At 67.0% G+C, this 230686-nt stretch carries 196 protein-coding genes, 1 tRNA gene, 5 pseudogenes, 1 riboswitch and 1 other annotated feature (2 of these 204 only partly in view); of the genes and pseudogenes, 122 read left to right on the top strand and 80 right to left on the bottom strand.

Going from position 1 to position 230686, the window contains the following annotated elements; all coding sequences use genetic code 11:
- The 16 genes from IHQ52_RS16055 to ppc all read left to right on the top strand — a co-directional run.
- Positions 1–2387 carry the 3' portion of a TPR repeat domain-containing protein gene (locus IHQ52_RS16055; protein WP_024497126.1) on the top strand. Its footprint begins 127 nt before the window's first position, so the window shows 2387 of its 2514 coding nt (coding positions 128–2514); the start codon falls outside the window, past its left edge; its stop codon occupies positions 2385–2387.
- Positions 2388–3236: 849 nt separating this feature from the next.
- Complete coding sequence (rpe, locus tag IHQ52_RS16050; protein WP_024497125.1) at positions 3237–3941, top strand: ribulose-phosphate 3-epimerase; 705 nt, start codon at positions 3237–3239, stop codon at positions 3939–3941.
- Positions 3942–3949: 8 nt separating this feature from the next.
- Positions 3950–4975, top strand: coding sequence for a bifunctional diaminohydroxyphosphoribosylaminopyrimidine deaminase/5-amino-6-(5-phosphoribosylamino)uracil reductase RibD (gene ribD / locus IHQ52_RS16045; RefSeq protein ID WP_024497124.1), 1026 nt, complete (start codon positions 3950–3952; stop codon positions 4973–4975).
- A gap of 94 nt (positions 4976–5069) precedes the next feature.
- A riboswitch (FMN riboswitch) is annotated at positions 5070–5226 on the top strand.
- 44 nt (positions 5227–5270) lie between these two features.
- Positions 5271–5900, top strand: coding sequence for a riboflavin synthase (locus IHQ52_RS16040; protein ID WP_024497123.1), 630 nt, complete (start codon positions 5271–5273; stop codon positions 5898–5900).
- 20 nt (positions 5901–5920) lie between these two features.
- Positions 5921–7240: a bifunctional 3,4-dihydroxy-2-butanone-4-phosphate synthase/GTP cyclohydrolase II gene (locus IHQ52_RS16035; protein ID WP_096273936.1), complete on the top strand. Its 1320-nt coding sequence runs from the start codon at positions 5921–5923 to the stop codon at positions 7238–7240.
- Positions 7237–7749, top strand: a complete 513-nt coding sequence (gene ribH, locus IHQ52_RS16030) for a 6,7-dimethyl-8-ribityllumazine synthase (protein ID WP_096273938.1) — start codon at positions 7237–7239, stop codon at positions 7747–7749. The genes IHQ52_RS16035 and ribH overlap by 4 nt, the downstream gene beginning before the upstream one ends.
- A complete protein-coding gene (locus IHQ52_RS16025) occupies positions 7746–8210 on the top strand; it encodes a PH domain-containing protein (RefSeq protein ID WP_096273940.1) in 465 nt (154 codons plus the stop codon). The genes ribH and IHQ52_RS16025 overlap by 4 nt, the downstream gene beginning before the upstream one ends.
- 10 nt (positions 8211–8220) lie before the next feature.
- Positions 8221–10272, top strand: a complete 2052-nt coding sequence (gene uvrC, locus IHQ52_RS16020; protein WP_191834383.1) for an excinuclease ABC subunit UvrC — start codon at positions 8221–8223, stop codon at positions 10270–10272.
- The gene (gene rapZ / locus IHQ52_RS16015) at positions 10265–11212 is read left to right on the top strand and encodes an RNase adapter RapZ (protein ID WP_191834382.1); all 948 of its coding nucleotides are present in this window, start codon (positions 10265–10267) and stop codon (positions 11210–11212) included. The genes uvrC and rapZ overlap by 8 nt, the downstream gene beginning before the upstream one ends.
- Positions 11209–12228, top strand: a complete 1020-nt coding sequence (locus IHQ52_RS16010; RefSeq protein ID WP_191834381.1) for a gluconeogenesis factor YvcK family protein — start codon at positions 11209–11211, stop codon at positions 12226–12228. The genes rapZ and IHQ52_RS16010 overlap by 4 nt, the downstream gene beginning before the upstream one ends.
- Positions 12229–12298: 70 nt before the next feature.
- A complete protein-coding gene (whiA, locus tag IHQ52_RS16005; RefSeq protein WP_174324723.1) occupies positions 12299–13276 on the top strand; it encodes a DNA-binding protein WhiA in 978 nt (325 codons plus the stop codon).
- 178 nt (positions 13277–13454) lie between these two features.
- Positions 13455–14474: a type I glyceraldehyde-3-phosphate dehydrogenase gene (gene gap / locus IHQ52_RS16000; RefSeq protein ID WP_006436277.1), complete on the top strand. Its 1020-nt coding sequence runs from the start codon at positions 13455–13457 to the stop codon at positions 14472–14474.
- A 38-nt stretch (positions 14475–14512) separates the two neighbouring features.
- Entirely contained in the window at positions 14513–15724 is a 1212-nt protein-coding gene (locus IHQ52_RS15995; protein WP_159405603.1) for a phosphoglycerate kinase, read from the top strand.
- A gap of 3 nt (positions 15725–15727) precedes the next feature.
- On the top strand, positions 15728–16516 hold the full coding sequence (gene tpiA, locus IHQ52_RS15990) for a triose-phosphate isomerase (protein WP_006436275.1): 789 nt from the start codon (positions 15728–15730) through the stop codon (positions 16514–16516).
- Positions 16517–16626: 110 nt separating this feature from the next.
- Positions 16627–16860, top strand: a complete 234-nt coding sequence (gene secG, locus IHQ52_RS15985; RefSeq protein ID WP_006357231.1) for a preprotein translocase subunit SecG — start codon at positions 16627–16629, stop codon at positions 16858–16860.
- 98 nt (positions 16861–16958) lie between these two features.
- Entirely contained in the window at positions 16959–19799 is a 2841-nt protein-coding gene (ppc, locus tag IHQ52_RS15980; protein WP_238063609.1) for a phosphoenolpyruvate carboxylase, read from the top strand.
- Positions 19800–19914: 115 nt separating this feature from the next.
- Here ppc and IHQ52_RS15975 read toward each other — a convergent pair whose 3' ends face one another.
- Genes IHQ52_RS15975 through tkt form a run of 6 tightly spaced genes read right to left on the bottom strand, consistent with a single transcriptional unit; the run spans position 19915 to position 26990 of the window.
- Positions 19915–20442 carry a hypothetical protein gene (locus tag IHQ52_RS15975; RefSeq protein ID WP_024497116.1) on the bottom strand — a complete coding sequence of 176 codons (528 nt, stop codon included), beginning with the start codon at positions 20440–20442 and terminating at the stop codon, positions 19915–19917.
- A gap of 37 nt (positions 20443–20479) precedes the next feature.
- Positions 20480–21217, bottom strand: a complete 738-nt coding sequence (pgl, locus tag IHQ52_RS15970; RefSeq protein WP_024497115.1) for a 6-phosphogluconolactonase — start codon at positions 21215–21217, stop codon at positions 20480–20482.
- Positions 21214–22146, bottom strand: coding sequence for a glucose-6-phosphate dehydrogenase assembly protein OpcA (locus tag IHQ52_RS15965; protein WP_024497114.1), 933 nt, complete (start codon positions 22144–22146; stop codon positions 21214–21216). The genes pgl and IHQ52_RS15965 overlap by 4 nt, the downstream gene beginning before the upstream one ends.
- A gap of 34 nt (positions 22147–22180) precedes the next feature.
- Positions 22181–23734: a glucose-6-phosphate dehydrogenase gene (gene zwf / locus IHQ52_RS15960; protein WP_024497113.1), complete on the bottom strand. Its 1554-nt coding sequence runs from the start codon at positions 23732–23734 to the stop codon at positions 22181–22183.
- A 7-nt stretch (positions 23735–23741) separates the two neighbouring features.
- Positions 23742–24863 carry a transaldolase gene (tal, locus tag IHQ52_RS15955; RefSeq protein ID WP_024497112.1) on the bottom strand — a complete coding sequence of 374 codons (1122 nt, stop codon included), beginning with the start codon at positions 24861–24863 and terminating at the stop codon, positions 23742–23744.
- A gap of 48 nt (positions 24864–24911) precedes the next feature.
- Positions 24912–26990, bottom strand: coding sequence for a transketolase (gene tkt / locus IHQ52_RS15950; RefSeq protein ID WP_024497111.1), 2079 nt, complete (start codon positions 26988–26990; stop codon positions 24912–24914).
- A 240-nt stretch (positions 26991–27230) separates the two neighbouring features.
- On the opposite strand from tkt, the gene IHQ52_RS15945 reads away from it, so the two are divergent.
- Positions 27231–28223, top strand: a complete 993-nt coding sequence (locus tag IHQ52_RS15945) for a heme o synthase (RefSeq protein WP_024497110.1) — start codon at positions 27231–27233, stop codon at positions 28221–28223.
- A 19-nt stretch (positions 28224–28242) separates the two neighbouring features.
- On the opposite strand, the gene IHQ52_RS15940 is transcribed toward IHQ52_RS15945, so the two are convergent.
- Entirely contained in the window at positions 28243–29217 is a 975-nt protein-coding gene (locus IHQ52_RS15940; protein WP_024497109.1) for a quinone oxidoreductase family protein, read from the bottom strand.
- A 74-nt stretch (positions 29218–29291) separates the two neighbouring features.
- Here IHQ52_RS15940 and IHQ52_RS15935 point away from each other — a divergent pair, with 74 nt between their 5' ends.
- A complete protein-coding gene (locus IHQ52_RS15935) occupies positions 29292–29675 on the top strand; it encodes a hypothetical protein (protein ID WP_024497108.1) in 384 nt (127 codons plus the stop codon).
- A 92-nt stretch (positions 29676–29767) separates the two neighbouring features.
- Here IHQ52_RS15935 and IHQ52_RS15930 read toward each other — a convergent pair whose 3' ends face one another.
- The 4 genes from IHQ52_RS15930 to mptB all read right to left on the bottom strand — a co-directional run bounded on the left by IHQ52_RS15930 (position 29768) and on the right by mptB (position 34482).
- Positions 29768–30790 carry a COX15/CtaA family protein gene (locus tag IHQ52_RS15930; RefSeq protein WP_024497107.1) on the bottom strand — a complete coding sequence of 341 codons (1023 nt, stop codon included), beginning with the start codon at positions 30788–30790 and terminating at the stop codon, positions 29768–29770.
- On the bottom strand, positions 30787–31590 hold the full coding sequence (locus IHQ52_RS15925) for an ABC transporter permease (RefSeq protein WP_024497106.1): 804 nt from the start codon (positions 31588–31590) through the stop codon (positions 30787–30789). Before IHQ52_RS15925 ends, IHQ52_RS15930 begins: the two co-directional genes overlap by 4 nt.
- 11 nt (positions 31591–31601) lie before the next feature.
- Positions 31602–32540, bottom strand: a complete 939-nt coding sequence (locus IHQ52_RS15920) for an ABC transporter ATP-binding protein (protein WP_051349536.1) — start codon at positions 32538–32540, stop codon at positions 31602–31604.
- Between the two features lie 109 nt (positions 32541–32649).
- Positions 32650–34482 carry a polyprenol phosphomannose-dependent alpha 1,6 mannosyltransferase MptB gene (mptB, locus tag IHQ52_RS15915; protein WP_024497104.1) on the bottom strand — a complete coding sequence of 611 codons (1833 nt, stop codon included), beginning with the start codon at positions 34480–34482 and terminating at the stop codon, positions 32650–32652.
- Between the two features lie 175 nt (positions 34483–34657).
- On the opposite strand from mptB, the gene IHQ52_RS15910 reads away from it, so the two are divergent.
- The 7 genes from IHQ52_RS15910 to IHQ52_RS15880 are packed head-to-tail and all read left to right on the top strand — an operon-like array spanning position 34658 to position 41118.
- Entirely contained in the window at positions 34658–35461 is an 804-nt protein-coding gene (locus IHQ52_RS15910) for a helix-turn-helix transcriptional regulator (RefSeq protein ID WP_096273954.1), read from the top strand.
- Positions 35458–36912 carry a Fe-S cluster assembly protein SufB gene (gene sufB / locus IHQ52_RS15905; protein WP_024497102.1) on the top strand — a complete coding sequence of 485 codons (1455 nt, stop codon included), beginning with the start codon at positions 35458–35460 and terminating at the stop codon, positions 36910–36912. The genes IHQ52_RS15910 and sufB overlap by 4 nt, the downstream gene beginning before the upstream one ends.
- Positions 36912–38099, top strand: a complete 1188-nt coding sequence (sufD, locus tag IHQ52_RS15900) for a Fe-S cluster assembly protein SufD (protein ID WP_006436258.1) — start codon at positions 36912–36914, stop codon at positions 38097–38099. The genes sufB and sufD overlap by 1 nt, the downstream gene beginning before the upstream one ends.
- 54 nt (positions 38100–38153) lie before the next feature.
- Positions 38154–38927 (top strand): Fe-S cluster assembly ATPase SufC, encoded by a 774-nt coding sequence (gene sufC / locus IHQ52_RS15895; RefSeq protein ID WP_096273956.1) that lies wholly within the window; start codon positions 38154–38156, stop codon positions 38925–38927.
- A 26-nt stretch (positions 38928–38953) separates the two neighbouring features.
- On the top strand, positions 38954–40240 hold the full coding sequence (locus tag IHQ52_RS15890) for a cysteine desulfurase (RefSeq protein ID WP_096273958.1): 1287 nt from the start codon (positions 38954–38956) through the stop codon (positions 40238–40240).
- Positions 40241–40243: 3 nt separating this feature from the next.
- The gene (sufU, locus tag IHQ52_RS15885) at positions 40244–40723 is read left to right on the top strand and encodes a Fe-S cluster assembly sulfur transfer protein SufU (RefSeq protein WP_096273960.1); all 480 of its coding nucleotides are present in this window, start codon (positions 40244–40246) and stop codon (positions 40721–40723) included.
- Positions 40720–41118 carry a metal-sulfur cluster assembly factor gene (locus tag IHQ52_RS15880; protein ID WP_024497097.1) on the top strand — a complete coding sequence of 133 codons (399 nt, stop codon included), beginning with the start codon at positions 40720–40722 and terminating at the stop codon, positions 41116–41118. The genes sufU and IHQ52_RS15880 overlap by 4 nt, the downstream gene beginning before the upstream one ends.
- Before the next feature lie 5 nt (positions 41119–41123).
- Here IHQ52_RS15880 and IHQ52_RS15875 read toward each other — a convergent pair whose 3' ends face one another.
- Both IHQ52_RS15875 and IHQ52_RS15870 read right to left on the bottom strand, forming a co-directional pair.
- Positions 41124–41453: a hypothetical protein gene (locus IHQ52_RS15875; protein WP_096273962.1), complete on the bottom strand. Its 330-nt coding sequence runs from the start codon at positions 41451–41453 to the stop codon at positions 41124–41126.
- A gap of 86 nt (positions 41454–41539) precedes the next feature.
- Positions 41540–42613, bottom strand: coding sequence for an IS630 family transposase (locus tag IHQ52_RS15870; RefSeq protein ID WP_024498685.1), 1074 nt, complete (start codon positions 42611–42613; stop codon positions 41540–41542).
- Between the two features lie 63 nt (positions 42614–42676).
- On the opposite strand from IHQ52_RS15870, the gene IHQ52_RS15865 reads away from it, so the two are divergent.
- Both IHQ52_RS15865 and IHQ52_RS15860 read left to right on the top strand, forming a co-directional pair.
- Entirely contained in the window at positions 42677–43753 is a 1077-nt protein-coding gene (locus IHQ52_RS15865; protein WP_096273964.1) for a helix-turn-helix transcriptional regulator, read from the top strand.
- 63 nt (positions 43754–43816) lie between these two features.
- Positions 43817–44185, top strand: coding sequence for a DnaJ family domain-containing protein (locus IHQ52_RS15860; RefSeq protein WP_191835003.1), 369 nt, complete (start codon positions 43817–43819; stop codon positions 44183–44185).
- 69 nt (positions 44186–44254) lie between these two features.
- On the opposite strand, the gene sigI is transcribed toward IHQ52_RS15860, so the two are convergent.
- Positions 44255–45106 (bottom strand): RNA polymerase sigma factor SigI, encoded by an 852-nt coding sequence (gene sigI, locus IHQ52_RS15855; RefSeq protein WP_096273966.1) that lies wholly within the window; start codon positions 45104–45106, stop codon positions 44255–44257.
- A 182-nt stretch (positions 45107–45288) separates the two neighbouring features.
- On the opposite strand from sigI, the pseudogene IHQ52_RS15850 reads away from it, so the two are divergent.
- Positions 45289–45684, top strand: a pseudogene (locus IHQ52_RS15850) (nitroreductase family deazaflavin-dependent oxidoreductase); the annotation flags it as partial.
- Positions 45685–45707: 23 nt separating this feature from the next.
- Here IHQ52_RS15850 and IHQ52_RS15845 read toward each other — a convergent pair.
- Both IHQ52_RS15845 and IHQ52_RS15840 read right to left on the bottom strand, forming a co-directional pair.
- Positions 45708–46859, bottom strand: coding sequence for a lycopene cyclase family protein (locus IHQ52_RS15845; RefSeq protein WP_096273968.1), 1152 nt, complete (start codon positions 46857–46859; stop codon positions 45708–45710).
- Between the two features lie 58 nt (positions 46860–46917).
- Positions 46918–47733, bottom strand: a complete 816-nt coding sequence (locus IHQ52_RS15840; protein ID WP_191834379.1) for an SDR family oxidoreductase — start codon at positions 47731–47733, stop codon at positions 46918–46920.
- 99 nt (positions 47734–47832) lie between these two features.
- Here IHQ52_RS15840 and IHQ52_RS15835 point away from each other — a divergent pair, with 99 nt between their 5' ends.
- Positions 47833–49461 carry an ABC-F family ATP-binding cassette domain-containing protein gene (locus IHQ52_RS15835; protein WP_096273972.1) on the top strand — a complete coding sequence of 543 codons (1629 nt, stop codon included), beginning with the start codon at positions 47833–47835 and terminating at the stop codon, positions 49459–49461.
- Between the two features lie 208 nt (positions 49462–49669).
- Here the strand turns inward: IHQ52_RS15835 and IHQ52_RS15830 are convergent, their stop codons facing one another.
- Positions 49670–51214, bottom strand: a complete 1545-nt coding sequence (locus tag IHQ52_RS15830; protein WP_096273974.1) for an AMP-binding protein — start codon at positions 51212–51214, stop codon at positions 49670–49672.
- Positions 51215–51350: 136 nt separating this feature from the next.
- Positions 51351–52273, bottom strand: a pseudogene (locus IHQ52_RS15825) (GMC oxidoreductase).
- On the opposite strand from IHQ52_RS15825, the gene IHQ52_RS15820 reads away from it, so the two are divergent.
- Entirely contained in the window at positions 52227–53087 is an 861-nt protein-coding gene (locus IHQ52_RS15820) for a hypothetical protein (protein ID WP_024498164.1), read from the top strand. The pseudogene IHQ52_RS15825 and the gene IHQ52_RS15820 overlap by 47 nt on opposite strands.
- On the opposite strand, the gene IHQ52_RS15815 is transcribed toward IHQ52_RS15820, so the two are convergent.
- Both IHQ52_RS15815 and IHQ52_RS15810 read right to left on the bottom strand, forming a co-directional pair.
- Positions 53088–53654, bottom strand: coding sequence for a TetR/AcrR family transcriptional regulator (locus IHQ52_RS15815; RefSeq protein WP_024498152.1), 567 nt, complete (start codon positions 53652–53654; stop codon positions 53088–53090). It abuts the gene before it with no gap.
- A gap of 14 nt (positions 53655–53668) precedes the next feature.
- Positions 53669–56470, bottom strand: a complete 2802-nt coding sequence (locus IHQ52_RS15810) for an aconitate hydratase (RefSeq protein ID WP_024498153.1) — start codon at positions 56468–56470, stop codon at positions 53669–53671.
- Positions 56471–56765: 295 nt separating this feature from the next.
- On the opposite strand from IHQ52_RS15810, the gene IHQ52_RS15805 reads away from it, so the two are divergent.
- The 9 genes from IHQ52_RS15805 (at position 56766) to IHQ52_RS15765 (ending at position 66503) form a co-directional block, all read left to right on the top strand.
- A complete protein-coding gene (locus tag IHQ52_RS15805; RefSeq protein ID WP_024498154.1) occupies positions 56766–57395 on the top strand; it encodes an Rv1476 family membrane protein in 630 nt (209 codons plus the stop codon).
- A 363-nt stretch (positions 57396–57758) separates the two neighbouring features.
- On the top strand, positions 57759–59294 hold the full coding sequence (locus tag IHQ52_RS15800; RefSeq protein WP_035760326.1) for an NlpC/P60 family protein: 1536 nt from the start codon (positions 57759–57761) through the stop codon (positions 59292–59294).
- 142 nt (positions 59295–59436) lie between these two features.
- A complete protein-coding gene (locus IHQ52_RS15795) occupies positions 59437–60621 on the top strand; it encodes an AAA family ATPase (protein ID WP_096273976.1) in 1185 nt (394 codons plus the stop codon).
- A complete protein-coding gene (locus tag IHQ52_RS15790; RefSeq protein ID WP_006436238.1) occupies positions 60611–61549 on the top strand; it encodes a DUF58 domain-containing protein in 939 nt (312 codons plus the stop codon). Before IHQ52_RS15795 ends, IHQ52_RS15790 begins: the two co-directional genes overlap by 11 nt.
- 3 nt (positions 61550–61552) lie before the next feature.
- Positions 61553–62521: a VWA domain-containing protein gene (locus IHQ52_RS15785; RefSeq protein WP_024498157.1), complete on the top strand. Its 969-nt coding sequence runs from the start codon at positions 61553–61555 to the stop codon at positions 62519–62521.
- 88 nt (positions 62522–62609) lie between these two features.
- Positions 62610–63344: a 3-oxoacyl-ACP reductase FabG1 gene (fabG1, locus tag IHQ52_RS15780; protein WP_024498158.1), complete on the top strand. Its 735-nt coding sequence runs from the start codon at positions 62610–62612 to the stop codon at positions 63342–63344.
- 70 nt (positions 63345–63414) lie between these two features.
- A complete protein-coding gene (gene inhA, locus IHQ52_RS15775; protein ID WP_024498159.1) occupies positions 63415–64254 on the top strand; it encodes an NADH-dependent enoyl-ACP reductase InhA in 840 nt (279 codons plus the stop codon).
- A 16-nt stretch (positions 64255–64270) separates the two neighbouring features.
- A complete protein-coding gene (locus IHQ52_RS15770) occupies positions 64271–65350 on the top strand; it encodes a ferrochelatase (protein WP_024498160.1) in 1080 nt (359 codons plus the stop codon).
- A 475-nt stretch (positions 65351–65825) separates the two neighbouring features.
- Positions 65826–66503, top strand: coding sequence for a hypothetical protein (locus IHQ52_RS15765; RefSeq protein WP_024498161.1), 678 nt, complete (start codon positions 65826–65828; stop codon positions 66501–66503).
- Here the strand turns inward: IHQ52_RS15765 and IHQ52_RS15760 are convergent.
- Positions 66473–67321: a serine/threonine protein kinase gene (locus IHQ52_RS15760; protein WP_096273978.1), complete on the bottom strand. Its 849-nt coding sequence runs from the start codon at positions 67319–67321 to the stop codon at positions 66473–66475. The two genes, IHQ52_RS15765 and IHQ52_RS15760, sit on opposite strands and share 31 nt — an antisense overlap.
- Positions 67322–67440: 119 nt before the next feature.
- Here IHQ52_RS15760 and IHQ52_RS15755 point away from each other — a divergent pair, with 119 nt between their 5' ends.
- Positions 67441–68268, top strand: a complete 828-nt coding sequence (locus tag IHQ52_RS15755) for a DUF3097 domain-containing protein (protein ID WP_096273980.1) — start codon at positions 67441–67443, stop codon at positions 68266–68268.
- On the opposite strand, the gene IHQ52_RS15750 is transcribed toward IHQ52_RS15755, so the two are convergent.
- The gene (locus tag IHQ52_RS15750) at positions 68265–69284 is read right to left on the bottom strand and encodes an IS481 family transposase (RefSeq protein WP_096273982.1); all 1020 of its coding nucleotides are present in this window, start codon (positions 69282–69284) and stop codon (positions 68265–68267) included. The genes IHQ52_RS15755 and IHQ52_RS15750 overlap by 4 nt on opposite strands.
- A 183-nt stretch (positions 69285–69467) precedes the next feature.
- Here IHQ52_RS15750 and IHQ52_RS15745 point away from each other — a divergent pair, with 183 nt between their 5' ends.
- Both IHQ52_RS15745 and IHQ52_RS15740 read left to right on the top strand, forming a co-directional pair.
- Entirely contained in the window at positions 69468–69896 is a 429-nt protein-coding gene (locus IHQ52_RS15745; RefSeq protein WP_024498098.1) for an NfeD family protein, read from the top strand.
- Positions 69897–69941: 45 nt separating this feature from the next.
- Positions 69942–71135, top strand: coding sequence for an SPFH domain-containing protein (locus IHQ52_RS15740; RefSeq protein WP_238064294.1), 1194 nt, complete (start codon positions 69942–69944; stop codon positions 71133–71135).
- 29 nt (positions 71136–71164) lie between these two features.
- On the opposite strand, the gene IHQ52_RS15735 is transcribed toward IHQ52_RS15740, so the two are convergent.
- The 3 genes from IHQ52_RS15735 to IHQ52_RS15725 are packed head-to-tail and all read right to left on the bottom strand — an operon-like array spanning position 71165 to position 73205.
- Positions 71165–71788, bottom strand: coding sequence for a hypothetical protein (locus tag IHQ52_RS15735; RefSeq protein ID WP_024498096.1), 624 nt, complete (start codon positions 71786–71788; stop codon positions 71165–71167).
- Positions 71785–72393 carry a hypothetical protein gene (locus IHQ52_RS15730; RefSeq protein WP_024498095.1) on the bottom strand — a complete coding sequence of 203 codons (609 nt, stop codon included), beginning with the start codon at positions 72391–72393 and terminating at the stop codon, positions 71785–71787. Before IHQ52_RS15730 ends, IHQ52_RS15735 begins: the two co-directional genes overlap by 4 nt.
- A gap of 53 nt (positions 72394–72446) precedes the next feature.
- Positions 72447–73205 carry a TVP38/TMEM64 family protein gene (locus tag IHQ52_RS15725; RefSeq protein WP_024498094.1) on the bottom strand — a complete coding sequence of 253 codons (759 nt, stop codon included), beginning with the start codon at positions 73203–73205 and terminating at the stop codon, positions 72447–72449.
- 165 nt (positions 73206–73370) lie between these two features.
- Here IHQ52_RS15725 and IHQ52_RS15720 point away from each other — a divergent pair, with 165 nt between their 5' ends.
- Genes IHQ52_RS15720 through meaB form a run of 3 tightly spaced genes read left to right on the top strand, consistent with a single transcriptional unit; the run spans position 73371 to position 78585 of the window.
- A complete protein-coding gene (locus IHQ52_RS15720) occupies positions 73371–75305 on the top strand; it encodes a methylmalonyl-CoA mutase family protein (RefSeq protein WP_096274954.1) in 1935 nt (644 codons plus the stop codon).
- Complete coding sequence (scpA, locus tag IHQ52_RS15715; RefSeq protein ID WP_191834378.1) at positions 75302–77587, top strand: methylmalonyl-CoA mutase; 2286 nt, start codon at positions 75302–75304, stop codon at positions 77585–77587. The genes IHQ52_RS15720 and scpA overlap by 4 nt, the downstream gene beginning before the upstream one ends.
- Positions 77587–78585, top strand: a complete 999-nt coding sequence (meaB, locus tag IHQ52_RS15710; protein ID WP_096273986.1) for a methylmalonyl Co-A mutase-associated GTPase MeaB — start codon at positions 77587–77589, stop codon at positions 78583–78585. Before scpA ends, meaB begins: the two co-directional genes overlap by 1 nt.
- Positions 78586–78603: 18 nt before the next feature.
- On the opposite strand, the gene IHQ52_RS15705 is transcribed toward meaB, so the two are convergent.
- Both IHQ52_RS15705 and IHQ52_RS15700 read right to left on the bottom strand, forming a co-directional pair.
- The gene (locus IHQ52_RS15705; RefSeq protein ID WP_096273988.1) at positions 78604–79554 is read right to left on the bottom strand and encodes an LLM class F420-dependent oxidoreductase; all 951 of its coding nucleotides are present in this window, start codon (positions 79552–79554) and stop codon (positions 78604–78606) included.
- 65 nt (positions 79555–79619) lie between these two features.
- Positions 79620–80651 (bottom strand): nucleoside hydrolase, encoded by a 1032-nt coding sequence (locus tag IHQ52_RS15700; protein WP_096273990.1) that lies wholly within the window; start codon positions 80649–80651, stop codon positions 79620–79622.
- Between the two features lie 113 nt (positions 80652–80764).
- On the opposite strand from IHQ52_RS15700, the gene IHQ52_RS15695 reads away from it, so the two are divergent.
- Together IHQ52_RS15695 and IHQ52_RS15690 are read left to right on the top strand one after the other, a co-directional pair.
- Entirely contained in the window at positions 80765–82009 is a 1245-nt protein-coding gene (locus tag IHQ52_RS15695) for a M23 family metallopeptidase (RefSeq protein WP_096273992.1), read from the top strand.
- 81 nt (positions 82010–82090) lie between these two features.
- The gene (locus IHQ52_RS15690; RefSeq protein ID WP_024498088.1) at positions 82091–83020 is read left to right on the top strand and encodes a mechanosensitive ion channel family protein; all 930 of its coding nucleotides are present in this window, start codon (positions 82091–82093) and stop codon (positions 83018–83020) included.
- A 73-nt stretch (positions 83021–83093) separates the two neighbouring features.
- On the opposite strand, the gene IHQ52_RS15685 is transcribed toward IHQ52_RS15690, so the two are convergent.
- A tRNA-Leu gene (locus IHQ52_RS15685) sits at positions 83094–83182 on the bottom strand.
- Between the two features lie 107 nt (positions 83183–83289).
- On the opposite strand from IHQ52_RS15685, the gene IHQ52_RS15680 reads away from it, so the two are divergent.
- Together IHQ52_RS15680 and IHQ52_RS15675 are read left to right on the top strand one after the other, a co-directional pair.
- On the top strand, positions 83290–84624 hold the full coding sequence (locus IHQ52_RS15680) for a M20/M25/M40 family metallo-hydrolase (protein ID WP_024498087.1): 1335 nt from the start codon (positions 83290–83292) through the stop codon (positions 84622–84624).
- Positions 84625–84685: 61 nt separating this feature from the next.
- On the top strand, positions 84686–85231 hold the full coding sequence (locus IHQ52_RS15675; protein ID WP_024498086.1) for a YbhB/YbcL family Raf kinase inhibitor-like protein: 546 nt from the start codon (positions 84686–84688) through the stop codon (positions 85229–85231).
- Positions 85232–85316: 85 nt separating this feature from the next.
- Here IHQ52_RS15675 and IHQ52_RS15670 read toward each other — a convergent pair whose 3' ends face one another.
- The 3 genes from IHQ52_RS15670 to IHQ52_RS15660 are packed head-to-tail and all read right to left on the bottom strand — an operon-like array spanning position 85317 to position 87835.
- Positions 85317–86453: a quinone-dependent dihydroorotate dehydrogenase gene (locus IHQ52_RS15670; RefSeq protein ID WP_096273994.1), complete on the bottom strand. Its 1137-nt coding sequence runs from the start codon at positions 86451–86453 to the stop codon at positions 85317–85319.
- Positions 86447–86770 carry a DUF5703 family protein gene (locus tag IHQ52_RS15665; protein ID WP_006437976.1) on the bottom strand — a complete coding sequence of 108 codons (324 nt, stop codon included), beginning with the start codon at positions 86768–86770 and terminating at the stop codon, positions 86447–86449. The genes IHQ52_RS15670 and IHQ52_RS15665 overlap by 7 nt, the downstream gene beginning before the upstream one ends.
- A 3-nt stretch (positions 86771–86773) precedes the next feature.
- Entirely contained in the window at positions 86774–87835 is a 1062-nt protein-coding gene (locus IHQ52_RS15660) for an NHL repeat-containing protein (protein WP_096273996.1), read from the bottom strand.
- Between the two features lie 156 nt (positions 87836–87991).
- Here IHQ52_RS15660 and IHQ52_RS15655 point away from each other — a divergent pair, with 156 nt between their 5' ends.
- The 6 genes from IHQ52_RS15655 (at position 87992) to IHQ52_RS15630 (ending at position 93040) form a co-directional block, all read left to right on the top strand.
- Positions 87992–88834: an undecaprenyl-diphosphate phosphatase gene (locus tag IHQ52_RS15655; RefSeq protein WP_096273998.1), complete on the top strand. Its 843-nt coding sequence runs from the start codon at positions 87992–87994 to the stop codon at positions 88832–88834.
- Positions 88835–88902: 68 nt separating this feature from the next.
- On the top strand, positions 88903–89640 hold the full coding sequence (locus tag IHQ52_RS15650) for an MSMEG_4193 family putative phosphomutase (protein WP_238063607.1): 738 nt from the start codon (positions 88903–88905) through the stop codon (positions 89638–89640).
- Between the two features lie 25 nt (positions 89641–89665).
- On the top strand, positions 89666–90376 hold the full coding sequence (locus IHQ52_RS15645) for a DUF3090 domain-containing protein (protein WP_006437972.1): 711 nt from the start codon (positions 89666–89668) through the stop codon (positions 90374–90376).
- Between the two features lie 33 nt (positions 90377–90409).
- Positions 90410–91288 (top strand): SCO1664 family protein, encoded by an 879-nt coding sequence (locus IHQ52_RS15640; RefSeq protein ID WP_024498080.1) that lies wholly within the window; start codon positions 90410–90412, stop codon positions 91286–91288.
- Between the two features lie 101 nt (positions 91289–91389).
- Positions 91390–92640 carry a cysteine--1-D-myo-inosityl 2-amino-2-deoxy-alpha-D-glucopyranoside ligase gene (gene mshC, locus IHQ52_RS15635; RefSeq protein ID WP_096274955.1) on the top strand — a complete coding sequence of 417 codons (1251 nt, stop codon included), beginning with the start codon at positions 91390–91392 and terminating at the stop codon, positions 92638–92640.
- Positions 92641–92731: 91 nt separating this feature from the next.
- A complete protein-coding gene (locus tag IHQ52_RS15630; protein ID WP_006437969.1) occupies positions 92732–93040 on the top strand; it encodes a hypothetical protein in 309 nt (102 codons plus the stop codon).
- Positions 93041–93059: 19 nt separating this feature from the next.
- On the opposite strand, the gene IHQ52_RS15625 is transcribed toward IHQ52_RS15630, so the two are convergent.
- Both IHQ52_RS15625 and IHQ52_RS15620 read right to left on the bottom strand, forming a co-directional pair.
- Positions 93060–94154, bottom strand: a complete 1095-nt coding sequence (locus IHQ52_RS15625) for an alpha/beta fold hydrolase (RefSeq protein ID WP_232512977.1) — start codon at positions 94152–94154, stop codon at positions 93060–93062.
- A gap of 11 nt (positions 94155–94165) precedes the next feature.
- Positions 94166–95044: a PAC2 family protein gene (locus tag IHQ52_RS15620; protein WP_024498077.1), complete on the bottom strand. Its 879-nt coding sequence runs from the start codon at positions 95042–95044 to the stop codon at positions 94166–94168.
- 51 nt (positions 95045–95095) lie between these two features.
- On the opposite strand from IHQ52_RS15620, the gene metH reads away from it, so the two are divergent.
- Positions 95096–98695, top strand: a complete 3600-nt coding sequence (gene metH / locus IHQ52_RS15615; RefSeq protein WP_024498076.1) for a methionine synthase — start codon at positions 95096–95098, stop codon at positions 98693–98695.
- Between the two features lie 28 nt (positions 98696–98723).
- On the top strand, positions 98724–99500 hold the full coding sequence (locus IHQ52_RS15610) for a crotonase/enoyl-CoA hydratase family protein (protein ID WP_096274003.1): 777 nt from the start codon (positions 98724–98726) through the stop codon (positions 99498–99500).
- Between the two features lie 24 nt (positions 99501–99524).
- Here IHQ52_RS15610 and IHQ52_RS15605 read toward each other — a convergent pair whose 3' ends face one another.
- Complete coding sequence (locus IHQ52_RS15605; RefSeq protein ID WP_238063605.1) at positions 99525–100445, bottom strand: manganese-dependent inorganic pyrophosphatase; 921 nt, start codon at positions 100443–100445, stop codon at positions 99525–99527.
- Positions 100446–100545: 100 nt separating this feature from the next.
- On the opposite strand from IHQ52_RS15605, the gene IHQ52_RS15600 reads away from it, so the two are divergent.
- Positions 100546–100986 (top strand): MarR family winged helix-turn-helix transcriptional regulator, encoded by a 441-nt coding sequence (locus tag IHQ52_RS15600; RefSeq protein WP_024498073.1) that lies wholly within the window; start codon positions 100546–100548, stop codon positions 100984–100986.
- On the top strand, positions 100983–102458 hold the full coding sequence (locus IHQ52_RS15595) for an MFS transporter (RefSeq protein ID WP_096274007.1): 1476 nt from the start codon (positions 100983–100985) through the stop codon (positions 102456–102458). Before IHQ52_RS15600 ends, IHQ52_RS15595 begins: the two co-directional genes overlap by 4 nt.
- Position 102459: 1 nt before the next feature.
- On the opposite strand, the gene IHQ52_RS15590 is transcribed toward IHQ52_RS15595, so the two are convergent.
- Positions 102460–103014 carry a hypothetical protein gene (locus tag IHQ52_RS15590; RefSeq protein ID WP_232512978.1) on the bottom strand — a complete coding sequence of 185 codons (555 nt, stop codon included), beginning with the start codon at positions 103012–103014 and terminating at the stop codon, positions 102460–102462.
- The gene (locus tag IHQ52_RS15585) at positions 103011–103271 is read right to left on the bottom strand and encodes a hypothetical protein (protein ID WP_232512979.1); all 261 of its coding nucleotides are present in this window, start codon (positions 103269–103271) and stop codon (positions 103011–103013) included. The genes IHQ52_RS15590 and IHQ52_RS15585 overlap by 4 nt, the downstream gene beginning before the upstream one ends.
- A 141-nt stretch (positions 103272–103412) precedes the next feature.
- Between IHQ52_RS15585 and IHQ52_RS15580 the strand changes: the two genes are divergently transcribed.
- The 5 genes from IHQ52_RS15580 (at position 103413) to hisG (ending at position 106627) form a co-directional block, all read left to right on the top strand.
- Positions 103413–103880, top strand: a complete 468-nt coding sequence (locus IHQ52_RS15580) for a CinA family protein (protein WP_096274009.1) — start codon at positions 103413–103415, stop codon at positions 103878–103880.
- A gap of 4 nt (positions 103881–103884) precedes the next feature.
- Complete coding sequence (locus IHQ52_RS15575; protein WP_096274011.1) at positions 103885–104679, top strand: helix-turn-helix transcriptional regulator; 795 nt, start codon at positions 103885–103887, stop codon at positions 104677–104679.
- Positions 104676–105404: an HAD family hydrolase gene (locus IHQ52_RS15570; RefSeq protein WP_262410959.1), complete on the top strand. Its 729-nt coding sequence runs from the start codon at positions 104676–104678 to the stop codon at positions 105402–105404. Before IHQ52_RS15575 ends, IHQ52_RS15570 begins: the two co-directional genes overlap by 4 nt.
- 42 nt (positions 105405–105446) lie before the next feature.
- The gene (locus IHQ52_RS15565) at positions 105447–105710 is read left to right on the top strand and encodes a phosphoribosyl-ATP diphosphatase (RefSeq protein WP_006437957.1); all 264 of its coding nucleotides are present in this window, start codon (positions 105447–105449) and stop codon (positions 105708–105710) included.
- A gap of 71 nt (positions 105711–105781) precedes the next feature.
- Positions 105782–106627 carry an ATP phosphoribosyltransferase gene (gene hisG / locus IHQ52_RS15560; protein ID WP_006437956.1) on the top strand — a complete coding sequence of 282 codons (846 nt, stop codon included), beginning with the start codon at positions 105782–105784 and terminating at the stop codon, positions 106625–106627.
- 11 nt (positions 106628–106638) lie between these two features.
- On the opposite strand, the gene IHQ52_RS15555 is transcribed toward hisG, so the two are convergent.
- A complete protein-coding gene (locus tag IHQ52_RS15555) occupies positions 106639–107499 on the bottom strand; it encodes a thioesterase family protein (RefSeq protein ID WP_096274013.1) in 861 nt (286 codons plus the stop codon).
- A 48-nt stretch (positions 107500–107547) separates the two neighbouring features.
- On the bottom strand, positions 107548–108429 hold the full coding sequence (locus tag IHQ52_RS15550) for a RecB family exonuclease (RefSeq protein WP_096274957.1): 882 nt from the start codon (positions 108427–108429) through the stop codon (positions 107548–107550).
- A gap of 162 nt (positions 108430–108591) precedes the next feature.
- On the opposite strand from IHQ52_RS15550, the gene IHQ52_RS15545 reads away from it, so the two are divergent.
- The 3 genes from IHQ52_RS15545 (at position 108592) to IHQ52_RS15535 (ending at position 114024) form a co-directional block, all read left to right on the top strand.
- Positions 108592–109422: a tRNA (adenine-N1)-methyltransferase gene (locus IHQ52_RS15545; RefSeq protein WP_024498065.1), complete on the top strand. Its 831-nt coding sequence runs from the start codon at positions 108592–108594 to the stop codon at positions 109420–109422.
- 183 nt (positions 109423–109605) lie between these two features.
- Positions 109606–111393, top strand: a complete 1788-nt coding sequence (gene arc / locus IHQ52_RS15540) for a proteasome ATPase (protein ID WP_024498064.1) — start codon at positions 109606–109608, stop codon at positions 111391–111393.
- A 114-nt stretch (positions 111394–111507) separates the two neighbouring features.
- Positions 111508–114024 (top strand): FHA domain-containing protein, encoded by a 2517-nt coding sequence (locus IHQ52_RS15535; RefSeq protein ID WP_096274958.1) that lies wholly within the window; start codon positions 111508–111510, stop codon positions 114022–114024.
- A gap of 119 nt (positions 114025–114143) precedes the next feature.
- Here IHQ52_RS15535 and glgP read toward each other — a convergent pair whose 3' ends face one another.
- Positions 114144–116690, bottom strand: coding sequence for an alpha-glucan family phosphorylase (gene glgP, locus IHQ52_RS15530; protein WP_096274015.1), 2547 nt, complete (start codon positions 116688–116690; stop codon positions 114144–114146).
- Positions 116691–116771: 81 nt separating this feature from the next.
- Between glgP and dop the strand changes: the two genes are divergently transcribed.
- The 11 genes from dop to IHQ52_RS15475 all read left to right on the top strand — a co-directional run bounded on the left by dop (position 116772) and on the right by IHQ52_RS15475 (position 128964).
- Entirely contained in the window at positions 116772–118271 is a 1500-nt protein-coding gene (dop, locus tag IHQ52_RS15525; protein WP_024498061.1) for a depupylase/deamidase Dop, read from the top strand.
- A gap of 193 nt (positions 118272–118464) precedes the next feature.
- The gene (locus tag IHQ52_RS15520) at positions 118465–118656 is read left to right on the top strand and encodes a ubiquitin-like protein Pup (protein ID WP_004019064.1); all 192 of its coding nucleotides are present in this window, start codon (positions 118465–118467) and stop codon (positions 118654–118656) included.
- Positions 118653–119549, top strand: coding sequence for a proteasome subunit beta (prcB, locus tag IHQ52_RS15515; RefSeq protein WP_006437948.1), 897 nt, complete (start codon positions 118653–118655; stop codon positions 119547–119549). The genes IHQ52_RS15520 and prcB overlap by 4 nt, the downstream gene beginning before the upstream one ends.
- The gene (gene prcA / locus IHQ52_RS15510) at positions 119546–120349 is read left to right on the top strand and encodes a proteasome subunit alpha (protein ID WP_024498059.1); all 804 of its coding nucleotides are present in this window, start codon (positions 119546–119548) and stop codon (positions 120347–120349) included. The genes prcB and prcA overlap by 4 nt, the downstream gene beginning before the upstream one ends.
- Before the next feature lie 72 nt (positions 120350–120421).
- Positions 120422–121780 carry a Pup--protein ligase gene (gene pafA / locus IHQ52_RS15505; RefSeq protein ID WP_005200010.1) on the top strand — a complete coding sequence of 453 codons (1359 nt, stop codon included), beginning with the start codon at positions 120422–120424 and terminating at the stop codon, positions 121778–121780.
- A gap of 45 nt (positions 121781–121825) precedes the next feature.
- Positions 121826–122818, top strand: coding sequence for a helix-turn-helix transcriptional regulator (locus IHQ52_RS15500; RefSeq protein ID WP_096274017.1), 993 nt, complete (start codon positions 121826–121828; stop codon positions 122816–122818).
- Positions 122818–123789 carry a helix-turn-helix transcriptional regulator gene (locus tag IHQ52_RS15495; RefSeq protein ID WP_096274019.1) on the top strand — a complete coding sequence of 324 codons (972 nt, stop codon included), beginning with the start codon at positions 122818–122820 and terminating at the stop codon, positions 123787–123789. Before IHQ52_RS15500 ends, IHQ52_RS15495 begins: the two co-directional genes overlap by 1 nt.
- 73 nt (positions 123790–123862) lie before the next feature.
- On the top strand, positions 123863–124123 hold the full coding sequence (gene tatA / locus IHQ52_RS15490; protein WP_024498056.1) for a Sec-independent protein translocase subunit TatA: 261 nt from the start codon (positions 123863–123865) through the stop codon (positions 124121–124123).
- Between the two features lie 20 nt (positions 124124–124143).
- Complete coding sequence (tatC, locus tag IHQ52_RS15485) at positions 124144–125118, top strand: twin-arginine translocase subunit TatC (protein WP_096274021.1); 975 nt, start codon at positions 124144–124146, stop codon at positions 125116–125118.
- On the top strand, positions 125115–127943 hold the full coding sequence (locus IHQ52_RS15480; RefSeq protein ID WP_096274023.1) for a DEAD/DEAH box helicase: 2829 nt from the start codon (positions 125115–125117) through the stop codon (positions 127941–127943). Before tatC ends, IHQ52_RS15480 begins: the two co-directional genes overlap by 4 nt.
- Before the next feature lie 181 nt (positions 127944–128124).
- Positions 128125–128964 carry a DUF4333 domain-containing protein gene (locus IHQ52_RS15475; RefSeq protein ID WP_096274026.1) on the top strand — a complete coding sequence of 280 codons (840 nt, stop codon included), beginning with the start codon at positions 128125–128127 and terminating at the stop codon, positions 128962–128964.
- A 67-nt stretch (positions 128965–129031) separates the two neighbouring features.
- Here the strand turns inward: IHQ52_RS15475 and IHQ52_RS15470 are convergent, their stop codons facing one another.
- The gene (locus IHQ52_RS15470) at positions 129032–129979 is read right to left on the bottom strand and encodes a 5'-3' exonuclease (protein ID WP_096274959.1); all 948 of its coding nucleotides are present in this window, start codon (positions 129977–129979) and stop codon (positions 129032–129034) included.
- An 84-nt stretch (positions 129980–130063) separates the two neighbouring features.
- On the opposite strand from IHQ52_RS15470, the gene IHQ52_RS15465 reads away from it, so the two are divergent.
- Entirely contained in the window at positions 130064–131221 is a 1158-nt protein-coding gene (locus IHQ52_RS15465) for a M24 family metallopeptidase (protein WP_096274028.1), read from the top strand.
- Positions 131222–131775: 554 nt separating this feature from the next.
- Here the strand turns inward: IHQ52_RS15465 and IHQ52_RS15460 are convergent.
- Positions 131776–132177, bottom strand: a complete 402-nt coding sequence (locus IHQ52_RS15460) for a pyridoxamine 5'-phosphate oxidase family protein (protein ID WP_024498050.1) — start codon at positions 132175–132177, stop codon at positions 131776–131778.
- 64 nt (positions 132178–132241) lie between these two features.
- On the opposite strand from IHQ52_RS15460, the gene IHQ52_RS15455 reads away from it, so the two are divergent.
- Genes IHQ52_RS15455 through IHQ52_RS15440 form a run of 4 tightly spaced genes read left to right on the top strand, consistent with a single transcriptional unit; the run spans position 132242 to position 135772 of the window.
- Positions 132242–133009 (top strand): decaprenylphospho-beta-D-erythro-pentofuranosid-2-ulose 2-reductase, encoded by a 768-nt coding sequence (locus IHQ52_RS15455; protein WP_024498049.1) that lies wholly within the window; start codon positions 132242–132244, stop codon positions 133007–133009.
- Positions 133006–134262 (top strand): bifunctional cobalt-precorrin-7 (C(5))-methyltransferase/cobalt-precorrin-6B (C(15))-methyltransferase, encoded by a 1257-nt coding sequence (locus IHQ52_RS15450; protein WP_024498048.1) that lies wholly within the window; start codon positions 133006–133008, stop codon positions 134260–134262. Before IHQ52_RS15455 ends, IHQ52_RS15450 begins: the two co-directional genes overlap by 4 nt.
- Positions 134259–135032, top strand: a complete 774-nt coding sequence (cobM, locus tag IHQ52_RS15445; RefSeq protein WP_024498047.1) for a precorrin-4 C(11)-methyltransferase — start codon at positions 134259–134261, stop codon at positions 135030–135032. Before IHQ52_RS15450 ends, cobM begins: the two co-directional genes overlap by 4 nt.
- Entirely contained in the window at positions 135029–135772 is a 744-nt protein-coding gene (locus tag IHQ52_RS15440) for a cobalt-precorrin-6A reductase (protein WP_024498046.1), read from the top strand. The genes cobM and IHQ52_RS15440 overlap by 4 nt, the downstream gene beginning before the upstream one ends.
- Here the strand turns inward: IHQ52_RS15440 and cobJ are convergent.
- The 3 genes from cobJ to IHQ52_RS15425 form a co-directional block, all read right to left on the bottom strand.
- Positions 135725–137227: a precorrin-3B C(17)-methyltransferase gene (gene cobJ / locus IHQ52_RS15435; RefSeq protein WP_232513127.1), complete on the bottom strand. Its 1503-nt coding sequence runs from the start codon at positions 137225–137227 to the stop codon at positions 135725–135727. The two genes, IHQ52_RS15440 and cobJ, sit on opposite strands and share 48 nt — an antisense overlap.
- A 95-nt stretch (positions 137228–137322) precedes the next feature.
- Positions 137323–137946 carry a precorrin-8X methylmutase gene (locus IHQ52_RS15430; protein WP_024498044.1) on the bottom strand — a complete coding sequence of 208 codons (624 nt, stop codon included), beginning with the start codon at positions 137944–137946 and terminating at the stop codon, positions 137323–137325.
- A 13-nt stretch (positions 137947–137959) separates the two neighbouring features.
- Positions 137960–139141: a nitrite/sulfite reductase gene (locus IHQ52_RS15425; protein ID WP_024498043.1), complete on the bottom strand. Its 1182-nt coding sequence runs from the start codon at positions 139139–139141 to the stop codon at positions 137960–137962.
- 205 nt (positions 139142–139346) lie between these two features.
- On the opposite strand from IHQ52_RS15425, the gene cobN reads away from it, so the two are divergent.
- The 5 genes from cobN to IHQ52_RS15400 all read left to right on the top strand — a co-directional run bounded on the left by cobN (position 139347) and on the right by IHQ52_RS15400 (position 147884).
- Entirely contained in the window at positions 139347–143039 is a 3693-nt protein-coding gene (gene cobN, locus IHQ52_RS15420; protein WP_024498042.1) for a cobaltochelatase subunit CobN, read from the top strand.
- Between the two features lie 103 nt (positions 143040–143142).
- Positions 143143–143667, top strand: a complete 525-nt coding sequence (locus tag IHQ52_RS15415; RefSeq protein ID WP_024498041.1) for an FxsA family protein — start codon at positions 143143–143145, stop codon at positions 143665–143667.
- Positions 143668–143731: 64 nt separating this feature from the next.
- Positions 143732–145372, top strand: coding sequence for an amidohydrolase (locus IHQ52_RS15410; protein WP_024498040.1), 1641 nt, complete (start codon positions 143732–143734; stop codon positions 145370–145372).
- Positions 145369–147054, top strand: coding sequence for an apolipoprotein N-acyltransferase (gene lnt / locus IHQ52_RS15405; protein ID WP_024498039.1), 1686 nt, complete (start codon positions 145369–145371; stop codon positions 147052–147054). The genes IHQ52_RS15410 and lnt overlap by 4 nt, the downstream gene beginning before the upstream one ends.
- 8 nt (positions 147055–147062) lie before the next feature.
- The gene (locus IHQ52_RS15400; protein WP_006438401.1) at positions 147063–147884 is read left to right on the top strand and encodes a polyprenol monophosphomannose synthase; all 822 of its coding nucleotides are present in this window, start codon (positions 147063–147065) and stop codon (positions 147882–147884) included.
- A gap of 93 nt (positions 147885–147977) precedes the next feature.
- On the opposite strand, the gene IHQ52_RS15395 is transcribed toward IHQ52_RS15400, so the two are convergent.
- Positions 147978–148322: an RNA polymerase-binding protein RbpA gene (locus tag IHQ52_RS15395; protein ID WP_006360373.1), complete on the bottom strand. Its 345-nt coding sequence runs from the start codon at positions 148320–148322 to the stop codon at positions 147978–147980.
- A gap of 283 nt (positions 148323–148605) precedes the next feature.
- Between IHQ52_RS15395 and IHQ52_RS15390 the strand changes: the two genes are divergently transcribed.
- The 6 genes from IHQ52_RS15390 (at position 148606) to IHQ52_RS15365 (ending at position 152627) form a co-directional block, all read left to right on the top strand.
- Complete coding sequence (locus IHQ52_RS15390) at positions 148606–148890, top strand: hypothetical protein (protein WP_006438402.1); 285 nt, start codon at positions 148606–148608, stop codon at positions 148888–148890.
- Positions 148887–149984, top strand: coding sequence for a DUF475 domain-containing protein (locus IHQ52_RS15385; RefSeq protein ID WP_024498037.1), 1098 nt, complete (start codon positions 148887–148889; stop codon positions 149982–149984). Before IHQ52_RS15390 ends, IHQ52_RS15385 begins: the two co-directional genes overlap by 4 nt.
- 214 nt (positions 149985–150198) lie before the next feature.
- Positions 150199–150420, top strand: coding sequence for a DUF3263 domain-containing protein (locus IHQ52_RS15380; RefSeq protein ID WP_006438404.1), 222 nt, complete (start codon positions 150199–150201; stop codon positions 150418–150420).
- Between the two features lie 54 nt (positions 150421–150474).
- Positions 150475–150804: a hypothetical protein gene (locus IHQ52_RS15375; protein WP_024498036.1), complete on the top strand. Its 330-nt coding sequence runs from the start codon at positions 150475–150477 to the stop codon at positions 150802–150804.
- Positions 150801–151541 (top strand): VOC family protein, encoded by a 741-nt coding sequence (locus IHQ52_RS15370; protein WP_024498035.1) that lies wholly within the window; start codon positions 150801–150803, stop codon positions 151539–151541. The genes IHQ52_RS15375 and IHQ52_RS15370 overlap by 4 nt, the downstream gene beginning before the upstream one ends.
- 114 nt (positions 151542–151655) lie before the next feature.
- The gene (locus IHQ52_RS15365; protein ID WP_024498034.1) at positions 151656–152627 is read left to right on the top strand and encodes an oxygenase MpaB family protein; all 972 of its coding nucleotides are present in this window, start codon (positions 151656–151658) and stop codon (positions 152625–152627) included.
- Between the two features lie 139 nt (positions 152628–152766).
- Here the strand turns inward: IHQ52_RS15365 and IHQ52_RS15360 are convergent, their stop codons facing one another.
- The gene (locus tag IHQ52_RS15360) at positions 152767–153891 is read right to left on the bottom strand and encodes an NAD(P)/FAD-dependent oxidoreductase (protein WP_024498033.1); all 1125 of its coding nucleotides are present in this window, start codon (positions 153889–153891) and stop codon (positions 152767–152769) included.
- A 92-nt stretch (positions 153892–153983) separates the two neighbouring features.
- On the opposite strand from IHQ52_RS15360, the gene IHQ52_RS15355 reads away from it, so the two are divergent.
- From IHQ52_RS15355 to IHQ52_RS15335, 5 genes are all read left to right on the top strand, one after another.
- Positions 153984–155213, top strand: a complete 1230-nt coding sequence (locus IHQ52_RS15355) for a glucose-1-phosphate adenylyltransferase family protein (RefSeq protein WP_024498032.1) — start codon at positions 153984–153986, stop codon at positions 155211–155213.
- Between the two features lie 17 nt (positions 155214–155230).
- A complete protein-coding gene (locus IHQ52_RS15350; protein ID WP_024498031.1) occupies positions 155231–156892 on the top strand; it encodes a phospho-sugar mutase in 1662 nt (553 codons plus the stop codon).
- Between the two features lie 70 nt (positions 156893–156962).
- Positions 156963–157394: a helix-turn-helix transcriptional regulator gene (locus IHQ52_RS15345; protein ID WP_006438415.1), complete on the top strand. Its 432-nt coding sequence runs from the start codon at positions 156963–156965 to the stop codon at positions 157392–157394.
- 20 nt (positions 157395–157414) lie between these two features.
- Positions 157415–157825 (top strand): VOC family protein, encoded by a 411-nt coding sequence (locus IHQ52_RS15340; RefSeq protein WP_024498030.1) that lies wholly within the window; start codon positions 157415–157417, stop codon positions 157823–157825.
- A 170-nt stretch (positions 157826–157995) separates the two neighbouring features.
- Positions 157996–160419 carry an ATP-binding cassette domain-containing protein gene (locus tag IHQ52_RS15335; RefSeq protein WP_024498029.1) on the top strand — a complete coding sequence of 808 codons (2424 nt, stop codon included), beginning with the start codon at positions 157996–157998 and terminating at the stop codon, positions 160417–160419.
- A 198-nt stretch (positions 160420–160617) separates the two neighbouring features.
- On the opposite strand, the gene IHQ52_RS15330 is transcribed toward IHQ52_RS15335, so the two are convergent.
- Positions 160618–161871, bottom strand: a complete 1254-nt coding sequence (locus tag IHQ52_RS15330; RefSeq protein WP_035760316.1) for an HNH endonuclease — start codon at positions 161869–161871, stop codon at positions 160618–160620.
- A 359-nt stretch (positions 161872–162230) separates the two neighbouring features.
- On the bottom strand, positions 162231–162941 hold the full coding sequence (locus IHQ52_RS15325; RefSeq protein WP_024498027.1) for a hypothetical protein: 711 nt from the start codon (positions 162939–162941) through the stop codon (positions 162231–162233).
- 301 nt (positions 162942–163242) lie between these two features.
- On the opposite strand from IHQ52_RS15325, the gene IHQ52_RS15320 reads away from it, so the two are divergent.
- The 3 genes from IHQ52_RS15320 to IHQ52_RS15310 all read left to right on the top strand — a co-directional run bounded on the left by IHQ52_RS15320 (position 163243) and on the right by IHQ52_RS15310 (position 166569).
- Positions 163243–163683 (top strand): globin domain-containing protein, encoded by a 441-nt coding sequence (locus IHQ52_RS15320; protein ID WP_024498026.1) that lies wholly within the window; start codon positions 163243–163245, stop codon positions 163681–163683.
- 92 nt (positions 163684–163775) lie between these two features.
- Positions 163776–165053 (top strand): glycosyltransferase 87 family protein, encoded by a 1278-nt coding sequence (locus tag IHQ52_RS15315; RefSeq protein ID WP_024498025.1) that lies wholly within the window; start codon positions 163776–163778, stop codon positions 165051–165053.
- Between the two features lie 100 nt (positions 165054–165153).
- Positions 165154–166569, top strand: a complete 1416-nt coding sequence (locus IHQ52_RS15310; RefSeq protein WP_024498024.1) for a cytochrome P450 — start codon at positions 165154–165156, stop codon at positions 166567–166569.
- Positions 166570–167539: 970 nt separating this feature from the next.
- On the opposite strand, the gene IHQ52_RS15305 is transcribed toward IHQ52_RS15310, so the two are convergent.
- The 14 genes from IHQ52_RS15305 to IHQ52_RS15240 form a co-directional block, all read right to left on the bottom strand.
- A complete protein-coding gene (locus IHQ52_RS15305; protein WP_035760315.1) occupies positions 167540–168139 on the bottom strand; it encodes an FKBP-type peptidyl-prolyl cis-trans isomerase in 600 nt (199 codons plus the stop codon).
- Positions 168140–168174: 35 nt separating this feature from the next.
- A complete protein-coding gene (locus IHQ52_RS15300) occupies positions 168175–168642 on the bottom strand; it encodes an SRPBCC family protein (RefSeq protein ID WP_024498021.1) in 468 nt (155 codons plus the stop codon).
- Positions 168642–169676 (bottom strand): LLM class F420-dependent oxidoreductase, encoded by a 1035-nt coding sequence (locus IHQ52_RS15295; protein WP_024498020.1) that lies wholly within the window; start codon positions 169674–169676, stop codon positions 168642–168644. Before IHQ52_RS15295 ends, IHQ52_RS15300 begins: the two co-directional genes overlap by 1 nt.
- Positions 169676–170086, bottom strand: a complete 411-nt coding sequence (locus IHQ52_RS15290) for a nuclear transport factor 2 family protein (RefSeq protein ID WP_024498019.1) — start codon at positions 170084–170086, stop codon at positions 169676–169678. The genes IHQ52_RS15295 and IHQ52_RS15290 overlap by 1 nt, the downstream gene beginning before the upstream one ends.
- The gene (locus IHQ52_RS15285) at positions 170052–171065 is read right to left on the bottom strand and encodes a DMT family transporter (protein WP_024498018.1); all 1014 of its coding nucleotides are present in this window, start codon (positions 171063–171065) and stop codon (positions 170052–170054) included. The genes IHQ52_RS15290 and IHQ52_RS15285 overlap by 35 nt, the downstream gene beginning before the upstream one ends.
- Positions 171062–172216 (bottom strand): MSMEG_0565 family glycosyltransferase, encoded by a 1155-nt coding sequence (locus IHQ52_RS15280; protein ID WP_035760313.1) that lies wholly within the window; start codon positions 172214–172216, stop codon positions 171062–171064. Before IHQ52_RS15280 ends, IHQ52_RS15285 begins: the two co-directional genes overlap by 4 nt.
- Positions 172213–173076, bottom strand: a complete 864-nt coding sequence (locus tag IHQ52_RS15275; RefSeq protein WP_024498016.1) for a carbon-nitrogen hydrolase family protein — start codon at positions 173074–173076, stop codon at positions 172213–172215. Before IHQ52_RS15275 ends, IHQ52_RS15280 begins: the two co-directional genes overlap by 4 nt.
- A 52-nt stretch (positions 173077–173128) precedes the next feature.
- On the bottom strand, positions 173129–174865 hold the full coding sequence (locus tag IHQ52_RS15270) for an MSMEG_0567/sll0787 family protein (RefSeq protein ID WP_024498015.1): 1737 nt from the start codon (positions 174863–174865) through the stop codon (positions 173129–173131).
- Between the two features lies 1 nt (position 174866).
- Entirely contained in the window at positions 174867–175922 is a 1056-nt protein-coding gene (locus IHQ52_RS15265) for an MSMEG_0568 family radical SAM protein (RefSeq protein ID WP_024498014.1), read from the bottom strand.
- 390 nt (positions 175923–176312) lie between these two features.
- Positions 176313–177440 carry an IS30 family transposase gene (locus tag IHQ52_RS15260; protein ID WP_159405873.1) on the bottom strand — a complete coding sequence of 376 codons (1128 nt, stop codon included), beginning with the start codon at positions 177438–177440 and terminating at the stop codon, positions 176313–176315.
- Positions 177441–177831: 391 nt separating this feature from the next.
- Complete coding sequence (locus tag IHQ52_RS15255) at positions 177832–179118, bottom strand: MSMEG_0569 family flavin-dependent oxidoreductase (protein ID WP_024498013.1); 1287 nt, start codon at positions 179116–179118, stop codon at positions 177832–177834.
- Positions 179115–179630 carry an MSMEG_0570 family nitrogen starvation response protein gene (locus IHQ52_RS15250; protein ID WP_024498012.1) on the bottom strand — a complete coding sequence of 172 codons (516 nt, stop codon included), beginning with the start codon at positions 179628–179630 and terminating at the stop codon, positions 179115–179117. The genes IHQ52_RS15255 and IHQ52_RS15250 overlap by 4 nt, the downstream gene beginning before the upstream one ends.
- The gene (locus tag IHQ52_RS15245) at positions 179623–180522 is read right to left on the bottom strand and encodes a carbon-nitrogen hydrolase family protein (protein WP_024498011.1); all 900 of its coding nucleotides are present in this window, start codon (positions 180520–180522) and stop codon (positions 179623–179625) included. The genes IHQ52_RS15250 and IHQ52_RS15245 overlap by 8 nt, the downstream gene beginning before the upstream one ends.
- Before the next feature lie 39 nt (positions 180523–180561).
- Complete coding sequence (locus tag IHQ52_RS15240) at positions 180562–181086, bottom strand: MSMEG_0572/Sll0783 family nitrogen starvation response protein (protein ID WP_005195025.1); 525 nt, start codon at positions 181084–181086, stop codon at positions 180562–180564.
- A gap of 668 nt (positions 181087–181754) precedes the next feature.
- Here IHQ52_RS15240 and IHQ52_RS15235 point away from each other — a divergent pair.
- Positions 181755–182441, top strand: a complete 687-nt coding sequence (locus tag IHQ52_RS15235) for a ZIP family metal transporter (RefSeq protein ID WP_024498010.1) — start codon at positions 181755–181757, stop codon at positions 182439–182441.
- A 10-nt stretch (positions 182442–182451) separates the two neighbouring features.
- On the opposite strand, the gene IHQ52_RS15230 is transcribed toward IHQ52_RS15235, so the two are convergent.
- Positions 182452–183567 carry an alpha/beta hydrolase gene (locus IHQ52_RS15230; protein WP_024498009.1) on the bottom strand — a complete coding sequence of 372 codons (1116 nt, stop codon included), beginning with the start codon at positions 183565–183567 and terminating at the stop codon, positions 182452–182454.
- A 126-nt stretch (positions 183568–183693) separates the two neighbouring features.
- Between IHQ52_RS15230 and IHQ52_RS15225 the strand changes: the two genes are divergently transcribed.
- From IHQ52_RS15225 to IHQ52_RS15215, 3 genes are read left to right on the top strand one after another with little or no spacing between them, the layout of a single operon-like run.
- Positions 183694–185214 carry a DUF3375 domain-containing protein gene (locus tag IHQ52_RS15225; protein WP_024498008.1) on the top strand — a complete coding sequence of 507 codons (1521 nt, stop codon included), beginning with the start codon at positions 183694–183696 and terminating at the stop codon, positions 185212–185214.
- Positions 185211–186044: a DUF4194 domain-containing protein gene (locus IHQ52_RS15220; RefSeq protein WP_024498007.1), complete on the top strand. Its 834-nt coding sequence runs from the start codon at positions 185211–185213 to the stop codon at positions 186042–186044. Before IHQ52_RS15225 ends, IHQ52_RS15220 begins: the two co-directional genes overlap by 4 nt.
- On the top strand, positions 186041–189379 hold the full coding sequence (locus tag IHQ52_RS15215; RefSeq protein WP_193748657.1) for an ATP-binding protein: 3339 nt from the start codon (positions 186041–186043) through the stop codon (positions 189377–189379). Before IHQ52_RS15220 ends, IHQ52_RS15215 begins: the two co-directional genes overlap by 4 nt.
- Before the next feature lie 288 nt (positions 189380–189667).
- Here the strand turns inward: IHQ52_RS15215 and IHQ52_RS15210 are convergent, their stop codons facing one another.
- Positions 189668–190102 (bottom strand): hypothetical protein, encoded by a 435-nt coding sequence (locus IHQ52_RS15210; RefSeq protein ID WP_024498005.1) that lies wholly within the window; start codon positions 190100–190102, stop codon positions 189668–189670.
- 485 nt (positions 190103–190587) lie between these two features.
- Between IHQ52_RS15210 and istA the strand changes: the two are divergent.
- Positions 190588–191457, top strand: a pseudogene (gene istA / locus IHQ52_RS15205) (IS21 family transposase); the annotation flags it as partial.
- Between the two features lie 159 nt (positions 191458–191616).
- A complete protein-coding gene (locus IHQ52_RS15200) occupies positions 191617–192318 on the top strand; it encodes a hypothetical protein (protein ID WP_317510417.1) in 702 nt (233 codons plus the stop codon).
- A 35-nt stretch (positions 192319–192353) separates the two neighbouring features.
- Here IHQ52_RS15200 and IHQ52_RS15195 read toward each other — a convergent pair whose 3' ends face one another.
- Positions 192354–193745: an IS256 family transposase gene (locus tag IHQ52_RS15195; RefSeq protein WP_096274036.1), complete on the bottom strand. Its 1392-nt coding sequence runs from the start codon at positions 193743–193745 to the stop codon at positions 192354–192356.
- Positions 193746–193820: 75 nt separating this feature from the next.
- Here IHQ52_RS15195 and IHQ52_RS15190 point away from each other — a divergent pair, with 75 nt between their 5' ends.
- The 7 genes and pseudogenes from IHQ52_RS15190 (at position 193821) to IHQ52_RS15160 (ending at position 200471) form a co-directional block, all read left to right on the top strand.
- Positions 193821–194750, top strand: coding sequence for a Mu transposase domain-containing protein (locus tag IHQ52_RS15190; protein WP_157753393.1), 930 nt, complete (start codon positions 193821–193823; stop codon positions 194748–194750).
- Positions 194751–194755: 5 nt separating this feature from the next.
- Complete coding sequence (gene istB / locus IHQ52_RS15185; protein ID WP_024498877.1) at positions 194756–195535, top strand: IS21-like element helper ATPase IstB; 780 nt, start codon at positions 194756–194758, stop codon at positions 195533–195535.
- Positions 195536–195590: 55 nt separating this feature from the next.
- Complete coding sequence (locus IHQ52_RS15180) at positions 195591–196034, top strand: Mu transposase domain-containing protein (RefSeq protein ID WP_232512980.1); 444 nt, start codon at positions 195591–195593, stop codon at positions 196032–196034.
- Between the two features lie 6 nt (positions 196035–196040).
- A complete protein-coding gene (gene istB, locus IHQ52_RS15175) occupies positions 196041–196805 on the top strand; it encodes an IS21-like element helper ATPase IstB (protein WP_024499492.1) in 765 nt (254 codons plus the stop codon).
- Between the two features lie 347 nt (positions 196806–197152).
- Positions 197153–197776, top strand: a pseudogene (locus tag IHQ52_RS15170) (transposase); the annotation flags it as partial.
- Between the two features lie 1006 nt (positions 197777–198782).
- Positions 198783–199139: a hypothetical protein gene (locus IHQ52_RS15165; RefSeq protein ID WP_096274040.1), complete on the top strand. Its 357-nt coding sequence runs from the start codon at positions 198783–198785 to the stop codon at positions 199137–199139.
- A 49-nt stretch (positions 199140–199188) separates the two neighbouring features.
- Positions 199189–200471, top strand: a pseudogene (locus IHQ52_RS15160) (IS3 family transposase).
- Positions 199467–199595 (top strand) — a sequence feature (AL1L pseudoknot). (Overlaps the previous pseudogene by 129 nt.)
- Before the next feature lie 280 nt (positions 200472–200751).
- Here IHQ52_RS15160 and IHQ52_RS15155 read toward each other — a convergent pair.
- From IHQ52_RS15155 to drmD, 7 genes are all read right to left on the bottom strand, one after another.
- Positions 200752–201009, bottom strand: coding sequence for a hypothetical protein (locus IHQ52_RS15155; protein WP_420871201.1), 258 nt, complete (start codon positions 201007–201009; stop codon positions 200752–200754).
- Between the two features lie 57 nt (positions 201010–201066).
- On the bottom strand, positions 201067–202386 hold the full coding sequence (locus IHQ52_RS15150; protein ID WP_006438912.1) for an IS256 family transposase: 1320 nt from the start codon (positions 202384–202386) through the stop codon (positions 201067–201069).
- Between the two features lie 322 nt (positions 202387–202708).
- A complete protein-coding gene (gene drmC / locus IHQ52_RS15140) occupies positions 202709–203413 on the bottom strand; it encodes a DISARM system phospholipase D-like protein DrmC (RefSeq protein ID WP_051349571.1) in 705 nt (234 codons plus the stop codon).
- Positions 203414–203417: 4 nt separating this feature from the next.
- On the bottom strand, positions 203418–205502 hold the full coding sequence (gene drmB, locus IHQ52_RS15135; RefSeq protein WP_024498001.1) for a DUF1998 domain-containing protein: 2085 nt from the start codon (positions 205500–205502) through the stop codon (positions 203418–203420).
- Positions 205499–209182, bottom strand: a complete 3684-nt coding sequence (gene drmA / locus IHQ52_RS15130; protein ID WP_024498000.1) for a DISARM system helicase DrmA — start codon at positions 209180–209182, stop codon at positions 205499–205501. Before drmA ends, drmB begins: the two co-directional genes overlap by 4 nt.
- Positions 209179–213189 carry an Eco57I restriction-modification methylase domain-containing protein gene (locus tag IHQ52_RS15125; protein WP_024497999.1) on the bottom strand — a complete coding sequence of 1337 codons (4011 nt, stop codon included), beginning with the start codon at positions 213187–213189 and terminating at the stop codon, positions 209179–209181. The genes drmA and IHQ52_RS15125 overlap by 4 nt, the downstream gene beginning before the upstream one ends.
- On the bottom strand, positions 213186–216383 hold the full coding sequence (gene drmD / locus IHQ52_RS15120) for a DISARM system SNF2-like helicase DrmD (RefSeq protein WP_035760302.1): 3198 nt from the start codon (positions 216381–216383) through the stop codon (positions 213186–213188). Before drmD ends, IHQ52_RS15125 begins: the two co-directional genes overlap by 4 nt.
- Positions 216384–216563: 180 nt before the next feature.
- Between drmD and IHQ52_RS15115 the strand changes: the two genes are divergently transcribed.
- Entirely contained in the window at positions 216564–217718 is a 1155-nt protein-coding gene (locus tag IHQ52_RS15115) for a DNA cytosine methyltransferase (RefSeq protein WP_081712400.1), read from the top strand.
- A 177-nt stretch (positions 217719–217895) separates the two neighbouring features.
- Here the strand turns inward: IHQ52_RS15115 and IHQ52_RS15110 are convergent, their stop codons facing one another.
- From IHQ52_RS15110 to IHQ52_RS15100, 3 genes are all read right to left on the bottom strand, one after another.
- On the bottom strand, positions 217896–218744 hold the full coding sequence (locus tag IHQ52_RS15110) for a protein NO VEIN domain-containing protein (protein WP_081712402.1): 849 nt from the start codon (positions 218742–218744) through the stop codon (positions 217896–217898).
- A gap of 198 nt (positions 218745–218942) precedes the next feature.
- The gene (locus tag IHQ52_RS15105) at positions 218943–219554 is read right to left on the bottom strand and encodes a class I SAM-dependent methyltransferase (RefSeq protein WP_024497996.1); all 612 of its coding nucleotides are present in this window, start codon (positions 219552–219554) and stop codon (positions 218943–218945) included.
- Positions 219555–219705: 151 nt separating this feature from the next.
- Positions 219706–220026 carry a hypothetical protein gene (locus IHQ52_RS15100; RefSeq protein WP_232513160.1) on the bottom strand — a complete coding sequence of 107 codons (321 nt, stop codon included), beginning with the start codon at positions 220024–220026 and terminating at the stop codon, positions 219706–219708.
- Between IHQ52_RS15100 and IHQ52_RS15095 the strand changes: the two genes are divergently transcribed.
- Entirely contained in the window at positions 219922–220212 is a 291-nt protein-coding gene (locus IHQ52_RS15095; protein WP_238064291.1) for a response regulator transcription factor, read from the top strand. The genes IHQ52_RS15100 and IHQ52_RS15095 overlap by 105 nt on opposite strands.
- A 51-nt stretch (positions 220213–220263) precedes the next feature.
- Here the strand turns inward: IHQ52_RS15095 and IHQ52_RS15090 are convergent, their stop codons facing one another.
- Positions 220264–220899 carry a DUF3558 family protein gene (locus IHQ52_RS15090; RefSeq protein ID WP_081712398.1) on the bottom strand — a complete coding sequence of 212 codons (636 nt, stop codon included), beginning with the start codon at positions 220897–220899 and terminating at the stop codon, positions 220264–220266.
- A gap of 610 nt (positions 220900–221509) precedes the next feature.
- Complete coding sequence (locus IHQ52_RS15085; RefSeq protein WP_024497994.1) at positions 221510–222781, bottom strand: vWA domain-containing protein; 1272 nt, start codon at positions 222779–222781, stop codon at positions 221510–221512.
- 97 nt (positions 222782–222878) lie between these two features.
- On the opposite strand from IHQ52_RS15085, the gene IHQ52_RS15080 reads away from it, so the two are divergent.
- Both IHQ52_RS15080 and IHQ52_RS15075 read left to right on the top strand, forming a co-directional pair.
- Complete coding sequence (locus IHQ52_RS15080) at positions 222879–223592, top strand: NUDIX hydrolase (RefSeq protein WP_024497993.1); 714 nt, start codon at positions 222879–222881, stop codon at positions 223590–223592.
- A 73-nt stretch (positions 223593–223665) separates the two neighbouring features.
- Complete coding sequence (locus tag IHQ52_RS15075; RefSeq protein ID WP_024497992.1) at positions 223666–224919, top strand: APC family permease; 1254 nt, start codon at positions 223666–223668, stop codon at positions 224917–224919.
- 20 nt (positions 224920–224939) lie between these two features.
- On the opposite strand, the gene IHQ52_RS15070 is transcribed toward IHQ52_RS15075, so the two are convergent.
- The 3 genes from IHQ52_RS15070 to IHQ52_RS15060 all read right to left on the bottom strand — a co-directional run bounded on the left by IHQ52_RS15070 (position 224940) and on the right by IHQ52_RS15060 (position 226518).
- Complete coding sequence (locus IHQ52_RS15070) at positions 224940–225224, bottom strand: hypothetical protein (RefSeq protein WP_024497991.1); 285 nt, start codon at positions 225222–225224, stop codon at positions 224940–224942.
- 7 nt (positions 225225–225231) lie between these two features.
- On the bottom strand, positions 225232–225711 hold the full coding sequence (locus IHQ52_RS15065; protein ID WP_051349568.1) for a hypothetical protein: 480 nt from the start codon (positions 225709–225711) through the stop codon (positions 225232–225234).
- Between the two features lie 153 nt (positions 225712–225864).
- Positions 225865–226518 carry a M23 family metallopeptidase gene (locus IHQ52_RS15060; protein ID WP_024497989.1) on the bottom strand — a complete coding sequence of 218 codons (654 nt, stop codon included), beginning with the start codon at positions 226516–226518 and terminating at the stop codon, positions 225865–225867.
- A gap of 382 nt (positions 226519–226900) precedes the next feature.
- Between IHQ52_RS15060 and IHQ52_RS15055 the strand changes: the two genes are divergently transcribed.
- The 3 genes in view from IHQ52_RS15055 to IHQ52_RS15045 are tightly spaced (at most 10 nt apart) and all read left to right on the top strand, a layout consistent with a single transcriptional unit that may run on beyond the window.
- Positions 226901–227296, top strand: coding sequence for an SseB family protein (locus tag IHQ52_RS15055; RefSeq protein WP_024497988.1), 396 nt, complete (start codon positions 226901–226903; stop codon positions 227294–227296).
- On the top strand, positions 227293–227949 hold the full coding sequence (locus IHQ52_RS15050) for a hypothetical protein (RefSeq protein ID WP_024497987.1): 657 nt from the start codon (positions 227293–227295) through the stop codon (positions 227947–227949). The genes IHQ52_RS15055 and IHQ52_RS15050 overlap by 4 nt, the downstream gene beginning before the upstream one ends.
- A gap of 10 nt (positions 227950–227959) precedes the next feature.
- Positions 227960–230686, top strand: partial view of a putative T7SS-secreted protein gene (locus IHQ52_RS15045; RefSeq protein ID WP_024497986.1) — the beginning only. 3672 nt of this gene lie beyond the right edge of the window; only the first 2727 of its 6399 coding nucleotides appear in the window; the start codon lies at positions 227960–227962; the stop codon falls past the right edge of the window.

The raw sequence follows: 230686 nt of genomic DNA, 5'->3' as shown, positions 1-230686 counted from the left end.
TGAACGTGACGGGCTGGTCGGGCAAATCCAGGCGTGCGTGTGAAGACCGCACGGCGTCTGACCGAGACGAGATCAACAAGCTCGGAACCGAACTCAACGCGGCCGCAAGGGTGCTGCACGACACCGCCGCCGCGATCAGCCCCAACCGAAGCACTGCTCTGACGAAAGCGCTCGGCCTCGAATTCGACAAGTTCAGCGTCTCGGATGACTGGACCGTGCGCGACGCTCGTGACTACGCGGCTGAGTTGAAGGGGGTAGACGCCGGCAGCGCAGCCGAGCAGTCGATTCTGAACGACCAAGCCAAGCGTGCGGAGGAGGCGAAGACTGCGACACTGTCGCTGCAGTCGCTGGCGGACCAGATCGGGGAAGACGACCGGAACGGTGCACGCGCGCTGAATGTGGTCTTCGGCAATGCAGAGATCAGTGCTCCGCTCAGATCGAGCTTCTCCGCAGGACAGGCGAGCCGCGACGTTCAGGCGATCATGAGCGGGACCGCGACACCGGAGCAGAAGGAACGCTTCTACCGCGCGACCAGCTCGACCCCCGAACAGCGTGCGGCACTGGCACGCGGCGAGGAAGCGGTCATCTCGAAGGAGCAGTTCGATTACCTGAAGGCCATCTACACGCCTAATTGGGGGCAGAGCGCTGAAGGCTCCGCGCCATACTCACTCGACGCGTTGAAGCGTTTCGGCGACGAATACAGTGGCGCGGAAAGATCCAAGCTCAAGAATGCACTCGGTGATGGTATCTATATGCTTGGCAACCCTAATTTACGGACAGATCAGCAGGTCGAGCCGACGTTCTTGGCTGGTCCCTTGCAACAGATGGGACTGTCCCCTGAGTCGAAGTTCGTTAGCGGCGGTATGGGTCAGCTTTCGTCGCCGATACGTGAAGTCCTGACCAATCCCGCGGCCAGCAAAGCAAACGTCACCGTGCCAGATACGGGTCCGCACTCAGGCGGGCACAGGCCGGTGACCGACCTGAAGACTTTCAATGATTTGAAAACCGTGATGGATATCCTGGAGCATCGCTCGGTTGACACCGAGGGCGGGTCTACGTCGGTTCAGCTCGGTAGCGATGTCGACCGAGCATTGGTTGCGCGGGCGGGAGAGATCGCTGCAGTCGGGGGTGATGAGCTCGTCTCGAATCCTGGACTTTTCAACCCCCACAACGTGTCCAAGACAGATGCCGAAGCCCTGATGATACGGATGCTCGACGTCGCTGGGAGTGATCACATTGCGATCCACGACGCCGTGTTGGCCGCGACTGGTGGCGCAACAACCGGTTCAATGCCTTCCGTGTACGACGTCGAGGGCCGCGAGCAGACTTTCAAGGACGCTGAAAGCTTGAAGCACCTGTTCACTTTCGACTGGACCGACGGTGCGGGCAACGAGAGTTCGGGTGTCAACAAGCTCTTCAATTGGATGCCCGGGGCCGCCTATGCCGCCGACGGTAGCTCACTGGAGGCTCTGGCGGAGAGTGAACGAGCAGGGCAGATCGCTACCTCCCTCACCCAGTACTTCGGTGACAACAAGGAGGCGTTCATAGACATCGGGGACGACAAGAGTGCGTTGGGAGAACTGAACGGTGAGCTGGCCCGTACCCTGGCTTCGGCTATAGGTCCCCACACTGCTGTGATGGGTGGAGCAGATCCTCGACTGTTCGACTCGCATGGAGTTGCTGAAGTCGATCTAGCCGATTTGAAGGCGACTTTCCAGATTCTGAACTCGGACGCCGACGCCGGGCGAATTGTTAATTCGATGACTGCTTTGCAGATCGACGTCCTCCAAGAGGAATTCGGCCGCAACCCGCACGACTACGGACTCGGCGAAGTCACCGGTCGTTTGGAAGGTGCGATGGCCAGCGGTCTGGATTCGCACATCGAGGAAACCAAGGTTGACGGTCGTCACTTGGCGGCGCGCGATGCCGCTGCCAGGGGTGCAATGTTCGAGAGTGCGTACGGTTTGCTCTCGGCAGTACCGGGTCTGGACCCTGCTGTGAGAGTCTTGCTCGGTGGTGTGGCCCCACAGGCGCAACTTCATTTCTCGGGGCTGCCCACGGACCCGGACACGATAATCGCGGACCCGGAACTACAGAGGTTGCGAACCGAGATGTACACATCGCAGATTGAGCCCAACGCCAAATACGCGCAGATACTGGAAGGCTACTTCAGTTCGCATCCCGAGATAGCTGATGATCCAGATTTCCGAAAACTGTTTGCTCCAGACGGTGAGGTTGATTTCGAGGAGATGAAACGCACCAAGGTCATGCCGGAGGTAGCTGATGTTGAGGAGGCTGCCTCTTATGCTCAGCGCTTGCTGAAGTCGGATATCAATTCATTTGCTCTCCGTCACAACGAAAACTTCGAACACGCGTACAAGAGGTAGTTGAGTGCAAGCGAGTTTTTCAGAGAGAGCGCGTTTCGTCGGGTGCTTACTCGTTGCGGTCCTTGCGATCGGAGCTGCGGGCTGTGGTGTGCCTCAGGACTCGCCCTCAGTTTCCGGCGTATCGCGTACCACGAAACCCCCGGAAGACGCTGGCATGCCGCCGAACCTGGATACTTCCTTTCGCTGGGTGCCCGGAAGCGCCCTCGATTTCATGAGTGGGGAAGGAACGTTCGTTCGTGCTTACGTCGAATCCTTTGAGCTCGCGTTCCAGGGACAATCCGCCGAGTGGGGGTACCCCGGGTTCGTCGACGCATCTCCGAGAGGAATTGATGAACAAGTCAAAGAAGTGGTGAGCAACAGTTCCACTCGCAAGGTTGTCAACACCGTCTTCTATCGTCCGCTACGACGCGTGGACAGCGGCGCCACGAGTCGTCTGATTCTTTGTCGGAGCGAGATTCTGTCGATCGAGCAACGGTTTCCGTCGCGCGATTCTGAGTGGAGGAAGATCGGGAAGCCGTGGGGATATCCGGTCACGATCGAGTTCACGCGATCTGCAAACGGGAGCCCGCCGGAAAAACAACAAGGTGCCAGACGGGCTCCTTCGTATTCAGTGTTCGGAAATTGGCACGTCACCTTCTACGACCGACTCGGCGTCGGACGAGAAAACCGAGCCGATATCGTGGCATGCGATGCCCTTCCCTCGAACCCGGATTTGCCCGCGGTGGGTGTTGAGACGGGTTCGCAACCCTGGCCGACTCTCCCTCCGTCCCCCGGCTGGCCGGCCAACGGAGTCTGAGACGCCCGAACGCTTTCGTCCGCACCGCCCACCTCGCCCTACACTTGTCCACCATGTGCACCGCTGTTAACGCGCCCATGATCGCCCCGTCCATCCTGTCCGCGGACTTCGCGAATCTCGCCGACGAGGCGGCGGCCGTTGCCAAGCCCGGAGCCACCCGTGCCGACTGGTTGCACGTCGACGTCATGGACGCGCACTTCGTGCCGAACCTCACCCTGGGTCTGCCGATCGTCGAGAGCCTGCTGAAGGCGACCGACATCCCGCTCGACTGCCATCTGATGATCGAGAACCCCGAGCGCTGGGCGCCGCCGTACGCCGAGGCCGGCGCGTACAACGTCACCTTTCACGCGGAGGCCGCCGAGAATCCGATCGGCGTCGCCCGCGACATCCGCGCCGCCGGCGCGAAGGCCGGCCTGTCGATCAAGCCGGGTACCCCGCTCGATCCCTATCTGGAGATCCTCCGCGACTTCGACACCCTACTGATCATGAGTGTCGAACCCGGCTTCGGCGGACAGAAGTTCATGCCCGAGGTCCTCGAGAAGGCCCGCGCCATCCGCAAGTTCATCGACGCCGAGGACCTGAGGCTGCTCGTCGAGATCGACGGCGGAATCAACGCCGACACCATCGAAGAAGCCGCCGAGGCCGGAATCGACTGCTTCGTCGCCGGCTCGGCCGTCTACGGTGCCGCCGACCCGGGCCAGGCCGTCGCCGCCCTGCGCGAATCCGCCGCCCGGGCGCGCGCCAAGAGCGACGTCTGACGCACCTCGTGGACATCGCCGCCGCCATGGATCGCGCCGTCGAGGCGTCGTATGCGGCCATGGGTGTCAGCTCGCCCAATCCTCCTGTCGGAGCAGTGATCCTGGCGGCCGACGGCACCCTGGCGGGCGTCGGTGCGACCCAACCGCCGGGCGGCCCGCATGCCGAGGTGATGGCACTGCGCGCGGCCGGCGAGGCAGCGCGGGGTGGTACCGCGATCGTCACGCTCGAGCCCTGCAACCACACCGGGCGCACCGGGCCGTGTTCGCAGGCACTCATCGAAGCGGGGGTTGCCGAGGTTCACTACGCAGTCGGTGACCCCAACCCGGTCGCCGCGGGCGGCGCCGACACCCTGCGGGCTGCCGGCGTCCGGGTGACCGGGGGAGTCGCGGCCGACACCGTGGAGAACGGTCCACTGCGTCCGTGGCTCACCCGCCAGCGGCTCGGGCGGCCGATGGTCACCGCCAAGATCGCCGCCGGCGTCGACGGCCGGATCGCCGCACCCGACGGCACCAGTCAGTGGATCACCGGTCCCGAAGCGCGCGACCACGCCCACCGGCAGCGCGCACACCTCGACGCCATCGTGATCGGCACCGGCACCGCACTCGCCGACAACCCCACACTCACCGCCCGCACCTCTGCCGGCGGCCTGTACCCACAGCAGCCGTCACGCGTGGTGCTCGGACACCGCGACCTGCCCGCCGACGCCAACCTCCGCGACGACACCGGAGGGCCGCTGGTCCTGGTCCGATCACACGACCCGGCCGACGTCCTCGCCGCACTTCCCGACGCGCTCTGGGTCCTGGTGGAGGGCGGCCCGCACATCCTGGGCGCCTTCTTCGACGCCGGGCTCGTCGACGAGGTGCACGCCTACGTGGCGCCGATGGTGCTGGGCGCCGGTCGTAGCTCCGTCGAGATACCCGGGGTCATCACGCTCGCCGACGCCAAGAGGTTCCGCACCGCGCACACGACGACGCTCGGCGATGACGTCTTAATCACACTCGCACGGCGTTCGCCGACGATCCGGCAGGACTGAGCAGGCCGAGATGAGCGACACGCCGACAGGCATCCATTTCACTCAGCGAAATCGCAATGCGACGCCGTTCCTGCATCGTGCTAGCGTCGATATCACCAGTTCTCGGGGCGGGGTGAAATTCCCCACCGGCGGTGATGAGGGTGCGGTGGATACGCATCTTCCAGCCCGCGAGCGCCTGTCGAACGGCAGGGACAGCAGATTCGGTGAGATTCCGGAGCCGACGGTCACAGTCCGGATGCGAGAGAACAGGCGACACAGTGCCGCCCTGTCTGCTCCGAGCGAGCAGGAGGAGTGCGTGTTCACCGGAATCGTGGAGGAACTCGGCGTCATCGCCGACCGCGAGGATCTCTCTGATGCAGCCCGCTTCACCGTGCGGGGACCCATCGTCACCGCCGATGCGGGCCACGGCGACTCCATCGCGGTCAACGGCGTGTGTCTGACCGTCGTCGACCTCCGTCCCGGCGAGTTCACCGTGGACGTGATGGGTGAGACGCTGCGCCGCAGCTCCCTGTCCGACCTCGCCGCGGGAAGCACCGTCAATCTCGAGCGCGCCATGCCCGCGAACGGGCGTTTCGGCGGCCACATCGTGCAGGGCCACGTCGACGGGACCGGGCGCGTCCTGTCCGTCAGTCCGTCGGAGAACTGGACGGTCGTGCGGATCGGCGTCCCGGAGAAGCTGACCCGCTACCTCGTCGAGAAGGGGTCGATCACCGTCGACGGGGTGTCGTTGACCGTCTCGTCGGTGGGCGGATCGGGTGACGACTCGTGGTTCGAGATCTCCCTGATCCCCACCACCCTCAACGAGACCAATCTCGGTGCCACCGCGCCGGGCACCGTGGTCAACCTCGAGGTCGACGTGATCGCGAAGTACGTGGAGCGCCTTCACCTGGGCTCCGGCAACAAGGATGTCGCGGGGGCGAAATGAGCACAACGAGTGAGGTTCTGATGAACGAATCGCCGCGTGACGGTGACGACGTGACCAGTGGTGAGGGAGTCACGTTCGACACGATCGAACGGGCCATCGCCGACATCGCCGCGGGCAAGGCCGTCGTCGTGGTCGACGACGAGGACCGCGAGAACGAGGGCGACCTGATCTTCGCGGCCGAGATGGCCACCCCGGAGCTCGTCGCCTTCATGGTCCGCTACACCTCGGGCTACCTGTGCGTCCCGCTCGACGGCGACGCCTGCGACCGCCTCGGCCTGCCGCCGATGTACTCGATGAACCAGGACAAGCACGGCACCGCCTACACCGTGACCGTCGATGCCCGCGAGGGCATCGGCACCGGGATCAGCGCCTCGGACCGCGCCACCACGATGCGTCTGCTCGCCGACCCGGCGGCCACGGCCGGCGACTTCACCCGTCCCGGACACGTCGTCCCGCTGCGGGCCAAGGAGGGCGGCGTGCTGCGTCGTCCCGGCCACACGGAGGCCGCCGTCGACCTGGCCCGCCTCGCCGACCTCGCACCGGCCGGCGTCATCTGCGAGATCGTCAGCCAGAAGGACGTGGGCTCGATGGCCCGCACCGACGAGCTGCGCGTCTTCGCCGACGAACACGACCTCGCGCTGATCTCGATCGCCGACCTCATCGCGTGGCGTCGCCGCCACGAGAAGCACGTCGTGCGCGTCGCCGACGCCCGGATCCCGACCCGCCACGGCGACTTCCGCGCCGTCGGCTACTCCAGCGTCTACGACGACGTCGAGCACGTCGCCCTGGTGAAGGGCGACATCGCCGGCGAGGACGGCGAGGGACACGACGTCCTGGTGCGTGTGCACTCGGAGTGCCTCACCGGCGATGTCTTCGGCTCGCTGCGCTGCGACTGCGGTCCGCAGCTCGACGCCGCGATGGAGATGGTGGCCGCCGAAGGCCGCGGCATCATCCTGTACATGCGCGGTCACGAGGGACGCGGCATCGGCCTGCTGCACAAGCTGCAGGCCTACCAGCTGCAGGACGCCGGGGCCGACACCGTCGACGCCAACCTGGAACTGGGCCTGCCCGCCGACTCCCGCGACTATGGCCTCGGCGCCCAGATCCTCGTCGATCTCGGGGTGACGTCGATGCGTCTGCTCACCAACAACCCGGCCAAGCGCGTCGGCCTCGACGGCTACGGCCTGCACATCGTCGACCGCGTGCCGATGCCGGTGCGCGCCAACGCCGAGAACCTGCGCTACCTTCGCACCAAGCGCGACCGGATGGGACACGACCTCGTGGGCCTCGACGATCACGCGCATCCCAGCGACGACGCATCCGAAGGAGCCCCCGCATGAGCGGCCACGGAGAACCGACCCTCGAACTCGCCGACGCCGGCACGCTCCGGCTGGCGATCGTGTCGTCGCAGTGGCACGAGAAGATCTGCGGCGCACTGCTCGACGGTGCGCTCCGGGCGGCCGGCGAGAACGGTGTCACCGAGCCCACCGTCGTGCAGGTCGCCGGTGCGATCGAACTGCCGGTCATCGTGCAGGCGCTCGCCCGCACCCATGACGCCGTCGTCGCGCTCGGTGTCGTGATCAAGGGCGAGACACCGCATTTCGAGTACGTGTGCGACGCGGTGACCGCCGGGCTGACCCGGGTCTCGCTCGACGAGTCGACCCCCGTCGGCAACGGTGTGCTGACGGTGCTGACCGAGGACCAGGCGATCGCGCGGTCCGGCCTGCCCGGCTCGACCGAGGACAAGGGCGCGCAGGCGACCGTCGCCGCGCTGGCCTCGGCACTGACTCTTCGTGCACTGCAACGCGGCGAAGCCCTGCCGACTGCGGTCGGAGGAGCATCGGCGTGACCTCCCCTCGTTGGGACCTGGTGTACCGGCCGCGCAAGCTGCCGCGATACGCGATCGCGGCAGCCGTCGTGATCATGGCGATCCACATCACCTTCGGGCTGCTGCTGACGATCGACGACGTCGGCGTCCGTAACCTCGGCGGCGCCGACCAGGTCGCGATCATCCTCATCGGTGTCCTGTTCACGGGCGCCGCCCTGCTGCTGACCCGGCCGCGGTTGCGTGTCGGCCCCGAGGGCGTCGAGGTGCGCAACCTGGTACCCACGCGCCTGTTCACCTGGGACAAGGTCCTCGGACTGACCTATCCGGAGAAGGGGTTCGGCGCCTGGCTGCTGTTCCCGTCCGACGAACACATCACCGTGCTGGCGGTCCAGGCGGGCGACGGTCCGCGGGCCATCGAGGCGATGGCGCGGTTCCGCGAGCTCGAAGAGCGCTATCGCGGGACCGTCCGACCCGCCAACTAGCCTGGAACACGTGGCCGACCCGACTACCTACCGTCCTGCTCACGGAACCATCCCGACCGATCCCGGGGTGTACAAGTTCCGTGACGAGCACGGTCGTGTCATCTACGTGGGCAAGGCCAAGAACCTCCGGTCACGCCTGACGTCGTACTTCGCCGACATCGCCTCGTTGCACCCGCGCACCCGCCAGATGGTGACGACGGCGGCGTCGGTCGAGTGGACCGTCGTGGGCACCGAGGTGGAGGCACTCCAGCTCGAATACAACTGGATCAAGGAATTCGATCCGCGGTTCAACGTCCGCTACCGCGACGACAAGACCTATCCGATGCTGGCCGTCACCCTCAACGAGGAGTACCCGCGGCTGTTCGTCTACCGCGGTCCTCGGCGCCGCGGCGTGCGCTACTTCGGGCCGTACTCCCACGCGTGGGCGATCCGTGAGACCGTCGACCTGCTGACGCGGGTGTTCCCGGCGCGGACCTGCTCGGCGGGCGTGTTCAAGCGGCATCAGCAGATCGACCGTCCGTGCCTGCTGGGCTACATCGACAAATGTGCCGCGCCGTGCATCGGCCGGGTCGACGCCGAGGAACACCGCGAGATCGTCGAGGACTTCTGCGACTTCCTGGCCGGCCGCACCGACCTGTTGATCCGCAAGCTGGAACGTGACATGACGGCTGCGGCCGAGGACCTCGACTTCGAGCGCGCGGCCCGCCTGCGCGACGACATCGGCGCACTGCGGCGTGCCATGGAGAAGCAGGCCGTGGTGCTCGGAGACGGCACCACCGCCGACGTCGTCGCGGTTGCCGGCGACGAACTCGAGGTGTCGGTCCAGGTCTTCCACGTGCGCGACGGCCGAGTCCGAGGTCAGCGAGGCTGGGTCGTCGAACGCAGCGACAACGGAACCGACGGCGATGTCATCGGTGACTTCATCACCCAGTTCTACGGTGCGCAGGTCGATTTCGACGCCACGGTCGACGTGGGTGAGGACCGCGCACACGGCGAGTCGGTGCCGCGTGAGGTGCTGGTCCCCGAATTGCCGGCCAACGCAGCCGAACTCGAGGAATGGCTGTCCGGACTGCGGGGGAGCAGGGTCACCCTGCGGGTGCCGCAGCGCGGTGACAAGAAGGCGCTGTTCGAGACCGTCGCCCGGAACGCCGGGGAAGCGCTCACACAGCACAAGCTCCGACGCGCCGGCGACCTGACCACCCGGTCGGCCGCGCTCACCGAGCTTCAGGAGTCCTTGATGCTCGACCAGGCGCCGTTGCGCATCGAGTGCGTCGACATCTCGCACGTGCAGGGCACCGACGTGGTCGCCTCCCTCGTCGTGTTCGAGGACGGTCTGCCGCGCAAGTCCGACTACCGGCACTACTCGATCCGCCACGCCGCCGGTGACGGCCATTCCGACGACGTCGCGTCGATCGCCGAGGTCACCCGCCGCCGTTTCCTGCGTCACCGTGCCGACCGCGACGCACCACCACCGGAGTCGGGGGAGGTCGGCGCCGAGCCCCAGACCCCCGCGCAGCCACGGAAGTTCGCGTATCCGCCCAACCTGTTCGTCGTCGACGGCGGTGCACCACAGGTGCATGCGGCGGCAGCGGTCCTCGACGAACTGGGCGTCACCGACGTCTCGGTGATCGGCCTCGCCAAACGCCTCGAAGAGGTGTGGGTGCCCGGCGAGGACGACCCCATGATCCTGCCGCGCAGCAGTCAGGCCCTGTTCCTGCTGCAACGTGTACGCGACGAGGCGCACCGGTTCGCCATCACCTTCCACCGCAGCAAGCGCAGCAAGCGGATGACCGAGTCGGTGCTCGACGGCATCCCGGGTCTCGGGAAGACGCGACGCACCGCGCTGGTGACGTACTTCGGATCGGTCGCGCGTCTGCGTGAGGCATCCTTGGAGGAGATCGCCAAGGTACCCGGGATCGGCCTGACCACCGCGCGTGCCGTGCAGACCGCACTCGGCGGTGACATGGTTGCAGAGACCGTGTCGCCGGTGATGAGCGAGACGGTGAACGAGGCAGAGATGACGGTGGTGACCGGTGACGCGGGACGGGGTGTCGATGAGTGAGCGGGCCGAGGCCGAACACGACGAGAGGCCGGCTGATGGCACGCCCGACGCGGCGCCGGACGAACTGACCGTCCTGTTCGTCACGGGCATGTCCGGCGCGGGTCGCTCGACGGCGGCCAACGTACTCGAGGACGACGGCTGGTACGTCGCCGACAACGTTCCGCCCTCACTGATCTCGACGATGGTCGGGATGGTCCGCGAGAGCGACCCCACGATCACTCGTCTCGCCATGGTGCTGCGTGCTTCCGACCCCAACCTCGCCCATGAACTCGAGCAGCTGCGGGACAGCCTCGGACAGTCGGGGATTCGTACCCGTCTGCTGTACCTCGACGCGAGCGAGGAGGCACTGGTCCGCCGGTTCGAACAGGTTCGTCGCCGACACCCGTTGCAGGGCAAGGAGACCCTCATCGAGGGCATCGCCCGCGAACGTGCGATCCTGGCGCCCATCAAGAACGTCGCGGACCTCGTCGTGGAGACCTCGGGGCTGACCGCGGCCAAGTTGCGTTCCGTGGTGGAGGGTGTGGCACCCGGTGACACCGAACCGCGGCTGAGCATCGCGGTGCAGTCCTTCGGCTTCAAATACGGATTGCCCATCGACTCCGATCTCGTCGCCGACGTCCGGTTCCTGCCCAATCCGCACTGGATCGACGAACTGCGCGACCACAACGGTCAGGAGGCGCCGGTCCGCGATTACGTCCTCGGTCAGCCCGACGCCGGTGACTTCCTGGACCTCTACACCGGTCTGGTGTCCATCGTCGGTCGCGGCTACCTGCGGGAAGGCAAGCGCTACATGACGATCAGTGTCGGCTGCACCGGCGGTAAACATCGCAGTGTCGCCATCTCCGAGGAGCTCGCCCACCGGCTCCGCAAGGCCGTCGACGACGCCGGCGCGGCCTCCTACGACGTGCGCGTGATGCACCGTGATCTGGGGCGCGAATGACCCAGAAGATCGTCGCCCTCGGAGGCGGCCACGGCCTGTACGCGACACTGACCGCGATGCGCTATCTGAGTACCGACATCACCGCGGTGGTGACGGTCGCCGACGACGGGGGATCGTCGGGCCGCCTGCGTGCGGAGCTCGGACTCATCCCGCCCGGTGATCTGCGAATGGCGCTGGCCGCGTTGATGTCTGCGCCGAAGGCCCTCGAGGACTTCCAGACCGCCGGAGATCCCGACACCCGACGCCGCCACGAGCTGTGGGCGGAGGTGCTGCAACACCGCTTCGGTGGTCGCGGCGCACTCGCCGGACACCCCATCGGCAACCTGATGCTCGCCGGTCTCACCGAGGTTCTCGGCGACACGGTCGCCGCACTGCAGGAGCTGCGGTCGATGTTCGGGATCGTCGGACAGGTGCTGCCCATGTCGACCGTCCCGCTCGACATCGAGGCCGACGTGTCCGGGCTCGAGGCCGACCCGCGCATCAGCCGCGAGATCCGCGGTCAGGTCGCGGTCGCGACGACGCCCGGCAAGGTGCGCCGCGTGCGGTTGATCCCCGAGGATCCACCGGCCTGTGAAAGTGCGGTCGAGGCAATCGAATCCGCCGACCTGGTGATGCTCGGCCCGGGTTCCTGGTTCTCCAGCGTGATCCCGCATGTGCTGGTGCCGGAGCAGCTCAAGGCGTTGCAGCGCACCGGCGCCCGAAAGGTGCTCGCGGTCAACCTCGCACCCGAACCGGGGGAGACGCCCGGGTTCTCGGTGGAGCGGCATCTGCACGTCCTGCACGCCCATGCCGACACGTTCCGCGTCGACCACGTCCTGGTCGACGCGTCGTCGGTACCGGCCGGACGCGAACGCGAGCATCTCGTACGCGCGGCCGGACTGTTCGGCGCCGAACTGAACGTCGGCGATGTGGCGGTACCCGGCCGCCAGGTCCATGACCCGGCGAAAGTCGCCGCCGTGGTGAACGAACTGTGCGAAGGTGAATCGAACCGTTACTCTGACCGGGCGGACGCCTGAGCCAGGCGATGATTCGGCGTTTTCTCGAGGGACGTGTGGGCTGTTGACAGGAGGACAGGGACCGGTGGCGATGACGGCGGCGGTGAAAGACGAGCTGAGTCGCCTGTCGGTGACTCAGGTGAGTTGCCGGAGAGCCGAGGTGTCGGCGCTGCTGCGTTTCGCCGGCGGTCTGCACATCGTGGCGGGCCGCGTCGTGGTGGAGGCCGAGGTCGACATGGGCAATGTCGCGCGGCGCCTGCGACGCGAGATCCACGACCTCTTCGGCTACGGCTCCGACGTTCACGTCCTGCGCGGCGGCGGGCTGCGCAAGTCGGCGCGCTACATCGTGCGCATCACCAAGGACGGCGAGGGCCTCGCCCGGCAGACCGGCCTGCTCGACCTGCGTGGCCGCCCGGTGCGCGGCCTTCCGGCCCAGGTCGTCGGCGGTAGCGTCGCGGATGCCGAAGCCGCTTGGCGCGGAGCATTTCTCGCCCATGGATCACTGACCGAGCCCGGGCGTTCGTCGGCGCTGGAGGTCAGCTGCCCCGGACCCGAGGCCGCGCTCGCGCTCGTCGGCGCAGCCCGCCGGCTCGGCGTCACCGCGAAGGCCCGCGAGGTCCGCGGCGCCGACCGTGTCGTCATCCGCGACGGCGAGGCGATCGGCGCGCTGCTCACGCGGATGGGTGCCCACGACACACGCCTGGTATGGGAGGAACGCCGCATGCGCCGCGAGGTGCGTGCGACCGCCAACCGCCTCGCCAATTTCGACGACGCCAACCTCCGACGTTCGGCCCGTGCGGCGGTGGCCGCGGCCGCTCGCGTCGAACGCGCTCTGGAGATCCTCGGCGACGAGGTGCCCGATCACCTCGTCGCGGCGGGCCAGCTGCGCATCACCCACCGGCAGGCCTCTCTCGAGGAACTCGGCCAGCTCGCCGACCCGCCGATGACCAAGGACGCGGTCGCCGGACGCATCCGCCGTCTGCTGTCGATGGCCGACAAGAAGGCGCGCCAGGACGGCATCCCGGATACCGAGGCGGCGGTCACCTCGGAGCTCCTCGACGAAGCCTGAGCGGAGCGGGAAAGCCGACAGACCGACCTGCGGTGTGCCGGACCGAACCCCTCCTACTAGGCTGAGGTCGACGTGTGCGGACCGGGGATCACTCGTGTGCCATCGGTGACCGCTCACGGCGCGGCCAGCAGGGCTTGACCCACAGGCCTGACCATGAATACCGCTAAGGAGCACAACTGTGACTGTTCGGGTAGGCGTCAACGGATTCGGCCGGATCGGCCGCAACTTCTTCCGTGCCGTCGAAGCGCAAAAGGCTTTGGGCACCACTGACATCGAGATCGTCGCGGTCAACGATCTCACCGACAACGCGACTCTCGCACACCTGCTGAAGTTCGACTCGATCCTCGGCCGCCTGTCCGACGACGTCAGCCTCGAGGGCGACGACACCATCGTGGTCGGCGACAAGAAGATCAAGGCGCTCGAGGTCAAGGAAGGCCCCGCCGCGATCCCGTGGGGCGACCTGGGCGTCGACGTCGTCGTCGAGTCGACCGGCATCTTCACCGCACGCGCCAAGGCCCAGGGTCACCTGGATGCCGGCGCCAAGAAGGTCATCATCTCGGCCCCCGCGTCGGATGAGGACATCACCATCGTCATGGGCGTCAACGACGACAAGTACGACGGCAGCCAGAACATCATCTCGAACGCCTCGTGCACCACGAACTGCCTCGGCCCGCTGGCCAAGGTCCTCAACGACGAGTTCGGCATCGTCAAGGGCCTCATGACCACGATCCACGCCTACACCCAGGACCAGAACCTGCAGGACGGTCCGCACAAGGATCTGCGTCGCGCCCGCGCCGCCGCCATCAACATCGTGCCCACCTCGACCGGTGCCGCCAAGGCCATCGGCCTGGTGCTTCCGGAGCTGAAGGGCAAACTCGACGGCTACGCCCTGCGTGTGCCGATCCCCACCGGCTCGGTCACCGACCTCACCGCGCAGCTGGCCAAGTCGGCCACCGCCGATGAGATCAACGCCGCGCTCAAGGCCGCTGCCGAGGGCCCGCTGAAGGGCATCCTGAAGTACTACGACGCCCCGATCGTCTCCTCCGACATCGTCACCGACCCGCACAGCTCGCTGTTCGACGCCGGGCTGACCAAGGTCATCGACGATCAGGCCAAGGTCGTGTCCTGGTACGACAACGAGTGGGGCTACTCGAACCGCCTCGTCGACCTCATCGGTCTCGTCGGCAACTCGCTCTAGTCCACTCGTCGTACAACGGAAAGAGGAGTCAACGCCTCATGGGTGTTCCCACTCTGAAGAACCTTCTGGAAGAGGGTGTCTCGGGTCGGGGAGTGCTGGTCCGCTCGGATTTCAACGTCCCGCTCGACGGGTCGACGATCACCGATCCCGGCCGCATCCTCGCCTCCCTGCCCACCCTCAACGCGCTCATCGACGCCGGTGCCAAGGTGATCATCACCGCGCACCTCGGTCGTCCGAAGGGCGAGCCCGACCCGAAGTTCTCGCTCGCGCCCGTCGCGGCGCGCCTCGGCGAGGAACTCGGCCGCAACGTGCAGCTCGCCGGTGACGTGGTCGGAACCGACGCGCTCGCCCGCGCGGAGGGTCTCACCGACGGCGACGTCCTGCTCCTGGAGAACATCCGCTTCGATCCGCGGGAGACCTCCAAGGACGACGCCGAACGCGAGAAGCTCGCCGAGGCCCTCGTCGAACTGGTCGGCGAGGACGGCGCGTTCGTGTCGGACGGCTTCGGAGTGGTCCACCGCAAGCAGGCCTCGGTCTACGACGTCGCCAAGCTCCTCCCGCACTACGCGGGAGAGCTGGTGGCGGCCGAGGTCGAGGTCCTGTCGAAGCTCACCGACGAGGTGACCCGCCCCTACGCGGTCGTCCTCGGCGGCTCGAAGGTCTCCGACAAGCTCGGGGTCATCGAGGCGTTGGCTCCCAAGGTCGACACGCTGGTCATCGGCGGCGGCATGGCGTTCACCTTCCTGGCCGCACAAGGCCATCCGGTGGGTACCTCGCTGCTGCAGGAGGACCAGATCGACGTCTGCAAGAGCCTGCTCGAGCGTTTCGGCGACGTCATCCACCTGCCCGTCGACGTGGTGGTGGCCGACAAGTTCGCCCCCGACGCCCAGGCGCAGACGGTGGCCGCCGACGCCATCCCCGACGGCTGGATGGGTCTCGACATCGGACCGGAGTCGGTGAAGCGATTCGCCGCGGTCCTCTCGGGTGCCCAGACCGTCTTCTGGAACGGTCCGTCCGGTGTGTTCGAGTTCGAGAAGTTCTCGGCCGGCACCCGCGGGGTCGCGGAGGCCATCGCCGGTGCGACCGGCAACGGCGCGTTCACCGTGGTCGGTGGCGGCGACTCGGCCGCCGCGGTGCGGACCCTGGGTCTGCCCGACTCCGACTTCTCGCACATCTCCACCGGAGGTGGCGCATCGCTGGAGTACCTCGAGGGCAAGGAACTCCCCGGACTGAAGGTGCTGGAGAGCTGAACCATGGCAACTCGTAAACCGCTCATCGCGGGCAACTGGAAGATGAACCTCAACCACCTCGAGGCCATCGCGCTGGTTCAGAAGATCGCCTTCGCGTTGCCCGCGAAGTACTTCGACAAGGTCGACGTGACGGTGATCCCGCCGTTCACCGACATCCGCAGCGTGCAGACCGTCGTCGACGGCGACAAGCTCCTGCTCACCTACGGTGCGCAGGACCTGTCGCAGCACGACTCGGGTGCCTACACCGGCGAGATCAGCGGTGCCTTCCTCGCGAAGCTCGGCTGCACGTTCGTCGTCGTCGGCCACTCGGAGCGTCGGACCCTGCACGGTGAGACCGACGAGATCGTGCTGGCCAAGACCAAGGCCGCGCTCAAGCACGATCTCACCCCGATCGTCTGCATCGGCGAGGGGCTCGAGATCCGCGAGGCGGGTGAGCACGTCGCGTACAACGTGGCACAGCTCAAGGGCTCCCTCGCCGGCCTGTCGGCCGCCGAGATCGCCAAGACCGTCATCGCCTACGAGCCGGTCTGGGCCATCGGCACCGGCCGGGTGGCCGGCGCCGCCGACGCCCAGGAGGTCTGCAAGGCGATCCGCGAGACCCTCGCGGAGATCGCCGACGAGCAGACCGCGGCCTCGGTCCGCATCCTCTACGGCGGCTCGGTGAATGCCAAGAACGTCGGCGACATCGTCGGCCAGACCGACGTCGACGGAGCTCTCGTCGGCGGCGCGTCGCTGAAGTCGGACGAGTTCGCGACACTGTCGGCGATCGCCGCGGGTGGCCCCTTGCCCTGACGGGTCACACCCACGCGTACACTGTGGCAGGTTGGTGTCGGCTCACGTCGGCACCACCTGCTACAGCTGTATCTCCAGGTGTTTACGGAAGGGCGTTTCGACTCGTGACTGTGCAAGGTGCACTCGACATCGGATTGATCGTGACCAGCGTGCTGCTGATCGTGCTCGTCCTGCTGCACCGCGGCAAGGGTGGCGGTCTGTCGTCGCTGTTCGGCGGCGGTGTCCAGTCCAGCCTGTCGGGTTCGAGCGTCGTCGAACGCAACCTCGACCGGCTGACCATCTTCGTCGGCCTCATCTGGGTGATCTTCATCGTCGGCGTGGGCGTCGACATCAAACTCTCCTGAGCTGGTTTCTGCTCCGTACCTCGGGCGACGCGTGATACGCGTCGCCCGACGCTTTCCCCGGGATGCCGGATGGCCCCGATCTCGGGATACTTGGTCGCATGAGTGAAACCGCCTCCTCCCGGGGAGCCCCGGCATCTCGTCCGTCCATGTCGATCGTCGACCACATCGTCGTCGACGACGAGGGCCGTGCACTCACCGAACCCTTGCGTGAGGACATCCGTCTGCTCGGCGGCATCCTCGGCGAGGTCGTCGCCGAACATTCCGGCACCGACGTCTTCGATCTCGTCGAATCGGCTCGTGTGGCCGCTTTCGGCGTGCGCCGCAACGAGATCGACCGCAACGAACTCGCGGAGATGTTCACCGACCTCGACGTGTCCACCGCGGTTCCGGTCATCCGCGCCTTCAGTCACTTCGCGTTGTTGGCCAACCTGGCCGAGGACATCCACCGCGAACGTCGCCGTGCCATCCACGTGCGAGCCGGTGACCCGCCGCAGAAGTCCAGCCTGGCCGCGACCTACCGGCAGCTCGCAGACGCCGGACTCGGCGACGAGGAGGTCGGTAAGGCACTCGCCGACGCCAACGTCGTGCCGGTCATCACCGCCCATCCCACCGAGACCCGGCGCCGCACGGTGTTCGAGGCGCAGAACCGGATCACCGAGCTGATGCGCTTCCGCGGCCGTACCGAACTGACCCCCGACGAGGACGCCGAGGTCACCGAGGCGATCCGGCGTCAGATCCTCACGCTGTGGCAGACCGCGCTCATCCGCCTCGAACGACTCACCATCCAGGACGAGATCCGTTCGGGGCTGCGCTATTACGACGCCTCGTTCTTCGACGTGGTGCCGGCCATCAACACCTCCGTGCGCGCCGCCCTGCGGTCGGCCTACCCCGGCGCGGGTCTCGCCGACGAGCCGATGATCCGCATGGGGTCCTGGATCGGCGGCGACCGCGACGGGAACCCGTTCGTGACCGCCGAGGTGGTCACCCTGGCGGCCACCCTGGCTGCCGAGACCGCGGTGGGACACCACCTCGCCGAACTCGAGAACCTTGCCCAGGAACTGAGCATGTCGGCGCGGCTGATCACGGGAACCGAACCGCTGCTCGAACTCGCCGGTGCCGACTCCGAGGACCCCGGTGCCGACGAGCCGTTTCGGCTTGCGTTGCGGCACATCCGATCCCGCCTCGCGGCGACCGCCAACCAGATGTTCGACGAGGACTTCCTCTCGTCGAGCGATCTGTTCCTCGTCGACGGCAAACCGCCCTACTCCGACGCCGCCGAGTTGCTCGTCGACCTCGACGTCATCGACGCGGCCCTGCGGGTCAACAACGACGCCTCCATCGCCGACGACCGGCTCCTCGCCCTCCGGGAGTCGGTGCGCACGTTCGGCTTCCACCTGTCCGGGCTCGACATGCGGCAGAACTCCGACATGCACGAGGAAGTGGTCGCCGAGCTTCTCGCCTGGGCGGGCGTGCACGGCGACTACGCCTCGCTCGACGAGGCGGAACGCGTCGAGATCCTGTCCGCCGAACTGCAGCGGCGCCGTCCGCTCACCAGCCCCGACGCGGAACTGAGCGAGCTGGCGACCAAGGAACTCGCGATCGTGCGGGCGGCCGCGAAGGCGGTCGCGACGTTCGGTCCGGAAGCGGTGCCCAACTACATCATCAGCATGTGCACCTCGGTGAGCGACATGCTCGAAGCGCTCATCCTGCTCAAGGAGGCCGGCCTCTACGACCCCGGTGCCGCCGGCGAGAACGACCCGCGCTCCACGGTGCGGGTCGTACCGCTGTTCGAGACGATCGAGGATCTGCAGCAGGGCGCTGCGACCCTGCTCGCCGTTCTCGAGGTGCCCTTCTACCGGGCGCTCGTGGAGTACCAGAACGGCATGCAGGAGATCATGCTCGGTTACTCCGACTCCAACAAGGACGGCGGCTACATGGCCGCCAACTGGGCGCTGTACCGCGCCGAACTCGACCTCGTGGAGGCGGCGTCCCGGTCGGGGATCCGGTTGCGGCTCTTTCACGGTCGCGGTGGAACGGTCGGCCGCGGCGGCGGCCCCAGCTACGACGCCATCCTCGCTCAGCCGCCCGGGGCGGTGCAGGGGTCGCTGCGCATCACCGAGCAGGGCGAGATCATCGCCGCCAAGTACGCCGAGCCGGTGACCGCCCGCCGCAATCTGGAGACACTGCTGGCCGCGACCATCGAATCGTCGCTGCTCGACGTCGAAGGTCTCGGCGACGAATCGGAGTCGGCGTACGAGATCATGGACGACATCGCCGCCAGGGCACGTGCGGCCTACAGCCGCCTCGTGCACGAGACACCGGGATTCGTCGAGTACTTCACCACGTCGACCCCGTTGTCGGAGATCGGTGCGCTCAACATCGGCAGTCGTCCGGCGTCTCGTAAGCAGACCGAGAAGATCACCGATCTCCGCGCGATCCCGTGGGTGCTGTCGTGGACGCAGTCGCGGGTGATGCTGCCGGGCTGGTACGGCACCGGTTCCGCGTTCGAGGAGTGGGTGGCCGACGACCCGACCCGCCTGGAGGCCCTGCAGCGCTACTACGAGAAGTGGCCGTTCTTCCGCACCGTCATGTCCAACATGGCGCAGGTGTTGGCGAAGTCCGACATGGGGCTGGCGCATCGCTACGCACAGCTCGTACCCGACGAGGAACTGCGCGAGCAGGTCTTCGGAATGATCGTCGACGAGCACGAGCGGACGATCGGCATGTGCGCCAAGATCACCGGCATCGATGATCTGCTGCACGACAACGCGGCCCTCAAACGTTCGGTCTACAACCGGTTCCCGTACCTCGAGCCGCTCAATCTGCTCCAGGTGGAACTGCTGCGCCGGTTCCGCGCGGGGGAGGACACCCCACTCGTGCGCCGCGGTATCCAGCTGACCATGAACGGCCTGGCAACCGCGTTGCGCAACAGCGGTTAGCGCGCCTGCGGCCCCCGGGATCGGCGAGGACGTGCCGTTCCCGGCGGGTCGACGGGTATGCGGCGGAGCAGCCAGATCCCGTAAGCGGCGGCCATCGCACCCATCACCAGTTCGATCACCACGGTGAAGACGTCCGGGCCAGAACTCCCCTTCGGTAGTAGGAGCGTCCAGATCTGACCGACAGCGGTGATGAGGACCAGTGGCGGATCACTCCGCGGAAGGTGGCCTCGTCGCCGAACCCCACTGCGACTGCGGCGACGGCGACCAGCGCGAAGTAACCGAGGCTGTGGTCGGCAAATTCGGAGAGTGCCGGTATCACCAGGACGATCACCGGGACGACGACGTAGAGCAGAATGAGCGGCAGTAACAGAACCAGGCTGCGCCAGGTGGGTCGACCGGTGAATCCGGCAGCACCCCAACAGCCCAACGCTGTCAGTAAGACCGCTGGCACCAGGACCATCCACGCGAACTGGACGAACTGCGCCGGACTCGCCGAGGCCGTGACGTCAGCGGCCTCCGGATCGAGCAGCCTCAGTCCCAGCAGTGGCAGCGCGTAGGCGAGTGTGGTGAGCACCGCGAACCACTCGGGCCGTCGGCTGGCGAAGGTCCGCAGCGTGCCGTCGGCGCGGCGACTCTCGGCCAATGCTCTGCGGGACCTTCCCTCGGCTCACACCGTCGACTCAGATGTGCACCGCCGCCGCGTCGTCGAGGAACCAGATGGTCTCGTCGGTGCCGCGGGCGCCTGCGCACGGCCAGTCGGCGGGATCGGCGCCGTTGTGCGCGGCCGCGACGGCCTCGGCCTTGTCGGCACCGGCGACGAGGAACCACACGTTGCGAGACCGGTTGACCACCGGCAGGGTCAAGGTGATCCGACGCGGCGGCGGCTTGGGTGAGTCCTCAACGGCGACAACCGATTTCTCGGTCTCCGCAGTGGCCGCGGTGTGTGGGAAGAGGGAGTTGATGTGGCCTTCGCCGCCCATGCCGAGCAGGTGCAGGTCGAACTGCGGAGCCACGCCGTCGGTGGACCGTCCCGCGAGGACCGCCGCGTAATCGGCGGCGGCGGCATCGATGTCGTCACCGAACGGCCCGTCCGAGGGTGCCATCGGGAACACCCGCGTCGGATCCACCGGCACGTGGTCGAGCAGTGCCTCCCGTGCCTGGCCGGAGTTGCGTTCCGGATCGTCGGCAGGGACGAATCGGTCGTCGCCCCAGTACACGTCGACGCGCGACCAGTCGATGGTGCCGCTGTCGTCGGCCAGGGCCGACAGGATGCCGATCCCGTTGCTGCCGCCGGTCAACACGATGCTCGCGACCCCGCGCTCGGACTGCGCATGGGTCACCAGGTCGACGAAGCGGGCCGCCGCGGTGACGACCAGTTCCTGCTTGGACTCGAAGACCAGCGTCTCGGCAGCGGTCATGGTGTGAGAACTCCTTCGTTCGTGTCGATGAAGTCGACGCCGGGGACACCCCGCAAGGCGACGGCATAGACCTCGTCGGTGTCGAGTCGCCGGAGCTCCTCGGCGATGCACACGGGTAGGTCGCGGTGGCCCATCGCGATTCGGCCGTCGGGCTTGCCCGGCATCGTCAGCACCGCGTTGTTGCCCTCGTCCACGGCGAGGATCGTCGGACCCTCGTCGCGGTGAAGACGGATCTCGAAACTGCCGCGACGGCGCCGCGTGGGTACGTCGAGCGCCGAATGCAACCACCCGGCGATGAGGTCCACCGCCGGGGAATCGTGCGCGCCCGTGACGTCCACCGCGGTGATGCGCGAATGCGGCGGACGGTCGACCGCCGAGGCGAGGATGGCCCGCCAGTGCGTGATGCGCGACCACGCGATGTCGGTGTCGCCGGGGGAGTATGTCTCGAGGCGACGCGCGAGCACCGTGGCCGGATCGGCGTCCTTCGTGGCATCGAGGATGCGACGGTGACCGAGCCTGCCGAGGGGATCGTCCGCGGGGCGTGCGGGGCCCTCACCGGGCCACCATGTGACGACGGGGGTGTCCGGCAACAGGAACGGTGTGACGACGCTTGCCGGTTCGTCGGCGAGGGCGCCGTACAGCGACAGCACCACGACCTCCGACGCGCCGGCGTCCCCGCCCACTCGAATCTGTGCGTCGAGGCGCGAATTCCCTTCGCGAGTACCGCGATACACGACGATGACGCGGCTGGGGTGCTCGCGGCTGGCACCGATGACGGCCTCGATGGCGCCCTCCATGGGTTCGCCCTGTTCGACGCAGACGACCAGGGTGAGCACGCGACCGAGACTGAGCGCGCCGCCGGCCGCCCGCACCTCGATGATCCTCTTCGCGACACTTCGGGTGTCCGTGTCGGGCAGCTCGACGATCATCGCGGATCCTCCTGGAGGGGCTGGGCGGTGGACATCAGGGCCGGCGCCACGCGCGTCCCACGCGGGCCATCATCTCGTCCGCCGACCGCGGACCCCAGGTTCCCGACTCGTAGGTGTCGGGGGAGTCCTCGGCGGCCCACTGTTCGAGCACGGGATCGAGGATCTTCCACGACAATTCGACTTCCTCGTTGACCGGGAACAGTGACGGCACGCCGAGTAGGACGTCGAGGATGAGGCGCTCGTATGCCTCCGGGGACGCCTCGGTGAACGCGGTGCCGTAGCTGAAGTCCATGTTCACGTCGCGGACCTCCATGCTGGAGCCCGGCACCTTGGATCCGAAGCGCAGGGTGATGCCCTCGTCGGGCTGCACCCGGATGACCAGCGCGTTCTGGCTGAGCTCCTCGGTCATCGTCTGGTCGAACGGCAGATGCGGGGCGCGCTTGAAGACCAGCGCGATCTCGGTGACGCGCCGGCCGAGACGCTTGCCGGTCCGCAGGTAGAACGGCACACCCGCCCAGCGACGGGAGTCGACCTCGAGGGCGATCGCGGCGAAGGTCTCGGTCTTGGAGTCCTTGGCGAAGCCGTCCTCCTCTTTGAGCCCGGCCACCTTCTCGCTGCCCTGCCAGCCCGGACCGTACTGGCCGCGGGCGGTGTTCTGATCGATCGGCAGGACGTTGCGAGTGGCCGCCAGGACCTTGATCTTCTCGGCCTGTAACTGCTTGGGCTCGAAGGAGATCGGTTCCTCCATCGCCACCAGGGCCATCAGCTGCAGCAGATGGTTCTGGATGACGTCGCGCGCGGCACCGATGCCGTCGTAGTAGCCGGCCCGCCCACCGATGCCGATGTCCTCGGCCATCGTGATCTGGACGTGGTCGACGTAGTGCGAACTCCACAGCGGGTCGAACAGCTGGTTGGCGAAGCGCAGCGCCAGGATATTCTGCACCGTCTCCTTGCCCAGGTAGTGGTCGATGCGGAACACCGACGACTCCGGGAAGACGTTGTTGACGATGGCGTTGAGTTCGCGGGCCGACTCGAGATCGTGGCCGAACGGCTTCTCGATGACCACGCGGCGCCAACTGTCGCCGTCCGGTGTCGCCAGCCCGCTGCGCTCGAGCTGTTCGCACACCGTCGGGAACGCCTTGGGCGGGATCGACAGGTAGAACGCATGATTTCCGTCCGTGCCGCGTTCGTCGTCGAGCGACTTGAGGGTGTCGCACAACTTGTCGAACGCGGCGTCGTCGTCGAAATCGCCCTGCACGAAGCGGAAGCCCTCCGCGAGGCGCTCCCACACCTCCTCGCGGAAGCCCGTGCGGGCGTGTTCCCGCACGGCGTCGTGCACGATCGCCCCGAAGTCCTCGTCGGTCCAGTCGCGTCGGGCGAAACCGACGAGAGCGAACGACGGGGGGAGCAGGCCGCGGTTGGCGAGGTCGTAGACCGCAGGCATCAACTTCTTCCGTGCCAGGTCACCGGTGACGCCGAAGATGATCAGACTGCACGGACCCGCGATGCGGGGCAGCCGTTTGTCCTGTGGGTCACGGAGCGGGTTGGTCCAAGAACCGGGTCCCACTGAATCCTCACCGGCGGCCACGACGGCCTCAGCCCTTGATCGCCGCGGACAACTGCTCGGCGGTCGCGTTGAGCAGGTCGTTCCAGGCGTCCTCGAACTTGCTCACGCCCTCCTCCTCGAGGACCTTGAAGACGTCGACCGTGTCGACGCCGAGCGCCGCGATCTTGTCGAAGACCTCCTGCGACTCCTGCGCGAGTCCGATGATCGAGCCGGTGTTGACCCAACCGTGGTCGGCGAAGGCGTCCATCGTCTTGCCCGGCATGGTGTTGACCGTGTTGGGCGCGACGAGCTCGCTGACGTACAGGGTGTCTGGGTAGTCCGGGTTCTTCACGCCGGTCGACGCCCAGAGCGCGCGCTGCGGGCGAGCGCCCTTGGCGAGGAGGTCCGGGAAGCGCGACTCGACCTCGAAGACCTGCTGGTAGGCCGAGTAGGCGAGACGGGCGTTGGCCAGCGCCGCCTTGCCCTTCAGTTCGGTGGCCTCCGGGGTGCCGATGGCGTCGAGGCGCTTGTCGATCTCGGTGTCGACGCGGGAGACGAAGAACGACGCCACCGAGTGGATGTTCGACAGGTCGTGGCCGGCTTCCGCGGCGGCGTCGAGGCCGTCGAGGTAGGCGTCCATGACCTCCTTGTAGCGCTCGACCGAAAAGATCAGCGTCACGTTGACGCTGATGCCCTCGGCGATGACCCGGGTGATCGCCGGGAGTCCGGCCTTGGTGGCCGGGATCTTGATCAGCAGGTTCGGGCGGTCCACGATCTTCCACAGCTCGATGGCCTGGGCGACCGTGGCGTCGGTGTCGTGCGCCAGACGGGGATCGACCTCGATGGACACCCGGCCGTCGACGCCGTCGGACTCCTCGTACACCGGGGCCAGTACGTCGCAGGCGTCGCGGACGTCATCGGTGGTCACCGTGCGGATGGTGCCGTCGACATCGGTGCCGCGGGCGGCCAGCTCGGTGACCTGTGCGTTGTAGGCGGTGCCCTTCGACAGTGCCGCCTGGAAGATCGACGGGTTGGTGGTCACGCCGACCACCGACTTGGTCGAGATCAGTTCGGCGAGATCACCGGAGGTGATCAGGTCCCGGGACAGGTCGTCCAGCCACACCGAGACACCGGCGGCGGACAGTTCGGCGAGCTTCTCGTTCTGGGTCACGATTCTCTCCTTGATGAGTGTGGATGAGCCGGTGTCGTGGGCGGCCGGTCAGCCGGCGACGACTCGTTCGGCGGCGGCGGTGACCGCCTCTGCGGTGATCCCGAACTTGGTGAAGAGCACCTTGTAGTCGGCCGACGCGCCGAAGTGCTCGATGCCGACGATCTCGCCGCCGGCACCGACGATCCGGTACCACGGCATCGCGATGCCGGCCTCGACGGCGACACGCGGAACCGAGGGAGGCAGCACGTGGTCCCGGTACCCCTTGGGCTGCTCGTCGAACCACTCGACACACGGCATCGACACGACGCGGGCCTTGATTCCCTTGTCGGCCAAGGCCTTCTGTGCCTCGACCGCCAGGTGCACCTCGGAACCGGTGCCGATCAGCACGACCTGCGGGTCGCCGTCGGAATCGCTGAGCACGTAGCCGCCGTTGGCGACGCCCTGCGCCGAGGTGCCCTCGAGGATCGGGACGTTCTGGCGGGTGAGCGCCAGACCGACCGGGTGGTTGCGCCGGGTCAGCAGGTGCGCCCATGCGTGAGCGGTTTCGTTGGCATCGGCCGGGCGCACGACGTCGAGGTTCGGGATCGCGCGCAGTGCGGCCAGGTGCTCGATCGGCTGGTGGGTCGGGCCGTCCTCGCCGAGACCGATGGAGTCGTGGGTCCAGACGTAGATCGGGTCGATCTCCATCAGCGCGGCCAGGCGCACGGCCGGACGCATGTAGTCGGCGAACTGCAGGAAGGTGCCGCCGTAGGCGCGGGTCGGGCCGTGCAGGGCGATGCCCGACAGGATCGAACCCATCGCGTGCTCGCGGACACCGAAGTGCAGGGTGCGCCCGTACGGGTTGGCCGACCACTTCTTGGTGCTGATCGACGTCGGGCCGAACGAGGGCTCGCCGTCCATCGTGGTGTTGTTCGAGCCGGCGAGGTCGGCGGAACCGCCCCACAGCTCGGGAAGGACGGGCGCGAGGGCGCCGAGGACCTTGCCCGACGCGCTGCGCGTGGCCACGTCCTTGTCGCCGACGTTCCAGGTCGGCAGCTGCTCGGTCCAGCCCTCCGGGAGCTCATGGGCGGTCAGGCGATCGAACAGTGCCTTGGCGTCGGGGTTCTTCTCGGCCCACGCGTCGAACGATGCGGTCCAGGCCTTGCGCTCCTCGGCGCCGCGGTCGACGAGCTTGCGGGTGTGCGCGATGACCTCGTCGGTGACCTCGAAGTTCTTCTCCGGGTCGAAGCCGAGGACCTTCTTGGTGGCGGCGACCTCGTCCTCGCCGAGTGCGGCGCCATGAGCCATGCCGGTGTTCATCATGTTGGGCGCCGGGTAGCCGATGATGGTGCGCAGGCAGATGATCGACGGACGGTCGACGACCTCCTGGGCGGCCTTGATCGCGGCCTCGATGGCCACGACGTCCTCGCCGCCCTCGACGGTCTGGACGTGCCAGCCGTACGCCTCGTAGCGCTTGGCGACATCCTCGGACAGGGCGATGTCGGTGTCGTCCTCGATCGAGATCTGGTTCTGGTCGTAGAACACGATCAGGTTGCCGAGCTGCTGGGTGCCGGCGAGTGAGCTCGCCTCGGAGGTGACGCCCTCCTCGATGTCACCGTCGGAGGCGATCACGTAGATGTAGTGGTCGAACGGGCTCGCGTCGACCGCGGCATCTGGGTCGAACAGGCCGCGCTCGCGGCGGGCGGCCATCGCCATGCCGACCGACGAGGCGAGACCCTGACCGAGCGGACCGGTGGTGATCTCGACGCCGCGGGTGTGGCGGAACTCCGGGTGACCCGGGGTCAGCGAATCCCAGGTGCGCAGCGCCTCGATGTCCTCGAGCTCGAGACCGAAGCCACCCAGGTACAGCTGGATGTAGAGGGTCAGGCTGGAATGTCCGCACGAGAGCACGAAGCGGTCGCGGCCGGCCCAGTCGGTATCGGTGGGATCGTGACGCATGACGCGCTGGAAGAGCGTGTAGGCCAGGGGGGCGAGGCTCATCGCGGTGCCGGGATGACCACTGCCACACTTCTGCACCGCATCGGCGGCCAGCAGGCGGGCCGTGTCGACGGCCCGGGTGTCGAGGTCGCTCCAGTCGTCCGGATGGCGAGGGGTGGTCAGTGCGCGGATCTCATCTGTGTCGGCCACGATGGTGATTGTCTCCTGTGCCTGCTCGGGTTTTCGGCGCGTTCGGGTCCAGAGTAATCGGCCGCGAGGGTGCCCTGCGCGCCGACCGAAACTTACCGCCCGGTTCGCCGATCGGCGCCGGTCGCGGGCTCGGCCACGACGCGATTACGGTTCGCGAAGGCAAACGTCTACCATGCTCTGTAGTAGCCCGCGGCGATCTGTGCGGGCGGACGAGGAGTGTTCGTGAGGATAGGGGAGCGTGTGAGCGGAGACCATCCCGCCGCATCCCACTCGACCGACACCGCATCACCGCAGGTCTCGACCGAGCCGGTCCTGCCGGCGGATCTGACGTGGGCCGGACGTGTGCGCGCGACGGTGCTCGCCTATGTCGCGCTCACCAAACCGCGGGTCATCGAGCTGCTGCTGGTGGCGACGATCCCGGTGATGCTGCAGGCCGACCGCGGCCATGTCGACATCGCCGTCATCGCCTTCACCCTGATCGGTGGCTGGCTCGGCGCCGGCAGCGCGAACACCCTCAACATGGTCGTCGACGCCGACATCGACAAGAAGATGAAGCGCACCGAGCGCCGACCGCTCGCCCGGCGCGCCGTGGCCACCCGGAGTGCGCTGATCTTCGGTCTCGTGCTCTGGGCCGCCTCGTTCGCGGTGCTGTACTTCGCCGCGAACCTGCTGTCCTCGCTGCTCGTCTCGGCGACGATCATCTTCTACGTCGGCGTCTACACGATGATCCTCAAGCGCCGCACCTGGCAGAACGTGGTGTGGGGCGGTGCCGCCGGATGCATGCCGACGCTCGTCGGCTGGGCAGCGGTGACCGGCTCACTCAGCTGGCAGCCGATCGTGCTGTTCCTGGTCATCTTCTTCTGGACCCCGCCACACACCTGGGCGCTGGCGATGCGCTACAAGGAGGACTACAAGGCGGCCGGCGTACCGATGCTCCCGGTCATCGCGACCGAGGAACGCGTCACCCGGCAGATGCTGGTCTACACGTGGCTGACCGTCGTCACCTCGCTGGCCCTGATCCCGGCGACGAGCTGGATCTACACGGTGATCGCGCTGGTCGCCGGCGGCTGGTTCCTCGAGCGGGTCACCAAGCTCTACCGCGACACCAGGCGCGGCGCCGAGGTGAAACCCCTCAAGGTCTTCCTGCAGTCCAACGAGTACCTGGCGATCGTCTTCTGCGGTCTCGCGGTCGACGCGGTCGTCGGCCTGCAGACGATCTCGTCGTACTTCTGATTTCCGTTCGCCGCCGCCGTCAGGAATCCGAGGGCAGTAGCACCGTCGTACCCGTCGTCTTGCGGGCTTCGAGATCAGCATGGGCCTGTGCGGCGTCGGCCAGGCGGTAACGCTGTCCCACCCGCACGTCCACGTCGCCGTCGAGGACGGCCTCGAAGTACTCGCCGGCCCGCCAGTTCAGTTCCTCCGGCGTCGCGGTGAAGTGCGCCAAGGTGGGTCGTGTCACCGCCAGCGAACCGGCCGGGTTGAGGCGCTGCAGATCGAACGGCGGCACCGGTCCACTCGACGCCCCGAACAGCACGATGATGCCGCGGACCGCCGTGGCGGCCAGCGACTGCTCGAAGGTGTCCGCGCCGACGCCGTCGTAGACCACCGGGACACCGAGGCCGTCGGTGAGTTCCCGGACGCGCGCGGCCAGGTCGTCCCCGTACCGCAGCACATGGTCGGCGCCGGCCTGCCGGGACAGGTCCGCCTTCTCGTCGGAGGACACCGTCGTGATGACCCGCAGTCCATGACGTTTGGCCATCTGGGTGAGGATCAGCCCGACCCCGCCGGCCCCCGCGTGGATCAGCACGGTGTCCTCCGGATGAGGGTGGGCGCTGCCGTCGAGGAGGTAGTGGGCGGTGAGACCCCGGAGCAGCGACGAACCGGCGACCGCGTCGTCGACACCGTCGGGCACGACCACCGCCTGCGCGGCGGGGACCGCGACGAGTTCGGCGTACGACGCAGGTGCGGCACACCAGGCGACCCGCTGTCCCACCTCGAAGCCGGTGACCTCCGGACCCACGGAGACGATCTCGCCGGCACCCTCGGTGCCCGGGATGTACGGCGGGATCGACGGGTACAGGCCCCGCCGGAGATAGGTGTCGATGTAGTTCACGCCCACCGCGGAGGTCCGGACGATCACCTCGTCGGCGGCCGGGATCGGGTCGTCGACGGTACCGAAGGCCAGGACGTCCGGGCCGCCGTGACGGGTCACCTGTATCGCACGCACGACACCGTTCTACACGCCGTACAGGCCGGATGTGACGCCCATCCCGGTATCGGGACTGCCCTGCGCTCACCGGTATGCTGAGCGTCATGACTGACAGTGCCGCCACCGACACCACCGCAACGCCGACGGTTCAGGCCCCGGGCGATGTCGTCGCCTCGGTGAAGAAGTTCGTCGCCCGTGAGGGCGGCAGCGCCAAGGTCGTCCTGCAGGCGATCGGTGCGGCCGGTGTCCGTATCACGCTCGTCGGTGAGGCCGGTGGAGTCCTCGGCGACCGGGTCGTCCCCGACCTCGCCACTGCACAGGCCGTCGTCGACGCCGTCGATGGCCTCGAGATCGCCGAGTGGGACCGTGACCTCACCTCGGAGACCACCGTCAAGCCGTCGCATTACCGCAAGATGGCCGGCTGGGTCGCCCGGCAGAAGCGCTTCCCGAAGCCGCGCAACCGCGCGATCCTCTGACGCGGCCGTCCACCCGTACACGAGAACGACCCCCGACGTGCACATCGTCGGGGGTCGTTCTCGTTGTGGGCCGTTCTCGTTGTGGCAGGGACTCAGGCAGCGTCGACGCGCGGCTGATCGGTCGCCCGCGCTACCAACACCTGCCAGGTCGCGCCGATGAGCAGCAGCGCGCTGCCGAACATGTGCGCGATGACGAGCGCGACGGGGAGATCGGTCGCGAACTGGACGAATCCGATCACGCCCTGCAGTGCGAGCAGCGCCACGAAGACCAGCGCCGAGCGCTGCTGCGGACGCGCGAACACGCGGGCGTACACGAGTGCGGCCAGGGCCAGACCGACCAGGACGAACACCGCGTCGGCGTGGAGCTGGGTGGCGTTGTCGGGGTCGAGTCCGTTCCGTGGGGCGTCCACGTCGCCGGCGTGCGGACCGGAACCCGTGACCACCGTGCCGAGGTAGATCGTCACCCAGGTCACCACATAGATCAGCCAGGCGAGGTAGACCCCGAGCCGGCGCGTGGCCGACGCGGGGACATCGGCGTCGACGGCGGCGGGTTCGGCGGGCGTCGGGTAGGGCCGCAGCCGATAGACCAGGACGGTTGCGGCCGACACGAGCGCCATCGACAGCAGGAAGTGCAGGGCGACGACCCATGGGTTGAGGTCGGTGAGGACGGTGATCCCGCCGATCACGCCCTGGAATGGGATGCCCAGCGCGATCAGGGTGACCGTCCACTTGTCGCGGCGCGCCGACCCGGCGTAGCGGAGCACCGCGACCCAGGCGGCGATCGCGATGATGATCAGCACCCAGGTGAGCATCCGGTTGCCGAACTCGATGGCTCCGTGAATGCCCAGTTCCTCGTGCGGGACGAAGGAGTTGTCGGTGCATCGCGGCCAGGTCGGACAACCGAGACCGGAACCGGTCACCCGAACCGCGCCGCCGGTGGCGACGATGCCGACGTTCGACACGAGCAGGGCGATCGCCCAGCGGTGGACGAAGCGGATCGTCGGCCGGCCGAATCCGGGTATGTACCGCCAGACCCCACGCGCCGCCGGCCGGGGGTCGCGCTCGGCGGGAGCCGGGTCGTCGGGTCGTGTCGAAGAAGTCTGCGACGTCGTCATCGGAATCGGAACCACCTCACGGCCAAGGTGCCGGCCACTGCGGCCCACACCAGCAAGACGCCCACCCCGAAGGCGTCGAACGAACCTCCTGCGGCCATCTCCAGGGCCTCACTGAGCGCACCCGAGGGGATGCACCGTGCAAGGGTGTGCACGGGGCCGGGCACGTTGGAATCGACGACCACGAGGCTGCCGAGACCGATGAACGCGAACCACAGCAGGTTCGCCAGGGCCAGGACGACCTCGGCCTTGAGCGTGCCGCCCAGGAGCAGGCCGAGGGTGGCGAAGCAGGTGGTGCCGACGGTGATCACCAGTGCGCCGATGAGCAGGCCGAGTGCGTCGGGCCGCCAGCCGAAGGCGAATCCGATGGCGCCCAGGATGACCGACTGCAGGGCCACCACGATCAGCACCGCCACCGATTTCCCGACGATGATGCCCCACCTCGGGATCGGTGTGGCGCCCAACCGTTTCAGCGCGCCGTAGCGCCGGTCGAAGCCGACGGCGATCGCCTGGCCGGTGAACGCCGTCGACATCACGGCGACCGTCAGGATCGCCGGGACGAAGAGCGTGGCGCGCTCGGCCGGACCGTCGCCGAAGGTCGTGTTGATGGGCAGCAGGCACAACCCGATGAGCAAGGTGATCGGGATGAACATGGTGAGCAGCAACTGTTCACCGTTGCGGAGCAGGAGCTTGAGCTCGAGGGTCGACTGGGCGACGATCATCGCCGTCAGGGATGCCGGGCGCGGCGCGGGACGGAACATGCCCTCGGCGAAGAGAGCCTTCTGGGGAGCGGGGGAGTTCACTGTGGGGCTGTTCACTGTCGTAGGGCCCGTCCGGTCAGGTCGAGGAAGACGTCTTCGAGACTCCGGGTCTCGACCCGCAGGTCGGTGGCGAGGACGTTGATCTTGGCGCACCAGGCGGTCACGGTCGCGAGCACCTGCGGGGTCATCGGGCCGAGGACGAGGTAGGAGCCCGGGTTGGGCTCCGTGCAGTGATATCCCTCGGGCAGTGCGAGCGTCAGCATCGACAGATCGAGTCCGCGGGGCGCGGTGAACCGCAATTCGTTCTCGGCGCCGGTGCTGGTGAGGTCGGCGGGGGTCCCGGCGGCGACCGCGCGGCCGTGATCGATGATCACGACCTGATCGGCGAGCTGCTCCGCCTCGTCCATGAGATGGGTCGTGAGGAGGACGGACACGCCGTCGGCGCGGAGGCGGTCGACGAGCTCCCAGACGACGAGACGTGCGTGGGCGTCGAGGCCGGCGGTCGGCTCGTCGAGGAACACGAGCTCGGGACGGCCGACGATGGCGCAGGCGAGGGCAAGGCGCTGCTGCTGCCCGCCGGACAGCCTGCGGTACGACGTGCGCCGGACCTCGCCGAGCCCCAGCGCTTCGATGAGGAACTCGGGGTCGATGGGGTCGGCCGAATACGCCGCGACCAGCCGCAACATCTCCTCGGCACGAGCTCCGGGGTAGGCGCCGCCGCCTTGCAGCATCACGCCGACGCGGCGCCGGAGCGCGTCGTTGTCGGCGATCGGATCGAGTCCGAGGACCCGCACGGTGCCGGCGTCCGGCTCGGTGAAGCCCTCACAGATCTCGACGGTGGTGGTCTTGCCCGCGCCGTTCGGTCCGAGGAGGGCGAGGATCTGGCCGCGTTCCACGGTCAGATCAAGCCTGTCGACCGCGGTACGGTCGCCGAAGGTCTTGACCAGTCCGCGTACCTCGACCGCGGGAACACTCAGCAGACGATCGTTCATCTGATCGTCGTCGTTGATCTGCCGAGAGGTCGTGCCGCGCACACAGGTCAGACTAGGCGCTCGGACCCCGCGGACGAAAAACGCCGTGCGCGGGTGCGGTGGGGGATCGTCACCGCGTCGGCGCGTTCTCCGCGGGCTCCGGGGTGTCGTCGGAGGCCCCCCTTCTGCGACGACGCCATCGGCGGGGTGACCGGTCTTCGAAGAACAGCGCGGTCAGCGCTGCGACCATGATCACACCTGCCAGAAGACCCTGCGCGAGAACGACTCCGCTGGTGTTGGAGCTCGTCGGCATCACCACGATGGCGATGATCGCCGATGCGGAGATGGTCGAGATCCGGAACCACGGGCCGGTCGCCCAGGCAGCCAGCGGAATGACCGCCCACAGCAGGTACCAGGCCTGGACGAACGGAAAGAACAGCACGACTGTGGCCATCGACACACCGAGTGCGCCCAGCGGATGCAGGCGTCCGCCCAGCGTCGCGAGCATCCACCGGATGATGAAGAGGCCGGCGACGAGCTGCCCGATCGGGCGTGCGACCTCGAGGATCGCCTGGGTGTGCTCGCCGAGTCCGAGGGTCACACCGATCCGACCCGTCGTCACCCCGAGCAGTGTCGGCATCGACATCCACGACCGGACGATCTCGCCGGTCGACAGCGTGCCCGTCCAGCCGAATCCGAGCCCGGTCGCCAGCGAGATCCCGACCATCACGATGCCGAGCACGACCACGTAGAACCCGGCGGAGACGCCGAGGGCGTACACCGACCACTTCGACCGCGTCCACCACTCCCGGACGGGTGCGTACCGCAGGGCAGGCAGCGTGGCACCCCACCGCATCGCCAGGGCGATGCCGACGAAGCCGAGCGCGAGCATCGAGGTCACCTTGATCATCGACGACGCGGCGAGCACGGCTCCACCGGCGATCAGGATCCAGCCTGCTCTCGTGGGTATCAGCGTCCCCGGTTTCCGCAACCGGTCGACGCCGTAGATGGCGCGGAAGCTCAGCTCGAGGCCCACGAGCATCAGACCGAGCATGAGTGCCTCGTTGTGGATGCCGCCCACCAGATGCAGGATCACCAGCGGGTTCATCGCGCCGAGCCACAGGGCGGCCACCGACGACACCCCGCAGCGCTTCGCCAGTCGCGGCAGCGCCCACACGATGAGCGCGATGCCGATCAGGGCGACGATGCGGTGCAGGAAGATCGCGGCGGTGATGTTCGCGCCGGTCACCTTGGTGATGCCCTCGCCGATCCACAGGAACAGCGGCCCGTAGGGCGCGGGGGTGTCCCGCCACAGGTTGGGCACCGACCGCGTGAGGATGTGGTCGACGCCGAGACCGCGAACCGGGCTCACCGAGTAGGGATCCATGCCGCGGGAGGCGATCGCACTCTGGGCCAGGTAGGAGTAGATGTCCTTGCTCAGCAGCGGGGGAGCCAGCACGATCGGTGTGATCCACAGCATGAGGGTCCGGTCGGCCTGGCGGCGGCTCATCCGTCGTTCCGGACTCCGTCCGTGCCGGACCTCGACGCTGAGGCGGCCGACGGCGAAGCGGCCGATCAGCAGCCATGCGACCACCAGGGTGATCGTGCCGCCGATCGACAGCGCGAGGGCGGTGCCGAACATCCGGGACGGCAGTGACAGCACGCGCATGCCGGCGACGGGGTTCTGCAGCACGGGCACCGCACCGGTGCCGAGGGCGCCGATCAGGATCAGGACCGAACCGGTGGCGCCGAAGAGCTTGATGCGGCGGAGACGACGGGTCTCCGCGGCGTTGAGGGGTCCGACCTCGCGTTCGTCGTCGTGTAGGCGGGCGACGGTCTTTCCGTAGTCGCCGCGCTGCTCGGTGGTGTCGGTGTCGGGGCCGACGGGGCGCTGTTTGCGCAGACCGAGGTAGTTCAGCACGGTGAGCAGGTGATTCCACACGAGTCCGAAGAAGTCCGGCACGCGGCGGCCAGCTGTGGTTTCGGGCACACGACGACTCTAAACGGCGGGGACGGATCCCTCGCCACCACCCTTTATCGGCGACGCGCGGGACGGGAGGAGGGAATCGGACGCATCGCTAAGGGCACCCTTGCTGGCAGCGAGGAATCAATTACGTCACACTCGTGTTGTGAAAACCATGCGGAACGATGTTGTGCTGCCCTCGGGCGGCCGCAATGCCGTGCCCTCCGCTGGTACGGCAACCCCTCACACGACCGCCGGTGCCGATGCGCACCACGACGGTCAGACCCGTGATGCGGTCCTGAACCTGCTCGTCGAAGACGGCCCGCTGACCGCGGGCGAGATCGGCGAGCGTCTCGGTATCTCCGCGGCCGGCGTGCGCCGCCACCTCGACGCGCTCACCGCGGCCGGGGACATCGAGGTCGCATCGACCGGTTTCGGTCAGCGGGGCCGCGGACGTCCGGCCAAATGGTTCCAGCTCACCGCATCCGGACGCGGCAAGATGCGCCACGCCTACGACGACCTGGCCGGGGCGGCGATGCGCAAGCTCCGTGACCTCGGTGGTCACGACGCGGTCGCCGAGTTCGCCCGTGAACGCGTCGAGCGGATCGTCGCCGACGTCGAGCCGAGCACCGATCCGCTGAATGTCGCAGACACCGTCGACGAGATCGCCGATGCGTTGACGGGTGCGGGCTACGCCGCCAACACCCGCCAGGTTGGCAACGGCATCCAGATCTGCCAGCACCACTGCCCGGTGGCGCACGTCGCCACCGAGTTCCCCGAACTGTGCGAGGCCGAGACCGCGGTCTTCACCGAACTGCTCGGCACGCATGTGCAGCGCCTGGCGACCATCGCCAACGGTGACTGCGCCTGCACGACCCACGTGCCGATGCATCCACCTCCGGAATCGCCCTCGCGCGAGACCCCACTCTCCACGACCGCACCCGCCCAGCCCACGACAACCCGAAAGGCCACGCGATGACCGTCACCGATCCGGCCGCCACCACGCCGTCCGCCGCGGCTCCCCTCACACAGGAGGAGACGATTGCGTCCCTCGGGACGTACGGCTACGGCTGGGCCGACTCCGACGTCGCCGGCGCCAGCGCCAAGCGCGGCCTGTCCCCGGCCGTCGTCGCCGACATCTCATCGAAGAAGAGCGAGCCCGAGTGGATGCTCGAGCAGCGACTCAAGGCTCTGAAGATCTTCGACAAGAAGCCGATGCCGCACTGGGGTGCCGGACTCGAGGGCATCGACTTCGACAACATCAAGTACTTCGTGCGCTCGAGCGAGAAGCAGGCCGCCTCGTGGGAGGACCTGCCCGAGGACATCAAGAACACCTACGACAAGCTCGGCATCCCGGAAGCGGAGAAGCAGCGGCTGGTCGCCGGTGTCGCCGCGCAGTACGAGTCCGAGGTCGTCTACCACTCGATCCGCGAGGATCTCGAGAAGCAGGGCGTGATCTTCCTCGACACCGACACCGGCCTCAAGGAGCACCCGGAGCTGTTCCAGGAGTACTTCGGTTCGGTCATCCCGGCCGGCGACAACAAGTTCTCCGCGTTGAACACCGCCGTGTGGTCGGGTGGATCGTTCATCTACGTCCCGCCGGGTGTCCACGTCGACATCCCGCTGCAGGCCTACTTCCGGATCAACACCGAGAACATGGGCCAGTTCGAACGCACGCTGATCATCGTCGACGAGGGTGCCTACGTGCACTACGTCGAGGGTTGTACCGCGCCGATCTACAAGACCGACTCGCTGCACTCCGCGGTCGTCGAGATCATCGTCAAGAAGGGCGGCCGCTGCCGCTACACGACCATCCAGAACTGGTCGAACAACGTCTACAACCTGGTCACCAAGCGTGCCAAGGCCGAGGCCGGCGCCACCATGGAGTGGATCGACGGCAACATCGGTTCCAAGGTCACCATGAAGTACCCGGCCGTGTGGCTGACCGGTGAGCACGCCAAGGGCGAGGTCCTCTCGGTCGCATTCGCCGGCGAGGGACAGCACCAGGACACCGGTTCGAAGATGGTCCACCTGGCACCGAACACCTCGAGCAACATCGTCTCGAAGTCGGTGGCCCGCGGCGGTGGCCGTGCCTCCTACCGCGGTCTGATCAAGATCAACAACGGCGCCCACGGCAGCCGGTCGACGGTCAAATGCGATGCGCTGCTGGTCGACACGATCTCGCGCAGCGACACCTACCCCTACGTCGACATCCGTGAGGACGATGTGACGATGGGGCATGAGGCGACCGTCTCGAAGGTCAGTGACGATCAGCTCTTCTACCTGATGAGCCGCGGCCTGACCGAGGACGAGGCGATGGCCATGGTGGTCCGCGGCTTCGTCGAGCCGATCGCCAAGGAACTCCCGATGGAATACGCGCTCGAGCTCAACCGCCTGATCGAGCTTCAGATGGAAGGAGCCGTCGGCTGATGGCCGATCCGACACTCCCGGTCTCCACACCGGGCTCGCATTCGCCTGTCGTCAACAAGGGTGAACTGTTCACCTCGTTCGACGTCGACGCCTTCGAGGTGCCCAGCCCTCGCGAAGAGGCCTGGCGCTTCACCCCGTTCCGCCGCCTGCGCGGTCTGCACAACGGTTCCGCCCAGCGGACGGGTGAGGCGACCGTCGAGGTCACCGGTATCGCAGACGGTGTGACCGTGGACACCGTCGGACGCGATGACGAGCGTCTCGGCCAGGGCGGCGTGCCCTTCGATCGGGTTGCCGCACAGGCGTACTCGTCGTTCACCCAGGCCACGGTGGTCACCGTGGGCCGCGAGGTCGAGCTGTCCGAACCGGTCACCATCACGGTCACCGGCCCCGGGGAGGGCGAGACCGCCTTCGGGCACACCCAGGTCCGGCTTGAACCCTTTGCCCGCGCCGTCGTGGTGCTGGACCAGAAGGGCGGCGGGACCTTTGCCGAGAACGTCGAATTCGTCGTCGGCGACAGCGCCGCGCTCACCGTCGTCAACGTGCACGACTGGGATGACGACGCCGTGCACGTCGCCGCCCATCACGTGCGCACCGGCCGCGACGCCGTGGTCCGCCACTTCGCGGTCAGCTTCGGCGGCAACCTCGTCCGGCTGTCGCCGATCGTCCACTACGACGCGCCGGGTGGCGACGTCGAGCTGTGGGGGCTGTACTTCGCCGACGCCGGACAGCATCTCGAGCAGCGCCTGCTCGTCGACCACAGCCAGCCCAACTGCCGCTCGAACGTGGTGTACAAGGGTGCGCTGCAGGGCGACACGAGCGGCGACCGGTCGCGCGAGGCCCACACCGTCTGGATCGGCGATGTGCTGATCCGCGCCGAGGCCGAGGGCACCGACACCTTCGAGCTCAACCGCAACCTGGTGCTCACCGACAACGCCCGCGCCGACTCGGTGCCCAACCTCGAGATCGAGACGGGCGAGATCGTCGGTGCCGGCCACGCCAGTGCCACCGGACGTTTCGACGACGAGCAGCTGTTCTACCTGCAGGCTCGCGGCATCCCCGAGGATCAGGCGCGCCGCCTGGTCATCCGCGGATTCTTCGGCGAGGTGATCGCCAAGATCGCCGTTCCCGAGCTGCGCGAGCGTCTGTCCGCCGCCGTCGAGCGCGAGCTCGAACTCGCCGGCGCCTGAACCGCTTCCGCGCCCGACCGAACCTTCCTCAGCCCGTAAGAGAGAACACAGAACATGACCACACTGGAAATCCGTGACCTGCACGTCGACGTCGCCCAGACCGACGCCGACGCCGAGCCCATCCACATCCTCAAGGGTGTGAACCTGACCGTGAAGTCCGGTGAGACGCACGCGATCATGGGCCCCAACGGCTCGGGCAAGTCGACGCTGTCCTACGCGATCGCCGGCCACCCCAAGTACCAGGTGACCTCGGGTTCGATCACCCTCGACGGCGAAGACGTCCTGGAGATGAGCGTCGACGAGCGTGCGCGTGCCGGCCTTTTCCTGGCCATGCAGTACCCCGTCGAGGTGCCCGGCGTCTCGATGTCGAACTTCCTGCGCACCGCCGCCACCGCGGTCCGCGGCGAGGCCCCGAAGCTGCGCCACTGGGTCAAGGAGACCAAGGAGGCGATGACCGCGCTGGACATCGATCCGTCGTTCTCCGAGCGCAGCGTCAACGAGGGCTTCTCCGGCGGTGAGAAGAAGCGTCACGAGATCCTCCAGCTCGACCTGCTCAAGCCGAAGATCGCCATCCTCGACGAGACCGACTCGGGTCTCGACGTCGACGCGCTGCGCGTCGTGAGCGAGGGCGTCAACCGGTACAAGGAGCAGGAGAACGGCGGCATCCTGCTGATCACGCACTACACGCGCATCCTTCGGTACATCAAGCCCGACTACGTCCACGTCTTCGTCAATGGCCGCGTCGTCGAATCCGCCGGTCCGGAGCTGGCCGACGAGCTCGAGGAGAACGGCTACGAGCGCTTCACCTCGGCGGCCAAGGCCGGCTGAACCAACACCCCAGGAGGTGCACGTACGTGACACTCTCGCCTGAGACGACAACCGCGGCAACCGCTCTCGATGTCGAGGCGCTGCGGGCGGACTTCCCGATCCTGTCGCGCACCGTTCGCGACGAGAAACCGTTGGTGTACCTCGATTCCGGGGCGACCTCGCAGCGTCCGGTCCAGGTGCTCGACGCCGAGCGGTACTTCCTGACGCACCACAATGCGGCGGTGCATCGGGGAGCCCATCAGCTCGCCGAAGAGGCCACCGACGCCTACGAGGACGCGCGCGAGGTCATCGCCGGGTTCGTCGGGGCGTCGTCGGACCAGTTGGTGTTCACCAAGAACGCCACCGAGGCTCTCAACCTGGTGACCTTCACGCTCGGAGATCCGCGCTCGGCGTCGATCCTCGGCGGATCGGCGCTGGGTCCGGGCGACACCGTGGTGATCACCGAACTCGAACACCACGCGAATCTGGTTCCATGGCAGGAACTCTGCCGTCGGACCGGTGCGACCCTGCGCTGGTACGGCGTGACCGACGACGGTCGTATCGACCTGGATTCGCTGACCCTCGACGAGTCGGTGAAGGTCATCGCGTTCACCCATCAGTCGAATGTCACCGGTGCCGTCGCCGACGTCGCCGAACTCGTCTCGCGTGCCCGTGCAGTCGGTGCGCTGGTCGTGCTCGACGCCTGCCAGTCGGTGCCGCACATGCCGGTCGACTTCTCGGCGCTCGACGTCGACTTCGCCGCCTTCTCCGGACACAAGATGTTCGGTCCGAGCGGTGTCGGCGCGCTCTACGGCAAGTCCGAACTCCTGGATGCGTTGCCGCCCTTCATCACCGGTGGCTCGATGATCGAGACCGTGACGATGGAGGTGTCCACCTACGCGCCGCCGCCGCAGCGTTTCGAGGCGGGCGTTCCGATGACCTCGCAGGTCGTGGGTCTCGGCGCCGCGGTGCGCTACCTGCAGACGATCGGCATGGAAGCCGTTGCCGCACACGAGCACGCGCTCGTCGGACATGCGCTCTCCCGGCTCGGTGAGATTGACGGTCTGCGCATCGTCGGACCCACCACGACCGAGAACCGTGGGGGAGCGGTCGCGTTCGTCGTCGACGGCATCCACGCGCACGACCTCGGTCAGATCCTCGACGACGAGGGCGTCGCGATCCGTGTCGGCCACCACTGTGCCTGGCCGCTTCACCGCCGGTTCGGTGTGGCCGCGACCGCACGTGCATCGTTCGCCGCCTACAACACATTCGCCGAGGTCGACGCGCTGGCCGCGGCGATCGTCAAGGCGCAGAAGTTCTTCGGGGTGAACTGAGCAATGCGTATGGAGCAGATGTACCAGGAAGTGATCCTGGACCACTACAAGCACCCGCACGGTAGGGGACTGCGTGAGCCGTTCGGCGCAGAGGTGCACCACGTCAATCCGACGTGCGGTGACGAGGTGACCCTCCGCGTCGCGGTGTCCGGAGACGGCGCCACCATCGACGACGTCTCCTACGATGGCCAGGGCTGCTCGATCTCCCAGGCCTCGACGTCGGTTCTCCACGACCTGATCGTCGGCAAGCCGATCGGCGAGGCGCTGGCCACCGTCGAGTCGTTCACCGCGATGATGACCTCCCGTGGCAAGGACCCGGGCGACGAGGACATCATCGGTGACGGCATCGCCTTCACCGGGGTCAGCAAGTACCCGGCGCGCGTGAAATGCGCACTCCTCGGCTGGATGGCGTTCAAGGACGCACTTTCCCAGACGGAGAACGCCTACATCGACAGTCAGAAAACAGAAGTGGAGTCAGCATGAGTGACGAGACCACCACCGCGACAGACACACCGGCAACCGACACCACGGCTGCCGGCACACCCGCCGCCCCGTCCACCTCGCTGCCGGCCGTCGAGGACGTCGAGGAGGCGATGCGCGACGTCGTCGACCCCGAACTGGGTATCAACGTCGTCGACCTCGGACTCGTCTACGGCATCGAGGTGACCGACGACGCCGTCGCGAAGATCGACATGACCCTCACCTCCGCCGCGTGCCCGCTGACCGACGTCATCGAGGACCAGTCTCGCGGCGCGCTGGTCAACAGTGGTCTCTGCACCGATCTGGAGATCAACTGGGTCTGGCTGCCGCCGTGGGGCCCGGACAAGATCACCGATGACGGCCGGGAACAGCTGCGGGCCCTCGGCTTCACCGTCTAGATCGACTATGCGACATGCGATCCGGCCGCCTCTGAGGCGGCCGGATCGATCGCTTTCGCGACGACCACCTCGTGAACGGTTGGCGTGCCATGGGCGACACTGACGCCCCGGGAGCCGGCCGTGGACCAGATCTTCTCGAGAACCCCGACGTAGGCCCGGGTGCGGGCGACGTCGGCGAAATCGAGTTCGATCGTGACCTCGGTCGGGTCGGTGACGCTGCGCATCACCCGGTAGGCGAGGACCCCGTTGTCGGCGCGCACACGTTCGTAGCCGTCGAACGCGCGGCGCCAGGCGTCGAAGTCGGGGATGGTGTCGGTGATCCGGAGCTGATACATGGCGGTCGCCCTTCTCGATGGGTGGATTCTCCGACCGTATGAGCGGGAGCCCCGTCCGAACATCCCCACCACGGGGGATTTCCGGCCTAGTGGTTCGTTTCTGAAGTTGTTTGACGGTTGGCCTTCTGCAGGATCTCTTCTGTGGTTTTGGTCCAGACGAATGGGTGTTTGCGGTCGTTCCAGCCGTTGATGAATTGCCGGATCTTTGAGTTGAGGTCGGCGACGCTGGTGAACACCCCGCGTCGGATCGCTTGGCGATCGATGAGTGCAAACCACACCTCGACGAGGTTGAGCCATGACCCCGAGGTCGGAGTGAAGTGCACGTGAAAGCGGGGATGGTCATCAAGCCATTGACGGACCTCAGCGGTCTTGTGGGTGGCGTAGTTGTCCATCACCAGATGGAGATCCTGTGTGGGGTAGGCACGAGCGAGTTGGCGCAGGAACGCCAGAAACTCCTGGCGGCGATGTTTGGGCTTGACCGCTGCGGTGACGTGGCCGGTCGCGATCTCCAATGCGGCGAACAACGTCGTCGTGCCGTGTCGCTTGTAATCATGAGTGCGTCTTTCGACGTCACCAGGCCGCATTGGCAGCATCGGCGCGGTCCGGTCCAACGCCTGGATCTGACTCTTCTCGTCCACGCACAACACGATCGCGTTGTCCGGCGGCGCGAGATACAAGCCCACCACATCGGTCACCTTGGCGACCAGTTCCGGATCGGTGGAGAACTTGAATGTCTCAGCCCGCCAGGGCTGTACACCATATTCGCGCCATGCCCGGGCCACCGTGGCGTTGCCGATCTTGAGGTGGCGTGCCAGCAAACGCGAGGACCAATGGGTGACTCCGAACTTCTTCGGCGGAGGCCGCAGCGTCGTGGCGATGATCTGCTCGGCATCGATATGACGTGGCCGACCCGACCGTGGTGCATCCTCGAGACCGGGCAGACCGTCCTCGGCATATCGCTTGCGCCACTTCCACACCGAGGTCGTCGTAGTGGCTACCTCGACCGCGATCTGCGCATTCGATACCCCCTCTGCGGCCAGCAGTACGATCCGAGCTCGCTGCGCCAGCCCCGCACGAATCGTCGTCGACCGCGTCCACGAGATCAACCTCTCCCGATCACCCTCACGCAAGACCAACGCCGGAGCCGCAGAATTCGCCACACCTCATTATCCCAAGACAATAACCATTTAGGAATTAACGACACGAGCCACTAGCCTTGACCGATGGGCGTCGATCTCCTGAGTCGGGTCGAGCGCTCCTGCGCACGAAACGCCGGTGTGAAGAGTCTTCGGCTGGCGGTGCTCGCTGACCTCGGAGCGGCAGTGGCGTTCGACGGCCACGTGTGGCTTCTGACCGACCCCGCGACCTCGGTCGGCACCTCTCCGCTGGCGACGCTGCCAGGCTTCCCGATGACCCGTCTGCCGGATCTGATCCGTGCCCGATATCTGACGACGAGCACTCGCTGGACCTGCCTCACCGGATCGCGGGTGCCGGCCACGTCGTGGTGTCGAGCCAGGGATCGCGAAGCTGCATCGTCATCCCCGTGGCGCGAGATCCTGGCGGAGTTCGGCGTCTGCGACGTGGCGACGCTCGCCTTCGCCGACCGGTTCGGGTGTTGGGGCTGGCTGGATCTCTGGCGCTTCGAGCCCCGTCCGCAGTTCTCCGCCGAGGACATCGACCGGATGTCGCAGATCACTCCGCTTGTCACGGCCGCGTTGCGATCTCGGCAGGCCGGATACTTCACCGACCCCGTCCGCACCGCGGCCTCCACCGGACCCGCCGTCGTGGTGCTCGATCAGGGTCTGCGACTTCGCGGACAGACAGCGGGGGCGGGATCGCGGCTCTATCAACTCAATCCACCCGATGCCGGGCCGGACGGGCGCATCCCGGACGTACCGGCGATCCCGGCGGCGGCCTACAACGTGGCGGCACAGCTCATCGCCCGCGAGCAGGACGTTGCCGCCGCGCCGCCGCGCGCGAGAGTGTTTCTCGAGCAGTACGGATGGCTGACCCTGGAGGCCGACCGGATCAGCGGGGCCGGACCGCCGGCCGGCCGCGAGATCGCCGTCACGATCGAACCCAGTGGTTTCACCGACCGTCTCGACCTCTTCGCCCGGGTGAACGGCCTGTCCGGTCGTGAGCGGGAGGTGCTCGGCCACCTCTGTGCCGGTATGGACAACCGGTCGATCGCCGCTGCGGTGTCGGTGTCCGAACACACCGTGCACGACCATGTGAAGTCGGTCCTGGCCAAGTCGGGATGCGGCAATCGCACCATTCTGCTGGCGCGGGTCGCGGGATGACCGACGCGGTCGAAGGCGAGTAGAACCGTTGGTGTGAATCGGTTCGAGAGTCGAGTCGAGCGGATGATCCGCGAGGCGACCGAGCGCGGGGAGTTCGACAACCTGCCCGGGGCGGGCAAGCCGTTGGACCTCTCCGACAGCGACGATCCCGACTGGTGGGTCAAACGCAAGATCCGCGACGAGAACCTGGACTCGTCGGCTCTCCTTCCCGCGCCTCTCCAATTACGCCGGGAGGCGCAGGATTTCCCGGAGTCGTTGCGCGACATCGCCGACGAGGACGCCGTGCGTGAGATCCTCGACGACTTCAACCGCCGCGTGCGCGAAGCTCATCTCGCCGCGCGTCAGATCGCGATGCCCCACAGCGTCGTCGCCCACACCATCGACGTCGACGACATGATCCGGCAATGGCGTGAACTTCGCCGACGCGGATGAATCCTGCTCGCGATCCAAGAGGTCATGTCACCTGCGCTGACCGCCACGAGCCGAGACGCCGACCGGCAGTCACCGATTCCGGGCCGACGGGTCCGCGGTGGCCTCGATCCTGACCACCCGGCCGTCCCGGATGCTCAGCACGACGACGGCGAACAACCGGCGGCGGTCGTACGCCAGCAGGACCGGATCCCCGGCCGGCCCACACACCAACGTCGCGCCGGGCCCGAGATGACGCAGCAGGTTCGTGGCCACGGAATCGGGACCGTGGTTGACCTGTTTCGTCGGGGCCGGGTCGGCCAGCACCGTGCCCACACCCCAGACGGTCGGGTCGAGCACGGCGGTCAACGCCTGCAGATCGCCGGTGGCACACGCCGCGATGAATGTGTCCATGACCTGCCGGTGCTGGATTTCGGGGACATCGACGGGGCGGCGGACTGCGGCGGTGAACTTCGCCCTGGCGCGGCGGGCCAACTGCCGACAGGTGCCCGCCGGTCTGCCGACCGTCTCGGCGATCTGATCGAACGGCACGGCGAACACATCGTGCAGCACGAATGCGACCCGCTCTCCCGGGGACAACCGGTTGAGCACCTCGAACAGTGCGGCCCGCACCTCGTCGTCGAGTGTGATCCGGTCGGCAGGATCTGCACCCGGGGCGGCGGTCTCGATGACGTCGTCGGTGTCCACACGTTCCAGGCGCGCTCGGGCGGATCGGACGTGGTCCAGACACAACCGCCCAGTCACCACGGTCAGCCACGCTCGGATGTCCTGCAGGCGTTCGATCTCGACGCGGGCCAGCCGCAGGAAAGCCTCCTGTGCGGTGTCCTCGGCAGCCCCGATGTCACCCAGCATCTGGTAGGCGAGATTCACCGTGTACGGGTGGTGCTCACGCCAGGCCTGTTCGAGGGCCGCCGGATCGGTCATGTCTTCACGACGAACAAGCGGCCCGGAAAGTTACCGCGCGCAGAGGTAACTTCCCCGGCCTGCGCCCCGTCCTAGATGACATGACCAACGATGACATGACCAACGACGACAGGACCAACGATGACACGGCCGACGACGACATCGCCGGTCTCGATCCCCGGCCACCCCGCTGGCTCACACCGATGAACAAGCTGGTGACGGCGGCGCAACGGGTGGGCATTCGCACCGGTCCCGCGATGGTGCTGACGGTGCCCGGTCGGAGATCCGGGGTGCCCCGCAGCACGCCGATGACACCGTTCGGGCATGACGGCGGCCTCTACACGGTCGCGGGTTATCCGGGCTCGGACTGGGCGGCCAATGCCCGGGCCGCCGGCGCCGGGACGTTGAGCCGGGGCCGGCGGTCCCGTCCGGTCAGGATCGTTGAACTCACGCCCGAGGAGTCGCGACCGGTGCTGCGCGCCTTCGCGATCAAGGTTCCGGTCGGTGTCGGTTTCGCCAAGCGCAGCGGCCTCGTGGTCGACGGCACGCCGGACGAGTTCGAGGCACTCGCAGGACGACTGGCGGTGTTCCGGTTCGACGGCTGGGACAGCGAGAAGTGCGGTCACCGGCGCTGGAAGCGCGGGGTCGAGCCGAGGTCCCCGGCCCATTCCGGCGTGGACATCGCACCGCGGGCCACGACGCTGCGGGTGCGCATGTCGACCGCCCGAATGACCCGGGTCATCGCGCCCATGGTGCCGGTCAGGTCGTTGCGACGGCTGAGGTAGCTGCGCTGCGACTCGATCGGCATGGCGAAGAACGCCTCGAAGAACGCGATCGTCTGGGTGGGGCTGAGCCGCAGCAGCGCGCTGAGCCCGCGCAGTCGAAGGTTGTGGACGGCACGCGCCGAGGCGGGCCACAGGTCGGGGACCGGATCGCGCCCCGCGGCCAGCGCGCCCACCACCGCATCGACGCACATCAGTGACGTGGCGACGCTGTAGCCGGTCGTCGGATTCTTGAATCCGCCTGCGGCGCCGAAGCAGAACGTCGGGTCCCGCCACGGCTGAGGCGAGGACCCGGTCAGCGGGAACGCCACGTGTTCGACGCGACGGATACCCGACGGCAACCCGCCGAGCCGGACCTCGAGCCGCCGCTTCAGCTCGTCGAGATCCAGGGCGGGCAACCCGGCCAGGCACGTCTCCTCCAGGAGATACTCGTCCCCGCCGAGCGGCACGACGTACAGGAACGACGGCAACGAGCGGCGGTCGACGATCCCGCCTCGCCAGTCCATCAGCAACGCCCCGTGGCCCTCCAGAACCGGTGCGGCGGTGGCCTTGTCGACGACGATGCCGTAGGCGGTCTGTCGTGGCGCCTCGTGGGGGAGTGCGCCACGGCAGTCGACCACCACGTCCCCGGTCAGTGCCCGACCGGTGTCGAGTTGCACTCGCGCACCGTCGATCCCGATGACGCGGTCGGTCACGATCTCGGCGCCGTCGAGAGTCAGCGAACGTTGCAGTCCCGGGGTGTCGAACACCGTGTAACCGCGGTCGACCTCTTCGAGGGCGGTGCCGGCGACGCCGATGCGTTCGAGGCGGGCGGCGAAGGCCGTCGGATCGAGCCAGCCGGGCAACTCGTCGGACCAGCAGGCGAAGGTGGACTGCCAGACCCGTTCGGGACGAGGGTCGACCACGGTCACCGGTATCGCGGCGGCCAGCAGCCGGTGCGCGAGTGCGCGCCCTGCCGGTCCCGCGCCCACAACGATCACTCCAGCGCTCACACGTCTTCCTTCGTCGCAGCCGGTGATCCGGACGGGAACTCCGGGCCGCCGGGCGTCGTCACGAGCCGCCGGTCGCCAGCATGCCCCCGTCGACGGCGAGGGTCTCGCCCGTGATCCAGGCCGATTCATCACTGGCGAGGAACGCGACCGCGCGGGCGACGTCCTCGGGTTCGCCGATGCGCTTCATCGGATACGCCGCGGCGGCCCGGGCCTCGTTCTCGCCCGCGATCAGTCCGGAGGCGAACTTGGTGCGCACGATCGCGGGCGCGATTGCGTTCACCCGGATGTTCGGCCCCAGTTCCCACGCCAATTCCGCGGTGAGGCGGATCAGCGCCGCTTTCGACGTGCCGTAGGCCGCGATCACCCCCGTCGACCGCAGGCCGGCGACCGAGGAGATGTTGATCACCGAACCACCGGTGTCCTTCATTCCCGCCCGGTACGCCTCCTGCACGAAGCCGAGGGCGGCGACGACATTGGTGTCGAAGGTCTTACGGTAGGCGCCCAGATCGGCGTCCATCAGCGGTCCGGCGAGGGGGGCGATGCCGGTGTTGTTGACCAGGATGTGGATTCCGCCACCCTGCTCCACAGCCGCCGCGACCGCACCCGCCCGGTCGTCGGCGTCACCGGTGTTGGCCGCGAACGCGGTCACCGTCGCCGACGGCACGGCCTGGCGGATGCGCTCCGCGGCCTCGGCAAGGGGCTCCGGCTTGCGACTCGTGATGACCACCGAGGCACCGCGCCGGGCGAGCTCGGTGGCGATGGCCTCGCCGATGCCCCGGCTGGCGCCGGTGACCAGAGCAGAGCGGCCGGTGAGGTCGGAGGTCTGGGGAAACGAGGACTGGGGAATCGTTGTGGATTGCGTCACGTCTGCCACCGTATCGGTCCACCGTGTCGCCGTGGGGCGACTCCGCAGCGCGGTCTGGGGCCTTGTCGTGGCAAAACCACTGGATTCGCCCCGGTAGACTGGTCCGTCGTGATCACCGCGACCGACCTGGAGGTACGAGCGGGCGCTCGGACCCTGTTGTCGGCGCCCGGCGACGCCCTCCGTATCCAGCCCGGCGACCGGATCGGCCTCGTGGGCCGCAACGGCGCCGGCAAGACCACCACCCTGCGCATCCTGGCGGGGGAGACCGAACCCTACGCCGGCACCGTCCGGCGCTCGGGTGAACTCGGCTACCTGCCCCAGGACCCCAAAGAGGGCGACCTGGAGGTCCTCGCCAAAGACCGGGTGCTGTCCGCACGCGGACTCGACGAGATCCTGCGCGACATGGAGAAGCAGCAGGCGCGCATGGCCGAGGCCGCCGACGACAAGCTGCGCGACAAGGCCGTCGCCCGATACGGACGTCTGGAAGAGCGTTTCGCCGCCCTGGGTGGCTACGTCGCCGAATCCGAGGCCGCGCGCATCTGCAACAGCCTGGGCCTGCCGGACCGCGTCCTGAACCAGCCGCTGCGCACCCTCTCGGGTGGTCAGCGTCGCCGCATCGAGCTCGCACGCATCCTGTTCGCCGCCTCCGACGGCTCCGGAAAGTCCGACACCACGCTGCTGCTCGACGAGCCGACCAACCACCTCGACGCCGACTCGATCGCCTGGCTGCGCAGCTTCCTGATGAACCACGAGGGTGGGCTGGTCGTGATCAGCCACGACGTCGACCTGCTCGCCGACGTCGTGAACCGGGTGTGGTTCCTCGACGCCGTCCGCGGCGAGGCCGACATCTACAACATGAGCTGGAAGCGCTACCTCGACGCGCGCGCCACCGACGAACAACGGCGTCGCCGCGAACGCGCCAACGCCGAGAAGAAGGCCTCCGCACTGCGTGCGCAGGCCGCGAAGCTCGGTGCCAAGGCCACCAAGGCCACCGCCGCGCAGAACATGCTCAAGCGCGCCGAGCGCATGATCGACTCGCTCGACGAGGAGCGGGTGGCCGACCGCACCGCACGGATCCGCTTCCCGGAGCCGGCGACCTGCGGCAAGACGCCGCTGATGGCCTCGGGCCTGTCGAAGAGCTATGGCTCACTGGAGATCTTCACCGGTGTCGACCTCGCCATCGACAGGGGCAGTCGCGTCGTCGTCCTCGGGCTCAACGGTGCCGGTAAGACGACGCTCCTGAAAATGCTTGCCGGCGTGGAGAAGCCGGACACCGGGCAGCTCGAACCCGGGTACGGCCTGAAGATCGGCTATTTCGCACAGGAGCACGACACCCTCGACGACCAGGCATCGGTGTGGGAGAACATCCGCCACGCCGCACCGGACGCGGGTGAACAGGAACTGCGAGGCCTGTTGGGCGCGTTCATGTTCAGCGGCGCCCAGCTCGACCAGCCCGCCGGCACCCTGTCCGGTGGTGAGAAGACCCGCCTGACGCTGGCCGGTCTGGTGTCGTCGGCCGCCAACGTCCTGCTCCTCGACGAGCCGACCAACAACCTCGACCCGGTGTCACGCGAACAGGTGCTCGACGCCCTGCGCAGCTACACCGGGGCCGTCGTCCTCGTGACCCACGACCCCGGCGCAGCCGCCGCACTCGATCCGCAACGCGTGATCCTCCTGCCCGACGGCACCGAGGACCACTGGAGCGACGAGTATCAGGAGATCATCGAGCTCGCCTGACCCTTCGAGGCTCGCTTCGCTCGCACCTCAGGGAGCGAGAGATGGCTCGCTTCGCTCGCACCTCAGGGAGCGAGAGATGGCTCGCTTCGGTCGCACCTCAGGGAGCGAGAGATGGCTCGCTTCGGTCGCACCTCAGGGAGCGAGAGATGGCTCGCTTCGGTCGCACCTCAGGGAGCGGTGGCGCGACCGCTCCCTGAGGGATCGTGAACTAACCTGCGGGCCAGTACTTCTTGCGCAGTTCGCCCTTGACCAGCTTGCCGGTGGGCGTGCGCGGCAGTTCGTCGACGAAGTCCACCGACCGCGGCGCCTTGTACGCGGCGATGCTGTCCTTGGTGAACGTGATGAGCTCGTCCGCGAGTTCGTCGGAGGGCTCGTGTCCCTCGGCGAGCTGCACACACGCTTTGGCCACCTCGCCGAGGTCGGGATCGGGGACACCGATCACCGCGACGTCGAAGACGGCGGGATGGTTGATGAGGACGTTCTCGGCCTCCTGCGGGTAGATGTTCACCCCGCCGGAGATGATCATGAACGCCTTGCGGTCGGTCAGGTACAGGTAACCGTCGGCGTCGACATACCCGACATCGCCTGTCGTGGACCAGTTCTCGTGTTCCGGGTGCTGGGCCTTGCGGGTCTTCTCCGGATCGTTGTGGTACTGGAAGGTCACATCCTCGCGTTCGAAGAAGACCTGTCCGACCTCGCCGACCGGGAGCTCCTTGCCGTCCTCGTCGCAGATGTGGATGACGCCCAGCAGCGGCTTGCCCACCGAGCCGGGGTGATCGAGTGCTTCCTGCGGGCCGATGAACGTCGCGCCGGCGGCCTCGGTGGAGGCGTAATACTCATGGATGACCGGGCCCCACCAGTCGATCATCGCCTTCTTGACCTCGACCGGGCAGGGTGCCGCGGCGTGGACCGCGATCTTGAGGCTGCTGACGTCGTAGGAGTTGCGGACCTCCTCGGGCAGCTTCAGCATGCGGATGAACATCGTGGGCACCCACTGGCTGTGTGTCACCTTGTAATTCTGGATGGCGGCCAGTGCGGCCTCGGGCTCGAAGCGGTCGAGCATGATCACGGTGCCGCCGACCGAGTTGGTCACGCCGCAATAGCGCAGCGGCGCAGCATGATACAGCGGTGCGGGGGACAGGTAGACGGCGTTCTCGTCGAAGCCGTACATCGGCGCGAAAATCGCCGTGTAGGTGTCGGGGACCTGATCGACCTGGCCGTCGGGCATCGGGGTCTTGATGCCCTTGGGGCGGCCGGTGGTGCCCGACGAGTAGAGCATGTCGGTGCCGCGCGGCTGATCGGTGCGCGGTTCGGCGGAAGCGTTGGCGAGAACCTTGTCGTAGCTGTCGAAGCCCTCGAGATCGCCGCCCCACACGACCCGGCGACCGGTGCCCGTCAGTGCCTCGATCTCGCCGGAACGCGAGACGGCGTCGGCGACCGAGGCGCCGGCGAACAGGACCTGGGCGTTGCAGTCGTTCAGGATGTAGTTGGTCTCGGCTGCTGTCAGGTGGTGGTTGATCGCCGTCACGTACAGGCCGCTGCGCAGGGCCGCCCAGTACACCTCGAAGACACGGAGATCGTTGGCGGACACCACCGCGATGTTGTCGCCGCGCTTGAGGCCCAGCGACTCCAGGTAGTTGGCGAGCCGCGTCGAGTTCTCGTCGAGCTGACGGTAGGTCAACTGTTCGCCGGTCGCGGCGCGGATGACGGCGGGCTTGTCCGGAGTGGACTTGGCGAAGACTCCAGGGAACAAGGGTGCACTCCTCTGACGAAGGGGACATTGACCCCGAACGTCCGTTATCTAACGATCGTTCGGAGTGTCGTGAGTCACAGTACCCCAGGTCCCGCGACGGACCTCATCTCTGTCGGGAGAAGACCCGAATCCGCGGTCAGTGCTCGGCGAGGAACCGGTCCATCCTCCGTTCGGCGAGCGCGGCGATCGTCAGGGCGGGATTCACCAGTCCGACGGCACCCGGCACGAACGAGCCGTCGACGACGTAGAGGTTGTCGTAGCCGCGGACCGCACCGGCCATCGACGCCGCCTCGCCCATGACGACCCCGCCGAGTCCGTGATATCTACCCGCCGAACCGAATCCGACGGCGCGGGAGTGGTTCGGGACGCCGTTCGCGCGCCGGCTGGGGCGGAGTGCCTTTCGCTCGCCTCGACGAGCATGCGGGTGGTGTGGAACGAGCCGACCGCCATGAAGAGATGATCGGCCTCGGCGGTCACCGTCCGGATCGTGCGGCGGACGATGTCCCAGTCGATCGCGAAGTCGAAGATAGTTCGGGTGGTCGAGGATGTCGGCGGGCAGTGGCGAGACGCCGAGGGTGCGCTTCGCGCGCGGGTAGTACGTGGATAGGAGTTCGGAGTAGTTCGCCGCGGCGGGGAAGATGTGCTCGAAGTCCTGACGCCGGGGGACCGGGGTGAACGATCCGAACACCGGCGAACCGCCGCCGTAGACGGCTTCGATGCCGTTGCCGACCATCTGGTCGAGCACGCCCGCATGCGGATCGACGGGGATGGCGGTCGCGCTGTTGGCGTCCGGACTTGTTGCCGAACCAGGCGGCGCGCTTGTCGGGGCTGGAGAAGGTGGCGAAGGTGCTGCCGTCGGGTCGGATCGGCCAGCGTTGGCCACACTCGAACACCGTTGTGGCGAAACCGGATCACCGAGTCGCAGGCGGCGACCGAGCCGCCGAAACCGGTGCCGATGAGTGGGATACACCACGCGATGCCTCGTCGCCCGCGCTCGAATACACTCCCGCTTGTGACGACTCCGCTGTCGATCGAGGTGGACCGCGACAGCGTCGCCATGGGCGACGACGTGCACTCCCATACCCGCCGGATCTCGGTGATGTCCGGAACCACGCTGAGTTCTGTGCTCGCCGAGGCTGCACCCGAGATCCGTTCGCGCGGCTGGAGCTGGGTGGCCGAGGTCGACGGACGGACGGCCGCGGTCTGGTCGATCGATCGCGGCGTCGAGATGCTCGTCGAAGACAATGTGGTGATCGCGGACAATGCGCCGCGTCGGATCTTCTTCCGCTATTTCCTGCAGATCGATCCCGAGTGGCTGTACCGGCGGCTCGTCGACGGCGCAGAAGCGAATCGATATGTGCTGGAACGTGAATACCAGCCGATCGGCGACCGGCTCCGTGAGGAGGAGGAGCGGCGCCGAGAGCGGGAACTCTCGGGGCGGCTCCTGGGCGTCGAATGTTCCGCGGCGCTGCGCGGCCTCGGCGTGGAGTTCGACCTACACAACGATCGGATGGCGCGGTTCGATGTGTTCGGGTCGTTGTGGCGGGTGCGGCGTATGGACACGATGACAGTCACCGCCCGCGGGGAGAACAGATTCTTGTCGTCCATCCGGCCGGTGGCTGTGGCCGAGGTCTGGCTGGTGGCGGCCGTAGGGGAACGGATGCGCCAGGTCCGGGGCCTGTCACCGGCCCCGGACCGACTGTTGTCGCACCCGGATCTGTACCCGATGTCCCTGGGTGTGTTCCGGGAACCTCGCTGGTCGACGAGGGGGCACCCCACCGTCCAGCTCACCGGTGTCGAGGCGGTCCACGCGTACCGGATTGCGGCGGGGCGCACGATCGCCGAGGTCATGCAGATCCTCAACGCGCGGTGATCAGTCCTTGGCCCGCACTGATTCCTCGACGAGATCGAGGACCGCGTGCAGATCGTCGGTGGGCTGACCCGACGCCAGTCGGGTGATCAGTCCGTCGAGAACGAGATCCAGATACTTGACCAGGACGTCGGTGGGGACATCGTCGCGGAGACGCCCGGCCTGACGTCCGCGTTCTAGGCGGGAGAGTGTCGCCTGTTCCAGTTCGGCCGACCGTGCCATCCACTCGGCCCGGAAACTGTTGTCGGTGCGCAGCTTTCGCGCGATCTCGAGTCGGGTCCCGAGCCAGTCGAAATCCTCTGGCCGCGTGAGCATGTCACGCATGACCTGCACGAGACCCTCTTCGGCGGCGACATCCGCCATGCGTTCGGCGTCCTCGTGCGCGAGCGCGAGGAACAGCGCCTCTTTGTCCCGGTAGTGGTGGAAGATCGCGCCGCGGGACAGACCCGTGGACTCCTCGATCCGCTTGACCGTCGCACCGTCGTATCCGTACTCCGCGAAGCAATGCCGCGCGCCGTCGAGAATCTCCCGACGACGCGCGGCAAGGCGGTCATCACTGACCTTGGGCACGTCGCGTGCTCCTGTCAGCTCTTGATCATGTTCCGCAGCACGTACTGCAGGATGCCTCCGTTGCGGTAGTAATCGGCTTCACCGGGGGTGTCGATGCGCACCTTGGCATCGAACTCCACCTTCGAGCCGTCCTCCTTGGTGGCGGTGACGTGCACGGTCTTCGGGGTCTTGCCCTCGTTGAGCTCCTCGATACCGGTGATGTCGAAGGTCTCGGTGCCGTCGAGGCCCAGCGACTTGTGCGACTCACCCTCGGGGAACTGCAGCGGGATGACGCCCATACCGATCAGGTTCGAGCGGTGGATGCGCTCGAAGCTCTCGGTAATGACCGCCTTGACGCCCAGCAGGCTGGTGCCCTTGGCCGCCCAGTCGCGCGACGAGCCGGTGCCGTACTCCTTGCCGCCGAGCACGACGAGCGGGATGTTCTGCTCGGCGTAGTTCTGCGCGGCGTCGTAGATGAACGACTGCGGTGCACCCTCCTGGGTGAAGTCGCGGGTGTAGCCACCGGACACACCGTCGAGCAGCTGGTTCTGCAGGCGGATGTTGCCGAAGGTCGAACGGATCATCACCTCGTGGTTGCCACGACGGGCGCCCAACGAGTTGTAGTCCTTGCGCGCCACACCGTTGGCGTCGAGGTACTGCGCGGCGGGGGTGCCGGGTTTGATCGTCGACGCGGGGGAGATGTGGTCGGTGGTCACCGAGTCGCCGAGCTTCGCGAGCACGCGAGCGCCCTTGATGTCGGAGACGGGTGCCGGCTCGAGCTGCATGCCCTCGAAGTACGGAGGCTTCCGCACATAGGTCGACTTCTCGTCCCACTCGAAGGTCTTGCCCGACGGCGTGGGCAGGTTCTGCCAGCGCTCGTCGCCCTTGAAGACGTCGGCGTAGTCGGCGGCGTACTGCTCCGGCGAGATCGACGACGCGATGGTCGCCTCGATCTCCTCGTTGGTCGGCCAGATGTCCTTGAGGAAGACGTCGTTACCGTCGGTGTCCTTGCCCAGCGGGTCGGACTCGAAGTCGAAGTCCATGGTGCCGGCCAGGGCGTAGGCGATGACCAGCGGCGGCGAGGCCAGGTAGTTCATCTTCACGTCGGGGTTGATGCGACCCTCGAAGTTGCGGTTGCCCGAGAGCACCGCGGTGGCGGTCAGGTCGTTGTCGTTGATCGCCTTCGAGATCTCCTCGGGCAGCGGGCCCGAGTTGCCGATGCAGGTGGTGCAGCCGTAGCCGACCAGGTAGAAGCCCAGCTTCTCCAGGTAGGGCCACAGGCCGGCCTTCTCGTAGTAACCGGTGACGACCTGCGAGCCCGGAGCCATCGAGGTCTTCACCCACGGCTTGGAGGTCAGGCCCTTCTCGACCGCCTTCTTGGCGAGCAGCGCCGCGCCGAGCATGACCGACGGGTTGGAGGTGTTGGTGCAGCTGGTGATCGATGCGATGGTCACGATGCCGTGGTCGAGGATCATCGAGCCGCGCTCTTCGGAGTCCACGCGCACCGGCTTCGTCGGACGGCCCTCGGCGCCGTTGGCGGCCGAGTGCAGCGGTTCCGCGTCATCGTCGGCGAAGGTCAGCGTGGCCGGGTCGGAGGCCGGGAAGCTCTCTTCGACGGCCTCGTCGAGCTTGGTGTGAGCCGGGCTGTTGCCGTTCTCGACGTAGTTGTGGATGTCCTTGCGGAAGGCGTTCTTGGCGTCCCACAGCTCGATGCGGTCCTGCGGACGCTTCGGGCCGGCGATCGACGGGACGACGTCGGCGAGATCGAGCTCGAGGTACTCCGAGTACACGGCCTCCTCGGCGTCCTTCTCGAGCCACATGCCCTGTTCCTTGGCGTAGGCCTCGACGAGGGCGAGCGTCTCTTCGCTGCGGCCGGTGAGGCGCAGGTACTTCACGGTCTCCTCGTCGATGGGGAACATCGCACAGGTCGAACCGAATTCGGGGCTCATGTTGCCGATGGTGGCGCGGTTGGCCAGCGGCACCTCGGCGACGCCGTTGCCGTAGAACTCGACGAACTTGCCGACCACACCGTGCTTGCGCAGCATCTCGGTGATGGTGAGGACCACGTCGGTGGCGGTCACGCCGGGCTTGGTGGCACCGGTCAGCTTGAAGCCGACGACACGCGGGATGAGCATCGAGACCGGCTGGCCGAGCATCGCGGCCTCTGCCTCGATGCCGCCGACGCCCCAGCCCAGGACGCCGAGGCCGTTCTCCATCGTGGTGTGCGAGTCGGTGCCGATGCAGGTGTCGGGGTAGGCGACGCCGTCACGGACCATGACCGAGCGCGCGAGGTGCTCGATGTTGACCTGGTGGACGATGCCGGTGCCCGGCGGGACGACGCGGAAGTCGTCGAAGGCGCCCTGGCCCCAGCGGAGGAACTTGTATCGCTCTTCGTTGCGCTGGTACTCGATCTCGACGTTGCGCTCGAAGGCCTGGGCGTTGCCGAAGGCCTCGATGATCACAGAGTGGTCGATGACCATCTCGGCGGGCGCGAGCGGGTTGACCTTGTTCGGGTCGCCGCCGAGTTCCTTGACGGCGTCGCGCATCGTGGTGAGGTCGACGATGCAGGGAACGCCGGTGAAGTCCTGCATGATCACGCGGGCCGGCGTGAACTGGATCTCGACGCTGGGCTCGGCGTTCGGATCCCAGTTGGCCAGGGCCTCGATGTGCTCGGCGGTGATGTTCGCGCCGTCCTCGGTACGAAGGAGGTTCTCGGTCAGCACTTTGAGGGCGTAGGGGAGCTTCTCGGCGCCCTTGACGGCATTCAGGCGGTAGATCTCGTAGCTGTTGTCGCCGACGTCCAGCGTGCCGCGGGCGCCGAAGGAATTGATACTCACTTCTAAATCCACTCTCCTCGTGTGCCGACGGGCCGCGTCGGCGATGCTCGATGAATTGTTGAACCGGCGGGCTGCACCGGTGCCATCGGGTGTCCGCGAGACGACCCGCGACAACTTCGTCCAGCCTAACAGTACGAGCGTACTGTCCCAGCGGGGTGGCGACGACACGCCGTCGAGGCCGCACGCGTAGGCGAATACCCGGACGACTCCATTGTGTCGTACGGTGCAGGGCGAAGTCCGGTGAGCGTCCGCTTTGCTCGCCGCGGGGGTTACCGACAGACAGGGGTGAGGCCGTATGGGTCCCGAGCCGACGATGCTGATGCTGGCCGCTCCCGCGGAGAACAGCGAACTCACCGGGCTGGTCGGGGTCGACATGGCGGAGCTCTCGCGCGACATCGCCGACGACGGCGTCGCGGGTGCCACCCCCGAGCAGGTGCCCGCGATGCGCGAGGTCATCGAGTACGCCAAGAGCAAGGGGCACGACGTCAGCTTCGTGGTCATCGAGCAGACGCAGCCGCGGTTCACCCTGTACCGCGACATCGCCAATCAGCTGCAGGAGCAGGTCGGTGGCACCGTCATCGTGCTCGGTCCCAACTCCGTCGGCAGCTCGTCGCCGGACTTCAGCCGGGTGATCCAGGAACAGGCGACCCAGAACCTGGCGCTCACCGACCCGCCCGGGGCAGCCCGGCAGATGATCGACTCGATGACGGAACCGCACGTCGACTGGACCCTCGTCGGCCTGGTCCTCATCCTCGTCGTCGTCCTCGGTGCGGTGGGCGCGCGATTTCGTACCCGACGCGCCCGCGCAGCGGCGGCGGGCGGCCCCCTCGGTCCGGTGAACCCGACCGGTGCGCACACGTCGTCGGTCGACGACCCGGACGCGTCTCGCGACGGGGCGACTGCCGACTCCTCGACGTCTTCCTGACGCCCGGTCTTCACTTTCGTCTGCGTCACTGACGACCGCTCGTCGCGGTCCGGTGGCGCCGGTGGCGTCGTGCTCGCCCCCGAATCGGTTCGTCCACCGGTTTGTTGCGAATTCGAGACCTGAGCCGCACTGGTGAACTATCTGCAGTTCACAGCATTTTCCCAGGTAATCACGTCTTTGTAATTCATTTCGTTAGGTTTTCTCGTGTGGTTGATGTGACGTACGGTTCTGATGTCGCATGTGTGACCTGTGTTCCCTATAGGGGCATCTGCGACCCATGTGCAGTGTGTGGTCGGGGCACAGTGGCCGTTCGATCAACATCCGGGATCGGGCACGTCCCCGGAAGAACCGCGAGGAGTTCAGGTGAGGCGAGGAAGAACAGGTGCGTCCTGGCCGGCGCGCGTCACGGCGGCCATGGCTGCCGTTCTCATCTGTGCGGTCGGCGCCGGTCATGCGGTCGCCACCCCGAAGAAGGCGCCCGAGTCGCCGGTGTCCGGGCTGATCAACGAGATCGCGGCGGTCAACCAGGACATCGTCGACCTCGACCAGGCCCTGGCGATGCGGCAGGAGAACGTCAACCGCGCGATCGTCGACTTCCAGAACTCACTCGCCCAGCGGCGACTGGCCACGGTCGCCGCGCGCGGTGCGCGCACCGAACTCGACCGGGCCGGCCAGGCCGTCGTCGAGGCGCAGAAGGCCTTCGACGGGTTCGTCCGCCTCGCCTACCAGCAGGGCGCCGAGCAGGGTTCGATGTCCAACTACGTGGCCTCTCCGGACCCGCAGGCGGTCCTGGACCGGATGAAGCTGCTCGACCAGGTCGGCAAGAAGCAGCAGGAGACCATCCGTCGACTGCAGGTCGCCCGCAACCAGAAGGCCAATCGCCTCGCCGCGGTCGAGGCGACCCGCCGGCAGGCGTCGTTCGCCGCCAAGAGCGCCGAACAGCGCAAGCGCGACGCGCTGGCCGCGGTCGCCGAGGCCCGGACCGCCGTCACCGAGCAGCAGCAGCGCAAGGCGACCCTGGTCGCCAAGCGGGACCGCGTGCAGAAGAAGATCGACTCGATCCGCGGCTACGTCCCGAAGAAGAACGCCGCCGGGCCGTCCACCCGTGAACTGCTGTCCGACCTCTTTCCGTCGGCCCCGGCCGCCCTCCCGGATCTGCCGACCACCAACGTCTCCGACAACGAGCTGCTCGCGATCGCCGCGCGTGCCGCCGCGAAGATCGCGGTGGAGGTGGGATCGGCGGCTCTCGGCGTCGGCCTCGACATGGGTTCGCAGATGCTCTCGGGCATCATCGGGGAGCAGCGGCTCCCGCAGTCCGAACTCCTCAACGAGCTCGGCCTCGGTGGCGTGGACCTCACCGGCAGCAGCGGCAACGACAGCCTGAGCTCACGGCTGGGTTCGGGCAGCCTGGGCTCCCTGTTCGGCGGTTCCGGTGGCGGCGGCGGATCGGGCGGCATGGTGCGCCCGGGCCTGCGCGGCCCGCAGGCGGTGGAGATCGTCGTCAACCGTGCCCTGTCGCAGCTGGGTGTCACCTACGCCTGGGGCGGTGGCGACGCCAACGGTCCGACGCAGGGCATCCGCGACGGCGGTGTCGCCGACAGCTACGGCGACTACCGCAAGGTCGGTTTCGACTGCTCGGGCCTGATGATGTACGCCTTCGGCGGCGTGGGCATCGAACTGCCGCACTACACGGGCTACCAGTACACCTCGGGTCCGCACTTCCCGCTCTCGCAGATGCGTCGCGGCGACATGATCTTCTACGGTCCCAACGCGAGTCAGCACGTCGCGCTCTACCTGGGCGACAACAAGATGGTCGAGGCCCCGCAGTCCGGTGATGTGGTGAAGGTGTCGCCACTGCGCACCAGCGGTGCGATGCCGAACGTGGTCCGCCTGCTCTGAATGCGTCTGACCGACGAGCCGTGGATCTTCTTGGCAGCTTTTCAGTTCGCACGGCTAGGCTGGCACAAACACGCGGGGGTGCCTTCGGTCCCGGCGTGTCCTCACCAGCGAGCAGCAGAGTTCAGATGAACAGGAGCACGGGTTGACCGAATCGCACTCCCTCGACAAGGCGGCCACGGGGGACCCGGCCGCGGCAGGCGCCGATTCGTCGGTGCTGAGCGACGCCGACGTCGCCCTGCTCGAGCGGGCCATCTACGAGGTCAAGCGCGTCATCGTCGGTCAGGACCAGCTCGTCGAGCGAATCCTCGTGGGTCTGCTCGCCCGCGGGCACATCCTCCTCGAAGGTGTTCCCGGCGTCGCCAAGACGCTCGCGGTCGAGACCTTCGCCAAGGTCGTCGGCGGGTCCTTCTCCCGGGTGCAGTTCACCCCCGACCTGGTGCCGACCGACCTCATCGGTACGCGGATCTACCGCCAGGGCCGCGAGGAGTTCGACACCGAGCTCGGTCCGGTGGTCGCGAACTTCCTCCTCGCCGACGAGATCAACCGCGCGCCCGCCAAGGTGCAGTCCGCGCTGCTCGAGGTCATGGCCGAACGGCACGTGTCGATCGGCGGCAAGACCTATCCGATGCCCGACCCGTTCCTCGTGATGGCGACGCAGAACCCCATCGAGAACGAGGGTGTCTACCCCCTGCCGGAGGCACAGCGCGACCGCTTCCTGTTCAAGGTGCTCGTCGACTACCCGTCGGTGGAGGAGGAGCGCGAGATCGTCTACCGGATGGGCAATGTCCCGCCGACGGCCTCGCAGGTCCTCGACCCCGCCGCGATGCTGCGGCTGCAGAAGACCGCCGCGAACGTCTTCGTCCACCACGCGCTCGTCGACTACGTCGTCCGCGTCATCAACGCGACGCGCCGCCCGGCCGAGCTCGGTCTCAGCGACGTCGCATCGTGGCTGTCCTACGGTGCCTCGCCCCGCGCGACCCTGGGTATCGTCGCCGCCGCTCGCGCGCTCGCGTTGGTCCGCGGGCGCGACTACGTCATCCCGCAGGACATCGTCGAGATCATGCCCGACGTCCTCCGTCACCGTCTGGTGTTGTCATACGACGCCCTGGCCGACGAGATCGACGCCGACCAGGTCATCACCCGGGTCTTGCAGACCGTGGGACTCCCGCAGGTCGGCGCGCAGCCGGTGGCGCAGAACTCCTACCAGTCGGGTCCCGGTCCGCAGGGCCACGCCGCCGGCGTGCCGCAGGGTGCCAACGGCTATGCCGCGCAACAGGTTCCGCAGGGTTCCGGTCCGGTGAACCCGAATTCGCGGTATGGCGGCTAATCGGGACCTGCCGAGCCTCGGTGCCGGGTTGCTCGAGGAGCCCCAGCTCACCGCGGCTCTGAAGATGTTGGAGCTCACGGTTCGCCGCAAGCTCGACGGTGTGCTGCAGGGCGAGCACCTCGGACTCATCCCCGGACCGGGTTCGGAGCCGGGCGAGGCGCGCGCCTACCAGCCGGGGGACGACGTCCGTCGCATGGAGTGGTCGGTCACCGCGCGGACCACCCAACCGCACGTGCGCCAGATGATCGCCGACCGCGAGCTCGAGACCTGGCTCGTGGTCGATGCGTCGGCGAGCCTCGACTTCGGCACCGTCGGCTGCACCAAACGAGACCTCGCGGTGGCCGCGGCAGCCGCGATCGTGCACCTGACCACCGGCGGCGGTAACCGTCACGGCGCCCTCGTCGTGACCGGCGACGACCTCGTGCGGGTACCGGCGCGGGCCGGTCGCGCCCATGCACAGAACCTGCTCAAGGCGATCGCGACGACGCACCGGAGTGCTCCCGGTGTCCGCGGAGACCTCAAGGCCGGCATCGAGGCACTGCGGCGGCCGCAGCGCCGTCGGGGTCTCGCGGTCGTGATCAGCGACTTCCTCGGGCCGATCGACTGGGAACGATCGCTGCGCGCGATCGGCGCCCACCACGAGTTGCTCGCGGTCGAGGTCCTCGACCCGCGTGACCTCGAACTGCCGCCGATCGGCGAGGTCACCCTCGCCGACGCCGAATCGGGGGAGATCCACGACGTGACGGTCACCGAGGACCTCCGACGCGACTTCGCCGCGGCCGCGCGGGCGCATCAGCAGCGCGTGCACCGGACGCTGCGCAGCTGCGGTGGCGCCACGCTGACGCTGCGCACCGACCGCGAGTGGATCGCCGACACCGTGAAGTTCATCGCCCAGCGACGTCGCGGCCTCGCCGCCGGGGTGGGGTAGACCATGCTGTCCAGTCCCTGGTGGTTGTTGCTGCTGCTCGTCGTGGCGCTGCTCGGCGCCGCGTACGTGTACATGCTGCGTCGTCGTCGGCAGCGGGCGCTGACCTTCGCGAACCTCGATCTCCTGAAATCCGTCGCACCCGCCGACCGCAACCGGTTCCGCCATGTGCCGATCGCGCTGCTGATCATCTCGCTGATCCTGCTGACGGTCGCGCTGTCGGGTCCGCAGGCCGACCGCAAGGTCCCGCGCAACAAGGCGACGGTGATCCTCGTGATGGACGTGTCCCGGTCGATGAACGCGACCGACGTGGCGCCGTCGCGCATCAGGGCCGCCCAGCAGTCGGCGAAGAAGTTCGCCGACGAGTTGACCGAGGGCATCAACCTCGGGCTGATCTCCTTCGCCGGGACCGCGGCGAGTCTGGTGTCACCGACCCCCGACCACAACGCGACAAAGGTCGCCGTCGACAAACTGAGACTCGACGACAAGACGGCGACCGGCGAGGGCATTTTCGCGGCACTGCAGCAGATCAGCACGCTCAACGCCGTCCTCGGCGGTGGTGAGGCGGCCCCGCCGGCGCGGATCGTGCTCCTGTCGGACGGCAAGGAGACCGTGCCCGACGATCCCGACGACCCCCGCGGCGCCTTCACCGCGGCCCGCAAGGCCAAGGAGGAGAAGATCCCGGTCTCCACCATCTCCTTCGGAACCCGGACGGGCACCGTCGAACTCGAGGGCGACCGGGTGCCGGTCCCCGTCGACGACGATTCGCTCCGCAAGATCGCGAACCTGTCCGGCGGCGACTTCTTCACCGCGGCGAGCCTCGACGAGCTCAACAAGGTGTACGAGAAGCTGCAGAACGAGATCGGCTACGAGACCCGGCGGGGGGACAATTCGAAGCCGTGGCTCATCGCAGGTACGTTGTTCGCGCTGGTCTCGGCGTTCGCAGCCCTGGCGATCAATCGCCGGCTGCCCTGACCCGAACCCACTGGTCCGACCCACTGGCGTGCCACGTCCGCCGACCACCGCGACGCCGCCCCCAACAGAACGGATAGGTTAGACACCCATGACGGCATCCAGCAGCGAAGCGCAGAATCCTTCCCGGTCGGTCCTGGTCACCGGCGGCAACCGCGGGATCGGCCTGGCCGTGGCCCAGCGCCTGGCCGCCGACGGACACAAGGTCGCGGTCACCCACCGCGGGTCGGGTGCGCCCGAGGGGCTCTTCGGTGTGAAGTGCGACGTGACGGACTCGGAGTCCGTCGACGCGGCCTTCGCCGAGGTCGAGGCCCACCAGGGGCCGGTGGAGATCCTCGTGGCCAACGCGGGTATCACCGACAACATGCTGCTCATGCGATTGTCCGAGGAGTCCTTCGAAAAGGTCATCGACGCCAACCTGACCGGCGCCTTCCGTTGTGCGAAGCGCGCCACCAAGGGCATGCAGCGCGCGAAGTGGGGCCGCATGATCTTCCTCGGCTCGGTGGTTGCCATGTCGGGTATCCCCGGCCAGGTCAACTACGCGGCGTCCAAGGCCGGCCTGATCGGTATGGCACGTTCGATCGCCCGCGAGATCGGGTCCCGCAACATCACCTCCAACGTCGTCGCACCGGGATTCATCGAGACCGACATGACCGCGGCGATGGAGGATCGCTACATCGAGATGGCCAAGCAGGCCATCCCGCTGGGCCGTACGGGCAAGCCCGAAGACGTCGCCGCCGCCATCAGCTTCCTGGCCTCCGACGAAGGCGGCTACATCTCCGGCGCGGTCATCCCGGTCGACGGCGGCATGGGCATGGGCCACTGACCCACCCGGGTCAGACCCGCCACCGGCCACACCACATCTCAATCAACGTCGATCTCAGGAGCACATCTTCGTGAGCGGAATCCTGGACGGGAAGACCGTCCTCATCACGGGCATCATCACCGATGCGTCGATCGCCTTCCACGCGGCCGCCATGGCGCAGGAACAGGGCGCGACGGTGATTATCACCGGCATCCCCGAGCGGCTACGGCTGATCGACCGGATCGCGAAGCGGCTGCCCAAGGAGGTGCCGCCGGCCATCGGCCTCGACGTGACCAACGAGGAGGACCTCGAGGCGCTCGCCGGCAAGATCCGCGAGATCGCCCCGCAGGGCGTCGACGGACTCATGCACTCGATCGCGTTCGCGCCGCGCACCCTGATGGGTCCGGACGCCAAGCCGTTCCTCGAGGGGCCCGGCCCCGACGCCGCGAAGGCCTTCGAGATCTCGGCCTGGAGCTATGCGTCGCTGGCCCGCGCCGTGCTGCCCGTCATGAACGAGGGCGGCTCCATCGTCGGCATGGACTTCGATCCGCGCACCGCCATGCCGTTCTACAACTGGATGGGCGTCGCGAAGGCAGCGCTCGAGTCGGTGAACCGCTACGTGGCGCGAGAGGTGGGCAACGCCAAGAACGTTCGCTCCAACCTGGTCGCCGCCGGACCCATCAAGACCCTCGCGGCCAAGGCCATCGCCGGCACCGCGACCGATGATGCCAAGCAGCTCAACATGCTCAACGAGTACTGGGACGGTGCCTCGCCGATCGGCTGGGACGTCGACGATCCGACCGTGGTCGCGAAGTCGGTCTGTGCGTTGCTGAGCGACTGGCTGCCGGGCACCACCGGCTCCATCGTCTACGTCGACGGCGGCGCCAGCCACAACACCTGGTTCCCGGAGGGCATGACCTCCGGGTCGTGACCCGGGGAGACACGCAGTGGAGACCGCTTTCGATTCCGTCCTGTTCCTGTCCTTCGGCGGCCCCGAGGGGCCCGACGAGGTGATGCCCTTCCTGGAGAACGTGACCAGGGGCCGGGGGATACCACGGGAGCGACTGGAGTCGGTCGCCGAGCACTACCTGCATTTCGGCGGGGTGTCGCCGATCAACCGGCTCAACCTGGACATGATCGACGGCCTGCGCGCCGAACTGGCACGCCGCGGTCTCGACCTGCCGGTCTACTTCGGCAACCGCAACTGGCACCCGATGGCCGAGGACACCCTCGTCGAGATGTACCGGGCCGGGCATCGCCGGATCCTCGTCTTCCCGACGTCCGCATGGGGCGGCTACTCGGGATGCCGTCAGTACCACGAGGACATCGACCGCTCGCTGACGGCGCTCGCCGAACGCGAACCCGCGAGCACCACACGCGAGGGCGCTGTGGTGCTGCGCAAGCTGCCGCAGTACTGGTCGCATCCCGCATTCACCGCAGCCGGTGCAGATGCCGTTCGTCGGGGGATCGAGGCGCTCGGTGAGTCCGCCGACCCGGTGCGCCTGGTCTTCACCGCGCACTCCGTCCCGAACTCGGCCGACGCCGCCTCCGGGCCGGCCGCCGAGGGTGGCGGTCTGTACTCCCGCCAGGTGCTGGCGGCGTCGCGGGCCGTCGCCGACGCGCTCGGCATCGACGACTTCGACCAGGTCTGGCAGTCACGGTCGGGACCCCCGCAGATCCCGTGGCTCGAGCCGGACATCTGTGACCACCTGGAAGATCTTGCGGCACAGGGCGTCCGACGGGTCGTGGTCTATCCCGTCGGATTCATCTCCGATCACCTCGAGGTGATCTGGGACCTCGACAACGAGGCCGCCGAGACCGCGCAACGACTCGGCATGCAGTACGTCCGCGCCGACACCGTCGGTACGGACCCGCGGTTCGTCGAGATGATCGGCGAGCTCGTGGAGAACTATGCCACCGGCGGTGGCGACCTGGCCGCCATGGGCTGCGGCGACAACGGTCGGGTGTGCCGGGACCGGTGCTGTGTTCCGGCCCGACCGTCTCGGCCTCGGCCCGCAGACGCCTGACCGCTCGCGGGCGTCGAATCGACGTCGCGAGCACGTGCGCCGTTTTCTCGGAATAGTCGTGTGGGTCGTTCGACCAATTCTGGTCGACTACAGAAAACGCACCGGGACGATTTCTTGGTTCTATCCCAAATCGATCTCGGTAAACATTACTTGGTCGTCCGACCCATTGTTAGCCGGTTAAATCGAAATATAACAAAAGCGTAACGTAATAGCCGATGTGTGCCCTGCGTCACGATTCCAGTGGAAGCCTGCATATGCGCACGTCCAGTCCGGGGCGGCGACTGTAGGAGAGGAATCCACCATGGCAGAAGGACCAATTCGGCTCGAGATCGATTTTCTCGGCCCGATCCTCGAAGCGCTCTTCACTGGCTCCAGCAGTGGTAGCGAGGAGCCGACGACGCCCCCGCCTCCGGCTTGATTCGACTTCTCGGTGGGCCGCGTCGATGATGCGGCCCACCATTCATCTGCGATTCAGATGACCGAGACGGTTGTCCTGGCCGGCGACGATCTCGGGCCGGCAATCGAATTGCTCTCGGAATCCATCGGCGAGATCCCGATGTACGGATGGCTGCTCGGAGAGCACATCACCGACCGCGGACTGCGTGAGTGGCTGGCGGAGATCCTCGTGAGGCCGCTGCTGAACGCGGGGTGTGTACTCGGCTCCCGCCACGACGGGCAGCTCGTCGGGATGGTGATCTGGCAGCCTCACGACGTGGATCTCTCCCCGGACGGGACCCCGCCGCTGACGCCGGCCGATTTCACCCGGCTTGCGACCGTTCCCGGGGTGCGGGAGCGGATGGTCGAACTGCTCACCGGTCCTCAGTTGCCCCGTCCGGCAGCTGACGCGGTGGACCTCCGCATCGCGGCGGTCTCAGCCGCGGCCCGCGGAAGCCGGGCGATGACCGATATGATGCGCGAGGTCGAGAAGTTCTGTGTGACGACCTCCCGCCCGTACTATGCCTGGACCGGTTCGCCCCGACTGCGCGACTGGTACTCGCAGGCATGGGGCGCCTCCGTGTTCGCCGTCGAGGAGTGGAACGGAATCACCATGTACGGCCTCGTGTCCGAGCGTCCACCCCGGCCCCGACCGGAATCGGCGCGGTACCGCGAGATCTCGAGCCCTCAGCGCCGCAGCAGTTCGCCGATCGTGTGATTGACGGCCGCGGCTCGTGCGGTGCGCGTCAGCGTCTGTAACCCGCGCAGGGCGGAGTCACCCGAATCCCATTGGCCCGCACTGTCCCCGATCTCCACCCGGCGGGCGCCGGCCAGGTCGACGATCGCCTCGACCTGGGCGGCGGTGTCGATCAGGCGGGTCGAGCGGGCGTCGAGCGCATGCGGCGGCAGGGCGACGCGATGCCGGGCGGTGAGGATCGCGAGCTCCTTGCGGAGGTCGCCCGCGTCGAGCGATCGGCGTCCGCCGAGGCCGCCGATGATCATGGCCGCATCGCGGACTGCTTGCCGCAGATCGTATTCCAGGTCACCCGCAGACGGTCCGGACGACACCAGATGGTCGAGGTCCAGCCGATCCGCATACCGGAAGACCGTCCAGCGGCACGTCACGTACGGGGGATCGATGCCGAGGGTGGAGAACTCGGGGACGAGTGCGAGGGTGCCGGCCGTGTCCGAGTCGTCGACCAGGAGAACCTCGCCGGTGATCAGTGCCTTCGAGGTCGCGGGACCCGGTGGCAGTCCCTGCGGATCGCCGGTGGACGGCAGGCGCACGGCCAACCGTCGGGCTGATTTCAGCAAGCCCAGCAGGTCGAGTACGCCGCTGCCGTCGTGTATGTTGCTGCCGGATTCCGTTGCGGACGTGGACTGTTCGCTCTGCACCTCGTGCCGGTCGGCGGATTCGGCCAGTGCCTCGATCACGTCGTCGGGGGAGCAGCGTCCGGTCAGCCACGCAGCCGCCCAGGCGCCGAGGGCGCAGGTCGGCCACGCGACGATGTGAGGGAGGATGTCGCTGCGATTCATCAGGAGACAACGATACCGCCGTCCCCCTCCCGGTCGCCGGGCGTGGCAACCCGCTGCCGGTGTCCCGGGCGCATACGGTGTTGGACGCAGATGTCCAGGGACCGGAGAGGTGGAACGCGATGGATGACCGGTACGGACGCGATGTGCTGTCCCAGCCACGCCGGGCCAAGCCGCGTCCGGTGGAGGTCGCCGCCGACCGGGACCTCGTGGTCGAGGACGCCGCCACCGGATTCTGCGGTGCCGTCGTCGGTCTCGAGAAGAGTTACGCCGGCGACCTCGTCCGCCTCGAGGACCGGCACGGCCGGACCCGGGTGTTCCTCATGAACCCCGGCGCATTCCTCATCGACGGCCGTACCGTGACCCTCGTGCGCCCGCGCACGCGCGGCCCCCAGAAGCCCGCGACGACGGCGTCGGGTTCGCGCGCCGCACCCCGCACCCGCGCCCGCACCGCGCGGGCGAGCCGGATCTTCGTCGAAGGCGTGCACGACGCGACCCTGCTCGAACGAGTGTGGGGCGACGACCTGCGGGCCGAGGGCGTGGTGGTCGTCAGCCTCGACGGCCTCGACAACCTCGAAGAGGCGCTCGCCGAGTTCCAGCCCGCCCCGCACCGGCGCGCGGGGGTACTCGTCGACCATCTCGTCGCCGGTTCGAAGGAAGCCCATCTCACCGCCGAGGTCGGCGAGCACGTGCTGGTGTGCGGCCATCCCTACATCGACGTGTGGGAGGCGGTGAAGCCCGCGTCGGTGAAGATCACGGCCTGGCCGAAGATCCCGCGCGGCACCGACTGGAAGACCGGCGTGTGCGCCGAGCTGGGCTGGGGTGACCCCCGAGACGGATGGCGCCGGGTGCTCGGCGGAGTGAGTAGTTTCCGCGACCTCGAGGTGGATCTGCTGCGGTCCGTCGAGGAACTCATCGACTTCGTGACGGCCGCGGAAGAGGCCGGCTAGATGTACTGACCTGCCAGGTTGGGTACGCGGTCGGCGGGTGAGTTGCCTGCGAGTGCGGTGTGGCCGCGTTCGTGATTGTAGATGCGAAGGAACTCGGGGAACGCCGCGACGCGTTCGGACTCGCTGAGGTAGGGGCGAGCGTAGGCCCATTCCTCCTGCAGGGTGCGGTTGAAGCGTTCGACCTTGCCGTTGGTCTGCGGCCGGTACGGTCGGGTCCACTTATGTTTAATCCCGTTGTCGGCCAACAAGTCCCGAAATAATCGCGACCGGTAACACGACCCGTTATCAGTCATGACCCGCGCGGTGGTGACACCGATCGAGGCGAAGTGCGCCAACGCGCGGGTCATGAACGCGGTCGCGGTTTCCTTCTTCTCATCACCAAGGATCTCTGAGTAGGCGTAGCGGGAATGGTCGTCGACAGCGTGATGGAGGAACGCATACCCCAGGTTGGGGCGGCCGTGGACTTTGCGGGGTCGCCCGGGCTCGCGGTGGGCGCTGGAGTTGCGGCTGCCCTGAGCGCGGCCATGGACACGATGGCCGCCTCCGTCGGGGATTCTGCCGAGTTTCTTGATGTCGACGTGGATCAAGTCCCCGGGCGCTTGGCGTTCATACCGGCGAACCTCGCGTCTGCGGGCACGCACCGCGACCCCGGTCGCCGGATCGGTCCACGACAGTCGCAGACAGCCGTAACGGGTGAGGATGCGGTGCACCGTGGAGACGTTCAACCCCAGGTGAAACCCGATCCGTGCAGGCCCCCAGCGGCGCGAGACGCGCAACCCGACCACCCGGCGTTCCCGGCGCCGGTTGGTGCGATGCGGACACGAACGGGGCCGGCTGGACCGGTCGACCATTCCGGCCGACCCGAATTCACGGTATCGATCCGCCCACCGCTTGGCCGTGGTGACCGACACGTTGAACCGGTCAGCCGCGCGGCGCAATGGCCACCGGTCGTGCACGACGCACCGAGCCAGACGCAACCGACCAGTCGGGGACAACGGTGAATTACGGTGAGACACGAAGACCTCCGGGTTGAGGAGCGGTTCCTAGACAGCTCCACACCTCACTCGGAGGTCTTCCCTATGTCACGTCGACTCGCCGAACGCCGTACCTAACGTCCCGGGTCAGAACAGCTAGAGCATTCCGCATGCTCGCGCGTCCGAGGACCGGAGGGCCCCCGACAACTCTGGCAGACTGGACACATGAGCGCCCTGCTGTGGTTGGCGGCCGCGATCGTCCTGGTGGTCGCGGAGATGTTCGGTGGCGAACTGGTGCTGCTCATGCTGGCCGGTGGTGCTTTTGCCGCGGCCGGTGTCGATTTCGTCTGGGAACCGCCCCTGTGGGTCGAGGGTCTGGTCTTCGCCGTCGTGTCGGTGCTGCTGCTCGTCGCGGTCCGTCCGGTTGCCAAACGCCACATGCTCAACCGTCCCGCCGTGCTCATGAACACCGAGGCCCTCGAGGGGCGAGCGGCGATCGTCACCGAGAAGGTGGACCAGCACGACGGCCGGGTCAAGATCGGGGGCGACATCTGGTCCGCTCGGACGATGGATCCCGCAGAGGTCATCGAACCCGGAACCCATGTGACCGTCGTGCAGATCGACGGTGCGACCGCGGTGGTGTGGCGCCCCTGATCCCTCGACCCTGACCTGCTCGACGTTTCGCGAGGAAGGTGAATGATGGACGATTATCAGATCTTCGGCCTGGTCGTGGTCGTACTGCTGGTTCTGCTCGTGGTGGTGGTGCTGGTCAAATCGGTGGCCCTGATCCCGCAGGCGGAAGCCGCGGTGATCGAACGGCTCGGCCGCTACACCCGCACCGCGTCGGGACAGCTCACCCTGCTGTTGCCGTTCATCGACCGGATTCGGGCGCGCGTCGACATCCGTGAGCGGGTCGTGTCCTTTCCGCCGCAGCCGGTGATCACCGAGGACAACCTCACCCTGTCCATCGACACCGTCGTCTACTTCCAGGTGACCAACCCGCGTTCGGCGGTCTACGAGATCGACGATTACATCGCCGGCGTCGAGCAGCTCACCATCACCACGCTGCGCAACGTGGTCGGCGGCATGACCCTCGAGGAGACCCTCACCTCGCGCGATTCCATCAACGGGCAGCTGCGCGGAGTGCTCGACGAGGCAACCGGCCGGTGGGGTCTGCGCGTCGCCCGCGTCGAACTCAAGTCGATCATGCCGCCGCCGTCGATCCAGGAGTCGATGGAGAAGCAGATGAAGGCCGACCGCGAGAAGCGCGCGACGATCCTGGCCGCGGAAGGACAGCGGGAGTCGGCGATCAAGACGGCCGAGGGCAACAAGCAGTCGCAGATCCTCGCGGCCGAGGGCGCCAAGCAGGCTGCGATCCTCGCCGCCGAGGCGGACCGGCAGTCGCGCATCCTGCGCGCGCAGGGTGATCGCGCGGCGTACTACCTGAACGCGCAGGGCGAGGCGAAGGCCATCGAGAAGACCTTCGCGGCGATCAAGGCCGCCAAGCCCACCCCGGAACTGCTTGCCTACCAATATCTCCAGCAGCTGCCGGAGATGGCGAAGGGCGAGGGCAGCAAGGTCTGGGTCGTGCCGTCCGACTTCGGTTCGGCACTGCAGGGTTTCGCGAAGTCCTTCGGCGTCCAGGGCGACGACGGTGTGTTCCGGTACGAGCCGACTGACTCGCCGCCCTCGCAGATCGACGAGCCGGAGACCGAGGACTGGTTCTCGCTGGCCTCCGACCCCAAGGTTGCGCAGGCCGTCGCCGAGGCCGAGGCGGTGGCCCGCAAACCCGTCGCCCCGGAGATCGGTACCGGGATGGGCCGGTCGTCACGGCACCCGTCGCTCGATGCCGCGATCGAGGAGACCGGTACCACCCCCGGCACTTCCGGCTAGGTCACGACAGCTGGGACCGGACGCGCGTATCAGGTCGTGATGAGGTGTTCGATGCCCGCGAGTCCGATCGCCCACAACACCGATGCGAAGGTGCCCATGATGAACTGCTCCGAGGCCTGCGGGGCACGTAGTTCGGGATAGCGCGCGAGGCTCTTCACGGCGAGGATGATCGCGAGTCCCTCCGGCCATCCGGCCATCAGCGTCGTGACGACCGCGAGTCGCTCGAGGTAGCCGATCACGCGTCCACCGCGGAGCGGGCCGACCTCCGTCGGGTCGGACGGTTCCGTCTCGGTGGTGTCGGTGTCGGTGTCGTCGGTGTCAGGGTCGTGCGGTGGCGTCGGACCCGCCCGGACGCCGCCGAGTTGCAGTACCGCGCGCACCACCGGACCGCCACCGGTGATGGCCGCGATCGCCGCGATCACCGGCGCCGCCGCGGCGGCGAATCCGGCGGCGGGTCCGGCCGTCGCCGCGACGATCGCGGTCGCGGCCGCGAGGCCCAGCAGGATGATCAGGCCGATGGTGTGGATGATCGCCGCCGAACGCGGCACGGCCAGTCCATCCCGGGCACGTCCGCGCATCCAGTGTTCGACACCGAGCCAGAGCACGGGCGCGACGACGGTCAGCACGAGGAGGACGAGTGCGGTGCCGGTCATCGCGCGAGCTCCGCGTCCGAGGCATGACGATCGGCCTCGGCGAGCGCGTCGGCGAGGAGGTCGAGCGCATCCGGTTCCAGATCCCAACCGGCGGCGCGGAGCCGTTGGCTCATGGCCTGCGGCGTGATGTCGAGGGCGCCCGCGGCGTCGGCCTGGGTGAGTCCCCGCCGCATGAGTGCCACCGCCTCGATCCCGGCGGCACTCCGGGTGGCGACGATGTCGCTGATCAGGCGTCCGGCGGTCTGTGCGTGACGGCACCATCGGGCGTCGGGTCCGCGCACGCACAGCGGTATCCGCTGTCGTTTGGCCGCCTCGACCGCGTCTCGGGCGTAGAGGAAGGCGGTTCCGCGGCCGGCGCGGGTGGAGGAGGGCAGCGGCTGTTCCACGCCGCCGGTGCCGATGCCGACACTCCAGTGGCCGTCGGCGGTCAGTTCCACGGCGAGATGTGCCAGGGTCGTCGGATCGTCGAGAACACCCTGGATCTCGTCGCCGGCGGTGCGCTCGAAGGAGCGCACCGTGTCGACGTCGCCCAGGCGGGTGAGCACAGCGTCGACGCGATCGATGTCGGTGCGGCTTCCCCGCTGATCGACGGTCATGACGAACATCACACAAGCCTACGAGCTTGATCGAGCACGATCAAGTCCTAGGACTAGATGAATCAAGTGAGGGAGCTTGATGATCCCTTCTCAAGCCTGGGTGCTTGAGGACTATCGGACGCGACCGGCAACCGGGCGTCGAGGATCAATCCCGCGATCCCGACCGCGAAGAGTGCGCCGCTGACCAGTAGCTGCAGCGGATCGGTGTCGCCGGTCAGCGAATCGCCGAGCATCACCACGGCCGCGGTGCCCGGAGCCATGCCGATGATGCTCGCCACCGTGAACGGCACCGGTCGTACCGAGGACAACGCCGAGCAGTAGTTCGCGACCGAGAACGGGCAGGCCGCGATCAAGCGGAGGGAACCGACGGCCAGCCAGCCGCGACGTTCCAGGCGGTACTCGACGGCCTTGACGACCGGCTTCTTGAGGAACGGCCGCACCCGGTCGCGTCCGAGTGCCCGCACGAGACCGAAGGCCGCGACCGCCGCGATCGACGACGCGATCATCGCCCCCACGAAGCCGACGACCGGACCGAAGAAGATCCCGGACATGACGGTGAAGGTCGAGCGGGGGATGGGGGCGATCGTGACGACCGCATATGCCGCGAAGAACAGCCACGGAAAAGCCGGCCCGAGGTCGTCGCCCCAGGCGCGGACGCTGCCGATAGAGGGCAGTGGGATGAAGTAGGACCCGAGCAGGACCAGTGCCACGAGAGCGGCGGCGGCGAGTGCGCGCCGCACGACCCGACGGTCGAAGACGACGCGCCGTCGGCTGCCCGCCGCGTCGGGGGTCACCTCGGTGACGGGGGCTGGCTCGGGCACCCGGACACTCTACTCTGGATCCCACGAGACCCCTCGACCCTGCGACCTGCACGCACCCCGCTGGGTGGCACAGCTCACGCCGACCTTGTTGATGGGCCGAGCGAGCGATCGGCTAAGGTCGTGTACGCGCTCGCACAGAGCACTCACGGAGGTGTGCTTCCCCACATGCCACAGCAAACTGACCAGCCCAAACCCGAGTCAGATCTCGACGGCGCCTACCAGGCGTGGTCGAAGGCCGCCGCGGCCGTTCTGGCGAAATCGCGTCGGGTCGACGTCGACGAGCTCCCGGATACTCCGGAAGCCCTGCTCTCGACCGACACCGCCGACGGGCTGACCATCCGGCCGCTGTACACACGTCGCGACGAGACGACCGAACCAGGCCTGCCGGGCCGGTTCCCGTTCGTCCGTGGCGCCGATCCCGCTCGTGACGTCACCACCGGGTGGCGCGTCACCGAGCGGTTCGGCGACGACGCGACCCAGGCCGAGGACGTCAACGAACTCGTTCTCGAGGCGATGGCCAACGGCACCAGTGGACTCTGGCTGTCCGTCGGCAAGCCCGGTGGCGGTCTCGGTGTCGCCGACCTCGCCACTGTCCTGCGCGGCGTCTACCTCGACCTCGTGCCGGTGACGCTCGACGCCGGTACCGAGGGCATCGCCGCCGCCCGGGAACTGTTGTCGCTCAAGGAGAAGGCGCAGGCCGCCCCGGTCGCCGCACCTCCCACCGCGGCGACCACGCACTCCTTCGGACTCTCGCCGCTGACCGCGGCGTTCTCCGGTCGTGCCACCGTCGACGCCGACGAGGCCACCGCGCTCGCCGCGTCGAACCTCCCCGCCGGGGTCCGGACCTTCCGCGTCGACGGCAGTGACTTCGCGACGGCCGGCGCCGACAACGGCCTCGAACTCGCCCTCGTGGCGGCCGCCGCGGTCGCGCATCTGCGTGACCTGACCGCCGCCGGTCTGTCCGCCGAGGCGGCACTGAACCAGATCACCTTCGGTGTCTCGGCCGACGACGACCAGTTCGCGACGATCGCCAAGTTCCGTGCGCTGCGCAAGATCTGGGCCCGGGTGGCCGAGGTCGTCGGTGCGCCCGACGCCGGTGGTGCACTGACCCACGGCGTGACGGACCTGTCGATGTACTCCCAGCGTGACCCGTGGGTCAACATGCTGCGCAGCACCATCGCCGCATTCGGCGCGGGTGTCGGCGGCGCCGACCAGCTGACCGTCCTGGCGTACGACGCGACGATCCCGGCCGACAAGCGCACCTCGAGTGCGTCCTTCTCGCGCCGCATAGCCCGCAACACCCAGCTGTTGCTGCTCGAGGAGTCCAACATCGGACGTGTCCTCGACCCGGCCGGCGGTTCGTGGTTCGTCGAGTCGCTGACCGACGACCTCGCCGCCAACGCATGGGCCGTCTTCACCGAGGTCGAGGCCGCCGGTGGCTACCGCGCCGCTCTCGACAGCGGCTGGATCGCCGAGAAGGTCGAGGCCTCGCTGGCCCGACGCGACGCCGAGGTCGCACACCGACGCATCTCGGTCACCGGCGTCAACGAGTTCCCGAACATCGACGAGCGGGCCCTCTCCGATGCCCAGGGCGCCTCGGTGTCGGGCGTGACCGACGTGGTCACCGGAACCCCGAAGCTGGCCCGTGTCGGCCGTGCCTTCGAGGCGCTGCGCGATCGCTCCGACGTGGTGCTCGCCGAGCAGGGTGCGCGCCCGTCGATCCTGCTCATTCCGCTGGGCAGCGTCGCCGAACACAACGGACGCACCACCTTCGTGGCTAACCTGCTGGGTGCCGGCGGCATCACCGTGGTCAACCCGGGCCCGCTGACCGCCGACAAGATCGGCGACGCGGTGGCCGGCTCGAAGGCCACGATCGCGGTCATCTGCGGTACCAAGGCGCGCTATGCCGAGGAAGGTCCGGCGGCGCTCGCGGCCGCACGTGCGGCCGGTCTCTCCAAGGTCCTGCTCGCCGGCCCGGACAAGGAATGGCCCGAATCCGATGATCGTCCCGACGGTTCGCTGCGTGTCGGTATCGACGCGGTGAGCACCCTCGGGGATCTCCTCGATCAGCTTCTCTCTACTTCGGGAGCGACGGCATGACCCAGACCGAACCCAACCTGTCACAGTCCGATTCGGCCCAGTCGATCCCGAGCTTCGCCGGGGTTGAGCTCACCGGGGGACCGGCCACGACAGTCGCCGGACCCGGTGCGCCGGTCACCGAGGAACTGGCCTCCGCACACGGCTACTCGGTCGACCAGGTCACCTGGAACACGCCCGAGCAGATCGACGTTGTGCCGGTGTACACCCGCACCGATCGCAACGAGATCCTCGACGACGCCGAGCATCCGTACCCGCTCGACTCGGTTCCCGGAGAGGCCCCGTTCATCCGTGGCCCGTACCCGACGATGTACGTGAACCAGCCGTGGACGATCCGGCAGTACGCGGGTTTCTCGACCGCCGCCGAGTCCAATGCCTTCTACCGCCGCAACCTCGCGGCCGGTCAGAAGGGTCTGTCCGTGGCCTTCGACCTCGCGACCCACCGTGGGTACGACTCCGACCACCCGCGCGTCGCCGGAGACGTCGGCATGGCCGGTGTGGCGATCGACTCGATCCTCGACATGCGTCAGCTCTTCGACGGCATCGACCTGGGCAACGTCTCGGTGTCGATGACGATGAACGGTGCGGTGCTGCCGATCCTGGCGCTCTACGTCGTGGCGGCCGAGGAGCAGGGTGTGCCACCGGAGAAGCTGGCCGGGACCATCCAGAACGACATCCTCAAAGAGTTCATGGTCCGCAACACCTACATCTATCCGCCGAAGCCGTCGATGCGGATCATCTCGAACATCTTCGAGTACACCAGCCAGAAGATGCCGAAGTTCAACTCGATCTCGATCTCCGGCTACCACATCCAGGAAGCCGGTGCGACCGCCGACCTGGAGCTGGCCTACACGCTGGCCGATGGCGTCGAGTACATCCGTGCGGGCCTCGAGGCCGGTCTGGACATCGACAAGTTCGCGCCGCGTCTGTCCTTCTTCTGGGGCATCGGCATGAACTTCTTCATGGAGGTCGCCAAGCTGCGCGCGGCGCGTCTCCTGTGGAGCGAGCTCGTCGCCGAGTTCGATCCGAAGAACGCGAAATCGCTGTCGCTGCGGACACATTCGCAGACATCGGGCTGGTCGTTGACCGCACAGGACGTGTTCAACAACGTGGCACGCACCTGTGTGGAGGCGATGGCGGCGACGCAGGGTCACACCCAGTCGCTGCACACCAACGCGCTCGACGAGGCGATCGCCCTGCCGACCGACTTCTCGGCCCGCATCGCGCGTAACACCCAGCTGCTGCTGCAGCAGGAGTCCGGCACCACCCGTCCGATCGATCCGTGGGCCGGTTCGAACTATGTCGAGTCGCTCACCCACCAGCTGGCGCAGAAGGCGCGCAAGCACATCCGCGAGGTCGAAGAGGCCGGCGGCATGACGCAGGCCATCAACGAGGGTCTGCCGAAGCTGCGCATCGAGGAGGCCGCGGCGCGCACGCAGGCCCGCATCGACTCGGGGCAGCAGCCGCTGATCGGTGTGAACAAGTACCAGGTGGCCGACGACGAGGAGATCGAGGTCCTCAAGGTCGAGAACTCCAAGGTGCGCGCCGAGCAGCTCGAGAAGCTCAGCACCCTTCGCGCACAGCGGGATTCCGCCGCGGTCGAGTCGGCACTGGCCGACCTGACCCGCGCCGCGGCGTCGTCGGAGGGTGGCATGGAGAACAACCTGATGGCCCTGGCCATCGAGGCCGCGCGTCATCAGGCGACGGTCGGGGAGATCTCCGAGGCGCTGGAGAAGGTCTACGGTCGTCATCAGGCGGAGATCAAGACGATCAGCGGGGTGTATCGACATGAGGCAGGCGAGGTGAGCAACATCGACGCGGCGATCGAGGCGGTACGCCAGTTCGCCGAGGCCGAGGGCCGCCAGCCGCGCGTGCTGGTCGCCAAGATGGGCCAGGACGGTCACGACCGCGGCCAGAAGGTCATCGCGACCGCCTTCGCCGACCTCGGCTTCGACGTCGACGTGGGCCCGCTGTTCGCCACGCCGGAGGAGGTGGCCGCCCAGGCCGCCGACAACGACGTGCACGTGGTGGGTGTGTCGTCGCTGGCCGCCGGTCACCTCACCCTGGTTCCCGCGCTGCGGGAGGCGCTCAAGGAAGTCGGGCGCGAGGACATCATGATCGTCGTCGGCGGCGTCATCCCGCCGGGTGACTTCGCCGAGCTGTACGAAGCGGGCGCCGCCGCGATCTTCCCGCCCGGATCGGTCATCGCCGACTCGGCCGTGGAGCTCATCGGCAAGCTCGCCGACACCCTCGGCCTGGAACTGCCCGGGGTGGCCGCGAACTGATGGCGGACAGTCCTCGGCGTCGCGTCGACGTCGACGCGCTGGCCGATGCCGTGCTGGCCGATCGTCGCGCCGACCTGGCGCGTGCGATCACCCTGGTGGAGTCCAGGCGCCCCGATCATCGGGCGGCCGCGCAGGAGTTGTTGCTCAAGCTGACCCCGCATGCGGGCAACTCGTTCCGGGTCGGCATCACCGGTGTTCCGGGTGTGGGTAAGTCGACGACCATCGAGGCGCTCGGCATGCACCTGGTCGAGTTGGGGCACAAGGTGGCGGTTCTCGCCGTCGACCCCAGTTCGACGCGCACCCGCGGCTCCATCCTGGGCGACAAGACCCGCATGGGCAGGTTGTCGACGGAGAAGAACGCGTACATCCGTCCGTCACCGACCTCGGGCACGCTCGGGGGTGTGGCGAAGGCCACCCGTGAGTCGATCGTGCTCGTGGAGGCCGCGGGATTCGACGTCGTCCTCGTGGAGACCGTCGGCGTCGGGCAGTCCGAGGTCACCGTGGCCAACATGGTCGACACCTTCACCTTCCTGACGCTGGCCCGCACCGGGGATTCGTTGCAGGGCATCAAGAAGGGTGTCCTGGAACTCGCCGACGTGGTGGTGGTGAACAAGGCCGACGGCAAACACCTCAACGAGGCGAAGGGTGCGGCTCGCGAACTGCGGAACGCCCTGGGACTGATCTACCCGCACGACGCCCTCTGGACACCGCCGGTGCTCACGATGAGCGCGATCGAGAAGACCGGCATCGACGAGTTCTGGGCCACCGTCGTCAAACACAACCAAACCCTCAGGGAGGCAGGCGAATTCACTGCCCGCCGCAACCAGCAGCAGATCGACTGGACGTGGTCGATGGTCCACGACATCGTGCTCAGCCGGCTCGCGGAGTCGCCCGGCGTCCGCGACATCCGCGGCACCGTCGAGGAGGAGCTGCGCGAAGGTGTGCTCACGCCGGCGCTCGCCGCCCAGCGCATCGTCGACGCCTTCGACAATCGCTGAGCGGCGCGCCGACCCGGCTCAACCGATCAGCGGCGCGAGCGTCTCACCCAGCAGGGAAACCCGTCCCGGCACATGGCCGTTGGCGGCTGCATTGACCGTGAAACCGTCGACGCCGGCGGCGAGGATGTCGGCGTAGCGGGCACCGACCTCGTCCGGATCACCGATGATCGTCATCCCGCGACGCGCCTCGGCCGCCGGCGTGCGGCGCACATAGGCCTCGTAGTCGGCGACCGCCTCCTCATGGGTGGGTGCCATGCAGGTGTAGGTCTGCACGGTCACCGTGATCTCCGCCCGGTCGCGTCCGAGGCGCTCGCAGTGTTCGGCGAGGGCCTCGAGCTTGCGGGGTATGTGGGACGGCGGGCACAGCAGATTCGATTCGTCGGCGTACTGCGCGACCATTCGCAGCGTCTTGCGTTCACCGCCACCGCCGATCATCACCGGGATCGTCGACAGCGGCGCGGGGACGTTGAGCGCGTCGGCGACGCGATACCGCTCACCGTCGAGGCTGGGCCGCTCGCCGGCGAGCATGCCGCGGATGATCTGCAGGGCCTCCTCGAGCTTCTCGAACCGGTCGCTGAAGGTACCGAACTCGAAGCCGAGTGAATCATGTTCGAGCTCATACCATCCCGCGCCGATCCCGAGTTGCGCCCGACCGCCGGAGACCACGTCGAGTGCGGTCACGGTCTTCGCCAGCAACGCGGGGTTGCGGTAGGTGTTACCGGTGACCAGCGATGACAGGCGGACCGTCGAGGTGTGCTGGGCCAGGGCCGACAGCAACGTGTAGCACTCGATCATCGGATCGTCGGGTTCGCCGAGCATGGGCAACTGATAGAGATGGTCCATCACGAAGACGGTGTCGAAACCGGAGTCCTCGGCCTCCCGCGCCTGCGCGACGACGGTGGGGAAGAGCCGTTCGGCGGGAACGTCCGGGTAGGTGAAGTTGGCGATCTGATAACCGAGTCGAGTCACCGGTCAACCGTAGGTGCCGATGGGCCGTCGTGCTCGCTTCTCTGACACCTCAGACGGCGGGGGTCTCAGATCCGGACCAGTGCGCGAGCGTAGGTCCCGATCGTCTCGATGAGATCGTCGAACACGGAGTCGAGGTCGGTGGCCGTGGCGATGCGGGCGTTGGGTCCCAGCGGCGACATCCAGCGTTCGTCGGCGACCGTCATCCCGCGCGTCAGGGTTCCGGTGAGCTCGACGCCCACGCGCGCCGGAATGGTGGTTACGAGGTCGGGGTTCAGCGCCACCATCGCCGCGAACGGGTCATGGAGATGGGCGATGTAGCCCTCGTCGTGGTCGTGATGGAACTCGAAGTAGAAGCGCAGGGCATCGGTGAGGTGCCGGATGATCTCGTTGTCGGCAACCGATCGCAGACCCCGTTCGTCGCCGGGGTCCGGGCATTCGAGCGGTGTGCTCCCCGACGCGGCGGCCAGGCGCACCACGTGGTCCGGGGTCATCACGACCTGCTCGGTGAGATCCAGCGCGCACACGATGGGCTCCGGTGCGCCTGCCGTACCGAACGCCGCGAAGACCTCCGCGGCGGCCTCCGGGTCGACGGCGACATTCCACTCCGAGGTCGGCGTCGTGTTGCCGTGGGTGTGGAACGCGCCGCCCATGATCACCAGCCGGCGCATGCGGGAGGGCAGTGCCGGATCTCGGCGGACCGCGGTCGCCAGCGAGGTCAGGGGCCCGGTCACCAGCCCGACGAGTTCGCCGTCGTGAGCTCGCGATGCCTCGATCCAGGCGTCGGCGGCGTCGACGTGGCTCGCCGTGATGGTCGGGGTGGGCAGTTCGGCATGGCCGACGCCCAGTGGACCGTGGGTGTCCTCGGTCGTCATCAGGTCGGCGACGAGGGGAGTGGCCGACCCGACGTGGACGGGAATCTCTGCACGGCCGCAGAGTTCGAGCCAGGACAGGTTGTTCGTCGTGACCACGTCCACGGGGACGTTGCCGGCCGTCGAGGCGATCCCGAGGAGGTCGACATCGGCGCGGGCCAGCAGATAGAGCAGTGCCACCGAATCATCGATACCGGTGTCGCAGTCGAAGAACAGGCGCTGGGTCACGTCACAATTGTGCCCGGTCTGCGGTGACCCCACCCGCGCCGCCCCGGCGTTCCCTAGTATCCCTGCCGATGCCGGACGGACCGCCGTCGGCGCGACGGCCGCAGAGGAACGCGATGCACCCACAACGACTCTCATCGACAGTTCTCGGCCTGTGTGCCGCGCTCGTCCTGGCCGGCTGCGGCGGTGCCGACGATTCCCGTGGTGGTACGGAAGTACCGGTTCCCGCCGAACCGGTCGTCACCCCGGTGGTGGGGTCGGTGATGTTCGCGCCCACGCCGTTCGCCGGATCGGACGGTTCCAACCATCTCGTCTACGAGGTGTCGCTGACGAACTACCTGCGCACCCCGGTCACGATCACCGGGGTCGAGGTGTTCGACGCCGACACCGAAGGCAGCCCTGCACTGATCGGCCTCGACCAGGCCGGTGTCGCGGGACGGCTCAAGCCCGCCGGGGCGCCTTCGGTCCAGCCGAGACCAGGTGCGCCCGACGGGTATTCCGAGGTGCTCGCACCGGGGCAGAACGGCGTGTTGTTCCTCCACCTGCGATTCGCGGGTGGCGCACCGAAGAAGCTGATCCACGAGATCTCGGTCCGCGCCGACGAGGCGCCACCCGAGATGCGCGAGACCACCGAGAGGATCGCGGCGGTCGACGTGAACGACGGCGTGGTCCCGGTCCTGGGTCCGCCGCTCGCCGGTGAGCACTACATCGCCGCCGACGCCTGCTGCGACGCGGTCCGGCACACCCGGGCCCTGTTGCCACTCGATGGCACGCCCGTCCTCGCGCAGCGCTACGCCGTCGACTGGGAGCAGGCCGGACCCGACGGGAAGATCTTCGTCGGCGACGCCAGGGATCCGGCCGGCTACCGGATCTTCGGCGACGACGCGCTCGCCGTCGCCGACGGGACGGTCGTCGCCAGCCGCAACGACTTGCCGGAGCAGGTGCCGGGTGAGTACCCGGCGAATCTGCCGATCGCCGATGCCGACGGCAACAACCTCGTCCTCGACATCGGCGACGGCTTCTACGTGAACTACGCCCACATGCAACCCGGCTCGGTGCGATTCAAGCCGGGGGACCGTGTGCGTCGGGGTGAGGTCATCGGCAAGGTGGGCAACAGCGGCAACTCGGTCGCGCCGCACCTGCACGTCCACGTGATGAACGGTCCGTCGTTCCTGGTGTCGCAAGGCGTGCCGAGTGTGACCGATCTCTTCACCATCACCGGCCGGGTGGCCGACACCGCGGCCTTCGACGCCTCGGAGGGGACCGGCGTCCCCCTGGTCCTGGCACCCGATGTGGCCGTCGCCACACAGGAGGACCGGATGATCCTCGATCAGAACATCGTCACGTTCCGCGCAGGCTGACAACGGTTTTCGGGTTCGACGACGCCGGTCTGCGAACGATCACGACTGGACAACGATCTCATCGTCCGTACGGTCGGGGTCATGACCATTCAGAACCTGGCCTTCGAATGGACCGACACGAATCGTGAATGGCTGATCGAGAATCCGATCCGCATCGCGGCCTACATCCTGCTCGCGCTGGTCGTGCGCTACGCCATCCATCGCGTCATCGACCGGGCAACCCGGCCCCGCTCCCGGGACGGCGGGAGAACGCGGGGCGCGTCTCTCATCCGTGGTTTCCGGTCCAAGACGCCGACGACCGAACGCAGCGCCCAGATCGCCGCCCGGCGCGCCCAGCGGGCCGCGACCATCGGCTCGGTGCTGAAGTCCACCGTGTCGATCGTGCTGCTCGTCTGGGTGGTGCTGTCGGTGCTGAGCGTCCTCGGGGTGAACATCGCACCGTTCATCGCCTCGGCCGGCATCGTGGGTCTCGCGATCGGCTTCGGCGCCCAGAACCTGGTCCGCGACTTCGTCTCCGGGGTGTTCATGCTCCTCGAGGACCAGTACGGGGTCGGTGACATCGTCGATCTCGGCGAGGCGATCGGCGAGGTGGAGACCGTGGGTCTGCGCGTCACCACGCTCCGCGACATCGACGGCACCCTCTGGTATGTCCGCAACGGCGAGATCGCCCGCGTCGGCAACATGAGCCAGGAGTTCGCGGTGGCACGCGTCGACGTGCCGGTCGCGCCGGGCGCCGACATCGACAAGGCGCAGCGGGTGGCCGCCGAGGCGGCGCGGCTCGCCGTCGAACAGGACGACACCGACATCCTCGGCGCGATCGAGATGCTCGGCGTGCAGGAGGTCTCCTCCGAGAAGGTCGTCCTGCGCCTGACGGTCAAGACCATGCCGAACGGCCAGTGGGCGGTCCAGCGGCGGCTGCGTCGCGTCATCCTGCAGGCCTTCGTGGAGAACTCGATCGACCTGCCGTACTCGCGCGCCTGGGCGGGGTTCATGGAGCCCGTCGGGAGCTGACCCTGCCGCGTCCGCGCGGTAGCGCCTCCAACGAGAAGAACCCCGGCCGGAGCCGGGGTTCTTCTGTGATCTGTGGTGTCCGAGGGGGGACTTGAACCCCCACGTCCGTTAATAGGACACTAGCACCTCAAGCTAGCGCGTCTGCCATTCCGCCACTCGGACTTGCTCTGCTGCGTTGCTCCGGCGGTGATTTCTCCCCGTCGTCTCTCGGCAGCGGGATAACACTAACCGAGGTTGCCCGTGTATCCCAAATCCCGTAGGAGTGAGGGGTGTCTTTCCAGTCTGCGACCACTGAAGTAGTCGATCTCGTCAGCCGTTTGATCCGGTTCGACACCTCCAACACGGGGGAGCCGGAGACCACGAAAGGCGAGGAAGAGTGCGCCAAGTGGGTGGCGCAGCAACTCGAGGAAGTGGGATACACCACACAGTATGTCGAGTCGGGCCGCCCGGGACGCGGCAACGTCTTCGCGCGCCTCGCGGGACCGCCCGACTCCGACCGCGGCGCCCTCCTGATCCACGCCCATCTCGACGTGGTGCCGGCCGAGCCGGCCGACTGGAGTGTCCACCCGTTCTCCGGCACGGTGAAGGACGGCTACATCTGGGGACGCGGTGCGGTCGACATGAAGGACATGGCCGGGATGGCGCTCGCGCTGGCCCGCCAGTTCAAACGCGACGGCACCGTCCCGCCGCGGGAGATCGTGTTCGCCTTCCTCGCCGACGAGGAGGCCGGCGGGACGTGGGGCGCCCACTGGCTGGTCGAGAACCGGCCGGATCTCTTCGAGGGGATCACCGAGGCGGTGGGTGAGGTCGGCGGTTTCTCGCTGACCGTCGATCGACCCGACGGCACCCAGAAACGCCTGTATCTCGTCGAGACGGCCGAGAAGGGTCTGGGCTGGATGCGTCTCACCGCGGAGGCGCGGGCGGGTCACGGCTCGTTCCTGCACGCCGACAACGCGGTCACCGAGGTGGCCGAAGCCGTGGCGCGGATCGGCCGGCACACCTTCCCGCTCGTCATGACGGAGTCGGTGAGCCAGTTCCTCGCCGAGGTCAGCGCCGAGACCGGACTGGACTTCAGCCCCGACGCGCCCGACCTGGAGACATCGCTGTTCAAGCTCGGCAATCTCGCCCGCATCATCGGCGCCACGCTGCGCGACACCGCCAACCCGACGATGCTGAAAGCCGGCTACAAGGCCAACGTCATCCCGCAGAAGGCCGAAGCCGTCATCGACTGCCGCGTACTGCCGGGGCGTCAGGCGGCCTTCGAGAAGGAGATCGACGAACTCATCGGGCCGAACGTCACCCGGGAATGGATCACGCACCTCGATTCATACGAGACGACGTTCGACGGCGACCTCGTCGACGCCATGAACAACGCCATTCTCGCTCACGACGAGCAGGGAAAGACGGTGCCCTACATGCTCTCCGGCGGCACCGACGCCAAGGCGTTCGCCAAGTTGGGCATCCGCTGCTTCGGGTTCGCGCCGCTGCAGCTGCCGCCCGAGCTCGACTTCGCGGCGTTGTTCCACGGCGTCGACGAGCGGGTGCCGGTCGACGCGGTTCTGTTCGGCACCAAGGTCTTCGAACACTTCCTGCTCCACAGCTGAGCCCTCACATAGAGTGGTGGGCAGATCGATCCGATGCGCGAAACGTCAGAAAGGTGAACACATGTCGTCCTTCGACCCGTACTCCCCGCTACCGAGTCTGCCGGGTTTCACGCTCACCTCGGAGAGCCTCACCGACGGCTCGCCGCTGGCCAGCGGTCAGGTCAGCGGGATCATGGGCGCGGGTGGAGATGACCTGTCACCGCAGCTGACCTGGTCCGGATTCCCCGCGGAGACGAAGTCTTTCGCCGTCACCGTCTACGACCCCGACGCGCCGACCGCGTCGGGGTTCTGGCACTGGGCCGTCGCCGACATCCCCGCGTCCGTCACGAGCCTGCCCGAGGGGGCCGGTGACGACGAGGGTTCGGGTCTGCCCGATGGCGCCGTGACGCTCACCAACGACGCCTCGCTGCGCCGCTACATCGGTGCCGCCCCGCCGCCCGGACACGGACCGCATCGCTACTTCGTCGCCGTGCACGCGGTCGACACCGAGTCGCTGAACCTGCCCGAGGGAGCCACCCCGGCCTACCTCGGCTTCAACCTCTTCTCGCACGCGATCGCCCGCGCAGTCCTCGTGGGCACCTACGAACAGCCCGGCGAGAACGTCTGAGACGCAACGACAACCAGGCGTCCTGATCGCTCGTCGAGCGGTCGGGACGCCTTCTTTGCGACGTCGTCGGCGTCGGAGCGTCCGATCAGGGCTGCGCGGTCGCGGCGCTGCCCACCGCATCGGCGACCGACGCGAAACCGCCCGCCCGCACACGCTCGGCGAGACCGGCGTGCAATTCGTACAGCCACAGCGGTCCGCCGTAGATGAACCCGGTGTAGACCTGCAGCAGATCGGCGCCGGCACAGATGCGTTCCCACGCCTGATCGACGGTCTCGATGCCGCCGACACTCACGATCGCGATCTTCCCGCCGACGCGGTTGTAGAGCCGTTTCAGGACGGACAGCGACCGGTCGGCCACCGGTGCTCCAGACAGACCACCCGCGCCGATCTCGCGCACGTCGGCGTCCGGGGTGCGCAGACCCTCGCGGCCGATGGTGGTGTTGGTGGCGACGATGCCGGCGAGACCGAGCTCGACGGCGAGGTCGGCGACCGCGTCGATGTCGTCGTCGACGAGGTCGGGAGCGATCTTCACCAGGACCGGGACGTGGACCTCGGACTGGACTGCGGCGAGGATCGGCCGCAACGAGTCGACGGCCTGGAGATCGCGTAGCCCGGGAGTGTTGGGAGAACTCACGTTGACGACGACGAAGTCGGCGAGGGGGCCGAGCAGGCTCGCCGAGAGACGGTAGTCGTCGATGGCCTCGTCGAGCGGGACCACCTTGGTCTTGCCGATGTTCGCGCCGATCGGCACCGACACCGGGCCGCGCCGGACCTCGGTGAGGTGTTCGGCGGCGACGTGCGCCCCCGGATTGTTGAAGCCCATCCGGTTGATGAGGGCCCGGTCGGCGGGTAGCCGGAACAGGCGCGGCTGCGGGTTGCCGGGCTGTCCCCGGCCGGTGATGGTGCCGATCTCGGCGAAGCCGAAACCGATCTGACCCCAGGTGTTGACGGCACCCGCGGTCTTGTCGAAACCGGCCGCCAGCCCGATGGGCGCCGGGAAATCGATGCCGAACACACGGCTTCGCAGGACCGGGTCGTGGTGGGCGAGCAGCTTGGCCACCGGGACGGAGAGCAGCGAGAACCGGCCCACCGCACGCAGCAGCACGAAGACGATGTGATGAATGCGTTCCGGCGGCAGCAGGAACATCGCCTTGAGCAGCAGGGGATAGCACCACCGGTTGAGTGCGATCAGCACCCTGGTGGCGGTTCGTGCGGTCAGCATGCCTGGGCGCTCCGGGGATCGTGGTCGGTGGAACGGTCCTCGTCGAGTTCGCGGGCGCCGCGCGGCGGACGCCGGCGCTTGAGCAGGACCTTGCGCGTGCCGTCGGAGTAGAGGCGGACCCGGGACAGCTCCCAGCCGCCGAACTCGGCCTGGAGTGCCAGCCGCATCGACGCGGTCACCCGGGTGACGTCCGGCGGCAACTTCAGCAGGATGCACTCGACGTCCTCGGACGTGACCTCCCAGCCGGTGGGGTAGCGCGACCCCAGGCGGGCGGATGTCCGTGCGTGCCGGGTGTGGGGTCGTCGATCAGCAGTCACAGGTCACCGGCCCGGCTCGACCGCCGCGACACCGAGAGGAGTGCCGGGCGGGGGTACGACCTGGAGTCGGCCGTCGCGTGCCGACAGGACGTAGACGGTGCCGGCATCGTCGACGGTGAGGGCGTCGGGCTGGACGACAGACGCGAACCGCTGCTTCTCGGTCGGCTCGCCGTCGGCCAGGTCATACGCCACCACCTCGTTGTTCGCGGTTGTCGACACCCAGAGCAGGTTGCGGGTGTCGTCGTAGTCTACGGCGTACGGGCCATCGGCCACCGGATAGCGGAACCGCATGACCAGCGGTGAACCGTAGAAGCCGAGGATCTCGCCGTCGCGGGTGTTGGCGACCAGGATGCGTCCGAAACGGTCGACCGTCGAGGTCGTGGCGCCGTTGCCGGCGCGCAACGCGGGCCCGGGTTCGCCGGATTCGGGGTCGATCGGGGTCACCGACGACTGCGCGCGGTCCAGGACGACGATCTGGCCGTCGAGGCCCTCGGCCGCGGCCGGAGCCGCGGTGAGTGAATCCACCCGGACGAACTCGCGCAGATCGTGCCTCATGCGGAGTTGCCCGTTTTCGAAGTCGCCGTCGTAGATCAGCACCCGGCCGTCGGCGGTGCCGACCACGATCTCGCCGGACGCGGCGCGCACGACCGCGGTCGGGGAGTCGGTGTCGAGTCCGGCGGTGCGCGCGGCGCCCTGCGCGTCGACGACGACCAGCGCACCCGGCCCCACCCCGAGGTAGCCGCCATCGGTGTCCGGGGCGAGCGCGGTCAGGCCGGGTACCTCGACCGATGTGGGTGGCGCGGTCATCCTCGCGGCGTCGAAGCGGAGCAGTTGCCTGCCGTCCGGCGAGACGACGGCGACCGTGCGGCCGGACGAGGCGAGCGTCCGGGAACCGGCGGGTGCGGGGACGGTGAGTCCGGCAGGTTGGGAGGTCGCGGGCGCCTCGGCCGCGGTCGCCGGGGTGACGGTCGGGACGTCCGGGATGCCGGAGTCGTCGGACCCGCACGCCGTGATCATCGCCACACCCACGGCGAGCGTCGCCGCTACGGCGACCGGACGCCGCAACCGTGCGAGACCGCTCGGGGGCTGGTGACGGGGGCGCGGTCGTCGAGACGAGTACATGAACCCATCTTGCGTGACCCGCCGCGTCCGGGTCTCAGGCGGGTCGGCGCGTGTCGCCGAGCGCGGTGGCGGGCGGGCCTCCGCGTAGCATCGGGCGCCGTGACCGACACCATGACCTGGACCCAGTCGATCGTCCTCGGGACGTTGCAGGGCCTCACCGAGTTCCTGCCGATCTCGTCGTCCGGGCACCTCCGTATCGCCTCGGAACTCATGTTCGGCGAGGACGCCGGGGCGTCGTTCACCGCGGTCACCCAGCTCGGTACCGAGGCAGCCGTGCTGCTGTTCTTCGCCCGCGACATCTTCCGCATCATCGGGGCGTGGTTCCGCGGCCTGTTCCACGCGGAGGAGCGCAACCTCGACTACCGCATCGGCTGGTATGTGATCCTCGCGACCATCCCCATCGGGCTCATCGGTTACCTCGCCAAGGACCAGATCCGCACCACCGGCCGCAACCTGTGGCTCGTCGCGATCATGCTGATCGTCTTCGCGGGTGTGTTCTGGCTGGCCGAGCGATACGGGACGAAGCAGCGTCCGCTCGAGAAGCTGACGCTGCGCGACGGGCTGGTCATGGGCGGCGCACAGTGCCTCGCGCTGGTCCCCGGCGTCTCCCGGTCGGGTGCGACGGCGAGCGCCGGGCTGTTCCTCGGGCTCGAACGCGAGGCCGCGTTCCGGTTCTCGTTCCTGCTGGCCATCCCGGCGGTGACCGCGTCGGGCCTGTTCAGCCTGCCGGACGCGTTCAACCCGAGCGGTGAGGGCATGGAGGCGACCGGGCCGCAGCTGCTGGTGGCGACGATCGTCGCGTTCATCGTGGGTTATGCGGCCATCGCCTGGCTGCTGAAGTTCGTCAGCGGGCACTCGATGAACTGGTTCGGCGCCTACCGCGTGATCTTGGGCGTCACGCTCATCGTCCTGCTGTCCACCGGCACGATCGCCGCGACCTGACGTCTGAGGCGTCCTCGCCGCGTCCTCGCCGCGTGCGGGCCGCAGGCGCGCATGCCTATGGTTGTGGGATGACCGTGATCCTTCTCCGGCACGGCCGTTCGACGGCGAACACCTCGGGTGTGCTCGCGGGTCGTAGCCCCGGAGTCCACCTCGACGACCGGGGCCGCGAACAGGCCGACGCACTCGTGAGCCGTTTGGGCGAGCACCTCGGCGCGATCAGGGCTGTGGTCCGTTCACCGCTCGATCGCTGCGCGGAGACCGTCGCACCGCTGCTCGCCGCCCTCGGCACCAACGGGGAGCGTCCTCCGGAGGTCGTCGTCGACGACCTCGCCGAGGTCGACTACGGCGGCTGGACCGGACGCCCCATCTCCGAGCTGCTCTCCGAGCCGCTCTGGAAGGTCGTGCAGCAGCAGCCGTCGGCCGCGGTCTTCCCTGACGGGGAGGGCCTCGCCGACGTCCAGGCCCGTGCGGTACGTGCCATCCGCGAACTCGACCGCGTCTACGGCGGCTCCGACGGGGCCGGTGTCTGGATCGCCTGCTCGCACGGTGACGTCATCAAGTCGATCATCGCCGACGCGATGGGCAGTCATCTCGACGCGTTCCAGCGCATCGTCGTCGAACCCGCGTCGATCAGCGTCGTCCGTTACTCCTCGTCGAGGCCGTACGTGCACACGGTCAACAACACGCAGAAGCTCTCGGTATCGACACCGCGTCCGGCCACCGGTGACGACCAGCAGGCGTCCGATGACGCCGTCGTGGGCGGGGACACCGGTGCCGCTGCGACGATCCCGGCGACATCGGGATAATGAACACAACAATGAAGGAGGTGTGATGTCCCGAGCGATACACGTGTTCCGCAGCCCGGACCGGTTCGTCGCCGGCACGATCGGACAACCCGGCGACCGCACGTTCTACCTCCAGGCCGTCCACGAGACACGCATCATCAGCGTGATGCTCGAAAAGCAGCAGGTCCAGATCCTCGCGGACCGGATCGGCGCACTGCTCGACGAGATCCACCGCCGCTTCGGCACCCCGATCCCGCCGGCGACCGATCGGGTCGGCGACCTGAGCCCGCTGGTCATGCCCGTCGACGCCGAGTTCCGCGTCGGCACCATGGGGCTGGGCTGGGACGCCGAATCCGAGGCCGTCGTCGTGGAGTTGCTGGCCATCACCGAGGGGGAGTTCGACGAGAGCGTCGTGCTCGACGACACCGACGAGGGACCCGACGCGGTGCGCGTGTTCCTCACCACTGCCGCGGCACGCGAATTCGCGGCACGGTCGTCGAAGGTCATCTCCGCCGGCCGCCAGCCGTGCCCGCTCTGCAGCGAGCCGCTCGACCCCGACGGCCACCTGTGCGTGCGCACCAACGGCTACAAGCGTGACGCGCAGTTGAGCAAGTCGATCGACTTCATCGATCCCGAGGTGTTCAACAGCCTTGCCGCGCAAACCGATCCGAGCTTCCTCGTCGACGAGGACGACGACGATCCGGACGACCCCGACGACGAAGACCCGGGCACACCCGGACCCTCTTCCCAGGCGTGAGCGAGTCCCGACGGTGAGACAGGGGCGCGGCCGTTGACACCGGAAGCCGCGAGTCCGCACCAGCCGGAGTCCTCGGACCCCGTTCCGGCTGAGGTGTCACCGCTCGAGATCCTCCGCGACGGGGAGCTGACGATCCTCGGGCGGATCCCGTCGGCCAGCAACGCCACCCTGGTGTGCGACGCCGTGCTCGAGGAACAGTCGATGCGCTGCGTGTACAAGCCGATCCGTGGCGAGGTCCCGCTGTGGGACTTCCCCGACGGCACCCTGGCCGGACGCGAGGTCGCGTCGTATCTGATCTCGGAGGCCCTCGGGTGGGGTGCGATCCCGACGACGATCCACCGTGACGGACCAGTCGGTCCGGGCATGGTGCAGCGCTGGATCGAGACGCCGGACAACTCCGAGCACCCGCCCGTCGAGGCGCAGCCGCGGATCGATCTGGTCGATCTGTGCCCGGTCGACCGGGTGCCGACCGGATTCTTCGCCGTCCTGCAGGCCTACGACCCGTATGGCGAACCCGTCGTGCTCGTCCACGCCGACGACCCGCGTCTCCAGCGACTCGCAGTGCTCGACGTCGTGCTGAACAACGCCGACCGCAAGGGTGGCCACGTGCTCGAGGGCCTCGACGGCGGTGTCTACGGCATCGATCACGGCATCTGCCTGCACACCGAGGACAAGCTCCGGACCGTTCTGTGGGGCTGGGCGGGGGAGAAGGTGCCCGGACATCTGGTCGCCGACGTGGCCGAGCTCGCAGAGCACCTGGAGACCGACGCCTCGGCCTTGCGCCGCGATCTGCTGCGCCACATCACCGCTGACGAGGTCGACGCGCTCACGGTGCGGGCGATCGTTCTCGCCGAGAGCGAGACCATGCCGCTGCCGCCGGGCCATCGGCCCATTCCGTGGCCCCCGTTCTGATCGACACCGCGGGATCGACGATCCCATCGGCTCCGGGTGATCACGATCGCAGCGGACGGGCCGTGAACACGTCGCGGTCGGTGGGCAATACAGTGGACGCCATGCAGTCGTGGCCCGATGTGGAACTTCCGGCGGTACCCGGCGAAGGACCAGCCCTCCGCCTCTATGACACCGCCGACCGTGCTGTCCGTCCGGTGAGCCCGGGACCGACCGCCACCATGTACGTCTGCGGGATCACCCCGTACGACGCGACCCACCTCGGCCATGCCGCGACGTACGTGACCTTCGATCAGGTGAACCGCGTCCTGCGGGACCAGGGTCATGACGTCCACTACGTGCAGAACGTGACCGACGTCGACGACCCGCTGTTCGAACGTGCCGACCGTGACGGCGTCGACTGGCGTGACCTCGGTGCGCGCGAGACCCAGCTTTTCCGCGATGACATGACCGCCCTGCGGGTGCTGCCGCCGCGCGACTACATCGGTGCCGTCGAGTCGATCGGCGAGGTCATCGAGGTGGTCGAGAAACTACTCGCCTCGGGTGCCGCCTACACCGTCGACGACGCGGAGTATCCCGACGTCTACTTCCGGACCGACGCCACCGAACAGTTCGGATACGAGTCCGGCTACGACCGCGAGACGATGGCGCGGTTCTTCGCCGAGCGTGGCGGCGACCCCGACCGGGCGGGCAAGCGTGACCCGCTCGACGCCCTGTTGTGGCGCGCCAAGCGTCCCGGCGAGCCGTCCTGGGACTCGCCGTTCGGTCCCGGACGCCCGGGCTGGCACATCGAGTGCTCGGCGATCGCTCTGAACCGGCTCGGGATCGAGTTCGACATCCAAGGCGGCGGCAACGACCTGATCTTCCCGCACCACGAGTTCTCGGCCGCCCACGGTGAGGCGCTGACCGATTCGCGACGGTTCGCGCGCCACTACGTGCACACCGGCATGGTCGGTCTCGACGGCGAGAAGATGTCGAAGAGCCGCGGCAACCTGGTGTTCGTGTCGGTGCTTCGCCGCGAGGACGTCGACCCGGCCGCGATCCGGCTCGCACTGCTCGCCGACCACTACCGCGGCGACCGCATGTGGACCCAGTCGATCCTCGACACCGCCGTCGAACGTCTCGACCGGTGGCGGACGGCATTCGTTGCACCCGCCGGACCCGATGCGTCCGATGTGATCGCACGCGTCCGCCAGCACCTCGCCGACGACCTCGACACCCCGAAAGCGCTTGCCGCAGTGGACGCCTGGTGCGCCGACGTGCGGGCCGGCATCGGGTCGTCGGCGGAGTCGCCCGCGGCACTCGCCGCGGCGGTCGACGCCCTGCTCGGCATCCCGGCGACCCGGCAGGACTGATCGGGCCGCGTGCGGCGCCGGAGGTGGGGCCGGACGTCGTTTGGGCTGCACGGGCCGAACAGTGTGCGATGGCTCTGGGTACAGTGCTCTCGTGGCGCGTGTGCAAGAGATCAGACCCGACACCGACTCCGGGGTGTTCACCGTGGTCACCCGGACATCCACCTACCTGCTGGACTTCGAGGAGATGACGCTCCTGCGCGCTCCCGGCGTCGGCGGCACCGACAGCGAGGACTGGACCGTCAGTCGGCTGCGCCGTGACTCGGAGGACATCCCGCTGCTCGGGGTGAAGTCCTGCCGGCTCGGCGAATCGGCTCAGTTCTGGGTGCGAGCGGCCGACGATCCCGACGTCCGTACGTGGCGTATCACCACGCCGGTCGTCTCCATCGAGAGGATCGGCTGAGCGCTGCCCCGCTCGGTCGTCACCGGTGAATCCGCCCGGGCAGGGCGTTGATCGAGTCGACGAACAACGCCGGACGCTGGCGATGGATGTCGTGCCCGGCCGGGATGTGGTCGACGAGTAGGCAATCCGGCATCAGGACGTGGGCCCGGCGCGCGTCGTCGTCGGTCATCGCGCCCAGCAGGACACCGTCCTGTTCGTGCACGGTGGCGTGCAGCAGGGTCACCGGCACGCGGACTCTCGCGAGGGTCTCGGCCTGGTCGAATCCCTCGAACCACGTGCCGTCGTAGAACATCTCGCCGTAGCAGAGGTCGTAGTCGCCGGTGCCGTCCTGCAGGCATGCCGTGAGGTCGAGGGCGCGGTTCATCGTGGGCGGCAGCCACCAGAGTCGTGGGATGCGGCGCGGATCGCGATCGAGCCGGCGTTCGACCGGATCGCGGACCAGTCGCGTCCAGCCCTTGTCGCCGAACAGCGCACGCAGGTGGCTGTGGCGCACCCAGTGGCGCGTCCAGGTCATCTCGGCTTCCCGCGGTGCCGTCAGAAAGTCGTGCATGGGCCGGAAGCCGTCCCGCCACGCGAACGTGGCGGGGGCGCGGTCGGGTTCGGTCGCGAAGAACGGCGCGTCCTCGATGAGGACGGCGCGGACGAGGGCGGGGCAGTCGGCTGCAAGACGTGCGGCGAGCAGCCCGCCCGACGAATGCCCGGCAACCACTGCGGACGAGCCGATCACCGTGTCGACGAACCAGCCGAGTGCGGCGGTCTGTCGGAGCGCCGGATACCACGCCGGATCCTTGGCGGAGCCGCCGTGGCCGAAACAGTCCACGGCGAAGACATGCCAGTCCTCCGACAGTGCGCCGAGCACGGCCGCGTAGTCGCTCCACGAGACCTGCTGTCCGGGGATCAGGAGCAGCGGCTCGCCGCCCGGTGGGCCCTCGCCGTAGCTGATCACCGCGCCGCCGGGCATGGTGACCGACCGTGGGATCACACCGCTGGATGTGAGGAGGGCCGACTCTCGCCGGTCGTAGGTGAGATTTCGGGTGACGTACCCGGCGACGGCCGCCGCCGTGACACCCAGACCGACCGCGCCCGCGACACCGGCACGACGCGCCGCTGCCATTCGGTGGGTGTTCACCCGCCGAACGGCCCCTGTCCGCGTCGCTTGAGATAGCGCTCGAACTCGGCGGCGAGCGCGTCGCCGTCGATCTTCGCCATCACCTCGTCGGGATCCATCTCGGCGTCGCCGCGTTCCTCGAGCCCCCGGACGTAGTCGGCGATCTCCTCGTCGTCCTCGGTCATCTCGGTGACCGCCCGTTCCCACTCCTCGGCCTGCTCGGGCAGCGTGCCGAGCGGGACCTCGATGTCGAGGACCTCCTCGACGCGCGTCAGGAGCGCCACGGTGGCCTTCGGGTTGGGCGGGGTCGACACGTAGTGCGGCACCGCGGCCCAGAAGGACACGGCGGGCAGGCCCGCCTGCACGAAGAGGTCTTGAAGCACGCCGGTGATGCCGGTCGGGCCCTCGTATCGGCTCTCGGTGAGGTTGTACCGGGCCGCCGACTCGCTGCTGTAGGCAGTTCCGGTGACGGGCACCGGGCGGGTGTGCGGGGTGTCGGCGAGCAGCGCGCCCAGCATGACGGTGGTCTCGACCTCGAGCTCCTGGGCGAGTTCGACGATCTCGGCGCAGAACGCACGCCACCGCATGTTCGGTTCGATGCCGCGGACCAGCACGATGTCGCGGTCGGCACCGCGCGGGCTGCAGTACGAGATCGACGTCGTGGGCCATTCGATGCGCCGCGTCACACCGTCGATCTGCTTGACAGTGGGACGGTTGACCTGGAAGTCGTAGTATTCGTCAGAGTCGATGTCGACGAGCGGACGAGCATCCCACTCGAGGGCGAGATGCTCGACGGCACTGCTGGCGGCGTCCCCGGCGTCGTTCCAGCCCTCGAAGGCTGCGAGCAGAATGGGTCTGCGCAGCTGGGGAAGGTTCGACATCTGCTCAGCGTTCACCGAACCAGCCTACGACCGAACACGCAGAGAGGGCGAACTACGCTGTCAACCATGTCCTTCGAATATCCCGGTGATCGCGGCCACAAACCGCGCGACTTCGACACGACCTTCCTGTCGGCGATGTCGCGGCGGGTGCTGATCGGCGACGGGGCGATGGGCACGATGCTCCAGGCCGCGGATCTCACCCTCGACGACTTCCGCAACCTCGAAGGTTGCAACGAGATCCTCAACGACACGCGGCCCGACATCCTCGAAGGAATCCATCGCGCCTACTTCGAGGCCGGCGCCGACGCCGTCGAGACCAACACCTTCGGTTGCAACCTCTCGAACCTCGGTGACTACGACATCGCCGACCGCATCCGCGAGTTGGCCTACAAGGGCACCGCGATCGCGCGTGGGGTGGCCGACGAGATGGGGCCGTCCGCCGACGGCACCGGACGGTACGTGCTCGGCTCGATGGGTCCCGGGACCAAGTTGCCGAGCCTCGGGCACACGACGTTCGCGGTGATCCGCGACGCCTACCAGGAATGTGTCATCGGCATGCTCGAGGGCGGCGCCGACGCGGTGCTCATCGAGACCTCTCAAGACCTGCTGCAGGTGAAGGCCGCCGTGATCGCGGCCCAGCGGGCCATGGATCAGGTGGGTCGCCGGATCCCGATCATCAGCCACGTCACGGTCGAGACCACCGGCACGATGCTGCTCGGTTCGGAGATCGGTGCCGCGCTGGCGGCCATCGAGCCGCTCGGCGTCGACCTCATCGGCCTGAACTGTGCCACCGGTCCGGCCGAGATGAGCGAGCACCTGCGCTACCTGTCGAAGCATGCGCGCATCCCGGTGTCGGTGATGCCGAACGCCGGTCTGCCCGTACTCGGCGCCAACGGTGCCGAGTACCCGCTGACACCGGAGGAGCTGGCCGAGTCGATGGCCCAGTTCGTCGGCGAGTTCGGTCTGTCCTTCGTCGGCGGCTGCTGCGGTACGACGCCGGAGCACATCCGCCAGGTCGCCGCGGCCGTGGCGCAGGTCACCCCCGCGACCCGCACCCCGGAGCACGAGTCGGAGACGTCGTCGCTGTACACCGCAGTGCCCTTCGACCAGGACGCAAGCTTCCTGGTCATCGGCGAGCGCACGAACACGAACGGCTCCAAGGCATTCCGCGAGGCGATGATCGCCGAGGACTACCAGAAGTGCCTCGACATCGCCAAGGACCAGACGCGCGACGGTGCGCACATGCTGGACCTCAACGTCGACTACGTGGGTCGTGACGGTGCCGCGGACATGACTGCACTGGCGAGCCGCTTCGCGACATCGTCGACGTTGCCGATCATGCTCGACTCGACCGAGCCGGAGGTCATCCGCGCCGGACTCGAGGCCCTCGGTGGCCGTTGCGCGGTGAACTCGGTGAACTACGAGGACGGCGACGGACCGGACTCGCGCTTCAACAAGATCATGCGGCTCGTCGTCGAGCACGGTGCGGCCGTCGTCGCCCTGACCATCGACGAGGAGGGTCAGGCACGTACCGCGGACTGGAAGGTCCGTGTCGCCGAGCGTCTCATCGACGACATCACCGGCAACTGGGGCCTGGCCGAAGAAGACATCATCATCGACGCCCTGACCTTCCCGATCTCCACGGGTCAGGAAGAGGTCCGACGCGACGGCATCGAGACCATCGAGGCCATCCGCCGGCTGCACGAGTCGCACCCGGATGTGCACTTCACGCTGGGCATCTCGAACATCTCGTTCGGTCTGAACCCGGCCGCTCGGCAGGTGCTGAACTCGGTGTTCCTGCACGAGTGCGTGCAGGCCGGCCTCGACACCGCCATCGTGCACGCGTCGAAGATCCTGCCGATGGCGCGTATCCCGGAGGAGCATCGTCAGATCGCGCTGGATCTGGTCTACGACCGCCGACGCGAGGGCTATGACCCGTTGCAGAAGCTGATGGAGCTCTTCGAGGGTGTGTCGGCCGCATCGGCTCGGGAGTCGCGTGCCCAGGAGCTCGCGAAGCTGCCGCTGTTCGAGCGGCTGGAACGGCGCATCGTCGACGGTGAGCGCAACGGGCTGACCGACGATCTCGACGAGGCGATGACCCAGGTCCCGCCGCTGTCGATCATCAACGACACGCTGCTGTCGGGCATGAAGACCGTCGGCGAACTGTTCGGCTCGGGCCAGATGCAGCTGCCGTTCGTGCTGCAGTCCGCCGAGGTCATGAAAGCCGCTGTGGCACACCTCGAACCGCACATGGAGTCGACGGGTGAGGACGGCAAGGGCCGCATCGTGCTGGCGACCGTCAAGGGCGACGTGCACGACATCGGCAAGAACCTCGTCGACATCATCCTGTCCAACAACGGATACGAGGTCGTCAACATCGGCATCAAACAGCCGATCGCGACGATCCTCGAGGTCGCCTCCGACAAGAAGGTCGACGTCATCGGCATGTCGGGTCTGCTCGTGAAGTCGACCGTGGTCATGAAGGAGAACCTCGAGGAGATCAACACCCGGGGTCTCGCCGACGAGTACCCGGTGCTGCTCGGGGGTGCGGCGCTGACGCGTTCGTACGTCGAGAACGACCTGTCGGATGTCTACGAGGGTGACGTGCACTATGCGCGTGACGCGTTCGAGGGTCTGCGACTGATGGACGACATCATGGCCCGCAAGCGCGGCGGGGGCCCGGACCCGGACAGCGACGAGGCGAAGGCCGAGGCGGCCAAGACCGCCGAGCGCAAAGCCCGCCACGAACGGTCCAAGCGCATCGCCGCGAAGCGCAAGGCGGCCGAGGTGCCGGTCGAGGTGCCGGCACGTTCGGATGTGGCTTCCGACAACGAGATCCCCACCCCGCCGTTCTGGGGTTCGCGCATCGTCAAGGGGGTGCCGATCGCCGACTATCTGCAGTTGCTCGACGAGCGCGCGCTGTTCCTCGGCCAGTGGGGTCTGCGCGGTGCCCGCGGTGGCGACGGCCCGTCGTATGAGGAGCTCGTCGAGACCGAGGGACGTCCGCGTCTGCGCTACTGGATCGACCGGCTCTCGACCGAGAACATCCTGCAGCACGCAGCGGTTGTGTACGGCTACTATCCGGCGGTCAGCGAGGGCGACACGGTGCACGTGCTCACCGAGCCGGACCCCGACGCGCCGGTGCGGTTCAGCTTCTCGTTCCCGCGCCAGCAGCGGTCGAGGTTCCTGTGCATCGCCGACTTCATCCAGTCACGCGAGGCCGCGAAGGCCGCGGGCCGGGTCGACGTCATGCCGTTCCAGCTCGTCACGATGGGGCAGCCGATCGCGGACTTCGCGAACAAGCTGTTCGCCGAGGACGCCTACCGCGACTACCTCGAGGTGCACGGCATCGGTGTGCAGCTGACCGAGGCGTTGGCCGAGTACTGGCATCAGCGCGTGCGCAGCGAGCTGAAGTTCGGTGACCGGTCGATGGACAGCGAGGATCCCGAGCACGCTCAGGGCTTCTTCGACCTCGAATACCGCGGTGCGCGTTTCTCCTTCGGTTACGGCGCCTGCCCGGATCTCGAGGACCGCGCGAAGATGATCGAGCTGCTCGAGCCCGAGCGGATCGGCGTTCAGCTGTCGGAGGAGCTGCAGCTCCATCCGGAGCAGTCCACCGACGCGTTCGTGCTGCATCACCCCGAAGCCAAGTACTTCAATACCTGAGTCTTCAACACCTGACGGGACGGTGGTCATGGGCGAGTCGGGAGTGATCGAACGGTCGCAGGGGCCGGTCCGGATCATCGGGATCGATCGCCCCGACCGCCGTAACGCCGTCGACCGCGCGACCGCCGACGCCCTGGCCGACGCATTCCGGCGGTTCGACGCCGACGACGCGGTGTCGGTGGCCGTAATCCACGGCGAAGGTGGGACCTTCTGTGCGGGCGCCGATCTCAAGGCCATCGCCGACGGCACGCCCAACCGGGTGGAGTTCGACGGTGATGGTCCGATGGGGCCGACCCGGTTACGGTTGTCCAAGCCGGTGATCGCGGCGATCTCCGGTCACGCCGTCGCCGGTGGTCTCGAACTCGCATTGTGGGCCGATCTGCGCGTCGTCGAGGAGGATGCCGTGTTCGGCGTCTTCTGCCGTCGCTGGGGCGTCCCGCTGATAGACGGTGGGACGGTGCGTCTTCCGCGGTTGATCGGGGAGAGCCGGGCGATGGACCTGATCCTCACCGGGCGCCCGGTGGCCGCCGATGAGGCCCTGCAGATGGGACTCGCGAATCGCGTGGTCCCGTCGGGTACCGCTCTCGACGCCGCCGTCGAGCTCGCGACCCAGATCGCCGGGTTCCCGCAGACGTGCCTGCGTCACGACCGGATGTCCGTGCTCGAGCAGAACGGTCTGGACACCGACGCCGCGTTGATGAACGAACTGCAACACGGCATGGTGTCCCTGGCAGCCGACACCGTCGCCGGCGCAACCCGATTCGCCGGTGGAGCGGGCCGTCACGGTGAGGGTGTCGGGAACTGAGAACTGAGTGTTGTACCGGGCCTATCAGGCCAACTCCTCCGTCAACTGCGGCACGATCTGCTTCTTCCGCGACACGATGCCCTTGCCGAAGGCGTGTCCGTCGGCGACGGTGATTCCGAGGGCGCGCTCGACGGCCTCCACCGGTTCGCCGATCACCAGAAGGTCTGAGTCGCAGGCGATCACGTCGGTGATGAGCAACAGGAAGAGGTCGTAGCCGGCAGTCTTCTTCTCGGCAGTCATGGCCTCGAAGAACTCGTCTCGGCGGGCGAGGACGGCGTCGGAGTCGACGGTCGTCAGCTGCGCGACGCGAACACTGCTGGATCCCATCGAAAAGGTCTTGGCGTCGAGGCCGATGATCGTCGACGCCGGTTTGTCGCCCACTTCTGTTCCCGCACGGAGCAATTGGTTTCCGTATTCGTCGAGATCGACGCCGGCGATGGTGGCGAGTTCCTCGGCGGCGATGCGGTCGGAGTCGGTGGTGGTGGGGGAGTTGAGCAGCAGGGTGTCGGAGATGATCGCCGACAACATGATCCCGGCGGTGTCGGCGGGGATCTCGACCTCGCTCTCGGCGTACATGCGCGTCAGGATCGAACACGTGCAGCCCACCGGCTCCACCCGCATGTAGAGCGGCGCGGCGGTCTCGAAGTTGGCGATGCGGTGATGGTCGATCACTTTCCGGACCGTCACGTCGGCGATGTCGGCGACACTCTGCTGGTGTTCGTTGTGGTCGACGAGCATCACGTCGTGGGGGCTCGCGTGGTCGATGACGCGCGGCGCGTCCAGGCCGAAGTGGTCGAGGGCGAAGGCCGTCTCCGGACCGGGTGCGCCGAGGGCGACGGCTTCCGCATCGACGCCGAGAGCCTGCTCGAGGCGCGCCAGCCCGATTGCGGAGCCGATCGCGTCCGTGTCGGGATTGCGGTGTCCGAACACGAGGATCTTCGACATGGCGACTCAGCTTTCGCTCGACGATGCTGCGTCCCAGCCTACGGCGGAGACCTGTAGCTCACTGATTGCCCGAAGATAGTTGTAAAACTACAATCGTTTTATGTCGACGACCGAAGCGGGCGCGCAGACCGCGACCGAGATCTGGTTCACGATGAACAGCCTCGTGCGTGACCAGGCCAAACAGTCGCGCGCCCGGATCAGCGAGGTCATCGACATCCCCTTCAGCCGGTTCCGGGCACTCCGCCGCGTCGCGCTGCGGCCGATGACGCAGCGGGACCTCGCCGAACGGATGGGTGTCGACGCGTCGGCGATGAGCGGGATCGTCAACGACCTCGTCGGCCGAGGACTCGTGACCCGGGAGGCCGACGCCGACGACGGCCGGTGCAAGCGCGTCACGATCACCGACGCCGGACGGCGAGTGGTGGACGAGGTGACCGAGAACCCGGCCACTGCTCCCGACATGTTCGCCGCGCTCGACGACGAGCAACTCCGGCGACTGGGGGAACTGCTCGACCTCCTCCGTGAGGCGGCCGAGTCGTGAACGCCGCACGGGCCGCCCTGCGCGCCCGCTCGGCCGACGGTGCCCTCACACGGCGGGACCGGCTCGTCATCCTCGCCACCTGCTGCTTGAGCCTGTTCATCGTCGGATTGGACGTCTCGGCGGTGAACGTCGCACTGCCGTCGATCAGCTCGGACCTCGGTGCCACACCGTCGCAGTTGCAGTGGGTCCTCGACGCGTATGCACTGGTGATCGCCAGCCTGCTGATCTTCGGCGGATCGCTCGGAGATCGCCTGGGTCGCAAGCGGATCTTCCAGGTGGGATTGGTGACCTTCGGTGTCGCCTCCGTGCTGTGCTCGCTGGCGCCCACCCCGGAGGTCCTCATCGGGGCGCGCATGCTGCAGGCCGTCGGCGGGGCGATGCTCAACCCGGTTGCGCTGTCGATCGTCACCAATGTCTTCGTCGACCCACGCGAACGCGCTCAGGCAATCGGATTGTGGGGCACCGCATTCGGATTGAGCTTGGCGTTCGGTCCGGTCGTCGGCGGAGCGCTCGTCTCCGGGATCGGCTGGGAGGCGATCTTCTGGCTCAACGTTCCGGTATGCGTGCTCGCCCTCGCGCTGACGATGCGTTTCGTCCCGGAGTCGAAGGCCGAGCGCTCTCGTCGCGCAGACCCGGTCGGTCAGGTCCTGATCCTGGCCTTCCTGGCCACCCTCACGTTCGCGATCATCGAGGGGCGTCCCCAGGGCTGGACCTCACCGGGCGTCCTCGTATGTTTCGTCATCTCCGCCGGTGCGCTCGTCGCGATGGTCGCGTACGAGAGTCGGCGCGCGGAGCCCCTTCTGGACCCACGGTTCTTCCGGAGCGTGCCCTTCTCGTGTGCGGTGGGATGTGCGGTCATCGCCTTCGCCGCCACCGGTGGCTTCCTGTTCCTCAACACCCTGTATCTGCAAGAGGTTCGCGGGATGTCGCCGCTCGACGCGGGACTGATGACCTTGCCGATGGCGGCCGCCTCGGTGGTCTGCGCGCCGATCGCCGGTCGGCTCGTGGGCGATCGGGGAGCCCGGCCGCCGATGGTGATCGGGGGAGCGGCGATGGTGGCGGGCGCCCTGATGCTCACCGGCCTCGGCAACGACACCGCCCTCGTCTACGTGGGCGCGGCATACCTGGTCTTCGGACTGGGATTCGGGTTCCTCAACGCACCGATCACCAACGGGGCGGTGTCGGGGATGCCCCGCACCCAGGCGGGACTGGCGTCGGCGATGGCGTCGACCGGTCGTCAGGTGGGTACCGCGCTCGGTGTGGCGGTGTTCGGTGCGGTGGCGTTCGCGGGGATCGACGGGACGGTTGCCGACGGGCTCGCCGTCGCCGCCCGTCCGGTCTGGCTGATCATGGCGGCGTGCGGCGCCGCGGTCCTTGTTCTCGCGTTCGTGTCGACCGGTGCCTGGGCTCGCGGTACGGCTGCCCGCACGCGGGAACGGATCGAGTCCACGTCGGGGACCTGGGTGACCTGAGTCAGCCCGGCCGGTGCCGAGTTCCGGATTCGATGGCTGCCGGCCCAACGGTGGCCTGCGAGTCCCACCACTCGGCGATCCGCTGCGCGACGGTGTCGGGGGTGCGGACCCAGCCGACGTGCGTCGTGTTCCCGCCCGCCGGGCAGTGCCCGTCGTCGTAGCGCCAGTGGGAGATCGCCTCCGGTGCGAACGCGGCATCGAACGCCGATGCCGCGCCGTCGGTGACGATCTCGTCGCCGTCGAGCCTGATCGCCAGGGTCGGTGTCTGGATCGACCGGTCGACGGCGAACGGCGCCTGACCGGTGAGGACCATACGTGCCCACTGCCGCATCAATGTTCGGGCGGCCGGACCGCCGAAACCCGGTCGTGGCCAATGGCCGACGATCGCCGACACCGGCGTGACGGCTCCCGCGATCGCGCTCAGGGCCACACCGCGGAGGCCGTAGTGGCGGACCGCAGGCACCGACGCCCCGACCGCGACGATTCCGTCGGGCGTGTGATCGGAGGACTGGGCCACCATCGCCGCCAGCTGAGCGCCGAGACTGTGACCGATCACGACCACCCGCGTGCCGGGGACATCGGCGCGCGCGCCGGCGATCGCGTCGGCGAGGTCGGCGGCTTCGTCCTCGTAGGACCAGTCCGCGGTGCGGGAGGGCGGTGCCGAACCTTCTTCGACGCGCGACGCGCGACGACGCGGACCTCGAGGCCGTATCCGGCGAGCGCCTCCGCCAGTCGTCGGTAGACGCGGGACCGTACGGCCATCGCCGGGGAGATGAGGACGGTGGTGGGCGCAGCGGTGCCGGTCTGGGTCATGACCCAAGACTGACGTCGGGTCGTCGCTGACACCACTACCTACCAGGTAGTGGTTTGACCAGGTCGTGGTTTGACGCGGGCCCGATCCGGATACCGTCCGGGGTGCTGTGATCTGACCACCGACCGAGAGGCGAGTGACCGATGTCCGACGTGACCGATTTCTCCGAGACCTGCGCGCGACTGGCCGAGGCGATCGTGGAGCAGGGTGTGCACGTCGCCGTCGCCGAGTCGCTGACCGGCGGCAACCTTGCCAGTGAGCTGAGCAAGGCGCCGCAGGCCGGGGACTGGTTCCGGGGCGGCGTCATCGCCTACCACGAGGACGTCAAGTACGGTCTGCTCGAGGTGCCCGAGGGTCCGGTCGTCAGCGAGACGGCGGCGCGCGCGATGGTGGCCACCACCGCGCGGCTCTTCGACGCCGAGATCGTCGTCGCGGTGACCGGTGAAGCGGGTCCGGAACCCGACGAGGCCGCGCCCGGAACCGTCTGGTTCGGCCTCGATCATCGTGGCCGGGTCTCGGCGGTCCGCAAGGAGTTCGACGGCGGGCCCGAAGACGTTCTCGCCCAGACCATCGCGTACTCGCTCGAACTGATCGAGAGCTGTCTACGATGACCCCATGACCGTCGAGGTGGGAACCCTGCTGCAGCAGTGGCGGTCTCGTCGGTCCATCAGTCAGCTCGACCTCGCCTACGAGGTCGGGGTCTCACCCAAACACCTCAGTTTCGTGGAGACGGGTAAGTCCCGCCCGAGTCCGACGCTCCTCCATGCGCTGTCCGAGCGTCTCGACATCCCTCTGCGAGAACGCAATTCGCTTCTACTCGCGGCGGGACACGCTCCTCGCTACAGTGAGGAACCCCTCGATTCGGAGACCATGACCCGCGTGCGTGCCGAGGTCAGACGGTTGCTCGACGCCCACAACCCCAACATGGGGATGGCCTTGGACCGTGCCTGGAACGTGGTGCTGGCCAACGACACCGCGATGCTGCTCCTGGAGATGCTTCCGGCGGAGCTCCGGACCGGGCCGGTCAACCTGTTCCGGGTGTCGCTCCATCCCGACGGTTTCGCGCGGATGACGCGCAACTTCGACGAGTGGGCGGCCTACCTGCTCGACCTGCTCCGTCGGATGGTGCGGATCACCGGTGACGAACGACTCGCCGAACTCGAGCGCGAGGTGTCGTCCTATCCGACGGTCGCCGGCCTGAGCGGGGACGCCGCGTCCCACAGATCGGGGGCGGCGGGCTCGTTGCTCGTCCCGCTCGAGCTCGCGGTCGGCGACCAGATGCTGTCCTTCTTCAGTACGTTGACCACGTTCGGGTCACCTCGGGACGTGACGCTCGAGGAGCTGACCATCGAGCTGTTCTATCCGGCCGACGAGCCGACCGAGAAGTGGGTTGCGATGATGCAGGGGTGACCGACACCGCTGATTCCGCACTCCGAGCCGACCCCGCCCTCCGACTCCCGGCCGCCGTCCTCTGGGATATGGACGGCACGTTGCTGGACTCCGAGCCGATCTGGGAGATCGCGATGACCGGCCTGGCGGCACGTCACGGCATGGCGATGACGCCGCAACTGCGGGAATCGACGCTGGGAAATTCGCTGCCCGACGCGTTGGCGAAGCTGCACGACGCCGCCGGGATCCCGCCCGAGGACCGCGACCCCGACGCCGACGGTCGGTGGACGCTCGATCGGGTGACCGAACTCTTCGACGAAGGCCTTCCCTGGCGACCCGGCGCTCTCGAGGCGCTCGATCTCGTCGCCGGCGCCGGTATCCCCATGGCGCTGGTGACCAACACGGTGCGCGAGGCGGCCGAGGTGGCGCTGGAGACGATCGGGCGGCATCGTTTCGCCACCACGGTCTGCGGCGACGAGGTGGCCGTCGGCAAACCCGCACCCGATCCGTACCTCCGCGCCGCGGAACTCCTGGGTTTCTCGACCGCGCAGTGCCTGGCGGTCGAGGATTCTCCGACCGGTGCCGCGGCTGCCACCGCGGCCGGATGTCCCACGCTCGTCGTGCCTTCGGCCGCCGCCGTACCCACGGGCGGGCTGCGCACCTTCCGCACGTCGTTGGTCGATCTGGCACGGGACGACCTCGCGAGTGCCTGGGCGGGGCTCCGCGGCGCTGTCCGGATGGCCTGACCCCAGGGCAGGGACGTCCCGCTCACGTGCAAAAATGTCGGGGTGAAGACCTTCGAGGAGCTGTTCGCCGAACTCAGCGACAAGGCCGAGAACCGCCCCGAGGGGTCGGGCACGGTCGCCGCGCTCGACTCGGGTGTGCACACCCTGGGCAAGAAGATCATCGAGGAGGCGGGCGAGGTATGGCTCGCCGCCGAACACGAGTCCGACGAATCGCTCGGTGAGGAGATCTCCCAGCTCGTCTACTGGCTGCAGGTGATGATGATCAAGCGGGGACTGAAACTGGAGGACGTGTACCGACATCTGTGACCGGACGACCCGGCTTCACAGACCACCACCTCCTGCTCAGCTGAGCGCAACCCCACGAAAAGGACATCGAGATGCTGCGAGTGGCCGTACCCAACAAGGGTGCGCTCTCCGAATCCGCGTCGGCCATCCTCGCCGAGGCCGGCTACCGCAAACGAAGTGACTCCAAGGACCTGACGGTTCTCGACAACAACAACGACGTCGAGTTCTTCTTCCTGCGTCCCAAGGACATCGCCATCTACGTCGGGTCGGGGCGCCTCGACCTCGGCATCACCGGACGCGACCTCGCCCGCGACTCGGGGGCCCAGGTCCACGAGCAGCTCGCGATGGGCTTCGGCTCGTCGACCTTCCGCTACGCGGCACCCGCCGACCAGGAGTGGAATGTCACCGACCTCGCCGGCAAGCGCGTCGCGACCTCGTACCCCAACCTGGTGCGCGACGACCTCGCCGGCCGCGGCATCACCGCCGACATCATCCGGCTCGACGGCGCGGTCGAGATCTCCATCCAACTCGGTGTGGCCGACGCCATCGCCGACGTCGTCGGTTCCGGGCGGACCCTGCGCCAGCACGGGTTGGCCGCCTTCGGCGAGTCGCTGTGCGACTCCGAGGCCGTCCTGATCTCGCGTCGCGACGCGGAGCTCACCAAGGCCGAGAAGCAGTTCGTCGCCCGCGTCCAGGGCGTCGTCTTCGGTCAGCAGTACGTGATGATCGACTACGACTGCCCCAAGACGCTTCTCGATCAGGCGTCGGCGATCACCCCGGGTCTCGAGTCGCCGACGGTGGCCCCGATGGCCGACCCCGACTGGGTCGCCGTGCGCGCGATGGTCCCGCGCAAGGATCACCAGAACCTGATGGACGAGCTCTCCGAGCTCGGCGCCAAGGCGATCCTCGCCACCGACATCCGTTCCTGCCGCTTCTAGGCGTTTGCGGGTCAGCCCACGGCGTTGAGCATCACCGTCTGCGCCGACCGGCCGATGTAGCCGGACGTGTCGTAGAGGTCGGCGAAGGTGCCGCCGAAGCCGTCCGGACCGGCGACCATGTGCGCGTCGATACCGACCCACGGTCCACTCGGCACCCGGGTCAGATGCACGGTCGTGTCCGTGTTCATCCAGGACCAGCGGTCCGGTCGGAGCTGGGTGCCCAGCCCGTTCGCGACGTCGATGACCGTGAAGATCGACTCCAGATCGGAGGTCTTCTCACCCTCGACCAGCGGGATGGCCGGCCGCAGCCAGACCGCGGGCGTCGAGCCGTTCCGGCCCGTGGTCCGCGCCGACTCGACGGTGCCGATGAATCCGAGCGTGCCCCAGTCCACCGCCTCGCCGCTGTCGTCGGGGAATCCGATCTGGCTGGGCAGTTCGTCGGGCAGCGGGGACAGGGGAACGGGACCGTTGGCGATCTCACCGGTGTCCGCGGCGCGGATGCGCCAGCCGACGGAACGGGCTGCTGTCCGGAACGATCCGTCTGGCTGCTGCACGTCGAGTTCGGTCTCGACGAGGCTGATCTGCCGGCCGGGGCGGATCACCCGAGCGTGAATCCGGTTGATGCCCAGCCCTATCGGGCCCAGGATCTCGGTCGTCACCCGGGTGAAGTGCTGCGCGGGATCCGGATCGCACCGCAGCAGCGAGCGCATCATCAGCGCCGACGGCGGGCCGCCGTGCTGCATCGTCGGTGACCACACGCTCAGGGTGGCGTCGGTCGGCCGGAAGTATTCATGAGGCGCCGACGGGTCGGCGGCCGGGCTGCTGCCGTCCGACGCCGGGGCGTCGACGGGTACGTAGTACGAACTCTCCACGCTTCCAGCCTATGTCTGTCGACATAGTCGAGCATTCCGGGGTGTGGTTCAGGACACGAACCCCGGCGGCGGACCCGGGTAGGGCGGAATCTCGCCGCCGAACTCCGGACACCGCGCCTGATGCTCGCAGAACCTGCACAGGCGCGACTTCCGCGGCCGGAAGTCCCCGGAGGCGACGGCGGTGCGGATGGCCTGCCAGATCGCGCGCAACGTCCGCTCGAAGCGGAGGAGCTCGTCATGATCGGGGTGATAGATCAGCTGCTGGCCGTCGGACAGGTACATCAGTTGCAGACGGTTCGGCACGGCGCCCCGCGTCCGCAGGATCGCCAGTGCGTAGAACTTCATCTGGAACAGGGCCTTGGCCTCATAGGCCTCGCCCGGGGAGCGTCCGGTCTTGTAGTCGACGACGCGGATCTCACCGGTCGGTGCGACGTCGATGCGGTCGATGAACCCGCGCATCAGCATGTCGTCGGCCTCGATCTCGACGTGCTCCTCCACCGCGTCGGCGTCGAAGGCGGTCGGGTTCTCCATCGTGTAGTACGTCGCGATGAGCTTGTGCGCGCCGGCGATGAACGCCTCCTGACCGCCCTCGCCGATCACCCGCGCGAGCTGTGGGTCTTCTTCGCACAGGGCCGCCCAGGCGCCCTCGACGAGCAGTTCCGCGGAATCCTGGGTCCGGAGTTCGGCCGGCATGTCGAAGAGATTCTCGAGCGCGGCGTGTACGACGGTGCCCCGCGTCTGTGCGGCGGTGGGAGTCTCCGGGAAGCGGTCGATGGCACGGAAGCGGTACAGCAGCGGACACTGTTTGAAGTCCGCCGCCCGCGACGGAGACAACGCGAGCCGGCGTCCGACGATCCCGCGCGTGCTGTCCGACGGGGGCGGTTCCGGCGCGGGGGCCGCGCTCGTCGAGGTGTCGCCGGTGCCGGTCATCGTGCTCACATCTCGCAGGGTAGGCCGCGGCCCCGACACTCTGCCGATCCGACACCCATCTGCGGTCGGGTATCGTCCTCACGGCCCACCGGACTCCCGACCACCACAGTTTCCGCGTACCGCGGGAGGTCGGAGCCGTCCCGTTCACGAGAGGAAGCACCAGTGCCCACCACCGGACCGTTCGCCGTAGGCGACCGGGTTCAGCTGACCGATGCCAAGGGCCGAAAGTTCACGGTGCACCTCGAAGAGGGCAAGCTGTTCCACACCCACCGCGGCGCCATCGCGCACGACGACCTCATCGGCTCGCCGGAAGGCAGCGTCGTCTCGGCCACCAGCGGGACCCAGTACCTCGCACTGCGGCCACTGCTCGTCGACTACGTGCTCTCGATGCCGCGCGGTGCGCAGGTCATCTACCCCAAGGACGCCGCCCAGATCGTCCTCGAAGGCGACATCTTCCCGGGCGCCCGCGTCCTGGAGGCCGGCGCCGGTTCGGGCGCGCTGACATGTTCGCTGCTGCGGGCCGTCGGCGCCGACGGCGAGCTGGTCTCCTACGAGATCCGCGACGACCACGCCGAACATGCGATCCGCAATGTCGAGACCTTCTTCGGCGGCCGCCCGGCCAACTGGAACATCGTCGTCGACGACCTCGCCAATGTCGGCCAGGACGAGCGCTTCGACCGCATCATCCTCGACATGCTCGCGCCCTGGGAGCCCCTCGACGTCGTGCGGACCATATTGAAACCAGGCGGAGTCCTGACCATCTACGTGGCGACCGTCACGCAGCTCTCACGCGTGATCGAGGCGTTGCGGGAGCAGGAGTGCTGGACCGAACCGCGTGCCTGGGAAACCCTGCTACGGGAATGGTCGGCCGTCGGTCTGGCCGTGCGCCCCGAGCACAAGATGCAAGGCCACACCGCGTTTCTGATCACCGCCCGCCGACTCGCCGACGGCACGACCACGTTGCGACCGCAACGTCGTCCGACGAAGGGCTGAGGTCGGCTCGTCCCGAGCGGGAGTGAAGATCGCGAACACGTTGCGAAGACGCACATTTAACACACCGTCAACACTGCCGATCGCGGGGTGAAGGGCGATTCTGCGTCCGTGCCGGTAGCGTAGGGATACGGCGCGAGCATTCCGATCGTGGGATCGGGTGATTGCCGGGGAGAGGAGTCAGCAATGACCGAATCTGACCGCCATGACGCCACCGGGGACCGTGCGGTCCCCGAGAGCGCGAGTGCACCCGACGAGGGCTTCACCCCTGCCTATACCCCGCCTCTCGCGAGGAGTGGGTCCGAACGCCCGTCGTTCGGACGCCAGGCAGACAACACAGACCTCCAGGAACGCGTCGACAGCCTGACGGCGCGCAACGCGAAGCTGCTCGACACGCTGAAAGAAGCGCGTCAGCAACTCGTCGCCCTGCGCGAGGAGGTCGACCGCCTGGGTCAGCCGCCGAGCGGCTACGGAGTCCTGCTCGACGTCTATCCGGACGCCACCGTCGACGTGTTCACCTCCGGTCGCAAGATGCGGCTCACCTGCTCGCCGAACATCGACACCGAAACCCTCACCAAGGGTCAGACGCTGCGTCTCAACGAGGCCCTGACCATCGTGGAGGCCTGCGAGTTCGACACGGTCGGCGAGATCAGCACCCTGCGCGAGGTTCTCGGGGACGGCAGGCGGGCACTGGTCGTCGGTCACGCCGACGAAGAACGAGTCGTGTGGCTCGCCGAGCCCCTGCTGGGCGAGGTCGACGCCGAGGACGGCAAGCGTCGCAAGCTCCGCCCGGGCGACTCGCTGCTCATCGACACCAAGGCCGGTTTCGCCTTCGAACGGGTCCCCAAGGCAGAGGTCGAGGACCTGGTCCTCGAAGAGGTGCCCGATGTCGGTTACGAGGACATCGGCGGCCTGGGCCGGCAGATCGAGCAGATCCGCGACGCCGTGGAACTGCCGTTCCTGCACAAGGACCTGTTCCGCGACTACCAGCTGCGTCCGCCGAAGGGTGTCCTGCTCTACGGTCCGCCCGGTTGCGGTAAGACGCTCATCGCCAAGGCCGTCGCCAACTCACTGGCCAAGAAGATCGCGCTGGCCCGTGGCGACGACGCCAAGGAGGCGAAGTCCTACTTCCTGAACATCAAGGGCCCCGAGCTGCTCAACAAGTTCGTCGGTGAGACCGAACGTCACATCCGGCTGATCTTCCAGCGCGCCCGGGAGAAGGCATCCGAGGGCACCCCGGTCATCGTGTTCTTCGACGAGATGGACTCGATCTTCCGCACCCGCGGATCCGGTGTCTCCTCGGACGTGGAGACCACGGTCGTGCCGCAGCTCCTCAGCGAGATCGACGGTGTGGAAGGCCTCGAGAACGTCATCGTGATCGGAGCGTCGAACCGCGAGGACATGATCGACCCCGCGATCCTGCGTCCCGGCCGACTCGACGTGAAGATCAAGATCGAGCGTCCCGACGCCGAGTCGGCGATCGACATCTTCTCGAAGTACCTCACCGAGGAGTTGCCGATCCACGCCGACGACATCGGCGAGTTCGGCGGCGATCGCACGGCATGCATCAAGGCGATGATCGAGAAGGTCGTCGAGCGGATGTACGCCGAGAGCGAGGACAACCGGTTCCTGGAGGTCACCTACGCCAACGGCGACAAGGAGATCATGTACTTCAAGGACTTCAACTCGGGCGCGATGATCCAGAATGTCGTCGACCGGGCGAAGAAGTACGCGATCAAGTCGCAGCTCGACACCGGTGCCCCCGGTCTGCGTGTGCAGCACCTCTTCGATTCGATCCTCGACGAGTTCGCCGAGAACGAAGATCTGCCCAACACCACCAACCCGGACGACTGGGCCCGCATCTCGGGCAAGAAGGGCGAGCGCATCGTCTACATCCGGACCCTGGTCACCGGCAAGTCCTCCGGGGCGAGCCGCGCCATCGACACCGAGACGAACACCGGGCAGTACCTGTAACACGAGCCCTGTCCAGCAGACGGCCGACTCCCCAGGGGGTCGGCCGTCTACTCGACAGAACGGCGTGAAAACCGTCGTCAAGCACTAAAGTTGGCGGCGATGAACAGTACATCGATGGCGCGCGGGCGGGTGATCGTCGACGGTGGGGTGCCGCATCCGTTGGGCGAGTCCCCACGTATCACCCTGGGCCGCGAACCCGACAACGACATCGTGATCAACCATCCGATGGTGTCGCGTCGTCATCTCGCCATCGAATGGCGCGGAGCTGCCTGGTACCTCGTCGACATCGGTAGCACCAACGGCTTTTTCGCCGGTGGCCGGCGTATGGCGGAGCTCATGGTCGCCGGACCGACGCAGGTCCGGCTCGGGGACGTGAGCACCGGTCCGGTCGTCGACCTGGTGATCGACCCGGCCGCGTACCCGCCGCCGCCCGGCGGCCCGATGCCGTCACCCGGCCGGTCCGGTGCCTTCCCTCCAAGTCCGCGGTCGGCGGGCTTCGCCGCTCGCAGCCATCCGGGACCGAACATGCCGCCCTCGGGCCGCGTTCCGTCACGACCGCCGAGCGGCCCGTCTCGACCGGGCACGCCGGAGCCGATGCCCGCCGAGCTGCGCAACGCCCCGCATCTGCAGGCCCTGCAGCAGAACGTGTCCGCGGTCTACCGGCTGCCGGGCGCGCCCACTCCACCCGAGCGCGAATCGATCTCACTGCGCGGTGTACAGCGGATCGGCCGTACCCCGGACAACGACATCGTCGTCAGTGACGTCCTCGCCTCGCGTCACCACGCCCAGGTGTCCAGCCGCGGCGGGGTCCTGGTCATCGAGGACCTGGGCAGCGTCAACGGCACCTTCGTCAACGGCCGGCGAGTGAGCACAGCGCCGCTGTCCGACGGCGACGTGGTGACGATCGGCAACAGCGACTTCGTGGTGTCCGGCGGCACCCTCATGCGCGGCCAGGAGAGCGCCGCGGTCGCCGACGGTCTCCACGTGCACGGTGTGAGCCTCGTCGTCGACGGTGGCAAGCGACTCCTGGCCGACGTCGATTTCAGCGCCAGCCCCGGTACGCTCACCGCCGTGATCGGCCCGTCCGGCGCCGGCAAGTCGACCGTGTCGAAGATCGCCGCCGGCCTGAACTCGCCGACGAGTGGCCTCGTCACCTTCGAGAGCCGCAACGTCCACGCCGAATACGACGCGCTCCGTACCCGTATCGGCATGGTCCCGCAGAAAGACGTGCTCCACCACAAGCTCACCCTCCGGCAGGCGCTGCGCTACGCGGCCGAGCTGCGACTGCCGCCCGACCTGTCGAAGGACGACCGCGACCGGGTCATCGACGGCGTTCTGCACGAACTTCAGCTGACCGAACACGTCGACACCCGGGTGGAGAAGCTGTCCGGCGGACAGCAGAAGCGTGCATCGGTGGCGATGGAGCTGCTCACGGGCCCGTCGTTGCTGATCCTCGACGAGCCGACCTCGGGCCTCGACCCGGCCCTCGACCGCCAGGTGATGGCGACCCTACGACGCCTCGCCGACGCCGGCCGCGTCGTCCTCGTGGTCACCCACTCGCTCACGTACCTCTCGATGTGCGACCAGGTGCTGCTGCTCGCCCCGGGCGGCAAGACGTCGTTCTGCGGTGCGCCCGCCCAGGTCGAGCAGGAGATGGGCACCTCCGACTGGGCGGAGATCTTCGCCTACGTCGCCGACCAGCCGGACGCCGCGCACACGCGCTACCTCGAACGGCATCGGCGCGCACCGAATCCACCACCGCCGCAACGTCCTCCCGGACCGCCGATACCGGTGCCGCACACCAGCTTCACCAGACAGGCGTCGACCATCGCCCGACGCCAGGTGCGGCTGATCTTCGCCGACATCGGCTACCTGGTGTTCCTCGTGCTGCTCCCGGTGGTCCTCGGTCTGCTGACGCTGGTCATCCCGGGGTCCAGCGGGTTCGCCCGGCTCGATGTCATACCCAACGCGCCGCCGCCCAAGGACGGCGCCGAGGCCATTCAGATCCTGGTCGTCCTCGTCGTCGGTGCGGCATTCATGGGTGCGGCCCTGACGGTGCGCGACCTCGTCGGTGAACGCGACATCTTCGAACGGGAGAGAGCGGTCGGATTGCGTCCCGGCGCATACCTGTTCGCGAAGATCGTGGTCTTCTTCATCGCCGCGATCCTGCAGACGATCATCATGGTCGGCATCACCTTCGCCGGTCGCGGGCTCCCGGACTTCGGCGGTCCGATCCTGCCGCCGCCGCTGGCCCTGCTGGTCGCGGTCGCCGTATTGGCTTGTGTGAGCACCCTTCTCGGACTCGCCATCTCCTCGGCGGTCAAGTCCAACGAGCAGGTGATGCCGCCACTGGTCATCGTGGTGATGGTGCAGCTGGTCTTCTGTGGCGGTCTGTTCAAGTTGGACGGGGCCGGCCTGCAGCAGCTCTCGTGGATCTTCCCGTCGTTCTGGGGATACGTCACCGCTGCCGGCAGCGTCGACCTCTACAACATCAACGTCGCCGCACCCCAGCGGATCACGCTGTGGGAGACGTCGATCGCCCACAGCGCGATCGCCTACGCCGTGCTTGCCTTCATCAGCATCCTGCTGCTGGCGTTCACCTACTCGCGGTTGCGTCTGAAGAAGCGCTGACGCACGACCCCACTGCTGCCTGAGGTGCGAGGAGCGCAAGCGAGGACTTCACTGCTACCTGAGGTGCGAGGAGCGCAAGCGACGAGCCTCGAAGGCCCGGTGAGACGACGTCGAAACTCCTATCCGCCCGCCACCGGATACCGGACGAGACCGAGTTCGGCGTCGTGCGAGAGCTGTTCGTGGTGGGGGAGGACCCGCACCGTGTACCCGAGGTGACCCGACGCGGGCGGGGTGGCCAGAACCGAGAAGACCACGCGGCCCGACGGATCCCGGTCGCCCTCCGACTTCATGTCGATGATCGCGGGATCGACGATCTCACCGTCGTCGGTCACCCGGCCGAGCACCAGCTGGACCCGAAGGTGCTCGGGTGCGATCTCGCCGACCGCGACATGGGCGGACACACGCAGCAGCCCGTCCTCGTGTTCCTCGTCCACGCCCGCGACGACGACCGAGCCCCACCCGGTTTCCACCTCGCGGCGGTACTCCGCGAGATCGCGTGCTCCCGCATGGTCGTCGGCACAGGCCGCGACGTAGGCGGTCGCGGCCGGGCAGTACAGCTCGGTGGTGTAATCCCGGACCATGCGGGACGCGAGGACCTGCGGTCCCAGACGAGTGAGAGTGTGGCGCATCATCTCCACCCACCGCGTCGGCAGCCCGTTCTCGTCCCGCCGATAGAACAGCGGGATCACCGTGTCCTCGAGAAGTGCGTAGAGCGCCTCGGCCTCGAGGTCGTCGCGCCGGTTCTCGTCCTCGACGCCTTCGGCCGACGGGATGGCCCACCCGTTGTCGTCGTCGGCCATCTCGTCCCACCAGCCGTCGAGGATGGACAGGTTGAGTCCGCCGTTGAGCGCCGACTTCATCCCCGACGTCCCGCATGCCTCCATCGGCCGCACCGGGTTGTTGAGCCACACGTCGCAGCCGGCGTAGATGTGCCGGGCCATCGAGATGTCGTAGTCGGGCAAGAAGACGATGCGGTCGCGCAGTTGCGGATCCTCGGCGAAGCGCACCACCTCTTGGATGAGCGACTTGCCGCCGTCGTCGGCCGGGTGCGCCTTGCCCGCGATGACGAGCTGCACGGGCCGGTCGGGGTCGGTGAGGATGCGGCGCATCCGTTCCGGATCGCGCAGCATCAGCGTGAGGCGCTTGTAGGTGGCTGCGCGGCGCGCGAAGCCGATGGTCAGCACGCCGGGATCGAAGAGGTCGGCGGTCCAGGTGAGTTCGGCGTCGGTGAACCCGCGCTCGCGTCCACTGGCGTGCGCCCGGCGCCGCACCTCGGCGACGAGCTCGGCCCGCAACGATTCGTGGGTGGACCAGATGGTCTCCGACGGCAGTCCGGCATAGACCTCCGGCGCCGAATCCTCGTCACCGGCCGCGAAGTCGCGCCACACCCGCGACACCCAGGTGGGTCCGTGAACGCCGTTGGTGACGGCACCGATCGGCACATCCGCGACGTCGAACCCGGGCCACAGGTCGGCGAACATCTCCCGGCTCACCGCGCCATGCAGCTGTGAGACGCCGTTGCTGCGCTGGCCGAGCCGAAAGCCCATGTGCGCCATGTTGAACACGCCGGGGTCGGCTTCGTCGCCGAGTTCGGTGATCGTCGACGCGGGCAGCCCGGACAGCAGGCGCGAGATCCCGGAGTCGTCGGCGTCGAGATAGCGGTTCACCAGATCGGTGGGGAAGCGGTCGATCCCGGCCGGCACCGGGGTGTGCGTGGTGAAGATGTTCGATGCCCGGACGACGGCTTCGGCGGTGTCGAAGTCGAGTCCGGCGGCCACGTACTCCCGGATGCGTTCGGTGCCCAGGAATCCGGCGTGACCCTCGTTCATGTGGAACACGGTCGGCTCGTCCCGACCGGTGATCCGGATGTAGGCGCGCAGCGCACGTACACCGCCGATGCCGAGCAGGATCTCCTGCAGGATGCGGTGTTCCTGGTCGCCGCCGTAGAGCCGATCCGTGACGCCGCGGAGCTGGTCGTCGGTGTTGGCGGCGATGTCGGAGTCGAGGAGCAGCAACGGGATCCGGCCGACGTTCGCCACCCACACCTGGGCCGACAGCGTGCGTCCGCCGGGCATCGCGATCTCGATGACGACGGGTGCGTCCCCGTCGGTGAGGAGAGTGAGCGGTAGATCCCGCGGGTCGTTGACCGGGTACCGCTCCACCTGCCAGCCCTCGTGGTCGAGGCTCTGACGAAAGTAGCCGGACCGGTAGAACAGCCCGACGCCGATCAGGGGGAGGCCGAGATCCGAGGCGGCCTTCAGATGGTCACCCGCGAGGATCCCGAGTCCGCCGGAGTAGATGGGCAGCACCTCGGAGACACCGAACTCCATGGAGAAGTACGCGATCCCGGGCGGCACCGGATGGGTCTGCGCGTATCCGCCGAACCACTGCGGCGCGTCGAGGTACTCCTCGAGGTCCGCGTGGACCGCCGACACCCGCGCGCGGAAGTCCTCGTCGGCCGCCAGTTCGGTGAGCCGGGCCGGATCGACGTCGGCGAGCACCCGGAGCGGGTCGCCGGTCGCCTCCCACCGCTCGGCGTCGATCGTGGCGAACAACTCCTGGGTCGGCGGGTTCCACACCCAGCGCAGGTTGTGCGACAGGGGGCCCAGAGCGGCGAGTTCGGTGGGCAGCGGCACCCGAACGGTGAACCGGCGGAAAGCTTTCACGGCGACGACGGTACTGCCACCGGGCCCGCCCTGCGAGCGGGACGCTGTTGGCGTCTCCGCATCACCCTCTACCCTCGAAGCATGCAGCGAATCATCGGTACCGAGGTCGAGTACGGAATCTCCGCCCCCGGCGACCCGACCGCGAATCCGATCATGACCTCCACCCAGGCTGTTCTCGCCTATGCGGCGGCCGCCGGGGTGCCCCGGGCCAAGCGCACGCGCTGGGACTACGAGGTCGAATCCCCGCTCCGCGACGCCCGCGGCTTCGACCTCGGTCGCGGGTCCGGGCCGGCCCCGATCATCGACGCCGACGAGATCGGCGCCGCCAACATGATCCTCACCAACGGCGCCCGCCTGTACGTCGACCACGCCCATCCCGAGTACTCCGCACCCGAGGTGACCGACCCGCTCGACGCCGTGATCTGGGACAAGGCGGGCGAACGCGTCATGGAGGCCGCCGCGCGTCACGTGGCGAGCGTGCCGGGCGCCCCGAAACTCCAGCTCTACAAGAACAACATCGACGGCAAGGGCGCCTCCTACGGCACCCACGAGAACTACCTCATGGCCCGCGAGACACCGTTCACCGCGGTCATCGCCGGTCTGACCACGTTCTTCGCCTCGCGCCAGGTCATCACCGGTTCGGGCCGCGTGGGCATCGGGCAGTCTGGCGACGAGTCGGGCTACCAGCTGTCCCAGCGCTCCGACTACATCGAGGTCGAGGTCGGACTCGAGACCACCCTCAAACGCGGCATCATCAACACCCGCGACGAGCCGCACGCCGACCCGGAGCGCTACCGCCGGCTGCACGTCATCATCGGCGACGCCAACCTGGCCGAGACCGCCACCTACCTCAAGGTCGGGACCACCGCGCTGGTCCTCGACCTCATCGAGGCGGGCGTCGACTTCTCCGACATCGAGCTCGCCCGCCCGGTCCAGGCCGTGCACACCATCAGTCACGACCCGACCCTGACCGCCACGGTGGCGCTCACCGACGGTCGCGAGCTGACCGGTCTGGCCCTGCAGCGGGAGTACCTGGAACGCTGCATGAAGTTCCACGAGCAGGAGCACTCCGACGACGAGCGCGCCAAACACGTCCTCGAGACCTGGGCGGATGTGCTCGACCGCCTCGAACGCGACCCCATGGAGTGCGCCGACATCCTCGACTGGCCCGCCAAGCTGCGGATCCTGGAGGGCTTCCGCCAGCGTGAGGGCCTGTCGTGGTCGGCGCCGCGGCTGCACCTCATCGACCTGCAGTACTCCGATGTCCGACTCGACAAGGGGCTCTACAATCGCCTCGTCGCGCGCGGCTCGATGAAGCGCCTCGTCGACGAGAACGACGTGCTCGCCGCCATCCACGAACCGCCGCGCAACACCCGCGCCTATTTCCGCGGGGAGTGTCTGCGTCGTTTCGGAGCCGATGTCGCCGCGGCCAGCTGGGATTCGGTCATCTTCGACCTCGGTGGGGACTCGCTCGTCCGCATCCCGACCCTCGAGCCGCTCCGCGGGACGCAGGCCCACGTGGGCAAGCTTCTCGATTCGGTCAACTCCGCCGCCGAATTGGTCGACCAGCTGACGACCTGACACGCGCGTGGCATGTGCTTCGTTTCGCCCGAGTTGTCGCCGCCACAGGTAGTGTGGGACCACACGATTCCGAGGCCGATTCACCAGGGATCACCGCCCGGCGGAAGCCGGTGAGATCCCAGGGTCTTCAGACCCGATGGTGGTCGGTCGCGGGTAGCCCGCCAAGGGGCGATCGGTTTCAAGGAGGCAGCAGATGGCGCAGGAACAGACCAAGCGTGGTGGCGGCGGCGACGATGAGGGCGTTGGCCCCGATTCCGGTGCCGGACAGGAACGTCGCGAGAAGCTGGCCGAGGACACCGACGACCTGCTCGACGAGATCGATGACGTGCTCGAGGAGAACGCCGAGGACTTCGTGCGTGCTTACGTGCAGAAGGGCGGCCAGTGAACGACGGGTTCGGATCACTGCCCCCTTTCTCACAACTTCGTACGGGTTCCGCTGCCCCCAGATCCTCTCTGAGTGCGGACATCTCGTCGTTCACCGAATTCCTGCGGATGCACGCGCCCGAGCAGCTTCCGCAGGCTCAGGTTGATCGCGTGGGGTCCTTCGCGGGCGGCGCGGACGGCGCCGGAGACATCCCGCACGGCACGACGATCGTCGCCGTGTCGTACCCGGGCGGGGTGGTGCTCGCCGGTGATCGTCGCGCCACGATGGGCAACCTGATCGCGACGCGAGACGTCAAGAAGGTCTACATCACCGACGAGTACTCGGCGGCCGGCATCGCCGGCACCGCGGGTATCGCGATCGAGATGGTGCGGCTCTTCGCCGTCGAACTCGAGCACTACGAGAAGATCGAGGGCGTCCCGCTCACCCTCGACGGCAAGGTCAGCCGGCTCGCGACCATGGTTCGCGGCAACCTCGGGGCGGCCCTGCAGGGTCTCGCCGCCATCCCGCTGCTCGTCGGCTACGACATCGACCACGAGGATCCGACCGAGCGTGGCCGGATCTTCAGCTTCGACGTCGCAGGTGACCGGCACGAGGAGTTCGGCGGCTACACCGCGATCGGTTCCGGATCGGTGTTCGCGAAGTCCTCGCTGAAGAAGCTCTACCGCTCCGATCTGACCGCCGGCGAGGCGCTCGCGATCGCGGTCGAGTCGCTCTACGACGCCGCCGACGACGATTCGGCGACCGGCGGACCCGACCTGGTGCGCAAGATCTTCCCGATGGCCGCCGTCGTCGACGCCGAGGGCGCGCGGGAGGTGGACGCGACCGAGATCGAGAATGCGGCGCGGGCCGTCGTCGAACGCCGGACCGCCGAGCACGAGGGAGGTGCCCGATGACCTTCCCGTACTACGCCAGTGCCGAGCAGATCATGCGCGATCGCTCGGAGCTCGCGCGCAAGGGCATCGCGCGTGGCCGTTCGGTCGTCATCCTGACCTACGCCGACGGCGTGCTGTTCGTCGCGGAGAACCCGTCGAACACCCTGCGCAAGACCAGCGAGATCTACGACCGCATCGGCTTCGCCGCGGTGGGCAAGTACAACGAGTTCGAGAGTCTGCGCAAGGCGGGCATCCAGCTCGCCGACATGCGCGGCTACAGCTACGACCGCGCCGACGTGTCCGGTCTGTCGCTGGCGAACACCTACGCCAACGCATTGGGCAGCGTCTTCACCGAACAGCCCAAGCCGTTCGAGGTCGAGCTCTGCGTGGCCGAGGTCGGCCGGGCGGGCAAGCCGAAACAGTCTCAGCTGTACCGCATCTCCTACGACGGGTCGATCACCGACGAGACCCGGTTCCTGGTGATGGGCGGCGCGACCGAACCGATCGCGGCGGCTCTCAAGGAGAGTTACGCGCCCGACATGCCGCTCGCCGAGGCGATCGGGGTCGCGGTCCGGGCACTCGCCACGCCGGCCGACTCCGGAAACGGCGCCCCGGCGTCGCCGCGGGAGCTGACCGCCGGTGACCTCGAGGTCGCGATTCTCGATCGCAACCGGCCGCGACGGGCGTTCAAACGCCTGACCTCCGCCGCGGTCGAGGAACTCCTGCCGACGGCCGAGACCCCCGCCGCCGATGCGTCGGCGCAGGATGCCCCGGCGGACGACACCACTTCCGGCGGGGACACTTCCGACGGATCGAATTAGAACGCGACGAAACGCGGTCGGCCTGGCTGTTATGGCCGGTCGACCGCGGGTCCCGCGAGTAGGGTTGATCAAGTGCAGCGACGAATCATGGGCATCGAGACCGAGTTCGGTGTCACGTGCACCTTCCACGGTCATCGGCGGCTGAGTCCTGACGAGGTCGCCCGGTATCTGTTCCGCCGGGTCGTGTCGTGGGGCCGCTCCTCGAACGTCTTCCTGCAGAACGGCGCACGGCTGTATCTCGACGTCGGGTCGCATCCCGAGTACGCGACTGCCGAGTGCGACAGCCTCATCCAGTTGATCAACCACGACCGCGCCGGCGAACTCGTCCTGGAGGATCTGCTCGTCGACGCCGAGCAGCGTCTCGCCGACGAGGGCATCGGTGGCGACATCTACCTGTTCAAGAACAACACCGACTCCGCAGGCAACTCCTACGGCTGCCACGAGAACTACCTCGTCGTGCGGGCGGGGGAGTTCTCCCGGATCTCCGACGTGCTCCTGCCGTTCTTGGTGACCCGACAGCTGATCTGCGGCGCCGGCAAGGTGCTGCAGACCCCGAAGGCCGCCACCTTCTGCCTGTCCCAGCGCGCCGAGCACATCTGGGAGGGCGTCTCCTCGGCGACGACCCGGTCGCGTCCCATCATCAACACGCGCGACGAGCCGCATGCCGACGCCGAGAAGTACCGACGCCTGCACGTCATCGTCGGCGATTCGAACATGTCCGAGATGACGACGCTGCTCAAGGTCGGATCGGCGGCACTGGTGCTCGAGATGATCGAGGCCGGCGTGGCGTTCCGGGATTTCGCCCTGGACAATCCGATCCGCGCCATCCGCGAGGTCAGCCACGACCCCACCGGCCGGCGTCCCGTCCGTCTCGCGGGCGGACGCCAGGCCAGCGCTCTCGACATCCAGCGCGAGTACCACGCACGTGCCGTCGAGCACCTCACCAACCGTCGTCCCGATCCCGAGATGGACATGGTCGTCGACCTGTGGGGTCGCATGCTCGACGCGGTCGAGGCCGACGACTTCGCCAAGGTCGACACCGAGATCGACTGGGTCATCAAGCGCAAGCTGTTCCAGCGCTATCAGGACAAGTACTCGATGGAGCTGTCGGACCCGAAGATCGCCCAGCTCGACCTCGCCTTTCACGACATCAAGCGCGGACGCGGTGTGTTCGACGTCTTGATGCGTAAGGGACTCGTGGCCCGCGCGACCACCGACGAGGCCATCAAGACAGCGGTCAACGAGCCGCCGCAGACGACCCGCGCCAAGCTGCGTGGTGACTTCATCTCGGCGGCGCAGAAGGCCGGACGCGACTTCACCGTCGACTGGGTGCACCTCAAGCTGAACGACCAGGCCCAGCGCACCGTGCTGTGCAAGGACCCGTTCCGCAGCGTCGACGAGCGGGTCGACCGGCTGATCGCATCCATGTGAGCGTGCCTCCGCACGGCCCGATCGGCGACGATCTAACCTGACGCAGTGGCCACTCCCAAAGTCGAGCGACTGCTCAATCTGGTGATCTGTCTGTTGTGGACGCGGCAGTACGTCACCGCCGAGTACATCCGACGCAATGTCGCCGGCTACCAGGACGGCGACAAGTCCGACGAGGCGTTCAACCGGATGTTCGAGCGCGACAAGAACGAACTGCGCGACCTCGGTATCCCGCTGGTCACCGGCCGTTCGCCGATGGCGGCGGGCGCCGAGGGATACCGCATCGACCGGGACACCTATGAGCTGCCCGACATCTCCCTGGACTCCGACGAGGCGGCCGCGATCGCGATGGCCGCCGCACTGTGGGACACCCCCGAGGTGTCCACGCTGTCGCAGACCGCGATCCTCAAACTCCGCGCCGCCGGCCTCGACGTCCGCTCCGAGGACGACCTCGGCATCACCGCGGGCGGCTCGTCGCGCTCGATGGGTTCCGAACAGGTCATCGCCGGACTGCTGGCCGCGATCCAGGCCAGGCGGGCCGTCGAGTTCACCCACCGGTCGTCGGCGACGGCAACCCCCGCGGCCCGTCGAGTCGAGCCGTGGGGAGTGGTGTCGCACCGGGGTCGCTGGTACGTCGTCGGTCACGACCTCGATCGCGCCGCCACCCGTACTTTCCGGTTGTCGCGGATCTCGTCGGTGACCCCGGTCGGCCCGGCCGACGCCGTCGTGGTGCCCGTCGGCACCGACCTCCAGCAGATCGTGTCCGCGGCGGTCGACTCCGCGGCGGGCACCGATGGACGTACCGCCGGTATCTGGGTGGCCGCGGGCCGTGCCGCGGGTCTGCGCCGGGCCGCGACGTCGTCGGAGCCCGGTGACCTCGATGGTGAGCCAGGCGACGTGTTGACCGTCGACATCCACTCACTGTCCGCGGTGGCGCGCATGGTGCTGGGTGTGGGTCGGGACGCGGTCGTCCTCGACCCGCCGGAACTGCGCGACCTCGTCATCGCCGGCCTGGACCGGCTGACGGGGGTGAACGCCTGATGGCCGGTGCACAGCCGTCGCGCCTCAACCGGCTGCTGGCGATGGTCCCGTATTTCCAGGCTCGACGCGGCATCTCGATCGAGCAGGCCGCGCGTGAACTCGGCGTCACGCAGACGCAGCTCACCAAGGATCTCGAACTGCTCTTCGTGTGTGGGCTCCCCGGTTACTACCCCGACGACCTGATCGAGCTCGAGTTCAGCGAGGGCTTCGTCAACGTGGGGTTCACCGCGGGTATGGACCGGCCGCTCCGACTCACCACCGTCGAGGCCAGCACGCTCCTCGTGGCACTGCGTGCCCTCGTGGAGACGCCCGGTGTCGTCGACGTGGCCGCCGCGCGGCGTGCGATCGCCAAGATCGAGGAGGCGGTGGGTGCCACCGCCGTGCCCGGCCTGTCCGGCGCCGGCACGGAATCGGAGGCGGCGCCGGGGGAGAACCCGACCTTCACGACCGTCCGCGAAGCCGTGCGGCGGGCACGCGCGCTCCGGCTGAATTACTACTCGGCGAGCCGGGACAGCGTCACCGAACGCGTCGTCGACCCGATCCGCCTGCAGGTGATGGATCAGCACACCTACCTCGAGGCGTGGTGCCGGATGGCCGAAGGCGTGCGGCTGTTCCGCTTCGACCGCATCGACACCGCCGTCGCCCTCGACGAACCGAGCAACCCGCCGGCCGAGGCCGAGTCGTCGTCGCAGTCGGTGCTGGTCCCGGAGAATCCGGATCTACCCGCGGTCGAACTCGACATCGACCCCGATCACCTGTGGATCCTCGACTACTACCCGGTCGAGCCGGTCACCTCGATCTCCGACCGCGATCCACAGGCACCGGTTCGGGCCCGCATGGTCTACGGTTCGCCGGAATGGCTCACCCGCCTCCTGCTCGGGTTCGGCGGAGCGGTCCGCGTCGTCGACGACCCCGGGGTCGCGGCGGCGGTCGTCGAATCGGCGGCGAGCGCTCGCGAACGCTACCGCTGACCGGCGGTCCACCCCGCGCGGGCAACTCGGGTAGCATTGGCCTCGGTCTGGATCCGATCTGAAGGGTGATCTCATGGGCTTCACTTCGTGGTGGCACTGGGCGATCGTCGCCGTCGTGCTGCTGATCCTGTTCGGCTCGAAGAAGCTGCCGGACGCCGCCCGAGGTCTCGGACAGTCGTTGCGCATCTTCAAGAGTGAGGTCAAGGAGATGCAGAAGGACGACAAGCCGACCGATACGACGGCTAACCCCGACGCTACGCAGCGTGAGCTGCCGCCGGCCGACACGACTCAGCCGGGCACGCCGTCGAACTCCGACGTCAAGAAATCGGCTTAGGGGCGCGTCGGAGAATCCGAGTGCGCATTCCCTTCGACCCCCGCAAACGCAAACGCAAACTCAATCCCGACGGCACGATGTCGTTGGTCGAGCACCTCTATGAGTTGCGTACGCGTGTGGTCATCTCGCTGCTGGCGATCGTGGCCACCACCATCGTCGGCTTCATCTGGTACAGCCACGGCTTCCTGGGTGTTCCGTCGCTCGGCGACATGCTGCGCGGGCCCTACTGTGACCTGCCGCCCTCGTCGCGAGCGACCCTGACCGCCGACGACTCGTGCAGGCTCCTCGCGACCGGTCCGTTCGATCAGTTCATGCTTCGGCTCAAGGTCGCGCTCACCGCCGGCATCGTCCTTGCCTGCCCCGTGTGGATCTACCAGGTCTGGCAGTTCATCACGCCCGGTCTCCACGACAACGAACGCCGCTACGGACTCGTTTTCGTCACCCTGGCGACGACTCTCTTCGTCGCCGGCGCCGTGCTGGCCTATCTGGTGGTCGCCAAGGCGTTCCACTTCCTGCTGACGGTCGGCAACGAGGTCCAGGTCACCGCCCTGGCGGGTGATCAGTACTTCGGCTTCATGATCAATGTGCTCGTCATCTTCGGCGTGAGCTTCGAGTTGCCGTTGCTGATCGTGGCGCTCAACGGCGTGGGAGTCCTCACCTACGCCCGGCTGAAGCAGTGGCGCCGTGGACTCATCTTCGCCGTCTTCGTCTTCGCGGCGGTGGTGACCCCGGGCCAGGATCCGTTCACCATGCTCGCGCTGGCAGTGGCGCTGACGGTGTTGATGGAGTTCGCGATCCAGTTCGCCCGCATCGTCGACCGGCGTCGTGGCAAGCGGGCACCGACATGGGCCGGACTCTCCGACGACGAGGCGAGCCCCCTGCCGCCGACCCGCCCGGTCTCGCCGCCGTCGCCGGTCGCGACCTCGGCCGCCGGAAACCCGAACGCCACTCGCACGTCGACACGGGCACACGAGACATTCGACGACGTCCTGTGAGTCAACTCGACGCGTTCACGTCGCGGCTGGAATTCGGACTCGACCCCTTCCAACGGCGGGCCTGCGAGGCTCTCGAAGCCGGGCACGGTGTTCTCGTCTGTGCGCCGACCGGTGCCGGTAAGACGATCGTCGGCGAATTCGCGGTCCATCTCGCGCTCGCCGGGGGCACCAAGTGCTTCTACACCACCCCGATCAAGGCGCTGAGCAATCAGAAGTACGCCGACCTCGCCGCGGTGCACGGGCACGAGTCGGTCGGTCTGCTCACCGGTGACAGTTCCATCAACCCCGACGCGCCGATCGTCGTGATGACGACCGAGGTCGTGCGGAACATGATCTACGCCGAATCCCGCGCCCTCGACGGCCTCTCGCATGTGGTGATGGACGAGGTGCACTTTCTCGCCGACCGCTTCCGCGGTGCGGTCTGGGAAGAGGTGATCCTGCACCTCGAACCGTCCGTGCGCGTGGTGAGCCTGTCCGCGACCGTCAGCAACGCCGAGGAGTTCGGCGACTGGATCCAGACGGTCCGCGGCGACACCTCCGTCATCGTCGACGAGCACCGGCCGGTCCCGCTGTCGCAGCACATGCTGGTCGGACAGCGGATGTTCGACCTCTTCGACCCGGCCGACCGCGATCCGGCGGATCGCAAGGGATCGCGTCCGCGGGTGAACCCGGAGCTCAAACGGCACATCCGCCATCGCATCCTGCTCGCCGACGACGAACGGGAATCGTCCCGGGGCCGAGGTCGCCGAGGCGGCGGGGGAGTCCCACGCCGCCGTGACGGACGAGGTCCGCTGCTCTCACGGCCCAACCTCGTCGCCCGTCTCGACCGTGAGGGGCTGCTGCCCGCGATCGGGTTCATCTTCTCCCGGGCGGGCTGCGATGCCGCTCTGGCGCAGTGCTTGCGGTCGGGTATCGCGCTGCTGACTCCCGAGGAGGTCGCCGAGGTCGACGCCGTCGTCGACCGGCGCCTCACCGAACTCTCACCGAGCGATGCCGACGTGCTGGGTGTCCAGGAGTGGCGCGAGGGTCTCCGGCGCGGCCTCGCATCGCACCACGCCGGAATGCTCCCGACCTTCCGGCACGCGGTCGAAGAACTCTTCGTCCGCGGACTCGTGCGCATGGTTTTCGCCACGGAGACACTGGCGCTCGGGATCAACATGCCGGCCCGGTCCGTTGTCCTCGAACGGCTCGTCAAATACAACGGGGAGTCGCACGTCGACCTCACCCCCGGCGAGTTCACCCAGCTGACCGGCCGCGCCGGACGCCGCGGGATCGACATCGAGGGTCATGCCGTCGTGGTGTGGACACCCGAAGTCGTCCCCGAGGAGGTCGCCGGTCTCGCGGGTGCCCGCACCTTCCCGCTGCGCAGCTCGTTCTCGCCCGAGTACAACATGGCGGTCAATCTGCTCGGCCGTCTCGGTCTCGACGGTGCCCGCGAACTCCTGCACCGGTCGTTCGCCCAGTTCCAGGCCGACCGATCGGTGGTCGGACAGGCCCGCAAGCTCCACGAGTCCCAACGCGCACTGCGCAAACTCGACGGCGAGTTGGCCCGCGCCGCGGAGGCACGAGGTCTGGAACCCGGCGGAGCGGACGCCACCGGCGAGCCTGCGGTGGGCGACTCCGAGGCGTATGCGGGGTTCCTCGGTTATGTCACGCTTCGCGAGGACATCCGTCGCCGCGAGCGAGACCTGAAGTACCGCAGGCGGATCGACACCGAGGACACGATCGTCGCCGATCTCGCCGCTCTCAAACGCGGCCACGTCATCGGCGTACCGGTCGGACGCCACCGCGGTCTCGCGGTGATCGTCGAACCGGCCACGCAGGCGGCCGATCCCAAGCCGCTGGTGGTCACCGAGGATGCCTGGTGCGGGCGGATCGGGCTGCGTGACTTCGTCAATCCGCCGGAGGTCCTCGGCAACATGCGGTTACCGAAGAACGCCGACCGCCGGACGGGTCGCGGACGCCGTGACCTCGCGTCGGCGTTGCGGTCCACCGGGATCGAGATGCCCCGCGGTCGATCGAAGAAGCGTGCCGACGCCGCCGACGACACCGAACTGGCCCAGATGCGTCGCGCTCTGCGTGCCCATCCCGCGCACCAGATCCCGAACGGCGACGAGCTGTTCCGCCTCGCCGAGAAACGCAACCGTCTGCTCCGCGACATCGTCAACGCCGAGCGCAGCATCGGCGAACGCACCTCGACACTCGGGGTCACCTTCGATCACATCGTCGGGGTCCTCAGCGAGCTCGGGTACCTCGAACGCGCTCGCGAGGCGTCCGAATCGACCGGGCACACCATGCGGGTGACCGACTCGGGCAAACTGCTGGCCCGCATCTACAGCGAGAGCGATCTCGTGGTGACCGAGTGCATCCGTGCCGGCGTCTGGGATGACCTGTCACCCGCCGACCTGGCCGCGGTCGTCGCGGCCCTGGTCTACGAGAGCCGCCGCGACAGCTACGGCGGTGTGGATGCCCTCCCGGGTAGCACCTCGCTGCGTACGGCGATCGCCGCGACCGTCGACATCTGGTCGAAGGTGACTGCGGTCGAGTCGCGTCACCGCGTCAGTCCCACCCGGGAACCGGACACCGGTTTCTCGCTGGCGGTGGCGACGTGGGCGTCGGGCCGCACGCTCAGCGAAGCCCTTCTCCTCGCGGGCGAACGGGGCCAACTGCTCTCGCCGGGCGACTTCGTCCGGTGGAACCGCCAGGTCATCGACCTTCTTGAACAGATCCGGCTCTGCGTCGGAACGGATACTCGTCTCGGTGGGACCGCGCGGTCCGCGGTCCGGGCGATCCGCCGGGGTGTGGTGGCAGCGGAGCTCGGCTGAGCCCGTCGGTCCACCAGACGACGCCCGGGAGCGCCCCGTGCAAGGTTGACTGATAGTCGTCTGTGCCTGAGGTAACGTTCATCCCGCATTCGGTGTCGGGGTGCGATTTTCCGGCACTGCGCGTGACGTCACAAGTTCGCCGACGCCTCGTCGAGGTGGGTGGCCCAGTGGGAGGGGACTCATGACCGACCCGTACAACCCGAATCCGTCCCAACCCCAGCAGGGTCAGCCCGATGCCGGTGACAAGACCGAGATCGTGAACACAGGCGGTTCCCCTCAGGGTGGTTCGCAGGCCGACCCCACGACGATGGCGCCCAACCCCGGCTACGGTCAGCCCACGGATCCATACCAGCCTGATCCCTACCAGGCGAATCCCTACCAGCAGAACCCTTACCAGCAGCCGCCGGGTTACGGCGCCGGAGGTCAGGCACCCGGCCAGCCGCCTCACAACCAGCCGACGCAGGTCGGGTACCCGGGCGCACAGCCCGGCCAGTACGGCCAACCGGGCGGTCAGCCCGGATACGGCGGCCCGGCGCAGTACGGACAGCAGCCCTACGGCCAGCCCGACGCCGGTCAATACGGTGCGCCGGGCCAGTACGGGCAGCAACCGTACGGCCAGCCGCAGCAGGCCCCCGGTCTCTACGGCCAGAACCAGGTCGGCGGACCCGACCAGTTCAGCGGTATGGCGACCCCCAAGTCGAACAAGACGCTCCGGACGCTGCTGTTCGCCGGTGGCGGTGCGTTGATCGTGATCGCCGCGATCGTCCTGATCACCGCATTCGTCACACCTGGATGGGCGCCGAAGAATCTCGACCAGCAGGCGGCCCAGGACGGCGTGCAGAAGATCCTGACCGAGGACTACCAGGCCAGCGATGTCAGCAACGTGAAGTGCCCGTCCGGCCAGCGCGTCAAGGAGGGCTCGTCGTTCACCTGCTCGGTGACCGTCGGCGGGCAGGACCAGCAGGTCACCGTCACCTTCATCGACGACGAGGGTCGCTACGAGGTCTCGCGCCCCAGCTGAGCTTCTGCTGGTCGAGTAGGTTCGAGGCGCAGGCCGAGGACGGTATCGAGGCCACCGTCGGTGCAGCTCACCAGCCGAGCGCTTTCGCCAGCCGGCCCACCGACGCGCCGATGCCCAGCTCGTCGACGAGCGCGGCGAGTGCCTCGGGGTCGGCGGGCTCCGACGGCAGCCGGTCAGGTCCGCTGTCGATGGTCTCGGCGTCCGTGCGCACGAACACCACCGTGCGTGCCGCGTCGAGATAGTCGGTGGCCGCGAGCAGCGCCTTGCGTGCCCGCGTCGGAACCGTCGACGACGAATCCCGCGCGGCCGCCTGGAGCGCGTCCAGGCTGCCGAACTCGCTGATCAGTTTCGCCGCGGTCTTCTCACCGATGCCCGGCACACCGGGCAGGCCGTCCGACGCGTCGCCGCGCAGCATCGACATCTCCGCGTAGCCGATCCCGGCGCGATCGGCGGGCACGCCGTACTTCTCGCCGACCTCTGCCGGCCCCATCATCTCGGCCTTCGCCAGTCCGCGTCCCACGTAGAGCACCCGCACCGGCACCGGGTCGTCGGAGACCACCTGCAACAGGTCGCGATCACCGCTGACGACGATCACCGGATCCTGTGCCTCCTCCCAGGCCAGAGTCCCGATGACATCGTCGGCCTCGCAGCCGACCGCACCGGAGGTCGCGATCCCGGCGGCGGCGAGGACGTCCATGATCATGTCGACCTGCGGTGTCAGGGTGTCCGGGACTTCTTCGACGTCGATGGTCAGTGTTCCGGTGACATCAGTGGCGCCGTCTTCGACCGCGACCCGATGTGCCTTGTAGGTCGGGATGAGGGCGGTGCGGAACTCGGGACGCCAGTCGAGGTCGAGGCAGACGACGAGGCGCGTCGGATGTTCGCGCGTCACGAGATTCGCGATCGTGTCGATGAATCCCCGTACCGCGTTGACCGGTCGCCCGTCGGGACTGGTCATCTTCTCGGGCAGGGCGAAGAACGACCGGAACCACAGGCTCGCGCCGTCGAGCAGCATCAACGAATCCGTCACCTCCACACTTTCGCATTGACGGTGTCGCCGCGTCACCACGACCCGCGCTACCGGCGGTAGTCTTCGACCATGGCAGCCACTTCGACCACCGCCGGCTCGGCGGCCCCGCTGTGCGGTGCCCCGCTGTTCGGTTCTGACGTGTACCGCGAACGCATGCGGCGTGCCGCGGAACTCACTCGCGAAGCGGGCCTCGACGCACTGGTGGTGGCCCCCGGTCCCGACCTCCGCTACCTGGTGGGCTCGCGCGCCGAGACCTTCGAACGCCTCACCGCCCTCGTCATCCCCGCGGCCGGTGACCCCAAGCTGGTCATCGCGCGACTCGAGGTGCCGTCGCTGTCTGCTTCGGCGGTAGGGGATCTCGGCATCGAGGTCGCCGACTGGGTCGACGGCGACGATGCCCACGGCCTCGCGCTGGCCGGTCTGTCGCCGAATCCGGCCATCGCGGTGTCGGATTCGATGCCCGCTTTACACGTGATCCCGCTCGCCCGACACACCGGTGCCACACCGCAACTCGCGACTTCCGTGCTGCGCGAGCTCCGGATGACCAAGGACGACGCGGAGATCGAGGCCCTGCGTCGGGCCGGCGCGGCCATCGACCGCGTCCATGCCCGGATGGGCGAGTGGCTTCAGCCCGGACGCACCGAGCGTGAGGTCTCCGACGACATCGCGGCCGCGATCCTCGAGGAGGGGCACACCGAGGCGGCGTTCATCATCGTCGGCTCCGGCCCCAACGGAGCCGATCCCCATCACGAGTTCTCCGACCGTGTCATCGAACGTTCCGACATCGTCGTCATCGACATCGGCGGGCCGGTGGAGCCCGGCTACAACTCCGACTCCACCCGAACCTATTGCTTCGAGACGCCGGCCGCCGACATCGCCGACGCCTACGCGGCGCTCCACGAGGCACAGCGGGCCGCGGTCGCTGCCGTCCGACCCGGGGTCACCGCGGCCTCGATCGACGCGGCCGCCCGCGACCTGCTTCGCGAACGCGGTCTCGCCGACCAGTTCATCCACCGCACCGGACACGGCATCGGCCTCTCGGTTCACGAAGAGCCCTACATCGTGAACGGCAACGACATCGTGCTGCGTCGCGGCATGGCGTTCAGCGTGGAACCCGGGGTGTATTTCTCCGGCCACTGGGGTGCCCGCATCGAGGACATCGTCGTGGTCACCGAGGATGGCTGCGAATCCGTCAACAATCGCCCGCACGAGCTGGTGCAGCTGTAGGTCACGCGCTCCCGCCGCCAGTCGGCCGGCGTGCGCCTCCTCTGCCGGCTCAGACCAGGCAACCCCATGCGGGTTGAGCCGACACCGAGCGTATCGAGGCGTCGCGTCGAAATCCGTCTGCCCGCAGGCTCTGCCGACCGGTTCGGTCAGGGTGGAGGCGAGGTTTCGACGCGGTGGCTCGCTTCGCTCGCTGCCGGCTCAACCAGCGATCCCTAGCGCGCGTCCGTTGGCTGGGGCTGTGTCGGGGTTGATGAGCGGGGCTCGAGACTTTCAGACCAGGCACTCCCACGCGGGTTGAGGTGGCAGGGTTGATGAGCCCGGGCACGTAACTTTCCGACCAGGCGACCCCATGCGGGTTGAGCCGACACCGAGCGTAGCGAGGCGTCGCGTCGAAATCCGTCTGCCCGCAGGCTCTGCCGACCGGTTCGGTCAGGGTGGAGGCGAGGTTTCGACGCGGTGGCTCGCTTCGCTCGCTACCGGCTCAACCAGCGATCCCCGGCGCGCGCCTCCGCTGCTGGCTGGCGGCGCCCATCTCTGCTGGCCGCGTATCGAGGTCATCCGAACAGCGAGGCCGATCCGAGCACTTTCGCCACGCTGATCTCGATGACGACGCGTCGCGGGTTCGGCTTGGGCTGCCGGTACCGCTGCGCGTAGCGCTGTTCCGCCTCGCGGACGCGTTCGGGTTCGCGGCTGACCCGCGCCGGACCCTCCAGGGTCAGCCAGCGCGGGCCGTCGACATTCGTCACCGCCGCATAGCCACCGCGTTCGACGTTGCGCACCTTCTGACTGCCGTCGAAGGTGATGACCCGTGCCAGCCCGGCTTCGGGATCCCAGGTGAAGCCCACCGCGACCGAATGCGGTGTCCCGTCGGCGCGCACCGTCGTGAGGGTGCCGAGATGGCGTTCGGTCAGGAACTCGACAGCGGCAGGGCCGACGTCGGCAGCGGTACGTGACATGGCTGCCACGCTAGCGCCGGTGGGGTGGCCGGGGCGGGCCGGGGCTGGTGCGATACTGCTGTGCATGGCGTCTGACACATCTCCGGGTTCGCTCGTCCTGTTCGGCGGACGGAGTGAGATCGGTGTGGCCACGGCGCAACGCCTGGCCGAGGGCAGGACGGTCGTGCTCGCCGCGCGCCGGCCCGACGACCTCGCCCGAGAGACCGCGCTGCTGCTCGACGCGGGCGCGACGGCCGTCCACACCGTGGCCTTCGACGCCGACGACACCGACAGTCATCCCGGCCTCATCGCCTCCCTGGTCGAGGAGTTCGGACCGATCGGGATCGCGATCATCGCGTTCGGGATTCTCGGCGATCAGGCCCGCGCGGAAGCCGATGTCGCGCATGCCCTGCAGATCGCGCACACGGATTACTACGCACACGTCAGTGTGCTGATCCCGCTCGCCGCCGCGCTGCGAGAACAGGGCTCGGGCACGATCATCGTCTTCTCCTCGGTCGCCGGAATCCGGGTGCGCCGAGCCAACTATGTGTACGGCTCCACCAAGGCCGGCCTCGACGGCTTCGCCAGTGGAATGTCGGATTCGTTGCACGGCACCGGCGTCCGAATGCTGATCGCCCGTCCCGGCTTCGTGATCGGCGCGATGACGAAGGAGCTGATGGAGTCCGGGGTGAAGCCCGCACCCATGTCGAAGACCCCCGACCAGGTCGCCGACGCGGTTGCCCGCGCGTATCGCCGGGGCCGCGGTGAGGTCTGGATCCCGGCGGCGTTGCGGCCGATCTTCTTCGGCATGCGCCTGCTGCCACGCGCGGTCTGGCGGAGACTGCCGCGATGAGATCCACACCGGCCGACTCGGCCGCAGCGCGGTTCGTCATCGTCGGCATCGGTGCCGACGGGTGGCGCGGACTGGCCGACATGTCACGCGACGAACTCCGCGGTGCCGAGGTGATCTACGGTGCACCAAGGCAACTCGCACTCCTCGACGACGGGGCGAACGAGCTCGCCGGCGCGCGGGAGCCGTGGCGGTCGCCGATGTCGGAACACCTCACCGAAGTGCTCGCGAACAGCACCGGACGCACCCACATACTGGCCAGCGGCGATCCGATGTTCCATGGCGTCGGTGCGAGCATCGTCGCCCGTGTGGGGGCCGATCGAGTGCAGGTGTTCCCGGCGGTGTCGAGCGCGAGCCTGGCATGCGCGCGTCTCGGGTGGGACCTTGCCACGACGCGGATCGTCAGTGCCGTGACCGCCGATCCCGAGGTGGTTCTCACCGAGGCCACCGGCGGAGGACGTCTCCTCGTCCTCAGCCGAGACGCCACGACCCCGGTAGCCGTGGCGGACCTCCTCGTGCACAACGGATTCGGCGCCTCGACGCTGACCGTGCTCGAACAACTCGGCGGACCGGACGAGCGCATCCGGTCCGCGTCCGCCGAATCCTGGGCGCACCCTGCCGTCGACCCGCTCAACATCGTGGCGGTCGAGTGCGTCGGACCGCGTCGCAGCCGGATGCCCGGTCGCGAGGACCACACCTACGCCCACGACGGTCAGATCACCAAGTCCACCATCCGGGCGGTCACCGTGGCGGCGCTCGAACCCGCAGGGCCGCAACTCCTCTGGGACATCGGCTCCGGGTCCGGAAGCGTGGCCATCGAATGGCTGCGCGCCGACGAGCGAGGTCGGGCGATCTCCTTCGAACAGAACGCGGACCGCGCCGAACGGCTGACGGGCAACGCGCGCCGGCACGGCGTCGGTCATCGCCTGTCGCTACGAGGCGCCGCGCCCGACGCCCTCGCCGACGCGTCGTCTCCCGATGCGGTGTTCATCGGCGGCGGCCTCGACGACGAGGTCCTGACCGCCGCTTGGAACGCACTGCGACCGTCGGGGCGGATCGTGGTGAACGCCGTCACCGTGGAGAACCAGGAGATCCTTGTCCGGTGGCACGCCGAACGCGGCGGCACCTTGCGGCGTCTGTCCGTGGAGACCGTCGCACCCCTCGGGACCATGACCACCTGGCGGCCGGCGCTGCCGATCATCCAGTGGGCCGCAACCAAAGACGACCCAGCGCAAGAAACGGGGCTCACGTCGTGACCGTCTACTTCATCGGCGCCGGACCCGGTGCGCCCGACCTCATCACGCTGCGCGGCGCGCGGTTGCTGGGAGAGTGCCGCACCTGTCTGTACGCGGGGTCGCTGGTACCCGACGAGTTGCTGGAATCGTGTCCCGGCGATGCCGTCCTCGTCGACACCGCGCGGATGCCGCTGTCCGACATCGTCGACCACATCGTCGCCGCCCACGATCGCGGACACGACGTCGCCCGCCTGCATTCCGGCGACGTGTCGATCTATTCGGCGCTGGCCGAACAGCAACGAGAACTCCGTGCCCGGGGTATTCCGTATGAGATCGTGCCAGGGGTACCGGCCTTCGCCGCGGCCGCCGCTGCGCTCGACACCGAACTGACCGTCCCGGGTGTTGGGCAGAGCCTGCTCATCACCCGCGTGTCGACGCTGTCGACCGACATGCCCGCCGGCGAGGATCTCGCACGTCTCGCCGCGACCGGCGTGACGCTCGCCCTGCATCTGGCCGCCCACCGGGCCGAGCAGATCGTCGATGCGCTGACACCGCACTACGGGCCGGAATGTCCCACGGCGACCGTCTCCTTCGCGAGCCGCCCGAACCAGCAGGTGGTGCGCTGCCCGCTGAATCGACTGCCGGAGACCCTCCAGGCCGCCGACATCCGCAAGACCGCGGTCATCTTCGTCGGCCGGGTCCTCGACGCGGCGGCACATCCCGAGGTCACCGACAGCTACCTGTACTCCCACGCCCGGATGGCCAAACTCCGCGAGACACCGCACCGATGACCGACGAACAGATCCTCATCCTCGGCGGCACCGGCGAGGCCCGGGCGCTGGCAGCGTCCCTGACCGAGGCGGGGTGGTCCGTCATCAGCTCACTCGCCGGGCGCGTCGCCGATCCGCGACTGCCGGTCGGTCCGGTCCGGATCGGCGGCTTCGGCGGTGTCGAAGGATTGCGGGAGTGGCTGCGCGGCAATGGTATTCACGCCGTCGTCGACGCCACCCACCCCTTCGCGGCCACCATCACCCGCAACGCTGCGCAGGCCGCGTCCGACCTCGGTGTGCCGCTGCTCCGCCTGCGTCGTGAACCCTGGGTCCCGACCGAATCCGACCACTGGGTACAGGTACCGGATCTCGCCGCTGCCGCCGACGAGGTACGACGCCGCGGCACGCGAGTTCTTCTGACCACGGGACGTCAGGACGTCGGCGTGTTCGCCGATGTCGATGATGTGTGGTTCCTGATCCGGGTGGTCGATCCGCCGACCTCGGAACTCCCTGCGCGCAGAGAGATCCTGCGTTCGCGCGGGCCCTACGACTACGACTCCGAACTGGCCCTGCTCCGGGAGCACCGGATCGACCTGCTCGTCACCAAGAACAGCGGCGGATCACTCACGAAGGCGAAACTCGACGCCGCCGCAACCCTGGGCATCGAGGTGATCGTCGTCGACCGGCCGACCGAACCCGACGTTCCGGCGGTCTCAGACGTCGCTGCCGCCGAGGCTTGGCTCGAGCGGCTGCTCGGCTGAAACCTGTTCCGGCTCATCGGCCGGAGTGTGCCGTCGGGGCGTGAACACCAGGGGACCCGCGGCCCGGGGCACCACCCGGGTGGCCGAGGAACCGATGAGGAGCAGTGTCCGCATGTCGACGACGTCCGGGTCGAGGTCGGCGACCGTGGTCGTGGTCAGCGTCTGCTCGGGACCGCCCACGTCGCGACCGAGGACGACGACGCGGTCGGGCGAAACCGTCTGCAGAAGAGTGTGTTTGAGGGCTCCGACCTGCCATGCCCGGCTCGCCGATCCGGGGTTGTAGATGGCGATGACCAGGTCGGCTGCCAGGGCGGCACGGATGCGACGGTCGATCACCGACCACGGCTTGAGCCGGTCGGACAGCGAGATCACCGCGAAGTCGTGGCCCAGGGGCGCCCCGACGGCAGCGGCCACCGCGGTGGCCGCTGTGACACCGGGAACAACCCGCACCGGGACGTCGTGCCACTGCGGTTCGGCGGCCACCTCGGCCACCGCGGCCGCCATCGCGAACACGCCGGGATCACCCGACGACACGACCGCCACGCGCGCACCCCGTCGGGCGAGATCGAGTGCGAACTCGGCACGTTCGGACTCGACCCGGTTGTCACTCGCGTGGACGCGCTGACCGGGTCGTGGCGTCACCCGCTTGAGATAGGTCGTATAGCCGACGAGGTCGGTGGCCGTGGCCAGTTCGGTGCGCACCTCCGGCGTGGTCCAACTGTCGTGACCGGGCCCGAGCCCGACGACCACGAGTTCGCCTGGCACCGGCTCCGCCTCGAAGCGTGGATTGTTCCGTCGTCCGGGAATCACGAGGATCGAGAAGTACGGCACCTCAGCCGGATTCACCTCTGATGCGGGAAGCACTCGCTCGACGGTGGTCGAGGCCCGTTCGACATAGAACGCCTCGTCGAGCCGTCCCGCCTCCCGCAACGCCTCTCGCACCCGTTCGAAGGTGCGGCCCAGCTTCATCACCACGACGGCGTCGGCCGACCGGAAACGGAAGAGCAGCTCCTCGGTCGTGGCCGTGCCCGGCACCACCGTGAGTGTCTCGTCGCCCTCGACGAGCGGCACGCCGGTGGCCGCCGACGCCGCGCTGACCGAGGTCACCCCGGGCACGATCTCCGCATCGAAGTGCGGCGAGAGCCGTTTGTGCATGTGCATGTAGGAGCTGTAGAAGAGCGGATCCCCCTCGGCGAGCAGGACCACGTCCCGACCGGCGCGCAGATGGACGGCCAGTCGTTCCGCGCTGTCGGCGTAGAAGTCGTCGAGCGCTCCCTGATAGCCACCGGGATGGTCGGTGGTCTCGGTGGTGACCGGGTACATGAGCCGCTCTTCGGTCTGCCCGTCGCGCAGGTACGGTTCGGCGACCGAGCGTGCGATGCTGTTGCCGTGCCGCGCACAGTGATACGCGACCACGTCGGCCGTGCTGATCACTCGCGCGGCCTTGACGGTCATCAGCTCGCTGTCGCCGGGGCCCAGACCGATTCCCCAGAGCTTGCCCTGATCGCCTGTTCGTAGCTGAGTTGTTTCGTTCACGACTGCAGGCACATTCACTCCTGGGGGGTGGCGAGCGCGTTGACGGCGGCGGCGGTGATCGCCGACCCGCCCCGGCGGCCGGTGACCGTGATGAACTCGAGGTCGGTGCGGGCGGCGAGGGCTTCGCAGGACTCCGCGGCACCGACGAAGCCGACGGGTGCGCCGACGATCGCCGCCGGGCGGGGTGCGCCCTCGTCGATCATGTCGAGCAGTGCGAACAGTGCCGTCGGGGCATTGCCGATCGCGACGACCGCGCCGTCGAGGCGAGGCAACCAGAACTGCAGGGCGGCAGCGGTTCTCGTCGTCCCCATCTCCTCGGCCAGAGCGGGAAGGGTGGGTTCGGAGAGGTGGCAGAGCACGTCGTTGTCGGCGGGCAGCCGCTTGCGGGTGATGCCGGAGGCCACCATCGACGCGTCGCAGAGGATCGGTGCCCCGGCTTCGAGCGCCCCGCGGGCCGCCCGGACGACCCCGGGGGTCGCGACGACGTCGCGCGTGAGGTCGGTCTGTCCGCAGGCGTGGATCATCCGTACGACCACGGTCGCCACGTCAGGGGCGAAGGCGGACAGATCCGACTCCTCCCGGATCGTCGCAAAGGACTGGCGATAGATCGCGGCGCCGTCGCGCAAGTACTCGGTCATGGTGCGCACGAGCCTAGCGGCGACGTCGGTCGTAACCGCCGTCGGGCGTGGCCTGCACCGACAGGTGCGGGCCGGCGGGGGAGCCACAGCGCCGCTCACAACCGACCCAGTGCTCGCGATCGCCCACCGGAAGTCCTGCCTCGACATGCACGAGCAGGTCCTCGCGCACCGGGGCCTGGGCCGATGCACAGCCGGGGGCGCCGACGCAGCAGCTGACCCTCGCCCACGGCGAGTTCGCGTCGAAGATCAGTCCTATCGGCGCGAGAACCCGCACCACGGTCTCGGCGACACCCTCGCCCAGGTCGCAGATGAGGATCTCCCGGTCCGGGGTGAACACGACCGGCGACTCGACCGCGGCGATGAACTCGGCCAGGCGTGCGGGCAGGCGTCCGAGTTCCACGACCGATCCGAGCAACACCGACCCGTCGTCCTGGTCGAACCAGCCGACGATCGGCTCGGTCGGATTCGGTACGGCGTCGTCGTCGGACCCGACAACCGGTGCCAGGTTCGCCGCGACGAGCCGCTCCAGCCGACCCCGGTCCTCGGCGCCCAGGTCACCGATGCGCCACGCGCCCGGAGCCACCTCGTTCAGGCCCGCCGCCACCCCGATCATCGCGTCGACGATCCTGTCGACGCCGTCGACGGATCCGACCGCGACCCCGCCGACGAGGATGTCGGCGACCACGGGCTCCGCCGCGCGCACCACCGCACACGCGTCGGCGCCGCGGTGCCGGATGTCACCTCGGCCGTCGTCGAACCCGAACAGGAAGCGGCCCGAGATCGAGGTCGCCGCGGGATCGGCACGCAGGGCATCGTCGAGAGCGGCGGCCAGTGGACCGGCGTCGGCGATGCCGCCGATGCGCCCGGTCAGTGGGCTCACCTCGATGTTCCGCACCTTGTCGTGTGACGAGCTGGGTGCGAGTCCGGCGGTCACCACGGCGTCGGCCACGGCGCCGACGTCGGTGATCCCGCGCAACTGGAGATTCCCGCGGGCGGTCAGCTCCAGGAACCCGTCGGCGTGGGCGGCCGACGCCTGGGCCAGGGTGGCGAGCTGATCGGACCGGATCCGGCCTCCGGGGAGCCGGATTCGGGCCAGCGCACCGTCCTGCGCCGCGTGGGTGCTGAACACGCCGGGACAGCGGTCCGTGGACTCTCGGATCGCTGTCTCGGGGGCGGGGTCCGGCGCCTCGGTCATCTCACAAGCCTACGACCGGCCCAGGTGAGGGGTTCCCCGACGGGCCGCCGTAGGCTGAGACCCAACCGCGAGCGGGCTGAAGCCGGTGAGAATCCGGCGCGGTCGCGCCACTGTGATGGGTTCCGGTGCTGCCGGGTGCCCCAGCCAGACCAGTCCCTCGCCCACACCTGACACTCCGGGCGCGACAACCCGGCGAGGAGAAACGATGATCCTGCTGCTCTCGACCTCGGACACCGATCTGCTGACCGCGGCGGCCGCGAGCGATGCGAACTCCGAGGTGAGCGTCCGCGGCGCCAATCCTTCGAGGATCCTCGTCGAGGAGATCCCGGCGCTCGCCGCAGATGCGGACCTGATCGTGGTCCGCATCCTGGGCGGTACCCGCGCCTGGGAGGAGGGACTCGCGTCGGTCGAGGCGACCGGTAAGCCGGTCGTGGTCTGTTCGGGCGAACAGCAGCCGGACCCGGACCTGATGGCGCATTCGACGGTGCCGGCCGGTGTCGTCGCCCAGGCCCACGACTATCTCGCCGCCGGCGGCGTCGCGAACATGGTCAACCTGCACCACTTCCTCTCCGACACCGTGCTCTTCACCGGTCACGGGTTCGAACCACCGCAACAGACGCCCGCCTGGGGAATCCTGGAGCGTGGCGCGATCGAAGAGGTGGCCCCCTCGCTCCCTGAGGTGCGAGGAGCGCAAGCGACGAGCCTCGAAGGGCCGACCATCGCGGTGCTCTACTACCGGGCCCAGCACCTGGCCGGCAACACCCGCTACATCGACGCCCTCTGTCGCGCCATCGAGGACCGCGGCGCCCGGCCGTTGCCGGTGTTCTGTGCGTCGTTGCGGACGGCACCCGACGACCTCATCGAGTTGCTCGGCACGGCCGACGCCCTCGTGGTCACCGTCCTGGCCGCCGGGGGAGCGACCCCGGCGACCGCGTCGGCCGGCGGCGACGACGAGGCGTGGAACATCGAACGGCTCGCGGCCCTCGACATCCCGATCCTGCAGGGCCTCTGCCTCACCGGTTCGCGCGCGGACTGGGAGGCGAGCGACGACGGTCTCTCACCGCTCGATGTCGCGACGCAGGTCGCGGTGCCGGAGTTCGACGGCCGGATCATCACGGTCCCGTTCTCCTTCAAGGAGTTCGACGACGACGGCCTGCCGTGGTACCAGCCGGATCCCGAACGCTGTGCCCGGGTGGCGGGTATCGCGGTGTCGCACGCACGGCTGCGCCGGATTCCCGTCGCGGACAAGCGTATCGCCATCATGCTGTCGGCGTACCCGACGAAGCACGCCCGCATCGGCAACGCCGTCGGCCTCGACACCCCGCGCAGCCTGCTCCGGCTTCTCGCCGCGCTGCGTGCGGCCGGCTACGACCTCGGACCGGAATCGGGTCCGGATGCGATACCCGGCCTGGCCGAAGACGATTCGGATGCGCTGATCCACGAGATCATCGCCACCGGCGGACAGGACCCGGACTGGCTGACCGAGGAGACCCTCGCCGCCAATCCGATCCGGCTGCCCGCAGCGGAGTACCGCGCGTGGTTCGACACGCTGCCGGAGGACCTGCGCGGCGCGGTCGTCGAACACTGGGGTGCGGCGCCGGGCGAGCTGTTCGTCGACCGGTCGGCCAACCCTGACGGCGACATCGTCGTCGCCGCACTGACTTTCGGCAACATCGCCATCATGGTGCAGCCGCCGCGCGGTTTCGGAGAGAATCCGGTCGCGATCTACCACGATCCGGATCTGCCCCCGTCGCATCACTATCTGGCGTCGTATCGGTGGATCGCCGCCCAGCAGTCCGACGGACACCTGGCCGGTTTCGGAGCCGACGCGATCGTGCACGTCGGCAAACACGGCAACCTCGAATGGTTGCCGGGCAAGAACCTCGGCATGTCGGCCAACTGCGGAACCGACGCCGCGCTCGGCGACCTCCCGCTCATCTACCCGTTCCTCGTCAACGACCCGGGGGAGGGGACTCAGGCCAAGCGTCGAGCCCACGCGGTGCTCGTCGACCATCTGATCCCGCCGATGGCGCGTGCCGAGTCCTACGGCGACATCGCCCGGCTCGAACAGCTGCTCGACGAACACGCGAACATCTCCGCCCTCGACCCGGCGAAGCTGCCCGCGATCCGCCAGCAGATCTGGACGCTGCTCACCGCCGCGAAGATGGACCACGACCTCGGGCTCACCGAACGTCCCGACGAAGAGGTCTTCGACGACATGCTGCTGCATGTCGACGGCTGGCTGTGCGAGATCAAGGACGTCCAGATCCGCGACGGTCTGCACGTTCTCGGCGAGGCGCCGCGCGACGACGCCGAGGTCGACCTCGTCCTGGCGATGCTGCGCGCCCGGCAGCTGTGGGGCGGCACGTCCGCGCTCCCCGGACTCCGTGAGGCGCTCGGCCTGGTCGAGGACGGGACCGCCGAACGCGGGACCGTGGATGCCGTCGAGGCGCAGGCCCGCGATCTCGTCGCCGCGTGCGCGAAGGACGACTGGTCGCCGGCCGCCGTCGCCGAGGCCACCGCCGGACTGCCCGACGCGGTCGGTGACGTCCTGCGATTCGCGGCCACCGAGGTGGTTCCTCGCCTGCGGCAGACCACCGGCGAGGTGCCTCGCGTACTGCACGCCCTCGACGGCGGCTTCATCCCCGCCGGCCCCAGCGGATCCCCGCTGCGCGGACTGATCAACGTCCTGCCGACCGGCCGCAACTTCTACTCGGTCGACCCGAAGGCCGTGCCCTCGCGGCTGGCGTGGGAGACCGGCCGCGCGATGGCCGACTCGCTGCTGGAGCGCTACGTCGCCGACCACGGTCATCACCCGGCGTCGGTCGGGCTGTCGGTGTGGGGGACGAGTGCGATGCGTACGTCCGGCGACGACGTCGCCGAGGTCCTCGCCCTGCTCGGCGTGATGCCGGTCTGGGATGAGATGTCGCGCCGCGTCGTCGATCTCGAACCGATCGACCTCGCCGAACTCGGGCGCCCGCGCATCGATGTCACCGTCCGCATCTCCGGGTTCTTCCGGGACGCCTTCCCTCATGTGGTGGCGATGCTCGACGACGCGGTCGCGCTTGCCGCTGCCGCCGATGAACCCGACGAGCAGAACTTCGTCGCCGCCCACGTCCGTGCGTCGATGGCCGAACACGGCGACCGTCGTCGCGCCGTCACCCGCGTCTTCGGCTCCAAGCCCGGAACGTACGGTGCCGGAATCCTGCAACTCATCGATTCCCGCGACTGGCGCAGCGACGAGGACCTGGCGCGCGTGTACACGGAGTGGGGCGGCTATGCCTACGGTCGCGGTCTCGACGGTGTGCCCGCGGTCGACGACATGCGCGCCGCCTACAGACGGATCGCGGTGGCCGCCAAGAACACCGACACCCGTGAGCACGACATCGCCGACTCCGACGACTACTTCCAGTATCACGGCGGCATGGTCGCGACCGTGCGCGCGCTGACCGGTACCTCGCCGGAGGCCTACATCGGCGACAGCACCCGGCCCGATTCGGTGCGCACCCGCACGCTGTCCGAGGAGACCGCCCGCGTCTTCCGGGCCCGCGTCGTCAATCCGCGCTGGATCTCGGCGATGCAGCGCCACGGATACAAGGGCGCCTTCGAGATGGCCGCGACCGTCGACTATCTCTTCGGCTACGACGCCACCACCGACGTCGTCGCCGACTGGATGTACGAGAAACTCACCGAGTCCTACGTCCTGGACGAGACCAACCAGGAATTCATGCAGCAGTCCAACCCCTGGGCGCTGCACGGGATCGCCGAACGGCTGCTCGAGGCCGTCGAACGGGACATGTGGCGCGAACCACCCCCCGAACTCCTCGACGCGCTGCGCAACGTCTACCTGCAGACCGAGGGTGACATCGAGGCCCGGGGCGAGACGCCTGCTGGTTGAGCCTCTCGACCCTTCGGGAGAAAAATCGCCGCCTCGTTCGTTACACCGCCAGACCCTGACACCGAGGGTGCCCACAAGGCACCGAAAGACAGGTGAGACGACCATGGCACTCCGCTACTTCGCCGTGTATGCGCTGCTGGAGATCGCCGCCTTCGTGGCGATGGCGGTGACACTCGGGTTCGGCTGGGCGGTGCTGATCAGTATCGCGGCCGGCGTCCTCGGGTTCCTGACGCTGCGCTGGCAGGGCCGCAAGGTCTTCGGCGAGCTCCGGCGGGCGGCCAACAACGAGGTGGACGCCCGGGCCCCGCTCGCCGACACCGCCCTGGTCGCCACGTCGACGATCCTGCTGGTCGTCCCCGGGGTCGTGTCGACCGTCGCAGGCATCCTGCTGCTGTTCCCGCCGACCCGCAAGGTGATGCGTCCGGTCGTGGTGGCCGTGGGAGCGCGGCGGATGGCCACGGCGATGGACCGCGCGGGCCTGTACGCCACCGGCATCTACGGCGGCGGAATCCGCGGAGGTGGCGCGACCGTCGTCGATGGCACGGTTGTCGAGTCGGACACGCCCGAAACAGGCTTCGGCGCGGCATCTCCACAGATGACCACCCCGCAGCTCCCACCCACTCGTTGACCTGGGACCGTCCGCCCTACCCCTCTCGGCCACATTCACTCACGGCAAGGCAGACTGAACGATCGTGGCAACCCAACTGCTTCTCGGCGGTGCCGTGTACTCGGCGGCCGCCCCCGACGCGACCGCGATGGCCATCACCGATGGGGTGGTGGTGTGGGTCGGGACCGATGACGTCGGCCGTGCGCTCCATCCGGATGCGGAGACCGTCGACCTGAACGGGCTGTTCGTCAGCCCGGGTTTCGTCGACTCGCACGTGCATCTCACCTCGACGGGGCTCTCGCTCGACGGTCTCACCCTGAACGAGGCGACCAGCCGGACGCATTGCCTGCGGCTCGTCGAGAAGACCGTTGCCGACGATGCGGCGGCTGGCCACGACGAGGGTGACCTCCTGTGGGGTCTCGGTTGGGACGACTCGACCTGGGCGGGTCCCGAACCCGAGGACGGCCGGTTCCCGACGACCAGCGAACTCGACGCCGCGGTCGGTGGGCGCCCGGTGTACCTGGCTCGCGTCGACGAACACTCTGCCGTTGCTTCCACAGCCCTGCGTCGTCTCGTCCCGGAACTCGCGGACGCCGTCGGCTATCACCCGGAGGAACCGCTCGTCGCTGAGGCGCATCATCTCGTCCGGGGCGCGGCCCGCCTCCTGGTGACGGCCGCCCATCGGGAGCGTGCGCAGCGTCGCGCGCTCGACGTCGCCGCGGCTCACGGCGTCGTCGCCGTCCACGAGAACGGCGGACCCGACATCAGCGGCCTGGACGACTTCCTCGCCCTCGCCGACCTCGACCATCCCGTCGAGATCCGCCGTTACTGGGGACAGGCCGTCACCGACGCCGACCACGCGGCCGAGCTGCTGGCCATCACCCGCGCCGACGCACTCGGTGGCGACCTCTTCATCGACGGCGCGATCGGCTCGCACACCGCCTGGCTCAACGAGCCCTACACCGACGATCCGAGCACCAGCGGCATCAGCTACCTCGACGCCGGCACGATTCGCGATCACCTCCGGGGTTGCACGCTCGCCGGTATCCAGTCCGGCTTCCACGTCATCGGCGACGCCGCCACCGGTGCCGTCGTCGCCGCGCTCACCGAACTCGCCGACGAGCTGGGCACCCCGGCGCTCGCCCGCTGCGCCCATCGGCTCGAGCACGCTGAGATGGTCACCGCCCGCGACGCGGAGGTCCTCGCGCGCTGCGGCGTCATCGCCAGCATGCAGCCGCATTTCGACGCCGAATGGGGCGGCGAGGGCGACCTCTACGACGCCCGGCTCGGCAAGGCCCGCGCCGCCACTCTCAACGACTTTGCCATGCTTGCGAAAACCGGTGTGGCGCTGTCGTTCTCCTCGGACGCACCGGTGACGCCCATCGACCCCTGGTCGACGATTCGGGCCGCCGTCCACCACCACCAGCCGACCAACGCGATCTCGGCCCGCGGCGCCTTCGCGGCGGCGACCCGCGGTGGGTGGCGTGCCGGCGGCATCAACGACGGTCTCACCGGCACCCTGACCCCTGGCGCACCGGCGAGCTATGCGGTGTGGGAGGTCGACGACCTCGTCGTCGCGGGCTCCCACGAGAAGGTGCAGCGCTGGTCCACCGACCCGCGGTCCCGCGTGCCCGCGCTACCGGACGTCTCGCCGGGCGCCGAGCTGCCGCGGTGCGTGCGGACCGTGCATCGCGGACAGGTTCTCTACGACCGGGACGCCGGGTGAACGCCGCAGACACGGCAACGCTTCGCGAGGAGAGACCGGCACGGGGCCGCCGCTTCACCCGCACCTGGGACTGGAGTCTCCGGACCCTGGCCGCGATCGTCGCCGGCGTGGCGATGTGGGCGGCCTTCCCGCCCCGCAACTGGTGGTTCCTCGCGGTCATCGCACTCGGCGTGCTCTTCACCGCGCTCTACGTGCGCCGCCCCCGGGTACGTACCGGGGCGTGGATCGGCTTCGTCTTCGGACTCGCCTTCTTCATCCCGCTGCTGCCGTGGATCGGGGTCTACGTCGGCCCCTTGCCGTGGATCGCGTTGTCGGTGGTGCTGTCCGGATACCTGGCCCTGTTCGGCGCGATCGCGACCCTGACCATGCGACTGCCGGTCCCACCGGTCTGGTTCACCCTCTCCTGGGTGCTGATCGAGGCTCTGCGCTCGGCCTTTCCGTTCGGCGGGTTCCCGTGGGGGAGAGCCGCCTTCAGTCAGGTGGACGGGCCGCTGCTGCCGCTGGCCTCGGTACTCGGCGCACCCGGGCTCTCCGCCGGGGTCGCGCTGTTCGGTGCGGCGGTCGCCTGGCTGCTGACCATCCTCGCCTCCGCGTATCGCCGGTCCGCCCGGTCTGCGGCCGCACCGCTCGGCGGTGACCAGTCCTCGGGGATCGTGCGCGTCGCGACCCTCGCGGTCGCCATCGCGTTGCTCGCACCGGTGGCGGCGATCGCTCTGACACCGGCCACCATCGATCGCACCATCTCGCCGAAGTCCGTGCACATCGGGGCGGTCCAGGGCAACGTGCCGCGCCTCGGTCTGGACTTCAACGCGCAGCGCCGCGCCGTGCTCGACAACCACGTACGCACCACCATGGGCTACGCCGAGGCCATCGACGCCGGCCTCGCCGCCCATCCGGATTTCGTGCTGTGGCCGGAGAACGCATCGGACATCTCGCCGCTCGACAACGAGGACGCCGCCGCCGAGATCACCGCCGCCTCCGAGGCGGTCCGTGCGCCGATCCTCGTCGGCACGCTGCTGCGCAACTCCGACGGCCGTCCCACGAACTCGGTGCTCGTCTGGGACGAGGCGAGGGGGCCGGTCGACCGCTACGACAAGCACATCGTGCAGCCGTTCGGCGAATACCTGCCCTGGCGACCGTTCTTCCGTCTCTTCTCGTCGTATGCGGACATGGCCGGCAACTTCAAGCCCGGCAGCGGCCCGACGGTGGTGGACGTGCCCGGTCGCTCGGGTGAGGTCACCGTGGGCGTGGCCACCTGCTGGGAGGTCGCCTTCGACCGCGCCGCCCGGCAGTCGATCCGCGACGGCGCGCAGATGCTCTACGTCCCGACCAACAATGCGACGTTCGGCCGCACCGAGATGACCTATCAGCAGCTGGCCATGTCGCAGGTTCGTGCCGTCGAGCACGGACGTGCCGTGGTCGTCGCCGCGACCAGCGGTGTGAGCGCGATCATCGACGCCGACGGCTCGATCACCGAGCAGTCCGGCGTCTTCGCCTCGGACGTGCTGACCAGCACCCTGCCGCTGCACGACGACACCACTCTCGCGACCCGCCTCGGGGTGTGGCCGCAGGCACTCGCGATCGTCGTGGCCATGGGCGGCCTTTTGTTTGCACTGGCCTCGCGTACTAGGTTCACACTCAAGCCACGCAGGGACGCCGCACGGGTGTCCGGTGACATTTAAGGAGCTCGATGGCATCGGGGATTGACGCCTCGGCAGGACAACGGCAGTCAGGGGACGTGCCGCAGCCGGTGGTCGGCGCCGACGGAGCGGGCGCATTGGTCGTCGTGCCGACGTTCAACGAGCGCGACAACCTGCCGGTGATCGTCGAACGCCTCCAGGCCGCCCTGCCCGGCGTGCACCTGCTCGTGGTCGACGACTCGAGTCCGGACGGCACCGGCGACGTCGCCGACGAGCTGGCCCGCAAGGACGAGCCGGCCGGCCGCGTGCACGTGATGCATCGCCAGGAGAAGGACGGCCTCGGCAAGGCCTACCTCGCCGGCTTCGCCTGGGGCCTGGGTCGCGACTACCCGGTCATCGTCGAGATGGACGCGGACGGCAGCCACGCCCCCGAGCAGCTGCACCGGCTCTTCGATGCGATCAACGCAGGCGCCGACCTCGTGATCGGGTCCCGGTACGTCTCCGGCGGCAAGCTCGTCAACTGGCCCAAGCACCGCGAGTTCCTCTCCCGCGGGGCCAACACCTACGCGCGACTCGCGCTCGGCGCCAAGGTCCATGACATCACTGCCGGGTTCCGCGCCTACCGACGCTCGGTGCTCGAGAAGATCCAGCTCGATACCGTGGAGTCCGCGGGTTACTGCTTCCAGATCGATCTGGCCTGGCGGACCGTCCAGGCAGGTTTCGACGTCCGCGAGGTGCCGATCACGTTCACCGAACGCGAGCTCGGGGTCTCCAAGATGAGTGGCGGTGTCATGTCGGAGGCCTTCACGATGGTGGCCCGATGGGGCATTCAGAGCCGTCTCGAGCGCCTGGGCATCCTGAAGAACTCCTAGGTCCAACCGGCGACAGACCGGATACAGCGGACACACAGATCGGCCCGGCAGGTGTTCCTGCCGGGCCGATCTGTGTGCGTCAGCTGTTCGGGATCAGTGCGAGATGCCCTTGCGGCGCTGCTTCAGCAGGTCGAGGCGCTCGTTGAGGAGCACCTCGAGCTCTTCCTCGCTACGACGTTCGAGCAGCATGTCCCAGTGGGTGCGCGGCGGCTTCGTCTTCTTCTCCTCGGGCTCGGCGCCCTCGAGGATCGTGCCTTCCATACCGTTCTTGCACGGCCACTTCGACGGCACCTCCGCGTCGTCGGCGAAGGGGACGTCGAAGATCTCACCGTTGTCGGTGCGGTACTGGACGATGCGACGCGGCGCGAGGTCGTGGTCGCGATCGGTCTCGTAGCTCACCGCGCCGAGGCGGCTACCCCGAAGTACTCGATCTGCCATGAAGGGTTCCTCTCAAAGCTTCGTCAGATTTCTCAGTTTTGCCGGATCTATCAGCTGTGTTCACGCGGCGTTCACCATCGAACGCAGCCAACTGAGTCGTCAACAGGAACATTCTACGCGCAATCTCGCCGGCGCCTTGCCACCGCCGACGACCCGTGTTGACCGGTGGCGGCCACCTGAGGTGCCGTGCCGGTTTCGGGCCGTCTCATCGGGGTACGGTTCCGGTGTGGAACAGGCCTCCCATACCCGACGCCGCCCGTACAACTGTGCGTGGTGCGGGTCGATGATGGTCGACTCCGAACTCGGGCGGCGTCGCAAGTATTGCAAGCGTTCCTGCAGGCAGCGCGCCTATGAGCAGAGAACGCTTCTCGAGGGCACGTCCATTCCCGCCGACGCCGTGATCCTGTCGGCCGCCGAGGCCGCCGACTTCGGTGACCGGATGTTCGCCCTTCGCTGCGCCGCCGAGGATCTGGGCACCGCCGTCGCCGAACGCGCGGATCACGTGGTCCTCGCCGAGCTGACCGACACCCTGCTCGAGCTGGCGAGGGAAGCCGAGAAGCTGCGGTGACCGCCCGCATCTTCGGTCTCTCGGCCGGCGTGTCCATGGTGGCGCTGGCCGTCGCCTACTTCTACATGGGGTGGACCGGGCTGGCTTTGTGCGCGATCCTCGGCGTGCTCGAGGTGTCGCTGTCCTTCGACAACGCCGTCATCAACGCGACGATCCTGGAGCGGATGTCGGAATTCTGGCAGCGGATGTTCCTCACCGTGGGTGTGCTCATCGCGGTCTTCGGGATGCGGCTGCTCTTCCCGTTGCTGATCGTCTGGATCACCGGTGGTCTGAACCCGGCAGAGGCTCTACGGCTGGCCACCAATCCGCCGCCGGAGGGACAGACCCACTTCGCCGACGGACACCCGAGCTACGAGACCATCCTGACCGAGGCCCATCCGCAGATCGCGGCGTTCGGTGGGATGTTCCTGTTGCTGCTGTTCCTCAACTTCGTGCTGACCGACCGTGAGCGCACGTGGCTCACCTGGCTCGAGCGCCCACTGGCCAAGATCGGCAAGCTCGACCAGCTGCCGGTGGTGCTGGCGGCCATCGGCCTCGTCCTGACCGCCGAATTCCTCGCCGACGACGAGATCCGGGCGACTGTGCTGATCGCCGGCATCCTCGGCTTGGTCACCTACATCACCGTCGACGGACTCAGCTCACTGTTCATGTCCGACGGTCCCGAACAGAACGAGCCGGGTCCGACCCCGGCGACCAAGGCGACCGGTAAGGCCGCGTTCTTCCTGTTCCTCTACCTCGAGGTGCTCGACGCGTCCTTCTCGTTCGACGGCGTGATCGGTGCGTTCGCGATCACCTCGGACCCGATCATCATCGCGCTCGGACTCGGCTTCATCGGTGCGATGTTCGTCCGTTCCATCACGATCTACCTGGTGCGACAGGGCACGCTGGGGGAGTACCGCTACCTCGAACACGGGGCACACTGGGCGATCGGTGCGCTCGCCGTCATCCTTCTGCTGGGGGTCGAATACCATATCGACGAGGTCGTCACGGGACTCGTCGGCGTGGCGTTCATCGGTGCCTCGCTCGCCAGCAGTATCCGCGCCAACCGTCGCGAATCGCGACGCGGCGCCGCGCCCTCCTCAGTGAACGCCTGACCCCGCCGCGGCATCGGTCGGCGGGGTCTTCATGACCATCCGATGAATGTTCTGAGACACATTCGAATCACCTTGGGCAGGCTGCTTCAATCTGTCGGGTGACAGGTGTACAAAGGACGGCGTCGGTGACGTGCGTCACGCAGAGTTTCACGATTCCGGTGCCCGTGGCAGAAGGTCACGGGCGCGATGTTCAACAGCAGATCTGGTGGTGGGAATGAACGACAGGCAGCAGCAGATGATCCAGTTCGAGAGGGATTGGGCCCCGCTGGGCGGGGGCTCGTCGCAGCAGATCATCGAGGAATTCGGCCTGTCTGATCGGGACTTCTTCGCCGAGCTCAACCGGATCGTCGACGCCGATCCGCCGGAGGCACTCAGCGCATCCGAACTCCGGCGCATGCGTGAGGTCATCCGCCGTCGACTGTGGATGGCTCGCTGACCGACGCCGGACGCGGTCCTGCCGAGCATCCGCGTTGAGGGGATAATCGAGCCCGTGCCCTTCTCCGACGACGATCTCGAATCGTTCTACCGCGAGATCGAGGCACGCACGGCTTTCCACGAGCTGATGCATCGACGCCCCGCTCCACGATCGGAGCGTCGCATCGAGACGGTGGAGTGCCCGACGCCGGACAAGCTTCCCTTCTCGTCTCCCGCGGACGCGCTCGACGGCATCGACCGCATCAAGCGACGAGCGGTCGGAGCCCTGTCGCTTCGCTATTACGAGTGCATGTGCGGCGCTTGGCACATCACCAGTTCGGCCCGGCTGACATATCGACCCATCCCGTCGGCACCCCGCAGGCGAAAGGGTAAGAAGAAGCGGTGATCCCGCCGAACCCGTCTCCGACCACGATCGTCGAACTCGCCTGCACCGACCCGGAGCTCGCCGGGCAGACTCACGAAACACTCCTCGGCTTCACCGGTACGCCGGGCGGCGTGGGCCGTCCGGAGGCTCTCGTGCTCGGCAACACCCGACTCCGGTTGCGCCAGGCGTCCGCCGTCGACGATGGCGCGGACGGCGGCCATCGGGTGTACTTCACCGTCGACGACGTGCCCGCGATGCAGCGTCTGTTGACCCGGCGTGGTTTCCCGGTCGTCGAGTCAGCGGTCGGGGTCATCGGGGAGACGACCTCACTCGGCGTCGCCGCACGTGGGCCCGCGGCGGAGTCCGGTCCGGCCGGTGATGTGACGGGGATGGACCATCTCGTGTTCACCTGCGACAACCGCGATCGCGCGGTGGCGTTGTTCGGCGGGGTCTTCGACCTCGACTTCCGGCTCGACCAGCCGATCGGCGACAACGCCCGGCAGTTGTTCTTCCGCGCCGGCGACCTCATCGTCGAGGTCGTCACGGCAGTCGCGTCGACGGAGCCGCCGACACTCGCGGTGACCTCGCTGTGGGGTGTCGCCTGGCGCTCCACCGATGTCGAGGCCACGCATGCGCGCCTGTCCGCGGCGGGGCTGGAGCTCAGCGAGATCCGCACCGGCCGCAAGAGGGGCACCAGCATTTTCACCGTCCGGGAACGCGCCCTCGGCACCCGCACGGTGATCATCGGCCCTGCCTGATTAGCGACGAGCCGTATCGAAACCCCCGAATGGTGGGTTTTCGACGCTTCCTGCGGTAATCTGACTACGAACGTTGTCGAAATCCATGCTTTGGAGAATCAGGTTGGGGGCACCATGACCGCGGTACACGACGAACCGACGACCGCCGCACTCGAGCACACCGATCGGCTGATCAACCACCGTGACGACGAGATCGAGCTGATCCCGCCGGACTCACTCACCGCGCAGCTCACCGGTCTGTACACCTTCCTGCCGATCAACGGCGCGGCGTTCGTGATGCAGGTGATGCACCCGGTGATCGGCGACGTCGTCGACAAGTACTCGGTGTTCCGTACCGACCCGCTCGGGCGTGCCATTCGTTCTGCGGACTCGGTTCTGCGCTGGACCTACGGCGGTCAGGAGGCCCTCGAAGAGGGCAAGCGCCTGCGGAAGCTGCACCAGCCCCTGCAGACGCGGAATGCGGAGGGCAAGCACATCAGTGCACTGAACCCGGAGGCCTATGCGTGGGTCATCGCGACCGCGTTCCCGACGATGAACACGGCGGCACCGCTCGTCCTGGGTCGTGAGTTCACGCTCGAGGAGCGCAAGGAACTGCTCCGCGACAACCGCCGCATCGCCAAGATCGTCCAGGTTCCCATGAAGGGCTACCCGGAGACCCTCGAGGAGTTCGAGGAGTACTTCGACGACTTCGTCGAGAACAAGCTGGTCCGCCATCCCGTGGCCGTCGAACTCATCGAGCAGATGCGTGCCGCCCCGCCGGTGCCGAAGACAGTGCCCAAGGCGTTGCGTCCGGTCGTCAAGAAGGTCGCCGCCACCGCGTCGGTGCCGTTCCAGGACTTCAACTACCTGACAACGGTGGGCGTCATGGATCCGCGCGTGCGCGAGATCCTCGGCCTGACGTGGACCAACGAGGAGCAGCGTCACCTCGAGAAGATCCACCGCCGCCTGCGGTTCGCCTACCGCACCCTGCCCGAGCGTGCGATCTACTTCCCCCTCGCCTACCACGCCCGTCGCCACAACGACGCCATCCAGGCCATGAAGAGGCGCGAAAAGCAGAGTGCGGCTTACAAATACGCAGCCAAGTGAGCTGGGCTGGGCCGACGCGCGGTCGGGGCGCGTCGGTTCGGTCTACTCGCTGACTTGCACGCGATCCCGCTCTCGAATTCCGTTGCCGCTCACACGCGGAAAACGTGCGCCGGAACGGAAGCGGTGCGCGGGACACGAGTCAGTTACCCATCAACCCGACGACGTGTTCGGCGATCGCCAGGCATGAGGTGATGCCGGGTGACTCGATGCCGAACAGGTTCACCAACCCGGCGACGCCGTGCATGGCGGGTCCGTGGATGACGAAATCCGCGGCCGCCTCGCCGGGTCCGCTAGTCTTGGGCCTGATGCCGGCATAGGCGGGAGTCAGTGTGCCGGAAGGCAACCCGGGCCAGTAGCGGCGTATCGAATCCTCGAAGCCGGTGAGGCGTGCGTCGTCGACCGAGTAGTCCAGGTCCTTGTCGTGGAGATCGCCGGCAGGCTCGTCCAGCCACTCGACATCCGGGCCGAACCGGGCCGCGCCGGCCAGGTCCATCGTGAAGTGCACCCCCAGGCCGCCGTCGACCGGCACCGGGTACACCAGGTGATCGAATGGTGCTCGTGCACCGGACAATCCGAAGTAGTTGCCCTTCGCGAGATGTCGCGGCGGAATCGGCCCGTCGAAGCCGTCGAGCGAGCTCGCCACCTGCCATGCGCCCAGCCCGGCACAGTTGACGAGCATGTGCGCCGACGCCGATCCGCCCTCGGCGGTGTCGACGGTGACACCGCCCGATTCGATGCGTCCGCCGATCACTCTGCTGCGCAATGCCACCGCGCCACCCAGCGACTCGAGGTCACGGCGCAGGGCACGGACCATCCCGTCGACGTCGACGATCCCGGTCGACGGGGACAACAGCGCCGCCACGCCGCGCACCTCGGGCTCCAGTTCGTGGAGTTCGTCGCCGTCGATTCGTCGTAGGTTGTCGACACCGTTCGCGATGCCGTGCCGGAACAGCACGTCGAGTCGGTCGAGCTGGGTGTCGTCGGTGGCCACGATCAGCTTCCCGGGGCGGCTCCACGAGACGCCCCGCCCGTCGCAGTATCGGGTGAGGAGCTCGCGACCCTGCACGCACAGCCGCGCCTTCAGACTGCCCTCGGGGTAGTAGATGCCGGCATGGATGACCTCCGAACTCCGTGACGTCGTCTGCGCACCCACCGCATCGGCGGCCTCCAGGACGATCACCTCGCGCCCGGTCGTCGCGAGCGCACGGGCCACCGCCAGACCGATGATGCCGCCGCCCACCACCAGGCAGTCCGTCCGTTCCACCGTTCCTCCAACTTTGTTGCGTGCCCAGGACCTCGCCGTGCCGTGAGGAAACCATCCCGGGTCTCGACGCGCCTGTCGGGCACACTGGGCTGATGCGGCACTCTGATGTTCTCGCGATCGTGCAAGCCGGTGGACGTGGTTCCCGAATGGAGGTGCTGACCGATCGGCGGGCCAAGCCGGCGTTGCCGTTCGCCGGAAACTACCAGCTCATCGACTTCCCGCTCTCGAACTTGCACCACAGTCACATCGACGACGTCTGGCTGTGCGTGCAGTACCAGGCCGAGAGTCTCACGCAACTGGTCGCGGGCGGGCGCCCGTGGGACCTCGACCGCACCAGCGGCGGGCTGCGGATCGTGATGCCCGAACAGACCGACGCCCCGGAGACCGAGGACGGCTTCGCCACGGGCAACGCCGATCTGCTGTACCGGATGCGCGACCGGATCGCTCAGCACGGACCGGCCGAGGTGATCGTGATGAGTGCCGACCACGTCTACGACTTCGACTTCCGGGATGCGCTCGACACCCATCGACGGCATGGTGCGGAGTGCACGGTCGTCACCACGACGTGTTCGCTCGAGGAAGCGTCTCAGCACGCCACGGTCAGTTCCCGACGCGACGGCGCGGTGCGTGAGTTCCGCTACAAACCCGACCGTGCGACGACCCGCACGATCGCCACCGAGATCTTCATCTACGACCCCCGCGTGCTCATCGAGGGTCTGGAACTCCTGGCCCGGGAGACCGCCGTCGGTTCGGCCTCCGGCGACACCGGTCTCGGTGACTTCGGCGAACATCTGCTGCCGTGGTTCGTCGGTCGTGGCAAGACGGTCGCGCATGCGATGTCGGGGTACTGGATCGACGCCGGCCGTCCGGAAACGTACCTGCAGGCCCATCGCGACCTGATCGGCGGCAAGCTCGACGTCTTCCGGGCCGACCGTCCGATCCTGACCAATCAGCCGCAGCGAACCGCAGCGCGCATCGAGGCCGGGGCGATCGTCGAGGACAGTCTCGTCAGCAGCGGCGCCCACGTGAGTGGGACCGTGCGCCGCAGCGTGCTCGGACCGGGCGTGGTCGTGGAGAAGGGTGCCACCGTCGTGGACTCGGTCGTGTTCAGCGACTCCGTCATCGGCGCCGGCGCGTCGGTCGCCTGGTCCATCCTCGACGAGCGGGTCCGGGTCGGGCCCAACGCGACCGTCGGTGGCCATCCCCGGACCCGTCCGGTCCCCACCGACAAGATCACCCTCATCGGCATGGACACCCAGATTCTCCGCGGGGCACGGGTCGCCCTCGGTGACCGCATCGAATGCAACCGCCGGATCCGCTGACTGATAGCGTCGCGCGGATGATCGAGACCGCGCGTACCTGGCGAGACCACGACCCGGACCCCGCGACCCGCGCCGAACTGACACGCCTGATCGAGGCGGCCGACACCGGCGATCCCGCGGCGGTCGCCGACCTCGACTCACGCTTCCGCGGCCCGCTCACGTTCGGCACGGCGGGACTTCGCGGCGAGGTGGGAGCGGGGGAGACGCGGATGAATGTCGCGGTGGTCCTCCGCGCGACCCACGGCCTCGCCCGCCACCTGATCGACACGGTCGGATCGGATGCGCGTGTCGTCGTCGGCTGCGACGCCCGGCACGGATCGGATGACTTCCTCGACGCCACCGCCGAAGTCCTTGCCGCGCAGGGTCTTACCGTGATGACCCTCCCGCGCCGGCTGCCCACGCCGGTCACCGCGTACGCCACCCGGGCGCTCGACTGCGATGCCGGGGTGATGATCACCGCGTCGCACAATCCGTCCGCCGACAACGGATACAAGGTGTACCTCGGTGGTCGCGCCACCGACTCCACAGGCCGAGGCGTCCAGATCGTCCCGCCCGCCGACGAGCAGATCGCCACCTTCATCGACGCCGCGCCGCCGGCAGACCAGATCGCCCGCGATCCTGCGGCGGTCATGGCGCTCGACGAGACGATCCTCGACGCCTACATCGCCCGGACCGCATCACTTCGGCCCGGCGGCGAACCGAGTACGGTTCGGGTCGTTTTCACCCCCATGCATGGTGTCGGCGGCACAACTGCCCTCGCCGTGTTGCGCGCCGCGGGTGTCGGCGACGTGCATGTCGTCGACGTGCAATCCGCGCCCGATCCCGATTTCCCGACCGTCGCCTTCCCGAACCCCGAGGAACCCGGGGCCCTCGACCGTGCGCTCGAACTCGCCCGCGATGTCGACGCGCACGTGGTGGTCGCGCTGGATCCGGATGCCGACCGCTGCTCGGTGGCCACCCCGACCGAAGATGGCTGGCGCCAGCTCACCGGCGACGAGATCGGTTGGCTGCTGGGCGAACAGGCCGCCCGCGACCCGGGTCGGGGCGGGGACACGCTGGCCTGCTCGATCGTGTCGAGCCGGCTGCTCGCGAAAATCGCGGCCCAACACGGTCTTCGATCCGCCGTAACGCTCACCGGTTTCAAATGGATCGCCCGGACGCCGGATCTGCGGTTCGGCTACGAGGAGGCCATCGGTTACTGCACCGACCCGGATGCCGTGCGCGACAAGGATGGGATCTCCGCGATGGTCCGCGTGGTCAGCCTCGTCGAGGAGCTCGCCGCCGACGGCCGCACCCTCGTCGACCTCCTCGACGACCTCGCACGTCGCCACGGTCTGCATGCGACCGCGCCGCTGACGATCCGCGTCGACGACCTCGCCGAGCTCGGGCAGATGATGGACCGGCTGCGTTCGACGCCGATCGACGCACTGGCCGGTTCGGCGATCGTCGAGGTCCTCGACCTCGCCGGGGGATCCGGCGACCTGCCCCCGACCGACGCACTCGTGCTGCGCACGGCGGCCGACGATCGGGTCATCGTGCGTCCGTCGGGTACCGAACCGAAGCTGAAGTGCTACCTCGAGGTCGTTCTCGATTGTGCGGGCGGCGAGATCCCGCACGCACGTGCCGCGCAACGGCTTCAGGCGATCAGCGCGGACGTCGCCGCGCTTCTCCGGGGCTGACGCCTCTCGTTGTCTGAGACTCACGCCCGTCGCCTCCCACATCCCGAAACCGAAGCCTACGATCAACTCCGTGGCCCGATCCGATTCCGATCAGCGATTGCGCGACCTGACCCTTCTCCGGCAGGTCCGTGATCGGATCGATCGCGAGTACGCGCAGCCGCTCGACGTCGAGGCGCTGGCCCGGGGCGTGAACATGTCGGCCGGGCATCTGAGCCGAAAGTTCCGCCAGACCTACGGTGAGTCGCCGTACTCGTATCTGATGACACGTCGCATCGAACGGGCGATGACCCTGCTGCGTCGTGGCGATCTCAGCGTCACCGAGGTGTGTTTCGAGGTCGGCTGCTCGTCGCTGGGCACATTCAGCACGCGATTCACCGAACTGGTCGGGGTGCCGCCGACGGTCTATCGCGAGCAGTCCGCCGACGCCACCGACGGGATTCCCGCGTGTCTGGCGAAGAACATCACGAGACCGATCAGGAATCGAGAAGCGCAGCGGGGGTGATGGTGCCTAGCCTGACATCCATGAACATCACCATCCAGTACACCTTCCTCCCGCATACCGATGGCGAAGCCGCCCTCGCCTTCTACCGCGACCTGCTCGGTTTCGAGGTCCGCAAGGACGTCGGCTACGACGGCATGCGCTGGCTCACGGTCGGGCCGCCGAATCAGCCCGGCACCTCGATCGTCCTTCATCCGCCGGCTGCCGATCCGGGCATCACCGATGCCGAACGTCAGACGATCCTCGAGCTGATCGCCAAGGGCAGTTACGGCGCACTCACCCTCGCGACCGAGGACCTCGACGGACTGTTCGAGAAGCTGCAGGCCAATGGGGTGGACATCATCCAGGAGCCGATGGACCAGCCTTACGGCGTCCGCGACGCCGCGGTGCGTGATCCTTCCGGCAACCTGATCCGTATCGACCAGGCGGTGTGAGAGGTGTGCGGACCCGGCCGATTGCCGCCACCCGAGGCGGTGCGCACCGGAGTTGCTGAGTTTCCGATGACTCAGCTGGTTGGATCGGGTCAGACCTGTACGACAACCGAACCGTTTCACGATCCCGAAGACGGCTGCGTCCCACTGGGCGCCGCCCTGATGGAGAGATGATGAGTCCAGCCACGCGCACCAAACAGGCACCCCAGAGCACGACCGACGGCACATCCCCCGAGTACGACACCGTTCATCCCGCCGACACCCATGACCGCATCCGGGTGCTCGGGGCCCGCGAGAACAACCTCAAGAACATCGACGTCGAGCTGCCCAAACGCCGCCTGACGGTGTTCACCGGTGTGTCGGGTTCGGGTAAGAGCTCACTGGTCTTCAGCACGATCGCCGCCGAATCCCAGCGACTCATCAACGAGACCTACAGCTCGTTCGTCCAGGGCTTCATGCCGTCGATGGCACGACCCGACGTCGACGTCCTCGAAGGACTCACGACGGCGATCATCGTCGACCAGGAACGGATGGGTGCCAACGTGCGCTCGACGGTGGGCACCGCCACCGATGCCAACGCCATGCTGCGAATCCTGTTCAGCCGGTTGGGCACACCGCACATCGGGTCACCACAAGCGTTCTCCTTCAACGTGGCCTCGATCAGCGGTGCGGGCGCGGTCACCGTCGAGAAGGGCGGCCGGAAGGTCAAGGAGCGTCGCACTTTCTCGATGATGGGCGGGATGTGTCCGCGATGCGAGGGGCGCGGCGACGTATCCGACTTCGACCTCACCGCGCTCTACGACGCGTCGAAGTCGCTCAACGAGGGCGCGCTGACCGTCCCTGGCTACACGATGGACGGTTGGTACGGGCGGATCTACCGCGGCTGCGGCTTCTTCGACCCCGACAAGCCGATCGCCAAGTACACGAAGAAGCAGCTCGACGACCTGCTCTACAAGGAGCCGACCCGGATCAAGGTCGAGGGCATCAACGTCACCTTCGAGGGTCTGATCCCGAAGATCCAGAAGTCCATGCTGAGCAAGGACCGCGAGGCGATGCAGCCGCACATCCGCGCCTTCGTCGACCGCGCCATCACCTTCCAGACCTGCCCGGACTGCGAGGGCACACGTCTGACCGCCGAGGCCCGGTCGTCGAAGATCAAGGGCATCAGCATCGCCGACGCGTGCGCGATGCAGATCAGCGACCTGGCGCAGTGGATCGCCGACCTCGACGAGCCGTCGGCGGCGCCCCTGATCAAGTCGCTGCGCGAACATCTCGACGCCTTCGTCGACATCGGTCTCGGCTACCTGTCCCTCGACCGTCCGGCCGGCACGTTGTCCGGCGGTGAAGCCCAGCGCACAAAGCTGATCCGACACCTCGGGTCGTCGCTCACCGACGTCACCTACGTCTTCGACGAGCCGTCGATCGGCCTGCACCCCCACGACATCCAGCGCATGAACGACCTGCTCCGCGCCCTGCGGGACAAGGGCAACACGGTGCTGGTCGTCGAACACAAGCCCGAGGTCATCGCCATCGCCGATCGCGTCGTCGACCTCGGTCCGCGGGCCGGCACCGACGGCGGCGAGATCGTGTTCGAGGGCACGGTCGAGGAACTCCGTGCCGCCGACACCCTCACCGGTCGCCATCTCGAGGATCGCGCGGCGGTGAAACCCGAAGTCCGCGCGCCCAGTGGTGCTCTCGAGATCCGCGGCGCGACCATGCACAACCTGCAGAACGTCGACGTCGACATCCCGCTCGGCGTCCTGGTCGTGCTCACCGGTGTCGCCGGGTCGGGCAAGTCGTCCCTGATCAGTTCGTCGGTCGCCGGACTCGACGGTGTGGTCTCGATCGACCAGACGGCGATCAAGGGTTCACGACGCTCCAATCCGGCGACCTACACCGGACTCCTCGAACCGATCCGGAAGGCCTTCGCCAAGGCCAACGGCGTCAAACCTGCGCTGTTCAGTGCCAATTCGGAAGGTGCGTGCCCGAACTGCAACGGTGCGGGCGTCGTGTACTCCGACCTCGCGATGATGGCCGGTGTGGCCGCTCCGTGTGAGGTGTGTGAGGGCAAGCGTTTCCTGGCCGAGGTCCTCGAGTACACCCTGGGCGGCCGCAACATCAGCGAGGTCCTCGAGATGTCGGTGGCGCAGGCCGAGGCGTTCTTCGCCGACGGCGACGCCAAACTTCCTGCAGCACACAAGATCCTCCACCGTATGGCCGACGTCGGCCTGGGCTACATCAAGGTCGGCCAACCGCTGACGACTCTGTCCGGCGGCGAGCGTCAGCGGTTGAAGCTGGCAACACACATGGGGGAGAAGGGCGACGTCTACATCCTCGACGAACCCACGACCGGCCTGCACCTCGCCGACGTTGAACAACTCCTCGGGTTGCTCGACCGACTCGTCGACTCGGGCAAGTCGGTGATCGTCATCGAGCACCACCAGGCCGTGATGGCGCACGCGGACTGGATCATCGACCTCGGCCCGGGTGCCGGACACGACGGCGGTCGGATCGTCTTCGAGGGAACTCCTGCGGAGATCGTCGCCGATCGTTCGACGCTCACCGGACAGCATCTGGCCGAGTACGTCGGCGCCTGATCGTGCCCGGCGTTCCGTCCTGCTCAGCACCTCTGCTGAGCAGGACGGAACCCGTCGGCTCGCGGCGTGTTCACACTGTGGAATTGTCAAAGATCACGTTCGACCCGGGGGTCGTCCAGCTAGCTGTTGAGCAGCGACGCGCCGTGTCGCGCGCTGGTTGAGTAGGTGAGGAGCGTCAGCGACGAACCGTTTCGAAACCTAGGCGGCGTCGTCGAGACGCATGGTGCGGCGGTTGTATGCAGGGCGGGGTCGACGCTGCGGATCGATCTCGATGGGTGGGACCAGCCACGGATGCCGATCGAACCCCATCACGATGTCCCAGCCGTGGTGGTGGACTTGGGTGTGGCAGCGTTGGCAGAGCAGGCAGCCGTTGTCGAGGTCGGTGTTCCCGTCGTCGGACCAGTGCAGGATGTGGTGGACCTGGGTGTGTGAGGGCGGTGCACCGCATTTGATACAGGTCTGGTCGCGGATGATGATCGCTTTGCGCAGATGTGGTGGGAACAGGCGCTTTTCGTGTCCCATTTGAAGGGGCACGGTCTCGCCGTCGATGATGATTTCGGTCAGTGTTCCGTCGCACGACAACCGCCGTGCGGTGGCTTGGGTGACCGGCCCCGTCCACGGCAGGTGGGCGGGGTCGCCGCCGTCGGCGGGAATGGTCAGCAATGTTTGGGTTCGCGGTGTGCCGACGGTGTCCATGGCGGCTCCGACGGCGGCTTGATCCAAGAGTGTTTCGAGGGCGTCGGCGCGTCGTTGATCGGCGGAGCGTCGGTCGGCGGCGCCGTCGGGTTCGGGACGAGGTATGGAGCGCTCGTCGATCATCGCGATGAATTTCTCCCCGACTGCCTGGTTGATGTTCGCGCGAATGTCGACGCGGGAGTCGTCGGTGAGGTGGTGCGACAGGGTGTCGAGGGTGCGGTCGTCGCAGGCAGGGATACAGTCCTGGTCGTCGGCGAGGGTATTGCCGATCGTCTGGGCGTGTCTCTGTATGTCGGTGGGTGTGGCGCCGGACAGGGCCTGGGTGAGCAGTTCGGTTTGATAGATGATGCGGTCGTCGTCGGGTAGTGCTGTGGGGCAGCGTTTCTCGATCACAGCGATACCGCGGACGATGGCGTCGACGATTTCGCCGGAGAGTCGACCGTCAGCGGCGCAGGCCTCGACCTTGCTCAGTGTGCCGAGAGCTTCGGCGATCCGTGTGGTGCGGGTGGCTGCTGCGGGCGGGAACCCCATCTCGACCAGGAGCTTCTTGGTGGTCGAACCCGCCTTCTCCGCGACGCCGAGAGCGTCGAGCTGTGCTGCGTGCGTGGCGATCTGGTGATCGGCCAGGTTGCGGATCAACCGCCAATACTCCAACTGTTCGTACGTCAGACGGCCGGTGGAATCGTCGGCGGGTGGGGTGATCTCGCCGAGTCGGTCGAGGACCGCGTCGAGTGAAGTGGTGTCAGTGTCGATCATGATGGCAGCCATCCCTCTTCTGAGGTATACGTGCGGTGGTGTGAAACCGTCGTTGACTACTGCTCTGTCATGAATTCTCGTGTGTGGTCAGTTCTATATCGGGAGTCTGACAAGAACTGCGTGCCGACAGCCCGGACCCTTCTGGTCGAGGAGTGGGGTGAGCTCTGGCATGAGTCCACAGTACCCGAACATGCGTTCGAGTGCGAGAGTTTTCCACAGTTTGGGATCCGGAGGATTCGCTGAACCAGCGAGATCTTCCGTGCTGGTCGACCACACGCCGGAACTGGTTTACACCAGTCACATTCGTGACGGATCACGGACAGAGGTGGTGGGTTTTCGAGCCCGGATTGATGCCTTCTTCAGTCGGTGGGGTCGACGACAAACACCACGAGGACGTCGCCGGCCACGTCGTCGGTCGGGGTATCGGCTGGAACGGACACCGGTACGACCATCGAGACAGGTCCGGCCGGCTCGAGCCGGCCCAGCTGTCGCACTACTCCGGTGACGGTCCCGGTCGGTGCGGAATCCGACCCCGAGATGGTGAGGCGGTCGTCGTCGAGATCGATCCGGATGCGTTCCCCCTCGTACGGGACGACCGTTCCCAGACATGGTGCGGGACCCACGATCGTGAGCGTCCGACGTCCTTCATCTGCAGCGCCTCGGGCTCGGGCCGCGTCCGCCGCGGTCGGCACGACCAGCACCAACTCGTCGAGAACGACTTCCACTCCGCCGGGAACCAGCACGGTCCCATTGTCCTGGAGCAGGTCGGCGGGAAACTTCTCGACTGCACTCACGGGCTGTCTGAGCACGTCGCGTGGTTGCTCGGAGTCGGGAGCGGGCTCGTAGAAGAGCTGATGAACCGACGAGACAACCCCGGTCGCCTCGACCCCGCCAGGGGTGTCGATGTGCCACGACAGAGCCAGCACGATCGGTTGGCTGAGCGGATCGCCGTACGCCGCGTCCCATCGAGCGGAGATGCCACCCACGACGACGATGTCACGCTCACGATCCCAATCAGTGGCGACGGATTGACCTTCCGATGCGGGGTACGCCGACAATCGCCCGGTCACTGATTCTCCGACGCTGGGAGGTGTTCGGCAACAGCCATACTCAAAGGCATCGATGCGGATGGGGGTGCGCAGTCGGTCTGCGCGGGAAACAGGCTTCAACGTAGTCATCGGAAGATCGACGGTCCGTAGCGCGAAGGCAATGGGTTCCGATGCACCTGATGGCAGAGCTTACTGCCAGTTGCCGGTGACTGTGAACCGTGCACAACATCTCACACACCCGACTGCCCGGTGTGAGATCACCGTTACCCAGCCCTTGCGGCATGACAGTCCGCACGCAACGCAGCGGCGGCAGGGTCTGTGCATGGACAAACAACTGTTGGAAGAAAGCCTGACCCTCGTCGACCTACCCGATTCCGGCCTCACCGTCCGGTTTTACGACATCCTCTTCGAGCGCTATCCCGGTGTGAAGCCGATGTTCCAGCGGGACACCCGCGTTCAGGCCGAAATGCTGCGGACCGCCGTCGTCTCGGTTCTCGACCACCTCGAGGATGCGGAGTGGCTCACCACCAACCTGCACGCTCGCGGCAAGCGTCACGCGAGCCTCGGCGTCACCCGGCCGATGTACACCGCGGTTGCCGAATGCATGATCGCCGCGATGAGCGAGATCGGCGGCGAGGCGTGGACGCCGGCGATGACCACCGCGTGGGAGGAGGCCCTGGGTGCGGTCGCCACGATCATGCTCGACGGCTATCCGGAGGAAGCCGCATCAGAGGCCACCGCCGAAGAGTCCGGCGCAGCCTGAGCCCGAACACACGAGTTCCACAGCGGGGTCACCGCCGCCCCCGCTGACGTTCGCGTCCGCCGCGATACGATCCCGCTCGGAAGAGAGGGCTCGTGACTGTTGTGGACATTCCCCGGTTGGGGATCGATCGTTACCTCCATTCGGCATGGGCGCGCTGGCTGACGCTCCTCGCCTTCATCCTCAGTGCGGCGATCGCGATATTCGTTCTCCCGAACCATCCGCCGGCGCCCTATCGCATCGATTTCGATGTCTACCGCATGGGCGGCCGCGTCTTCCTCGACGGCGGCGACCTCTACGGCACGCTCCCGACACTCGGTGGAGGCTCGTATCTGCCGTTCACCTATCCGCCGTTGGCCGCGGCTCTCTTCTCGGTGTTCACCGTCGTCCCTCTGGGGCTGGGGCAGGGGTTGTTCACCGCCGTGTCCATCGCGTGCCTGCTGGTGGTCTGCCGAATCGTGGTGGCTCACCTGACCGATCGACCGTCGACGGACCTCTGGTGGCTCGCGACGGCCGCGACCACCGTCGGCCTCTGGCTCGAACCGGTCCGCGACACCCTGAACTTCGGGCAGATCAACGTCGTCTTGATGGCGCTCGTCGTCGCCGACGCGCTCCTCGGTCGCGGCCGGTGGTGGCGCGGCCTGCTGGTCGGTCTCGCGATCTCGATCAAACTCACCCCAGCGGTCTTCCTGCTGCTGTTCCTTCTCCGACGGGACTGGCGCGCGCTCGTGGTGAGCGCGGTGTCGGCCGTCGCCTACGCCGGCCTCGGATACCTGCTGGCATCCGACGACTCGATCACCTACTGGACGTCGACGCTGTTCGACACCGAGCGGATCGGTAGTCCGCAGTTCGCCAACAACCAATCGGTCAAGGGTGAACTGGCGCGGCTCGGCATCGAGTCGGAGATCGCCTGGCTCGGCGTGGCTCTCGTGATCGGACTGCTCATCGCGTGGTCGGCGTGGCGCCTGCTGTCGGCGTCGGAAGCCGCCGAGAACGGTCGCGACCAGACGATCGAGGTGGCCGCACTGCTGACGGTCGCCTTCGCCTGGCTGTTCTGTTCGCCCGTCGCCTGGGACCACAGCTGGGTGTGGGTCGTGCCGCTTCTCATGGTGCTGGTCGCACTCGCTGCACGACGCGGGGCGTCGCAGATCTGGTGGTGGCTGGCCGGTACGGGGCTGGTCATCTTCGCGTATGCGCCCCACCAGCACGTCCCGCAGCGCTACGACGCCGAGCTGTCGTGGGCCTGGTGGCAGCACGTCGTCGGGTCGTCGTACCTGCTCTGGGGTCTGATCGTGATCATCTCCCTCGGCGTTCTCGCTCCGCGGCTGACCTGCGCGGAGGCCGTCGAATCCGTGCCGAATCAGGCGGGCTGAACGACCTCCCGAAACACGCCTCTTGAAACAACCGCTAGAATCCGTTCCAATGATGCATAGTGATGTAACGCACATCGGATCAACGGGGAGTGGCAAGTACATGTCTAAGCGGAAGAAGCAGATCCAGGGCGCGCTCGGCAAGGTGAGCAGCATGTACCCGAGCAAGGAGCGTCCGCTGGCCGTGCCGCCCGCCGGCTCCGACCTCAAGCCCGTCATGGGGGACCCCGGCATCCCGTACCTGGGCAACACCCTCGAGGCGCTCGCGGACCCGTTGAGGTCGGCGATGAAGCGCTTCGACCGCTACGGCCAGGTGTCCTGGTCGGGTGCGCTCGGCATGAACATGGTGACCCTCATCGGACCCGACGCGATCGAGGCCGTCTGGATGAACCGCAACAAGGCGTTCTCCAGCGAGCTCGGCTGGGAACCGATGATCGGCCCGTTCTTCCGTCGTGGCGTCATGCTCATGGACTTCGACGAGCACATGCAGCATCGCCGCATCATGCAGCAGGCGTTCAGCCGTCCCCGCCTGAATGGCTACCTGGACATCATGACGCCGCACATCGAGAAGACCCTCGCCAACTGGCAGGTGGGCAAGGGCTTCCACATGTACTCCAACACCAAGGACCTGACGCTGTCGCTGGCCACCGAGGTCTTCATGGGTGCGCACGTGAGCGAGGCCGAGGCGCACCGCCTCGAGCGCGCCTTCGAGGCCGCGGTCCGCGGCGGTCAGGCCATCGTCCGCAAGGACGTCGGCAACTGGACCTGGGCGCAGGGACTCCGCGGCCGTGAGGTTCTGCAGGAGTACTTCCGCTCCGAGATCCCGTTGCGTCGCGGCAATGACCGCGACGACCTGTTCAGCGTCCTCTGCAACAGTGAGAGCGACGAGGGTGAGTCCTTCACCGACGAGGACATCGTCAACCACATGATCTTCGTGATGATGGCCGCGCACGACACGTCCACCATCGCGCTGTCGATGATGACCTACTTCCTCGGCCGCCACCCCGAGTGGCAGCAGCGTCTGCGCGAGGAGTCGCTGGCGCTCAACAAGCCGACCATCGACTACGACGACATCGACAAGCTCCCGAGCATGGAACTCGCCTTCAAGGAGACCTTGCGCCTCAACGCCCCTGTCGGCATGCTGTTCCGCATGGCGATCGAGGACACCGAGATCTGCGGGCACTTCATCCCGAAGGGCACCCTGCTGGCGATCCACCCGTGGGCGACCATGCTGCGCAAGGAATGGTGGCCGAACCCGACCCACTTCGACCCCGAGCGCTTCTCCGCGGAGCGTCGCGAGGACAAGGTCCACCGCTTCGCGTGGGCCCCGTTCGGCGGCGGCGCGCACAAGTGCATCGGCCTGTACTTCGGTGGCATGGAAGTGAAGTCGATCCTGCACCAGATGCTGCAGCGCTTCGAGTGGACGGTCCCCGCCGGCTACAAGCCGGTTCTCACCTACGGCACCGGCCCGACCCCGGCCGACGGTCTCCCGATCGACATCCGGCACCGCACGCTGTAACGGGGCATCCGCGCTGTGTGAGGTGCCATCTCCGCTGGTGAGGTGCCGCCTCCGCTCGTGGGGTGCCGCCTCCGCTCGTGGGGTGCCGCCTCCGCTCGTGGGGTGCCGCCTCCGCTCGTGGGGTGCCGCCTCCGCTCGTGGGGTGCCGCCTCCGCTCGTGGGGTGCCGCCTCCGCTCGTGGGGTGCCGCCTCCGCTCGTGGGGTGCTACCCCTTGCTCCCTGAGGTGCGAGGAGCGTTAGCGACGAGCCTCGAAGGGCCTGGTGAGATAACCTCGCCAGCCCTTCGAGACGCGCCCTCCGCAAGCTCCGGACGCTCCTCGGGGAGCAGGCATGTCGCGTCCTCCGCAAGCTCCGGACGCTCCTCAGGGAGCAGGCATGTCGCGCCCTCCGCAAGCTCCGCACGCTCCTCAGGGAGCAGGCATGTCGCGTCCTCCGCAAGCTCCGCACGCTCCTCGGGGAGCAGGCATGTCGCGTCCTCCGCAAGCTCCGCACGCTCCTCGGGGAGCAGGCATGTCGCGCCCTCCGCAAGCTCCGCACGCTCCTCAGGGAGCAGGCATGTCGCGTCCTCCGCAAGCTCCGAACGCTCCTGAACGGAGCGGGCTCTTCCGACCTGCACGACGCCCGGCGAACCGCGAGAAATTCGTCCCCGTGAGCACCCTCCGAGGGCATACTTCCCTCGGAAGCCCCTGAGAGGGACGAGATTTCGCTCCGCCCGGCCCCGCTGTGCAGCTCGCACGCCCGCATTCCTGCGCACGACGCCGGAATGACGTCGCGCGCGATCTCAATCCGGTCCAACGACTTCGGCCGACGTCCTACAGCCGGAACGACGTCGCATGCGACGTCATTCCGCACCGGCTCATCGGATGCGATAGCCCCCTCGTGCGTGATCCGATACACCGTGCGCCGGCGACGAGCCACGAAGGGCTGGTGAGCAAACACTCACCAGCCCTTCGTGTTTCACTGCAGAGTCCTAAGACGCGGCGAGAATTCCGATCTCGAAGACCAGCGTGTCGCCGGGCTCGATGCCTGCGCTCGGCTGACCCTGGGCGTAGCCGTCGGCCGATGTCATCGCGACGCCGACCTTGGAGCCGACCTTCTGCCCGGCGATCGCCTTGCTGAAGCCCTTAATAACCCCGTTGAGCGGGAAGTCGACGGGGGAGCCGGTCTGGTACGCGCTGTCGAACTCGGTGCCGTTGCGGCCGTTGACGCCCACGTAGCAGACCGTCACCGACGCGGTCTCGGCGACGACGGGCCCGTCACCCTCGACGAGCGTTTCGACGACGGTCTGATCAACGCTGAACGGCGACTGGACGGTGATCTTCGGCGCCTCGGTCGCGGTGGCGGCGACCATCTCGACACCGCCGGTGGTGCCCTTCAGGGTCCACTGCGGCTTGGCGTCGTCCTTGGCCGGCGCGGTCGGGCAGCTGGTGGGCGCCGACCCGGTGTCGGTGGTGCCGGCCGCGGCGGTACCGGTGGCTTCGGTTGTGCCGGAATCGGAATCGGAGTCGGAGCTGCAGCCGGCCACCGTGAGGACGAGGGCCGCGCCGAGCGCGAGCGTCGCATTCTTCATGTTCACCCTGGTCACGCTACCCGAGCGCCCGACGATCACCGACCGCCGTGGTCGGCGACGATACGGGCAGCGCGGGCGAGGTCGGCACGGATCGCTTGTGCGGCCGGCCACCGGTTCACCGCCAGCACCGGAACACCGATCACCGGCACGGTGAGCGTCGCCTCCGCATGGACATCGGTGCCGCCGTCGGCTCGTTCGTCGAACCGGAGGGTGAGCACCGCGTCGACCGACCGCCAGCCACCGACCTCCCGCCACAAACGGTGAGGTTCGCAGGCCGTGACCTCCAACCGTGGAGACACCCCGGGCACGAGGGTGACGTCGGTCCAACTGGTGCCGACGTCACCCGCCCGGTCGCTGATCACGTGCAGGTCGTCGATGCGTCGCAGACTCGACTGCCACGCAGGCCGATTCCTCGGGTCGGTTAGATAGTCGAACGTGTCCGCGGGCGGCGTCGAGAAGGCGACGACGTCGTCGAGGATCGTGAACCGGGCGGGGGACAGCATCAGCTGATGAGGCCGGCGAGCTGGTTGATCTCCTCGACGGTGCGCGGCGAGACCAGCATCGTGGTGACGCCGGACGACTCCCACACCTTGATCTGCTCGCGCACGTGGTCGAGGTCGCCGACGATGGCCGAGTCCTCGACCACCGCGTCGGGAATGATCTGAGCGGCTTCCTCCTTGCGGTCCGAGCGGAACAGTTTCGTCACCTCGTCGACGACGTCGGAGTACCCCATACGGCGATACACCTCGGCGTGGAAGTTGGTGTCCTCACTGCCCATTCCGCCCATGTACAGCGCGAGGAAGGGCTTGATCGCGGCATAGGTCGCGGCCCGGTCGTCGGTGATGACGATCTGGGCGGTCGCGATGATCTCGAAGTCCTCGCGACTGCGCCGCGCACCGGGCCTGGCGAAACCCTCGTCGAGCCATGCGTTGTAGGTGTCGGCCATGCGCGGTGTGTAGAACAGCGGCAGCCAGCCGTCGGCGATCTCGGCCGCGAGGGCGACGTTCTTGGGTCCCTCGGCGCCGAGCATGACCGGGATGTCGGCACGCAGCGGATGGGTGATCGGCTTGAGCGGCTTGCCCAATCCCGACGCCCCGTCGCCGTTGTACGGCAGGGGATAGTGCGGTCCGGGGCTGGTGACGGGGGCCTCCCGCGCCCAGACCTGACGCATGATGTCGATGTACTCACGCGTGCGGCCCAGCGGCTTGGCGAACTTCTGCCCGTACCAACCCTCGACGACCTGCGGCCCGGACACTCCGAGTCCGACGATGTGCCGGCCGCCGGACAGATGGTCGAGGGTCAGCGCAGCCATCGCGCACGCGGTCGGCGTGCGCGCCGACAACTGCAGCACCGAGGTGCCCAGCCGGACACGGCTCGTCGACGACCCGAGCCACGCCAGCGGTGTGTAGGCATCCGATCCCCACGCTTCGGCGGTGAAGATGGAGTCGAAGCCGGCCCGTTCGGCGGCGGCGACGAGGTCGGCGTGACCGACCGGCGGCTGAGCGGCCCAATATCCGAGTTGCAGACCGAGTTTCATCAGTTGGTCCCTCTGGCGGTCTCGGCGGCGGCCTCGGCCGCGATCTGGTCGAACTGTGCCCCCATCGCCTCGGCGAGAGCCTGGGCGCCCGAGAGCGGCCGGACCATCACCATGAAGTCGTCGATCTTGCCGTTGTCGTCGACGTGGATGAAGTCGCAGCCGGTGACGGCCTTGCCGTTGACGTTCGCCTCGAAGACCAGCGCCGTGTCGCGACCCCCGGCGTCGTTGATCTCCCGGACGTAGCGGAAGTCCTCGAAGACACGCATGACGCCCCGCAGGATGGCCGAGGTGATCGCCTTGCCCGGGTACGGCTTGAACGCGACCGGGCTGGTGAAGACGACGTCGTCGGCGAGCAGGTCTCGCATCGCCTGCTCGTCACGTGCCTCGACGGCCTCTCGGAACTGCTTCATGCATGACCTCCTCGTCCACGGCAGGGGCGCCGTTGTGCGTACTGCTGTGCTCGACGCTAACGGATCCCCGACGCCGCGCGGGAGCCATCAGCACGACGAGCGCCATGGCCAGGACGCCGATGCCCGTCCAGCCGATCGCGGTGATCGGTTCGGACAGGACCGCCACCGCGAGGACGGTGGCAACGGCCGGCTCGATGAGGGTGATGGTGGTGGCGGTCGAACTGTCGATCCGTCCCAGCCCGCGGCTGAACAGCACGTAGCCGAGGAACTGCGGCACGACGACCAGGTACGCGAGGACGACAAGGCTTTCCGGATGATCGATCACCGACGGCACACAGACCGCGACCACCGGCAGCAACAGCACCCCGCCCAGTCCCATCACGCCACCGGCCGACGCCCCGCGGGCGACTCCCTGGTTCATCAGGCGTCGCATCGCCCACGAGAAGCCCGCGTAGGTCGCACCGGCTCCCAAGCCGAGCACGACACCCCAGGCGGAGGCACTGCTGTCGGCGACGGTGTCTCCGTGCGAGGACTCGCTCCGCGACAGCGCAAGAGCGACACTGCCGGCGATGCCCAGGGCACACGCGACGATCCACCGCCTCGTCAACATTCGACCCTCGGCCACCCGCTCGATCACCGCGGAGAACAACGGCGCCGACGCCAGCGACACCACGGTGCCCAGCGCGACGCCGCCGATGCGCATCGAGCCGTAGAAGCACAGCGGGTAGATCATCACGCAGACGCCGCCCGCCAGCACGGTCGGCCACCGCTGCATCAACGACGGCCACGCGGCACGGACCGCGCGGACGTTGATCGCGGCCTGGAGCAACCCTCCGCCGGCCATGGCGATGGCACCGATCGTGACCGCGCTTAGCGCGGGCGCCAGTGCGGCGACCGTCCCCGACGTCCCCCACAGGAACGCGGTGAGCGTCACCGCGAGAATCCCGGCGCGTTCGGCGGCGCGCGGATGCTCGCTCATCTGCGCGCGTCGAGGTGCGCGGGCATCGGATCCCGGGGCAGCGGGTGCCGGGCATAGAACTCGAGATGACGACGAGCCGCGTCCTCCCACGTCAGCGACGCGGCCAGCGCACGGCCGGCCTCGACGCGTGCCGGGTCCGGCGTGAGTGCCTCCGCCAGAGCGTCGGCGAGCTCGGGAACAGTCGACGCATAGGTCACCGTGTCGCCGAACACCTCTCGGAGAATGGGCAACTCTCGGGCCACAACGGGTCGTCCGGCGGCAAGTGCCTCCATCGCGGCCAGCCCGAACCCCTCCTTGACCGACGGGAACGCGAACACCCGGCTCGCGGCGACCAGCGACGGCAGCTCGTCGTCGGGCACGTTGCCGAGGACGATCGGTTCGACGTCGAGCTCGGCACGGCGACGGTCGAATTCAGCGCGGTAGTCCCGATAGTCGAACAAGGTCTCGCCGCCGGCGAAGACAAGCGTCAGCTCCGGATGCCGTTCGCGCAGCAGCGCATACGCGTTCAGCAGGTCGATGCTGCCCTTGCGCGGTTCGACCCCTCCGACGGCGAGCACGTACTCACCGAGTTTCGCTGTCCAGCGATGACGCGCTTCGACCGCTTCGGCGGCTTCCGACCCGGCGTCGGCGAATCTTTGATACGCAACACCATTCGGGATGACGTCGGCGGTCAGTCCCCATCCCTGCTGGACTTCGTCGGCGACCGCCCGCGACACACAGATCCGCGCGTACGGGTTCACGACGGCCTTCTCGTGGCATTCGACGAGGATCGGTGTCGTGAACTGATCGAGGTGGTGGATCGTACGGATACACGTGCCGACGGCGTTGGCGCTGATGCAGTCCTGGGCGTGCACGATGTCGTAGTCGCCGGGGTCGAAGGCGTCGCGCAGGGTGTCGATGGACCGCACGATGCGTTCGGTGATCGTCTCGTTCTCCCGGTCGGCGAACGGCACGAGCCGTAGCGTCACCGTCGGATCCACCGCGCGGAAGAAGCCCTCGTCACCGCCGCGCGCGAGCGACCAGACCGTCACGTCGACGCCGAGTCGAGCCATCGCCTCGGCCAGGTTCAGCGTGTGGACCACGCCCCCACGGGGTTTCGTGGAGTAGGTCAGCAGGGCGACGCGCGGCGAGGGGGAGTCCACACCGGTCATGATAGGTCCGCGATCGACCCGGCCGGCGAGGTCGCGCCGCGATAGGAGTCCGGTCGCAGTTCGGCGAGGTGGTTCAGCACGCGGCGGGCACGGTCGATCTCCGCGTCGACGTCGACGGTCGCGGTGGCCAGACCGCCCTTGGAGCGTGTGGTGGCGAGAATCTCGCCGCCCGGGCCGACGACCTTGGCCTGACCGAGGAACCGCAGCGAGCCCATCACGCCGGTCTGGTTCGACGACACGACGAACACCTGATTCTCGGCGGCGCGGGCGCAGTCGTACAGGTCGAACAATCGCGACTGGCGATCGGCGGGCAGCCGGGCGGCACGGTCGGTCACGCTCGCCGGCCACGCGGACAGGGCAGCGATGATCCGGGCGCCGTCGAGGGCGAGGGTGCGTGCCGATTCCGGAAAGGTCTTGTCGTAATCGATGAGCATGCCGATCCGGCCCACCGGGGTGTCGAAAGCGCGGAACCCGTCCCCGGCCGCGTAGGCCAGGGACTCACCGGCGGGCTGATGGACCTTGCGGTGGGTGCCGAGAGTCCCGTCGCCGGACACGCACACAGCGGTGTTGAAGTGCTTGTCGCCGTCGGCCTCGGTGTAGCCGATGCACACGGTTGTGTCGCCCGCGGCGGCGACGATCGCGGCCAGCTCGGGTCCGTCGGGATCCAGCGCCGGGGGCAGCTCGTCGGGGTCGGGATTCCGCAGGTCGCCGAGATATCCGCCGAGCGTGGCATCGGGGAAGACGAGCAGGTCGACGCCGTCTCGTGCGGCCGCCTCGACGATGCCGACGGCCTTGGACACTCCACGCTCCACGTCGCGGCCGAAGTGCGCGGCGAGAGCACCGAGGGTGACAGTGCTCATGGTCGAACGATACCGGGCGTACCGTCCGGAGAAGGGCTCACGCGAGGTCGGATCACGCGACCCCCAGCCCGGTCACCGTGGAGGCCACCGCAACCGTCACCGCGCCGTCGGGCCACCGCAGCCGCACGCCCGGCTCTGCGGTCAGGCGTCCACAGTCCACGATCGAGACAGTGCTCGGGGCCGGCACATCAGCACGACGACCCGGACGGTCCGCACTGAGCATCGCGTACCCGGGAAAGCACGTCAGCCACGCACCCATCGAGGCCTCGCTCGGGCGCGGCACCGCGGTCACGTCGAGTTCGGCTCCCGTACCCGACGCCTCGGCGAGCATGCCGAGTGTTCCGGCGATCCCGGCCATGCTCACGTCCTTCGCCGACGCCGGTCCAACCTTTGCGAGATGACCAGCCATCGCACACAATTCGTCGCTGCTGCGCGAACTCGTCGAGTCCCACTGCCGGTCGTGATAGCCCGGGCGCCAGGACCCGCCGAGATCGGCGTGCAGGGTGACCGTGTCGCCGACCGCGCCGCCACCGGCACGCAGCGGACGGCCGGTGGTGCCCAATGCCGTCACCGACAGCGCCGACGGCACGCCGACCTGCGTGTGACCCCCGAGAACCGGCGTCCGCCAGGCTCGTGCCGCATCGGCGATGCCACGGATGATGCGCGTCAGATGAGAGGTCGTGGGCGCACCGACGGCGTCGAGCAGTCCGATCGGTCGCGCCCCCATCGCCGACAGGTCGTTGATGTTGACCAGCACCGAACACCAGCCGGCCCATTCCGGGTCGCGTTCGATCATCGACGGGATGATCGCGTCGCAGGCCGCGATCACGTCGGTACCGGGCAGCGGTACGCCGTCGTCGCCGCGGAAGCCCGCGGCCCCGAGTCCGCCGTCTTGTTCGGCGAACGGCGCAAGTGCTTCGGCGAGAACTGCTTTGGTGCCGTCGACGGTGCGCTGGATGCGATGGATCGCCCATCGCATCTCCCGGTGCGCCTGACCGGCGATCACCGGCCCCGCGCCGCAGTCCTCCCAGCCGAGGCGTCGGAACATGCGTGCGTAGCGGTCCTGCACGGTCGCGTCGAAACGCAGTGCGCCCCGCTGCTCGATGTGCGCACACGCCGCCCGCACCAGCGCCGGACCGATCCCGGCTGCGTGCCCGGGGTCGGCGACCACGAGCCGGCTGCCGAACCACCACCCGATGTCCTCGGTGTCCGACGATCCGGGCCACCGCACGGGTGCCACGCGGACTCCGCCGGCGATCGTCCCGTCCGCGAGTGTCGCGACGAGGACCACTGTGCGCGGGTCCTCGTCGGTGTCGTCGAGGTCGGAGTGTGCGAAAAGACCTTGCCTGTCGACGAATTCGTGGTGTCGCATCGCGCGGTAGGCGGCGTGCTCATTGGTGGTGTCGGCAACCGTGATCAGGAAGTCGGGTCGCGCGGCGACGCGGCGTCGACCGGCAAGGATCGAGAGCTCAGCAGGCCTGTGCTCCTTGAGTAGCTCCGGAGCTTGCGGAGCGGAAGACCCCGGCTCCTTGAGTAGCCCCGGAGCTTGCGGAGCGGAAGACCCCGGCTCCTTGAGTAGCCCCGGAGCTTGCGGAGCGGAAGGCCCGTGCTCCTTGAGTAGCCCCGGAGCTTGCGGAGGGTAAGACCCGTGCTCCTTGAGTAGCCCCGGAGCTTGCCGAGCGGAAGGCCCCTGCTCCTTGAGTAGCCCCGGAGCTTGCGGAGGGGAAGACCCCTGCTCCTTGAGTAGCCCCGGAGCTTGCGGAGGGGCGTATCGAAAGGACCTCTCCATCTCAGCCACCCACCGTCGGCAGGATGCTGCATGCGCCACACGCTGCGCACCCGGCCCGCTGATCCACCCCGGCCATCCCGATCAGGGTGAGGTGCCCGGCGACCTCGCGACTGATCTTCTCCACGATGGCCGGGTCGGGTGCCGGCGCATCGTCGACGTCGACGGCGAGCGTCCCCGCATGACGGCGGAACGGCACGATGAACGGGTAGACGCCCATGTCGGCGAGTTCCTTGGCGCCGGCGATCATCTCGTCGGTGCCTTCACCGAGCCCGACGAGCAGGTACGTCGACACCTGATTCCGTCCGAACACGCGCACCGCTTCGGCCCAGGCGGCGCGGTATTCGTCCATCGAGACCGACGACTTACCCGGCATCCACCGGCGCCGCACCTCGTCGTCGAGGGATTCGACGTGGATGCCGATCGCGTCGGCGCCGGCCTCCCGCAGTTCGGTGAGGACCGCGAGGCCGGCGGGCGGTTCGCACTGGACCTGGATCGGCAGATGGGGGACCGCTGCCTTGATCGCACGGACACAGCGTGCGAGATGCCGTGCGCCCCGATCGCGGCCGTTGGTGGTGCCGGTGGTCAAGACCATCTGGGTGATGCCGTCGAGTTCGACTGCGGCGCGGGCGACCTCGGCCAGCTGCTCGGGCTTCTTCACCGCGATCGTGGATCCCGACCGCAGTGATTCCTCGATCGAGCAGAACCGGCACCGGTCCGACTTTTCGTACCGGATGCAGGTCTGCACCACCGTCGTCGCGAGCACGTTACGTCCGTGCAGGCGGGCGATTTTCTCGTAGCTGATGCCGTCGGCGGTCTGGAGGTCGTAGAACCGGGGCCGCCCGATCGCCTCGACCTCGATGCCGACGTCCACCCCGTCGTACAGGACGCGGTCGCCGTCGAAGACGAATGGGCTCTGCGGGTTTCGCGGGATCGCGGCGTGCAGCCCGTCGACCATCAGGTGGCCGTCGTCGCTAGGGCCGGCCCCGCCGGTTCGCTGTACCGGCGGCTCGCCCCGAATCCCGAGCAATGCCAGGTCAACTCGTGTGGATACCGTCATGGGTACTCCTCCTCCCGCTCCCTGAGGAGGCCCGGAGCTTGCGGAGGGCCGTCTCGAAGGGTTGGTGAGACTTCGATCGGATGTGTGGTTGTTGTAATCGCGACGAGCTGGTTCTTGCTCCCTGAGGTGCGAGGAGCGATAGCGACGCCCTTCTCGCTCCCTGAGGTGCGAGGAGCGATAGCGACGGTGCCCGTCCCGCTCCCTGAGGTGCGAGGAGCGATAGCGACGCCCCCCGCTCCCTGAGGTGCGAGGAGCGATAGCGACGAGCCTCGAAGGGCCTGTCCAGGTACACCGCCGGCCCTCGGTGACGCGTCTTCTCGATCGTTGCCACGCAATCCGCCGTAAAACTCGTCCCCGTGAGCACCATCGGAGGGGGCGCTTTCAAGGGGTCTATGCAACAGATGACTCGTCGGATTGTAGTAACCGGTCGAGTTCTTCGGTGGGTGTCTTCCAGTTGTGGCGTTTACGTGGCCGACCGTTGAGTTCGGCTGCGACGTTGGCCAGGATTCCGGGCCCATGCACTGAGAGGTCCGTGCCTTTCGGAAAGTATTGGCGCAGTAGCCCGTTGGTGTTCTCGTTGGTGCCTCGTTGCCAGGGACTGTGTGGATCGCAGAAGTAGATCGGCAAACCGGTCGCTTCGGTGATCTTGGTGTGCAGCGCCATCTCGGATCCTTGGTCCCAGGTCAGCGAACGCTGCATGACCTCGGGAATCTTGGGAATCGCGGCAGTCATCGCCTCTGCCACAGTGGCAGCGGAGTGGTCGTCAGGCAGGTGTAGCAGCATCACGAAGCCGGTGGTGCGCTCGACCAAAGTGCCGATCGCCGATCTGTTTCCCGCACCCATGATCAGGTCGCCTTCCCAGTGCCCAGGGACCGCACGATCGTTCGCCTCGGCTGGCCGTTCGCTGATGTTGACCATGTTCCTGACCGGTCCAGGCCGTGTCGTGCGTCCCTGGGGTATCCGGCGGACGCGGCCGCTGCGCAACGCACGTTTGATCTCCTCACGCAGGCTGCCACGCCCTTGGACGTAGAGCGCTTGGTAGATCGTTTCGTGTGACACCCACATCTCCGGTTCGCTGGGGAAATCGATCCGCAAGCAGTTGCTGATCTGTTCAGGACTATGCCGTTTCCGTAACCGCGAGGCCACCTCGTTCCACAACGCCGTACCCGGCTGCAGTTTCATCACCTTGGGTCGTCGTGCCTTGTTCTCGACCGCAGCTTGGGCGATCACCGCGCGGTACCGTTGGCCCGGATTCGTTCTGCCTCGGTCCAATTCGCGAGTAATGGTCGACCGCGGCCGCCCCAACAACGCCGCGATTCGAGCCGGCCGATAGTGGGCGAGCATCAGTTCTTCGATCCGGCAGCGATCAGTGAAAGTCAACCGGCCACGACCCACCGAGGCCGAGGCCTCGAGATCACGGCGCTCGGTAGCGGGGCGCACCCCTCCACCCTTGCTGAACCAGTCCCGACCCGCCGCTTTCGACACGCCGACCGCCCGCGCAGCAGCAGCCACCGGCATGCCAGACCCGAGTTCGGCCCAGAACTGCTCTTTGACCTCGTCCGATCGCCACTTGGATGACCGCTTCGGCAGCTTCCTACCCGACCGGTGGATCCACCGATACGCGGCGTTGTAGCCGATCCCCGCCTCATGAGCGGCCGAAGCCACCGACTCTCCCCGATCAAACGCCGCGAAGAACCTTTTCTCCACCGACTCCCGGCCCACAATCCGACCACCACGCCTGCCCACACGGGTCTCCCAACATCCTCACAGGACGTTGCACGCACCACTTGAACCCGCGGGGCAGATTGCCCTCGAAAGACCCTGAGGGGGACGAATTTTTCGAGCGCACGGCCCGCTCGAGGCGTTCACCTCGAGATCCGGACCCAACGACTCCGTTTCTCCCGGTCATCTACTGCGCCGCCGCCAACCGCGGTCGGTTTTGGTCCAGAGCACCGACGATGTGCTCGGCCACGTACTGCGCATCCCGGTCGATGCCGAGGAAGCGTCCGGAACCCCAGGTATGCATCCACGGCAACCCGACGAAGCTCAGGCCCGGCACCTCGGTGATCCCACGTGTCTGCATCGGCCGACCACCGCCGTCAAAGGCGCTGGCCTCGATCCACCGGTAGTCGGGCCGGTATCCGATGGCCCAGATGATCGACGTGACACCCTCTGCGGCCAGATCCAGTTCGGCCGGATCCTCCTCCGGAGCCCACACCGGTTCGTACCGTGCGGGTTCCGGCGCGTCGATCCCCAATGAGTCTATGTGGCGGTCGATGTCGGAGCAGATCGAGTTGTAGACGGCGTCGGCCTTGTCCAGCGCGTCGGTGAGCGTCGGCGCGAACCGCAGGGTCGAATCCTTGCCGTCGGTGAGCATGCCATAGAGCTGCATTCCCTCGAGCGCGAAGCGGCGCAGGTCGATGTCGCGGCCACCGCCGCGGCCGGTGACGTAGTGGTTGGTCTTCTCCTGGGCGGCACGGCCTCCCGGATACTCCTGGGTGGGAGTGTCGTAGAGGCCCATGTCCGACAACCACGTCATGCAGTCGCGGCCTCGGTAGAAGCGCGCGACCCGGGGAGCGTTGCCGATGGCCAGATGCACCTGTCGTCCGGCCAGGTGCAGGTCTTCGGCGATCTGGGTGCCCGACTGTCCGGATCCGACGACGAGCACCGACCCCTCGGGCAACTGGTCCGGGTTGAAGTACTCCTCGGAATGGACCTGATGGACGGCCGGGTCGAGTGCCGACGCGAACGGCGGGATCACCGGCAGCGGATAACCGCCGGTCGCGATCACGGCCTGGTCGCAGGTCACCGAGGTGACGCCGCTCGGGCCGTCGAGGGTGACCTCGAACCGGTCCGCACCGAGACGCTGCAGCCGCGTCACCCGGGTGTGTTCGACGAGGGGCGGTTCGAAGGTCTGCAGCCAGCCCTTCAGCCAGGCCACGACCTCATCGCGGGTCATGAATCCGTCGGGGTCGGGGCCGTCGTAGGCGTATCCCGGTAGACGGCAATGCCAGTTCGGCGTTACGAGAGTGAAGTTGTCCCACCGCTTGTCGGCCCACGCGTGGACCGCGGTCTCGGCTTCGACGACGAGGTGTTCCACGCCGGCCTCCCCGAGGTACCAGCTGACCGAGAGACCCGCCTGGCCGCCGCCGATGACGACGACCGGTACGTGTGCCGCAGATGTGTTCGCGCTCATGAGTCCTCCTCAGTGCTGAGCGGCACGGCGCCCTCGGTGCTGGTTGAGCCGGGTCGGAGTGATGGGTCGCGCCTGTCCTCGCTGCTGGTTGAGCCGGGTCGGAGTGATGAGTCGCGCCTGTCCCCACCGCTGGTTGAGCCGGGTCGGAGCGAAGCAATGCCCGTGTCCCCGCCGATGGTTGAGCCGGGTCGGAGCGAAGCGACGCCCCGCGTCGAAACCTCCGAGCCCGGCAACGGCGGGTACATCGAGACGACCTCGACCTCCGCCGAATCCGGATGTCGTGCAGCATCACTGGCGATCGCCTCGGCGGACTCGGCCGCCGACGTGCACGCGAAACCGTATTTGGCGCGCACCCGTGCGCTGGCCTCCTCGAGGGCGAGGGTCGCTCGCGACCGGAAGTCGTCGACGCGGTAGGTGCCCGGCGCGAGGTGGTCGTGCAGGACGAGGCTGGGGGAGTAGTACTGGCGGGACAGGCCGTCGGGCCACCGCACCTGGACGGTCATCTCAGGCATGGGCGAGGTCCCGCCACGCGAGGTCGTCGGCGTTCTCCGGTTCGGTGAGCAGTCCGTACACCTCGGGCCGCCGGTCCCGCAGGTGGAACATGCCGGCGCGCATCGCAGTGAAGCTCTCGCCGATGTTCACCTCGGCGACCGCGAGACCGCTGCCGAGAAGCGTTGTGTCGAGGACATTGCCGCCGGGGTCGACGATCTTGGCGTTGCCCACATACCGCAACGACCCGAACGCCCCGCTTTGGTTCGACGCCACCCAGAAGACCTGGTTCTCCAGGGCGCGGGCGGTGTCGAAGAGGTTGAATCGGTAGGTCCATCGGTCGTCTTGGAGGTTCTCGGCGGTCGCGGTGCGGGCGGCCGGCCACGCCGACAGGCTGGCGATGATCTCCGCGCCCTTGAGTGCCATGATCCGAGCAGCCTCGGGAAACGCTTTGTCATAACAGATTTGGAGGCCGACCCGTCCGACTGGGGTGTCGAAGACCCCGTACCCGTCACCGGACGAGTACGACATGTTCTCGCCGAGCGGCTGGTGGACCTTGCGGTAGCTGCCGTAGATCCGGTGGCCGTCGAGAACGGCCGCCGCGTTGTAGCGGGTCTCGCCGTCCTCGCCGAGTTCGCAGAACCCGATCGCCACCACCAGGTCTCCGACGATGGACTGCACCCGCGCGATCTCGGGTCCGTCGAGGGAGATCGCCGGTGGCAGCGACCGTGCACTGTTCTTACGGGTGTCGCCGTGGTTGCCCAGCGACGACAGGTATCCGCCGATCGCCGCCTCCGGGAAGACCAGGAAGTCGACGCCGCGGGCCCGCGCCTCGACGACATACTGTTCGATCGTCGCGTAGTTCTGTTCGAGATCGCGGGTGAAGTTCGCCGCGACGGATCCGATGATGGTCATAGGATGTCCCAGGGTTGGTGATGCGAAAAGTGTTGTGGCCTAGACCATGTACGTCGAGTTGATGATCGCGCCCTTGCGCGCGTAGTGGATGATCGCGTCCTGGACGTCGAGCGGATGCGCCGGGATGACACCCTCGATGAGGTCCTCTTCGCGACCGCCGTGCAGTGCGAGGCCGAAGCGGCAGCAGAACACGGTGCCGCCTTCGGAGATGAAGGTCTCGAGGGCGTTGTTGATGTTCTGCTCACCCGGGAAGCCGGAGTCGCCGGTGGTCGGAAAGCCCCGCGTGGCAAGGCAATTGATGGCGCCGGGGCCGTAGAAGTACATGGCCGACTCAAATCCCTTGCGCAGCGCGCGGGTTGCCTGCAGGACCGCGACGAACGACACCGACGACTCGTGCGCGATGCCGTGCACCAGGGTGAAGTAGGTTTCGCCGTCCTCGGCCTGGTAGTCCGGGAAGATCTTGGTGCCGCCGTAGATGTTGGACCCCTTCGGAAGTGAGGGGTGCGGGATCTCCGCGAGCGATGCGGCGATGTTCTCGGTGATGGTTTCGTCGAAAGAGGGCACAAGGACTCCTGGAGTGGCGAGACGACGGCGCGCGGCGCCTCGGCGCGTGTGAAAGGCGGATCGGGCATCGTTGCCCAAGAGCAGCAGATCGGAAGACTTCGATCACATCGAGTAGCTGAACGCTACGAGAACCAGTTCACCGGTCATCGATTACCGGGTGGTTACCGCTGGAATAAATGGATGGCCGATCTACGAAACACGACGCGCGCCGCAGCCGGCCGCGCGTCGGCTCGACGAGACAGAGCGCGGGTCCGCCAATAAAAAGGTCCGACGAACCGGTCGGGTCGGGGGTCTGACCGGTTCATCGGACGTAAGTCAGCATATCCTCTGCGTCTCGCCAGGTCGAGCGAGGGATCCGCAATTCTGTGACCTGTTTCTCACGGATTCCCGACGAATCCGACCCTTACGGCACCGTAACCATCCGTCGACGTCGCCCATCCTGGCGACACACCCCACCGTCGGCCGATCCGTGTGACGTTGTGCCCCGCTCTGCTGGCCGAGTAGTGGCGACTGTCCCTGCTGGCCGAAGTGTAACTTCTGCTGGCCGTGTAGCGGCGACCGTCCCTGCTGGCCGAGTAGCGCCGACCGAGCAGAGCGAGGACGCCGCGTATCGAGGTCGCGCCGCGTGTCACCACCGCCGCAGAACTTCCAGGCGCAAGCATGTACCCATGCTGACCGCCCTCCTCTACGGACTCATCACCGCGGTACCCATCGCGATCGGCGCTGCGATTGGTCTCCGCTGGGATCTGCCGTCGCGAGTCCTGGCCACACTGATGGCTTTCGGCGCGGGCACGATGATCGCGGCGGTCTCCACGGAACTGTTCGTCCCGGCCTTCAAACAGGCGGGTATCGGACTCGCGGGTGCGGCGCTGTTCCTCGGTACCGCGGTGTACGTCGTCGCCGACCACCTCGTCGAGACCAGACTCGGTTCACGCGCGATCGGTCCGGCGCTGATGCTGGGTGTCTTCCTCGACGGCGTCCCGGAGAACACCGCGCTTGGTGTGTCGCTCACGGCCGGCGGCTCGCTGGTCCTGGTGGTGGCGATCGCCGTCGGCAACGTCCCGGAGGCGGTGAGCGGGGCGTCGTTGATGAGACGCGAACACGACATGTCTCCGCGGTACGCGCTCGTGATGTGGGTGGTGACCGCCGCGATCCTCGTCGCGGTGACGGTCGGTGGCTACGCGGTCGCCGACGCCGTCTCGCCGACCGCGATCAGCATCGTCCAGGCTTTCGCCGGTGGTGCGACCCTCGGTGTCCTCGCCACCGGCCTGATGCCCGAGGCCTACCGCGAAGGCGGCTGGTGGGTGGGCCTGGCCACCGCGGCCGGCTTCCTGCTTGCGTTCGTCCTGGGCTGAGCCGACGACCTCAGTGCGTCTGCGTCGCCTCCGGGTCGCTGGCCACGTTGCCTTGGGCGAGATCGTGCAGCGCTCGGAAGACCTTCTTCGACGCTTCGGCCCACGGCATGAGGATCGGGAACACATGGAACATCCCCGGTTCCTCGATCGCGTGCGTGGGCACCTCGGAGTCCTCCAACCGTGCTGCGAATTCACGGATCCCGTCGCGGAACATCTCGTCGCCACCCCAGCAGACGAAGGTCGGTGGGAACCACTCCGGATCCGGGTCGGCGTTGATCACCGACACGCGTGCGTCGTTCGGCTGCACTCCGTGCAGGTAGGGCGTCACCGGGATGTTCCACGGCAGCACGTCGTACTGGGCGTTCTCGGTGATCGACGGGTGGTCGAGGTCGAGGTCGATCTCGGGGGAGAACAACGCGAGCGCACCGGGCTTGGGCAGTCCCTTCGCGTGCAGATGCGCCACGAGCGACGCTGCGAGCCCACCGCCCCCTGAGTCCCCGGCGACGATGATGTGTTCGGGGGTCACGCCCCGTCCCAGGAGGGCCTGGTAGACGTCCGCGGCGTCGAGAACTCCTGCAGGGAACGGGAATTCGGGTGCCATCCGGTAGTCGGCGATGAACACCTCGAAGCCGGTGATCCGCACCAGCGACGACGCGAACGCCGAGTACATGATCGGCGACGTCCCGATGTACCCACCGCCGTGCAGGTACAGGATCGTCGCCCCGATCTCCTGCTTCTCCTCGTCCTCGTCGACGTAGGCGTCCGTACTCGCCTTCGCACGACACCACAGACCCGGAACGCCGCCGATGGTGTCCTGGGTCAGTTCGACGCCGTCGGTCAACTCCACGAACGGCGGCATCACGACCCGGCAGATCTGGTCGAGGATCTTCTCCATCGAGCGGAACTCCTCGATCGGCAGACCCATCGAATAACCCATGAACGCGCGGATCGACTGGCGTGTGACAGCCTGCCCGACGTTGTCGAGCAGGCCCGCCGGCCCCGACCACGGCTTCTTGAACGGCACGCGCGCGAGCCCGCCGAGCATGCTCTGCGCCAGCCCGACGACGGCCAGCGTCGTCAACGGTCCGGATGCGGTCTCGACCTCGGGACGATCAGCCATCACCATGACGCTCAGCGTAGCGACGCTCACGCGGACCGGCTGGACACGCGACCCACCGGACTGGGGTGCCGTCGGGGGGACGTGGCAGACTATCGCGGGTCCTGTAGTCCCCGAGATCCACGTGAGGCGGCGATGGAGAGTTCTGCCTTCCCGGCTCAGCGCGAGGCCGGGCGACCCGCCGCGCCGTCGGCATCGGTGCAGGTCACACTGGGTGACGCGCTGGAGGCCAACCGGTCGCTGCAGAAGTCGGCGGCGGTCAAGCTGTTCGCCGCGAACAACTCGGCTCTCTACGTCACCTTGATGGAGCGCCACCTCGACTACGGCACCAAGATGTCGGAGGTCGAGCTGACGATGCGGCTCGAACGCGACCTCGCCGAACTCGACCTCACCGACGACCAGCCCACCGGGCTGGAACTGGTCAAACTGTGGGCCCGTCAGGGCTGGCTGCACCGCGTCACCGACACCACCGACCCCGACGCCCCCAACCTCTGCCATCTGACCAGCGAGGCCCGCTCGGTCCTGGACTTCATGCGCCGCCAGCGCCGCGAGGACTCCATCGCCACCGGCGGCTCGATCACCGGCATCGCCGCCGAGCTCCGACGCGTCGCCGGTCAGGTCAGCAACGACCCCGAGACCATCCGCCTCGAGCTCGAGGCGCAGATGTCCGACCTCGACGCCGAGCTGGCCGACCTCGAAGCCGGACGACGCCCACCGGTCGACCTGCGCGTCGCCGAGGACTCCGCCCGCGCCATCGGCTACCAGATGGAGCAGATCATCTCCGACATCGGCCAGTACGGCACGATGCTCGACCGCATCACCACCGCGCTGCTCGACGATCCGGGCGACTCCGACCTCGCCTACCGCGACCGTCAGCGCCAGCTCTTCGACGACTACGAGGCCCTGCTGCAGTCGTCGCAGTCGGCGTCGTACCAGGCGTTCAGCCAGATGATCCAGGACCCGGAGCGCCGAGCCCGTCTCAAGGTCGACATCGACACCATCATCGAGAACTTCCCCGGCATGGACGCCGGGCTGCGGTCGGTAATGGACAACTTCTTCGGCCTGGTCACCCAGCAGATGGCCGAGGTCGGCCGCACCCGGCAGCGCTGTGCCCGTCGTATTCGACGCTTCGTCGCGTCGGGCACCCTCGAGCAGAGCCGCGGACTGGCCCGTCAGCTCAACGACGCCCTCGCCACCGCCAACGATCTCCTCAAGACGTCGCTCGCGGACCGCCGCCTCGGCTACGAACTGCCGCTGGCCGCCCCGACCCTCAACTCGATCGGTCGCCTCGCCTTCGAGATCCGCGAACACGTCCCTCCTGCCCCGGCGCTGCCCGCGGGTGGCGCCGACGCCGACCTCACAGCGTTCGCCTCGATGACCGGCCAGGTCGACACCGTCGAACTCACCGAGACCGTGAACAACGCCGTCGCCGCCGGACCCGTCCCGCTCACCGACGTCATCGAGGGACTCGACGAGCCGTACCTCGCGCACGTCATCGTCCTGTGGTCCTGGGCCCAGAAGCAGGCCGCGGCAGGGGAGAAGGTGCCGATGACCACCGTGCGCTTCCGGTCCCTGATCGGGGAGGATCACGCCATCGAAGTCCCCGACCTGACCTTCACCGAACCGATTCCGACTGCGGAGGTCGACGCCGAATGACCACCACCGACGACACCGACCCCTCGTTCCCTGAGGTGCGAGCGGAGCGAGCCTCGAAGGGCCCAGAGACCGAAGCTCCCGCAACACCCGAAGAATTCGCCGGCTTCGACGATCTCCCCACCGTCGCGAACCGAGCCGCCTCCCACACCCCGAGCGCACCCCGCTTCGACGGCGACGTCAGCGAGATGCCCGACCGTGCCTGCTGGGCGCTGCAGAACCTGCTGGCCCGCCGCTACGTCAGCGGCGACCGGCAGCCGCAGCTGTGGTCGTGGGTGTCCGAGTACCAGGACGTCCTGCGGATCCGCCTGTCCGAGCTCGACCTTCGCCTGCGCCTCGTCGACGAACTTCAGGTCGCGTTCGTCGAGCAGGCCGGCTACGACTCCCGGTGGGGCCGACGCATTCTCAAGCGCGAGACCGTCCACACCTACGACGCGATCCTGGCATTACACCTCGCCAAGTACATCCGCGCCGCCCGCGACGAGGATGCGCTGATCACCCGCGAGGAGATCCACGAGCTCTTCGCCGGCGTCACCAACACCATCGACCGCGACCTCGCGCTCTTCGACAAGCGCATCGAGCGGGCCATCGACAAGATGGAAGAGCTCGAGTTCCTGCGCAAGCAGCGCGACGACGCCGACACCTTCACCGTCAGCCCGGTGATCTCCGCGGTGATGACGGCGTCGGTGATCACCGATCTGCAGCGGCAGTTCGAGCAGTTCATCGGCTCCGGCGACACAGGGGAGGAGCCGCCCGAGGGGGCGGCCGACGAACCCGCCCAGCCCGACGACGCCGAGGACGGCTTCGGCGACGACGAAGGAGACGACTGGTGAGCGTCGACCAGTACCACCTGTCCCGGTTGCAGCTGATCAACTGGGGCGTGTTCGACGGGTATCACTCGATCCCGTTCAGCTCCAACGGTTCTCTGATCACCGGGTCGTCGGGTTCGGGTAAGTCGTCGTTGCTCGACGCCATCTCGCTGGCGTTCCTGCCCGACCACCGCCGCAACTTCAACGCCTCGGGTGACGCGACCGCGGCCGGCTCGTCGAGCGGTAAGCGCACGGTCGGCAAGTATGTGCGCGGCGCGTGGGGTGAGCGGCGCGACGGCACCAACGCGCACCGCGAGATCATGTACCTGCGCGGCACCGGCCCGGCGTGGGCGGCCATCGCGGTCACCTACACCTCCAGCTCCGGCACCGCCATCACCGGTCTGGTCCTCAAGTGGCTGGCCGCGGGCAAGATGACCGACGCGCACAGTTCATACTTCATCTTCGACGGCGACGCCGACATCGTCGACGCCTGCAACGAGTGGGCCGCGGCCAACTACAACTCGGCCAGGTTCCGCGACCGCGGCTGGCGCGGCGGACCCGGCGAGGGCAAGTACCTCTCGACGCTGTACTCGCTCATCGGCATCCGCGGCTCCGACGCCGCGCAGCAGCTCCTCGGAAAGGCCAAGTCGCTCAAGAGCGTCGGCGGTCTCGCCCAGTTCGTGCGGGAGTTCATGCTCGACGCCCCGACGTCCATCGTCGGTATCTCCGACGCCCTCGAGCAGATCGACCCGCTCGTCGAGGCCCGTGAACTGCTCGACGTCGCGCGCCGCAAGCGCACCATCCTCGGCAACATCGAGGAGGTCCACGAGCGGTACGCGGGGGAGTCGGCGACCTTCAGCGTCCTCGACACCATCGACAGCAACACCATCCGCAGCTACGTCAACAACCTGCGGATCCGCAACGCGCAGCCCGAGGTCGCCGACCTCGACGACCAGATCACCCGCATGGACAGCGATCTCGCGGCGCTGACCACCCAGCACGACCAGCTGCGCCAGGACCACAGCCTGTTGCTGGCTCGCATCGCCACCTCTACCGGCGACCTCGCCCCGCTGCGCGAACAGCTCGGCGGCGCACAGAAACTCAGCACCGAGGTCACCGCACGGCGAAACGCCTACGAGGACAAGGTCTCTGCACTCGGTTTCAGTGCGCCCACCAACGCCGAGGGCTTCTGGTCGCTGCGCGAGGAACTCATCGAAGAAGCCACCAAGATCGACGGCCAGCTCGACGCCGGTCGCGCGCACTACGCCGAGGCACTCGCCCGCGAGGTCGCCGCCCGTAGCCGCCGCGACACCGCCCAGGAAGAGCTCGGCCGCGTCGAACAGGCCGGTTCCGCGCTGCCGCGCACCGAACACGAGATGCGCCGCGTCATCGCGCACGCGCTGCAGATCGACGAGTCCGAGCTGAAGTACGTCGCCGAACTGGTCGAACTCGACCCCGACGAGGAACGCTGGCGCCTGGCTGTCGAAAAGGTCCTCCGCAACGCCGGTCTGCGGCTCCTTGTGCCGGACAAGCACTTCCGCTCCGCCCTGCGCTTCGTCAACTCGCATGACATGCGCGGCCGGATCCAGCTGCACCAGGCCGAGACCCGCCCCATGCCCGTCGTCGAGCCGGGAACGCTGGCGTCCAAGCTGCGTTCCGTCGACCCCGGCCATCCGTGTGCCGCCGAGGCGATGACCATCCTCGCGAAGCTCGGCAACCACATGTGCGTCGACAACCCGGGTGAGTTCTCCCAGTACGCCAAGGCCGTCACCGACCAGGGGCTGCGCAAGGACTCGGCGAAGCTGGCCGTCAAGGACGACCGCCAGCAGCTGCGCCGGTCGCAGTACATCTTCGTCGGGGACGTCGAGTCCAAGATCACCGCACTGCGCGACGAGCTCGCTTACGAGGAGCGCGCTTTCGAGGACGCCCGCGAGGACTGCGCCGAACTCGACCGCGAACGTTCCGCCAAGGAACGACGCCGCGACGCCTACCGCCGTGTGTGCGAGCAGTTCACGCAGTGGAACGAGATCGACGTCGACTCCGTCGATGATCGCGTCGACCAACTAACCGACCAGTACGACCTCCTCATGGAGGAGCACCCCGACGTCGAGGCGCTGCAGCGCAAGGCCGAAGACCTCTGGGAACAGGTCCGCAACGCGATCTCGCAGGCCGCACTGGTCAAGGACAAGATCGCCCGCCAGGACGAGCGACGTACCCAGCTGCTCGACCTCATCGACCGGCTGAAGCCCGAAGGCGTTCCCGCAAAGGCGGAGAAGACCCTCGACGGCTTCCGTGAGGACCTCTCGGCGACCCTCGACGTGCTCAACCCCGAGCCGTACCGCCAGGAGATTGTCAAGGCTGCCGGCCGCGAGCGTGACCGTATGCGCTCGGACGCCCGACGCTCCCGCGATGAGTTGGCCCGGATCCTCGACACCTACGACGAGGAATTCCCCGACGCCATCCCCAACGACAGCGACGACTTCGACGAACGCATCCACGACTACGTCGCCGTCTGCCGCCGCATCGACGAGCGTGAGCTGCCGTCGGCCTACGAGCGGATGCGTCGCCTGATCACCGAGCAGGCACCCGGCGCGATCCTGGGCCTGCACATGGCCGCCGACGCCGAGGAACGACGCATCGTCGAGCAGATCGAACGCGTCAACACCGGCCTGGGCGCGGTGGCGTTCAACCGTGGTACCCGCCTGCGCCTGGTCCCGGGCCGCAAGAAGCTCGCCGCGGTCGAGGAGCTGACCGAGAAGGCCCGCCAGATCTCCACTCGTGCAACCGCGGTCAGCTTCGGCGACGAGCAGGCCATCCTCGAGCAGTACTCCGACATCCTGCTGCTACGCGAACGTCTCGCCGGCAACACCCCGGAGGACCGCCAGTGGACGCGCGACGCCCTCGACGTGCGCAATCGTTTCGATTTCTACTGCGAAGAGCACGACGCCGAGAGTGGCGAGACCATCCGTACCTACTCGAATGCCGGCGACAACTCCGGCGGCGAGCAGGAGAAGCTGATGGCCTTCTGTCTCGCCGGCGCCTTGAGCTTCAACCTGGCCAGCCCGCACGGCAACGACAACCGGCCGATCTTCGCCCAGCTGATGCTCGACGAGGCGTTTTCCAAGTCCGACCCGCAGTTTGCCCAGCAGGCGCTGAGTGCGTTCCGCAAGTTCGGGTTCCAGCTGATCATCGTCGCCACCGTGCAGAACACCAGCACGATCCAGCCCTACGTGGACAATGTGGTGATGGTGTCGAAGACGGAGGCTGGACCCGATCTGCGGCCGATTGCCACCGCGACGTCGACGACGATCAAGGCGTTCTCCGAGTTGAGGCGGTCGGGGAGTCAGTTGTCGGTGTAGTTCCGACCGGTCATCGAGGCGGTGGATGGTCGATATGTGGATCAGTTCCGGGCGCCGAAGGAGAGACGGGGGAGATTCTGCCGTGTGCTGCGTGATCCCGCTTCAGAACTGAACCTCTAACCACGCCTGCAAAACTGACGATTCAGCAGAGTCGGTTGAGAAATCAATAGTCCTAAGCTACTGATTCATGCAGGAGGATGTAGGAATCGCAATGCGCCGTTGTCGGATGGCGCCTTTCGGGCTCGCGAGACGCAGGTCGGCCGGTGCGGACTGTGACTCTGGGTTCACTCAGGACTCGGAGTCACCGGTCCACTCGACCTCGTCGAGATACATACCCTGGACAACTACTTTTTCCGGGATTTGATCAGTTTCAAAGGCGATGTAGCCGCTGACCTTCTCACCTGGTTTCACCTGACCATCCAGGGCGGTGTCGTTCATTACATCCCAATGGATGTCGATCTTGCTGCCATCGCTGAGCAGCGCATACGCGTGGGCGTAAGCAAGTTGGCCAGCGTCGTAAGTTCCGTCCTTACCGATAACGGTGACGAAGACTTTTGCGTACTCCTTTTCATCCATCGAGTCTTTGCGAACTTGAGGTGCTTCAACGGTAATCAGTGCAGCGTCGCCGGTCTTCTCGCCCAGGATGTCGTAGTCCTCTACCAGGGCTTGCTCACCCCACGGAACCGTTCTGATCTCATGCTGGTCGTGATTGTCGCGTTGCATCTGCTCGACGCTTGATAGAGCACTTTCGAGTTTGTCCTCTTCGGAGCTGCCACACCCCGAAATTACGAGAGCAAGAACCAGTCCGGCTGCTAACGATACAATCCACCGGATCATTCTGATCTCTCTATCTCGTTGGAGGTTTCGCGCTACTTGGCAAGTCGGTGCAATACTATCCGCCTGATGGTCGTCCGTAGTGACGAATTGGATGCGGCGCCACGGTTTAGTTGGTGCTCGGTCTCTATGCCGATCGAGCGGTGACGGCGCTCATCGAAATTCCAAGGTGATGCTCGCCTTAATTCCCCACCCGTGTGGCTGTGGACAGTCACCGCGGTGCCTGCCGAGGTCGGGGACTCGATGTACACCTTGTGTTCAGGTAGGACTGCTACTGCTGGTCGGCCGCGCAATGTGCCAGTTCCGTGTTGACGACGCCTGAAAACTGACCCCCTGACGACGGGTGAATTTTGACCCCCCGTCTTGTTAGGAGGGTGATTTCAGTGGAGCAGTGGGCGGAGATCCGCCGTTTGCATCGCAGTGAGGGTGTGCCGATCAAGGAGATCGCGCGCCGGTTGGGGGTGGCGCGAAACACGGTCCGGGCGGCGTTGGCCTCAGATACGGCCCCGAGCTACTCGCGGCCGTCGAAGGGGTCGGCGGTGGATGCGTTCGAACCGCAGATCCGGGCGTTGCTGCGGGAGTATCCGACGATGCCGGCGACGGTGATCGCGCAGCGGATTGGGTGGTCGAGGTCGTTGACGGTCCTCAAGGATCGGGTGCGGGTGATTCGCCCGGAGTTCCGCGGGGTGGATCCCGCTGATCGGGTGATCTATCAGCCCGGCGGGTGCTCGCAATGGGATCTGTGGTTCCCCGACTACCGAATCCCGGTGGGCCACAATCAGTTGTCAATGTTGCCGGTGCTGGTGATGACGTTGGCGTTCTCCCGGTACCGCTCGGCGGTGATGATCCCCTCGCGCCAGGGCGGAGACATCCTCGCCGGGATGTGGTTGCTGCTGTCGCAGCTGGGTGCGGTGACCCGCAAGCTGGTGTGGGACCGCGAATCCGCGATCGGCGGCAAGGGCAAGCCCACGACGCTGGCGGCAGGATTCGTGGGCAGTCTGGGCACTCGACTCGAGCTGGCACCACCGTGCGATCCCGAGTACAAGGGCATGGTCGAACGCAACAACCGGTTCTTCGAGACCTCATTTCTGCCGGGCCGCCATTTCGCCTCGCCAGCCGACTTCACCGCCCAGTTCGATCGCTGGCTGGCCGATTACGCCAACACCCGGGTGGTGCGCTCGATTGGTGATCGACGCCCCTGTGACGTGCTCACCGAGGACCTGGCGCAGATGGCAACACTGCCGTGTCAGTTGCCACCGTGAAGGGACCACCGTGAGCTGATTTTTGCCACGAGGATGGGACCACCTGGATTGCCAGTTATGGGACCACCGGCGCGTCGCGTCGGTGGTCCCTTCGTTTTGCTCGTTGACTCAACTGCAAGATTCGCAGGAGGAGCGGCGGGCATGGGCTACCGGGAGGTTGCAGTGGAAGAGATCAGAGAAGTACTGCGTTTGTGGCTGGGCCTGGCGGTGGGATTGCCCTCGCCGGGACTACGCACGATCGCCGCTCACGCCGGAGTCGACCGCAAGACGGTGCGACGGTATGTACAGGCCGCGCAAGCGGCAGGATTGGTCCACGGCGCCGGTGCCGACGCGTTGACCGATGAGCTGATCGGGAGAATCGTGACCGCGGTACGCCCGGTCCGGCCCAACGGGCACGGGCAGGCATGGGAACAACTGGCCGGGTTCACCGATCAGATCAGAACCTGGGTCGCCGGTGATGGCGACCAGAAACCGTTGACACTGACTAAAATTCACATCCTGCTTGCCCGTCAGGGATGCCAGGTGCCCTATCGGACGTTGGTGAGGTTCGCGACCGAGCAATGCGGGTACCGGCGAACAACATCCTCCGTGCGCGTGGACGACTGCGCTCCGGGTGCAGAATGTCAGCTCGATTTCGGGTACCTCGGGCTGCTCGATGACCCTGCCAGCGGCAAACGCCGCAAGGTCCATGCCCTGGTGATCACCGCGGTCTACTCGCGGCACACGTTCGTGTGGCTGACCCATTCACAAACCCTGGACGCGGTGATCACCGGCTGCCAAGCGGCGTGGGAATTCTTCGATGGGGTGTTCGCCGTCATCGAGCTTGTCAAGATGTCTGTGTAAGAACGTGACTCTTGTTTTCTTGTGGTCCGTGGGGTTTAGCTGAGGTGGGGTTCGATCCGGTCGGGGTAGGCCAGAGCGAGTTGTCCGAGGGCCTGCTTCCAGTTGGTGACGACCTGTCCCTCGACCAGTCGTCCGAGGGCCTTACGGGGCTGTGACCGCCTGGTCCCGCGTTCTTTGAGGCGTTGAGCGGCTCGTTTGTCTTCGATGTCGCAGATGGCCAGCCACAAGAGTTTTCGGACCGCGATGTCGTTGGGGAAATGTCCGCGGTTCTTGATGACCTTGCGGAGCTGGTAGTTCAGCGACTCGATCGAGTTGGTGGTGTAGATGACTTTGCGCAGCTCGGGCGGGAATGCCAGGAAGGGGATGAACCGATCCCAGGCTCGGTCGAAGGCCAGTGCTGCACTCGGATATTTGGCGCCTAGTTCCGAGTCGCGGAAGGCTTCCCACTCGCGGCGGGCGGTCTCGGCGTCGGGGGCGGTGTAGATCGGTTTGATCGCCCGAGCGACGTCTTTGCGGTCTTTGTAGTTCACGAACCGCATCGAGTTGCGGATCAGATGCACCACGCAGGTTTGCACGGTGGCCAGCGGCCAGGTCGCCTCGATCGCTTCGGGGAATCCGGTGAGCCCGTCACAGCACACGATCAGCACGTCCTTGACACCGCGGTTGGCCAGATTCGCACACACCCCGGCCCAGAACTTGGCGCCTTCTTCGGCCTGTATCCAGATTCCCAGCACATGCTTGATGCCGGCCATGTCGACGCCAATAGCGATGTGGGCGTGCTTGTTTCGGACATGGGCGCCGTCTTTGACCTTCACCACCAGGGCGTCAAGGTAGATGACGGGATACAACGGCTCCAGCGGCCGGTTCTGCCATTCATCGACCGCGTCGAGGACCTCGTCGCAGATCTTCGAGATCGTCTCGTGCGAGAGATCGGTGCCGATCGTGGAGGTCAAATGGTGTTGGATGTCGCGCAACGTCATGCCGCCGGCGTAGAGCGAGATGATGATGTCGTCGAGGCCGCCGAGGCGGCGCGAGCCCTTCGGGACCAGCCGCGGGGTGAACGTGCCGTCACGGTCACGAGGAATGTTCAGCTCGACCGGCCCGGCCTCCGAGGCCACCGTTTTCGGGCTCGACCCGTTACGGGCGTTGGGCAACTCCCGCCCGGCCGGATCGCCCTTGGCATAGCCGAGGTGATCGGTCAGCTCGGCCCTCAGACCGCGTTCGAGGGCCAGTTTGATCAGACCTGGGATCAACCCGCCTTCGCCGGTGATCTGGACCTGGCCGGTATCGATCTGGGCGAGCAGCTCATCGACCATGCCCGAGGCCTGTAATGCCTCGGCGACTTCCGCGGTCGAGCGCGGCTCGGCCAGTTCAGGCAACTGCTCGTCGTCGTGGCCCTGCTGCTTGTCGTCTAACGCCATGCTCATAGAATCTTCCTCTCACTGATGAGCACTGGACTTACACAGACCATCTGACACCCCCCCGTCATCATCCCCGACAACATGAAACCCATTGTCGCCCAGGCTGATGCAGTCAACCCACGGCTGAGTCGGGGATGGCTGGACTACGCAGCCCATGCCAGGTTCGTCACCGATACCGCTCGGGTGCGCACCCCGCAGGACAAACCCCGGGTCGAACGCACCATCCAGTACGTGCAGAAGAACTTTTGGGCCGGGGAAACCTTCACCGACCTCGACCATGCCCAGCAAGCAGCACGCACCTGGTGTGCTCACACCGCCGGCATGCGGGTGCACGGCACCACCGCAACCCAACCCGCGGTCGTCTTCGCCGCCGAGGAACACCGGCATCTGCTGCCGGTACCCCAGCAGCCCTACGATGTTCCGGTCTTCAAACAAGTGAAGGTGCACAAAGACTTTCACGCCTGTGTGGGTAAAGCGTTGTACTCGCTTCCAGAAACGTGGATCGGTACCACCGTCGATGTTCGCGCCGACTCCGAGACGGTGAAGTTCTATCACCGCGGCGAGCTGATCAAACAACACCCCCGACAAGGCGCGGGTGGTCGCAGCACCGATCCGGCGGACTACCCGGCAGATCTGGGTGCCTACGCCACCCGCAACATCACCGCCCAGCTGCAGCAATGCGAACGCTACGGCCCACATATCGGTCTCTACGCTGCGCGCATCGTTGATGACCCTCGCCCCTGGTCGCGCATGCGGGCGGTATACGCACTGATCGGGTTGGTCTCGACCTACGGAGCCGCACCAGTAGATGCGGCCTGCCAGTCAGCCCTCGCTCTCGATGTCATCGCGGTCACCAAGATCCGTTCCATGCTCGAACGTGGCACCGAAACCACCAGCCCAGCACTGCCCCGAGCCGCCGGTCACGCCCCCACCAGATTCACCCGTGACCCTTCCGAATTCGCCGCTGCCACAGCAGCACTGACCCTCATTCCAGGCACCAAGGAGAACTAGAGACCATGACCACCCAACCAATCGGTGCTGACCTGCTCCGCTCACTCAAAGCCCTCAAACTCGGTGCGCTCGCTGACACCCTCCCGCAACGCGCCGCGTTGGCACGGCAACACAAAACCTCACACATCAACTTCCTCGAACAGCTACTTGCCGACGAAGTCTCACGCCGCGAATCACGCTCTGCCGCACTGCGATCAATCAAAGCAGGCCTGGACCCAGCCATGCGCATCGATAGCTGGCGGGCCGAACACGACCTGCGTTATGACCGGGAACTACTCGAAGAACTGGCCACACTGCGATTCATCGAAGCCAAACAGTCAGCCATCATCCTCGGACCCGTCGGGGTCGGCAAAACACACCTAGCAACAGCTTTGGGCCACATGGCAATCGGCCGACGCCACACCGTCCTGTTCGCCCGCGCAGACAAACTGTTTCACCGACTCAAAGCCGCGCGCCTGGACAACAGCACCGACGCCGAACTCCGCAAACTCACCACCACCGAAGTCCTCGTCATCGACGACTTTGCCCTACGGCCCCTCGACGCCACCGAAACCAACGACTTTTACGAACTCATCGTCGAACGCCACCACACCAAGACCACCATCATCACCTCGAACCGAGAGCCCGCCGAGTGGCTGACCATGACCACCGACGCACTGCTGGCCCAATCGGCCATCGACCGATTGACCTCTCGAGCTCACACGCTGGTCGTGGAAGGCCCCTCGTACCGCCAGCGCCAACGCCCCGGACTTGACCGCCACGACCCCACCGCGCATCCTCAATAACGCGCCAAGGTGGTCCCATGCTCGTGGCAAACAGGTGGTCCCATAGCGGTGGCAAATGACACTGCCGCCGAGTGCGCCACAAGTCGGGTTGAGCACTCGGGTGCGGCTGGGTCGCGACTACTACGTGCGCGTGGCCGGCAACGACTACTCGGTGCACCCATCAGTGATCGGCCGGTTTGTCGACATCACCGCCGATCTACATCGGGTGCGGATCGCGTGCGGCGAAGTCACCGTCGCCGACCATGACCGCAGCTGGGCCAACCACGTCACCATCGCCGACGCCCAGCACGTGCGGGCGGCTAAAGAACTGCGCCGCGACTACCGCAACCAACAGCTGCAGAACCGGGCCCGCAACGCCGCGCGCGTACGCACCCACCCCGACGGCCACGAGGTGCCCATCAGGGCGCTACCCGACTACGATGACCTGTTCGGGGTGCACTTCGCCACCCCACCCCCAGCCGGACTCACACCCACCGCATCCACAATCCCTGAAGGATGAAACACTATGTCTGACAATTCGATCGGCAAACATATCGAGTTCGCAGCACGGGCGTTGAAGATGCCCACCATCCGCCGCTGCTGGGCCGAGCTGGCTGAGCGGGCACGCACCGAGAACTGGACCCACGAGCAATACCTTTCCGCGATCCTTGACCGTCAAGTCAGCGAGCGCGAGGCCAACGGCACCGCTCTACGGATCAGTGGCGCCCGGTTCCCGGCGATCAAAACCCTTGAGGACTTCACCTTCGACCACGTCCCCGGCCTGCGTCGTGACGTGATCGCCCACCTGGCCACCAGCACCTGGATCGCCAAGAGCGACAACGTAATCCTGCTCGGACCACCAGGAGTAGGCAAAACCCATCTCGCCATCGCGCTCGGCATCAAAGCTGCCCACAACGCCTACCCGGTACTCTTTGACACCGCCACCGGATGGGCCACCCGCCTCACCGAAGCACACGCCACCGGTCGCCTGGCCCACGAGCTCAAACGGCTCCGCCGCTACCGACTGCTCATCATCGACGAGATCGGCTACCTGCCGTTCGACTCAGACACCGCCAACCTGTTCTTCCAACTCATCGCCAGCCGCTACGAGCAAGGCTCGGTGCTAATCACCTCGAACATGCCCTTCGGTCGCTGGGGCGAAGTCTTCGCCGACGACGTGGTGGCCGCCGCCCTCATCGACCGACTCGTCCACCACGCCGAGGTCATCACCATCGACGGCGACTCCTACCGCACCAAAACCCGACGACAACTCGTCAACACCGACCAGTAACCACACCGCAAGGGGGTCAAAATTCAACCGTCGATAAGGGGTCAGTTTTCAGCCGCCGTTGACATTCCGAAATTCTTGGCCAGTTGAACTCAGAGCGTGAACGCATGGGCTCAGTCTGCCGAGGGTGTCGATCGGTTGACGGAATACCCTCGATGTGGCCGGACGATGACTGGACACCGTCTGTGTCCATGGCCATGAGAAAGCCCCCACTGGTGTCCAGGTCGAGGCCCCCGCTGGTGGCCAGATAAAAGTCCCCACCCTGTGTTCGTCGTGTCGACCCGGAACTGAGGGCCCAGGCGATGACGGTGAAGGTGCCAACCGATCACCATCACCGCCTGGGAGTTCCATTGAAGTCTGCGAAGGACCGTATGGACATCATTTCTGCTTACCGAGAACTCGGAAGCTATCGCGCCGCCGCCGAGGTGTGCGGCACCACCCACAAGACCGTCAAGCGTGTGGTCGACCGGTTCGAGGTCGACGATCAACCACCCGATCGCAAGGAACGGGCCCGCAACTACGATGCAGTCGCCGAGGTGGTCGCTGAGCGAGTCGAGCGGTCACACGGCCGGATCACCGCCAAACGCCTGCTGCTGGTAGCGCGTGCCGCGGGATATGAGGGCTCGGCCTGCAACTTCCGTCGACTGGTCGCCCAGGAGAAAACACAGTGGCGCCGTGATCATCATCGTGGGAGTCGCCCGGCGGTGTGGGCTCCGGGTGACTACCTGGTCATCGATTGGGCCGTGATCGGTGGGCTGCACATGTTCTGCGCGGTGTTGGCGTTCTCGCGGTGGCGGTTCGTGCGGTTCGCCACCAACGAAACAGCGACCACCACACTCGGATTCATCGCTGAAGCGTTGGAAGAGATCGGTGGAGTGCCCAACAAGGTACTCGCTGATCGGATGGGTTGCCTTAAAGGTGGGGTCGTCGCCAACGTCGTCGTACCCACCCCCACGTATGTGCAGTTTGCCACCCCGTCCCGCGCGGCCCGGTTCCCGGCGTGCACATCCAGCTGCACGTCGTCACGACCAGCGGCGATCTTGGCTTCGATCCACAACGGCTGCGCCAGATCCGACTGCGCGTACCCGCACAGGTTCTCCACAATCCCTTTCGACTCCGGATCGGCGCCGTGACAGAAATCCGGGGAGAACCCCCCTTTTGATCTCGGCGGATTCCTTCGAGGTGGTACCAGAGTGCGCGCCGGCGTCGACCTGAGCCTGCACGGCCCAACGACGCACCGTCTCCTGACCGACACCGACTTGCTTGGCGATCGCCTCGGCAGCAGCGGTCAACGACGAGTACTCGCCGCCGTGTGTCTCCAGCAACCTCAAGGCCCTCGAACGGACCTCCGGATCGGTCCTCTTAGGCATATGCTCATCCTTCCTGACTCAGAAGGAAGCGTCATCAAACCTGGGGTGATTCAATCCGCGACTTCGTACCCTGATGGATCAGAGAACCGGGACGGGTTGGCATCAGATGCTGTGGATGCCGCCATCCCAAACGTATCTACGTCCGCAAGGGCCGTACGCCAGTTTTCAGGCCCAGACAATGACGAAGAAGCTGGTCTTCTCACCCTGGTCAGCAACTCCCACATCCGTGGCCTCGCTGCTGAGCTTCGAGGCGAGCCGCAACATCGCAGCGACTCAGTCAGCAAGTCAGACCAAAGTCAGTCCAAGTAGTGAGAATGTCTCCCAGCGCCTGCAATTCCGGCGGACAAGCGGGGACTTGTCGGCAATGACCTCGTTCATGTTGTTCTTTCCGCTACCAGACCTCGCCGATCAGGCCGACCCGCTCAGTGCGGCTGCGACAGCTGGGACTCCTGTGGACCGAGACGCGACGGAGAGAAGTATCGCTCAACGACTGGATGACCTTTTGCCCGATGGACGCCAGGAGTCCGCCGCGGCGGAAGCACTCTCACTGCTATGGCAGTGCCGTTGACGATGAGCGACAACACGCTCGACGATGCCCTGTCCGCCACGGATGACGCTGACCCCGACCCAGGCGATGGCCGGCCGGATCGCTGACCCCGACGATCCGGACGCTGTCAGTCACGCCGACCTGACGTCGGCGCTGGATGAATATGTATCGCAGGCGGCTTCGGTCCACCGTTCGGCCGGCGAACTCGATCTGACGACCATCCCCGTCGATCTCGCACTGCACACTGCCGGATTGGCTATGCACTCACCCGCAGATTGCGCATGGCGCGCCTTGGGCCAGCTGTCAGTGGACACATCGCGGGTTTCAGCAGGAGCACGCTGGCGGGCCGCGGCTGTCATCGCATCGGGACTTAGGACGCTGTTCAACCGGTGGGAAGCATCGGTGATCCTCGATGATTGAATCGCCCCGGGGTTGTCGGAGGCTCTCGAACCTGTGAAGGATGGAGAGCATGGCAGCACCACGGAAGTACAGCGTTGAGCTGAAGGAGCGGGCGACGCGGATGGCGATGGAAGCCCGCCGGGACCCGGCTACGCGGCCGGGAGCGCTCAAACGCATCGGCGACCAACTCGGCGTGCACCCGGAGGCGCTGCGCACCTGGGTCAAACAGGCCGAGATCGATGGCGGGGTGCGACCGGGCACCACGACCGGCGAGGCTGAGCGAATCGCGCAACTGGAGCGGGAGAACCGTGAGCTGCGACGGGCGAACACCATCTTGAAGCAGGCCTCGGCTTTCTTTGCGGCGGAGATCGACCGCCCACAGCGCTGATCGTGGAGTTCGTCGCCGCTTCCCGTGACGAACACGGAGTCGATCCGATCTGTGCGGCCCTACGCGACACGGCCGCCCAGATCGCTCCGTCCACAGTCCGAGCCCATCTGAGCTCTCGACGAATCGAGGCGCCACGAGTGGTCCGCGACCGCGAGATCCTCGGCGAGATCCGCACCGTGCATGCCGACAACCTCGGCGTCTACGGTGCCCGCAAAGTTCATGCCGAACTGCGCAGGAAGGGTGTCGGCGTGGCACGGTGCACCGTTGAACGATTGATGAAAGCTGATGGGCTGCACGGGATACCGCGGCTGAAGACGCGGAAGACCACTCGCAGCGAGGGGGCCGAAACTCCGCGGCCGGCCGATCGGGTGAAACGCCAGTTCACCGCGGCGGCGCCCAACGCGCTGTGGGTGGCCGACCTGACCTACATCCGTACCCACTCGGGTTGGGTGTATGCCGCATTCATCCTCGACGTCTTCTCAAGGATGGTCGTGGGCTGGCAGGTCTCGACCACCATGCACACCAGCCTTGCCCTTGATGCCCTGGACATGGGATTGTGGGCGCGTTCGCGTGCCGGCCAGGAGGTGGCCGGCCTTATCCACCACTCCGACCGCGGCGTGCAGTATCGAGCCATCCGCTACACCGAACGTCTCGCCGAGGCCGAAGCGGTGACTTCGGTTGGCTCCAAGGGTGATTCGTACGACAATGCGATGGCCGAGGCATTCAACTCGTTGTTCAAAGCCGAGTGCATCCGGAACCCGGTGATGCGTCCTCGAGGTGGCTGGAGTGGTGTCGGCGAGGTTGAGATCGCTGTCGCCGAGTACATCGATTGGTTCAATCACCGCCGCCTGCACGGCGAGATCGGACACGTCCCGCCGGTCGAGTACGAGACCGCCTACTGGTCGACCCACCCGGTCACCAGCTACCGTGAGAACCCGGTCCCGGCAACCGCTGGAACCAACTAACCGAGCCTCCAGCAAACCCGGGGCGATTCAGGGCATCAAACTGGCCGTTGGCACTCGCCGAGGTTATCCACGCTGAAGTGCGTGTTCCGGCTACCAGGAATAGCGGCCCTGGTACTCCGGGATCCGGAATTCGAAGTCGCTGCTGAATACCTTCAAGAGCTCGAGTTCATGCGCGGTCAACTGTGCCGTACTGGTTAGCAAGTTCTCTCCCGGGCCGAGGTTCTCATGCGTCCGTTGGTTGGACTGTGATCTTGCCACGTTCTGAACCCTTGGCGGTTGACTACGAGCTGCTTTCGGCCGTGCGCACCACAGCGACGATCTGTCCGCAGATATCGTCTGGGTCTTCGTGCTCCCAGAACCGCAGGACTTGCCACCCGAGGTCGCGCAGCGCGTCCGAGTGACGGCGGTCCCGTTCGATGTTGCTCGCAAGCTTCGCGCGCCACCAGGCTGCGTTGTTCTTTGGCTGTGTCGCGTGCAATGGGCACCCGTGCCAGAAGCATCCGTCAATGAAGACCACGACCTTCCGGCGCGTGAACACTATGTCGCCGCGGCAACGGATCGAGAGAAATTGTCAAGACCTGTGGATCGGGGTGTTTCAGGCGACCTCCGTTCCGGTGCGCTCGTCACCGTTTGAAGGCGGTTGCGGTGGGGTGATGTCGGTGGGCCGTTCGAGCAGTTTGCCTTTGTGGAAGACCGCGCCGGCACGGACCAGGGCGACCAGATGCGGGGCGTTGACGGCCCGCCAGCGGGCTTGTGCGGCGTCTATCAGCTTGTAGGCCATGGCAATCCCGGCCGCGCGTGATCCAGGCCCCTTGGTGACCTTGGTCCGAAGTCGCACCGTGGCGAAAGTGCTTTCGATCGGGTTGGTCGTGCGCAGGTGAATCCAATGCTCGGCCGGGTACTTGTAGAACTCAAGCAGGGTGTCAAGGTCGTCGGTGATCTTGGCGACGGCCTTGGGGTATTTGGCGCCGAAGTCGACCTCGAATGCCTTGACCGCGACCTGTGCCTTGTCGATGTCCTCGGCGTTGTAGATATCCTTGATCGCCGCCAACGCCGACGGATGTGCCGACTTAGGCAGTGCGGCAAGGACATTGGCCTGCTTGTGAAACCAGCACCGCTGCTCACGGGTCGCTGGGAACACTTCGCGGACCGCCTTCCAGAACCCGAGGGCGCCATCGCCCACGGCCAGCACCGGGGCAGTCATCCCGCGGCGTTTGCAGTCGCGTAGCAGGTCGGCCCACGACTCGGTGGACTCCCGATACCCGTCGGTGATCGCCACCAGCTCCTTGCGGCCATCAGTACGCACGCCAATCATCACCAGCAGGCACAGTTTGGTCTGCTCCAGGCGCACCTTGAGGTGGATGCCGTCGACCCACAGGTAGACGTAGTCGGTACCGGACAGATCACGGCGCCCGAACGCCGCGGCTTCGTCCTGCCACTGCGCGGTCAGCCGGGTGATCGTCGAGGCCGACAACCCCGCACCCGAGCCGAGGAACTGCTCCAACGCCGCAGTGAAGTCGCCGCTGGACAGCCCATGCAGGTACAGCAGCGGCAACACCTCACTCATCTGCGGAGACTTACGTGCCCACGCCGGCAGGATCGCCGAGGAAAACCGCTGCCGCACACCGGTATCGGGGTCCACGCGGCGGTCGTTGACCCGCGGCGCCTTCACCTTGACCGCGCCGGCCGCGGTCAGCACCTCACGCGGCTGGTGGTAGCCGTTGCGGACCACCAACCGATGGCCGTCCTCATCGAGCTGGTCGGCGAACTGGGCCACGTAGGCGGCGACCTCGGCTTTGAGTGCTGCAGCCAGCATCTGCCGGGCGCCGTCGCGGACGATCTCGTCCAATAACGACCGACCGGCACCGCCGGTGCTTTCAGTGGCCTCGGTGGCATCGTGAACTACGGTGAGCATGGGCGTACCTTCCCGAACCAGCGCGCCAACGCCGGCTCATGATCGGACCTTCGGATATTCAGATCATCCTCGGGAAGGTGCGCCCACTTTCAACGCCCCCTCACCGAGGGTCATCCACAGGTTCTGATCATTGCTCACGGATCGATCGATCTGGTCGGTAGTCCACTCGGTATCGATGACCAGCCGCATGGAGCCGGCGGCGCACCTGAAGCTCTACCTGGGTGTCGCGACGAGCCTGTCGTGACATGCGCTGTCGCGTGACCTCATCGAGCGGCTTTGGATTCATCTCGGGTTAGACCTAGCGGGGGCGCCCGACGGTGACTCAGAAGTCAACCAGCGCTCCTTGCTGGTACAACGTCTCCAACTGGCGAACAAGGCCACCAGCTACTTCGGGGTCGCGACTGAGAAGTCCACACTCGAGGTTGACCCTGGCCGCAGAATCCGAGAAATTCGCGCTGGTAACCAGTGCTGAATTTCCATCTATGACTACGAGTTTCGCGTGTTGAAGCGGTGTCCAGGAGCCGGCCGGCTCTGGCGCATATGCCCACATTCGAGCACCTGCGAGGGCCTTCGGTACGGCACCGCCGTTCTTCTCCTGCATACCCCGGTCTAGGACGATCGTGACCGAGACGCCGCGGTCGATCGCGTTCGTCAGTGCCTGAACGTATTCGGCTTTGCTCGATGCGGAATAGGTAGCGGCATAGACCGATCGTTCTGCTCGGTTGATCATGTCGGCAACCGCGAGAGTCGTTCTCCCCTCGATCCCTGGAACATTCGGCGTTGTCCAGACAGGTTCTGGGCAAGTGGTGCGGGGGACTGCCGCGATGCCGTCCAACACGGCTGCGGCAAGATCGGCTCCTCCTACCGTCGCGATGAGGTCTGAGAGGAGGAGTTTGACCTCGGCGCGGTGGAGGGGGAACGCCCTCTGAGCGGCCAAGTGGGGCAGGTGGCGCTGTCGAAGCGCTGCAGCGACGGCACTCGCCTCATCACGTCCCAGCAGCGCTCCCAGACGTGAAGCTGCAGACATTTTGTCAACCCCCATGGATAGGGGTCAGCAGGCCCGGCGTCGCAACGTCCTTGTCTACGAGCAGGCCGAGCAGGAGTCTCCGGTCAAGGAAGCGGTTGGTCCGTTCGCAACTGGTTTCGCTGACGAAAAGACAGAAGTGGCACGCTGCACCGTGAAGGAAGTCCTCCTTCCCCTGTGGGCGTCTGTGCGAGCAGACGGGGTCGCTGGAACAACGACCCCCACGGCGGATCGCCTCATGCACCAACGGGCCAAGCCTTTCTGGTCGCGAGAGGTCGACGAGGCCACCCAGTGTGCCTTCGCTGTCGGACGCGGTCGTGGTGATCAACAGCCCAGCAGCGGCAGGCCTGTCGCCGTCTCGCCTCCAGGCGTAGATGCGTTCGGTCAGACTTGCCGAGCCGTACCCGCTCGACATCGCCGCCTCCCGGATGAGCAAGTGCGACAGGGTGTGGATGGCCCAGTATCTCGGCGCCGGAAAGCGGGAGTCGGGATCGATCGTTGTGTCGGCGGTCTTGCTGGTGCGGCGGTTGAAGTTCAGCGCGTGCGCCTGGCGGAATGTCTCCCAGATTGGGAGGCCCAAAATCTTCTCCTCCCACTCGCCGACGGCTTCTTCATCGAACTGGAGGAAGAATCCCTCGCCGCGGTCCTCCGTCGCAGGAACCCAATTTGGTCGACCTCGTTTGTTCAAGGGCGCGACGCGGCTCTTGCTGTCGTCGATTCGGTCGAGGGCGTCAATCCGGGTGAAACCAACGAATGCGTTGACTTTCTTCAGCTTCTCCACTGCGACGACTTCTGTGACGATCGGTTGGAGTGTGTCGGGAACGTTGCGTCGGACGGCTCGAAAATCGGCTGCGCCGCTGTGCTTGGTGTATTTCACCCTGTCAGTCAGGACTAACCATTCGGGTAGCAAAATGTCGGTGGGGTCTGTACTGGCCGGAGCCTGCACACCTGAGCTGCCGCCACTCTTGATCACTGTTAACGCGTCCCAGAGGGCGTCGTCGGAAATGCTATCGAATATGTCGGTCTGAGCGACGTTGCCGGCGAGTAAGCGGAAAGCCTGCAAGGAATCTCGACTCGTAGCCGCCGCGATGATGTTGGGAGGGAGTGCCTGTAGGTGTGGAACCACGTCGTCGGCGGATGCCGACTCCTCGCGAGGCAATGCCAACAGGCCGACTGTGGAAGCAAACCACTGGTTGGCGGCACCGAGCATCATCAGCTTGCCGGGCTGATCGCACTTGTAGAAGGCATCCAGGTGCGGATGCCGGCCACGGCAGCGCGGCAGCTTCTCGGACGCCTTGGGTCCGGTTGCTTCGAGCATGCCGCGTCGCGCATCGCACGAAAGGCAGATGATCTGCACGTCCGGACCGATGTTGCTCTTCCACTCGCGCATACGTAGCTGCGGAATCCTGGCCTTGGGGCACTCCTGGCCTCGGTGTACCCAGGCGACATACGGAAATTCGTCGAGGTGCCCATTAATGCAAGCGATCAGGTAGCGCGCCGGAACTGCAGTTTGAGGACGTCCCTTTCGGCTCTTCGACTTCTTGGCGTCCGCATCCCATCCCTTGCAATTCTCGTGAACGAACTGTGCCTGATCCGGCCGGTACTTCAGTACATTCCTGAACTCGAACACTTGGTGGTTGACGGGAGCGACTCGGTTGCAGCCCGTGCAGCGGAGCCACTGAGGAAACACTCGCGCGGGGATGCCCAGATCGACGGCATCGTCGCCAGCGCCACCGGGCATCTCCGGTGCCCAAGGAGCTTTGCGGAGCTGATCGACCTGGTCTCCGAGATAGGCGCGGACGAGGTCCAACAGCCGTGGCTCGACGATGACGTCGGCTCCACCTGGGCGACGGTCGTAGTAGCGCTGCCATCCGTCCAGCCCGTGCGGCATCACAGACAGATGCGGCAGATCGACGGTCGCACCAATGCCGGACGTATAGAGCAGGGCCGACGGCCGAAGGGAGCCGACCTTGCTGCGGTTCTTCGTGACTTTAGCCTCGATATCGGCGATCGGGTCGAGATCCTTGGTGCCGACGCTGACGGGTTGGTTTCCGTCTTCGTGGAGATCAGGGGATGTAGTGTTCTCGGTCATTTCTCGCCCTCCTCGGGGAAGGTCCAGGAGGGTGCGCCCACCGGATCTTTGAATGCGAGATTCTGCGGAGCTGGGCTCACCAGCAGGTTGAATTCTGGCTGCACCTCGCGCATGGAGTTGGCTACGACGAAAATCCGGTCGGCCGGCGAGGGGACTGTCGTTTCTGGGCTGATCAACAGTGGCCACTCGACGTGGTCCTTGCGCCGCCGCTCGTACACGAGTGCACTTTGGTATTCCTGAGCTTTGGCGTACCAGCGATCAACGCGTTGGCGAAGCTTCTGCCGCAGGTGTTCGACAGTCGATGGGTCCGGCGCTGCGGGTGTCGCCCGTGCAACGATTCGGTCGACGAGGGCATGTGCTGTGGGCATCTTGCTCGAGATCTCGCCGGCCCCGGGCTCAGGCGACAGCGAGTCGCTGGTTCCCTCGTCAGTGACGCGGAGGGCACTGACGAGCATGCCCATGAGTCCCCGTTCCATAGCAGTGTCGGAGTATGGCGTGACGCTGAGCGCCTCGACCTGCGCGTAGAAGGTTTCGTGGTAGTGACGGAAGGATTCGAAGTGCGACATGTCGCGAGGGCGAGACCAGTTCGCCAGTGACACAACCAAACCGGGCTTGCGGGCGTCGCGGCCGACGCGGGACGACGCCTGGATGTATTCCGCGGTGTTCTTCGGCTGGCCAACCACTAGCATCAGGCCCAAACGGGGCACATCCACACCGACTTGCAGCATCGACGTCGCTAGCACGACGTCGTAGGGACGCTGTGGCGATTTGGGGGCCGGCTTCTTCTCCGCCTCCGCCGCTGCCCATGCTTTGCCGTACGCGGCCTTACCGCGGGAGGTCCACCTCGGAACGGGTGCCCCGCCGGGCGCTGGGGTCCAGGTCGACGTGAACGGCAGGGCGAGCCGGTCGAGGGTCCTCGAGATCTCCTCCGAGGAGATTCGCGCGGTCAGCTCCCCGATCTCGAGCCGCGCCCAGTCAGTGGTGCGGCGGGGAAACGGCTCGGTGTTACCTGTGACGCGAGTGGTCACGTCGTCGTCGAGGTAGCGCCGCATGCCGGCCAGCTCCCGGGTGGCGGAGAAGTAGTCGACGGTGGTCATGTACGGGTCCGCTGCCGCGCCGTGCTCGTCCAGGAGTTTCTGACCAGCGAGTAGGAGGACTTCGGACATTCGGATCTCTGCGAGGGTCAGTCGAATGCCGTGGGCGCAGACTCCGAGGTACTTGCGGCCGGGACTCTCATCCGACAACGGCTTCTCGCGTGAGAAGAAGGTGTCGCGAACATCGAGGACCTGTGGTGGAAAGACTGCGACGCCCCGGCCGTAGAGCGCAGTCACCTGGTTCAGCGCGTTGCGGACGGTCGCGGTGGAAGCCACGACGAGCGGCCGAACGGTGGTCCCGTCCGTGTCATACGACGAGAGCACGTCGATAGCGTTCTCGAAGACGCCGACTGCGGTTCCGAGCGCACCGGTAATCAGATGAAGCTCGTCCTGGATGATCAGGTCGGGTGGGCGGAGGCGTGTCACCTTGGCTATCTGGACGGCAGGGTAGGTGACTCCACCCTCGTTCCTCTGAGTGTGGGACTTGCCTTTGCAGGCGCCCCGTGAATCAGGGTGTCGGTAACCGTGCCGTGGGCACCGAGCGGACACGTAGCCGAAGAGGCTGGCGGCCTCGCCTTCGCGTGCGAGGCGTGCGAACTTGTCGACGGTGGCAAGCAGGAAGGTCGGCGGGTTGCGGTAGAGCTCGTCGTCGACGGTGGTGATCGGCAGAGCGCCGGCTCCGCCATCGATCGAGAACGGGCAGGTATCCGTGCGGTCTCCACAATGAACTTCGATCCGCTCGGTGGCACTCACCGTCTGGAGATCACGCTTGGGATCGATCTTGGAGCCGCACCAAGGGCAGCGCTGTAGTTGCAGGACGGTCAGGCCGTGTGTCTTGCCCGGGTCCTGGCGGGCGGTCTCGACCTGCCGCTTGGCTTCGTCGTAACGCTTGGGGCTCACCGCGGAGCCGACCCACAGTCCAATGCTGAACGGACGCTCGCCCCACTTCGCTACGTCGCCTTGCCGGATCAGCTCGGCAGCACAGACGAGGGCGGCAGCTCGCTGGAACTGCTGGGAGGTGAGGAGGCGAAGGGTGTAGCGCATGAGTACAGCTACGCCGTCGCCGCCGTCGAGTGGTCCATCGTCGGTGCTGATCACGCCTTGGATGCGACGGATCGCGAAGGTGAATGCAGCCAAACCGAGGTAAGCCTCGGTCTTGCCGCCACCAGTCGGGAAGAAGAGAAGCTCGACATTGGCGGCCGCACCGCTGCGCGACTCGTCTTTCGGATCGATTAGTGCCGGAAGTTGGAGCAGGATGAACGCCAGCTGAAACGGCCTCCATGAGGCGGCCTCGTCGCCCTTCGTCTCCACTTCGACGAGAGCATCGGCAATCGACAGATCGCTGCGTTCCGAGCGCTTGCCGGCCAATTGCGACCGGATACGCTGATCCCGCATCGCTCGGTTCATAAACCGGAATGCATCGAGCGCGTCGCTGTTCTCCCTCAACAGCCGCAGCCCCGTTTGGAGACGGCTGACGACGAGTCCCGCCTCCGCAATGGCCTCATCGGCAGTTGCCTGGAGATGGGCGGGCAGCTTGGCGGCGAGCGCTTCCTGCTCGGTGAGCCAGGTGCGGTATCCATCCACAAGTGGCAAGAACGCGTTGTCGACGCCTCCGGGTTCCAGGTCTGCGAGCAGCCGCATCGACGTGATGGCAGCGCCCGCTTCACCTGCGACAGTTTGGGGAACTTCTGCTGTCGGAAGCCATGTGGTCTCGACTGAAGTCGCACGGCGTGACTCGTCATCGGCTTCCACCCACGTCACAGACGCTGTCCGGCCGATCGCGAACTCGAGCCGATGCCGGTACTGCAGATCGAGACGACGACGCTCGTCGTCGGTTTCGTCGTAGCCGTCGTCGAGGACATCGCGGGAGGGCAAGAAGACCGGTTCGCCGCTGTTGGCTTCGATGCCTAGCTTGGTCTGGAACAGCCAGTCTCCGGGTGGAGCGTCCATTCCCGTCACGCGGTCGTTGGACAGCGCGAGTTCGACGATCGTGCGATCGCCGTTGGGGAACAGCTCAACCCGCAACGTCACGTCGGCATCGAGCTCGATGGGGGCCAGCGTCACATGGTTGTCGTGCTCGTGGACAGCGACTTCTACGGTCTTCTCGAAGGGGATGCGCCGTGACCACTGCATCTTGCGGCCGTCTTCATTCTCCCGACGGAACGTCTCGTACCGACCCCACGAGACGGACACTGCCAGGACACTACAATCGCGAGGTACCTGGAACCGCAGACCCATCGACGACGGATGTGTCAGCGCGCCCTTTGCTCCCTCGTCTCGGTCCTCCCCATCAGAAGATGAAGCCATGTCCTCGTCCGTAGGCACAGGAACTCCTGGCTGGCCGTTCGAGATTGGGTCGATATCGCTGATTGCCTCCCCGGTCTCTGCAGGATCAGCGCCAGTGGCATTACTTGTTCTGACTCCGAGGGCTGGGTCAACCGTCACTGGTGCGAGGGAGCCGACCATGTATGCCGCTCGCGGGGTGCCCTTGATTTCCTCCTCTGGGCCATTGCGCGGTCCGAGTAGTTCCTGCTGGATCAAGACCAAGAGATCGGCGCGGACGGCGGTAGATGCGCTTGCAGTCATAAGAAGATCGTGCCCTGTCTCTGGTCTGGAACATCCTGTCCCTCGACTCGTGCGCGCTCGTGGTTTAGCTCAAGGAGCCGGTCGAGAATCTCCACACGCGCAGCGGGTGACACGGTCCAGCGCTCCATCTGGCGGTAAGTGTGGAAGCCATGGTCGAGCGGAACGTCGTTCCACCTGTACGCTGCCATGACCGCTGCGTCGATCTCTGTATGAATCGCCCTAAGTCGATCGATGTCGGGGTCATATGCGCACTCTGCGTCATGTACTACGTTGTACAGCGCCGTTAGACCGATATTTCGGCTGAGCATTATCTTGCGTCGTTCCAGGTCGAGGATGGAACCGAGCCGTTCCAACGCATCATTCTCCTCGGGCAGGGGATAGGTTTCGAAGACGTCCGTCGGGGTGTACCGAATATCCTGCTTCATGAACGAACCCCACCGAAGCAGCCACGACATATGAACAGAGGATGAGAGGAGCGCGAGCCCCGCGCGCCCGAGCCCAACAAAGACGACGACGGCGGAACCCATGATGATCCCCTTAGGGAGCAACTGCGGTACTGCGTGGCGGCTAACTGCGGAGATACCGATCGGGAAGTCCGCTCCCTGCAGTGCTGCTGTGAGAGCTGGCCTCGGCCTGTGGAATCGCCACCAAGCATCAGTCTTGAGCTTCCGGTTTACGAGTCGCTGCTCGGCCACCGCAAACACGTCGGAGTAAGAGCGTGCACTCAGGTAATCTCTCTCGCCGAAGAAGATTGCAAACCGCTCGCCTTCTCCATTCGGGCTCGACATGAGGTCTTTACCGTTAACAAAGGGCCGAACGACTTCGGAGTTTCGGGCGTCGGCCGCGAGCAGCCGCTGAGCCTCGTCGCGAGAAATCAGGAATCCAGGATCGCCGAAGTCATAGCCCTTGAACGATATAGCCGAGTTCGAACGAAGGCGCATAGGAAGGCCGCCGACTCGACTTCCAGCTTCGAGGGAGGCGGTGATGGAGGCCACACTAACGCCGTCCAGAGTAGGGCGCGAAGCGATGTGGGTAGCCGGCGTTACCATCCATATCTCGGCGATTCTCGTGGCTGCACCTGTACTAGGCCATGGCTCATTACGGCGTGCCTTCCAGATTCCCACACGTCCAATGATTGGGTCCATTGCGACCTGACGAGTGTCGCCTTCGGAAATGACTTTGGCGGTCACCAGGCCGATCGATCCGAATGTCGACTTGCAGAGGGAAACCGCTCGCCGGAGAAAGTATCCAACCAAATCGCTGTTTCCGGGTTGTCCCTCGGCGACACAGTTTGCGAGCCATTGTCGGAGGTTTGACCCAAGGGCACCTGAGATCTTTTTCCCCACCAGGAACGGGGGGTTTCCGATAATTGCATCGAACCCCCCGTTTTGCACCATGACGTCGGGTACTTCGAGGACCCAGTGAAGCGGGACCCACCGTTCGTAGTCAGTCTCGACAGTTGGGGTCAGTCCAGACCGGTTTCGCGCGGCTAATATGTCGCGATCTGCATCTATTCCCCCTTCGCGGAATGCCTCTTGGACCTGCCATGACAACGCAGAGTATGCGTCGTCAAGATGGCGGCCCGGCTTGCCGCCCAACGGAAGCCCGGCCGCCACAACGCTGTCTGCAATCAGCCGCAGGTCCTCGGTTGCCCTTTGCGCTTGGTCCAGCAGACGCCGCTTCGTACGCGAGGACCGCATCGGGTCATTGTCCCTAACTGGACTGGCGAGTTCATGCCGAAGCCTCGTCGCCGAGTCGATTTTGGCGTCGATGTCGACCAATAACAATTGGTGCATCCTCGTCGGCTCAGGGTAGATATGTGTGTAACGCAGTTCGTCGAGGTCGGTCAGCCCCAGAAGTGAGTTACCGCAGAAAATCTTGTCGTCGACGAACGAGAACGGCTGGCTCTTATCCATGGATACGAGCCAGAGTGAGAGTTTGCACATCTCGACAGCCATGGGGTTGATGTCGGCACCGTAGATGCAGCGGGCGATTACCTCGCGTAGAGCGCGCCGCTTGACCTCGTCAGGATCCGCCAGGTCCGAGTCACTCAACAATTTGTCACACGTCCACGCTTCGACGACGCGCTCCGCGAGATATCGCGCGGCGGCGACGAGGAACGCGCCGGAGCCAGCGGCGATGTCTGCGACCTTGAGGTCCAGGATTTCGGCCGCTGACTTGAGCTTCCAGTCCTTTTCGTCGTTGGTCTGCAGCGGGCCGGGCTCGTAGACGAGCGGTTGGAGAGCGTGTAGTACGACTTCTTCCGCGAGTGACCGGGGCGTGTAATGGGCGCCGGCGTTCTTCCGCGAAGGCGTCTCAATGACGACGAGTCCGCCGACTGGGAAGACGAGGGGAATGTTACGGAGATCGCGCCGAATGACGTTGCCCCATCCGACAAGTGTCTGCAGAAGGTCGGTGTTACCACCGGCAACCGGAGTCAGGAGACGAACTAGCTCCGCGCGTTCGTCGGCGGTGGGTTCCTTGCCTATAAGTTTGGCGAGGGCGGCTGGTGTCTTGCTGGTAGCTGCTGGCTGATGTTCCTTTGTCCAGGCGACCAGGGCAGCGGCAACCTTCTTCGGGTCGCCGCGGTGCTCGTTCCACAGCTCATTGAGTGTACCGAGCGGGATTTCCGGTTCCTCACCGTCTTTGCCGAGGAGGCCTAGAACGATGTCATCGGTCACCTCGCTGCAGGAGTAGCCTAGTAGGCCCTCGTAGATGTACCCGATCTGTTCGACATCGATCTCTCGGAACGAGATTCGACGACGTTCGCCTCCCGTGACGACGGTCTGGACCGACTCGAGTACGTGCATCATGACGCGGTCGGACACCCTTAGGCGCAGTCCGCGTTCGTCCACGGCGTGAAGCCAGGGGAACCGTTCGGGATCGAGAAGTGAGCCGCCGTATGCGGGCATCCGCATCTCGTCGTAGTTGACGCCGCCGTGGAGCGCCGTACTGACGGCGAGAAGTCGATGCCAGGCGTCGTACGTCTCGTCGAGGTGTTCCTCGCCTCCGACGGCCTGTGACTGGAGGTCAGTCAAGAGGTCTTTGATCGCGTATGAATCCCAGTAGAGCTGCTCGGTGGGAAGCATGTCGCGCTCCTCGGCGAAGAGCAGGAACACGATCCGCATCATCACCGTGACGGCGGCCTGGTAGACATCGTCGGGCTTCTCGGTGAGCGGATCAGGATCGCCGTTGCGTGCGGCCTTTAACCGCTCCTCGGAAAAGGCTTGCACCAGGAGCTCGACGGACCTGCGAACCTGGGTGCCGAGCTTCTCGGTGACCGTCTCGGCTTCGAGTTCGCTTCGCTCGAACAGTCTTGTCAGGCGCTGTTCGACGTTCTGCGCGCGGAACCGGCGCTGATTGACCAGCGTGAAGAAGGCGTCCCGTAGTAGTGGTTCTTCGGCCCAGGTTAGGGCATTGAACATGCCGGAGCCTGTTGGCTTTCCGGCTTTGGCCGATACCAGAGCCCACCACTGGCCGTCAGTGGCGATACCGACTTCGACCTTGGCTTTGCGAAGCAGCATTGCCAGTCGATCGACCTCGTTGGCGGGCCAGCCGTCGAGACCCGTTTCCCGCAGTCCTCCGGATGTCGGCTCACAGATCAGCAACACTGCGGCGGTTTCACCGTCGCGGCCAGCGAGGCCTCCGCTGGTGGAAACAGTGACCTGTTCGCCCGGCGACTGGACGCTGACATCGACATTCGTTCGCAGTCCCGCCCATTCAGCGATCTGATTGAGGATGGTGTCGATCCATGCTCGATTGACTTCGGCGTAGGCCGCCTTGGATTCGGGAGTCCGGGGCTCGGCGGTGAATTTGTCAAGAGCTCGCTGCCACCTCGCGAAGGCCTGCCTGAAGGTGAGGAGGCGATCGTCGGTGTCGCCGAGACGGTCTACGCCGTCCTTCCACATGTCCTTCAGTACAGGCAGTGCGAGAAACGGCCCGTCGATGTCGACCTGGCTGAGCCAGTCCGAGTGAAAGTCCTGCTTGCGTGAGTGGGTCTTCGTCATCGCAGTACCAGTCCGTTCTCGATGTCCTTCGGTGCGATCGCGAAGATCACCGCTGCCGGGAACTCCCAGGCGCGAATTTCGTCGTACCGTGTCTCGACCGCTCGAAGTTCGCGGTCGCGCTCGTCTGCCAGCGCGTCGATCCTGCGCCTGATCTCGCGCAGGTCACGTTCGGATTGACGTCGCTCGTCGTCGAAGAGTGCAAGCTGTGGGTCGTCCATTGCCTCTGCCTCTGCAAGGGCGCTACGGAGGGTAGCGCCGAACCGGGCGAAGATTTCGTCGACGCGTGTGCGATCGGCGGTCATGCGTTCGGACAGTTGCCCTTCGACGTCTCGTCGTCGTCGTTCGGCGCGGTCGGCGATGGCCTTCTCCACCCGGGCGCGCACGCCGTGCTCGTTCGTTGAGTTCCAAGCCTCAGCAAGCTGATTCGCGATGTGAGCAGGTACGAGGCCGAGATCCGTAAGGTCGAGCGCAGACTCAAGAAGTTCCTCAGCGCGCAGCTCGCCGACGGCCTGGCGTCGACCGAGGCGCGTGCCTGCCAGGAAGACTTCTTCGTGGAGTCGAAGGCCGGCGCGACCAACCAGCACCAGGCGGGTCACGGCCGCGGCGTACGACTCGTCGAGGTCCGGAACGACCGTTGCGGTGACCCGTTGAAGCGAGCGATCACCGCCCCAGAGCGCGGCGCGCAGTCGGCGGGTGGAGCGCTGGAGCAGCGGTGAACCCAAGTGCATGTAAACGACGTCTGGGTCACCACCCTGCTCCCTAGGTTTGAGCACCGTGGGATCGAAGGCGATTGGTCGCGTATGGTCCGGGTCCAGCCGGGTGTACAGCCCGCGTGTGACCTGCTCCCACGACGAATCGAGATTCGGCAATGCGAACACCGGGACATCGGTGTCCTGGGAGCCTACCTCTACCAGTCGAGGGAGTTGATTGAGCTCGAAGGCGGTCTCGACAACCCGCTGTAGGTTTTCGGCGCGGAGGTGGAGGCGTTGTCGGCTGCGGGCGAGATCCGACTCGAGTCGCGCGAGTTCGGTGTTGAGGATCTTCTCGCCGCCCAGCATGCCAGCGATCGGGTCCGTCTGTGCCCTGGTTTTCACCTTGGTGCGTTTGATGCCCTGCCCGCCGAACTGACGTTGAATGTCGGGGGCGATGATCTCGTTGGCGGAGCCCAGATCCCGCATGATCTGGTCAATCTTGACTGCAACCCGACTGAGGAGATCGACGTCCTTGCTCAAGGCGGTGTCGCCACCAGCTGCCGGAGCAAAGTGTCTGATCTCTGGCGCAATTGACTGACCGTAGCGATCGACACGTCCGATGCGCTGCTCCAAGCGGTTGGGATTGAACGGGATGTCGAAGTTGAATAAACGATGGCAGTGGTTCTGGAGATCGATCCCCTCGCCGGCGGCGTCGGTCGCGAGGAGAATGCGAATTGATGTCTTGGCTGGGCTCTCGTTGAACCGAAGGCGGATGAGTTCACGTGTCTGCGAGTCGGTTCCACCCTCGATCACGTCAATGCGTTCGTCCTCGTAGCCCTGTTGCCTGAAAATGTCGCGAATCCACCGCAGTGTGTCCACATACTCGGTGAAGATCACGAGCCGCTCGTTGTTCCAGTCACCATGTGAGCGAAGCTCGCCCTCGATGTACACGAGCAGCGCAGCGAGTCGGGAGTCTGGTTGCCCCTCGAAGCCGTGGCCCCACTCACTGAGCCACTCGAGGTCCGCGATGTCCTCGTCGGTGAGGTCGGGCAATGAACTCTTCGCGTCGCGAAGCGCCTCAAGCTCCGGCTGGTCGACTTTGCCCTCCTCGAGATCCTCCGCGTCGGCGCCGAGGATCTCGTCGTAATCCAAGTCAAACGCAACGTCTAACCCCTTCGTCCTGGTGTCGAGGTAGACGTCAACGGTTTGCGCGAAGGCAACAGGTGATGAGAAGAACCGCTTTTTCAGAAGGAGTGTTGCCATGTCCTTGGCCGCCCGGCCGGTGCCCGATGCGGATACGGCCTTGTCGCGCCGCTCTGTGAACGCGATCAACCTGTCGTAGGCATCGCACTCCGCCGGGTCCGGCGTGTACCGCAGCGAATCGACCTTTCGGTCCAGGAAGCCCTTGGCTTCTTTCAGATCTCGTTTGAGTCGACGGACCGCCACCTCGTCGAGCGCCACCGGATCGATCTTGTTGCCTCGAACGAAGCGCTGTGGGTCGATCATCTCCAGCAGCGCAGTGAACGATTCGGTGTACCCGTTGTGAGGCGTCGCGCTCAGGAACAGGCGATGTTCCGAGCGTTCCGCCAACTCGCGGACGGCACGTGTACGAAGCGAATCCACGGCGTACCCGCGCCGCTCCAAACCGACGTTGTTTGTCCGAACCGGACTGCTAGGAGCGACATGGTGCGCTTCGTCGACGACCAGAATGTCGAAAGCGAATCGCGTCCCTGATCCGAACGCATCCCTCAGCTGGCGCTGCGCCCGCTGCCCGGGTAACCACGCCATCGAAACGATGATCCGCGGGAACAGCGTGAACGGATTGGCATGAACTCCGTGGGAGCGCCGGACATCTTTCATCGTGTCGGAGTTGACGACGGTAAAGTCGAGGCCGAACTTCTCCTGCATCTCGTCCTGCCACTTGAAGACGAGACCCGCCGGGCAGACCACCACCACCGTGCGTGCGCGATGCCGCAAGAGGAGTTCCTGAATGACGAGGCCGGCCTCGATCGTTTTGCCGAGGCCGACGTCGTCGGCGAGGAGCAGATTGGCGCGTGGACTGGCGAGCGCCCGCTTGAGAGGTGTGAGCTGATACGGCTCGACGTTGGCCCCGCTACGGAACGGCGCTTGGACAGTGCCGTCGTCCGCGCTGGTAATTGCACCCCACCGGAGCGCGTCGATACACGCCGCGAGACGATTCGGGTCGTCGAACCGATCCGGGTCGACCTGCTCGGGGAGTCCGCGGTGAGTATGCGCGCTCCGACCTGGCTCGATCTCCCAGACAACGCGAAGTTCGTGGCCGAGGCGATCCTCGTCGACGCATTGCAGGGTCACTGCATGTTGCAACTGGGCGGTGGAATCATCCGCGCTACTCCTGCTGAGGCCTTGCTGCTGGACGTCCGCGACCGCCCACTTGGCGCCTCGAACGGTTACCAACTGTCCTACTTCTGGAACGCTGTCAAGAACCGTTGTCGTCGTCGCGTCTGTAGCCGAGTCACCCACGACCGGAACTCTAGCCACCCCCAGTGACAGGTCATTGCAAGACGCGGCCAGATGACACGACCGGAGGACACCGCACCTCGCCTCGGCGATCGCAGGCAGCTGGTCGCCCGGTAGCGACGAACCGTTGTGGACGGTGCTCGGTGTCATGATGACTGGCTTTTGTCACAGGTTTCCTCGAGGATGTATCGCATGCGCGCGGCAGGTCTCTTCTCTGGCATCGGTGGTTTTGAACTCGGGTTGTCCCGCGTAGGAGTCACGACTGAGCTTCTCTGCGACAACTGGGCACCGGCTATCGCAGTCCTATCCCAGCGATTCGATGCGGAAGTTGCAGGCGACGTCACCGAACTGAGAAGCCTTCCTTCCGTCGATGTGGTGACCGCAGGTTTCCCCTGTACAGATCTGAGTCAGGTCGGTCGAAAAGCAGGCATTGGCGGTGACGAGTCAGGCCTCGTCCGAGAGGTCTTTCGTCTTGTAGAGCACGCCAAGCCCATGTGGCTGATTCTGGAGAATGTGCCGAACATGCTTACTCTCCATAAGGGAGCGCCAATTCTTGCGATCACCTCGTGGCTTGAGGAGCGTGGTTGGAACTGGGCCTACAGGCTCGTAGATTCGCAGTACTTCGGCGTGCGTCAGCGCAGGCGGCGAGTCTTCCTCGTCGCATCGAGGATCGAAGATCCCCGGCAGGTTCTGTTCGCTGATGAGGCCGGGGTGATCAACGGACCACGTTCTCACAGGGCCTACGGCTTTTACTGGACCGAAGGTAATCGTGGTCTCGGATGGGGCGAGGGGGTCACGCCGACCCTCAAGGGCGGGTCGAAATTGGGAATATCCTCGCCGCCGGCGGTTTGGCGGCCCGCCGGACCCATCGGAGAGGCAATCGTGCGGCCGTCGGTCGAGGCCGGCGAACGCTTACAAGGATTTCGGTCCGGTTGGACGCGCATTGTGCCGAAGGAAGGTACCCGCTGGAAGCTGGTGGGCAATGCAGTGACGGCGCCTGTTGCCTCGTGGATAGGTCAACGCTTGGTTGGGCCTGGCCAGCCGGTCGATGTCCACCGGACGCCACTGGTGCCTGGCGCGCCGTGGCCGTCCGCAGCGGCGTCTGTCAGCGGTGAGTCTGAGGCGTGGAGCCTGTCTGAGCGACCGTTGAGTGTGCGGAACGGCCAGTCCCTCGACAGCCTGCTAACCGATTACGGCGCTGCACCGCTGAGTCTCAATGCGACCAAAGGGTTCGCGAAGCGTTTGGAGGCTAGCACATTACGTCGGCGCCCGGATTTCACCGCAGCGCTTCACGCGCATGTCGATTTCCATTCCAGCCGGTTGGCTACCAATGCGTAGTCGGGCCATCCGCCAGCACGGCTCTGCGATTCCCGCCACTCGGGCCCGGTAATGCGCCGTAACGTTCTGCGTCCGCTAGGCGCGCAAACAGCGGCCTCGGTGGTCGCGATTTCTCGCGATCTCGGTAGCTATGCTCTGAGTCAGTGTCGATTAGTGCCAACGACCTAGACTCCGCGATCAGCCGACTCTCGCGAGGTAAGTGGCCGGGTCTAGATGACAGTGCTGGGTGAGTTTGCCTGGCAGATCAAACACTTTAGGACTGTCGCGAAATTCGAAAACCCGATAGAGGTGGAACCTGGGCGAATCCTCGTTCGAACGAGCCAGTTCATTGCGCGTGACGTAGAAAGGGGTGAACTTGTCGAACGATGTTGTTTTCACCTCGATCAGTTTTTCGGTGCCATCTGCATCAAACGACAGGACGTCGTAGCCGAGCCCATCTCCCTGCGTCTTGGCGACGTGTTCGACCCGCTTACTTAGATCCTTTCGGCCAACGGCGTGGAGCCGGCGCGATTCGAGTTCGGTAACGAATAACTCGCCCGCGAGACCTAGTGATCTGTTCCGTGCTTCTTCTGCGAAGTAATCGCGACGCACCGCGTTGAAAAGCGGACCGGTTTGGATGTCCTTCTTAGGTCTTGCCGAAGGTGCTGGCGCAGTCACCCATACGTCACCTCCGAACGCAATGTCGGTAGCTACGGCGGGCCTCTGAACTGCCGCAGTGAGTGCTTCCTCAAGGGCACGACTGGCACTAAGTTGTTCTTCCACGACTTCGACGAGCATGCGCTGAATGTGCGGCCTGGGCTTGTAGCCGGCGACCGACGGGTAGCCGAGTTCCGTTATTGCTGCACTGATATTGCAGTGCTTGAACTCGACTGACGTGCGTGTGCGGCTGTTGAGTCGCTCCGCTAACTGTGCCGCACGTTCCCGTTTGTTGACCCTCTGTCCGTTCAGTTGGAGGGTAAGTAGATGCAGGTACTCGGCAACGCAGATTTCAACTTCAGACCGAGACCAGTCTCTATCGCCAGCCAAGGTTCCTCCCGTTCGCTCTGCAAGAGTGCTGGAGACGCCTGACCCAGAGGCGTACACGCCGAACTGAATGTAGCCGACGTGTCCGAGCGATGCCCTCAGCGGACCATTGAACAGGTCACCTATGTGATGCCGTGTGCCTGTGCTGCGGTAGCCCGCGTCGTGCTACTCGTCTTCGGGCACGACTACGCTAGCCAGGACCTAGTGAGTCCCGACGCGCAGAACCGCGACCAGAAACTCGGACCGCTCAGTAAACGGCCGAATGTCCCACGCTGCCAGCAATACGTCAGATTCGAACCCAGCGGCCTTCGCATCGTTGAGGAACTCGTCGAACGGATAGTCCCGGCCCGCACCGAACCCGATCACCGCCCGACCGTCGTCGCGCAGATGCGCACGCAACCGACCTAGCACGGTGACGCGCGTACTCGGAGCGAGGAACGTCATGACGTTGCCAGCGGACACAATGATGTCGAACGGCTCGTCGATGCCGCGACTGGGCAGGTCGAGTTCGGCGAGGTCGTTGACCAGCCAGCGCGGTCCGGGATGGTCTTTCTCGGCTGCGGCGACCAGCACGGGATCGACGTCGACGCCAACGACGTCATGACCCACCGTCGCGAGGTATCCGGCGATGCGTCCGGCTCCGCAACCGGCGTCGAGGATGCGGGAACCGCGGGCGGCCATCGCGTCGACGAAGCGGGCCTCACCGACCACGTCCTTTCCCTCGCGCTCCATCGTGCGGAAACGCTCGACGTACCACTGGGAGTGTCCGGGATCGGCGGCGACCTTCTGCATCCAGATGCTCTGTTCGACCATGTCTGGCATTCTCCCAAAGGCGCCGGACCATCCGGTGCAGAGGTCCGGCGCCCTGGGCGTGGATGGTGACAGCGGTTCAGCTCGACGCCGCTCCGAGCGTTGGGAACCGGTGACACAATCGTCCACGCCACGGACGGCGCGGCTGACGAACCTATCCGTCGCCGCGCACGATGTGGGCCTGCAGCGACCTACCGTCGTTGTTCACCCAGCCGTTCTTGTCGGCATACGTGAGCATCGCGCTGAACTGCCCGGCGTCGTAGCTGCCGATGTCGTCAGTCGGTCTGTCAGTGTGACCTCGCGAACGACTGCCACGGGTAGGGAACCGGATCGCGTGCGGTTGCATGCAATGGGACTGCTGTCGCGGCAGTTGTCCAACCTCGCGAAATTGCTTCCCGGGCAACCGCTCCCATCGTGGCGGGAATACCTGTCGCTGCGGCAGATCGAGCTGGCCGAGCTTGTCGCGGATGGGCATACCAACGAAGAGACTGCATCGATCCTCAACCTCAGGTTGAAAACGGTGAAGAAGTACGTGAGCCGGGTGCTCGCGACTACGCGAGTGAGAAACCGGGCCGAGTTGGTGAAGATTGTGTGCGTGGGCAGTAGGTCGACGACAGCGCTCTGGGTACTGCGTCTGATGAGATCTAAGCCGCCAGTTTGACACCGCCTAGGCGACAGGAGCGCGGCGTGGACGGTGTTATTGCAGCGGGGGCTACGACGGAATCCCAGGCAGCGTCGATCGCACGAACTGCTCGACGGTCCTGCAGACATCTACTGTTGATGGCCGATCGAATCCGACGCGGGTGATCGTGGTCACGACGGCTGCATCGCCCGATCGAACTATCTGCGTGCACTCACCTGATGCGATCGATCCGACAAGCACTCGACGGCCGTCGATCTCGATGTCCGGGTACCACGTTGTTCCGGCAGCGTTGAAACGTTTATAGCCATCAAGTCCCTGCGCGGCCGGGGTTAGATTCCCCACGGCTTGCGATAGGGACGACCGACCATCGTCGTTGAACGTCCAACTGCATCCGCGGGCAGTTTGGAAATCTGAGGCAGCTACATCCTCAATAGACTGCGGATCTAGACCGAACTCTCGGATAAGAGCTTCTGAGATCTGTGTGCAGGGTTCGTAGGCGCTACCGTCGTTGTTAGTGCTCCAGCGGTTCGGAAACGGATTCTCGAACGGTAACGTTCGTCCTTCGTCATCAGTCTGTCTAATAGAAGGTGCCGCGACCGACGACTGGGGAACCGACGGCGCAGCAGACGGTTCCCCGTGAGCGGTACACGAGACAAGCGACGCTCCTAGGAGCGCCACCGCTAACACCAAGACTGTGCGGTTCATTTGGCTACGTCGCGATACCGGCCGCGCCATGGCGATCGGCGTCGTCGATTTCGCTAGCCGCGGTAGAACATTGGTTACCGAGCGCCATGGCAGTGTCGGCTTGATGGGAAACCTGTTCACGCAGGGACACGACCGCTGATCTCAACGCACCGTATACGCCAATGCCTTCCGTGCACTCACCTAAATAGTTGTTCCAAGCGACACCACGTAGAAGTTTAGATGCCATGTCCAGTTCCGCAGCCGCGTCGGTAGCGACCGCGGCTCGCCGCTCCCACTGCGCACGCTCTGAGCGCAGTAAGTGCTCATTCCCATGCGGACTCACCGGCATAGCCGGTGCAGGCTTGGGCAATAACGAGTCATCCGAGAACGGTGTCGTCACAAGTCCCCCTCACGCTTGCGCGCCCCGACGGCGCCCCACCCTCGCCGAACAGACTAGCGTGGCCCGCCGATTCCGCCATCCGATCCCACTCGCTGTGGAGTCTGAGGCAAGGGCAAGGGGTTCCCACCAACCCCCGCGGCCGAACTCCTCGGACTTGCGTGTGGGGAGCACCTGTAGTGCGAGTGTGGCCACCGAGCCCAAGCCCGGTGGCCACACCCCAATAACAACCGACTACGCCCGCCGACGCCCCCGCTTCCGATTCGCGAGGTGGTACGAGTCCCGCGACATCTTGGACGCGTACCCCGGACCCTCGACCCGGGCCTGAGCACCCAGCATCTCGATGCTCCGCAACTCCTGTTCGATCAGCGCGTGCTCCTCGGGAGTCGCGAACGCCGACGCCCGTCGAAGCTGATCAGCGGACTCTTCCAGGAGCGCTTCAGCCGCACCCACCTCACCGGTCTCGTAGGCCTTCGACGCCTCGAGCTTCGCGGCCTGCCCCTCCTGGTACAGCCGCTCCGATTCGACCTTCGGGTCCGGCACGCGACCCGACGCCTCGTCACCCGGAACCACATTCACCGAAATTGGCAGCGACACCGCGTGTTCGGTGAGCGTGGCAGTCTCCACATACCGCAGTTCAAGGGTCGCGATCTGTGCCAACCCGAGAGCGGCCAGCCCGTCGACCTTCATCCGCAGCAACAGCTTTCGCGTCTCGAGCGCATAGAAGTCACCGAGCTCGATCATCACCTCGCCGTCGGCGGTCTGGTGCGCCGGCAGGTCGTTGTAGAGCGACAACGCTGTCACCTGCGGGATGAAGCGCACGGTCAGCGTCACGACCTGCGCCGACTTCGACAGCAGGCCCTCGATCTCGCCGGCGATCGCTGCGCCCGCGGCGTCGGGATTGTCGGCGAACACGTGGTTGCCGTTGCCCGCGCGCGCCATCGCCGACAGCAGCGTCTCGTCGTAGCCGCGCCCGTACCCCAGCGTGGACGTGACGATCCCGTCGGACGACGCCTTCGAGGTGATGCTCGCGAACTTGTCGACCTCGCAGATGCCGCGGTTCACGTGGCCGTCGCTGATGATCATCACCGTGCCGCCGGAGATGCCGGTCCCCTGGGCGCTGCGTCGCAGTTCTCGCAGGCCCAGCAGGTATCCCGACGACAGGTCGGTGCAGCCACCGGCGGCGATCGACCCGATCGCGGCTACCGCTTGCTGCTTGTCCGACAGGGGAGCGGCCGGCACGACGACCTGCGCGTCGTCGTCGAAGGTGACCACGCCGAACGCATCCGACGGATCCAGTTGCGCGACGACGCCGGCGAGCGCCTTCTTCGCACCCTCGAGCGGACTGCCGGACATCGACCCGCTCCGATCGAGCACCACCTGCACAGCAGTGGGGGTGCGTGTGATGTCAGTCCCCGCGGGAGCCTGCAGTTCCAGCAGAACAGTCACTTCATCGGCGGTCTCGTGGGCCACCATCCCGACGTCCAGAGCAGCGGAGAGTTTCATCATTCTTCCTTCCTCCGTCTCGGCATCCGATCGAGACGGCGACTTTGCGCGAATCTGAGAATAGACCTTTACGCAGACATTCGCATAGCCTTTTGCTGTGACCACTCGTTCGACGACGCTCACCGACTACCCACGACCGAACGTGGCCGTCGACATCGCAGTCCTGACCGTCTCCGACGGCACGCTGAATGTCGTGATCCAGCGCGACGAGCAGGGGAGGGCTGCGTTGCCGGGGCGGTTCGTCCGGGAGCGGCGCACTGTCGAGGAGACGGTGCGCGAGGTGCTCGAACTGAAACTGGGGCTCTCGCCCGATCACGTCCGACCGCACCTGTTGGCCGTCTTCAGTGATCCTGACCGGGATCCTCGCGGGTGGACGATCTCGGTCGCGCATGCTGTGGCCCTGTCGGCCGTCGAATTGTCCGACGTCACGGGCGAACTCGCGCCCGTGACACCAACCGGGCAGCTGGCGTCAGGGGAGCGGGTCCTTTACGACCACGCCGAGATCATTGCAGCGGCCACCGACAAACTCCGCGAACGCTACGAAGACCAGCCCGACCCGGACAATCTCCTGCGACCTCCGTACACACTGTCGGAGCTGCGCGAACTGCATGAAGCGATCCTCGGACGGCGGCTGATGCGGGACTCGTTCAACCGGCGCGCGCAGCCATTGCTCGCACCGCAGCTCGACGCCGACGGCAAACCTGCGACGCGGGTCGGCGGCGGCCGCCCGGCACGGTTGTACGCGAAAGATGCGCCACCAACCGCGACCTTCGGGTGGCGGTTACCCAGCCCGAGGCCCGACACTCAGTAGCGGCCACGCGACATCACCGGACGACGCACCCAGGATCCGCAGCGTCGTGCGACCTCCGAACAAAAGGAACTCGATGACAGACTCCCAGGCCCCGCTGCGTCGCGCACTCGGTCTCCACGACGCGGTGCTGGTCGGGCTCGGGGCGATGCTCGGCGCCGGAATCTTCGTCGCGCTCGCGCCGGCGGCCGCCGCTGCCGGTTCGTGGCTGCTGGTCGGCCTCGCGATCGCCGGCGTCGTCGCCTATTGCAACGCAACATCTTCCGCACGGTTGGCGGCTCTCTATCCGGTCTCGGGTGGCACCTACGTGTACGGCCGGGAGCGCCTCGGCGAATTCTGGGGGTACCTCGCAGGCTGGGCGTTCGTCATCGGCAAGACTGCGTCGTGCGCGGCGATGGCGCTGACGGTCGGGGTGTATGTGTGGCCGAATCACGCCCACGCGGTCGCGGTGGCCGCCGTGGTCGCGTTGACCGCGGTGAACTACGCGGGAGTACAGAAGGCGGCGTGGCTGACGCGGATCATCGTCGCCTTCGTGCTGGCGGTACTGGCCGCGGTGGTGGTGTCCGCGTTCGCGTCCGATGTCGCCAGTCCCGACAATCTGACGCTGAGCTCGGACGCCAGCGTGCTCGGCGTGCTGCAGGCGGCCGGCCTGCTGTTCTTCGCCTTCGCGGGATACGCACGGATTGCGACGCTGGGCGAGGAGGTCCGCGAACCGGCCCGCACGATTCCTCGTGCGATTGGCATCTCCCTGGGACTCACCCTTGTGGTCTACGCGCTGGTCGCGGCCGCGGCCCTCAGTGTTCTCGGGGCCGATGGGCTCGGCGACGCCGCAGCACCTTTGACGGCTGTCGCGGAGGCAGCAGGAGTCGACTGGCTGGTCCCTGTCGTCCGCGTCGGCGCTGCGGTCGCGGCGATCGGCTCCCTGCTCGCACTCATCCTCGGCGTCTCGAGGACCGTGTTGGCGATGTCCCGCGACGGTCATCTGCCGCGTCCACTGGCCGCCGTGCACGCGCGGACGCAGGTCCCGCATCGCGCCGAGCTGGTGGTCGGTGCGGTGGTTGCGGTGGTCGCCGCCACCGCGGATGTCCGCGCGGCCATCGGGTTCTCGTCGTTCGGCGTACTTCTCTATTACGCCGTCGCCAACGCGTCGGCGTTCACGCTGACCCGCGAGGAGAACCGTCCCGCGCGAGCCATCCCCGTGGTGGGTGTCATCGGGTGCGTGGTGGTGGCGTTCACGTTGCCGCTCACCTCGGTGCTCGCCGGGATGGTCGTCCTCGGCGTCGGAGCCGGCGTGTACGCGGTTCGCAGTACCCGTCGGCAACGACGATAGGGCTCAGGACGGAGCGGTCGTCACCAAAACTGCCCCTTCGGCAGTCGCGCTCGTGCGGTCGACGGCCAGCCGCCAGTCGTGTCGATGCGCCAGTTCTTGGGTGGGCACGTGAAATCCATCCACCGGCCGTGTCCGAGGTACAGCGAATACGCCTCCTCGTCGGGGAAGTTGCCCATACGCACAAAGATGACCGTCCCGTCGGCGGTGCCGCGGTACCACCCGTCGTCGTCCGGGTCGCAGCAGAAGTCGACCTTCGCGCCGAGCGCGGCCTCGAGATCCGGAACCGTCGCGGCTCTCGTCACCATGGCGTCCTCAATCCTCGAACCATGCCGACTCGACCATCTCGGTCAGGGCCGATCTCTCGCGATCATCCTCCGATGCGGTCCAACCAGAGCAATCCAGAAGACTGACGACGTTGGCTCGTTGGTACAGAACGTGTCTCGTCGCCGAGAAGTATCGGTCGCCGCTGCTGTCGAGGTACGTCCCGATCTGCCGAGTCGAACCTGCTGTCCGATCGGTGATCGGACCGCGGACGGCGGACAGTTCTGTCCAGCCCGGCCGTCGTCGCGCGTCGGTGAAGGCGTCGTCGAGGAGGTCGTTCACGTCGATCCCCGCGTCGACGATGAATCGCGTGAACGCGACGGTGAGACCACCGCGGGCATGGGAACGTAGCCGGGGACGCGGGTCGTACTGCATCAAAGTGCCCATGGTCGCCGCATCGGGATCGGCACGCCATGGTCGGGGATCGACGCTCACCTGCACTTTTCCGGGAATCGTGTCCGAATCCGTCACTCGCGCAACCGAAACAGCCATCAATCGCACACGGTCATAGATGCCGACGGGATGCATGGGATGAATGAAACACGATGGTCAGGCCCACCGGGCGGTGGGCCTGACCATCGTGTGATGTCTTATCAGGTGGCTGCTCTCAGGAAGGAGCGTTCGTCACGGGTGGACGCCGCGCTGGTTCAGCCACATCTGCGGGTTGATCTTCTTGCCGTTGGCATCCCAGACCTCGTAGTGCAGGTGGGGACCGGTGGACTGGCCGCGGTTACCGACGGTGGCGATCTTCTGACCGGCAGTGACGTGCTGACCGGGGCGGACGAAGCTCTGATCAACGTGGCCGAAGACGCCGGTGGTGCCGTCGTCCTGCTTCACGCGGACCCACTGCCCGAAGCCGGAGGCCGGGCCGGACTCGAGGACGACTCCGTCGGTCACGGCGTAGATGGGGGTGCCGATCTTGTTGGCGATGTCGACTCCGTTGTGATTGGTGCCCCAACGCGGGCCATAGCCCGACGTCACGGTGCCGCTGACAGGCTTGACGGCCTTGCGGATGCCCGGGTGGCCGGGCACGGCGGGAGTGAATACCGACGGCGGCAGGATGTCGCGAGCGAACTTGTCGACCTCGGGCGGCAGGACCAGTCCGGCCGGCATCTTCACGCTCTCCGGCAGCGCGATCTTCGCCGCCGGGGGCGCGGGCTGGGCTGCAGCCTGTGCAGCGTTGCCAACGGCGAGGCCGATCGCGCCGACAAAGGCGACGAGCGCACCGGCTCGCACCGCCTTGCGGGTGCGGGTGTGCGTCGAGTGATGAGCGTTCATGGGGTGTAGAGGCACAGCTTTTCCGTCTCGGTAACGATTTGGTATCGGGCAGGACACGGCGAGGTTACCCACACGGACCTGAGCTGCTCCTTAGAAAGCGGGCTCAAGGTGGGCGAGCTCACTTCTGAGCGACTGATTGCCGAGGTCAACGTGGGCCCGGTCACCTTTCGGGCGTCGTCGCGATGGCGTTTGTGCAGGTCGCTTCTCCACGTCGCTGGGCGATGGGTGCGGTGACCGGGTCGCAAGAACACGGGACGCGATCTCGACGGTCGGGCGGCGGCCGCGACGACGCGGTGGAACCGATGCTGTGGACAGCCGCCGCGAGGACCTGGGCCGGGTGATCTAGCATCATCCGGCACGGGGATGAAGGTCGGGGGATTCGATGACTGTCACGTATGCGGGTGAGGTGCGCGCCTACCTGTCCGGGTTCGGCGATCCGCCGAGGCTCTACGACGCCCTGCGCGAGGCGCACCTGTCGGTGCCGCTCGACGTCCACGGACGATTCTTCACCCTGGTCCAGGGCGGGCTGCCCTGGATGCTCGCGTTCACGACGCCCCAGCGTCTGCGCGACTTCGCCGACCTGACCGACCGCGACCCCGCCGAGGTCACCTACATCGACGTCCAGGGCCAGGCACTCATCGACGAGGTGCTCGACAAAGCCCCGGAACCGACGGGCCTCGTCGTCGACCCGATGACACCCACGCAGATGACTTTCCCTCCGCTGAAGGACTTCACCCCGCACTGTTACTACGACGACGAGGGCGAGATCATCCGATGACTGAGAAGCTGACTGTCGATCCGGACGACATCAAGAAGGCCGGCGAGGGAATCAACGGCGTGATCGACGGTCTCGGAGACACCGGCGCCGCGGCCGGGTACACCGCAGCGCTCGGCCGGGGATACGGGGATCTCGACCTCGACGGCAAGTCGATCGGTCACGCCGATCCCAAAGCCGGACTCGAGGAATACTGCGATCGCTGGGAATGGGGGGTTCGGGCGCTCGTCACAGGCGCGGCCGAACTGTCGCGCGGACTCGGACTCGGGGCGAGTCACTATGAGCGCGAGGAGAAGTGGGCCGAAGGTCAGTTCAAAGACATGGTGATGGACATCGCCGGTGACCCGAGCCTGACTCCCGAGGACATCAAGAAGATGTCGTGGGGCGACCTGTGGGATCACAACCGCAACGTGCTGACGAATCCGGAATGGTCGCTGAGCGACGCCGAGAAACAGCGTCACCTCGACTTCGCCGAGGAGAACCGCGAGAGTTTCTTGAATGACCTCGCGACCATCAAGCGTCACCAGATGGACCCGCGAACCCTGATCGAAGACACCATGGATGGATTCGAGCGGGAGGGCTTCACAGCCGGCGAGCCCCCGGGCGACGAACGTACGGTTCGAGCGCCAGATTCAGCTGGGACACCGCATGACTGAGGTCGCCTGAATGGATCCATTCGGCATCATCGAGGGCGGACGGGAATTCGTCGGCGGACTCGTCGACGGTGCCACCGATCTCGTCGGCAAGGGTCTCCGTGCAGTAGGGCTCGAGACGATCGCGATCGAAGTCGAGGACTTCGGAGATGACATCGCGAATTCGATGGGCGCCATGCCCGACGAGAAAGAACTGGGAAGAACGAACGACCCGAAAGAGCTCATCCTCGGGGATCCCGGCGCGATCACCGCAGCCGCAGGCACATTCGAGGGATTCGCAGGCAACTTCACGAAGGCCGGAGAAGGACTCCGCGGAATCTCGGCCGGCAACTGGGCCGGTGACGGCGCTGACGGATTCCACGACGCCATGGGCCAGCAGGTTCCGCGGTGGTTCGCCGCCGCCGAGGCCGCGTCGAATGCCGCTGCAGCTCTGACGAAATGGGCAGGCGTCGTCGAGTTCGCCCAGCAGAAGGCAACCGACGCCATCCGGATATGGGAGGAAGGCGAACGTCTACGCGACGAATGGAAAGCCAAGGCCGAAACCTACAACGCCGAACTCGACGATTATCGGAACGACCGCCGCGACACCCCGCCCGTCCATCCCGGACCGAACCCCTGGCCAGAGTATCAACGCGAGGCGAGACGAGTCCTGAAAGTCGGTCGTGATCACCGGAATTCGGCTGCACCAGGCACGAAATCCGAACTCAGCGCCGCCGCGAACCTGGCACCGCCCATGCCCTCAGCCTTCGAACAGGCTCAGATGGAGGCCAAAGACATCGGAGCCGGCGCCGCCACGGCGTTCAACCATTTCGAGTTCGGGCTCATCGGCGCGGGGACCGAGATGTTCAAGTCGCTGTGGATGCTCGCCCCGCAGAATCCGTACAACGTCGCCAGACCGCATCAGTACGTACGCAACTCCGCCGGGCTGATCATTGGCATCACCAACCAGGTCGCCCACCCCGACGCCGCTGTCCGAAACTTTGTCGGTGGCGGATGGTCGACCGATCCGGCGAGCAGCTTCGGCACCTTGCTCGGAAATGTGGCGGCGACTGCCGCTCCGGGACCCAAAGGTCTGTCACTTCTCAAACTCACCAAAGCGGCGCCCGACGTACCGACACCGTCCCCCAGGCCGCACGCCGGAACAGCTCCCGATGCGCCGGCGCCCACCGCCCCGACGTCTCCCACCCCGTCTGCGCCCCATCCGGCATCTCCCGACGGCTCGGCGCCCACACCCGGAGCCACCCCGTCCCGAGATCTGCCTGTCCACCACGGACCCGATCTACCCACTCATGAGAGACCGCTTCCACCAGAGCCCGACCCCGGTCCCACTCCCGGAACGCCAGCCCAATCCGAATCGTCGTCCTCGGCCCCCGTGCCAGATCATGCTGCCCCGCCACCGGGTCCACCCGAACCCACACCCGCAGCGGGGCCACCGCACTCGCCCACACCACGTTCCGATTCCGCCACGCCCGATCAACCCGTCGGCGGCGGTACCTTCGACAGTCCATCACCGACCTCGCCACACTCAGGTGACCCAGCTCCTACATCCACACCGGCAGCCACTTCGGCGACGCGAACAGACGCACCGGACGCGTCCACGCCGGACGCGGGAGACACCACACCGGGCGGTAGGGGATCAGGTGATGACGACCCGCCAGGTCCTGATCGCGGAGAAACGACCACACCCGCCGTCGAACACAGTCCCGGTGGCAATTCACTGTCAACCAAGAACGACGGTGACGCCGGCGGACAGAACGTGGGGCATCACGACGACCCAGACGCCCGCGGAAGCGACGTCACACCGACCAATGTTGACCATGCACCGACCAAATCGGATGGCGACGGCATAGGGCAACCGGTCGTGCGCAACGACGAACCTTCAGGTCCCTATCCGTCCAAACCCGTCGACGACAACGCGTCGCCTGGACCACACCCTGTTCGTCCGGATGCGGACACACCCGGGCCCAACGCGCGGCCGACACCGACGGTCCATCCCGAGTCACCTGTCGGGTCACACAACGGACCCGACGCCTCGACGAGGACTCCCTCAGATGGTCAGTCACCGAACGGGACGCCGGTCGTACCTGTCTCTGGACCGCACCCGGTGTCGGGGCCGCACGCTCCTTCACACGCCGTGCCGGACGCAGGCCAGCCGAAGCCCACCAGCGCACCGGTCAGTCCTGGTGCTGCCGCCAGAGCCGACACGCCTGCCGCACCTCCACGGGCCCCCGATCACACACCCGACCGCACCACACCGGCGCGGACCACCCCGGACAACGCCACCCCTGCACGCGATGGCGCTCGGCCGACTCCGTCGAACGCTCACAACGTGCCGGAACCGACTGGCCGGCACACTCCGGACCGCGACGCCGGGAGTCCCACCAACACGCGGATCATGCCGGACGACCGGCCGATTCCGCCGGCTGCGTTCCCGGACCGTCCGATCACACCTGATCGTTCGCCCACACCGAATCACCGCGACACGACGCCGGATTCGCCCTCGTCGCCGCGAAACCCCGACCAGCCGAATGGTCCCGACTCGGATAACCCCGAGATCGACCACGACACCCGTGAGGCCCACGACCCGGCGAACCCCGGGCGCACCGACGAAGGCGCTCCCGATCGTGCCGATACCAGCGAGGGCAACGAGGCACCGACCCAATGCCGCAGCAACGGCGAACCGGTCAACGTCGCATCAGGGGAGTACTTCCTGCCGCTGACCGACGTCGAGTTGCCGGGC

Origin of the sequence: Gordonia amicalis (assembly GCF_022059885.1) — a bacterium.
Classification (GTDB): domain Bacteria; phylum Actinomycetota; class Actinomycetes; order Mycobacteriales; family Mycobacteriaceae; genus Gordonia; species Gordonia amicalis.
The sequence above is the reverse complement of the archived record's forward strand: the minus strand, read 5'-3'. Positions and strand labels throughout refer to the sequence as shown.

What these genes read in the sequence shown, in the direction of transcription:
- IHQ52_RS15055 (WP_024497988.1), top strand. Translation starts at nt 226,901, where the DNA reads ATGACTGTCACGTATGCGGGTGAGGTGCGCGCCTACCTGTCCGGGTTC.
- hisG (WP_006437956.1), top strand. Translation starts at nt 105,782, where the DNA reads ATGCTGCGAGTGGCCGTACCCAACAAGGGTGCGCTCTCCGAATCCGCG.
- IHQ52_RS15150 (WP_006438912.1), bottom strand. Translation starts at nt 202,386, where the DNA reads ATGCTCACCGTAGTTCACGATGCCACCGAGGCCACTGAAAGCACCGGC.
- IHQ52_RS15650 (WP_238063607.1), top strand. Translation starts at nt 88,903, where the DNA reads ATGACCGTGATCCTTCTCCGGCACGGCCGTTCGACGGCGAACACCTCG.
- IHQ52_RS15105 (WP_024497996.1), bottom strand. Translation starts at nt 219,554, where the DNA reads ATGGTCGAACAGAGCATCTGGATGCAGAAGGTCGCCGCCGATCCCGGA.
- IHQ52_RS15100 (WP_232513160.1), bottom strand. Translation starts at nt 220,026, where the DNA reads ATGCCCATCCGCGACAAGCTCGGCCAGCTCGATCTGCCGCAGCGACAG.
- IHQ52_RS15115 (WP_081712400.1), top strand. Translation starts at nt 216,564, where the DNA reads ATGTATCGCATGCGCGCGGCAGGTCTCTTCTCTGGCATCGGTGGTTTT.
- IHQ52_RS15300 (WP_024498021.1), bottom strand. Translation starts at nt 168,642, where the DNA reads ATGCTGTCCCCCGCCCGGTTCACGATCCTCGACGACGTCGTCGCCTTC.
- IHQ52_RS15585 (WP_232512979.1), bottom strand. Translation starts at nt 103,271, where the DNA reads ATGACCCAGACCGGCACCGCTGCGCCCACCACCGTCCTCATCTCCCCG.
- IHQ52_RS15690 (WP_024498088.1), top strand. Translation starts at nt 82,091, where the DNA reads ATGACCATTCAGAACCTGGCCTTCGAATGGACCGACACGAATCGTGAA.
- IHQ52_RS15395 (WP_006360373.1), bottom strand. Translation starts at nt 148,322, where the DNA reads ATGGCAGATCGAGTACTTCGGGGTAGCCGCCTCGGCGCGGTGAGCTAC.
- IHQ52_RS15645 (WP_006437972.1), top strand. Translation starts at nt 89,666, where the DNA reads ATGTCCCGAGCGATACACGTGTTCCGCAGCCCGGACCGGTTCGTCGCC.
- IHQ52_RS15450 (WP_024498048.1), top strand. Translation starts at nt 133,006, where the DNA reads ATGAGATCCACACCGGCCGACTCGGCCGCAGCGCGGTTCGTCATCGTC.
- IHQ52_RS15330 (WP_035760316.1), bottom strand. Translation starts at nt 161,871, where the DNA reads ATGATCGACACTGACACCACTTCACTCGACGCGGTCCTCGACCGACTC.
- IHQ52_RS15440 (WP_024498046.1), top strand. Translation starts at nt 135,029, where the DNA reads ATGACCGACGAACAGATCCTCATCCTCGGCGGCACCGGCGAGGCCCGG.
- rapZ (WP_191834382.1), top strand. Translation starts at nt 10,265, where the DNA reads ATGAGTGAGCGGGCCGAGGCCGAACACGACGAGAGGCCGGCTGATGGC.
- IHQ52_RS15865 (WP_096273964.1), top strand. Translation starts at nt 42,677, where the DNA reads ATGGGCGTCGATCTCCTGAGTCGGGTCGAGCGCTCCTGCGCACGAAAC.
- IHQ52_RS15350 (WP_024498031.1), top strand. Translation starts at nt 155,231, where the DNA reads ATGATCGAGACCGCGCGTACCTGGCGAGACCACGACCCGGACCCCGCG.
- prcA (WP_024498059.1), top strand. Translation starts at nt 119,546, where the DNA reads ATGACCTTCCCGTACTACGCCAGTGCCGAGCAGATCATGCGCGATCGC.
- IHQ52_RS15675 (WP_024498086.1), top strand. Translation starts at nt 84,686, where the DNA reads ATGTCGTCCTTCGACCCGTACTCCCCGCTACCGAGTCTGCCGGGTTTC.
- IHQ52_RS15090 (WP_081712398.1), bottom strand. Translation starts at nt 220,899, where the DNA reads ATGAACCGCACAGTCTTGGTGTTAGCGGTGGCGCTCCTAGGAGCGTCG.
- IHQ52_RS15550 (WP_096274957.1), bottom strand. Translation starts at nt 108,429, where the DNA reads ATGACCGGCACCGGCGACACCTCGACGAGCGCGGCCCCCGCGCCGGAA.
- dop (WP_024498061.1), top strand. Translation starts at nt 116,772, where the DNA reads ATGCAGCGAATCATCGGTACCGAGGTCGAGTACGGAATCTCCGCCCCC.
- IHQ52_RS15255 (WP_024498013.1), bottom strand. Translation starts at nt 179,118, where the DNA reads ATGAGCGCGAACACATCTGCGGCACACGTACCGGTCGTCGTCATCGGC.
- IHQ52_RS15400 (WP_006438401.1), top strand. Translation starts at nt 147,063, where the DNA reads ATGGCATCGGGGATTGACGCCTCGGCAGGACAACGGCAGTCAGGGGAC.
- IHQ52_RS15085 (WP_024497994.1), bottom strand. Translation starts at nt 222,781, where the DNA reads ATGAAACTCTCCGCTGCTCTGGACGTCGGGATGGTGGCCCACGAGACC.
- drmC (WP_051349571.1), bottom strand. Translation starts at nt 203,413, where the DNA reads ATGTCTGCAGCTTCACGTCTGGGAGCGCTGCTGGGACGTGATGAGGCG.
- IHQ52_RS15310 (WP_024498024.1), top strand. Translation starts at nt 165,154, where the DNA reads ATGTCTAAGCGGAAGAAGCAGATCCAGGGCGCGCTCGGCAAGGTGAGC.
- IHQ52_RS15735 (WP_024498096.1), bottom strand. Translation starts at nt 71,788, where the DNA reads ATGACCGGCACCGCACTCGTCCTCCTCGTGCTGACCGTCGTCGCGCCC.
- IHQ52_RS15455 (WP_024498049.1), top strand. Translation starts at nt 132,242, where the DNA reads ATGGCGTCTGACACATCTCCGGGTTCGCTCGTCCTGTTCGGCGGACGG.
- IHQ52_RS15225 (WP_024498008.1), top strand. Translation starts at nt 183,694, where the DNA reads ATGGAGAGTTCTGCCTTCCCGGCTCAGCGCGAGGCCGGGCGACCCGCC.
- IHQ52_RS15340 (WP_024498030.1), top strand. Translation starts at nt 157,415, where the DNA reads ATGAACATCACCATCCAGTACACCTTCCTCCCGCATACCGATGGCGAA.
- mshC (WP_096274955.1), top strand. Translation starts at nt 91,390, where the DNA reads ATGCAGTCGTGGCCCGATGTGGAACTTCCGGCGGTACCCGGCGAAGGA.
- metH (WP_024498076.1), top strand. Translation starts at nt 95,096, where the DNA reads ATGTCCTTCGAATATCCCGGTGATCGCGGCCACAAACCGCGCGACTTC.
- IHQ52_RS15295 (WP_024498020.1), bottom strand. Translation starts at nt 169,676, where the DNA reads ATGAAACTCGGTCTGCAACTCGGATATTGGGCCGCTCAGCCGCCGGTC.
- IHQ52_RS15380 (WP_006438404.1), top strand. Translation starts at nt 150,199, where the DNA reads ATGAACGACAGGCAGCAGCAGATGATCCAGTTCGAGAGGGATTGGGCC.
- sigI (WP_096273966.1), bottom strand. Translation starts at nt 45,106, where the DNA reads ATGACCGATCCGGCGGCCCTCGAACAGGCCTGGCGTGAGCACCACCCG.
- IHQ52_RS15920 (WP_051349536.1), bottom strand. Translation starts at nt 32,540, where the DNA reads ATGAACGATCGTCTGCTGAGTGTTCCCGCGGTCGAGGTACGCGGACTG.
- drmB (WP_024498001.1), bottom strand. Translation starts at nt 205,502, where the DNA reads ATGACCGAGAACACTACATCCCCTGATCTCCACGAAGACGGAAACCAA.
- tatA (WP_024498056.1), top strand. Translation starts at nt 123,863, where the DNA reads ATGGGCTTCACTTCGTGGTGGCACTGGGCGATCGTCGCCGTCGTGCTG.
- IHQ52_RS15390 (WP_006438402.1), top strand. Translation starts at nt 148,606, where the DNA reads ATGATGGTCGACTCCGAACTCGGGCGGCGTCGCAAGTATTGCAAGCGT.
- IHQ52_RS15235 (WP_024498010.1), top strand. Translation starts at nt 181,755, where the DNA reads ATGCTGACCGCCCTCCTCTACGGACTCATCACCGCGGTACCCATCGCG.
- IHQ52_RS15220 (WP_024498007.1), top strand. Translation starts at nt 185,211, where the DNA reads ATGACCACCACCGACGACACCGACCCCTCGTTCCCTGAGGTGCGAGCG.
- meaB (WP_096273986.1), top strand. Translation starts at nt 77,587, where the DNA reads ATGGCGGACAGTCCTCGGCGTCGCGTCGACGTCGACGCGCTGGCCGAT.
- IHQ52_RS15050 (WP_024497987.1), top strand. Translation starts at nt 227,293, where the DNA reads ATGACTGAGAAGCTGACTGTCGATCCGGACGACATCAAGAAGGCCGGC.
- IHQ52_RS15730 (WP_024498095.1), bottom strand. Translation starts at nt 72,393, where the DNA reads ATGTTCGTCATGACCGTCGATCAGCGGGGAAGCCGCACCGACATCGAT.
- IHQ52_RS15365 (WP_024498034.1), top strand. Translation starts at nt 151,656, where the DNA reads ATGACCGCGGTACACGACGAACCGACGACCGCCGCACTCGAGCACACC.
- cobJ (WP_232513127.1), bottom strand. Translation starts at nt 137,227, where the DNA reads ATGACCGTCAAGGCCGCGCGAGTGATCAGCACGGCCGACGTGGTCGCG.
- sufU (WP_096273960.1), top strand. Translation starts at nt 40,244, where the DNA reads ATGCGTATGGAGCAGATGTACCAGGAAGTGATCCTGGACCACTACAAG.
- IHQ52_RS15285 (WP_024498018.1), bottom strand. Translation starts at nt 171,065, where the DNA reads ATGAGCGAGCATCCGCGCGCCGCCGAACGCGCCGGGATTCTCGCGGTG.
- IHQ52_RS15965 (WP_024497114.1), bottom strand. Translation starts at nt 22,146, where the DNA reads ATGATCGTCGAGCTGCCCGACACGGACACCCGAAGTGTCGCGAAGAGG.
- IHQ52_RS16010 (WP_191834381.1), top strand. Translation starts at nt 11,209, where the DNA reads ATGACCCAGAAGATCGTCGCCCTCGGAGGCGGCCACGGCCTGTACGCG.
- IHQ52_RS15535 (WP_096274958.1), top strand. Translation starts at nt 111,508, where the DNA reads ATGGCGCGCGGGCGGGTGATCGTCGACGGTGGGGTGCCGCATCCGTTG.
- IHQ52_RS15765 (WP_024498161.1), top strand. Translation starts at nt 65,826, where the DNA reads ATGACCGAGACGGTTGTCCTGGCCGGCGACGATCTCGGGCCGGCAATC.
- IHQ52_RS15720 (WP_096274954.1), top strand. Translation starts at nt 73,371, where the DNA reads ATGCCACAGCAAACTGACCAGCCCAAACCCGAGTCAGATCTCGACGGC.
- whiA (WP_174324723.1), top strand. Translation starts at nt 12,299, where the DNA reads ATGACGGCGGCGGTGAAAGACGAGCTGAGTCGCCTGTCGGTGACTCAG.
- IHQ52_RS15335 (WP_024498029.1), top strand. Translation starts at nt 157,996, where the DNA reads ATGAGTCCAGCCACGCGCACCAAACAGGCACCCCAGAGCACGACCGAC.
- cobN (WP_024498042.1), top strand. Translation starts at nt 139,347, where the DNA reads ATGATCCTGCTGCTCTCGACCTCGGACACCGATCTGCTGACCGCGGCG.
- IHQ52_RS15245 (WP_024498011.1), bottom strand. Translation starts at nt 180,522, where the DNA reads ATGACCATCATCGGATCCGTCGCGGCGAACTTCACCCGCGATCTCGAA.
- fabG1 (WP_024498158.1), top strand. Translation starts at nt 62,610, where the DNA reads ATGACGGCATCCAGCAGCGAAGCGCAGAATCCTTCCCGGTCGGTCCTG.
- sufB (WP_024497102.1), top strand. Translation starts at nt 35,458, where the DNA reads ATGACCGTCACCGATCCGGCCGCCACCACGCCGTCCGCCGCGGCTCCC.
- IHQ52_RS15670 (WP_096273994.1), bottom strand. Translation starts at nt 86,453, where the DNA reads ATGCTGACCGCACGAACCGCCACCAGGGTGCTGATCGCACTCAACCGG.
- IHQ52_RS15415 (WP_024498041.1), top strand. Translation starts at nt 143,143, where the DNA reads ATGGCACTCCGCTACTTCGCCGTGTATGCGCTGCTGGAGATCGCCGCC.
- drmA (WP_024498000.1), bottom strand. Translation starts at nt 209,182, where the DNA reads ATGACTGCAAGCGCATCTACCGCCGTCCGCGCCGATCTCTTGGTCTTG.
- IHQ52_RS15180 (WP_232512980.1), top strand. Translation starts at nt 195,591, where the DNA reads ATGACACTGCCGCCGAGTGCGCCACAAGTCGGGTTGAGCACTCGGGTG.
- IHQ52_RS15165 (WP_096274040.1), top strand. Translation starts at nt 198,783, where the DNA reads ATGACGCTGACCCCGACCCAGGCGATGGCCGGCCGGATCGCTGACCCC.
- IHQ52_RS15930 (WP_024497107.1), bottom strand. Translation starts at nt 30,790, where the DNA reads ATGACGACGTCGCAGACTTCTTCGACACGACCCGACGACCCGGCTCCC.
- IHQ52_RS15320 (WP_024498026.1), top strand. Translation starts at nt 163,243, where the DNA reads ATGGACAAACAACTGTTGGAAGAAAGCCTGACCCTCGTCGACCTACCC.
- IHQ52_RS15520 (WP_004019064.1), top strand. Translation starts at nt 118,465, where the DNA reads ATGGCGCAGGAACAGACCAAGCGTGGTGGCGGCGGCGACGATGAGGGC.
- IHQ52_RS15210 (WP_024498005.1), bottom strand. Translation starts at nt 190,102, where the DNA reads ATGCAACGCGACAATCACGACCAGCATGAGATCAGAACGGTTCCGTGG.
- IHQ52_RS15465 (WP_096274028.1), top strand. Translation starts at nt 130,064, where the DNA reads ATGGCAGCCACTTCGACCACCGCCGGCTCGGCGGCCCCGCTGTGCGGT.
- IHQ52_RS15355 (WP_024498032.1), top strand. Translation starts at nt 153,984, where the DNA reads ATGCGGCACTCTGATGTTCTCGCGATCGTGCAAGCCGGTGGACGTGGT.
- IHQ52_RS15195 (WP_096274036.1), bottom strand. Translation starts at nt 193,745, where the DNA reads ATGAGCATGGCGTTAGACGACAAGCAGCAGGGCCACGACGACGAGCAG.
- IHQ52_RS15935 (WP_024497108.1), top strand. Translation starts at nt 29,292, where the DNA reads ATGCTGAGCGTCATGACTGACAGTGCCGCCACCGACACCACCGCAACG.
- ppc (WP_238063609.1), top strand. Translation starts at nt 16,959, where the DNA reads ATGAGTGAAACCGCCTCCTCCCGGGGAGCCCCGGCATCTCGTCCGTCC.
- IHQ52_RS15875 (WP_096273962.1), bottom strand. Translation starts at nt 41,453, where the DNA reads ATGTATCAGCTCCGGATCACCGACACCATCCCCGACTTCGACGCCTGG.
- sufD (WP_006436258.1), top strand. Translation starts at nt 36,912, where the DNA reads ATGGCCGATCCGACACTCCCGGTCTCCACACCGGGCTCGCATTCGCCT.
- arc (WP_024498064.1), top strand. Translation starts at nt 109,606, where the DNA reads ATGACCGAATCTGACCGCCATGACGCCACCGGGGACCGTGCGGTCCCC.
- IHQ52_RS15575 (WP_096274011.1), top strand. Translation starts at nt 103,885, where the DNA reads ATGACCGTCGAGGTGGGAACCCTGCTGCAGCAGTGGCGGTCTCGTCGG.
- IHQ52_RS15880 (WP_024497097.1), top strand. Translation starts at nt 40,720, where the DNA reads ATGAGTGACGAGACCACCACCGCGACAGACACACCGGCAACCGACACC.
- IHQ52_RS15425 (WP_024498043.1), bottom strand. Translation starts at nt 139,141, where the DNA reads ATGACCGAGGCGCCGGACCCCGCCCCCGAGACAGCGATCCGAGAGTCC.
- IHQ52_RS15580 (WP_096274009.1), top strand. Translation starts at nt 103,413, where the DNA reads ATGTCCGACGTGACCGATTTCTCCGAGACCTGCGCGCGACTGGCCGAG.
- IHQ52_RS15785 (WP_024498157.1), top strand. Translation starts at nt 61,553, where the DNA reads ATGCTGTCCAGTCCCTGGTGGTTGTTGCTGCTGCTCGTCGTGGCGCTG.
- IHQ52_RS15470 (WP_096274959.1), bottom strand. Translation starts at nt 129,979, where the DNA reads ATGCTGCTCGACGGCGCGAGCCTGTGGTTCCGGTCGTTCTTCGCCCTG.
- IHQ52_RS15910 (WP_096273954.1), top strand. Translation starts at nt 34,658, where the DNA reads ATGCGGAACGATGTTGTGCTGCCCTCGGGCGGCCGCAATGCCGTGCCC.
- IHQ52_RS15305 (WP_035760315.1), bottom strand. Translation starts at nt 168,139, where the DNA reads ATGAAGAATGCGACGCTCGCGCTCGGCGCGGCCCTCGTCCTCACGGTG.
- IHQ52_RS15625 (WP_232512977.1), bottom strand. Translation starts at nt 94,154, where the DNA reads ATGGCAGCGGCGCGTCGTGCCGGTGTCGCGGGCGCGGTCGGTCTGGGT.
- IHQ52_RS15290 (WP_024498019.1), bottom strand. Translation starts at nt 170,086, where the DNA reads ATGAAGCAGTTCCGAGAGGCCGTCGAGGCACGTGACGAGCAGGCGATG.
- IHQ52_RS15190 (WP_157753393.1), top strand. Translation starts at nt 193,821, where the DNA reads ATGAAACCCATTGTCGCCCAGGCTGATGCAGTCAACCCACGGCTGAGT.
- IHQ52_RS15460 (WP_024498050.1), bottom strand. Translation starts at nt 132,177, where the DNA reads ATGTCACGTACCGCTGCCGACGTCGGCCCTGCCGCTGTCGAGTTCCTG.
- IHQ52_RS15075 (WP_024497992.1), top strand. Translation starts at nt 223,666, where the DNA reads ATGACAGACTCCCAGGCCCCGCTGCGTCGCGCACTCGGTCTCCACGAC.
- IHQ52_RS15250 (WP_024498012.1), bottom strand. Translation starts at nt 179,630, where the DNA reads ATGCCTGAGATGACCGTCCAGGTGCGGTGGCCCGACGGCCTGTCCCGC.
- IHQ52_RS15060 (WP_024497989.1), bottom strand. Translation starts at nt 226,518, where the DNA reads ATGAACGCTCATCACTCGACGCACACCCGCACCCGCAAGGCGGTGCGA.
- istB (WP_024499492.1), top strand. Translation starts at nt 196,041, where the DNA reads ATGTCTGACAATTCGATCGGCAAACATATCGAGTTCGCAGCACGGGCG.
- IHQ52_RS15755 (WP_096273980.1), top strand. Translation starts at nt 67,441, where the DNA reads ATGGATGACCGGTACGGACGCGATGTGCTGTCCCAGCCACGCCGGGCC.
- IHQ52_RS15995 (WP_159405603.1), top strand. Translation starts at nt 14,513, where the DNA reads ATGGGTGTTCCCACTCTGAAGAACCTTCTGGAAGAGGGTGTCTCGGGT.
- IHQ52_RS15805 (WP_024498154.1), top strand. Translation starts at nt 56,766, where the DNA reads ATGGGTCCCGAGCCGACGATGCTGATGCTGGCCGCTCCCGCGGAGAAC.
- IHQ52_RS15600 (WP_024498073.1), top strand. Translation starts at nt 100,546, where the DNA reads ATGTCGACGACCGAAGCGGGCGCGCAGACCGCGACCGAGATCTGGTTC.
- IHQ52_RS15605 (WP_238063605.1), bottom strand. Translation starts at nt 100,445, where the DNA reads ATGTCGAAGATCCTCGTGTTCGGACACCGCAATCCCGACACGGACGCG.
- IHQ52_RS15280 (WP_035760313.1), bottom strand. Translation starts at nt 172,216, where the DNA reads ATGACCGGTGTGGACTCCCCCTCGCCGCGCGTCGCCCTGCTGACCTAC.
- IHQ52_RS15275 (WP_024498016.1), bottom strand. Translation starts at nt 173,076, where the DNA reads ATGAGCACTGTCACCCTCGGTGCTCTCGCCGCGCACTTCGGCCGCGAC.
- IHQ52_RS16035 (WP_096273936.1), top strand. Translation starts at nt 5,921, where the DNA reads ATGAACGAATCGCCGCGTGACGGTGACGACGTGACCAGTGGTGAGGGA.
- IHQ52_RS15610 (WP_096274003.1), top strand. Translation starts at nt 98,724, where the DNA reads ATGGGCGAGTCGGGAGTGATCGAACGGTCGCAGGGGCCGGTCCGGATC.
- IHQ52_RS15790 (WP_006436238.1), top strand. Translation starts at nt 60,611, where the DNA reads ATGGCGGCTAATCGGGACCTGCCGAGCCTCGGTGCCGGGTTGCTCGAG.
- IHQ52_RS15125 (WP_024497999.1), bottom strand. Translation starts at nt 213,189, where the DNA reads ATGACGAAGACCCACTCACGCAAGCAGGACTTTCACTCGGACTGGCTC.
- IHQ52_RS15200 (WP_317510417.1), top strand. Translation starts at nt 191,617, where the DNA reads ATGGGCTACCGGGAGGTTGCAGTGGAAGAGATCAGAGAAGTACTGCGT.
- IHQ52_RS15430 (WP_024498044.1), bottom strand. Translation starts at nt 137,946, where the DNA reads ATGACCGAGTACTTGCGCGACGGCGCCGCGATCTATCGCCAGTCCTTT.
- IHQ52_RS15265 (WP_024498014.1), bottom strand. Translation starts at nt 175,922, where the DNA reads ATGACGGTATCCACACGAGTTGACCTGGCATTGCTCGGGATTCGGGGC.
- pgl (WP_024497115.1), bottom strand. Translation starts at nt 21,217, where the DNA reads ATGACCGCTGCCGAGACGCTGGTCTTCGAGTCCAAGCAGGAACTGGTC.
- scpA (WP_191834378.1), top strand. Translation starts at nt 75,302, where the DNA reads ATGACCCAGACCGAACCCAACCTGTCACAGTCCGATTCGGCCCAGTCG.
- IHQ52_RS15760 (WP_096273978.1), bottom strand. Translation starts at nt 67,321, where the DNA reads ATGAATCGCAGCGACATCCTCCCTCACATCGTCGCGTGGCCGACCTGC.
- IHQ52_RS15495 (WP_096274019.1), top strand. Translation starts at nt 122,818, where the DNA reads ATGGCCGGTGCACAGCCGTCGCGCCTCAACCGGCTGCTGGCGATGGTC.
- IHQ52_RS15070 (WP_024497991.1), bottom strand. Translation starts at nt 225,224, where the DNA reads ATGGTGACGAGAGCCGCGACGGTTCCGGATCTCGAGGCCGCGCTCGGC.
- IHQ52_RS15270 (WP_024498015.1), bottom strand. Translation starts at nt 174,865, where the DNA reads ATGGAGAGGTCCTTTCGATACGCCCCTCCGCAAGCTCCGGGGCTACTC.
- IHQ52_RS15230 (WP_024498009.1), bottom strand. Translation starts at nt 183,567, where the DNA reads ATGGTGATGGCTGATCGTCCCGAGGTCGAGACCGCATCCGGACCGTTG.
- sufC (WP_096273956.1), top strand. Translation starts at nt 38,154, where the DNA reads ATGACCACACTGGAAATCCGTGACCTGCACGTCGACGTCGCCCAGACC.
- IHQ52_RS15860 (WP_191835003.1), top strand. Translation starts at nt 43,817, where the DNA reads ATGATCCGCGAGGCGACCGAGCGCGGGGAGTTCGACAACCTGCCCGGG.
- IHQ52_RS15740 (WP_238064294.1), top strand. Translation starts at nt 69,942, where the DNA reads ATGGACGATTATCAGATCTTCGGCCTGGTCGTGGTCGTACTGCTGGTT.
- IHQ52_RS15260 (WP_159405873.1), bottom strand. Translation starts at nt 177,440, where the DNA reads ATGCCGGTGGCTGCTGCTGCGCGGGCGGTCGGCGTGTCGAAAGCGGCG.
- tpiA (WP_006436275.1), top strand. Translation starts at nt 15,728, where the DNA reads ATGGCAACTCGTAAACCGCTCATCGCGGGCAACTGGAAGATGAACCTC.
- IHQ52_RS15695 (WP_096273992.1), top strand. Translation starts at nt 80,765, where the DNA reads ATGCACCCACAACGACTCTCATCGACAGTTCTCGGCCTGTGTGCCGCG.
- IHQ52_RS15475 (WP_096274026.1), top strand. Translation starts at nt 128,125, where the DNA reads ATGACCGACCCGTACAACCCGAATCCGTCCCAACCCCAGCAGGGTCAG.
- rpe (WP_024497125.1), top strand. Translation starts at nt 3,237, where the DNA reads ATGTGCACCGCTGTTAACGCGCCCATGATCGCCCCGTCCATCCTGTCC.
- istB (WP_024498877.1), top strand. Translation starts at nt 194,756, where the DNA reads ATGACCACCCAACCAATCGGTGCTGACCTGCTCCGCTCACTCAAAGCC.
- IHQ52_RS15745 (WP_024498098.1), top strand. Translation starts at nt 69,468, where the DNA reads ATGAGCGCCCTGCTGTGGTTGGCGGCCGCGATCGTCCTGGTGGTCGCG.
- ribH (WP_096273938.1), top strand. Translation starts at nt 7,237, where the DNA reads ATGAGCGGCCACGGAGAACCGACCCTCGAACTCGCCGACGCCGGCACG.